Origin of the sequence: Luteolibacter sp. Y139 (assembly GCF_038066715.1) — a bacterium.
In the GTDB taxonomy this organism is placed as follows: Bacteria; Verrucomicrobiota; Verrucomicrobiia; order Verrucomicrobiales; family Akkermansiaceae; genus Haloferula; species Haloferula soli.
The window spans coordinates 1-230,106 of sequence record NZ_JBBUKT010000001.1 but is presented as its reverse complement, the minus strand read 5'-3'; the positions used below and the strand labels follow the sequence as shown (position 1 = coordinate 230,106).

Genomic DNA, 230,106 nt, shown 5'->3' with positions numbered 1-230,106 from the left:
AGGAGGGGGAGGCGTCGCAAGGTGATCAGCCAAGTGGCGCCGAGCAGAAGGAGGAAGCCCCAGGCACCTGCAAGATCGAGCATGGAAGCCGACTTGCCCCAGACGTAGGTGCTCATGAATTCGACGCGGCCGAAGGGGAAGAACCACATCGAGAAATGCCGCCACATCAGCCATGGGGCGGAGACGCTGAGCTGCCAGAGCGGCATCTGCGGGTCGAAGCTGAAGTTGTTATAGTTCGCGTTCGTGACGCCGCCGACGGTCACCCGCATGATGAGGAAAGCGACGGTCACTGCACCGAGTGCAACGTAGCGGGTGATGGCTGGCTTCGAGAAGATGCGGCGCTTGCGCAAGGCATCGATGGCGACGCAGACGGGGGCGATGCAGAGCGAGGTTTCGTAGGAAATCAGCGCGAGGAACGAAATGACCAGGCAGGCGGGAAGGGTGACGCGCCATGGCCGGGCGGAATCCCAGGAGCGGTCATAGAGAATGACGGCGATGCAAACGAGGATCACCGAGAGGCTGATATTGAAGCAGGCCATCCAGAGCACGGTGGTGGTCTGATTGGCGCTGAGTGCCCAGAGGGCTGCTGCGGCCAAACCCCATGCGGCGGAAGAGGTGAGACGGCGTGCGAGGGCGAATACGGCCGCCACGGCGCCGAGGTAGAGCCCGAGCGGCAGGCAGTGCCAGAGGAGCGGCGACGGGGTGCCGAAGCGGTGGAAGCTGTAATAGACGACGTTCTTGAAAGGGCGGAAGAGGCCGAAGCAATCGGTGCCGAGGGTTTCCTTCCAGCCGCTGAAGTTGGAGACGTGGGCGGCGTGATCCAGGTCATCGAGGAAAGGCGGTGACTTGAGGCCGGGCCAGGCGAGCGCGACCACGATGCACATCAAGGCGAAGAGGCCGAGGTAGATGAAACGGTCGGGGATACTCCGCGCAGGGAGCGAATCGTTGTGAGGAGGAGTATCCATGAATCGAGCTGTTAGAGTTTCGTCTTCAGGAAAACCGGGGAAGGAACACTGCAGATGATGAGCATGACCAGACGCCACCAGCCGGGGAGGTAGGCGACGGGCTTGCCCTTGCGGATGGCCTGCCAGCCGAGGGCGCCGACCTTGTGGGATGAGGTGAAGAGCGGGCCTTTCTTGATGCCGGCGGTCATCGGGGTGTCGGTCATACCGGGCTTGAGCAGGACGATGTGGATGTCCTTTTGCGCGGCATGGCGATGGCGGAGGCCGGCCATGAAGGTGTCGATGCCGGCCTTGGCGGAGCCGTAGAGGAAATTCGATTGGCGGCCACGATCGCCGGCAACGGAGCCGATGACGGCGAGCGTTCCCTTTCCCTGGCGGGTGAGGATTTCGGAGCAGGCGGCGGCGATGACGGCGTGGCTGGTGTAGTTGATCGCGATCTCACGGGCGACGGCGCTGCTGTCGGCGAGAGTCTGCTCCTGTTCTGGCAGGGAGCCGTGGGCGAGGAGGAAGAGATCCCACGGCTGGGTGGAATCTAACAGACTCTTCCAGTCCGTGGATGGGTCGGTCAGCTCGGTGGCGAGGGTGCGGCAGGTGGCACCGCGGGTGGTGAGATCGGCGGCGACGACTTCCAGCTTGGCCGCGTCGCGGCCGATCAGGAGAAGGTCGGCCTGCTTTTTTTCCGCGATGAGGGCGCGGAGCATATCCTGGGCGATGGCCGAAGTGGCTCCGAAGACGGCGGCGCGGTAAGAACTCATGGAGTGGCAAAGGTGAAGCGCCGGTCGAGCTGGTATTTCCAGACGTAGCCAATCGCGAGGCCGATGGCGCCGCCGACATACTTGGCCGCGGGCCAAGCGGGGAAGGCATGGTGGAAGCCGACTTCGAGGCCCCAGAAGATGGCGGTGGTGAGCACGCCGGTGAGGGCATAGCGGAAGAAGCTCTTGCCTATGTCCGTGGCGCTGGTGATGTGCCGGGCTTGGAAGATGTAGTGCTTATCGAGCAGGTACTTCACCACGAGGCCGGTGCCAGTGCCGGCGACCAGCGCGCTCCAGAACTTGAACGGCGTGGGATCGACTGCGGTGACGACGGCCTGCGCAAGCAGGTTCGCAGCGGTCGCGATGATCGCGAAGAAGATGTATTGGAGGGCGAGCTTCATGCGGCGGTGCCGGTCATGCGTTTCCAAAAGTCCGAGGTAAACTCGGGATCGATGTGCTGGCGGAACTCGGACAGCCGCGGGTAGGCGCGATGGAAGTCCTCGGCTTCCATGCGGGCGTCCTTCGCAGGGTAAAGGCGGCCATTGCAATCGCGGACGATGCGATCGAGCGCTTCGAAGAGGTAGATGGTTTCTCCGCCGCGATTCGGGAAATCGAGCGCGAGCGTGATGCCGGGTGAGGGGAAGGAGAGGATGCCCGGCGAAGCGATTTCACCGAAGGTCTTGAGCACGGCGAGGAACGATCCCTGGCCAGAGGCGGCGATCGTTTTGAGGATCTCTTCCATCGGCGCGCTGCCTGCGTCGAAGGGGGTGACGCACTGGTATTGGAAGAAGCCGCGCTTGCCGTAGATGCGGTTCCAATCGTGGACCGAATCGAGCGGATGGAAGAAGGGCGAGTAATGCTGGTGCAGCCGCTTGGTTTTGCCGAGGAAGCGGTGGTAGTAGAGCGTGTTGAAGGCGCGGATCGAAACGGGGTTCAGTGCGATCTCGGGGAAGTCCACCGGCACGCCGGCTCCGCCCGCGTGATGGGGTTCCAAGCTGCCTTCGTTCGCCCAGTTGCCGCGGATGAAAATGCCGCGGGTGGCGGATTCGCCGGGGCTGAGGCAGTCGATCCAAGCGACCGTGTGTTCCCAAGTTTCCGCGGAGTCGTTGGAGATCGAGAGGAACTCTTCCATGCCGCAGAAGCGGATCAGCTCGACGTCCAGCATCGCGGAGCGGATCGGGACGAGCTTCAGTTCGACCCAGGTGATGATGCCGGTGAGGCCGAGGCCGCCGATGGTGGCGGCGTGGAGGGCATCGCCTTCCTGGCAGGTGAGGTGCGAGCCGTCCGAACGGAGCAAGCCGAAGCGGGGGACGTGATTGCCGAAGCAGCCGACGCGGTGGTGATTCTTGCCGTGGACGTCATTGGCGATCGCGCCACCGAGAGTGACTTGGCGGGTGCCCGGCGTGGTGGGCAGGAAAAATCCGCGGGGGACGGCGAAGGTCAGGATGGCGTCCAGCGTGATGCCGGCCTCGGCTTTCAGGATGCCGGTTTCCGGATCGAAGGCGATGAGGCGGTCGAGGAACCGCATGTCCACCATGGTGCCGCCGTCTAACAGGCATGAGTCGCCATAAGAGCGGCCAAGGCCATAGGCGAGGAGCGGGCCATTCGCCACGGAAAGCTGGTCGGGCCATGCCGGGGAGAGGACCTCGGCCATGGCGGGACGAAGCCGTCCCCAGGAATGAACCGGCTGGCGCATCATGGGGCGGCGATAGGGGAGGCGAGGAGGACGCAGGCGATGCCGATCAATCCGAGAATCCAGGTGCCGGGGTCCTTGAGCGCGAAGACCACGGGGTCGTCATGCATTTCCCCGCGATGGGTGATGAACCAGATGCGGGTGATCCAATAGAAGGCGACCACGCAGATGCCCCAGAACCATTGAGGGCGGTGATAGAGGGCGGTGACCTGTTCACTATTCGAGTAGAGCCCGAGAACGATGCAGGAGGCGACGCCGGCGGCGACACCGAGCTGGGAAATCACCGAGAGGTCGTCGGCGCGATAGCCGCGGCCTTGGATGGAGGCGGAGCCGGACTCGACCACGGATTTCAATTCAACGAAGCGCTTCGCTGCGGCGAGCGAGACGAAGAGCAAGAAGGTGAAAGCGAAGAGCCAGAAGGATATGACAGCATCGGAGACGAGAATCCCGCCAATCACACGCGATAGGTAAAGCATCGCCAGCATGAAGATGTCGGCGATGGCGACTTTCTTGAAGTGTAGCGAATAGGAGAGCGTGGCGACGATGTAGCCGATGAGCAGCAGCCCGAATGACGGCGTGAGCGTGAAGCCGGTGGCAAGGCCCGCGCCCACCATGGCGACCGACGCGATCACGACGCGGGGGATGGAAGTCTTGCCAGAGGCGGCGAGGCGATTGCGCTTCCGGGCATGAGCGCGGTCGTATTCGAGATCGAGCAGGTCATTCCACAGGTAAGTCCCCGAGGCACACAGGCTCATCGAGAAGAACGCGGTGAGGAGTCCCGCGATCTGCCAGGCATTGTGATAGTGGTGACCGACGAGGAAGGGGACCGCGATGAGGAGGTTCTTTGCCCATTGGTGGACACGCAGGGCCTTGACCCAATCGCGCCAGGTGGTGCCGACGGGCTGGAAGGAGCGGTCGACATCAAAGGTCTCTTCCAACTGCTGGATGCGGCGGGCCGAGCGATGGACGACGATGGCCTTGCGCGCGCGGCGCCAGACGGCTTCGTCGGCGCGTGAGTCGCCGGCGTAGTCGAAGCCCTTTTCGCCGAAGCGCTCGACCAACATGGCGGCCTTGTTTTCGCCCTTGAGGTTCAGGGTGTCGGTCGAGGCGATGACCTCGTCGAAAGGGAAGACGGAAGAGACCTGCTCGACGGCTGCTTGATGAGAGGCGGTGACGAGATAGACGGCGCGGCCGCTTTCTTGCTCAGCTTTTAGGAAATCAACGAGCTCCTCGCGCTGGGGAGGAGGGGTGGCGGCGCGGGGGAGGACTTCGGCCAGCTTCGACTTCAGCCGGGTCTTTCCGCCCGCCAGCCAGAGCGGGACGCGGAAGGCCATCCATGGGCGGTGGCGCAGGAGGCGCAGCAGCGACTCATGGAGTAGGTCGGATTTGATCAGCGTGCCATCGAGATCGACGCACAGTGGGATGTGGGAGGCGCTGCTCATGGTCGTTAGGCGACGCTGGAGATCGTGGCCGTTGCTTTCCGCCCGGTTAAATACACAACCTTGATTTCAAGGAAATCTAAAATATCAGGCACTTTTGCCTTTTTTTGTGGGTTCTGTTAAAAATTTTCCTACCCGTCAGGAGGGTTTGTTGGTGGCGCGGGCGCGGGCGCTTTCCAGTTCGGCGAGGATGTCGGCGTTGTCCGGGTGGTACTGGAGGCCTTTTTCGAGGGCCTTGATCTCCTCGTCGGGCTTGCCGGCCTGGCGCATCAGTTTGGCGGCGAGCAGGACGTATTTCGGGTGATCCTTGTGGTCGCGCTGGCGGAGCAGCGGGAGGAGATTGGCGTAGGCGCGGTCGAGCTGGGCGGGTTCCTCCATGAGGGTGACGACCAGCTGGTGGCGCGACCAGAGGAGGGTATCGATCCCGGTGTGGCGGGAAACGAGGGCTTTTTCAAAGAGGGCGATGGCCTGTTCGCGCTGGCCGCGGCAGCGGGCGACCTCGCCGAGTGAGGCGTGGATGATGCCGAGGTCGGGCATGTCTTTTTCGGCCGCGAGCGCGCTGGATTCGACGAGATCGAGGATTTCCGGGGTCTTGTCCTGATCGGTGAAGGCGATGTCGTAGGCCATCACGGCCTGGGCGAAGTACTGGTGGGGACGGGCCGCGGCGGTACGGGCCATCACCCGCGGCGGGATTTCCCATGCGGAGAGCCAGTCGGTGAGGACCGGTAGCTGGGCCAGCCGCCAGCCGGCGATGGCCAGGATGGTGGCGACTGCGGCACCCATGGCGGGACGGGTGAGGCCGGGCTCTCGCAGGCGCTCGCAGGTGGCCCGCAGGATCGCTGCCATCATGATGCAGAGGCCGATCGAGGGAATCGGGACGTAGTAGTCGGCGTAGGGCGTGTTCTTGAGCGGGACGAAATTTCCCGATGGGAAAGCAGCAATGAGAAACCAAGCGGCGCCGAAGATGAGGAGCGGGGCGCGTTTCCAGAAGCGGACGCCTAGATAGACGGCGCTGATCAGCAGGATCCAACAGAATGGCAGGATCACGGCAGGGACGGAGCGGTCCCAGAGGTAGCTGCCGAAGGTCTCCAGTCGTTCAGAGGGGGCGGCCCACATGAGGAAGTGGGTCCAGAGGAAGTAAGGGGCCGAGGCGGTCAGCTGCCAGGAAGGCATGTCGAGCGCGAGGCTCGGGTTTTGGGCGCGCACGCCGGGGACGCCGTTCAACTGCCGGCAAACGAGCCATGTCAGGACGATGGCGGCGATGCCGACGTAGATGAAGCTCGATGGTTTGCTGAAGACCTTCCGGCCGCGGAAGAGATCGACCAGCACCAGCAGCGGGGCGGTGGCGATGGCGGTCTCGTAGGAAAGGAGACCGAGCAGCAGGAAGAAGGAGGCGACTGCGCCGGGCAGGGCGGGGTGGCGACTGGTGCCGCTGCGCATGACATCGTAGGCGATCGCACAGAAGGCCATCGATGCGGCGGCGATGTTGATGTTGAAGCAGCTGGCCCAGACCGCGACGGTGCCGCCGGTGGGAGAGAGGGCCCAGATGGCTCCGGCGGCAAAGGAGGCCAGGACATTTCCCGAAAGCCGCAGCGTGAGGCCGAAGACTCCGCAGGCCGCTAGATAATAGGCGGCGAGATTCACCCAGTGGTAGCGCCAGGGTTCTCCGCCGATCTGCTCCACGAGGTAGAAGAAGAGATTCTTCACCGGGCGGAAGAACATGAAGGCGTCCGGCCCCCAGATTTCCCGCCAACTGGTGAACTTGCGGATCTGGGCGATCGAGACGCTGTCGTCGAACGCGAAGGGTGCCTTGAAAACCTGCTGGAAGGCCAGAAGAACCACGGCCGCGAGCAATAGCACGGGCAGACCCACGCGAAGCGCCGGCCGGAGAAACGCGGGTCGAGGAGGGTGATCCATCGCTGGGTGCCCCCGTTAAATACACGACCTTGATTTCAAGGAAATCCTAAATATCCCACGTTAGATCGGCCTTGCAAGGGAGGTCGGGCAATTAGCGGCTTTTTCCGCGTGACCGGGGGAGGGGGGGCTGTCACAACCCGCGCACCGACCGCATGGGAGCAACAAAGCTGACCTACCAGCAGGCCGGGGTGGACACGCGACGAGCGGCCGCCCTGGTGGGTGACATCAAGAGCCACGTGGCCCGCACGCAGCAGAACCGCAAGCTTCTCGGAGCATTCGGTCTCTTCGCTGCGTGCTACGATCTGAGTTCCTATAAGGAACCGGTGATCGTGACCGGCTGCGATGGTGTGGGCACCAAACTGGAGCTGCTGCTGGAGCACGATCTCCTGGAGATCGCCGGCAAGGACCTGGTAGCGATGAGCGTGAACGACATCCTCACCACGGGTGGGGATCCGTTGCTGTTCCTCGACTACATTGGCATTGCCGCGCTCAACGAGGAGAAGATTACCCGCCTGATTGCCGGGATGTGTGATTACCTCGCCTCCTGCGATTGCATTCTGGCGGGTGGCGAGACGGCGGAAATGCCGGGAATCGTGCCTGTGGACGTGATCGAGCTTTCCGGTTTCTGCATCGGCTGTGCCGAGAAGCCCGAGCTGATCGACCCCTCTACTCTTCAAGTCGGCGACGTGCTGGTCGGCTACAAGTCGGACAGCATCCACGCCAACGGCTGGAGCCTCGTTCGACGCGTGTTGAAGGAGAATCCCGATTGCGTGAGCGAGGAAGAGCTTGTTGGTTTCCTCGAGCCGACCCGCCTTTACCACGATGTGGTGCGCGACATCCGCGCTGCTGGCGTGAAGCCAAAGGCTTACGCGCACATCACCGGCGGTGGACTGCCGGAGAATCTGGAGCGTCTGTTCCGTGGCTTCGGTGCCGACCTTGAGATCCCGAAATGGGAGCTTCCCGGCATCGACAAGCTGCTGGCTCACGTGGATTCCGAAGACCGCTTCCACACCTTCAACATGGGCATCGGTTGGGTGGCCATCGTTTCGCCGGATGAGGCCGAGAAGATCCTCTCTGCCGGCCCGGGTGGAACAATCCTCGGTACCCTAGTTGACACCGAGGGTGTTCGGGTGAAAGTCCGCGGCGAGTGAGTCCGAGCTGCCGCACCCATCACCGATGAGCGACTTCCTGAAGCACGAATGCGGAATCGCCGCCGTAAGGCTCCGCAAACCGCTGGCCTATTACTACGACCGCTATGGAACCACCCTCTGGGGGTTCCAGAAGCTTTTCCTGCTCATGGAAAAGCAGCACAACCGTGGTCAGGACGGCGTCGGCATTGGCTGTGCGAAGCTGAACATGCCGCTGGGGCAGCCCTACGTTTTCCGCCGCCGCGACAGTGAGCGCGATGGTTTGTCGAACATCTTCCGGAAGGAGATGAAGACCTTCAACAAGATGGTCCGGAAGGGGCTCATCGATCCGAAGCGTCCCGACACGATCAAGACGAACTACGACTTCGCGGGCGAGGTGCTCGTGGGTCACCTGCGTTACGGCACGTCCGGCGAATTCGACGAAGGTTCCTGCCATCCTTACCTGCGCCGCAGCAACTGGCCGACGCGCACGCTCATGGTCATGGGCAATTTCAACATGACCAATGCGGCGGAGCTGAACCAAGCGCTGGTCGATCGCGGACAGCACCCGGTTTTCGGGACCGACACCCAGACGGTGCTCGAGGAAATCGGCTTCCACCTCGATGAGGCCCACACCGATCTCTACCGCAAGCTGCGTGATGAGGGAGTCGATGGCCGCGAGATGCCGGAGCGCATTTCCGCCGAGCTGGATCTCGCCCGCATTGTCGGCGAGTCGGCCCAGCCTTGGGATGGTGGTTATTCGATCTGTGGTGTGGTCGGCAATGGCGACATGTTCGTGATGCGCGATCCGCGCGGCATCCGGCCCTGCCACATGCTGGTGACCGAGGACGTGATCGCCTTCGCTTCCGAGCGCGTGCCGCTGATGACGGTCTTTGAAGCGGATGCTTCGCAGGTCAAAGCGGTGGATCCCGGCTGTGTGGTCACCATCAAGGCTGATGGCACCTTCAGCGATACTCCGTTTTGTCCGCCTCAGCGCTTCACGCCATGCTCGTTTGAGAAGATCTACTTCTCACGTGGCAATGACCCGCAGATTTACCGCGAGCGGAAGGCGATGGGTGCCTCGCTGGTGCCGCAGGTGGTGAAGGCGCTCGAAAGCAGTTTCGACAAGGCGGTCTTTGCCTTCATTCCGAATACGGCGGAGACGGCCTACTATGGCTTGATGGATGGGCTGCGGCTTTACCGTCGCCAGGAAGTCCGCTCGTCGATCCTCGAAGCGCAGTCGAAGGGTGAACTGACGCCCGAGCTGCTGGATGATCTCATTCTCCGCAATTGGCCGCGGGGTGAAAAGATCGCCCACAAGGACATCAAGATGCGGACTTTCATCGCGCAGGAGAAAGGGCGCGATCAGCTAGTGTCGCATGTTTACGATATCACCTATGGTGTGGTTCGTCCGGATGATGCGCTGGTGGCGCTCGATGATTCGATCGTGCGCGGGACCACGCTCAAGAAGTCGATTCTGAAGATCCTGGGACGCACGAAGCCGAGGAAGATCGTGGTCTGCTCGACGGCACCGCAGATCCGTTATCCGGACTGCTATGGCATCGACATGTCGGAGCTGGGCAAGTTCATCGCCTTCCAGGCTGCCATCGCGCTGCATCGTCGTGCGGGTCGGCAGTCGTTGCTCGACCGCATTTACGAGGAATGTCGTAGCGAGCTGCAGAAGCCGGCTGGCGAGATGGTCAATCGCGTGAAGGGCATCTACCTGGCCTTCACGGACGATGAGATCTCGGATGAAATCAGCCGGATGGTTTCACCGGAGGACATCGACTGCGAGGTGCAGGTGATTTTCCAGACGATCGAGAATCTCCGCGCTTCGGTGAAGGGGCCTTGTGGTGACTGGTACTTCACCGGTGACTACCCGACTGCCGGTGGCTACGCGATGGTGAATGCGGCGTATGTGAACTGGTACGACGGCGTGGGCGGTCGGAGCTACGGGCTGCCGTTTTGAAACGGGGTGCCGTGATTGGGTTCCTGTGTCGCGATGCGACACCATGGCGGGCGTGCTTATTAACCACAGGCTGAAGCCCGTGGCTACCGTCCTTGACCGCTACGCGGTCGTTTGAGCCCGGCGTGGGGTTGGCTAGGAGAATGGAGAAAGCGCCTAGGAAACGTGGACTCGGGTCTTTTTTGGGCTTGAGCTAAGATTTACGGATTTCTGTAAGGCATTGATTTTACGAGCATCACCGTGCCCGGATCATCCCATTTTAAAAACTTCTCAGTTTTTTTGGAAATCCGGATGTGTGGAATGCGATTGGATTAATATGACGAGCTTCCTCCACTTCCAAACTTCCTCGACCGGATCGCAAGTTCCGGGGGGTGCTTTCGGGACGGCCGGGGAACAACGAATGGAAAAGCTCGTGGCACCGCTTCGGGGCGCAAGCCCCGCGGTGCCGACCTCTTTCCAAAACACACTGGCCCGCCTGTCGGGGGGAACGGTGGCAAAAGGCGAACGACATGCCGTGAACGAAGCCGGGGGGCTCGCTTCACGGAGGTCCAAGCCCGCCACTGTCTGGCAGTCGACCGGTGTCATGGGAGCGACGCCTGCCCGTCGGGGGACGGGCAGGGTGTCGACCCAACGGTTTTTCAGGTTCTGGTTACCGTAGTATTCAAGCGCGCCCCGGGGCCGGGTGGTTTCGCGGCGCGCTGAAATTTTTCTCACAGTTCACACACACCAAAAAGCTGGGGCGGACGATCCGGGGGGATTAAGTCCGCCCTGGTTTTTTTTGGGGGGAGTGCCGTTAGGTGGCGTTGGGGAAAATCATCAATCACCAATCTTCCAATCACCAATCGGAGTGAATGAAGAGTGGGGACTGCTGACGCCAGGTGCGGAGTTCGCCCAGAGAGGACGGCCATCTGCACGCGTCGACGGAACGTCGACACCCCTTATCGGATCGACACTCCTTATCGGAAGAACTCGAGCGTTGTTGGAAGGGCGTCGTCGAGGGAGTGCTTCGGCTGCCAGCCGGCGCTGCGAAGTTTGTCGGCGCTGGAGCGCGAGTGCTTCACGTCGCCGGCGCGTTCGGGGCCGTGGAGGACCTTTGAGGTGGAGCTGGCGGCTGCGAGAATCTTTGAGGCGAGATCGTTGATGGTCATCTGGCCACCGTAGCCGGCATTGAAGACTCCGGTGACGCCCGGTGTTTCGACTGCGAAGGAGAGGGCTCCGACGATGTCCTTCACGTAGATGAAGTCGCGGGTCTGCTCGCCATCGCCGTGGACGGTGATGTCTTCGCCCTTCAGTGCCTTCTCGATGAAGATGGGAACTGCAGCGGCGTAGGCACCTTTCGGGTCCTGGCGTGGGCCGAAGACATTGAAGAAGCGGATGGCTGCGGTTTCGAGGCCGCGCTCGCGATTGAAGAGATCGAGATAGTATTCGCCATCGAGCTTGGTGATGGCGTAGGGGCTCTTCGGCTCGGGCAACATGGTCTCGAGCTTCGGCACGGTGGGATTGTCTCCGTAGATGGCGGCGGAGGAGGCGAAGACGAGTTTCTTCACGCCAGCGGCGGCGGAAGCTTCGAGTACGTTGAGAAGGCCGTGGACGTTGATGTCCACGCACTCGGCGGGCTTGGCCATGGACTCCGGAACGCTCACCAGGGCGGCGAGATGGAAGACGTAATCAACGCCTTCGACTGCCTCAGCGACGACTTCGCGATCGGTGATCGAGCCTTCGATGAAGACGTGCTTCAGGCCATCGAGGTTCTTGCGATAGCCGGTGCGCAGGTTGTCCAGCACGCGGATTTCATCCGCCTTGTCCTGGTAGTGCTCGACGATGTGGGAGCCGATGAAACCGGAGCCTCCGGTGACGAGGATTTTCACGCGACGAAAGGGAGCTTTGTTAGGCGGCAGCCACGATCTTGAGGCTGCCAGCAGCGACTTGCACCATTTCTTCCATGCGTTCGAGATTTTCCTCGATCGCTTTCACCATCGCGAACTGCGAGCGGCAACGGTCGAGGTTGTGGCCGGGGCGCTTGGTTTTGAAGTAGGTGTCGCCTTGCAGGTAGTCGGTGAGGAAGCGGATGCCGCACTCGAGCGTTAGCAGCTTGCCGGAGAAGGCGAGGTGATCGATTTCGGCGCGATTGAGGAAAGAGGCGGCGCTGTCGAGGTAGCCGCGGACCAGTGCGTCGAAGCGATCGAGGCGGATGCCGATGAGTGAAAGGTCGGTTTCGTCTTCGCGGGTGGTCGGAGTGGCGGTGCGGACCATGTCGCCGAAGTCGTAGAGCACCGAGCCGGGCATGGTGGTGTCGAGGTCGATGACGCACACGCCTTCCGAGGTCACGTCGTCGAGGAGGACGTTATTGAGCTTGGTGTCATTGTGGGTGACGCGCTCGGGGATGACGCCAGCGGCGATGAGGTCGGTGACCTTGCGGCAATCGGTAGCGCGGGAGAGCGCGAATTCGATTTCCGCCTGGCAATTGCGAACGCGGCCGAAGCTGTCGGCGGCAATGGCGTCCTGAAGGGCTTGAAGGCGCTTCGGGGTGTGGTGGAAATTCGGGATGGTCTCGTTCAAGCGCTTGCCACCGAGGTCTGCGGCGAGCTTCTGGAATTCGCCGAAAGCCTTGGCTGCTTGCTCGGCCTGGAGATTGGTACGGATTTCATCGTAGCCGCGGGCGCGCTCGATGAAGGGGTAGGTGCGCCAGAAGTTGCCCTCGCGATCCACTACGTATGGCTTGCCATCGGTTGAGAGGATGACGCTGAGGGTGCGGCGGCGAGCTTCGGGATGATTTTGATCGAGAAGCCGTGCGAGCGAGTGCGCGGTGACCCGGTCGATGTTTTCCATCAGACTCGCGGGATCCTTGAAGATGAGATGATTGATCCGCTGGTGGATGTAGCGAATGCGAATGCCCGCCTGATCATACCACGCGCAATACGTGTCGTTGATGTGCCCGGAGCCATACGGCTGGGCATCGACGAAGTCGGCTCTCATGTCAAAGAGGCCGGCGATCTGACGGACATCATGCATGCCCATGGATTAGGCGTGAAAGCGCATGCATTCCAGAAAAAAATGACGTGTGTGTTTTTGGAAATGCGCTTCGCTACTGGCATTTTGCGAACTCAATGAGCCTAGGTGTCGTGGCGAAATTGCCGCAGGATGAAGGATTTGGGTTGATCCGGGGAGGGGCAGGCAGGGAGCTTGGACCATGTTCGTTCCGGGTTTCCGCGAGTTGGTCAAAGAGGGGTGGGTCAAAATCCTGGATGAACTGAAGATCTCCGGCGGCCTGCCGGTGCCGGAATTGAGCCGGCGGCTGGGCGGGAGTTACATGGGCATGAAGGACCAGTGCGACCGGCTGGTGAAGCTGGGCTACCTCGAGAGGTGGCGGCTGCCGCGGCAGGAGGTGGGGCGGCCGGAAATCATGTACCGGCTGGCTCCGAAGTCGGAGGCGATGTTTCCGCAGGCGGGGGTGTCGCTGTCGCTGGAATTGCTGGAAGCGGCGCGGACCTTGTTCGGCGATGCGGCGCCAGAGCGGTTGCTGATGCAGTATTTCACCCAACTGCGGGAGCGCTGGCGGCCGAAGCTGAGCAAGGCGAAGTCGATGGTGGAGCGGGCGACCTTGCTCTCGGGGCTGCGGGAGAAGGAAGGCTGCTTCGGGCGCTGCAAGTACGACCCGGCGCGCGGCTTCCGGATCGAGGAATACCACCATCCGCTGCAGCCGGTGTTCCTGGCGTTTCCCGGTGCGATCACCCTGGAGGTGCGGATGATGGAGGAACTGCTGGGCACGCGGATCACCCGGAAGGAAGTGCCCGGCGGGCGCGGCGGTCCGGCGCGGATCGACTACGAGGTCGCGACTTTGGGAGTGCGGGAGGGCGCTTGAAGCGTCATTTTGATTTCCTTGCGATGCGGTTGAATACTCTTCCACCGCCACCGGTCAAATGACCGCAATCCCCATCTACCGATGAAACCCCGCCGTTTGATCTGGGCGTCCTCCGCCCTGTGCCTCCTGATCGCTTCCTGCGACAAAAACAAATCCACGTCAGCCGCTGCGCCCAGTGGCAACGAGAAGAGCGATTCGCTCGCTGCCGACCGCGCCGCCCTGGAAGACGAGCGGATGGAGCTGGAGCGACACAAACTGGAAGAGGAACGTGCGGCGCTGGACGAGGAGAAGGCCGCGCTTGAAGCAGAGCGTGAGGCGCGGCTGGCCGACCGGGAGCAAGATGCGGATCAGCGTGACCTGACACTTGAGGAACGGCAGCGGGCCTTGGCGGATCGTGAAATCGATCTGCGCGACCGGGAAGGAGAGCTGGCCGATCGTGAGGCGGGCCTCAGTGATCGTGAGCTCGAACGCGCCGGCCAGGATTCGCTCGATGATTGGGAGCCGGAGCCGGTAGCGGACTACCAAGAGCCGGTCGCCGACTACGGAACCTTTTACGAAGATCTCCAGCCTTACGGATCGTGGGTCGAGACGCCGACCTATGGCTACGTGTATCAGCCGACCATCTGCGTGCAGGACACTTCATGGCGTCCGTATACCCGTGGGCGCTGGGCATGCACGAATCGCGGCTGGGCGTGGGTCTCGGATGAGCCTTTCGGCTGGGCATGCTTCCACTATGGACGCTGGACGCTGATCAATGGTCGCGGCTGGGTGTGGGTGCCGGGCGACGAGTGGGCTCCTTCGTGGGTGTGCTGGCGCGAGGGCGGGGACTGCGTTGGCTGGGCTCCGTTGCCGCCTGAGACGCTGTGCTATCGCGGCCATGGCTGGGGTAAAGATGTCGAGGGGGACTTCGGGATCGGGCATGGATGTTTCACGTTCGTCCACTGCAAGAACATGGCGGATCCGATCTGGCGGCATTGTCTGCCGATCAATCAAAACGGCATTCTCATCAATCAGACGACCAACATCACCAACATCCACGTCGATCATGATCGTGTCGTGAGTGGTGGGCCGCGCTTTGAGAAGCTGCGCCAACTCATTGGCAGGCCGTGGCCGCTTTATCAGCTCGATACCGATCGTTTCCAAGGGCTGCGCGATCTCGCTCATCGCAACGCGGAGCTTCGCGGCAATCGCCTGACGGTTTTCGCGCCCAGCATGAACACGCGCTGGAATGCCGAGCTCAAGCCGCAGCGGGTGACCGCGAAGTGGGATAACGTGAAGGTCGAGCGCGCCGAGAGCGGCATCAAGCCGGAGTGGACCGATCGTTTCCGTGAAGCACGTGAGAAGCAGAAAGAGCAAGCGGTGGCGTGGAAGCGCGACAACGCCGGCAGTGAGGACATGAAGAAGCAGCTTCAGGCCAACCGTGAGAAGGTGATGGAAGCGCAGAAGACCTACCAAGCCAAGCAGCAGGAGCTCATCGAAGCCCGCCGCGAAAAGCTCACCGAGAAACTCACTGAGAAGCGCGAGCAGCAGCAGGCATCGAAGGAAAAGACGCTTCCGGGGATGGCAAACCGGCAGCCCGCCAAGCCGGACAAGACCACCCAAGAAGCTCCCACTGGAACGGACAAGCCGACGCTTGCCGAGCGCCAGCGTGAGTTGGCGGAGCGGGTGCGTGGCAATCGTGGCCAACAAGGCCAAGGCGAAGGCGTAGCTCAGGCTGAAGCACCGCGTGCCACTCCGGATCGCACTGCGCGTCCCGATAACACTCCTCTGCCTGAGGGCATGACCCGCAATGGTCGTGACCGCCAGCCGCAGTTGCAGAAGCAAGAGCAGCCACTCCAGCGAGGACAGGGCAACGATGGTGCGGTGGCGCAGGACAATAACCGTCGCCAGCAGCTCGAAGACGCCCGCGCCCAACAGCAGGAACAGGTGAGGCAGCGGCAGGAAGAAAACCGCCAACGCCAGGAAGAGGCACGGCAGAATCAAGAGAAGTCGCGCACTGATGCGGAAGAGGGGACTCGCCGCCAGCAGATGGAAGAAGCGCGACGCCAGCAACAGGAAGCGGCTCGCGAGAAAGCCGACCAGGCACGGCAGCAACAAGACGAGCGGCAGCGCCAGATGGAGGAGAATCGCCAGCGCCAGCAGGAGCAGGCACGTGATCAGCAGGAGCAAGCGCGCCGCCAGGCTGAGGAAAACGGCCGTCGCCAGCAGCAGGAACAAATGCAGCGCCAGCAGCAGGAGCAAGCGCGCCAACAACAAGAAGAGAGAGCGCGCGCTCAGCAGGAAGAACGAGCACGGCAACAAGAGCAGGCGCGCCAACAGCAGGAAGAACGCGCGCGTGAGCAGCAGGAGCGTGCGCGCCAGCAAGAGGAACAACGTGCCCGCCAGCAGGAAGAAATGCAGCGTCGTCAGGAGGAAGCCCGCCAGCGACAGGAGGAGAACGCCCGGCAACAAGAGCAAGCTCGCCAGCAGCAGGAACAAGCCCGCCAACAACAAGAGCAGGCTCGCCAACAGCAGCAGGAAGAGTCGCGTCGCCAACAGGAGGAATCCCGCCGACAGCAGGAAGAGTCACGCCGGCAAGACGATGAGCGGAACCGGAAGCAACAGGAGGAAAGCCAGCGTCAGCGTGGTGGACGCTAGTCGATGATCAAGCCGCGGGTGAAGGCGTCAGAACGGCGCCTTCACCAGTGTGGCCAGGAGCTCTTCCATGAGCTCGGCGTCTTCCGTTTCGCCGCGCACCGACCATGAGGTCGCGAGTTCCTCCACCACGCGCACGAGCAATTCACCCGGGGTGGCGGGACGTGCGGCCAGCGCACGGATTTCGCGAGGATAGCGCCGGATACGATGCGCGAGTTCCTCGCTGGTGATCGCGCGACCTTTCATTGCGGGCTCGGTGAGGACGACTTGTCCCTCGTCGTGAAACCGGCAGAGAAAGGATTGGGGGAGATTGATGCCTTCGACATCGATATCGAGCCGGCGGGCGACAAACAGGAATACGAGTCCGAGACCAAAGGCGTTCGACGGATTTCCCGCGAGGGTATGGGCGAGGTCGTAATTGTCCGGATCGTCTTCTTCGCGGAAGTTTGCCTTGAAGCGGTTGCTTTCAAATAGCGCCTTGTTCAGGCCTGCGGCTCCTTCCTGGGCGGCGATATCCTCGAGTTCTTCCGAAAGCAGATCGAGCGCATCACCGAGCGGTTGTCGCATGGTGACACCGTCGTGAAGATAGTCGGATAGCGAGCGGAGGAGCGCTTCCAGCTGGTCCCAGTCATCCTGTACCGCTCCGGCCCCACCTGCGGGCACGATCCATTCGCGGCGCAGGCGCTCGCGGCGGGCGGGGAGGAGCATCAGCGAGAGCAATTCCAGCTCGGGTTCGCCGAGTTCGGCATGCAATCCGACGAGCAGCTCGCTGACATCGCCATCGTAGGCGGAGAGCGCGGCTTCCACGGACGCCCGCACTGGCGGGGACTCGTCATCGAGCAGCCTCAGTAGCAGGGCGAGGCGCTCCGGTGAAGTATCGGAAGCGGCGGTCACGAAAGAAAGGGGATGGTGCGCGATACTGGTTTCGAACCAGTGACCCCCACCGTGTCAAGGTGGTGCTCTACCACTGAGCTAACCGCGCATGTGTCCCCGGACGGGGCCGGGAGAATGGGTGGCGGGATGCGGGGATGCAACCCATTTTTCGAGGAAATGCGGGTCTTTTCACGGAGGTGGAAGGAGCCCGAAAACAAAAGGGCGGGGAGCCGCAGCTCCCCGCCGTTTGAGACAGTAAACTCAACGCGAACAGGCCGCTTCGCCCAAGACGAGGGGATCTGTGCGCGGATGGGGAACCTTAGGCCTTCTTCGCAGCCTTCTTGGCGACCTTCTTGGCAGCCTTCTTGGCCGGAGCGGCTTTCTTGGCGGACTTGGCGGCCTTCTTTGCAACCTTCTTAGCAGCCTTCTTCGCCGGAGCCTTCTTGGCAGCCTTCTTGGCGACCTTCTTCGCTACGGTTTTCTTGGCGGCTTTCTTGGCGGCTTTCTTGGCAGACTTCGCGGGTTTCTTGGCGGCCTTCTTGGCAACCTTCTTCGCCGGAGCCTTCTTAGCGGCCTTCTTGGCAGCCTTCTTGGCCGGAGCCTTCTTCGCTACCTTCTTGGCGGCAGCTTTCTTAGCGGGGGCCTTCTTGGCGACCTTCTTGGCCGCCTTCTTTGCTGTTTTCTTTGCAGCCATGGCTTTGTGTCGTTTGAGTTCGCGTTCGATGTTTGTTTTCTCTTCCGGGGTCAAAGTCCCGGCGGAGAGTAGTGCGAGGATCGCCTCACCGAGACGGCCCCCAAAAGCGTTGGTAAGAAAATCGTGCGCTGCACGACGGACGATAACGTCCTGGGAGAACGCGGCCTCATAGACATGAGCGCGACCATCGCGCACACGCTTGACCAGCTTCTTGCGCTCGAGGCTTTGCAACACCGACAGCACTGTCGTGTAAGCCCGGTCCTTTCCATCAGGAAGACTTTCAAGTACGGCGCTTACCGTAGATGGACCCTCATGCCACAAGACAGACAATGCTTGGAGCTCGAGGTTGGAGGGGTGGGTTGCTCGTGCCATGATCTTATGGTCGCCGAAGTGGTGCCACCATAAAGCTAGTAGTTCGGAAATACGTCAAGTTCAAATTGCCGGATTTTTCGGAACACTTAAAGAAATTTTCCACCCCGTTTTTCGATGTACGATATTCATCGTAGTTAATCCCGCGATCAATGTTCATCGATTGCCGGTCGTTTTACATCGGGTGCGAGCTTCGATAACGCTTCCCACAGTTCGTCTTCCGAGGGGTGTCCATTGAAGAGAATGCTGCCTTCAGGAGAAACGAGAACCACCGTGGGAAGGTTCTGAACGCGCAGCAGACGCTGCAGTGAATCCTTTTCGGAATCCAACAACCACGCGCCCGGTGGCTTGTCGCCGAGGTCCTTGAGGATAATCTTGGCGTCCTTCATTACCTCCGGATTGGATTCCACGAGAATGGAAGCGACGGCCACCTTGTGTTTTTCCAGCTCGGTGGCGGTGACCTTGAAATCCGGCATGCTCTCCTCGCTTTCGTGGCTCGTGGGTGACCAGAAGTGGAGCAGCAGCGCCTTGTGATCGCGCATGAGGGTGCCGAGTTCCACCGGATCCTTTGCGAGCTGCGACGACAATTTGAGCGAGCTATCGATCTTCACGGTGCTCATCGCTTCCTCCATGCGGAGGCGATCGATGTGCGGTGCGAAGGCGCTCGCCTGCCGCGGGCTGAGCCAAAAAGCCTCGGTGATGTGCTTCTTGAAGCCGTCGCGGTCGTTCTTCCGGAGGTCGGCGAGGGCCTGGACGTATTCCACGACGGCGAGCCAGTCTTCCTTCACGGCGAAGATTTCCGACTGCTCGAGCTTGAACTCGTCCTTGCGCTTGAGGAATTCCGGCAGCATCGCGGCGATCTTGTCGTCCTCGCGGCGGTCGACGTGGTAGAGAAAGCGCGCTTCGAGAATGGCCTGGTCGACGATTCCTTGCTCGCGCGCTTTCTTCACGGTCGCCTCGAAGGTCTCCGGCGTGCCGCGCTCGGTGAGCATGCGCTCCAGGGCGGCGCGCTTCGGCGGCATCGAGGCGTAGGGGTCTTCCTCCGCTCCGCCTTTCGCCTTCGGTGCCTGAGCGAAGCAGGTCGTCGCCGCGAGCAGGAGCAGCGCGGCGAGCGACGAGGTGGTGCCGGAGGAAAACATCGCGATCAGATCAAGGGATGCGGAGCTTGCTGCCGAGGACGACGGTATCGGACTTCATGCCGTTGGCCTTCTTGATGGCCTCGGAGGTGGTGCCGTGCTTGGCGGCGATCTTGCTGAGGGAGTCTCCTTTGACGACGACGTAGACCTTGCCACTGCCAGCGGGAGCGGCAGGGGTGGCCTTCGGTGCGGATGCGGGAGTGGCTTTCACGGGAGCGGCACCGGATGCGCCGGGAATCACTAGCTTCTTGCCGAGCACGACGGTGTCACTGGTCATGCCGTTGGCCTGCTTGATGGCGGCAGAGGTGGTGCCGTATTTGCGGGCGATGGCACCGAGCGTGTCGCCCTTCACCACGACGTGGCTGGTGCCGGCACCGGAAGGTGCGGGTGATGCATGAGCAAGAGATCCGGCGGGGGCGGCGGGTGCCGGTGTGGTGGAGCCGTGGTCTTCATACGCGGCCTGGCCATAGGTCGGGTTGGCATCCGCGGGTGGATTCACCTGTTGGTAGGGCACCGCTTCGGCCGAGTTGTCGCCGGGTACGCCGTAGGGATTGGAGGTGTCGGACGGGTTGTTGCCGTTGACGGTGTCGTAGTTCTCGTCGCCCTTCTTGAAGAGCGAGCAAGAGGCGAGAGAGAGAGCGGCGGTGGCCAGGGCAAGGTATCGGACGGTGCTCATGGATTCTGTGCGACAGGGATTAGCAAGGCGCGTGCGACTTGGGAAGTGCCGACGCATTTGGAGATCAAACGCAGCCGACGTGATCCTTTGTTCAAATGATGGTCAGGCGCGGAAGCGGAAGAAGGCCGATGTGGTGGCTTCCGTTTCTGAAGCGAGTTGCTCAAGCGATACTCCACGATGCTGTGCGAGATGTTCGGCGACATGCCGGACGTATGCGGGTTCATTACGTTTACCACGATGTGGCATTGGTGCAAGGTAAGGTGAATCCGTTTCTAGCATGAAGCTGTCTGATGGCATCGCGATCGCAGTGGCGAGTACGTCGGTGGCGTTCTTGAAGGTAGCAACTCCGCCGAAGGAGACGAGGCCACCGAGTGCGATCACTTCGCGAGCGCTTGCTTCGGGGCCGATGAAGCAGTGGAAGACGGCGCGAACCTTCGACGAATGGCGCCGATAGATGGCGAGTGCGTCTTGGAATGAGGCGTCGCCTTTGGTGTCGCGGGTGTGGATGACGACGTTCAATCCCGCTTCGGCGGCGAGCTGGAAGTGGGCATCGAGGAAGATCCGCTGACGCTCGCGGAAGTTTTCCTCGGTCCAGCCTTCGGGAGCGGGGTGATAGTAATCGAGGCCGGTTTCGCCGATGCCGCAGACGCGTGGGTCGGAAGCATGGGCGCGCAGGCGATCAATGCCGTCATCGGGTGCCTCGTGGACCTCGCAAGGGTGGAAGCCGATGCAGATCGAGACTTCGGGATGGGCGGCGGCGATCGCGAGGTTTGCGTCTAGGTCATCGAGGCCGGTGACGAGGCTGACGAGGCGGTTCACGCCATTGGCCTTGGCTCTGGCGATGAGATCGGGGACTTCGGCCGGGTCAAAGCGATGACTGGCGAGGTGGCAGTGGGAATCAGTGAGCACTGGCGGAATCAATCAATCGTGCAGGTAAGTCCGCGGGCGATAGGCCAAGGCGAAGGGGACGTAAACCACGGCGGCTCCGAGCATGAGCCAAGTGAAGAAGCGGAAGTAGGCCGCGCCCTCGAGTTTGGTCTGGCCGCCGCAGAATGCGGAAGCGGAGTAGCGGGTCTCGGTGCTGGTGTTGACGGTGGCGATGCCCAACTGCGCCTTGCGCTTTTCGAGCCAGCTCTCGCCGCTGCCGGGAGGCTCGGGCTTTTGGACGGTGACCGTGAGGCCCATGTTCCATTTGGAGCCGGGCTTGTGGTCCGCGCCGTCGCTGATCAGGCGGAAATGGGTCGAGTCGATGATCTCGTAGCGGATGGGACTGCCGAAGATGTCCTTGCCGAGATCCGCGCCGAGTTTGTCCGCTTCGGGGAGTTGGTCGTTGTTCTTCCGGGCTGCGGCTTCGATCACCGCGGCTGCGGCGGTGAATGATTCATTGCCGGGGAGGTCGAGCTTCTCAATGGCGCCGCCTTTCAGATGGGCGACCATGTTGTCGGAGTCATCACTGGCGGAAAAACCCGGTAGCACGACATTGCGAGGGTCTTTCTGCCAGTCCTTCTCCAAGGAGGCCACGGCGACGGCGAGCTGCTCTTCCGCGGCGCTGGGGATCTGGATGTAGTGGTTGATCTGGGCGGTGAAGATGTTGCCGAGCCATACCGAGAGCAGGTAGAGCGACATGATCAGCGACTTCATGCTCTTCGGCGCCTGGGTGTAGGCGAACTCGAGGCCGACGATCGACACCATGATTTCCGAGGCGGTGATCAGGACGAAGGCGAGGAACTGCCAGCCGATGGAGGGGAATTTACCGGAGTCGATCCACGATTGGCTGAGTGTGGAGAGGCCGAAGGTGGCGACCATCAGGAAGAAGCCGATGCCGATCTTGCGGAGGGGGGTCAGCTTGAAGACCCGGTCCATGACCGGATAGAGGACGAAGGTGAAGAGGGGGATGAAGGTGAGGATCAGGATGGGGTTGATCGCCTGGACCTGCGACTCAAGCCACGTGATGCCGAGGAACTTGCGGTCCATCTGCTCCGCCTGGAAGACCCATGACGAGCCGGTCTGGTCGTAGAGCGCCCAAAAGAAGGCGATGAAGACGAAGAGCGGGATCAATTTGGCGAGAGCGACGAGACCTTCGCGCGAGAAGAAGTCCTTCACGAAGCCGGAGCCCGACGGCGGGATGTGGACAAAGCGGTTGCGTCCCATCCAGAACATGACCGTGGCGATGGCCATCAGCACGCCGGGCACGCCGAAGGCCCAGTGCGGGCCATACCACTCCAGCAGCCATGGGGTCAGGATGGTGGAGACGGTGGAGCCGAGATTGATGGAGAAATAGAACCAATTGTAGATGCGGCTCAGCAGGTGGGAATTCTTGGGGCCGAATTGGTCGCCGACGTGGGCGGACACGCAGGGCTTGATGCCGCCGGAGCCGATGCAGATGAGCATCAGCCCTGCGAACAGCCACCAACCGGAATTGCCGGCGTGGCCCATGAAGGCGAGCGTCGCGTGGCCGAGGCAGTAGACGAGCGAGAGGAGAATGATGGTGCGGTACTTCCCGAGGAAAATGTCCGCGAGCAACGCGCCGATGAGTGGCGTGAAGTAGACCCAGCCGGTGAACGAGTGATAGTGCTCGACGGCTTCCGCCTGGCTCATCGCCGTTCCGGCCTGTTGATCCATCAACCACAGGTACTTCGTCATGAAGACCACGAGGATGGTCCGCATGCCATAGAAGGAGAACCGCTCGGCGGCCTCGTTTCCGATGATGAAGGGGATACCCGGTGGCATCCGGTCGGTATCGAGGGCGGCGGTGCGATAGGACATGGTGGGAGACAGAAGACGGGAAGACGACAGGCAGAAGACTTGAGAGTCGTCTGCTGATTCGCGCGACGCTAGGAAGCAACCTGCGCGCCGTAAAGCTCAGGAAATGGGGGCAAAAGCCGGACCGTGCCCGGGGCTTTCGTCTTGCCTGCTAGATCACCACCTAACGGCGGCGGCGGCCCATGTCAGACCGGCACCGAAAACGACGAGCACGACATGCTCGCCGCGCTGGATGAGGCCGGCGCGATTCGCCTCGTCGAGCGCAATGGCCACGGCGGCGGCGGAGGTGTTGCCGTATTTCTGCAGGTTCACGAAGACGCGTTCGTGCGGGACGGAGAGGCGGTCCGCGATGGCGTCGATGATGCGGAGGTTCGCCTGGTGGGGGACGACGAGCTTGATGTCCTCCGGCTTGAGGCCGGCGCGCTCGATGACCTTTTCCGCGGACTCCTTCATGCGGTTCACCGCGTGCTTGAAGACCTCCTTACCCATCATGGACAGGCTGGCGAGGTTCATGCCGGCATTGTCGATGGTGATCGGGCAGGCGGAGCCACCGCCGGGGATATTGAGCAGGTGGGTGAGCTTGCCATCGGTGCCCATCTCGGTGGCGATGATGGATCCTTCCTCGGGAGCGGCGCGACGCAGGACGGCGGCACCGGCACCATCGCCGAAGAGGACGCAGGTGGTGCGGTCGTCCCAATTGATGAAGGAGGAGAGTTTTTCCGCGCCGATGATGAGGGCGTTGGAGAAGGCGCCGTCGGAGATGAGGCGCTTGGCGATTTTCATCGCGTAGAGGAAGCCCGAGCAGGCGGCGGAGATGTCGAAGGCGACGGCACCGGGGGCTCCGAGCTGCTGCTGGACGTAGCAGGCGGTCGCTGGGGTGAGGGTGTCCGGGGTGATGGTGGCGACGATGATGAGTTCGATGTCATCGGCGGCGATGCCGGCTTGTTCGAGGGCTTTCGCTCCGGCCTTGGACGCCATGTGAGAGGTGTATTCACCCTCGGCGGCGATACGGCGCTCGCGGATTCCCGTGCGGCTGAAAATCCACTCGTCCGAGGTCTCGACTAATTTTTCGAGGTCGGCGTTGGTGAGGACTTTCTCGGGCAAGTAGCTGCCGGTGCCGGCAATGCAGACCTGGTGCTGCGAGGTGAAGGCGTCGCTCATGAACGGGCGGACTTTGGAAACCGGCCGCCGGGGTGGCAAGTGCGAAGGCTCAGGATGCCGGGGTGGGGGCGGAGGTCAGGTGGGAGCGGTGGCGATTTCTCGATTTGACGAGCTGCCATGTCCAGATTCCCAGCCAAACCCCCAGAAGCACCCATGTGGGAAGGTAGGCGCCGCGCCTCCTCATGACGGAATCCCGCTCGTTGACGATGTCTGGAAGCCAGATTTTGCGTTGCTTGGGGTCAGCCTTGCCGCGTTCGTCATTTCCCGAGTAGCTCGCATACGGCATCAGCTGGTCGATCCACGTGAATCCAACCGCTCCTCCCGTCATTACCAGCATGAGCGAGCCGGATTCCGGAGGAGTTCCGCCCGGGATGGCGTTTTCAGAGGACCAGTCGCGCCACGAGCTGCGGTGGATGGTGCGGATGATAGAGGTGTTCAGATTTGAATCGATCATCAGCCAGCCGAAGAACGCGAAAACAAGAAGGCCCAGCCAGAAGGTCCGCGAGTGCAGGAACCAGGATCGGGGCAAGTAGGCAGGGGAGTGCATGCGGAGGAGTAGACTGAAGTAATCGCGGGATTCTTCACACTCATCGAAACGCAAAAGGCCGATCCCGTGGAGGACCGGCCTTTGCTCTATATAATAGAGTGAGTGGAATTTCAGAGGCGTGCGAGGATGGCGTCTGCCATGGCGGCGGTGCCGACCTTGGTCTCGCCAGCGGCGCCGGTGGCGATGTCGCCGGTGCGGAAGCCGTCGTCGATGGCCTTGGCCACGGCGGCTTCGATGGCGGCGGCGGCTTCGTTTTCGCCGAGCGAGAAGCGAAGCAGCATGGCGGTGGAGAGGATCTGGGCGATGGGGTTGGCGATGCCCTTGCCGGCGATGTCGGGGGCGGAGCCACCGGAGGGCTCATACATGCCGAAGTAGAGGCCGCCTTCCTTCTGCTTGCCGAGCGAAGCGGAGGGGAGCATGCCGAGGGAGCCGGAGATCATGGCCATTTCATCCGAGAGGATGTCGCCGAAGAGGTTCTCGGTGACGAGCACATCGAAGGAGTCCGGGCGGCGGACGAGCTGCATCGCAGCATTGTCGACGTAGAGGTGGCTCATTTCGACTTCCGGGAAATCCTTTGCGACTTCCACGGCGGTCTCGCGCCAGAGGACGGAGGTGGCGAGCACGTTGGCCTTGTCGACGGAGACGAGGCGCTTGCCGCGACCCATGGCAGCGGTGAAGGCAACGCGCAGGATGCGGTCGATCTCGCTCTTGCGATAGATCATGGTGTCGAAGGCGACGGGCTCGCCATCGCGCTCTTCGCGGCCTTTCGGCTGGCCGAAGTAGACACCGCCGGTGAGTTCGCGCACGCAGAGCACGTCGAAGCCGTTCGGGATGAGCTCATTCTTCACCGGCGATGCGTGGGTGAGCGAAGGAAGGCAAACGCCGGGGCGGAGATTGGCGAAGAGGCCGAAGTGCTTGCGGAGCGGGAGCAGCGCGCCACGCTCGGGCTGGATGTCCGGCGGGAGGCTTTCCCACTTCGGTCCGCCGACGGAGCCGAAGAGGATGGCATCGCTCGCCTCGCAGGAGGCGATGGTTTCCGGTGGCAGCGGGTGGCCGGTGGCGTCGATGGCGGCACCGCCGACGAAGCGCTCTTCGCGGGTGGTGGTGAAGCCGAACTTGGCCTCCACGGCGTCGAGCACGCGGAGGGCTTCGGACATGACTTCCGGGCCGATTCCGTCGCCGGCGAGGACTGCAATGCGGTAGCTGCGAGACATGGACGGAAGAGACCAGAGGCAAGAGACAAGAATCCAGAAGAAACGCGGTCAGCGGGTCACGGGGTGATCGTGAAGGCCTGATTGACCGCGATGGTTCCCCCGCTGACCCCGGCATTTCCCTCGGTCCAGCCGCCGGTTTCGCTGTGGAAGCAAAGGAAGGCCGAGTTGAGGGACGTCCAGGCGCCGGTTCCGGCCGGTGAGCTGAAGGTGGCGCTCAGCAGGCCGAGAGGAATGAGGCGGGCTTGTGAATTCGAGGCCGTGAAGAGGCCGGCGGAGGGTGCCGAATCGGTCCAAGACACGCCGGTGAGTGTTCCGCTGGTCGAATTTGATGCGGTCCAGGTGCCGGTGGTGCTGCCGCCCAATGTGAGCTCCACCCAGTCTCCGGCACGGCTGGTGATGCGCAGCTTGCGGCCATTCTGATTCAGGGTGGCGGGCGCGTTGACCTGAAAGCCGTAGTCAGTGTCGATCATCCGCATGTAGAACCGGGGAAACGTTACCGACGTGATGGTGAATTCTTCCGCGGCCAGGGCGTTGCAACTCGTGCAATATTGGAAGGGCGTCCATGACTGGAGATTCATGGAGTAGCTGTTGAAATACTCGTGGGACGGCTGCCGGTCGAATTTGAGAGTGAACGTCGACGCTGCGGCGTTGCGGACCGGAGTCATCTTCGTTCCGCGGAGCGTGGGCAGTTTCAACGCCGGGTCTTCCAGGTTGAAGGCAGCGTAGCTGGGGCCGGAGATCACGACGTTCGTCATCGTGATCGGGGTGTTAGGCTTTTCGTTCGTGACGGGGAAGTTCGTGGCGTTGGTGAAGCCGTCGATGATCGGGCGACCGTCGATGACTTCGCCGAAGACGGAGTGCTTGTCATCGAGCGAGGGAGCCGCAGCCAGGGTGATGAAGAATTGCGATCCCCCGGTATTTGGAGAAGTGCCCTTGGCCATGGAGAGGAAGTAGCGGCCCGAGTGGCGGAGGGCGGGGTGGAACTCATCGAGGACGACGTATCCGGGGCCATCGGTACCGAGGCCATTGGGCGAGCCGCCTTGGATGACGAAGTTATGAACCAGCCGGTGGAAGGTCAGCCCATTGTAGAAAGGCGTGTTTTCCATCATCTGGCCGGTGGTGGTCTTGATCCATGGCCGGCGTCCGGTGGCGAGGCCGATGAAGTTCGCGCAGGTCCGGGGGGCCTTGTCGTAGTCCAGCCGGGCGCGGAAGGTGCCGAGCGGATTGCTGCCTTGGGTGACGGTGAAGTCGGCGTAGATCTGGCCGTGGGCCAGCGACGCAAAAGCGAGGAGCAGCAGCAAGAGAGCTTTCACGTGGCAGATGCCGCCATGAAGCGACCGGCGAGGCAAGCCTCTTGGCCTGACGTTAAAGTCCCTCTGCTTCGGACGGCTCCCACTCGTCGTAGCCGCGGTCCTTCTCGTCGGAGTCCTCTTTCAGCTTCCGCTCCCAGATGTAGCGGCGGAAGAGCACCTTGACCGCGGCAGTGAGCGGCACGGCGAGCAGCGCGCCGACGAAACCGCCGAGGATGAGCGACCAGAAGAGCATGGAGAAAATCACCGTCATCGGGTGCAGGCCGACCGAGTCGCCGACGATCTTCGGGGCGGTGACGAGCGAATTGATCTGTTGGACGATGATGAAGATTGCCACCACTCCGCCGACGTAGGCCCATGGATTCGAGCCGAGGATGTGCTGGTTTTCGGGGACGCTGAAGTGGAAGTAGGCCAGCACGCAGGCGGGGATCAGGGTGATGATGTTGCCGACGTAGGGGATGATCCCGAGGACCGCCATGATGATGCCGACAAGCAGGCCGAGCGGTAGACGGAAAGCGGTGAGAGCGAGGCCCACCAGCATGCCATCGATAAACGCGACGAGGACCTGGCCGCGGAAGAAGGAGATCAGGTAGCGATTGATCTCGGTGAGCGTTTCGACCAGCTCGGTCTTGAAGCGCGAGGCCTTGAGCGGGACGTAGTCGTGCCAGTGCTCCTTGATGGAGGCGCTCTCATTGAGAATATAATAGAGGTAGATCGGCACCATCACGAAGCCGAGAGCGAGGCCGAGGAAGCCGAGGACCTTGCCCGCGCCGCCCTTGATCCAGCCGATGATTTCATCGAGGTAGCTCTTTCCCTGTGCCCACAGGTCGGTGTTTTGGAGGATGATGGGTGGGTCGAGCTGCTTGAGGCCCTTTTCCGAGGCGTCATCGAGCGCGGCGGTGAGGGTGGCTTTCGGTGCATCGGATTTCGGATCATCCGGAGGGCCGAGCAGGGGATCGATGAAGGGCTTCGACCACTCGTTCTTGTTCCGGGTGTGGATCAGCAGGTCGACGATGATCTCGTCGAAGGGCTTCTTTGCCGCGGCAGGATTCTCCTCGATGGCCTTGCGCTCGGCGGCGGTTTGCGGGTGCTCGCCGGTTGAGACGGGCTCTACGGCGGGTGCGGCGGGGCCGGGCTCCGGTTGAGCCTGCTCTTGCTGTTGGGAAGCGGCGATCGCTTCGCGCTGCTGTTGGAACTTATGAATCTGCCCGCCGACCAAGGGAATCATGATGGCGACCAAGCCCGCAACCATCAGGGTGAAGCCGGCGAACACCGAGACCACCGACCAGCGACGGGAGAAGCCCCGCTTTTGGAAAATGCGCACCACCGGATCCAGCAAATAGGCGACGATGGCGGCGACCGCCAAGGGTACGAGCACCGGCTGGAGGAATCCGAAGACCTGACCTACCAGCCAGACCAGCCCGACGATCAGCGCACCGAGCACCAGAATCGAGACGCCGGTCGCGGCATTCCACAGGGTGCGAAGCTGGAAGCGGGTGGGGTAGCGGGCCATCTGCCGGGTGGTCTAGCAGATCGGAGGCCGCGACGGGATGGGAAAATTCCGGAGGATACGGAATGGCTTCCATCGTGCGGGTCGGCTACAAAACCGTGCACGCTCCGGGCGAAACACCGCCGACCCCATGAAAGACTCCGCCGACTGGCTTGCCTGGACCCTCCAGTTTATTTTGGGACTGGTGGTGGGTGCCGTCGTGGGAGTCGCTCTTATTTTGAGGCTCGGTATTGGTTACTCGATGCAATTCGGAGTTTTCGCGACCTACCTGTGCGGTGCAGGTTTTGTGGGAGGAGCGTTGGCGTCCTACCACGGGGATCGCCTTTGGTTGGGGCACTCATCCCGGATCATTGCTCCGAATAGTGTCCGGAATAGCAGCGTGAGCCGTGCGGCTTCCGTCGCTACCGGCGTCACCGGAGTCGTGCTGATGGCGGCAGCTCTCTTGATCCACTGCCGCCTTTGGCCCTGAGGGATCAGCTCCCTTGCCCGGCTGCGGTCTTGGAGATCTTGTCGAGCACGCCGTTCACGAAGCGGCCCGAGTCAGTGGTGCCGAAGCGCTTGGCGAGTTCGATCGCCTCGTCTATGGCGACCGGGGCGGGGACGTTCTGGTGCAGGATTTCCCAGGTCGCGAGTCGCAGGATGGCACGATCCACGGGATCGATGCGCTCCGGGGCGAAGTTTTCCACGACGGCGGCGAGGCGTTCGTCGATGGCGTCCTTTTCGCGGAGCACGGCATCGGTCAGGGTGTTCGTCTCGCGCAGCAGGCTGGCGAGGGATTCCTTCGACTCGCGCAGCTTGGCGAGGTCGACCTGATCGGGGAATTTTTCCGGCTCCTCCACCATGCGGACGCGCTCGGAGATGCGGTCGAGGCGGCGGATGCTGCCGGCGACGGGATCGAGCTGGGAGCGGAGGGCGGGGAGGTCTTCAAGCGCTTCGAGGAAGCGCTTGCGGGCGAAGATGAGGTCGCGATCGGTGCGGAAAAAGATTCCGAGTGCCGGCTCGAACTGCTCGCTGAAGGAATCGTCGTCGCTATCGCGCGGGATGCGGGATAGATTGATCATCGCGGCGGTCCACTTGTTCTCAAGGTCGGACACTGCCTGCAACGCCATGCTAGTGCGCTCGAGTTGCGGACGGGCCTTGAGAGTGGCCATCGCGACATCGAACCGCTGCTGGAACTCGGTGAGGCGGGCCTCACGGCCGAGGCTCAGGTGATGCAGGGTCTTCCACGTCGCCTGGAGGATGGCGCGGCGGTCTGACTCCGTGACGAATTGCCAGAAGGCTTCGCGGAGCGACGCGGGGTCGGCTCCGCCTTCGAGGTCGGCGCAGTAGAGGAACTGGACTACCGCCTCGCGGATTTGTCGGCGGCTAGGCATTGCGGGAAATAACGCGAGGCATGGTGCGCTCGATCTCGTGGAAAATATCGACCATGGATGCGGCGACGCGGGCGGCTTCGCGGCCGCGGTTGAGATTGGATCCGATGCAGCGGGCGTAGGCCTGCTTTTCATCCTCGACCAGCAGGACTTCATGGATGATCGGCACCTTGTACTGCACGGCCATGGCCATGAGGGACTGGGTGATCGAGCCCGCGATGAGGTCGGCGTGCGAGGTGGCACCCTTCAGGATGACTCCGAGAGCGATGACGCAGGCGGGCGGGGACTCGCTGCGGTCGAGAACATTGGCGACGGTGACCGGGACCTCGAAAGCACCGGGGACGCGAATGATGTCGACGCGGGTCTGGGGCATCAGCTCGCCGAGTTCCTCGACGGTGTTGTCCACCAGCGCGTCGGCGAATTGTTCATTGTACTTGGCCGCGACAATGCAGACCCGGACGCGGGGACCGATGATGCGGGGCTTGGGCGGCAAAGCCGAGGACATGGGCGGGGTATGGAGGGCGGTGGAGGAAAAGTCAACGGAAGCGACCCGAGAAAGCCGCGGCGGGTGGAAACGCAGTTGAAATGCCGATTACTCCACGTTTTGCACCTGCTCGCGGATTTTCTCCAGCTCGGTCTTGGCCTCGACCACATGCTGGGCGATCGCGGCGTCGGAGGCCTTGGAGCCGATCGTGTTAAACTCCCGGTGGATTTCCTGGCAGAGGAAGTCGAGGGGGCGGCCGGCGGGTTCCTCGCCGGTCATGTATTCGCGGAACTTGCGGAAATGGGAGTCGAGGCGGGTGATTTCCTCGGAAATGTCGCAGCGGTCGGCGAAGATGCCTATTTCCCGGACGACGCGCTCGTCCTGTAGATCGAGCTCAAGTCCGGCATCGCGGAGGCGCTTGGTGAGGACTTCGCGGTAACGTTCCGGTCGGCCGGGAGCCAGAGTGGCGATGGCGGCGGCGGTTTTTTCCAGCGCGGTGAGGCGGGTGGAGAGGTCCTTGGCGAGGTCGGAGCCCTCGGCGGAGCGCATTTCCAGCACCTGCTCGATGGCGACTTCCAAGGCGTGCTCGATGGCTCCCCAGACGGTCTCGGCGGCCAGTCCGCTTTCCTCGATGCGGATGATGCCGGAGGTACGGAGGAAATCGCCGGCCTCGGGGCAGACATTGCGGCCGGTGTGTCGGGAGATGGTTTCGAAGGCGGCCTCCAGCGCGTCCACCATCCGGAGGTCGACGCTGACGGGGGCAGGGGCGCCGCTGGAGCGGTCGAATTGGACGCTGACCTGGATGCGGCCGCGGGAAATGGTGTTCAGGACGGCGCGGCGGATGCGGGCCTCGAGCTCATTCAGCTCGCGCGGGAGCTGGATGACCACTTCGGCCTGCTTGCGGTTCACGCAGGCGATTTCCACTGTCGCCGTTCCCTCGTCTGCCGTGGCCGAGCCGCGGCCAAATCCCGTCATGGAATGCATGCGCGGAGGCTGGCGGGACATTCGGCCCTTGGAAATGGGAAATTAGCTTTCCTCAAAGGTCGGTAATTCACCGCTTTTCCTCGCCGTGACCATGGTCTGGCGGGGTGTCGCCTTCCTTCGCAGGAGTGTCGCTGTCCTCTACAGGCGCATCGTGTTCCTTGGCAGGGGTCTCGTCCTCTTGGCCGGCCTTCCAGCCTTCTTCGGAGGATGAGGGGTCCCAATGGTCGCCGCGGTCTTCTTCCTCGCCGCCTTCCGGTTCGTCGTCGTGGCGCTGTTCAGTGGCGCGTTCGTCATCGAGCAGTCGCTCCAAGCGCTGGCTGTCCTCGGCCGCTTCGGTCTCGCGCTGTTTCTTGGCATCGAACCATGCGAGCCAGATGCAGATTTCGTAGAGGATGATCATGGGCCCGGCCATCAGGCACATGGTGAAGGCATCCGGGGTGGGGGTGATGACGGCGGCGGCCACCACGATCGCCAGGATGGCGTAGGACCGGGTGCGGCTCATCGACTCGTAGGTCAGCAGGCCGAGCTTCACGAGCACCATGACCACGACCGGGAGCTCGAACGACAAGCCGAAGAGCAGGGTGAACTGGGTGGCGAAGGTCACGTATTCGCCGATCCGCCAGTCATTCGAGACGCCCATCGAGAGGCCCCACTCGAAGAAGAACGTGAGGGCGCGGGGAAGCACCGCGAAGTAGGCGAAGCAGACCCCGATGAGGAACAGTCCGAAGCCGATAGCCAGCGCGGGCCACAGGACCTTCTTCTCATGGGAGTGGAGGCCCGGAAGCACGAACTGCAGCACGAAGAGCAGTAGCAAGGGGAAGGCGAGGACGATGCCGGCGAAGAACGCCAGCTTCATGGAAAGCATGAAGGGCTCCGTGGGGGTGAGCACCGTCATCATCTGGAGATTTCCCCGGGCGTCGATCTCCGGCTGGGCTCCATTGGCAAGAAGGGTCTTGATGAGCTCCGCCATGGGCGGGTCCGCCTTTGCCTGCTGGAGGAACTCGGCGCGCTTTGCCTCCGGCAGCACGATCGAAGCACGCAGCAGGCGGACGGCATCCACGAGCATCCGAGTCTTCTCGTCGAACTGGGCGAGTATGTAATTGGCGTTCGCGGGTTCGAGTCCGGCGATGGCGTGTTCGATTTTCCGAGCCTGATCCCATGATGCCCGGTCCACGTCCGATGGCAGCATCTTCGTTTCGTGGATGGCCATCACCTCATTGACCGGCTTGCGGATGATCACCATCAGCTGGTCCTGGAAGCTGAAGCAGATCAGCATGGACACCAGCAGTGTCATGACGATGCGGCTGATCATCACCCGCAGGTCCTCGAGGTGATCCAGGAAAGGCTTTTCGTTATCCGGGTTCGCCTTGTCCCGCAGTTGGAAAACCTTTTTCAGCAAAAACATCGCCGGTCGCGGCGGATTCAATGCGTGGCCCGGCCCGCTGGCAAGGGATCATTCCCGGTCCTTTCGCGGGTTTCGTCATCGGGAAAGATTGCCGCTTTCCGCTCCGTCCCTGTTCCTTTCCGATGAAACCCGCACTTTGCCTCCTCGCCCTCCTTCCGCTGGCAGCCCTGCATGCCGAAGGTCCGTATCCCGTTGATCCCGCGTCGGTTCGCCAAGATGGGGTGCCGAAGGGGGTGACCACCAAGCACAGCTTCTCCGGCAGTAAAATCTATCCGGGCACCGAGCGGACCTACTGGCTGCACGTTCCGGCTCAGTATGATCCGTCGAAACCGGCCTGCCTGATGGTCTTCCAAGACGGCGGCGGCTATGTGAGCGAGGGCGGGGCTAACAAGATCCCAATCGTTTTCGACAACCTGATCGCGAAAGGGGAGATGCCGGTGACGATCGGGCTTTTCGTGGATCCGGGTGTGGTGCCAGCGGGAAATGGCGAGAGCCAGCCGCGTTTCAATCGGAGCTACGAGTATGATGCGTTCAGCGGAGACTATGCGCGGTTTCTGATCGAGGAGCTGATTCCGGTCGTGGCGAAGGACTATAAGATCAGCGACAATCCGGACCATCGCGCGATCTGTGGTGCGTCGTCCGGAGCGATCGCGGCTTTCAATGTGGCTTGGCAACGGCCAGATGCCTTCCGGCGCGTTTACTCGATGATCGGGACGTATGTCGGCCTGCGGGGTGCGGATGAATTTCCGACGCTGGTGCGCAAGACCGAGCCGAAGCCACTGCGTGTCTTCCTCCAAGATGGGTCGAATGACCTGAACATCTACGGTGGTGACTGGTGGATGGCGAACCAGTCGATGGAGCGAGCGCTGACCTTCTCAGGCTACGAGGTGAATCACAACTGGGGCGAGGGGCCGCATTCGCATCAGCATGGCGGAGCGATCATGCCAGAAGCGCTGCGCTGGCTGTGGAAGGATTTCCCGAAGCCGGTGGCGGTGAACTACGATGCCTGTCGTAGCCGGGCGAAGGAGATGTTGGTAACCGGAGAGGATTGGCAGCTCGTGGGCGAGGGATATGGCTTCACCGAGGGACCGATCACGACGCCGGATGGCGGGATCTTCTTCACGGATATCCCGAAGAATACGATTCATCGGGTGGCGGCGGATGGTACGGTATCGGTGTTCCTTGAGAATAGCCGCGGGACCAATGGCCTTGCCTTCGGTCCGGATGGCCGCCTCTACGGGTGCCGCGCTGGCAGCGGTGAGATCGTCTCGTGGGACATCACGACCAAGGAAGAGAAGGTCCACGCGAAGGACATCAAGGCGAACGATCTGGTCGTCGCCAACGACGGCATCATTTATGCGACCGAGCCGGACAAGAAGGCGGTGTGGGTCATTCGTCCCGGCGAGGACAAGGTGATGGGGACCGACCGCTGCAATGGGGTGAATGGGGTGACTCTCACGCCTGACCAGACACGGGTGGAGATCGCCGATCCGAATGGCCGCTACGTCTGGGACGCCTGCCGTGCGAAGGATGGCTCTCTAACAAACGTGCAGCCGTATCATCACCTGCACCTACCACCGGCGGATCCGGATCCGCGCAGTCGTGCGGATGGACTGAAGGTGACGCGCGATGGCTGGCTACTGGTCGCGACGGCGATGGGCGTGCAGATCTGCGACCAGCCGGGTCGTGTGAACCTGATCCTGCCGCCGATTCCGGGGGCGCGCTTTCCTTCGAACCTTTGTTTCGGTGGGACGGATTTGAAGACGCTTTATGTCACCGCGGGTGACAAGGTCTTCAAGCGGAAGACCCAGCTCACCGGCATCAAGGCGTGGGAGAAGCCGGTCAATCCGCCGAAGCCGGGGCTGTAAGCCGTTAGAGCATTCGGCAGGGCGTCATTCCATTGCGGAGTGACGCCCATGGTTCCTGATCGGAGACGTCTTCGGGGTCCACGGCAGCGGCGAGGTCGTCCGGCAGCTTGGCCGGGGAGAGGATGGCGTGGAAGACGAGGGTCTCGGGGAAGGGATTGTAGGTCGCGTGCACGACGCCGGCGGGGAGGTGGGCGATTTCGCCGGGGCCAAGGATGCGGTATTCGTTGCCGACCCACTGTTCGGCGCGTCCGGAGAGTACGTGGATGATCTCCTCGCGGTGCGGGTGGCGGTGGAAGGGGTGGCAATGGCCGCCGGGCATGGTGGCGCGAACCATCAGGAGCTTTTCCGCGGCGACGAGGTCGGGGCGGCACAGCCATTCGTTGTGGGTCCACGCGTTGGTTTCGTGGATCTGTTCCCCTTCCTGGACGAAACGCTTGGGTGACTCGCTCATATCAGATCTGCACTTTCGAGGGGGTGAGGGAAGGCGGCAAGCTCAAGCAGCGCAATTTTCCGTATCGAATCTGCACATTCCGGAGGCTTGCGGAGTGGACGCGGGCGGTTAGGGTGGGAGGGCATGTCCGCTCCTGAGACCCAAGCGAGCCGGCGTTCGGTGACTCGCGCCGACGCCAGCGACGACCGCGACTGGCTGCGCGATAGCCCGGTGTGCCCTTTGCTGGCGCAGCATCACATCGCGCACGCGGGGGTTTTGGAGGGTGGTCCGGCGTTTGAAATGTCGCGGCCGGATCAGTCGGGGACCTTCATGCTCGCGTGCTACAGCGGCAGTGGATTGGTGAAGGCGGACGGGCAATGGCGGAGTGTGACGGCCGGGCAGGCCTGCCTGCTGCCGCCGTTCGTGACGAATGCGATGAAGACGACGGGTCGCGAGCCGTGGCGGATGTGCTGGGTGCGCTATTTGGAATCGCGTGAGTCGAATCCGATCGTGTCGGCTGCTTCGCCGGTGCTCGGTGCTTATGATCCGCAGCCTTTGTTGAATGCGATCCAAGGGCTGCATGCGGAGTGTACTGGAGCGAATGCGCCGGCGATGTTGCACCTGTGGACGGAGCTGATTCACGGCTATGTGCTGCGTTTCGCGCAGCCGCACCAGAGCGATGCGCGGCTATGGAAGCTGTGGGACGCGGTGGAGAAGTCGCTGGATCACTCGTGGTCGCTGGAGGAGCTGGCGGCGCGCGCGTGTGTGTGCAAGGAGCACTTGCGGCGGCTTTGTCGCGATGAGCTTGGGCGGAGTCCGATGCAGCATGTGACCTTTCTGCGGATGCAGACGGCGCGGCATCTGCTGTCCACGACGGACGAGAAGGTGGAGACGATCACGCGGATGGTGGGCTACTCGAACCCGCATACCTTTTCTAACACCTACAAGAAGTGGATCGGGTGGCGGCCTTCGGAGAACCGGCGGTGAGGCGGGGCCACTGAATCAATCGCAGCCGATTTTCCGGAGTGCCGTGGTAGCTTACTCGTCTTCCGACAGGTCGATGGTGCCCGGGTGGTCGGCATAGAATTCCACGTAGCCGCAGCTGGAGCATACCCAGGCCGAAACGGTGGTCTCTTGCTTCTCCTTGAAGAAAAGAGCCCCGGGGTTCCGGAAGGTAGCGATGGACAATTCCTGCTGGATGTTGCCGTGGGCGCGGTCGATTACCTTCGCGTCGGCAATGATGTTGGTGCACTCGCACTTGGGACACTTTCCGGTTCGTTTCATGTGAGCTTGAGAAGATGTGATAGCGTAGGGTCAGGCGTGGCGGTCATCGCTCGGACTTGAGTTGCTCGCGAAGTCGTGCTGCCGTTGAATCGAGATGGGATCGCTCGGCTCGTTGGCCAAAGCGTCGCCAGCCAAAGTGATCGTTCGCGTGCCGGGGAATGACGTGGAAATGGGCATGGGGAACCTCTTGTCCGGCGACCTCACCATCGGCGAGGGATAAGGTGATCCCTTCGCAATCCGGCAACATCGCCTTGAGGCATGTCGCGATACGCTGTGCCACCTCTACCAGAGCGTGGGCTTCGGCAGGCTGGAGGTCCGAGAATGAAGAGACGTGGCGCCGGGGAATCACGAGGGTGTGGCCGGGATTGATCGGGGAAAGATCGAGAAAGGCGATTACCGCGGGACTCTCGAAAACCAAACTGGCTTCGAGTTCACTGCTGGCGATACGGCAGAAGATGCAATCGGACGTCGCAGGGTCGGCAAACTGCTTGTGCGGTGAGCTAGGCATCTTGGCTACCGTTTGGGTTCGTAGCGCATGGCCACTGCCTCTGATTTGAACTCCTTCGGTCCACGAGCTTCAGGTCGGCATGCTGCAACTCTTCGTCGGCGAGCATCGCGCAGTGCTCGCGGCAGCCGGAGTATCGGAGGGGGCGCATGGCGTGAGTATTGTTGGCCGGAGTGTGTGGCTAGATGCTTGCAGGTTCATCAGAAAGATGTCCATCCGGTGGGCCGAATGCCGTCTCGGGTACATCAAGGTCGAAGGGATAGTCCGGTTCGATGCGGAAGGGGATGCCAGCATCGCGGAGCCGATGGGCCTCGTGCCAGACTTCGTGCGCGCGGGCCTCGAATGGAGGCAGCTCTCCCCGGGTGGCGAGGCTGCGGGTGACGGGAATGCCGTGTGTGAACCTTTTATTGAGCTCAATAAGCACCGCCGGGGTGGCTTCAGGGAGGGCAGGGATGACGATCGAGTAGCGGATGTGGTCGATGAAAATGGGGATGGGGAATGTCGTAACCGCGCCCCAAGGGCACGAAGGGGAGGAACACTCGACACATAAACAAGCGCCACGGCGGAAGCTGTGGAGAGGCGACTGACAGTCTGGGCAGCGGTTGTCCATGGACTATGGAATCGGGGACGAGGGCGGAATTGCTAGGCGACAATGATGAAGTTGATCCCGTGCTCCCGTGCTTCCCGGGTATAGCCAACGGCCTTCCCATTCTCAATGCGCTCCATGTGCCAACGCAAGCCATCCGATCTCAACTGCTCAATCACCTTGGCACTCGGCTGCGACTGCAGCTCCGGCAAGATCCTGCGCAACTCGGCAACCTGCGCCAATTCCGAGAGTTGGAAGTAACCTGAGACCACCTTGTCGAGGTCGAAGTAGGGGGTTTCCGAGATGGGAAGCGAGATTGTGCCTCCGCCTTCGTAGTCGCAGCAAGAGCATCGCTCGATCCACATGGATGGACCCTTGGGATGCTCCACAAGCAACTCTGCTCCGCATTTCGGACACTTGTGCACGAGACGTAAGGACTGGAATTTTACGAGGATACGGTGGGAGGCTCCTCGTGGTATCCGCAGATCTGCCGCTCTCCGGAGCGAAAGGAATGGAGCTACCGGCGCCTGAAGCCCGGCACCCCGGTTAGTTACAAGGTGAGCTTGCCCGGGGGCCCCGGCAAGAGGCTTGCGGGGGACGGCAAGGGGGGGCGTGGCTTTCGCACCGCAATCTGTTCAGAAGAACTCGTGGAGGAATGGTTGGCGGAGATCGTGCCGGGAAGCCATGATTGACGATGATCCGTAGTGATCCCCTAGCAGTTGGCGGAGATCCGCCGCTGAAATCCACAATCCCGTATCGCGTTTGCTGCGGAGGCTAGAACCTTCGTGGTTACTAAAGTAGAAGAGGCGACCAACCCATGAGAACGACCCTTGCTGCGATTCTTTGTACTGCTTGGATGACCGTCACCCAGGCGGCTCCGCCCCCGATGTTCGTGCAGGAGGGCACGGTGGAAGGAGCACCGTCGAAAGGCGGCTTTCCGGCTGCGGAGGATTTGGCTAAGGCCAAAGTGATCGTGTTGGGTGGGGGCGAGCGCTGGACTGATGAGCAGCGGCGCTTGATCGAGGCTTTCGTGGAGAAGGGTGGTGGCGTGGTGCTGGTGCATGATGCGATCACGGCTTCCGGCTGGGTGAAGGGCGAGGCCGTTCGCTGGTCGGGGACGGTGCCGATGTTCTTCACGCCGCCGGGGCGCGAGAATCAGCTGACGAAAGGGATCTCGAATTTCGATATCGAGGATGAGATGATCCACGGGCTCGACGTGGCGGCCGGTGATCAGGTGCTGACGACGACGTGGTCGCCGAACCGGAAGCACATGAAGGGCACGGAGCCGCAGCCTTACGTCTATGGTGTCTCGCCGGTGGTGTGGACCGAGAGCAAGGGCAAGGGGCGGGTGGTGTATTTCGTTCCGGGGAAGCGCGCGGAGACGCGGTCGCATCCGGCGATCCGGACGATGATGCGCCGTTCGCTGCTGTGGGCTGCGGGTGAGGAGAAGGTGGATGAGCTTTCGACGAAGGACGATCTCGCCGCGCTGGTGTATCCGCCGGGCGGTCCGCTTTCGCCGCAGAAGGAGATCGAGAGCTTGAAGGTGCATCCCGATTTCAAGGCGGAGCTTGTCGCCTCCGAGGGATTGATCTCGAAGCCGCTCAATCTCGATTGGGATGAGAAGGGCAGGCTGTGGGTGATCGAGAGTCTCGAGTATCCGGAAGGCAAGCGGGGTGGGGGACCGGAGTCGATGTACTCGGTGTGGCAGCGCGAGACGAATCTGGACAAGCCTGCCGCCGTTGATCGGCCGGGGCGCGACACGGTTTCGTGGCTGGAGGACAAGAACGGCGACGGGGTGATGGATACCAAGCACGTCTTCGCCGATGACCTGGATATGGCGACGAGCTTCTGCTTTTACAAAGACGGAGTGATCGTCGCGCAGCCGCCGAGCATTCTCTACCTCCGTGATACCAATGGGGACGGCAAGGCTGACAAGCGCGAGGTGCTCTACACCGGCCTCGGCACTTTCGATACGCACTCGGTGCTCAATAACCTGCGCTGGGGCTTGGATGGGTGGGTCTATGCGACGCATGGCTACTCGTCGTCCCGGAAGGTCACCTCGGGTGATGGCAAGACGGACTTCGGCGGAATCGGTTCCGGGATCGTTCGCTTCAAGCCGGATGGGTCCAAGATCGAGATGGTGAGCGCCAAGAGCGGGAACTGCTGGGGTGTGGATGTCACGGCGGATGGGGAGATGTTTTTCACCCAGCCGACTTCCGGTGACCTCGTGATGCACGTGCCGGTCAGTGATCGCGTGATGGCGGAGGGGGGCGTCGGCAATCAGCCTTCGTGGCAGGTGATGGTGCACCTGCGGCCGGTGAAGCCGCTGATGTCGTGGGAGGAGATCGTGGAGAATCAACCCAACGATGTGATTGGGTCCTTCACGGCGGCTTGCGGCTGTGCGGTGTATGAAGGTGGAGCGTGGCCCGATCAGTGGAAGATGGGTTACTTCACCTGCGAGCCTACGGTGCACATCGTGCACCATGAGGCGCTTTCACCGGATGGGGTGACCTACAAGGCGGAGAAGGTCCGGGATGAGGAGTTCTCGGCGACGCGCGACTTCTGGAGCCGGCAGATCGACACGCGCGTTGGCCCGGATGGGCAGCTTTACGTGATCGACTTTTACAACCAGGCGATCCTTCACAATGACCCGCGCGGGCCGATCCATTTGTGGAACAATCAGGCTGCGCGGCCGGACCGGGATCATTTCTTCGGACGCATCCAGCGCTATAGCCACAAGCAATCGAAGCCGCTGCCGAAGGTGGATCTGACCACGCTTGATGGTCGCATTGCCGCGCTTGGCCATCCGAACCGTGAGGTGCGCTTCCGTGCCCAGCGCTTGATCGAGGACGGCGATGTCAAAGCTGCCGCTGCGAAGCTCAAGGATGCGAAGGGTGTGGCGAAGATTCACTCGATGTGGGTTCGTGCTGCGGCTGGTGTGCTGGAGGAGAACGAGCTGATCGCCACGCTGGATGATGCCGATGCAGGAATCCGTGTGACTGCGGGTCGTGTGATCGGTGCGTATCCGCAATTTGCCACGAAGAAGGTGGTGGATGCGATTGGTGACCAACTTGCGAAGGAGAAGGAATCGCGGGTGCGCTTGCAGTGGTTGGCTGGGCTTCCCGGTGATGCCGTGATTTCTCCTGATGCACTGGCAGCCGTTCCCACCGATGATCGCTGGTCGCTCGCGGCGGTGGCGCGCTTGTCGAAGCATGATCCGGCGGCGGTGCTGGCGAAGTCGCTGGCGGGTCCGGATGCGGCGAAGCATGCGGGTCTGGTGCGCTTGCTCTTTGATGCCGGTCGGAAGGATGCCGATCAACTGGCTGGCATGCTCGCGGCGCTGGAAGGTTCCGAAGAGATGGCGGTGGCGTGTTTGAATTCGCTCTATCAGGGGGAACTGCCGCGCAGTGCGCGACTGGATCAAGCGCTTGGGGCGTTGGCCGCGAAAGGCTCGCCGAAGGTGCGGGCAGCGGCGCTGCCGCTGGCGGCGAAGGGTTGGAAGGCGGAGCAGGTCGATGGCGCGGTGGCGGAGTTGTTGAAGGCTGCTGGCTCCGATGAGCCCGTGCTGGTTTCGCTCGCGGCCCTGCCGGTGTATTCGAAGGATCTTTCCACGGCGCTTGCTGCCGGTGCGGCGAAGTCGGGTGCGATCCGGGATGCGATTGCGGCCAGTGGTTCGGCCGATGGTGCGAAGCTGCTGATTGGCTCGCTTTCCGCGCTCAGTCCGCAGGACAAGGCGAAGGCGCTGGAGGCGTTGTTGGGCAAGCCGGCTTCTGCGATTGCTCTTATTGATGCCTTGGATAGCGGCGAGCTGACGCTGGCGGTGGTGGGCACCACGGTGCTGCCGCGCTTGGCCGATCACCCGGATGCGAAGGTGAAGGAGCATGCGGCGCCGCTGATGAAGAAGCTGCGCGGTGCCAGCGAGGCGAAGGATGCGATCATTGCGCGCTTGTTGCCGGAAGTCAGCAAGCCGGGGAATGCGGAGACGGGGAAGCTGCTCTTCGCCACCTGTGCGACGTGCCACAAGTATCATGAACAAGGTGCGCTTATCGGGCCGGTGCTCGAGGGCATCGGCGTCCATGGTGTCGAGACGCTGCTGACTCACATCGTGGATCCGAATCGCGAGGTGGAGCCGAGCTATCATGTGTGGAACGTCACCACCACCGATGGCCGCACGCTGTCCGGATTCATCAGCCGGGAGACGGCCAGCAGCATCTTCGTGAAGAATGCGTCCGGTGAGACTGAGGTGCCGCTAAACACGATCGCCAATCGCACAAATACCGGCAAGTCGCTGATGCCGGAGGGCTTTGAGGGCTTGGGGGCCGAGCCGCTGCGGGATCTGATTGCCTACCTCCGTTCGGGTGAGCAGCGATTCCATACGCTCTCCTTCGGCAAGGCGGCGACTGCCGATGGTAGCCGTGGCGTTTATCTCTCGCCGGATGTCGCGGGGGATCGTGTGGGTATCAAGAAATATGGCCTCGTCGAAGAGCACGGCGTGCCCTTCCAGCTTCCTGATCCGCTGACCACGCCAGGTGGCAAGAATGTCATCGTGCTGAAGGGTGGGATGGAAGATCGCGCGGTGAGCCGGACGATGCCGGAGAGCGTTGAGATTCCGGTGAATGCCGCGGTGAGCCGCTTGCATTTGTTAGGCGGGGTCGCGGGCTGGGGCTTCCCGGTGATGCGGGAGAAGGATGCGCTGGTGACCATCGCCGTTCACTATGTCGGTGGCGGAGTGGAGGAGATCGCTTTGCGCAACGGCGTGGAGTTCGCGGATCACGCGGGCCGCATCGACGTTCCGGGTTCGGCTTGGGCAGATCTCGTGGATCACGGCCAGATGCGCTACCTGTGGCGCGATTTGAAGAAGAAGGATGGGGTGATCGAGAAGCTGGTGCTCACCAGCGGCAACAAGGTGGCGGCGCCGATGATTGCGGCGATCACCTTGGAGGCTGCCGCGAAGGACGGCAAAATCGCCCCGCCGCCGGTCGATGGCGGGCCGGATGGGCAATCGAATGCGTCCTTGCCCGCGACGAAGGAAAAGCTCCGCGTGCTGCTTGCCGGCGGCGGTGGCTCGCATGATTTCTCGGCGTGGTTTGATCGCGAGGATCAGGGTGTCTTGCGCGATGTAGGCTGTGCGACGCTCTACACCTCGGACCCCGGCAAGGCGGCTGAAGAGTTGGCGCGCGCGGATGTGTTTGTCTTCAGCACGAACAATCCGGCTTACGTCCGTTCCCCCGAGTTTCAGCGGGCCTTTGCTTCCTATGTGGCGGATGGCGGTGGCCTGGTGCTGCTTCATCCGGCGACGTGGTATAACTTCGCCGATTGGTCGGCTTACAATACGACCTTCGTCGGTGGCGGAGCCCGGGCGCACGATCCGCTCGGCGAGTTCAGCCTGAAGGTTCTCAAGCCGGAGCATCCGGTGGTCGCCGGCGTGCAGGGTGAGTTCAAGGTGCGCGATGAACTCTATCAGGTGAACCTCCTGCCGGATGCGAAGGTGCAGGTGCTGGTGGAGACTTCAGTCTCCAGCCAGACGGCCAAGAAGCATCCGTCCGTGTGGATTGTGGAGCACCCGAAGTCGCGGGTCGTGTGCATTGCCCTGGGTCACGACGGGGATGTCCACCGCGAGGCCAACTTCCGCAAGCTGCTGGCGAATGCGGTGAAGTGGGCGGGCGGGAAGTAAGGTAAACGAAAAGGGGGGACAAGAGTGTCCCCCCTCCTTAGTTTTCTCGCTTTGGCAGCGAGAAGAGAACGATGTCGTCTTAGTCCTTCCGCTTGAGGAGCGGGAAGAGGATGACGTCGCGGATGGTGGGGGCGCCGGTGAGCATCATGATGAGGCGATCGATGCCGATGCCGATGCCGCCGGCGGGGGGCATGCCGTGCTCGAGGGTTTCGATGAAATCGTAGTCGACCTTCTGTTCTTCCTCGCCGCCGGCCTGGTGTTCGAGGCGGTCGCGCTGGACGTCCGGGTCATTGAGCTCGGAGTAGCCGGGGCTGATTTCCTGGCCGTTGATGATGAGCTCGTAGACTTCGACGGTCTTGCCGCCGGGGGTGACCTTGGCGAGCGGGACGAGTTCGCTGGAGACACGGGTGACGAAGCAAGGGTCGAAGCTGTGTTCCTCGACCTTCTTTTCGAAGACCTGCTGGATGACCTCGTGGTCTTCCATGTTTTCAGAGATCTGGACGCCGAGTTCCTCGCAGCGCTGGCGGCGTTGCTCTGCAGTGATGGTGAAGAAGTCGGCACCGGCGGCCTCGGCGATGAGGTCGTGGTAGTTCGCGCGCTTCCAGGGGCGCTCGAGATTGATGGTGCGGGTGACGTTGCCCTCCTCGTCCTTGTGCTCGATCTTCAGGCCGCCGCAGAACTTCTCGGCGAGGCGGCAGACGAGGGTCTCGACGAGGTCCGCCATGATCTCGAAGTCAGCGAAGGCTTGGTAGGCCTCCAGCATGGTGAACTCGGGATTGTGGCGGCGGGAGATGCCTTCGTTGCGGAAGTTGCGGTTGAGTTCGAAGACCTTGGTGAAGCCGCCGACGAGCAGGCGCTTGAGGAAGAGCTCCGGCGCGATGCGCATGGTGAGCGGCATGCCGAGCGCATTGTGGTATGTCTCGAAGGGACGCGCCGCGGCACCGCCGGGGATGTCCTGCAGCATGGGCGTCTCGACTTCGAGGTAGCCGCGCTCGTGGAAGAAGCTGCGGATTTCCGCGACCATCCGGCTGCGGGTGACGAAGACGGCGGCGCTTTCCTCATTCGACATGAGGTCGAGGTGGCGCTTGCGGTACTTGATCTCGCGGTCGGCGACGCCGTGCCACTTGTCGGGCATAGGGCGCAGGGACTTCGAGAGCACGGTGAACTTGGCGACCTTCACGGTCGGCTCGCCGGTGCGGGTGAGGAAGGTTTCGCCCTCGATGCCGAGCCAGTCGCCGCGCTCGAGGCACTCGAAGATGGCGAGGTCTTCGGGAGAGAGCTCCTTCACAGAGATAAAGCCCTGAACCTGACCGTGGATGTCGCCGACGTGGAAAAAGCAGGACTTGCCCATGTTCCGCCAGCCATTGACGCGACCGGCGACCTTCACCTGGAGGCCTTCGGCGAAGTTTTCGCGCAGGCCGATGGGGGTGTGGGTGGTCTCGAAGGCCGCCCCGAAGGGATCCACGCCGAGCTCGCGCAATTTGCCGAGCTTCTCACGGCGGACGGCGATGAGTTCGGCTTCGGTCGATTGGGGCTGAGCGGTTTCTGACATGGCGGGGCAGGGAGTAATGCCCCGAGCGCCCCGTGGCAAGTGGCAAGGCGCAGCGGGTGCTCACCTCGGCTCCGTCTCCACCTCGATGAAGAGCAGGCGGACCATCCCGGGCTTGCGTGGCTGTAGCTGGATGACTGCCACTCCATCCTGCCTCGCCGCCAATGGGAAGGAGGGTCCCAATTGCGGATGGGTTTTCATACGCTTTTCCGGCCAGCACTCGACGCTGGGGTAGGTGCCGTCCTCGGTCTTGAGCAACTTGCCGGTGAAGGCAACTTCGTTTTCTCCGGCTAGGGTGACGGGTTTGTCTTGGTCGAGTTCGACTGCCGGGGCTTTCTCCACCCCCAGCTTCTTTTTCATCCGGTTCCACGTCTCTTTTGACAGTGTCATGGAATGACTGGGACATCTTCCAAGTATGCGGTGACCAATTCCTCGAAGAATTCACGCTCAAGGATGGTTCCGCGCAGTTTCAGCTTTCCTGCGACAACGACAGGACGACGGCGGGCGGCTTCCTTGAAGCTCTTCAGCTCAAATCCGGTTGGACTGATCGGAACGAGCGTGAAGAAGATCGTTCCGAAGCGGTTGTTCTCCATTTTGCCGAGGTCGATCGCGAGGGTTTCGCCCGCGTTCAAGGTGCCACGTCCGGTGGCATCCTTCCGCACGAGCTTCTTCCAATCGATCTTTTCGTCCTTATCGAACATGGAATGGGCTCCCGCATCCGGCGAGTAGTGACCGCCCGGCACATACCCGTAGCCGACCTCTGCGCGGACTCTGATCTTCCCGTCATCGTAGGTGGGGGCGACGCGAATGCTCCAGCCGGCAAAGCGGTTCTTGCGCAGTTCGGGGTGGTTGAAGTCGGTTTGCCAAGGAGGGTCGTCGGGATGTTCCCGCAGGATCTCGATCAGCGCCATTTCGTCCGTACGTGCCGTGACGACGGGAAAGGTCATCAGATCGGTGCCCTTTTTCTGGGCGAATTTTCTCATCAACTGCTGCATCTCTGCGTCGGTGAGCACGCTTCCGCCCTGCACTTCCTGGGTATCGGCAACGATGACCTTGGTTTGGATTTTGACTTGGGCAGCGAAGCCTGACTGGAGCCGCTTGGCGGGGCCTTCCTCCTCAGAGGTTGCGGCGACCTGCTCGATGGAGGTGCTTGATCCCTGCAGATCCTTGACGGGGTCTCCGACCTTCACACAGGAGATCACCAGCGCGGCTCCCAGCATCGCGAGGCATGCGGAGAAGAGGACGCTCTTTTCGAGCCGGGTTACGGTTCCTGGTGCTGCTGCCAGGATGGTCACGATGCGAGTTTTCAGCGTTTTCAGCCGATGTTGCCGGACCATGGTTACGGCGAGGGGATGGGGCGAGGATGGCTGGGCGGCCATCTCGATGAGGAACTCGCCATAGGTTGCGCGGTCATCGTCGCTTGCAGCGATGTCGCAGACTTGTTCGCGCGCCATCTTCCAGCGGGAGACGAGGAGATGGACGAAGGGATTCCACCACTGGGTGATTCGCATCCATTCCAAGGCCATGATCCACCGTGAGTCAGCTCCTTGCCAGTGTCTCAATTCATGGCGCAAGGCCCAGCGGAGTTCGCGGCGTTTCGCGGGATCGAGCAAGAAAGGCGGGATGACGATGACGGGCTTGAAGAAGCCGGTGACGCAGGGGCTGGCATCAACCGGTGAGATCCGGAAGTGGCATCGGCTGGGAAGATCCGGTTCTGCCTGATGAATCGCTTGCCATGCTGCGTCGTCCGGCCGGGCGAGCGTGCGCCGCCAGCGGAGCAGCTTGATGACGGCCAGCATGAGCGGGATGAAGGCAAGCATGCCACCTAGTGCCCAGATCGCTGTAACAAGCGTCGCTGTCTCCGGCATCTCGAAAGACGATGAGGAGACTGGCGTGGCGGGCGTGGATGTTTCCACCATGGGAATTCGCACGACGGTCCACTCGGGCAAGGTCACCGCGGTAGAAGCGCCCGATTGTTCGATGCTCTTCGGGGCGGCAGGTGACTGCGGTCTCATCGCAGAGATCCACGGAAGAAGCGCAATGGCCAGGGTGCCGCACAAGGCGACCACTGAAATGCGCTGCGGCCTCCGGAGGCAAAGGATCGCGAGGAAGACCGCGGTGGAGAGCACAAGGGCGTGCAGCGCCACGGTCACGAGGTAGTGGTCGGGCAGGCTCATGGCTTGCCCCCTTTCCGGTGCTTCGCGATCAGCTCATTGAGTTCCTTGATCTCGGTATCGCTCAGGCCGCCTTCCTCGACGAGGCAGCGAACGAGAGAGATTCCGGAGCCGCCGAAGAGGCGCTGCTTGAGCTCGGTGAGGATTTTTCCGCGGCCACGTTTTTCAGGGACGGCGGATCGGTAGAGCCGGACGCGGTCGCCGTCCTCGTGCTTCAGCCAGCCCTTGGCTTCGAGGCGGGTGAGCTGGGTTTGCAGGGTATTGCGAGTGATGGGCTCGACGCGGTCGCTGTTCACCAGCTCAAGCAGGGCAGCGACGGAGACGGGCTGCTTTTGCCAGATCAGATCCATCAACGCTTGTTCGGCAGGGGAAAGCGCGGGAAGGGGCTTCATGGTCGTGCGGAGCTTGTGACGACAGATGTCGTCGGTGGCAAGCCGAATCTGACGACAGATGTCGTCGGAGCGCTTTCTTCAGTCCGAAGTCTCTCCCGATCCCGAAATCGCACGCGGCTGCGCAGGAAGCCGGGTGGCGGTGTGGAAAGCAGCCACCGCGAATGCGACCAAGTGGCCGAAGTAGGCGATGTTAGCGGCCTTTGCGAGGTAGAAGCAGACGTTTCCGATCCAATCCGGCCGTCCCGGCAGATACGCCGTCGCCCATCCGATCATCCATGGGAAGCCGGTCAATGCCACGCCCGCGATCGCGAGCCACGCGGAGATGGCGAAGGTCTTGTCAGCGCCACGCTTGGACAGTCTGAAACAGGCGATGGCGACGATAGCCCAGGCAAAGTAGAAAACGTACCAAGCGAGGTCCGACAACTGATATAGAAGCGAGGAAAGGATCATGGGTTTGTGATTTTTTCCGCTTCAGGGGTGAGGGCGCTGCCAAGCTTCCATAGTCCGAATGCGAGCAATGCCGTGCCGGCCCGTGACAGCGCAGAACAGCAAAACACCAGTAGCGCTCCTGAGCTACGAAAGCCGAGTTCGAGAGGTGCCGACCCTGCGAAGAGAGCGTCGGCGTATCGTGAGAGTTCGCGGTAGCCGAAGAAGGAGGCGTAGAGGCCCGGGAGGCTGAGCAGCAGCATCCAGCAGAGTCCGCATGATGTGATGACAAGAGGCCGCGAGGGCGACTTCCGATGCCATGCGATGCAGCCTGCCAGGCAGCTCGCGGTGACGGCGAACCACAGGATGTGGGGGATTTCCATGCGATAGGATTGCCGGGTGCCCCGGCGTGCGGCAAGGCAGTTGAAGTCCATCGTGACAGTATCCGAAACATCCCTCTGCCTGATGCGTTCCTTCCTCATGCTTCCGCGGGTTTTCCTTCTCTTTCTTGCCGCTGCACTGCCGCTTGCCGCGCAGTTCCGGCCGGATGATCCGTATCCGCGGATCCATGATCCTTCGACGGTGGTGACGGAGGGTGCGGAGGCGTGGTGCCTTTGCACCGGTATGGGAATCAGCCTGCTCCATCGCGAAAACGACGGGCGCTGGAAGCGGGAGGCGCCGCTTTTCCGCGAGTATCCGGCATGGCACAAGACGGAGGTGCCGGAGAACAAGGGGCATCTGTGGGCGCCGGACATCATCCGGCTCAAGGACAGGTGGTTCGTTTACTACTCGGTCTCCAGCTTCGGCTCGAATCATTCGGCGATTGGCCTTGTGACTGGCAAGACGCTGGATCCGAAGTCGAAGGACTACGGGTGGAAGGATGAGGGCGTGGTCATGCGCTCGCGACGGGCGGATCGTTTCAATGCGATCGATCCCGCGGTGATTCTCGACGATGGGAAGCTGTGGATGAGCTACGGGTCATTTTGGGAGGGGATCTTCCTCATCGAGCTCAATCCTGAGACGGGCCTGCGGAAGAATGACGATGCGCCGTTGAAGCTCGCGATGAATATGGAGATCGAGGCTCCATTCATTCACAAGCACGATGGCTGGTACTATCTCTTCGTGAATTGGGGCAAATGCTGCCGTGGCGTGGATAGTACCTATGAGATCCGCGTGGGTCGCAGCAAGAAGATCACGGGGCCGTATCTCGACAAGGATGGGACCGATATGAAGGACGGAGGCGGTTCAGCTTTTCTCGCGACGCAGGGGCGCTTCATCGGTCCGGGTCATGCTTCGATCTTCCGTGAGAAGGGGAAGGAGTGGCTGGTGCATCACTATTACGACAAGGATCGCAACGGCCGCTCCGACTTGCGGATGTTGCCGCTCGCGTGGAAGAACGGCTGGCCGGTGACGGAGTGAAGCCTAGCGCTTGCTGCGGCAGGCGGGAGGAAGTGCATAAAATTTGCGATAATGATATTGCACTTGGGTTGCGTTTGATGGAGTCAGGGGTGTCGCGACAAGCTACGCGAACGCCCACCTACGATCCCATGTCCTCGTCTTCACCTTCACTCACCGGATTCGGCCCGGAGCAGGCCGCCGCTTACGATGCTCGTTTCGCCAAGCTGGAACCCATGCGCGAGGCGTTGCATTTGCTAACGCACGGGATCCTCGCCCGGCTCCCTTCCGATGCGCGCGTCTTGTGCGTGGGAGCGGGTACGGGGGCGGAGCTGCTGGCGCTGGCGTCGAAGTTTCCAGGCTGGCGATTCACCGCCGTGGAACCATCGGGACCGATGCTCGATCTCTGCCGGAAGAAGGCGAACGATGCGGGAGTCGCCGGGCGCTGTGAGTTCCATGAGGGATTCCTCGAGTCCTTGCCGATAGGGGAGCCATTTCATGCGGCAACGTCCTTCCTTGTTTCCCAGTTCGTGCTGGATGAGGATCGCCGCCGCGATTTCTTCCGGGGCATCGCGGAACGTCTGGTCCCTGGTGGCTATCTGGTAAGCAGCGACCTCTCGGCCGATCTAACATCTCCGGACTACGCGGAGCTTTTCAAGGTGTGGGCGAGCCTGTTCGAGTATGCTGGCTTCTTGCCCGAGCAGATCGAAGCGGTGCGTGGTGCCTACGGGACAAACGTTGCTGTGACGTCTCCGGAGCACGTTGCATCGCTGATCGCTTCGGCTGGTTTCGAGATGCCGGTGGCGTTTTATCAGTCGGTGCTGATTCGCGGATGGTTTGCGCAGCGCTTGGAATCTGCTTCTTGATGAAATTGGCGGTGAATTGCCATGGGTTCGGCGGTGGTAATTGAGAATGCCTCGCAATTCATTGAATGCGTGTGGATTGAGACTGTATCTCAGTGCGTTCTTCGCTTGCGCATTGGCCGATGCGGCGCTCATGTTAGAGACAACCTTTTCAACCACCATTTACTACGATGAAAACGAAAACCGCCAACCGTGCCTGCGCTGCGTGTGCTTTCTGGAACAATCTTGAAGAAGATGCCGGTGAATGCCGTCGCCATGCTCCGCAGACCGTCGCCTTCGAGGTCGATGAGGAAGTGAAGTTCGAATCGATGTTTCCCGTGACTGCCGGCGATGACTGGTGCGGGGACTTTGAAAAGAAGGACTGATCGTCTTCCGCCAACACTCTGGTCATGAGCAATGCCCTGGTCTGCGAAGGCCGGGGCATCTTGTTTGCAGGGAGCGGGATCGGTGGAGAATTCGCAATGCGGGGCGCAAGTTCCGCAAGCCAGCGCGAGCACGAGGCCGGGGGCGTGATCTAGGTTCCCAGCATGTTCTGTTCGTGGAGGAAAAGTCCATGTGCTCCCTGCTCCTGTGCCTATCAGTTGCGGGGTTCGCTTCCGGAACTGCTCAATCACCTCTGCTGTCTTGGCCAGACGACCCTCGTATTGCGGCAGCAGGGACTGAGTCTGGCGAAGACGACACCGTTCGGACTCAGCGTCGCGTATCGGGAGGAAGCGTGGCATGTGCTGCATGATCGCTTGAGCGGTCTGGAGACCGATACCCGTCGGCCGCTTGCGACCTATTTGATTGCCGATGCCAGCGACCGTCGGCCGCTGCTGGCGATGGCCGAGCCCGGCAGGCCGATTCATCTTTCGATCCGTCTGGATGGCCATGTGTGGGATTCACCGGTGGTGAGGACATTGATCGATCATTTCAAGGGGGCATCGCTCGATTGCATGGAGAGCCGCCGACTGGGTGCGGGAGCGTGGCTCGATGAATGGGAGCGTCCGGTGAATCCGGATTGCGATACTTCGATCGTCCATGGTGCCTGCCGGATTCTCCACGAGTGCCGGGAACTGGAGGTGGATGTTAGCTCACGCGGGTGCCGTGGGACGGCGTGCTTCCAGCCATCCTTCATCGATTCCGCCGGGACCGTGCTGCGCATCACCGATCGTGAGCGACGGCATGTGGTTCATGCGGACGTGAATGATCCAGGGTTCCATCTGACAACGATGGGGCGCTCTGGTCTCCGGCTGGAGATTTCAGACTAAAGCGGCTCCACGATGCGATAGCCGATGCCCGGTTCGTTGCGGATCAGCAGCAGTTCGCCGAGTTTCTTACGCAGGAGGTTGGCGTAAACGCGGAGGTAGTGGGTCTGCTCTTCCGCCTGTGGTCCCCAGACCTCGCGCAGGAGTTGGCGTTGGGTGACGATCTTGCCGGGGTGTCTGACCAGTGCACGGAGGAAGGCGAACTCGGTGGGGGTGAGTTTCAGTTCTTCGCCTTTTAGAATCGCCTCATGCCGGTCCAGTCGGACGAGCAGCGGGCCGAAGACGATCTCGGGTGCATCGTTGCGATGGCGACGACGCTGGATCGCGGCGAGGCGGGCGAGCAGCTCGCCAGTGGCGAAGGGCTTGGTGACGTAGTCGTCGGCACCTGCTTCGAGGGCAGCGATCTTCTCGGGTTCGCTGTCTTTCACCGACAGGATCAGGACGGGGACATCGCTCCACTCGCGCAGGCGCTTGAGGACGGTCACGCCATCGAGGTCCGGCAGGCCCAAGTCTAACAGCACGACATCCGGCCGATGGACGGCGCAGGCTTGCAGGCCGAGCTGGCCATTCTCCGCCTCATGGACGCCGTAGTCGCGCGACTCCAACGCGAGCCGGAGCAGGCGGCGGATCTGGATTTCATCGTCGATGACGAGGGCGATCATGATTCGGCGACAGCGGTGGCTTCCATGGTCTCGGCGGTCAGGCGGATGGTGAACTCCGCGCCTCCGCCGGGATGGTTGCGGGCGACGATTTCACCACCGAGCGCGCGGAGAAAGCCTTTTGCGATGGAGAGACCGAGGCCGGTTCCTCCTGCGGGCGCACCGGGGGCGCGGTAGAATTTTCCGAAGATCCGGCGCTCCTCGCCTTTCGCGATTCCCTTGCCGTGATCGCGCACGATGAACTCGATGCCCTTCCCGTGGCGGACGACGGTCAGTTCGACGGGCGTCTTTGGAGAGGTATGGGCGGCGGCATTGTGAAGGACATTCGCGAGCACCTGTTCCAACAAGGCGTGATCCGTCTTCACCAAGGGGAGGTCAGGAGTGATTTGCTTGGAAAACTCACGTCCGCGGAGAATATCGCCGGTCGCTTCCAAGGCGGCGGAAACGATGTCGTGGACATCGCACCACTCCAGCCGCGGCTCGATGACCGATGACTCGAGGCGGGTCATGTGCAACAGGCCCTCGACGATGCGCTGGAGGCGCCGTGATGCCGTGTCGATTTCGACGAGGTAGGGATCGTTGGCGGTGTCCCGTGCATCGATGGCAGCACGGATGACTGCGATGGGCGTCTTCAGTTCGTGCGAGACGCTATCGAGCAGGGCGCGGCGGAGCTTTTCTCCTTCTTCCAATCGCTCGGCGTGTTGCACGGCTTGGATGAAGTGTTCCTTCTCTAACACCAGCGCGAGCTGAAGGACGAAGGCTTCCGTGGCCTGGCGCTCGGTGAAGGTGAATTGACCGGCGTCCCGCATGAGGCCGAAGACGCCCATGGTCGAGGTCGCGGTTTGCAGAGGAAACCAGGTTGCCGAGGCAGAAGGAAGGGTGTCGGTGAAACGGCCTGCCGCCTGATGATTGGCAAAGGCCCAGGCGGCGACGGCAAACTCGGCTTCTTCCGGTGCGAAGGCGCTGGCTGCATGTGCCTTGGGCGAGAGCGAATGGTCGTCCTGACGCAGCATGATGGCGACCTGGCCGCCGAGGATGGACTCGATGATGCGCAGCGCTGCTTCCAGGCCTTTTCCTGCCTCAGGATGCAGCGCGGCCTGCTGGGTGACGCGGAGCAGGGCGTCGGTGTGGGCTTGTCGCTCGCGCTCGGCGCGCTCGCGCATCTTCAGGCGTGCGGTGAGCTGGCCCATGGCGAGGGCCACCACGAAAAACATGGCGAGCATGGCCATGTCCTCGGGCTGCTCGACGTGAAAGGTGAAGCGTGGCGGAATGAAGAGGTAGTCCCACGCCATGGCTGACACGCCGGCCATCACCAGCATCGGGCCGCGGTCCCACTTCATCGATGCCAGCACGATCGCCATCAGGTAGATGAAGGCGGGGACCATGTAGCCGCTGAAAGGAAGCAATAGCAGCGAAAGACCGGTGACGGCAGCCGTCAGGAGGAGAGCGCTGCCATAGTCGCGCCACCGCGAAGCCGAAGCAGGGTCGCTGGGCGGCTTCGGCTTCTTTCCGGGGAGCGGGCGGACGACGCAGACATCGATATCGTCGCTGCCGGCGATGACGCGGTCGGTGAGCGTAGCCCGGCGGAAGCGTCCGCGGTCCGATTTCCCAACGACGATCTGGCTGACGTTGCGATCGCGGGACACGTCTAACAGGGCCTTCGCCACGTCGTCTCCGGTGACGTGGACCACTTCGCCGCCGAGTCTTCGGACCAAGGCGAGGCCGCGCGAAAGGAGTTCCTCCTCGTCCGGGCGAAGGCGTCGCGAACCCTCCACCCAGACGCCGATCCATGGGCAACCGATCCTGGCGGCGGCGCGGCGGGTCCAGCGGACGAGGCTTTCCGAGTAGGGCGTGGGCGCGACGCCGACGAGCAGGCGTGCGTTCGTTTTCCACGGGGTGGCATCACGGCGTGCGCGGCGGAAGTCCTCGAGATCGCGGTCCACCTTTTCGGCGGTGAAGCGGAGGGCAAGTTCACGGAGAGCGGTGAGATTGCCTTCGCGGAAGAAGCCTTCGGCGGCGGCATCAGCGCGGTCGCCGAGGTAGACTTTGCCATCGGACAGACGATGGAGGAGCTTCTCGACGCTGAGGTCGATGAGCTGGATCTCGTGAGCGCGATCGAGCAAGGAATCCGGCACCGTTTCTTGAACGGAGACGCCGGTCACCTGGCGGACGACATCAACCTGGCTCTCGATGTGTTGGACATTGAGGGTGGTGCAGACGTCGATACCGGCGGCTAGCAGCTCGAGGACATCCTGGTAACGCTTTGCGTGACGACTGCCGGTGGCATTCGTGTGGGCGAGTTCATCGACCAGCAGGAGATCGGGGCGGCGGGCAAGCGCGGTATCGAGGTCGAACTCCTCGAGCAGGTGGCCATTGTGCTCGGTCTGCTTGCGGCGCAGGATCTCGAGGCCGTCTAACAATGCTGCCGTTTCCTCGCGACCGTGGGTTTCGACAATGCCGGTCAGGACGCGCAGGCCCTCCGCTTGTCGTTGGCGGGCAGCCAGCAGCATGGCGTAGGTTTTTCCCACGCCGGGGCACATGCCGAGGAAGATGAACAGCCGCCCGGGACGACGCCGGCCCTCCTCGCGCTGGACTTGCGCGAGCAGCTGGTCGGGATCGGGGCGGTCGTCGGTCATGGGAGCCGTCAACAGTTCACCGGGAAAGTTCGTCGAGGGCGAGATTGAGTTTCAGCACGTGAACGCCGGGATCTCCGAGGATGCCGAGATCGGGGCTATCCGTGTGCGCCTGAATGAGCTCGCGGACCTTTTCCACGGGAAGATTGCGGGCCTTGGCGACACGCGTGGCCTGGAGGTCGGCATTGGCGGGGCTGATGTGGGGATCGAGGCCGCTGCCGGAGGCGGTGACGGCGTCGGCGGGTACGGCTTGGTCGGCGGGGAGGCCGTTGGTGGTGCGATAGGCGGCCACGCGCTCCTTGATCTGGTCGGCGAGCTTCTGCGAGGTGGGGCCGAGGTTGGTGCCGCTGGAGCTGGTGGCATCGTAGCCGTTCGCTCCGGCGGCGGAGGGGCGAGGGTGGAAGTATTTGTCGCCGGTGAAATTTTGGCCGAGCAGGGAGGAACCGATGACTTGGCCGGATTTATCCCGGATCAGGCTGCCGTCCGCCTTGTCCTTGAAGGCAGCGCGGGAGATGCCGGTGACGATGAGCGGGTAGGCGCCGCAGGTGACGGCGGCGAGCACGACCGTGGAAACGACGGCGCCGCGGAGTTGGGAAACGAACGAGTTCATGGATCAGACGAGGTGAAGGGTGGAGACGACGAGATCGACGGCCTTGATGCCGGCGAAGGGCAGCAGCAAGCCACCGAGGCCGTAGACGAGCAGGTTGCGGCGCAGCACGGCCATCGCGCCGAGCGGCTTGTAGGCGACGCCTTTCAGGGCGAGCGGGATGAGGGCGATGATGATCAGCGCATTGAAGATCACGGCGCTGAGGATGGCGCTCTGGGGTGAGGCCAGTTTCATGACATTGAGCGGCGAGATGGCGGGGAAGGTAACCATCAGCATGGCGGGGATGATGGCGAAGTACTTTGCGACGTCGTTGGCGATGGAGAATGTTGTTAGAGAGCCGCGGGTCATCAGGAGCTGCTTTCCGATTTCGACGATCTCGATGAGCTTGGTCGGGTTGCTATCGAGGTCGACCATGTTGCCGGCTTCGCGGGCGGCCTGGGTGCCGGTGTTCATGGCGACGCCGACGTCGGCCTGGGCAAGTGCGGGGGCGTCATTGGTGCCGTCGCCGGTCATGGCGACGAGATGACCAGCGGCTTGTTCGGCACGGATGCGCTTGAGCTTATCTTCGGGAGTGGCCTGAGCCATGAAGTCGTCGACGCCTGCTTCGGCGGCGATGGCGGCGGCGGTCATGGGATTGTCGCCGGTGATCATGACGGTGCGGATGCCCATCTTGCGGAGCTGGGCGAAGCGTTCCTTGATGCCGCCTTTGACGACGTCCTTGAGCTCCACCACGCCGAGCACGTTCTTGCCCTCGGCAACGACCAGTGGTGTGCGCCCGGCGCGGGCCGCGGCCTCGACGGCGGAGGACACTTCTTCCGGATAGCGACCGCCTTGCTCCTCAATCCAGCGCTGCACGGACTCGGCGGCTCCCTTGCGGATGCTGTGGCCGTCGAGGTCGACGCCGCTCATGCGGGTCTGCGCGGTGAAGGGAACGAAGTGGGCGTGTGGTTGTTGGAGTTCACGGCCGCGGATGTTGAACTTCTCCTTGGCGAGGACGACGATGCTGCGGCCTTCCGGGGTTTCATCAGCGAGCGAGGAAAGCTGCGCGGCATCGGCGAGGTCTTGTTCGCTGACTCCCGGTGCGGGGAGGAAGGCGGAGGCCATGCGGTTGCCGATGGTGATGGTGCCGGTCTTGTCCAATAGCAGCACGTCGATGTCGCCGGCCGCCTCGACAGCGCGGCCGCTGGTGGCGATGACATTGCGGCGGATCATGCGGTCGATGCCGCTGATGCCGATGGCACTGAGCAGGCCGCCAATGGTGGTGGGGATCAGACAGACGAGCAGGGCGACCAGCACGGGAATGGTGAACTCCATGCCGGCGTAGATGCCGAAGGGCTTCAGCGTAATGCAGACGAGCAGGAAGATCAGCGTCATCGCGGAGAGCAGGATGGTCAGCGCGATTTCGTTCGGGGTTTTCTGGCGTTTGGCGCCTTCCACCATCGAGATCATGCGGTCGAGGAAGGTATTGCCCTTCTCCGAGGTGATCTTGATCACGATGCGGTCGCTGATGACGCGGGTGCCGCCGGTGACGGCGCTGCGGTCACCGCCGCTTTCGCGGATGACGGGTGCGGACTCGCCGGTGATGGCGGCTTCATCGACGCTGGCGATGCCTTCGACGACCTCGCCGTCGGCAGGAATCACATCGCCGGTTTCGCAGACGACGAGATCGCCTTTTTCAAGGGCGGGTGCGGCTACTGACTCTTCCTTGCCGTCCTTGGTGAGGCGGCGGGCGATGGTGTCCTTGCGGGCCTTGCGCAGGCTGTCGGCCTGGGCCTTGCCGCGGCCTTCGGCGACCGCTTCTGCGAAGTTCGCGAAGAGGACGGTGAACCACAGCCAGACGGCGAGCTGGATGATGAAGCCGTGGTCGGTCTTCGCGGTGAAGATGGCGACGGTGGTCAGCACGGCGCCGACCTCGGTGACGAACATCACGGGATTCTTCACCATGACGCGCGGGTCGAGCTTCTTGAAGGACTCTCCGATGGCGGGCTTGATGATCGCCTTGTCGAAGAGGGATGGAGCTTTGTTGGACATGGATGTGTTAGAAAAGGTTGCCGGACAGGGTGAGGAAGTGCTCGACGATGGGGCCGAGAGCGAGGGCTGGCAGGAAGTTCAGCGCGCCGATGAGCAGCACGGTGCCGATGAGGAGCACGGTGAAGGTGCCACCGGAGACCGGGAAGGTGCCGGGGCTGGGCGGGGAGAACTTCTTCTTCGCCAGTGAGCCTGCGAGCGCGAGGATGGGGACGATCATCAGGAAGCGGCCGACCAGCATCGCGATGCCGAGTGTCACGTTGTAGTGAGGGTCGCCGTTCGCCGGGTTCGCGGTGAGGCCGCCGAAGGCGCTGCCGTTGTTGGCGGTGGCGGAGCTGAAGGCGTAGAGGATTTCGCTGAAGCCGTGGGGGCCGGCGTTGTTGAGACCGGCGAGGCCCCAGTTTGCCACGGAGGCCCAGGCGGTGAAGCCGAGGATGGTGAGGGTGAGGACGAGCAGGGAGAGCATCGCCATCTTCACCTCGAAGGCATTGATCTTCTTGCCGAGGTATTCCGGGGTACGGCCGACCATGAGGCCGGCGATGAACACGGCGAGCACCACGAAGACGAGCATGCCGTAAAGGCCCGCGCCGACACCGCCGATGACGACCTCGCCGAGCTCCATCATGAACAGCGGGATCAGGCCGCCAATGGCGGTGAAGGAGTCATGCATCGCATTCACCGCACCGCAGGAGGCGGAGGTGGTGACGACGGCGAAGAGAGAGGAATTGAAGATGCCGAAGCGGACTTCCTTGCCTTCGAAGTTGCCATCGGCTGCGGCGACGCCGAGCGCGTGATGGATGGGATTGCCCGCGGACTCCGCCCACCAGCAAACGAGTGTGCCAGCGACGAAGAGGATCATCATGGCGGCCCACACCGACCAGCCGTGTCCCTGGTTGCCGGTAGACTTGCCGAGATACCAGGTGAGGCCGCTGCCGATCGCGAAGATCGAGAGCATCTGGATGAAGTTCGAGAGCGGGGTGGGGTTTTCGAACGGATGGGCTGCGTTGGCATTGGCGAAGCCGCCACCATTGGTGCCGAGCATCTTGATCGCGACCTGTGAGGCCATCGGGCCTTGGGCGATGGTCTGGGTGTCGAGCGTGGTGGATTCCGTGGTCTTTTCACCGGCGGCGTTGGTGGATTCGACCTGCACGGTTTGTGGCTCGACGAGGTGCGCGGTATCGTAGGCATTGAAATTCTGGATCATGCCTTGCGAGACGAGGAAGACCGCGAAGGCCACGCAGATCGGCAGCAGCAGGTAGTAGGTGGAGCGCACCAGATCGACCCAGAAGTTCCCCAACGAGGTGGTGGTGTGGCGGGCGATGCCGCGCACGAGTGCCGCGGCGATGCCGATGCCGGTGGCGGCCGAGACGAAGTTGTGGAAGGTCAGGCCGACCATCTGTGACAGATAGGACATGGTCGTCTCGCCGCCGTAGCTCTGCCAGTTGGTATTAGTCGTGAAGCTGACGGCGGTGTTGAAGGCGAGTGCCGGGGAGAGGGCGGGCAGGCCCTGAGGATTCAGCGGCAACAGATGTTGGAGCCGCAGGATCGCGTAGGTGAAGGCTACGCCCACCAAGCTGAAGAGTAGCATGGCGAGCGTGTAGCCTTTCCAGTCGTGCTGCTCGCCGGACTTCACGCCCATGAGGCGATAGGTGAGCTTCTCGAGCGGCCGGAGCACGGGGTCGAGCCAGGTCTTGCCGTCAGGATCGAGCACCTTGGTCAGGTAGATGCCGAGCGGCTTGGTGATGGCGGTGAGGATGCCAATGAAGAGGGCGAGTTGGAGCCAGTCTTTTGCGTGCATGGGACCGGGTGGTTAAAATTTCTCCGGCCGGATCATGGCCGTGAACAGGTAGGCAAGGAGGCCGAGGGCGATGAGCCCGACGATGATGGTTTCCATGGGATCAGAGGCGTTCGCAGAAATTGGCGTAGAGGAAGGCGAGGACGAAGAAGGCCCCGGCCACGCTCAGGTAAATCGCGTCGTTCATACGAAGCCATGGTCCCACGGATCCGGAATCCGGGGAGTCAAAGTCCCGGCCAGAGGCGTCAAGAAAGCGTCAAAGCCGCAAAGAGGCTCCGAGGTTCGTGGGGGGAGGAACTCCGCCCATCCCGCATACCACCCGCCTAGTGATTCGACTGCTCCCGCCTGCGCTCGACGGCGGAGCGCTTCTGGAGGTCATAGGGCGTGCCGCAGTACATGCAGCGGAAGCGATTGAGAAAAAGGATGCCGAGCACGGCGGTGGTGCCGTAGTTGAACGGACGCAGGCGATAGGCCTTGGCGTGTTTTGCGGCGCCGCTGTCGAGAAGCGAAGAGCCCTTGCACAGCGGGCAACGGGCGGAGCGCCGACGGAGGTAGGAGATCAGCCAGCTTACGGCGACGGCGATGGCCGAGGCGATCAGCGGCTTCGCCATCGTCATCGGCTCGGGGTGAAGAAACAGGATCACCGCGCAGGTGATGAAGGCGATGATGCAAAGATAATGGAGCAGCGTGAAGAAGATCGCGCGCTGGAACGGTCGCTTGTCATGAATGGAGCGAGCGCGGCTGACGGAATCGGCAACGGGGCGGCTAGGCATGCGTAGGGTGGGCGCGGCAGGCAGACCGGATGGGAAATGTGTCTGCTAGGTGACAAGAGCACGTCCGGTGCCCCATCACCCGATTTCCCGTGTCAGCGGAAAAGTTATCGGAAAAGAATAGGAATCAGCAGGATGGCGAGGATGTTCACCACCTTGATCATGGGATTCACGGCGGGTCCGGCGGTGTCCTTGTAGGGGTCGCCCACGGTGTCGCCGGTCACGCTGGCGGCGTGGGCGGGCGAGCCCTTGCCGCCGTGGTTCCCGTCCTCGACGTATTTCTTGGCATTGTCCCAGGCACCGCCGGAGGAAGTCATGGCGATGCCGATGAAGAGGCCGGTCACGATGGTGCCGACTAAGAGCCCGCCGAGGAAGTAGGGGCCATGCTCAGGGATGATGGCGACAGCCACCACGAAGATCAGCGGCAGCAGAGCGGGGAGGATCATCTGGCGAAGCGCAGCCTTGGTCACGATGTCCACGCACTGCCGGTAGTCGGGAGTGTCCTTGCCAGTAAGGATGCCGGGGAAGGCCTCGATCTGGCGGCGGACTTCCCTCACTACGGCACCGGCGGCACTTCCGACGGCGTCCATGGCGTAGGCGGTGAAGGAGAAGGGGAGCAGGCCGCCGATGAAGAGGCCGATCATCACCCGCGGGTCCATCAGGTCGAACACGAAGTCATGGCCGAGGTGGGCCTTGAGCTCCTCGACGTAGGAGCCGAAGAGCACCATGGCGGCGAGACCAGCGGAAGCGATGGCGTAGCCCTTGGTGACGGCCTTCATGGTGTTGCCCACGGCATCGAGTTCGTCGGTGATCTTGCGGACGGAGGGATCGAGACCGCTCATCACGGCGATGCCGCCGGCGTTGTCGGTGATGGGGCCGAAGGCATCGAGCGAGATGATGATGCCGGAGAGGCTAAGCATGCTGACGACTGCGATGGCGATGCCGTAGAGGCCGGCCTGCGTGTAGCACATCCAGATGGAGGCGGCGATGCAGAGCACGGGCAAGACGGTGGCGTGGTGGCCGGTGCTGATACCGGCGATGATGTTCGTCGCGTGGCCGGTATTGCAGGCTTCGGCGATACGCCTCACCGGTCGGTGTGCGGTGGAAGTGTAGTAATTCGTGATCATCACCGTGGCGAAGGTCAGGACGATGCCGACCAGCACGCAGGTGAAGAGAGCGGATGCTTCGACCAGCTTGCCCGTGCCCGAGAACGCGATGGCCTGCGGGAACATGGAATCCGTGACTGGCTTCAAGAGCGCGGCGGAAACGATGCCGCTGATGACCACTCCGCCGACCAAGGCCTTGGTGGGGGAGATGCGCACGACATTGACGAAGGCGATGCCTAACAGCGCGCCGATGATCGATACGCCGCAAATGACGAAGGGATAAATCAGGGCTGCCTCCGACGCGCCATGGGTAGTAAGGAAAGCGACCAGCACGGCTCCGATGAGGCTCACTGCATAGGTTTCGAAAACGTCCGCGGCCATGCCGGCACAGTCGCCGACATTGTCGCCTACGTTGTCCGCGATGGTGGCGGGATTGCGCGGGTCGTCTTCCTGAAGGTTCTGCTCGATCTTGCCAACGAGGTCCGCGCCGACGTCGGCAGCTTTCGTATAGATCCCGCCGCCGAGCCGGGCGAAAACGCTGATCAACGAGCTGCCGAGGGCGAGGCCGATCAGCGAGTTGATGGCGATCTTCACCTCGCCGCTGTATTCGAGTACGATCTTGTAGAAGAGGCCCACCGAAAGCAGGCCGAGTCCGACTACGAGGAGCCCGGTGACCGCGCCGCCATTGAAGGCAACTCGCAGGGCAGCGTGAGGGCTTTCCGAGGCAGCCTGCGCGGTGCGGACGTTGGCGCGGACAGCGATCATCATGCCGATGTAGCCTGCGGCGAGGGAACACACGGCGCCCAGCACGAAGCCGAGAGCTGTATAGGTGTCCCGAAGATAGCCGATGGCGATGACAAGCAGCACCGCGATCACCGAAATGGTGAGCACCTGACGATGAAGATAGGCTTTGGCCCCTTCCTGCACGGCTCCGGCAATCTCGGCCATGCGGTCATTTCCTGCCGAGCAGGAATTGACCATCCGGATCAGGAGAAATGCGCCCGCCAGTCCGACGGCACCGAGAGTGAGGGAGGTGGCTATGCCGTGTTCGGTTAGAAAACTCTGCATCGGAGAAAGATCCGGGTATGGGTTCGTCTCGTAACTTGGAGCATCTGTTCTAACTGACAAGCTTGAAACGGTTCGAAAGAGCCTCGTGCACGGAATTTCTTGAGCCTGATGCCGGTGCTTTTCGCCCGGCCGGATGTATGACAACGAAAAGCCCGCCAAGGCATTGGCGGGCTTCCGGAGATCATGGAGAGGTCGATTTCTCGTTTCGCGAACCTTACTTCCCCGGAGGGTTCCAGCCGGGGTATTTCTTCTCGCGCTCCAGGCGGTATTTCTCCGCGTCCGCAGCATCGCCCTTCTTCTTGAGAGCTTCTTCGAGTTTCCAAAGCACCTCGGGCTTCAACTGGCGATCATCATCGCTGAGGAATACCGCCACGGCGACGTATTCATTCACCGCCGCGGCCGGGTCGTTCTTCTTCATCAGGATATCGCCCTTGGTGATGCGGATGCCCGCATTGACGCGACCTTCGGGACGGAGCAGCTGGCATTCTTCGACGACCTGCAGTGCATCATCGAGCTTGTTCAGCGCGAACAGGGCCTTGGCCTTGTCCAAGAGGCCATCGGTCTTCCAGCTGGGATTCTCTTCGACCTCGAGGGCGTTGTTGATCGCTGGCAGCGCAGCCTCCGCCTTGTGGGCGGCGAGCAGGGCCTTGCCAAAATTCCGCCAGATTTCCTTCGGCGTGGTGCGTGGGTCATCCTGATCCGCGACCAGATCGTAGAAGCGGGCGGCCTGTTCGAAGCGATTCGAGCTGAAGGCCTGCATGGCCGCCCACGAGATCAGCTGGTCAGGCAGGGAGACGACATTCTGCTCCTCGATGGCGCGGTCCACCTCGGCGCAGACGGCTTCCGGATTCTGGAGCGACCAGTGGGCGAGCGCGAGCAGGGTGCCGGCGTTCTTGCCATAGGTCTTCGAGTCCAGCTTGCGGGCTGCCTCGGCATAGGGGACGGCGTCCTTCACGCGCTCGGTTTTGACGAGACCCCAGGCGAGCCAGTAGTTGGCCTTCGCCTTGCGGGTGTCGGCGGCCTTCGGGAACGTTTCGAGGAAGGCCCGATAGCGGGTGATCATGTCGTCCAGCTTGCCCTCCTGCTTGCAGATGTCCGCGGACTCGATGAGGGCGAGCATGCGGGACTCGTCATCGGTTTGCTGGCCACGGACCTTGTCGTAGTCCGCCAGCGCCTTGTTTGGCTCGCCAGCGTCGCGATACGCCCCGGCCCGCAGGAGCAGGGCGGAACCGGCGCGCTTGTCGTCCGGGAACGAGGTGATGAAGTCGCTCAAGGAGCGGACGGCTCCCTGCGGGTCTTCGGAGAGGAGCTGGCAGCGGGCGCGGTTGTAGAGGTAGCCCTTGCGGTTCTCGGTTGAGAGCAGGGAGCCATCGATCTCGTTGTAAACTTTGGCAGCGTCTGCCGCCTTCTTGTCGCTGAGAAGGGTCTCCGCCTTCATGAGGAGGGCGGAGTGGATCTTCGGATCGCGCGGGCGATTCTTCTGATAGAGCTGCAGGAAGGCGTCCACCTGCTCTGGCACGTGGTGGCCCTCGATCCGGAAGAAGCAGAGCAGCCGCAGGTAGTTCGCCTCGAAGGCGAAGCTGTTGTTCGGCAGCATCATCTTCTCGACCTCGCGGAACACTTCCAGGGCCTCGACGTTCTTATCGAGTTCCATGTAGGAGCGGCCGGCCAGCATGAGGCGCAGGGCTTCTTGTTCGCCCTGAGCTTTTTCCGCGCTCTGGCGGTAGACTTGGATCACGTCCGCGTATGCCTTGCGGTCGAAGCGCGTCTTCATCAGCGCGATCTGGGCGTCCGGGCGGAATTTCTCCAGGCCGGGGGTATCGAGTGCCATTCGCAGGTACTTGTCCGAGAGTTCAGCGTTGCCTTGCTTGGCGGCGATGGCACCGGCTTCGATGGCGGCGGGGCCGCGCAGGTCGGGAGTGGCGGTGCGGGACATCACCACCTTGTCGAGCAGCGGAAGTGCTTCATCGAGCTTCTCGGCGCGTGAGAGCAGGCGGCCGAGGTAGAGCTGGCTCTTTTCGATGAAGAGGTTCGGCTTGTCCGGGTCATCGATGACCTTGCGGTAGTAGTCCATGGCCTCGCGGGTGCGGCCGTGGAGTTCGTAGGAGAAACCTGCGTGGAAGAGCGCGCGCTGGCGATCCGCTGGAGACTGTGCCGCCGCGGCCATCTTCTCGAACAGCGGGGCTGCGAGCGCATACTGGCGGTTGTTGAAATGATCCACCGCCAGCATGAAGGCGGCGGCAGAGGCGTATTTGCCCTTGGGGAAGTTGCGAAGGACGTTGTTGTAGCAACGCTTGGCGTCCTCGATGCGGCCGGCCTTGAAATAGCTTTCGCCGAGATACCACTGCGCGGCTTCCGCGTTGGCGTGGTTGGGGAACTGGTTGAGGTAGCGCGAGAAGACGTCGATGGCGCGCTCGAAGCCGGCGACGCGCTGGTCCAGATCGGTGGCGCGCTTGGCGGCCTCATAGAGGTTCCGGCCGTGCTGGTAAAAGTCCTCGCCGGGATCGGCGTTCAGCGAAGGATCGACCGGCTCGGCACGCGGCGGCTGCGGAGCAGGCTCCTGGGCTTGCACGGTGCCTGCGGCGATCAGGCAGAGGACGGTTCGGATGTTCACCACGGCGCGGAGCATCGCGTGGTTTACGGTCTTTGCCAAGGCGGGGTTTTCACCGCCGGGCCGGCCTTTTGGCCCTATTTTTCCGACTTCCGCTGGGTGGCGAAGGAAATGTTCCAGATGCCCGCTTTCTGGCAGGTGTCGATGACCTCGACGATGGTCTGGTACTCGCACTTGGCGTCGCCGCGCAGCCTGATCGGCTGGTTCTTGTGGAGGGCGGCGATGGCGGAGAGCTTCTCCTTGAGCTGGGCCTGGGTCATCGTCTGGCCTTCCACGACGACCTCGCCGGTGGCGCGGACGTTGACGATGATCTCGCCGAGGGCGCGCTTCGAGTCCGCGCCTTCCTGGGCGCTGGGGACGGAGACCTTCATGTCCTGCTCGGAGCGCTGGAACTCGAAGCTGACGAGGAAGAAGATCAGCAACTGGAAGACGACGTCCAGCATCGGCGCGAGCTGGAGCTCGGCCGGGGGCATCTTGTGGTTGCGGAATTTCATCGGGCGGGGCGCGGATCAATCAGATGCCGTGGAGGTCCGGGCGGTCATCGCCCAGAGGAGACGGCGTCGGCATCGCGAAATCCTCGCCGCGGGAGACCCGGCGGCTGGGGGTTCCGCCCTGGGCAGGCTGGGTATTGTGGCGGTCCACCTGGGCTCTCAGGATGGCCATCAAATGGGTGGCGGCCCCTTCGAGATCCGAAATGAGCTTCTGCACCTTGCCGCGGAAAAACGCGTAGAAAATCAGCGCAGGCAGGGCGATCGCCAGACCCGAGGCGGTGGCGATCAACGCTTCCGACACCCCGCCGGCGAAGGCCATCTGGCGGGCCCCCTGGAAGCCGCCATCCGAGACCTGGATGAACGACCGGATCATCCCGATGACCGTGCCGAGCAGTCCGATCATCGGCGCGATGGCCCCGATGTCGGCGAGGTAGGAGACGCGGGTGGTGAGCATGCTGGCCTGGCGCGAGCCCTCGGCCTCGGCGACGTCGCGGACCTCGGAGAAGGTGGCTCCGCTATTCCGGGTCATGAACTCCAGGGCCCGCTCGGTGATCTGGGAGATGCACTCGTTGCGGCGCTTGCAGTAGCCGATCAGGCCGAGGAAATCATTCCGGCGGATGAGGGCCTCCGCCTGGTTCATGAAGCGGTCGCTGACCACGGCATTGCGGCGCAGGATCATCATGTAGAGGAGGATCAGCACCACGGTCAGCACCGAGAGGACGGCCAGCGCGGGCATCATGACGCCGCCCGCCTTGAAGACCTGCATAAAGTCCATTTCCTGCTTCGGCGGCGTGGCGGACGCTTCTTGCGCCCAAGCCGGCAGGCCGGCCATGGCGAACAGGACCGCCCCGAGAATCTTCGTGTGCCGGATCATGAAAGTTCGCGGAGCTTAACGGCCAGCCCGGGGGACGCAAGCACGGCGGGGCGGAGTTGGCGGTTGCGGAATTCTCGGGTGGATGTCCATTTCGGGGCGTGGCCGCGGCGGGATTGAAGGAAAAGCTCCGGGAAGTTCCCCATCAGCCGGGCGTGTACCTGATGAAGGACCGCCTCGGCTCGATCATCTATGTCGGCAAGGCGCGCGATCTACGGAAGCGGATGTCCTCGTATTTCCTCGCGTCCCGGAAAACCCGGGCCGACCTGAAAACCCGGGCGCTGATCGACACGATCGCCGACTTCGAGTTCCACACGGTCCGGAACGAGGCCGAGTCGCTGCTGCTGGAAGGGAAGCTGATCAAGGACTACCGGCCCCGCTACAATGTCGCTTTCCGGGACGACAAGCGGTTCCTGCTGGTGAAGGTCCAGCCGTCCGAGCCGTGGCCGCGGTTCGTGCTGACCCGGATGAAAAAGGACGATGGGGCGCGTTACTTTGGGCCCTTCGCCCACTCCGGGGCGCTGCGGGCGACGATTTCGTGGATCAACCGGAAGTTCGGGCTGCGTGCGTGCCGGCCGCTGAATCCGGGTGAGAATGACTACAAGCACTGCAACGCGGACATCATCCGGAACTGCTCGGCGCCGTGTATCCTGCGGATCACCCGGGATGCCTACCTGGCCCGGATCGATGAGGCATGCCTGGTGCTGGAGGGTAGGGGACGGCGTGAGATTTTCTCCGATCTCGAGGCCGACATGGCGAAGGCGGCGGAGCGGCTCGATTTCGAGAAGGCGGCGCTGCTCCGGGACGTGGTCGACAATCTCCGGAAGACGCTCAATCCGACCCGGCAGTTCACCCGGGGGCGCGGGGTGCCGACGACGGTGAAGCCGACGGAGGACTTGGCTGATTTGGGCGAAGCGCTGGGCCTGCAAGGGCCGCCGCGGGTGATGGAGTGCTTCGATATTTCCAACGTCTCTTCGAATCACATTGTGGCCTCGATGGTGCGCTTCACCAATGGCGCGCCGGACAATCAGAACTATCGGCGTTACCGGATCCGGACGGTGGAGGGGCAGGATGACTTCGCCTCGATGGCGGAGGTGATTCGCAGGCGATACTCACGGATTCTGGGAGAGAACTATTCCGCCAATCCCGATCTCGCAGAGTCGCAGGAGGATCCGGTGGAGATCCAGCGTCGTTTGGCGAAGGAGGGTCGGGCGAAGATCGTGCTGCCGGATCTGGTGATCGTGGACGGTGGCAAGGGGCAGCTTTCCTCGGCGATGCGGGAGCTCCAACAGTTAGGTTTGCACGACTTGCCGGTGATTGGCTTGGCCAAGCAGCGGGAAGAGGTCTTCTTCCCCGGGGAGAGCGACCCGCTGCTCATTCCGCATGATCGTGGTGCGTTGAAGCTTCTCCAGCGTATTCGGGATGAGGCTCACCGCTTTGCCAACGGGTACAACGCGCTGCTCTACCGGCGGCGGATGAAGGAGAGCTTGTTAGACGACTGCCCTGCGGTTTCGCCGAAGAAGAAACAGGCGCTGTTGGCGAAGTTCGGCAGCGTGGATCGGATCCGGAAGGCGAGCGCGAAGGACATCGCGGCGATTCCCGGGATCTCCGAGAAGACGGCGGAGGCGATCTTGGAGTGGTTAGGGTGAATCGCCACTGCGCTGCTAGTGGTTAAGTGTCTTGTAGTAGAGGAACCCGCCTTCGTATTTCAGATACTCCTAGGTATCCTTCTCCTGGCGGACAAAAGTGGTGGCAAGATCATCCTCCGGATCCCAGCGCGCCTTTCCCTTAATGAGTTTCAAATCACGCCCGCGCTCCGCGCCCCAGCTCAACCAAGCCTTGTTATCGGTGTACTTGCGGCTCGCGGTATGTGGAGTCGCTCCCGCTTTCTTCACGATCGCCTCAAACTGTTCCTTCGTAATCTTCGCCTTCAGGCAGTAGGTCCCGTCAGGAAGAAAGCCGTCCTGATATTGGGAGCGATAGCAGACTTCCGCGTCCTTAGGCAGCCAATCCTGCGCCCGCACCGGTGCCAATGTTGCTAGGCCCAACAAGGCGAGAATTGACAGAGATCGGATCATGGTCACTGCGATTGCCGTCCTTATCTCAGATCTCGCCAGATATCCAGTTTAGCCGACAAATCGCCGGACAGAATCTTCCGCGTCGCCCCCTTTTCAAATCCACTATGAGTTCCCAAAGCGGTATGGCTCGCGACCGGGCCCGTCGGGCGGAGAGCCAGACTGGTGTCATGAGCGAGGCAGGGGAGAAGTCCCTGCCCGATAGACCCGCATCGCTACGGGACGGTAGGCATCGCGCAATTTCGCCGCTAGTACCCAAATGCGGGGTGTCCCCGATTTCTTATTGGTCGCCTCCATCGCCCTTGGTGAGGCGGCTGATGAGCTCTGCTTGGGAATGGACGCCGAAGTGGCGGAAGATGACCTTCGAGTAGCCGTGGACGGTGTTCACGCTGAGGCCCAGGTGAGCGGCGATGCGTTTCCTGCCCCAGCCTTCGCAGAGGAGGTTCATGACGGTGCGGTGGCGAGGGTAGAGGCTGGCGAGCTCGCGGGCGGGCTGATCCGGGAATGACTGGAAATGCAACCACGGCACCTCGGTGAGGATAATGTGGGCGATGCGGGCTTCCCGTTCGCTGAAGTGGGGTTCGCCGAGACGGCGGTAGACCGCCACGCCCGAGATGCCGCCACCGTCCATGGGACGCTGGGAAACCAGCAGGGTGCCGATGTCCGCTTTTTCCCAGAGCTTCCCCGCGGCGGAGTTTTCCAGATGCATGGGCGGATCCATCTGACGCAGCGTCCGCGTCAGGTGGGTGCCGCGCTCCTGTAGCTCGATGGAGGAGGGCCGGGTAACTTCCTCCATGTCCGGGTGATTCATCGCCTCGATGTAGCGGGCGAAGCGTTCGTCGTCCCAGCCGCCGTGCTCGAAGCCGATGAACGACGGGGGCTTGTCCGGATCGAATTCCGCCATGCACCAGGCCCAGCTGGTGGCATTCAGCAGCCCGCAGAGGCCGTCCATCAGGAACCGGCGCTTTTCAGAAAAGCCTCCCGGAGTCGCGATGACCTCGCCCAGCAGGCGGACGATGTCGCGCACGTCTTGCTCGGTCAGGGGGGAATCGGAAATCCGGGAATCGGCTGGCATGTGAGGTGACGACTGTCTTGGCAAAAGGGGGATTGGCCAAGCTGAAGATAGGCGTCAAGGGTGTCACAGGCATCTGCGTAAAGACCGTCTGAGGTGATTTTGGTAGGGCGGGTCTAGCCTTTGACTACCAAGCAACCGTTGACGACCCGGCCGGGGAGTGGCAGGAAGCGCGCATATGATTCCTGAGGACGACAAGGAGCCGGCCGCTGCGGTGGACGAGGATTTTTCCGACGCCGCGTCTGGCGAGCTGGATCCCTACGCCGAATTGGAGGCAGATGTGCTCAAGTGGAAGGAACTGGCGGTGCGCACCGCGGCTGACCTGGACAATTTCCGCAAGCGCTCCGCCCGCGAGCGCGAGGAGGCGATGCGCTATGCCAACCAGGGTCTGCTCGAGGACCTGCTGCCGGTGATCGATAACTTCGAGATGGGCATGCTGGCGGCGGCGCAGGACAAGAGCTCGATGATCTACATCGGCATGGACATGGTCCGCCGGCAGTTGAACGACTTCCTTTCCGCCCAAGGGGTCACGGAGATCCCGGCGGACGGCAAGACCTTCGACCCGAATGTCCACGAGGCGGTTTCGCAGGAAGACTGCGCTCCCGATCAGGACGGAAAGGTGCTGCGGGTGCATCGCCGCGGCTTCATGCTGCGCGATCGTCTGCTGCGTCCGGCGGTGGTGGTGGTGGGTAAAACCGGAGGAGAGGAAGGCTGAGACGATGGCGACGAAGCGAGACTATTACGAGATTCTCGGGGTTTCCCGCGACGCTGGTGCGGACGAGATCAAGAAGGCCTACCGCAAGCTCGCGGTGAAGTTCCACCCGGACAAGAACCCGGGTGACCATGAGGCTGAGGAGAAATTCAAGGAGCTCGGTGAGGCCTATGAGGCGCTGAGCGATGCCGACAAGCGCGCGGCCTATGACCGCTTCGGCCACGCTGCCTTCGGTGGTGGCGGCGGCGGAGGTGGTGGGGGCGGTGGCTTCCACGATCCGATGGACCTGTTCTCGCAGGTCTTTGGCAGTGCCTTCGGTGGTGGCTTCGAAGAATTTTTTGGTGGCGGACGTCGCCAGCGGACGGGCAAGCAGCGTGGCAGCGACCTGCGCTATGATCTGGAGATCACGCTGGAGGAAGCGGCGCGCGGATCGGAAAAGGAGCTTGAGATCGAGCACTACGGCCCTTGTGGCACGTGCAATTCCACCGGCTCGAAGAGTGGTGGTGGAACCAAGGCCTGCACCACTTGCGGTGGTCGCGGCGTGGTTGCCCGTCAGGCCGGTATTTTCATCCAGCAGACGACCTGCCCGGAATGCCGTGGCGCCGGTGAATCGGTGGCCGATCCCTGCGGCGCCTGTGGTGGCGACGGTCGCGTCCACAAGACGAGCCGGATCAAGATCCGCATCCCGGCTGGCGTGGAGGATGGCACTCGCCTGCGCTCCACCGGCAATGGCGACGCGGGTGTCCGCGGCGGCGCGGCTGGTGACCTCTACGTGTTCCTTCACGTGAAGGCGCATGATGTCTTCGAGCGCGAGGGCAATGATCTCTTCTGTGAGGTGCCGATGCCTTTCAGCACTGCCACGCTCGGCGGTGAGCTGGAAGTGCCGACACTGGACGGCAAGGCCTCGATCAAGATCCCGGCAGGCACCCAGGGCGGGACCCTGTTCCGCCTCCGCGACCGCGGGGTGCCGGCGCTTTCCAGCCCGAAGAAGGGCGACCTCCACGTCCGCGTGCAGGTGGAGGTGCCGACCAAGCTCAATTCGGATCAGCAGGAGAAGCTCCGCGCTTTCTCCGAGTCGATCGGCCAGCACAACTCCCCGATGCAGGAGGGCTTCTTCAAAAAGGCCCGCCGCTTCTTCGACCTCTGAGGCATGGCGCGCTTCTTCCTCGCACCGGAATGCTGGGGTGGCGCTGCCGTCCTGACCGGCGATGAGGCGAAGCATGCCGCCCAGGTCCTGCGCGCGCGCCGTGGCGACCGGATCACGGTCTTCGACGGCGCGGGGCGTTCGGCCACGGCGGAGATCCTGGATGTTTCGAAGAGCGAGATACGCCTTTCGCTCGGCGAGGTAGTTCAACGCCCGCCGCTGCGGCCGCGTATTCATCTGGCGCAGGCGGTGCCGAAGGGGAAGACGATGGATCTCATCGTCCAGAAGGCCGTGGAGCTGGGCGTTGCCTCGATCCAACCGCTGATCACCAAGCGCACGGTGGTGCAGGTGGAGGCGGATGATGCCGACCGCAAATCCTCAAAGTGGCAGCGCGTCGCGCTCGAAGCCTGCAAGCAGTGCGGGCAGGACCTGCTCCCGTTGGTGGAGCCGCCCCGTAGCTTTTCTGAATGGCTTCCGCAGTGCGGTTCCGGCCTGAGAGTCATCGCCTCGCTTTTCGACGGAGCCCGGCCGCTCCGGGAGGTCTTGCGCTCGGCCGAGTCGCCGGAAGACGTGACGCTGTTGGTGGGGCCGGAAGGAGATTTCACCCCGGAGGAAGGGGAGGCGGCGCTAGGTGGAGGATTCCACCCGGCCAGTCTGGGGGAAATCGTGCTGCGGGCGGAAACGGCGGCGTTTTTTGGGATTTCGGCCTTGCGTTACGAATTTTCACGTAGTTAGCCTGATGATCTGGGTTGATTTGAAAAAATTGACCTTTGATTGTTAGGCTTTTCTAAATATAAATCGGGGCGTGCTGTCCCCAACGACCAGATTTATCTGGCCGGTTTCCGTCGTGTTCGCGAGCTGCCTGGCCGCGAGTGCCCTGGCGGATCCGGTCCCGACGCGTGGCTTTGAGGTCGATACCTCGAACCGCAATAACGTCGTCGCCTTCTACCAGTCCGTCTTTCAGGCGTCGGAAGGCTATCGCGACCGGATCAACTGGACCGGCAACTACACGTCCACTGCTGCGGGCGCAGAAGGAACGACCTCGGCGGCTTTTGCCGGCGATGTCGAACGGCGCCTGAATTACTTCCGCGCGCTCTGCGGCGTCCCTGCCGATGTGCGCGTGAATACCGGGTTCACGGTCAATATTCAGGAAGCGGACACCTATAAGCCTGATCCTTCCACGACGAAGGCGGCGGCGGCCCAGCGCTCGGCGCTGATGATCGCGCGGACCTATCCGAACAGCGGCGGCCTCAATCACAATCCGCCGCAGAGCAACACCGCCTGGACGACTGCCGCATGGAACGCCAACAAGAACGGCAACCTGGCGCTCGGTTTCTTCGGCCCCGGGGCGGTCGATGCGTATGTGCAGGAAAACGTGGTCGGCATCTCGAATTGGAACATCGATGTCGGCCACCGCCGCTGGCTCCTGTGCCACTGGTCCACGGATTTCGCGTCCGGTGATACGCCGGGACTTTTCAGCGGGAACAGCGTGCGGCCGCCCTCGAATGCGATGTATGTGGTGCCCCGGGCGGCCGATGCGAATTTCAACATCGATCCTCTCTTCCACTCCTATCCCGCAGCCGGGTATTTCCCGGTGGAGCACAATTCTCCCTACTGGTCGCTGTCCTATCACAAGGCCGACTTCTCCGCCGCGACCGTGACGCTGCGCGACGCGGCGCTGAACGTGCTGCCGGTGAGCGTGGTCTCGCGCCGGAGTGGCTTCGGCGACAATTCGATCGTGTGGCAAGTGCCGGCCTCGGCGGCGATCTTCTCGGTCACCGGCGATACCACCTTCCACGTCACGGTTTCAGGAATCCAGGGTGAGAATGTGCCGACGGTGCACAGCTATGATGTCACGTTGTTCGATCCGCAGCGCTTGAACCAAAGCGGAGTGGTCACCGGGCAGAGTTCGCCACTCGCAGCGGGATCGACCTATCAGGTCAGTGGCCTGGAAGGCGTGGAGCAGGTCGAAGCCGGCATGTTCCAGCGCAAGGCAGCGACTTGGGTCGAAGGCGCGGAAGACAGCCCGGCTCCGAAGGTCATCGCGAAGGCCAGCTCGACGTATCCCTTTCTCGCTGCGGTAGCAGGCTTTGCGAAGAGCGGGACGAAGGCATTCCATCTCACCTTTCCCACGCGCTACGATCCGATGATCAATGGCGTGCCGCAGCAGTCCTTCGAGCTCGATCGCGAGATCGTGCCGGGCACGGGCAGCGCGCTGACCTTCCAGTATCGCCGCGGGTTGATGACTCCGGCGACGAAGCTCGCCGTCGAGAGCTCCGTTGATGGCGGCCTCACGTGGTCCAATCTCACCACGATTTCCGGTGGCGGCGGCACCTCGGACGCGGCGTTCCAGGCTTCATCGCTGCCGCTGCCTTCGGCGGGCTCGCCGTTGCGCGTGCGCTTCCGTTTCTACCTTTCGGATCCGACTTCGTCCCTCTATGCGCATGAAGATTACCCGACGGCAGCGACGGGAATCTTCATCGATGACATTGGCGTGAGCGCTGGCGATTGGTTGGAGCCGTGGGGCACGGTGAAGGCTTCGGGCCTTACTTCGTTCGCCTTCAATTCCACCACCGCCGGGACCTCGATCGGCTCCGGGACGTGGTGGCTGCGTGCCCGTGCCTACCTCGGTGGAAAGGCTTTCCCGTGGGGTGCGGCAAAGGTCGTCACGCCACGCGGCCAGTTTGAACTCAGTGGCAGCACGACGCCGCCGGTGAGCGGTGCCAACTACAATTTCCTCGGCGATCCAGCGGCGACTTCCTATCGCTTCGAAGTCTCGGCCCCGGGTGCGGGTGCGTGGACGGAGGGCGCGGAGACCGCACCGCCGCCGCAGATTATCGCGCAGACTTCGCCCGCGTATACGGTGCTCAGCACCCTCACTGGCTTCCGGAAGAGCGGCGCCCGTTCGTTCCGGCTCGGTCTCGCCACGCTGACCGATCCCGAAGATTTCTTCATGGTGGAGCGCGATGCTACCCCCAGCGCCACCAGTGCCTTGGAATTTTGGACTCGTCGCGGGCCGATGGCAGTGACGAATCGCTTGCACGTCGAGCTCTCGACCGACGGTGGTAATACTTGGACCTCGATCTGGAATTTGCCGGGCACCAAGAAGGCCGACAAAGCGATGACGCGGCAGAGCGTGTCGCTGTCCGCGTGGGCGGGCACGGCGGTGAAATTCCGCTTCGCGCTTCGCAACGCCGGCGGCAACAACCTCAAGTGGAACGCCAGCAAATCCGGTGTGTGGGTAGATGATATCACCGTGACGAATCCCTCTCCAGTGCTGTGGTCGAAGGAGACGACGATTGCGGCCGGTGCCACCACCGTCACCCTGAACGAGGTCATTGCCGGTCGTCCGCTGGTCGTTGGACAGACGGTCCAGATTCGCCTGCGTCCGATGTATGGCGCGACGGCTGGTGCCTGGGGCCCGGCATTGCTGGTCACGCCCTCGGCCTTGTCCGCGTCGCTCACTGGCTTCGCTGCCTATCAGGCCTACGAGTATCCTTCGCAATCGCTGGCATTCGATGCGGATAGCGATGGTGACGGGATGGTCGATGGAATCGAGTATGCCTTCTCCACGGATCCCACTCGGCCCTCGGTGGCTGCCGACTCGATCGCGATCACAGTCGAGCGGATGGAAATCTCCCGCGACCTGCCCACCGAGCGCGCGGACGTGAACTACAATGCCGAGTGGTCCGATGATCTAACCACGTGGTCCAGCGAGGGCGTGGATGTGCGCATCGAAGGCGGCAAGATCATTGCTTCCGCTCCGATTGGCGGTCCGTCGCGTGTGATGCGCTGGGTGGTGCTGCAGAAGTGAGATGAAACCCGCTCAACGCTGGCACTTCGGGCACCAGTAGGTGGAGCGCTGGCCCATGACGGCGTGTTGGATTGGCGTGCTGCACACGCGGCACGGTTCACCTTTCCGTTCGTAGACGAAGAGCGACTGGCTGAAGTAGCCGGGCTCGCCGTCGGAGTTCAGGAAATCGCGGAGGGTGGTGCCGCCTTGTTCGATGGATTCGGCGAGGACCTTGCGGATGGCGTTCACCAGCTTCGTAAGGCGCGGCTTGGTTACGCGGGAGGCGGGTGTGGCTGGAAGGATCCCGGCGCGGAAGAGGGCTTCGCTGGCGTAGATGTTGCCGACGCCGACCACGACCTTCGGGTCCATGATGGCGAGCTTGATCGCAACATTCCGGCTGGCGCAGGCCTTCGCGAGATGGGCGGTGGTGAAGTCGTCGTCGAGAGGTTCCGGTCCCAAGCCGCGGAGGAGGGGATGTTCCAGGGGATCGCCTTCGGGCAAGTGCAGGTAGATGCCGAAGCGTCGGGGATCGTGAAAACGAAGCTGTTTTCCGGAGTCGAGGGTCAGCGCGACGTGGTCGTGTTTCTTGAAATCCGCTGATGGATCGGAGAACCGCAGGCTGCCGGACATGCCGAGGTGGATCAGCAGGGAGCCGCCGCGTTTCACGTCCAGAATCAGGTATTTCGCCCGCCGGCGGATGGCGGTGAAACGGTCGCCAACGATGGAATCGAGTGATTCCGAGACCGGTTGCCGCAGCCCGCGGTGGCGGACGATGACCTCTGTCACGCGTCGTCCGACAAGATGGGGTTCGACCCCGCGGCGGGTGGTTTCGACTTCGGGCAGCTCTGGCATGCGGCCCCATTTTAGCCGGGGAAGCGGTGCGTCCACGGCAAAAGTCGTTCTGCTGCCTTGAAATCTGGCGCGGGTTCCCCAACGTATCACGCTCATGGACCGCGAAGCCTTCGCATTGCCGGACGGCAACCTCTTTTCCGCATGGGATCTCCGCTTCGGAGATTGGGAGCGGCGTCGCGAGAGCCGGCCCTCATTTGTCCACTTGCCCGATGGCAGCGTGAAATCCGGCTCGGTCAGCTACACCACGGAGTCAGCGCCGATCCGCTTTTGCACTTCGAACGGACCGCTTTCGACTGGGGTGACCGGTCAGCTTTCCTCCGGCGACGACCGGTTTTATCAGGTGACGGTGGTCGCCATCGAGTGGAAGTCGGACCACCTCTGTGTCAGTGGCAAGGCGGTCCGGAATTTCGACTTTTCCGTGCCTCAGTGAACCTGCCTAGGCTCGGCGCACGATGATCGCGCCGGAGCACTTCGGGTCGGATGACTCCATGAAATACGTCCTGCTTGGAGAGGACGAAAGCAGCACGGAAGAGAAGCTTTCCGGTTACACGGGCGTGGTGGCCTGGAGCTACCTTCGTCCGCATTGTGAGAACGGGGTGCTGTATTTCGTGGACCCTACCCTGGAGCTGACCGAGGTGGGTGCGGCGATTTCGCATAACCAGTCGGCGAAGGTGGAGGCGTGGTTGAAGGCTGGAGACCTCGTGAAGATGGGCGAGGTCCATGCGGCGCAGTGGGAGAAGGAGGCACCGGAGTTTGAGGCGCTGGTGGTGTCGCCGTTCGTGCTGTGTCGGCCGGTGGTTTAGGGGGCGCTTCCGTAGCGGAACAACTCCGTTGTTCCGGCTGGGGCGGCTTGCAGGGCGATCCGCAAGTAGCGATTCGTTGCGGAGCGCGAGAAGCCGGAATGGCGCAGCCATTCCGCTACGAAGCTAGGGATCTCCGAGAACTGCTTCTACCGCACACGGAGTGTGCGGACCACGATGGGGGCACTACTGGCCTTTCACGAGGAACACGATCTCGCCTTTGGGCGGGTGGACTTGGAAGTGCGCGAACAACTCGGCGGCGGTGCCGCGGTGATAGGTTTCGAACTTCTTCGTCAGCTCGCGCGCCACGCAGCAGGGTGCCTCCGGAAGTTTTTCCGACAATAGCTCCAGCGTTGAGAGCAGGCGGTGAGGGGACTCGAAAAAGATGCTGGTGCCTTCGGTGACGAGTGACTCTTCCAGCACGGACAAGCGCTTGCCCTTTTTGATGGGGAGGAAGCCGAGGAAGCGGAAGGCGTGGACCGGGAAGCCGGAGCCGACGAGGGCGGTGAGCACGGCCGAGGGGCCGGGCAGCACTTCGAAAGGGATGCCTTGTTCGATGCATGCCTGCACCACGCGGTAGCCGGGGTCGGAGACGGCGGGCATGCCGGCGTCCGTCACGATGGCGACTGTTTCTCCACCGCGCACGGCATCGAGCAACTCTGGTAGACGTCGTACTTCGTTGTGATCGTGCAGTGACACCAGCGGCTTGCCGGTGATGCCGAGCTTTGAAAGCAGCGGCGCGGAGTGGCGCGTGTCTTCGCAGGCGATGCGGTTCGCCTCCTTCAGCACCTCGATCGCCCGCAGCGTGATGTCACCCATGTTGCCGATGGGCGTGGGGACGAGGACGAAGCGGCCGGAGGACATTGAGTGGATGGAGCGGTGGTGGATGGCCGCCGCTACAGAAGGCTTAGAAGCCGTTCGACAGGCGCGAGATCATCGCTTCGCTGGCGCGCTCGAGTGCGTCCGGGAGGGCGTTGGTGCGCGAGGTCTGGAGATTCGAGTCGACGAAGAAGCGGCTGGTGCCGGTGGAGCTGCCGGAGGCGAGCACCTTCGTGCGGTCGCGGGGGTCGGTCAGTTTCCAGTTCAGGATCACCGTGTTCTGGAGTTCTTCCGGGCGCAGGGTATCGAGGCGGGTGCTGCGCAGCGGCGTGTACTGGATTTCGTGGACCGTGCCTTCCAGTACGGCGTCCGCCTTCTCGAAGGAAGTGATGCGATAGGTTCCGTCGAGCACGATGGCCTCCGTGGCGGCGCTGGTGGCCAGCGCTTCGGCGCGCGGGTGCAGCGTGTCATTGTGGAACATCGGCACGTTGACGTTGTGGATGTCGCGGAGGATTGCCGGCTTCGCTCCACCGAGCTGATAGCCGGCGCAGGATGTGAAAGCGAGGGCGGAGAGAAGCAGGAGCGAGCGCATGGCGGGGCAGGCAGCGGGTGTTAGTTTCCGAGCGCGGCCAGACGGGCCTTCGCCTTGTCGTGAAGATCGCCGGACTTGGTCTTGCTGACGACTTCCTCGTAGTAGAAGCGGGCCGAGCCGGTATCTCCCTTGCGTTCGTAAAACTGGGCGACGTTGAAGGATTGCTGGACGTCCTGTCCGCCGAGGTTCGACATGAGCTGGCGGGCTTCACCATTCTTCGAGTGGCCGGGATACTGGCGGAGGTAGTCTTGGAAGGCCTCGCGAGCGCGCTCCAGATTCGCCTGGTCCTGATTGCCGTGGCGGGCTTCTTCCATCAGCACCTTACCGATGCGGAACTGTGCTTCCGGAGCTTCCTTGCTGTCCGGGAAATCGATGACCACCTCGCGATAGGCTGCGATCGCCTTGGTCGGGCCGCTGGAGCCGCCCTGGCTTTCCCAGACCTGGCCAATGGTGTACTGAGCCTTCGATGCCTGCGGCGAGCGCGGGGCATTCTGGCGGACCTTGGCGAGCATCTCGGTGATCTTGTCGGGGGAGATGCCGGACTTGAGGCCGAGGAAGCTGGTCTTCACCTGGCCATCCGCGGCGGACTGGGCCATGGCGGCCTGACGGTTCAGCGCCTTTTCGTAGAGATTGCTCGAATTGTAGCGGCTGATGAAATCCTGATAGGCGTCGAAGGATTCACGGATCTTGCCGTTTTGCTCCAACAGCTCGGCCTGGCGGAAACGTGCTTCCGGGGCCTTTTGGGCGATCGGCATGGTATCGGCGAGCTCGTCGTAGAGCTTGATCGCCTTGTCGCGCTTGCCGGCGCTTTCCGCAGACTGGGCCTGGCTGTAGAGAGCCCCCGCGCGGTCGTTGTTGGCGGAGGTGCTGCCGACGAGCGGCGGGAGATCGGCATCGTCGCCGCAGGAGGCGAGCAGGACGGCGAGAGCGGGCAAAGCGAGGCGAGAGATTCGCATGGCAGGGAAACTAGGAAGTCGGGGGACGGGGCGGAAAGCGAAATTCACGCGGCGTTCAGGAGCCGCCGAGTTCGGCAGAGCGGCGGGCGGCGGTGGTCACCGCCTCGATGAAGGCAGAGCGCATGCCGTGTTTCTCCAGTTCGGCGATCCCGGCGATGGTGGTGCCGCCGGGGGAGGTGACCTGATCCTTGAGCGCGCCGGGGTGGATGCCGGTTTCCAGCACCATGGCGGCGGCACCTAACACGGTCTGGGCGGCGAGCTTGATGGCCTCCGCCCGTGGCAGGCCGGCGCGCACGCCGCCGTCCGCCATGGCCTCGATCATCACGTAGACGAAAGCCGGGCCGCTGCCGGAGAGGCCGGTGACGGCGTCCATCAGGGATTCCGGCAGCTCGACGGCTAATCCGACCGAGCCGAGCAGGAGCTTGGCCGTTTCCGCGTCTGCGGCGGTGGCGGCCTTGCCCCGGCAATAGGCGGCGGCGCCTTTTCCGACGAGCGCGGGGGTATTCGGCATGCAGCGGATCACCCGCACGCCAGCTGGCACGCGCGCTTCCAGCCAAGCGGTGCTGAGGCCGGCGGCCACGGAAATCACCAGCGCCTCGCCTGCCGGGATGGCGCCCAGCGCGGCTTCGGCCTGATTCGGCTTGGTGCAGAGGAGGTAAGTGTCGGCATTCAGGGCGGAAATGGATTCCGCGAAGGTCGCTCCGGTGGTGGTGGCGAAGGTCTTGGCGGCCTCCGGGTAGGCATCGCAGCCGCTCACCTTCGCCGCCGGGACGGCTCCCGAGCGGATCGCTCCTTCCACGAGGGCACTGCCCATTTTTCCACAGCCGATGACGCCGAGTTTCATGCCGGGGCAGAGTAGGGCGGGGGAGTCGGGGCGCGCGAGCGTCATTTCGGGCATGGATTTCCGAGAGCTACGCCGGTTTGCCCCGGCTCCTAGGTGGGTGGAGGCATGCTGGCGTCCTACCCGGTGGCTCGGCGTCGCCGGGAAGCGCTAGCGGATCAGTTCCCCGCCGGATCTCGTGACGTGGACGCCGCAGCCAGCTGTCATCGACTGCCTCGCCACGGGGCCGATGACGCAGGGGGTGACGGTTGGATCCGCGGCCAAGGTGTTCTTCCGAGTGGTGGTGGAACCGTGACGTAGGTGGTAGTGCTCACAGTCCGGCAATTCGCGTGCATTCTCAGTCCGACCCGGATCCCGGCGATTCGAGGAGCAGCTGGCGCCCCTCGTCAATCGAGACAGTTCCGTGGTCAGCGACAGAAATTTCGTATCGTGATCGTCTTTTGTTCAGGGCGAGCTTCAGCAGCGCTTTCGCTTCCGCTTCAAGTCCGTATTTGGTGGGTAACTTATACCATGATCCTAGGTAATCGGAATATTTGATGGAAAGTTTGCCGGCTGCACGTTCGACAAGGAAGTTTATGCCCCACGGAGGGGATGGGTAGTAAACCTTGGATTGTTTATCGCGAACGATCCTCTTGGCGACTTGATAGATACGCCTTCGCAGTTCTTCACCCTCTGGCGAGAGATCGGGTTCAAGCAGCGATGTATGAAGCTTGTGCCACCGTTCGAACTTCTTTTGCAGGGAAGGAAGACCGGTTCGCTTTGGCTTGCCGCTCACTCCAGGGACGCGAAAAACCTGTTCCTCTTCGTAGTCGAAAGCGAACACGCCGGAGCGCTGGACATTGATTCCCTTCAGGAAGTTGTCGAAGTCGGTCGCGAGGACCTCCTGTCTGCCGTATCCGGCGATATGAATCACCGCAGGCCCGGCGGCTTTTGGTCCTTCCGAATGATACCAGAGAGCGACAATTCCAAAATCTTCGCTTAACCTGAGGAACGGGACGACTTGTTCAAGAGCGGATCGTTTGAGGTCGTAGTCGTAGAGGTTGTCCCACTGGATCGGAACCGGGGGCTTCGCGCGAACGAAGTCGTCAAACCTGGAAGGTAATGCCAGTCCCTGCGGGACGTGGCTGCGGATCCGGGCGAGGCTGGGCTTCATATCAATGTCCGGGCCTTAACATCCATTGGTGGAGGGAGGAAGTGTGAACCTTGTCCACTGTGCCCGAGCGCTGTCTTTTGCCTGGAGATACCGATATTCGGCAGTATTCCGAGAGAGAGCCGAATTTGAGCGGCAGGCGGGAGGACGCCGTGATTTTCCTTGAGACCGTCCGGGCGCGGCACATCGTCGGCGCATGCGTTATCTGCTGCTGGCTCTTGCGGTTTCGGTCGGGCTCTCCGCTGCGGCGGAGGAGAAGAAAGTCCCGGCTGCGGAGAAGGAGAAGGCAGTGGCAGGGGACAAGGAGAAGAAAGTCCCGGCGGCGGAGGAGGGAAAAGAGGTGCCGAGCGTGGACAAGGTGATTTCCGAGCGGCTGAAGGACCTGCCAGAGCCATCTCCCGTGGCGATCCCGAAGGGGCTGATGATGGCGGTGACCACCATCGATCCGGCGGCGCAGAAGCATGTGCTGGATGGCATGGCGAATCTCCACGGCGGGTGGGACTTCGAGGCTTACCGGCATTTCTGCGCGGCGCTGAAGCTGGATCCAGAGTGCCTGATGGCTCACTGGGGCGTGGTGGTCTCGCTGATCAATCCGGAGCCGGATCTGCTCGACGAGCGGGAGGCCGCGCTGCAGCGGATGGTGTCGCTGGTGAATGCGAATGTGGGCACCGAACTGGAGCAGTCGTATGCCTACGCGATCTCGGTCTTTTTTGAGAAGGGTGCAGCGATGGCTTCGGACGCCTTCCGCAAGGTGTCAGAAAAGTTTCCGAACGACCCGCAGCTCAAGCTGCTGATGGCGGCCTTCGGTCGCTCCGGCTACGATGACAATGGCAAGCCGAATCCCGATCAGGAGAAGGCGGAGGCATTGATCGATGAGATGCTGACCCGCGATCCGGATCATCCGCTCTACCTCTATGCCTACCTGACCATTCGTGCGGAGGCACCGGACTTGCGAGGCGATCTGGTGCGGGCGCGGCGGCTGTGCCAGCTGGCGCCGGGCTACGCGCCGTTCCTGCATTTGTTAGGTCACTATGAATTGCGCAATGGCAATGCGGCCCAGGCAGCGGAGGCCTTTGCCCGCTCGGCGGAACTTTATCGCGGATGGATGCAGGCGAACAAGCTGGGCCATGCCGATTGCCCGGGCTGGGTGAAGGCGGAGTGCTACCGGACGGCGGCGCTGGCTTCCAAGGGCGACTACGCCAATGCCCTGGCCGCGGCGAAAGCGGTGGCGGCGATCGAGGTGAAGCCGGAGCGCTCCAATAGCGAGGGTGGCCAACTGGTGATGTGGGAAGGCCGCACGCTGGCCGCGCGCCTGCTGATGCGCCGCGGATTGCCGGGTGATGCGGCATTGGCGCTGAGCACGCTGCCGGATCCCGAAAAGCAGAAGGTCTATGGCAAGATCAGCCATGCCGTGTGGTTCTATCAAGGACTCGCGTGTGCGCTTGAGGCGCGGAAGGCGCTTGAGGAAGGCAAGCTGGAAGAGGCACGGAAGATCATTGATGCGCTGACGGTGCACGGCGACCAGATGAGCAAGACCCGGCAGGCAGCGAGTGCAGCCGGCGAGCGTTCGTCATGGGCCCGCGGCTACACCGCGCTCGAGATTGCGGCCAGCGAGTTGCGCGGTGCGATGGCGATGGCGGGTGGCAAGGAAAGCATGGTCTCCGCCTTCAACTGGTATCGCGCCGCGCTCGACCGCCAGACGCCGCCGACGATGCTGATGCCGCCGATCGCCCTGCTGCCGATGGAGGCGCGACTGGCCGAGTACTATCTGGCCCGCGGGGAGAACCAGCCCGCGATCGACATCCTCGTGGAAGCACAGGGCAAGCACACTCACGATGTGGAGATCCTCACGCGCCTTCAGAAGGCGATGGAGAAGTCAGGAGAGAAGGAGCAAGCGAAGCTCATCCGCGAGCAGATCGAGAGGGTGAAGTCCGAGTAAGCGGAGCGCCGTCGGGCCTAGCCGAACTAACGGGCCTGTTCCGGCTTTCGCCGCTGCTTTTCAATCCAGGCGAGGAAGCCCAGCGAGACGAGCAGTCCCGTGCCGTAGCATGCCAGTTGGATGCTCTGGCTGATCAGCATCGGCTCGGTCAGGTCCGGATAGATGTCTTCGGGAAACAGCGGCTGCTTCGTCTTCCATGCCCATGCCCCGGCGGCCAAGCCCACGGCTTCGGTCGCAAGGAGCAGCCATGGGACGATCTTGAGCATCCGCGTTGGAGCGACCTTTGGGCGACGGCCAGCCCGGCCAAGGAACAGGGCGACGAGTCCCAATCCCAGGCCGGGGCCGATCGAGGCGCGGAATGCCCAGGCCAAGGCGAGCAGGGTGAGATCAGTGATGCCCCACAGAGGCGGATGATAGACGGTGAAATGCTCCGGCGAGATCCGGATGAGATATTGGTCGTGAAGGACGCAGTAGACGAAGACCTCCACCCAGATGCCGAAGACGATGGCATAGGTCACGGAGCGTTTTTCTTGAAGCAAGGGCATGGGCGTCGGCTGGGCCACTCTCATGGCTGAAAGCGGATCTCCTGTCTCCACGAAAACCGGTTCACGGGAAAGCACCAACCTGCTAGATGGGGCGCAGTGCCGGATCCTTATGAACGCTTCATCGAACTCGCGCTTCGCCCGCTGGCGGGAAAGTCGCCCGCGGAGGATTTGGCGCGGGGCGAGTTGATGGAGCGGCTGAATCACTCGCGGCCGGGGCCCGGAGACGATTCGCTGGAGGCGGCAACGGCGCGACTTGAAGGCCCGGGAGGACGCTTGTGGAACAACGGCAAGCAGGTGTTCCTGCTGTTGCTCGTGTTTACTGTTGTGCTTGGAGCGATGTCGTTTGCGAGTTGGCGGGAGCTGGTCCGGATGGACTACCTTTACCATCTCCTTCCCCACGAACCCGATCACCTGAAGGCGGCGGAGCGCGAGCTCGAAGCAACAGTCGCGGACGACCAGCGCCTGTTTCTCTTCGCGAACAGCCAGATGATGGGCGAGAAGCTCCGCGAGGATTGGCGCAAGGGTTACCAAGCGAGTCTCCCCAGTGATCCGGCGTTGCTGGAGGAATACGTGGTCCAATACGGCTTTGGCGACGGGCCGCAGCGCGAGCGCATCCTCGAGCAAGCGCGACGGATCGATACCGGGAACGGTTTCTGGGACCTGCGTGAGGCGGGGGTGTGCATCGCGCGTTCGAAGTTCAAGTATTCGAATTCAAAGCCTCCGTCTGGCTATGGGCCGGCTTTTCCGGCCCTTCAAACCGACGAGGCCTATGACGAAGCTGTAGCCCTGATGGCGAAGGCGGTTTCGGCGCCCCGGTTCGAAACAAGAATTCCATCCAACACTGCAAGGCGCCTGGAGATGCTGGGACGGGCTACCAATCTGGCAGAAGTCGCGGACCGGCTCATGTTCGCCGAAGATCAGCGTGGTGGAGGCTCCTATCCGAACCGGTGGCAGAACTTGTGGCAGGCCCGTATGGAGGAACTGGCGAGAAAGCAGGACAGGGAAGGCCTGCGCGAGTGGTTCGAGACGCTCGAACGATTGGTGTCGCGCTGTTTGAAGGAGTCTGGAGACAAGAGGTTCTACAATCCGGGCGGTCTGGTAAGCTTGGGCGCTTCGCGGATTTCAGTGGACCTCCTGCGTCGCTTCGATCTGAACGACGAGGCGGACCGATGGGCCTATTGGGCCGGGCAAATTCGGAAGCCGAGCTCGAATGTTTCAGTGACAAACGCAGAAGAAATAAGCCGGAAGGCGTCGGCTTTCACCCGGGTCTCCTACTACTCCTCCGGAGCATTCGTGTATGAAGGCGAACTCGAACCCGGCCGCCGCGCCGAGCATGCGATGGCCGACCGGATGCTGGCCATTTCGGCCGCGATCCTCTTCGGGGTATTGGCATGGCTGGCGGGTTTGGAAGGCTGGAGGCGCGGGCAGCCGGTACGCGGACTCGCGGGGGGAGTGGGGACGCTGCTGGGGCTATCCGACTTCGCGTGGATCTGCGGTCTTGGCATCGTGATCCCTGCCGCGTGGCATATGGCGGTCGCCGGGATTTCGCCGCTAGGCTGCCGGGACTACAGGATCGATTTCGAGGATATGAAGCCGATCGCCTTGAGAGCCGGAGGCAGCTTCCTCTTCGCTGCCTGCATGCTGGTGCAATCGGCAAGGTGGCGGCTGGCCAAACGGGGAGGCCTGCTGGGTCTCAGGCCAACCTTGTGGCAGGGCTGGGCGATCGCGGTGATTGCGGCCCTGTTCGTGCCGGCGATGGGAGCGGCGCGCTATTGCCCTCCGAAGTGGCAGGAGGAGTTTATCAACTACGGTAGTGCCGCTGCGGGTCTGCCCCTGCTATGGTTGCTGTGGCGCTCGTTTGCGCTGATTCTTTCTCCGCGGAGAGTGGCGCTGCCGGGAGTCATAGTTTGCCGCGCGCTGGTTCCGTGTTTCGTTTCCACCGGTCTGGTCCTCATGGCCGCCGGTTATCTGTTGGAACGGGAGGAATCCGAGTGGGTGCAGCGGGATACCCTGGCTCATTTCTACCCTGACGGCATCGGCATGCCCGTCGCGACGGATCGCCTGGTGCAAGCGCTGCGAAGCCAGATGCTGCACGCCCTGGAAACCGCTCCGGGGGCGACGAAGTGAGGCTGAGGTGATTCCGGTCACTTCCCGCCTCGCCAAGTCGCGGCTCCTTTGTCAGACAACCGGCGAACGATGGCTCGAGTGCTTGTGATTTTCGCCCATCCCGCATTCGAGCGGTCGCGGGTGAACCGTGCCCTGGTCGCTGCGGCTCGCGCGACGGAAGGCGTGACGGTCCATGATTTGTATGAGGCTTATCCCGACTACCTGATCGAGGTGAGGGACGAGCAGCGCTTGTTAGAAAGCCACGATGCAGTGGTGCTCCAGCATCCGTTCTTCTGGTACAGCAGTCCGGCGATCGTGAAGGAGTGGCTGGATCTGGTGCTGACGTATCGCTGGGCCTATGGCGAGGACGGGACTGCCTTGCGCGGAAAGGTTCTCGCGCAGGCGATCAGCGCAGGTGGACCGGAGCTGGCCTACAAGCGCGGCGGGCTGAATCATTTCTCCGTGCGGGAACTTCTCGCGCCCTTTGAGCAGACCGCACGGCTGTGCGGCATGGGGTATGCAGAGGCTTTCACCGTTCATGGCGCACACCATCTTGATGCGGCTGCGCTGGTCGCCGAGTCGCAGCGCTATCAGGCGTGGCTCGGCGCTCTGCGCGACGGCGCCTCTCCGCTCTGGCTTCCCACTCCCTGATTGACTGACAGATGGCATTCGAAAGCGCCTTTGCCCAAGCCTTCCTCTACCTCGCTGCGGCGCTGGTTGCCATTCTCGTGGGCAAGCGCCTGGGTCTCGGCGCAGTGCTTGGTTACCTGATCGCCGGGGCAGCGATCGGCCCGTGGGGCTTCGGCTGGATCGGTCGGGAAAGCGAGCAGATCACGCATTTCGCTGAGTTCGGCGTGGTGATGATGCTGTTCCTCGTCGGATTGGAATTGGAGCCGTCGCACTTGTGGAAGATGCGTCGCGAGATCTTCGGGCTGGGGACTTCGCAGGTCATTGCATCGGCGCTAGCCATCGCGGCTGTGGTGCTTTTGTTCGGACTCGGGTGGAAGGCGGCGCTGGGCATTGGCCTGATCCTGGCGATGTCGAGCACGGCGATCGTGCTGCAATGCCTGTCCGAGAAAAACCTGCTGCGCACGGAGGCGGGGCAGAACTCCTTTGCGGTGCTGCTTTTCCAAGACCTCGCGGTGATCCCGATCATGGCGGTGTTGCCGCTGCTGGCGGTGGGGCAGGTGGTGGCGGTTCAGGATGCTCATGGTGGCAGCGATGCGTGGATGGCTCATTGGCCGGCCTGGGGCCGCGCCATCGCGACGATCGCGGCGGTGGCGATCGTCGTGGCTGTGGCTCGCCTCGCGGTGCGGCCGATCTTCCGCGCCATCGCCGCCACAAGGCAACGCGAGGCATTCACTGCGGCGGCGCTGCTGCTGGTGATCGGGATCGCGCTGCTGATGACGAAGGTGGGGCTGTCCGCGGCGCTCGGGGCCTTCGTGGCCGGAGTGGTGCTCGCGACCAGTGAGTACCGCCACGAGCTGGAAAGCGACCTGGAGCCGTTCAAGGGGCTGCTGTTAGGGCTGTTCTTTCTCGGCGTGGGGACCGGCATTGATTTCGGCCACATTGGCTCGCACTGGGGACTCGTGCTCGGTGGTGCGGCAGCGCTGCTGCTGGTGAAGGGAGGCGTGATCTTCGGGCTGGCACGCTTTCAGGGTTCCAACTACGCGAGTTCGCTGGTTTTTTCGTCCGCGCTTGCAGCGGGTGGCGAGTTTGCGTTCGTCCTCATCGCCTTGGCTGCGAATGCAGGCGTGTTTCCCGTCGAGATCTCGCGCACGCTGATCGCGGTGGTGGCGTTGACGATGGCGGCGACGCCCTTGCTGATTCTCGCAGCCCATCGCTACACGGCGCGGTGCGTGGCCCGCGATGAGAAGGAGGAGCGGGAAAGCGATGCTCATGACCAAGGCGCGCCGGTGATCATCTGCGGTTTCGGCCGTTTCGGCCACGCGATCGGTCGCTTGCTCCAGACGCAGGGGATTGAGAGCACGGTGCTCGACAACGATCCTGACCAGGTGGAAACGCTGCGGGCGCTCGGCATGCCGGTATTTTATGGTGATGGGGCTCGGCCCGACCTGCTCGCGACGGCCGGTGCAGCGCATGCGAAGTTGCTGGTGATCGCATTGCGGGATGCGGATGTGACGATGAAGATCGTGGAGACGGCGCGGCAGCATCATCCACACCTGCGGATCTTCCTGCGTGCCTATGGCCGTAGTTCGGCTTACCAATTCATCGATGCCGGTGAGGAAGGGTTTTACCGCGATACGCTTGATTCCTCGCTGCGGATGGGCACTGACGTTTTGTGCGCGCTGGGAATACCAGCCTACGCAGCGCACCGGGCCGCGAAGCGGTATCGCAAGGCGGACGAGGCCTCGGTGCGCGAATACGCCCGCCAGCGTCACAAGCACGATAGCTTCATCGGCGCCTCGCGTGAGGCACGGGTGATCTTTGATCAAGTGATGCGAGCGGGTCTTCAGGAGCATCATCCTGCGGATGACTCGTGGTCGCCGCCGATGGCCGGGGAGAAGAAGGAGGACTGAGCCGATCAGGGTTTAGCAAAGCTGGCGCGGGTGCGCTCTTGGAAGGACGGCAAGGCGGCGACTTTCTGCGGGCCTTCCTGATACCAGAAGGCGACGCTGGTGTAGTCATCGGCTTCGTCGGGCTTGGTGGCGTTGACGTTGTCGTGCTGGTTTTGGATTTCGACCTTGAGGCCCTGTTGGAAGCGGACGGGGTTTGCCACATACCAGCGATACATGCGGTTGACGCCGATCTCATTGAGAGGATGGCCGCAGTAAGGAGAGGCGAAGGTTTTCCAATCCGGCTTTTCCCAGCAGGAGCCGTATTCGTCCTCGGTGCCCGGGGTGTGAGCGAAGGTCTTGCCATCGAGATGGAAGATCGTGTCGCCCTCGCCGAACCACACATCGTGGATGCGGGAGACTGCCTGGAGGTAGCTGCCGATGTATTGGCCGCGGCCGCGGGCTTCCATCATGACGTGGAGGCCGTTAGAGACCGGATTGCTGCGGTGCCATTCGCAGTGGAGGCGGCTCTTTTCCTGTGCGTAGGAAGGGTCTTCCTCGCGGTCGATGCCATAGGCGACCTTTTGCACGTAGTCGCGGTCGCCGTCGTTGGAGAGCACGAACTTGGCCCCTTTCGAGTGCGGCATGGGCAGATAGCACATGAAGCAGGCGTGATTGATCTGCATTGGCAGGGAAGTGTAATCCACCGATCTGCTGCCGATCGCGCCGAAGAAATCTGCCAACGGGAGTTGGATGCTGGGTTCCTTTGAGTCGTCCCAATAGATCTTCAAGACCAGGCCGGGATACCAGCGGCCGGCGGTGTCGTCGGTGATGTAGAAGTAGGTGACCTTTCCCGGTCCCTTGAGATCGGCGAGGACGTGGTCGCCGCCCTTGGGAATAGAGATTTGGTGGAAATTCGTCACTGTCCGCGAGCTGCCGCCGGTGATGCGGTAGAGATCGCCTTGAGCGCTCGCTGTCTTGCAGGGCGAGAGCGCGAAGGCTGCCATGATGGAGGTGAGGAGAAGGTGCTTCATGGGTTGGAGGAATTTCGATCGCCGCGCGAGTGGTAGATAGCGGCTCTTTTGGCAGCCGGGGCGAAAGCTGTCAGCGCCAGTTCCAGACGGATATGGCCGCTTTCCGCCCCAGGGTCCGGATACGCAATGAAACGCCAATTTTTGGCAAGTGACCGGGATCAAAATGAAACGCGATGGTTATGATCGATCCCACATCGGTCATGATCATGCGCATCCCTTTCATCAAACTGCCGGCGATCGTCGCTGCCTCCGTGCTCTCCGCCGGACTCGTTTTTGCCGGAGACAAGGCGGCGAACAACAAGTGTCCGATGATGACCGAGGACGAGGTGGAGGAGGAGCATCAGGTGGATTTCAAGGGAACTCCGATCGCGCTCTGCTGCGGCAAGTGCGAGAAGATGTGGAAGGCCGATGAGAAGGCTGCCGCTTACTACGTGAAGGTGGCGACGGAGCTCGGCCTGCTGCCGCAGTTCAAGGGGAAGGAAAAGGAGATCGGGCTGGATGCCATCGAGCTGCTGCCGCAGCGCTACTGCCCGATTCATCAGAAGACGCTGATCACTCCTTCCAGTCCCTTCGTCGAGTATCAGGGCGTGAAGGTGTACTTCTTCAATGAGAAGGCGAAGGGCACTTGGGAGAAGGATCCCGAGGCCGCGGCGAAGAAGGCGATCGACGCTGGCATCCTGCCGCAACTGAAGAAGGAAGCCTGAATCATTCTAACAAACCGATCCAACCACCATCATGTTCATGAAGACGTCCCTTCGTTCCGGTATTCTCGCCAGCCTGCTGCTGGCTTCCGCATCCCTGGCTCACTCCGTTTGGGTCGAACCCGGCCCGGATGGGACCCTGGTCGTCCGCTTCGGCGAATTGGACGGGGAAGTGGAGAAGTCCCCGGGTCATCTCGATTCCCTGGGAACTCCGGCGGGCGTGGTCTTGCCTGCCGCGAAGGACGCCAAGCCGTTGGATTCACAGAAGAAATCCGACCACTACACCCTCGGCGAGGCGAAGCCGGATCAGGCTCTCGTGGCGGAGACCGCCTTCCCGGTGATGGCCTTCGAGGGCAAGCCCGCGCGGCGGCCGGTCTTCTATAGCCGCTGGTTGCCGTCTGGCGGTGACAAGGTCGCCGCGCAACCCGCGCTCACGCTTGATATCGTGCCGACGGGGAATCCCGGCGAAGTCCGCGTCTATTTCCGTGGCAAGCCTCTGCCGGACACGAAGGCCCAGCTCAATGCGCCCAATGGCAGCCACACCCCGCTGAAGACCGATGCCGAGGGTATCGTGAAGTTCACCACGGATGAGCCGGGCCGGTGGGTTCTAACCGTGCCCGGCTACAGCGAGCCGCTTCCCGGCTTTGCGAACGGCCAATCCTATGCCGTGGCCAGCCACAATGCCTCGCTGAGCTGGGTGGTGGCGAAGCCTTGATGGGCTCTTCTCCGGGGCGTGTCCCTTTTTCCTCCCGCCATAGCAAACGGCTCGCAGGTGACTGCGGGCCGTTTTGTGTAACGCATGCTTTGAAGCTGCACTAACGCTCTCCGTTGGACATCCGCGAGATGGTCGCTCGCAGTTGCCGATCGCGGGCTTCCAGTTTCTTCACGACTTCGTTCTGTTCCGGAGGGGCACCGCTGCCGTCGGGCATGCCTACCATTTGGATTTCTCGCGCCTCTTGTAATGCGGTGAAGTTTTTTTCGAAGGCTTGATAGGCCTGCTCCAGGGACGCGATTTCCAACGATGGCTCGGCAGCCTCTTTGTGAGGCGGGCTCTTCATCATCATTGCTGCGGTGACGGCGGCTCCGATCAGGCAAAGGGACATGGCTGCTGCGAGCGCGCGTTTCCGTGTCCACCAGGTACGGGGCCCGCGGGTTGAAGGCTTTCGCGCGATGGGTTTCTTCGCCTCCTCGAAGTGTTCGCGGAATTCGGCGACGGTGCGGAAGCGCTGGTCCGGTTCTTCCTGCAGGGCTTTCATCACGACCTCGTCGATGCGCATGTCCACGGTCGCGCGTTTGGAGGGTGGCGTGATCTGCCCGTTGCCGGGGCGCTGGCCGGTGATCATTTCATAGAGCACCACGCCGAGGGAGTAGATGTCGACGCGGTGGTCGAACGGTGATGATGCGCGTTGCTCCGGGGCGGCGTAGTCGGGTGTGCCAGCGGCCAAGGTGTGTGCTGCCGAGTTATCCGGCGCGGCTTGAGGGATTCCGTCCACGGCCGGGTCATCCATCATTCGCGCGATCCCGAAGTCGGCGATCTTCACCTTGCCATTGCGATCAATGAGCAGGTTCTCCGGTTTCACGTCGCGATGGACGATCCCGCGATCGTGCGCGGCCTGAAGCGCGTCGCATACGGGAGTGATGATTTCCAGTGCCTCGTCAGGGGTGAGCCGCCGGCTTTGGATCAACTGCCTCAAGTTCACTCCGTCCACGAATTCCATCAGGAGGTAGAAGTATCCGCCTGCCTCACCGAAGTCGTGGACGCTCACGATGTGGGGATGATCGAGCGCTGCGAGGGATCTTGCCTCGCTGGCGAAGCGCCGGGCAAACAGGGGATCGCCAGCGCGCTCCGGGGCCAGCAGCTTCAATGCGACATGCCGGTGCAGGGATTTCTGCCTGGCCTTGTAAACCACGCCCATTCCGCCGCGGCCGATCAGGGATAGCACGTCCAATTGCGGGAAGAATTCCGCGAGCTCTTCCACGGTGGGGATGGCGTGGAGTTCTTCATCGGCTGCTCCGCCGATGCGCGTGAGCGTGTCAAAATTCAGCGCGCCCAGGCAGCGGGCGCACAAGCCATCCACACTGGCTCCCGCCAGAGGAGCACCGCAACGGGGGCATGCGGTAGCGGCTATTGAGTCCTCGGTTTTGACGACATCGCTCATCGTTGCCCGAGGGTTGAAATGAGCGCCCGCATCTCATCTTCCACTTCTTCGGGAGAGGAGACTGTGCCCGCGACCTCCGCGCGGAAGATCTCCCGGAAGCGCTTGCGGAAGCGGTGAACGAGGCTTCGCGCCGATGCGGGCAAGAGCTGAAGCTCGCGCGCGATGGCGATATAGTCGATGTCTCCGCGCCCGGCTGTGAGGCAGGATTTCAGCACCGTGAAGTCGCCGGGCCGCGTGCTGCGCTCATATTCCCGCCGGAGGTGATCGAGGGTGGTCTGCATCAGCACCATCGCCCAGTTCCGGTCGAATTGTAGTTCGTCCGGCACGGACGCGTTCGCGGCGGTGCTGGCAGAGAACAAGCGCTCGCCTTCTTCGGATTGGAGACTCACGAGTTGTGATAAGCCGCCGCGCTTTTCTGCTTTAGCCCGGTCCCATTCGTTTGCGAGGAAGCGCTTCATAGCCACCAGCAGAAAGGTTCTCAGTCGCCCGCGATCTGGCTGGGCGGAGGAAAGCCAACCTTTTTCTAACAGCCGGGAGAAAAATTCGTGAGTCAGGTCCTGCGCATCGTGGGGCGAATATCCGCGGCGACGCACATAGGCATAGAGGGGCGAAAGGTATTGTCGGTAGAGCGACTCCACCGAGGCATTCACGTCCGCCGGCGAATGCCCCTGCGCACCGATGACGATGGACCATCGGGTCGTATGGAAGTCTCCCAGGTGGGTGCGGAAGGCATTCGGCATGGGAGCAATTCAGGGGATCGAAATGGAACGGCGCACGGTGAGCGAAATAAGGCAAGATGGACCGGAATACAAACCGCAAAGCACTGGCCGGAGGGCTCCGGCCAGTGCTGATGGGAGATGCGGAACCGGATCCGCGCCGGAGGTTTTTGTCACCTTCCGGGTGGGTTCACCGGAACCGGGGCGACGGGAGTCGGGGGAGGGACGGGCATGGCGGATGCCGCCCTGTTGGTCCGCGAGCTTTCGACTGCTACGATCAAGGTTTCGATCTTGTCGATCTCGGATGGAGTGTTGCGGACCACCAGCACCTTGGAATTGATCAGGGTCGCTGAAGCTCCTTCGGGAAAGTTGACGCCGCACATTTTCAGCAGGTCTTGGATCGAGACGAGTGAGCTTCCGAAATCCGGCGGCACGTGGAAGGTGCGATTGAAGAGGTCTTCCTGATCGTTGGGATTGACCAGCGTGACGGCGTAGTCATCCACCTTGTAGCGGAACCGGGTAGCCTCGCAGACGTATCTAAGAGCTTCGGCCAGCGGAACATTGCGCAGGTGGAGGCTCTTGATGTGAGGGGCTTCCGGTTTGGGCTCTTCCTTGCCGGTGGCTGGCGCAGACTTCACCGGGGTGTAGCGGACCACGATATTCAGTCCTTTGCGGGCAGGATCGAGCTCGGTGGCATCAAGCTCGACGGAACGCTTCCTGAGAAAGTCGACGGCTTCTTCCAAGGACGCGTCCTCGAAGTCGATCTTGGGAATTACGATGGTCCGGAGTTTCGCCATGAGGTAGGTGGCTCCATCCGAGGCACCCGGCCGAAGCGACGGGTCCGCCACCTGGGTTAACTTCTCCAGCTCCTCCTTCTGCTTCGTCAGCTTTTCCTTCAGCCGATCGATTTCATCGCCGGCGAGTCCGGAGTTTTCCTTTTCGGCATTTTCGATCTGCCGCTGCAGGGCGACGACCTCGTCGATGCTGGTTCGCAGGTCTTTGCTTGCCAACGCGAGGTCTCCGACGATGGAAAGCCCAGGCTCTCCGGCAGGTGCTGGCACGTCGGGTAGCTCGCCCCGCTGGTAGCTGGCGAGCGTCACTTGGAGGCCGGCTTTTTCTTCTTCGATGGTGGCCGCCGCGACTGCTTTTTGCTGCCCGGCAATCGCTTCGTCCCGCTTGCCCAACAGGAAGAGCGCGCGCGCCCTAGTATCGAGCACCTTGGGTTTGAGATCGGCATTCTCGCCACCGAGTTCGATGGCGATGTCTGCCAATTTCAGCGCGATCGCCGGATTGCGGGCGACGTCGGGCGATGTGATCATCTTCCACGCGAGGTCATTGAGCGCGTCGGCGCTTTCCGACATGTCCTGTCCTTGGGCGGCGGCGATCTTGCCTTCGCCGCCGATCTGATCGCCCACGGCAGTGAGCCACTGCACGCGCTTGTCGAGGATCTCCGGGGCGATGCCGGTGGCGCCGCTTTGGATTTCCCGCGCCGATCCGATGAGTGCCTGGATGGCCTTTTGATATTTTGCCAGCAGCACCTTCTGCTCGATCTCGCGGATCTTTGCCGGTGCGTCCTGCGCTTGCACGGGTGGCGTGAGCATTCCGGCGGCGAGGAGCAGGGGTAGGATGGATCGTGGTTTCATTGGTTCGATTTCGGAGTGTTAGAGTCCGGAAGCGGCCTGCCGGTGGGGCAGCATTCACCGTTCATCTACCTATTTAAGAATCCATGAGGCCTTGTTGCGGGGTTTCGGAAAATCATCACGAAATTGTTTCCCCGGCGAGGCCTATGCTATTCCGGGAGCCTCGGCTATTTCAGCAGAGTTCTCATCCCTCTCTCCGAGGGCAACGCGGACTGGCCAAAACAAAACGGCCCGCAATTGCTTGCGGGCCGTTTTAATGAAGGTGGCGGAGAGAGAGGGATTGACCTCCGGTCCACGCCAGTTTGCGGCTGCGCCGATCGAAGGATGGTCGCGAAGCTCCCGCCGCCTTCAAACCCTCGGCCTTTGCAGGAGGGTTCTCATCCCTCTCTCTCCCTAGGCGATGCAGACTTTCCGAAACAAAACGGCCCGCAATTGCTTGCGGGCCGTTTTAATGAAGGTGGCGGAGAGAGAGGGATTCGAACCCTCGGTAGGTTTTAAGCCTACGTTCGATTTCGAGTCGAGTGCCTTAAACCGAGCTCAGCCATCTCTCCTTTTTGCGGCTGGGGGCGGGAAATTAGCAACGAGCCCCGGGTTGTAAAGCTCCGGCTTTCGCGAATTCACCGCCGGGCGCTCATTCGCCCTCGTCGGGTTCCACGGCGGCGGCGAAGGCGGCGTTGGCCTTTTCTTCGCCGGGTTGGGGGACGGCCTTTCCGGGGATGACGTGGATCACGTCGAGCGGCGCGGTGGCGCGGCTGCGGCGGACGGCTTCCCGCGAGATGAAATCGACCAAGGTGCCGGACATCAGGATGGCTGCGGCGGCCAGGCCCATGCCGATGACCCACCAGCGTTCGCCATTGCGGCCGCCGCGAGGGCTGCCGAAGGCGGATTCGCAATCGAGGGCTGCACTCACTTTCGGAGGTGCCGCGCGGCGGGAAGAGGGCGGGAGCACCTCGAACGCCGGATGCACGGGCGGCGACTCGATTTCCAAGTCGGGCACATGCAGGCCGGTCTGGCGGCCGGAGGCGAAGGGAGAGCGCGCGGGCTGCGGATGGGGCACATCCGCCCGGCCAGCGAAGGAGTCGAAATCATCGGCTGACAAACCCTCCACCGGCAGTTCGCCAGCGGTGCCAAGCAGGACCTTCCGCACGTCGATGGCGGTCACAAAGTCCTCAATGTCTGCACGGGCCGAGCCCGCCGGGTCTTCGCCGCGTGGAATCACGGGCAGGGGGGACAGGTTGTCGGGGAGATTCATGTCGGGACAAACAATTGGGAGAGTGTGTAACGCGTTGGCTGCAAATGGGTCAACGATCATTTTTTCTTAAATAATTTGCCAAAATTTCAAAAAATTGCCTGACGGAGGTCCGGGGCCCGTGCTCTATCAGTCCATGCCCGCTTCCATCGTCATGACCGTCCTCGCGGCCGATCGTCCCGGCCTTGTCCGAGCCCTTTCCGAGACCATCGCCGCGCATGGCGGAAGCTGGCAGGAGAGCCGGATGGCGCGCTTGGCGGGGCAGTTCGCGGGGATCCTGCGGGTGGAGTGTGCGGAGGCGGAGACCGAGGCGCTGTTGGCGGCTCTGGCTGGTCTGGAAGGACAGGGCATCTCGGTGCAGGCGAAGCGCGAGGTGGCGGCACCCACAGAGAAGCGGGAGACGCTGGCGCTAGACGTGGTGGGGAATGACCGGCCGGGGATTATTCGGTCGCTGTCCGCGGCGATTGCCGGGGCGGGGGGGAATGTGGAGGACCTGTCCACCACGCTGGAGAGCGCGCCGATGTCCGGGCACCCGATTTTCCACGCGAAGGGGGTGGTTTCCCTCTCGGCGGGCAGTGCTCCGGGGGCGCTGATCGAGGCGATCGAGAATCTGGGGCCGGATCTCTCGGTTTCGGTGGAGGTTTGATCTCCACCGGGTCGAGCGGGCTGCTGGGGACCATTCGGCCGGCCTGGAGACCGGCGCTCCCGGGGGCTTGCTCGTGGCAAAGGCTCTTGGGGACCATTCGGGCGGAATGAATTCCGCGCTCCCAGTGGGTAACCCGGGGGGAATCTAACTCTTCCCTAGCAGACAGCCGCTGTCCTTGCCGCCGCGGCCTCGTGCCGCTACAGGGGCGGCGTATGGAACACCACGTGTATTTCTGGCTGAAGGACGAGAACAAGAACGAGGCGGATCGCAAGGCCTTCGAAGGCGGGCTTTCGAGCCTCTTCAAGCTCCCGGGTCTCCTCGGCGGATTCTGGGCCGTGCCGGCGAAGGTGATGGAGCGCCCGGTGGTCGACCAGTCCTGGGACTACGCGTTGACGATGACCTTCGAATCCATCGAAGCGCAGGATGCCTATCAGGTGGATCCGGATCACCACGTCTTCATCGACAGCTTCAAGAGCTTCTGGGCCCGCGTGGAAGTGCGCGATCTCGAAAAGGCCGGCCAATGAGAGCACTGCAACTCGTAGCCCCGTCCACGCTCGCCGTGGTGGATCTGCCCGCGCCCGTTCCGGGAGCGGGGGAGGTTCGTCTGCGCGTGAAGGCCTGCGGCATCTGCGGCAGTGACCTGCACGGCATGGATGGCAGCAGCGGCCGGAGAATCCCGCCGCTGGTGATGGGGCACGAGGCCAGTGGCACGGTGGATGCGGTGGGTGAAGGCGTCACGGCATGGAAGGCCGGGGATCGCGTCACCTTTGACTCCACCGTGTGGTGCGGCGAGTGCGGCTATTGCCGTGAGGGCCGCGTGAATTTGTGCGATGCGCGGCAGGTCGTCGGCGTCGCTTGTGCGGAGTTCCGCCGTGATGGCGCGTTCGCGGAGCTGGTGACCATTCCGCAGCGCATCCTTCATCGCTTGCCGGACGGGCTGTCGTTTGAAGAGGCGGCGTTCGCCGAGCCGGTGGGGGTAGCCTTGCATGCGGTGAACCGGGCAGGGGAGATCGCCGGACGTACGGCACTCGTCGTAGGTGCGGGCTTGATCGGCTTGCTCGTGATCCAGGCTTTGAAAAGGGCGGGTGCGAAGAGGATCATCGCCGTGGATCTGGATGAAGGGCGACTCAAGCTGGCGAAGGAGCTGGGCGCCGATGATGCCATTATCAGTGGTAGTGGCAGCATTCCTGAAGTGGACGTGGCGATGGAGGTCGTGGGTGCCGCGCCGACGGTCGATCTCGCCATTCGCTCGGTGCGGAAGGGTGGGCGCGTGGTTCTTGTCGGGAATCTTTCGCCGACGGTGCCGCTGCCCTTGCAGATCGTGGTCACCCGCGAGCTGGATGTGGTCGGCACCTGCGCCATTGCTGGTGAGTATCCGGAGGCGCTGGAGGCCATCGCTTCCGGAGACATTCGCGTGAAGCCGCTGATTTCCGCCAGTGTCGCGCTGGAGGAAGGCGTGTCGGCTTTCGACAAAGCCAAGGCACCCGGCGCCCTGAAGGTGCTGGTGGTGGATGAAACAGCCGTGGGCAAGCATTCGTAATCATGGATCACACGTATCGTGAAATGTGTCAGGCTTGCGACAGCAAGCTGGTGAGCCATTACATCAGCCAGCCGGGAGCTGAGCCGCCGAGCATCTCGCTTTGTGACGACTGCGCGCAGACGCATACTCCTGCGTTCGCGAGGGACGGCATGGAAGATTTGAAAGACGGGGACTGTCGCTTTTGTGGCGGACAAGCGGTGGCGATCGATAGCTTGGCGCGCATGACCGATGGCGACGGGGCGGAGGAGAAGTTTCTCTGCCGATCCTGTGGTTCCGAATATCACCGGATTGGCCTGCGGTTTTTTGAAAGCCCGACGGATCCGGATTCGAAGGCGGACGAGCGGCTGCGTGAAATCATGGAGCAGATCGACACGCACATGAGGCGCTGGGTCATCCAACGCGACAATTGATGGATTCCCGGGAACAGTCGGCTTGCTCGAACTGCGGTGAGGATGGAGCTGCCTTTTTCCTCGTCACCATTGTCATGGGAGAGAAGAAATCCCAGAGGCTCTGCAAGAAGTGCTACGAACAGTTTCAGGCTGGCTCCCCAATCCATCAGGCATTGAGGCAGGCGAAATGTCGCTTTTGTGGCGGGCAAGCGGTGGCGACCTCGATGTTTCCGGCTGGCGGGACAGGCGCTCTGCCCCACTTTGACTTTGTGTGCCGCTCCTGCTTGGAAGAGAGCCAGCGGCTGTTTCTTGCGAAACTGGACGAGTGGGGGATGACCCTTGATGGTTTCCCGGATCCCGGTGAGGCAAATCAAATCCAACAGCTCATTGAAGACATCGATGCCCAGATGCGCCGCTGGGTCATCCAACGCGACAACTGAATGAATCCTCCTTTCGATCTCACTGGAAAAACCGCCCTTGTTACTGGAGCCAGCCGCGGGCTGGGCAAAGGCTTCGCGCTCGCGCTTGCGAAAGCCGGTGCGGATGTCGTTGTCACGAGCCGGACCTTGTCTTCGCTGGATGAGACCGTGGCGGAAGTCGAGGCGCTCGGGCGCGAGGCTTGGCCGGTGGTGCTGGATGTGCGCGACAAGGAAAGCATCGATGCTGCGGCAGAAGCTGCGTGGTCTGCTGCGGGGCATCTCGACATTCTGGTGAACAACGCCGGCTGCAATGTCCGCAAGCCTGCGCTTGAGGTGACGTGGGATGATTGGAATCTGATCCTCGATACCAATTTGCGCGGCGTGTTCTTCACGGCCCAGGCGATCGCGCGACGGATGGTGGAGCGTGGCTACGGGCGGATCATCAATATCGGTTCGGTCACTTGCGTGAATGGCTATGCGGGCCTTGCTCCGTATGGCGCGAGCCGTGGTGGTGTGAAGCAGCTGACGATGAGCCTGGCGGATGATTGGGGGAGGCATGGGATCACGGTGAATTGCCTCGCCCCGGGTTGGTTCAAGACGGCGCAGAATGCGGTGATGTATGAGGATACGGGGTGGGTGGATTATCTGACCGATCGCATTCCGCTGAAACGGCCTGGAGCGCCGGGGGATCTGGATGGGACGCTAGTGTTCCTGGCTTCCGATGCGGGTGCCTATATGACGGGGCAGACGTTGTTGGTGGACGGGGGGATTTCGGTTGGGGCGGTGAAGGCGGTTCCGAAGAAGGCGTGAGGATGATGTGTCGACAGAATGTCGACACTCCTCAAGGTCGCTTGCGCTCCAGCAGGCCCTGCGGTTTCCTCAATTGGTCGCATGCGCAAGATCATCCACATCGACTTGGATTGCTTCTACGCGGCGATCGAGGAGAGGGAGAATCCTTCGCTGCGTGGCAAACCAGTGGGCGTGGGCGGCAGTTCGCGGCGCGGGGTGCTGACCACGGCGAACTACGAGGCGAGGAAGTTCGGTTGCCGGTCGGCGATGCCGGTGTTCAAGGCGTTGCAGCTTTGCCCGCAGCTGATCCTGGTGCCGGTGCGCTTCGACCTCTATCGCGCGGTGAGTGCGCAGGTGCGTGCGATCTTCGGGCGCTTCACGGAGAAGATCGAGCCGCTGTCGCTGGATGAGGCTTATCTGGATCTTTCCCACCTGAATTCCTCGGGGGAATCGGTGGCGCGAGAGATCCGCAATCAGATCCGCGAGGAGCTGGGAATCACGGCATCGGCGGGCATCGGGCCGAACAAGCTCATCGCGAAGATTGCCAGTGATTGGAACAAGCCGGATGGGCAGCATGAGGTCGGGCCGACCGACGTGGAGGCGTTCATGCGGGACCTGCCGGTGGGCAGGCTGTGGGGAGTGGGTGGCAAGATGCGGACGAAGCTGGAGTCGCTCGGCATCAAAACCTGCGGCGACATGCAGCGCTACGACAAGATCGAGATGGCGCGGCGCTTCGGCAAGTGGGGTCTCGAATTGTGGGAGCTATGCCGCGGCATCGATGACCGTGAGGTGGAGCCGCGGCGCATCCGCAAGTCGATCAGCAATGAGAATACCTTCCGGGAGAATCTGGTGACGCTGGATGAACTGAGGTCGCCGTTGCACGCGATGCTGGATGAACTGACGGCGGACCTTACCCGTCATGAGACGCGTGGTATTCGCTCGCTGGTGGTGAAGATGAAGTTCGCGGACTTCACGCGGACTACGGCGGAGAGGGCGCATGCCGTGCTGGAGCCGGAGATTTTCGACGAGCTTCTGGAGGAAGCGTGGCAGCGGGGTGAGGGGAAGCCGGTGCGGTTGTTAGGCGTGGGGGTGCGGTTCCGGGATCCGGAGGGGAGGGAGCAGATGGAGTTGCTCTGACGCGTCGACGGAACGTCGACACCCCTTATCGAGCCAAATACTTGCGGGACTGGACGACGTACTTCTCGGCCCAGGTTTTTACCTTGGCCTGCTCGTCGAGCGAGAGGGTGCGCACGACCTTTGCCGGTGATCCGAGCACGAGAGAGCCTGGAGGGATCACGGTGCCGCCGGTGACGAGGGCGCCCGCGCCGATGATCGAGCGTTCGCCGATCACGGTGCCATCGAGCACGATGGCTCCCATGCCGACGAGCACTTCATCCTTCACCGTGCAGGCGTGGAGGATGGCGGAGTGGCCGACGGTGACGAGTTCGCCGACGTAGCAGCCGTAGTCATCGGCGAGGTGGATCACGGCGTTGTCCTGCACATTGGAGCGCGGTCCTATGACGATTTCGTTGATATCGCCGCGCAGGGTGGTGTTGTACCAGACGCTGCTTTCCTCGCCCAAGGTCACGCGGCCGATGACGTCGGCACTGTTGGCAATGAAGGTGGTAGGATGGATTTGCGGCGTAAAAGACTCGTAGCGCTCGATGGCCATGGCAGGAGAAACGTGGGATGCGTCCGGCATGCTGTCAGCCGCGAATGTGGCGGATTTGCTACCGAACGGAAAGAGACCGATGGGGCAGAACGGGTAGACGGGGCAAGCTAGTCACAAATCCTGACCCCCTTGTGTCGCCGCACGGGCCAGCCTTCACTTTTCCAAGCGAAGCGGTCACGGCGTTTCGATTTAAGGTGGCTGGGAGGAGATCGACGAGCTTCCGCGAGGCAATCGCGGACCACACTTCCCACCGGATCCCCATGACACCGTCTCCACTCAAATCCTCGACACCGTCGATTTCCTCCCTCTCAGGGCTTTCCTCCCTGACCGCCTTGCTCGGCTTCGCGGCCGGCGGCATCGCGACTGCGGCCCCATTCACCACGGGCAACGTTGTGATCTACCGGGCCGGCACCGGCACCGGCAGCTTGGTGAACACCGGCAACCCGGTGTTTCTGGATGAGTACACGCCTGCAGGTGCGCTCGTGCAGTCGATCCCGATGCCGACGGCGGTCTCCGGCTCTGACAAGCGTCTGGTGGTGAGCGGCACTGCCTCGTCCGAGGGCATGATCACGCGGAGCGCCGACGGCAGATACCTTCTCGCCACCGGCTACGATGCACCGATCCCGACCACCGGTGTGGCGAGCACGCCGGCAGCGACCACGAACCGGGTGGTCGCCCGGGTCGATGGGTCCGGCATCGTGAGCACGTCCACTGCGCTCACCGACGCTCCCACGGGCAATAACATCCGCGGAGCGGCTTCGAATGACGGCACCTCCGTCTGGGTTTCCGGCGGCAGCAACGGCGTGCGATACGCGCCCACCCTGGCAACCACCACTTCCACCGATCTTTCCTCGGCCTCGCTGGCAAACTCGCGCGTCTTGTCGATTTTCGGCGGCCAGCTTTACGCGTCGGCCAGTTCGGGAACGAATACCTTCAAGGGTGTCAGCACCGTTGGCACGGGGCTTCCGACCTCGACGGGCCAGACCGTGACCCGGCTTCCCGGCCTGACGGACACGCTTTGCCCGAGTTCCTACGCTTTCTTCCTCGCCGATCTGGATGCGGGAGTGAGCGGCGTCGATACACTTTACATCGCCGACGACACCACCACCGGTGGCGGCCGCGGTGGCGTCCAGAAGTACTCGCTGGTCAGCGGCACTTGGACTGCCAACGGGATCGCGGGATCGGGAGCCGATTCCTATCGCGGGCTCACGGCCAAGGTCAGCGGCTCCACGGTCACCCTGTTCGCCACCCGCAAGGGCGGAACTGGTGCCACGGGTGGCGGCGAGTTGGTATCCTTGGTTGATAGCTCCGGCTACAACGCCACCATCACGGCGACACCGACCTTGCTTGCGACGGCGACGGCGAACACCGCCTTCCGCGGCATCGCGCTGGCACCGGTCGCACCGGTGACTTCGGTCGATCTTTCCAAGTATGTCCGCGTCGGTCGCTACGACCTGCCGGAGCCGACCCGCACCACCGCCCCGGCGGACAATCTCCTCTGCCAGGAAGCGTCCGGCGTCGCTTACAACTGGGACACCGGCACGCTCTTCATCGTCGGTGACGGCGGCAAGTCGGTGACCGAAGTCAGCAAGACCGGCGCACTCGTCAGCACCATGAATCTGGCGCTCGGTGCCAGCTCGCAGGGTACGGAGTTCTTCGACACCGAAGGCATCACCTACATCGGTGGCGGCCAGTTCGTCATGACCGAAGAGCGCGATCGCCAGGCGGTGAAGTTCACCTACGTCGCCGGTGGGACGCTGACCCGCGCCGCGGCGCAGACCGTGAAGCTCGGCACCACGATCGGCAACGTCGGCCTTGAGGGCGTGTCCTATGACCCGCAGACCAGCGGCTTCATCTTCTCCAAGGAACTCGAGCCGGAAGGCCTGTTCCAGACCACGATCGACTTCGCGGCGGGCACCGCCTCGAACGGTTCGCCCACCACGGTGAACTCGACGAATCTCTTCAACCCGGCGCTGGCCAATCTCGAGGACATGTCGGACGTGTTCGCGTTCTCGAACCTGCCTTCGATGACCGGTCAGCCGCAGGCGGGCAATCTGCTCATCCTGAGCCAGGAGTCGGGCATGATCCGCAACGTGGATCGCTCCGGCAACATCAGCAGCACGCTGACGCTGGTGTCCGATGCGGGCAACCCGATGACCATCCAGAACCAGACGCACGAAGGCGTGACGATGGACCGCGATGGCAACATTTACGTGGTCAGCGAAAACGGTGGCGGCGATGCGGATCATCCGCAGCTCTGGGTCTTCTCGCCGTCCACTGCCACCAACGTGGCTCCGACCGTGCTGGCTCTGAGCACGCCTTCCGCGACGATTCCGGAGGACACCTCCACCACGGTTGCGATCAAGGTGGCGAACATCGTCGTCACTGACGATGGCCTGGGAGTCAACCAGCTCTCCGTTTCCGGAGCCGACGCCGCTTTCTTCGAGATCATCGGCAGCGGCCTGTATCTGAAGGCGGGCACCGTCCTCAACTTCGACACCAAGTCGACGTACAACGTCACCGTCAATGTGGATGACACCACGGTGGGTGCCACGCCGGATGCGCTCGCGAGCTTCACGCTGAACATCAGCGATGTGGTGAACAACGTCAGCGCCATCCGGGTCACGGAAGTGGCGCCATGGAGCAGCGGCAACAGCGCGGTCGCGGCCGACTGGTTCGAGCTCACCAACACCGGCTCGTCCGCCGTCAATATCACAGGCTGGAAGATGTACGATAGCTCGGGCGGCTTCGGTTCCGCGGGTCCACTCAGTGGCGTGACCAGCATCGCCCCGGGCGAGTCGGTCATCTTCGTGGATGGAGCCTCAAAGGTCGCCGGGTTCAGCACGAATTGGTTCGGAGCGAATCCTCCGTCGGGTCTCCAGATCGGTTCCTACTCGGGCCCTGGCCTGAGCACCGGCGGCGACGCCGTGACCATCTACGATCCGACCGGTCTCGTGATGGCCAGCGTGACCTTCGGCGCTTCCACTCCGGTTCCTGGTCCTTACCTGACCTTCGACAACACCGCGGGGCTGGACGCGACGGCGATCAGCGCGCTCAGTGCGATCGGCCAGAATGGTGCCTTCTATTCGGCGGCCACCACCAATGAAATCGGCTCGCCGGGTTCGGCGGTCCTTTCCACCACGCCGGTGGTTTCCATCACCGCGACCGATGCGAATGCTTCCGAAACCGGACCTGATGCGGGCACCTTCCGGATCACCCGCACCGGCAGCACGATCAGCGCAATGAATGTGGTTTACACCATCGCCACCGGTGCCGGCCAAGCCACCAGCGACGACTACACGCCGGTGCTCACGTCACCAGCGATCATTCCGGCCGGTGAGTCCTTCGTGGACATCACGATCACACCGGTGGACGACAGCAGCGTGGAAGGAGCCGAAACGGTGGTTCTGAACTTGAATGACACCGGCAGCTACGATGTCGGTTCGCCTGGCAGCGCGACGGTTACCATCGGGGATAACGATGTGGCCAACTCGCCTCCGACCTTGGTGGCACTCAACAACACCGTCACGGTATTGAAGGATTCCACCAGCACCTCCAGCCCGATCAAGGTGGCGGACATCGTGGTCACGGACGACGGCCACGGCACCAACGACCTGAGCTTGGCCGGTGCGGATGCCAGCTTCTTCGAGATCACGGGCGGCGCCCTGTATCTCAAGGCTGGCACCTCGCTGAGCTATGCGACCAAGGCGAGCTACGCCGTCACCGTGAACGTGGATGATACCGCAGTCGGCCTGACTCCGGATCTGAGCGTGAATTTCACGCTCGGCATCGTCCCGAGCACGATCTTCATCACCGAGGTGCACCCGAACGGAAGCAGTGCTTCCTACGGTGCCGACTGGTTCGAAGTGACTAACACCGGCTCCACCGCCGTGAACATCTCGGGCTGGCAGATGGATGACAGCTCGAATGGCACCGGCAAGCTGGTGCTTCGCGGAGTGACCTCCATCCCGGCCGGCAAGTCGGCGATCTTCTTTGAAGGCATCGCTGACGGCACCACCGATGCCACGATCAAGGCCAATTTCTCGACCGCATGGTTCGGCTCGGCCACTCCTCCTGCCGGCGTTCTCATCGGTGCCTACGGTGGCTCCGGTGCGGGCCTGAGCGGCAGCGGCGATGCCGTGAATGTCTTCGATTCCGCAGGCAACCGGGTCGCCGGTGTCAGCTTCGGATCGTCGACCGCCTCCGCGAGCACCACGTTCGACAACCAGGCTGGTCTGGGCACCATCAACCTGCCGCTTCCGGCGATCTCGACGCTGAGTGTGATCGGAACCCACGGTGGCTTCCGTTCCGCGAACAACCTGGAGACCGGTTCGCCCGGCACCATCATCAACAACTCGGGTAGCTTCCCGGCATGGCTGGCCTCGAATGGCTACACCTCGCTCGGCTTCGACCTCGACTCTGACAACGATGGCCTGAGCGACGGGATGGAGTACTTCTTCAACCTGAACCCGAACAACGCCGGAGATTACTCGAACCTGCCGCAGGTCACCTCCAATGGTGGTGCGCTGCAGCTCGGCTACACGCTCCTCAACAATGCTTATGGCGTCGCCGGTTCGCTGCAGACCTCCAGTGATCTCGACGCCTGGACCCCGGCGCTGCCCGGCTTGGACTACACGCTGGCCAGCTCGGTGGTGAATGGTGACGAAATCGCGCTCACCTACAATCTGCCCGGCACCGGCCCGTCGGCTCCGAGCCCATCGTCGACCTACCTCGCTCCGAATGCAGCGGACCCGGCGGGTGCATCGCTGGGTGGCGTGCGCGTGGTGAATGAAGGCCTCGTCGGTGTCGGCCGCCTGAGCGGTGAGAACGTGGACAAGTTCGGTGAAACGCAGGGCGCGTCGTCCGGTGTGATCATCACCAACTGGGGCTTCAACGATGGTCACTTCAACGGCACCTTCAACGTGCTTCCGGACCGCGGCCATGGCGACGGCACCTCCAACTACGCCGCCCGCCTGCACAAGGTGGACTTCACGTTCGCTCCGTACTATGGCGCTGGCCCGGTTCCGCAGAACCAGGTCCAGATGACCTACGTGGACTCGACGAAGTTCACCTATCAGGATGGTGCAACGGTGAAATTCACCACGGGCCTGAATCCGAGCCCGACCGGCAACAAGACCTTGTTCGGTCAGACGGTTGGCACCGTGCAGGCCGCGAACGGCCCGGGCGGTGCGCAGGAAGACCTGCTCTGCATCGATTCCGAGGCGGTGTATCTGTTCCCGGATGGTTCCGGTTACTTCTCGGACGAGTATGGTACCTACATCGTCCGCTTTGACGCGACGAAGAAGATCACCGGCATGACCCAGCTTCCCGGTGCGGCCCAGCCGTTCCGTCCAGCCGGCACGCCGAACTTCGACTCGGTCACTGCTCCGACCACCGGCCGCCGGAACAACCAGGGCCTGGAAGGCATGTCCGTCTCGCCGGATGGCACGCTCCTGTTCGCCATGCTGCAAAGTGCCACGGTCCAGGATACCAATGGTGCCCAGCAGCAGACACGGAACAATGCCCGTCTGTTCGTCTACAACATCGTGGGTCCGAACCGCGAGAATCCGCAGATCATCGGCGAATATGTCGTGAAGCTGCCGCAGATCGACCTGAATCCGAATGCCGCTCCTTCGGCACTGGACGGAACCGCGGCCCAGTCGGAGATCGTCGCTCTCAGCAACAGCTCATTCCTGATGCTGCCGCGCGATGCCAATGGCTTGGGCAAGCTGAACTCGACGGCGATCACCTTCAAGTCGGTGCAGCTTGTTGATTTCGCCTCGGCCACCAACATCCTCGGCCAGTACGATGGTGTCACCGATCAGATCAGCCCGGGCGGCGTGCTTCGTCCCGAGATCAAAGCGGCTGCCACCGGGGAAGTCATCAACATGCTCGAACCGACGGATCTCGCCAAGTTCGGCTTGAACACGACCATTCCCGCGAACGCCAACACGCTGAACGAGAAGATCGAAGGCATGGCGCTGGTGCCGGATCTTTCGACCCCGGCCGCCAACGACTTCTTCCTCTTCGTGGGGAACGACAACGACTTCGAATCGTCCGATGTGCAGATGCTCAATGCGGCTGGCAACGTGGTCAGCAAGGGTGACGGTCGCCTTACCCCGGGCATCACCAATGACGCGATGTTCTACGTCTGGCGCCTGACCATCGATGCGGGCCAGAAGAAGTTCTTCCGCATGGATGTGACGCATGCTCCCTGAGGTCTTCAGGAGCGGCATTTACCGCTGAATCATTCGGCCCCGGTGGACTCGATCCACCGGGGCCGTTTCGCGTTTCGACGGCGGGAGAGGTGTGGAGCTTTTGTCACCATTCACGCGTTCCGATGTTAGAGCGGGGGCAGCAGATTCACCGCGGCTTTTCCAAAACTCCCCGCATGAAGAATCTCCTCCTCTCGGCCGGCTGCCTTTCGCTGCTGGCGTCCTCCGCCCACGCCGCCTTGGTGGCGGGCGACCTTTCCGTCATCGGCTTCCGCGCCGATGCGACCGACAGCGTTGCCTTCGTCGTCTGGACGACGGTCAACGCCGGCGAGTCGATCTACTTCACCGACTCCGGCTACTTCTCGGATGGCACCATGCGTGACTCCGAGGATCGAATGACCTGGACCGCTCCCACGGGTGGCATCACCGCAGGCACTGTGATCGTGATTGGTTCGACGGATGCCCAACCCAACGGCACGGCGAACATCGGCACCGTGACCGGTCGCCTGAACGGTCTGTCGGCCTCGGGCGATCAGGTCTTCGTCGGCACGACGGCCTTCCCGGGTGCGAGCGACACCACCATGCCGGGTAGCACCTACTCCGGGACGCTGCTCTTCGGCCTCGACTTCGCTGGAGCCACCGGCTGGGCGACCACTGCGACGGGGACCAACGACTCCGCCTTGCCCTCGGTCATCAACAGCCTGGGCCTGAACATCGGCTTCGCCGACATCGACAACGGTCAATTCATCGGTGCCCGCACCGGCATGACGATCGACCAGTACAAGGCGGCGATCGTGAACGCCGCCAACTGGACCACCAACGACGACGGGGTGGCATTCGGGAACCTCTCCACCACCGCTTTCACCATCGTCCCGGAACCGGCTGCCGCGATGCTCGGCTCGCTGGGGATGCTCGGCCTGCTGCGCCGCCGCCGGGTGCGCTGATTTTCCCTTTCCGGCCCTTCTGCTGACTCATGAGAAAAGCCGCTCCGGTGACCGGGGCGGCTTTTTCTTATCCGGATATCACGTTACGAATCTCTGGACAGCCGCCGCGATCACGCGGACAAGTTCGGGTCGGCAATCACGCATCCCGCGAGGTCCTCCTTGACGTGGCGGAGAGGGAGGCTTGGTTTCCGCCCTCCCTTCTCACCCATTCATGCGTTCCTGCCTCATCGTCCTCGGACTGTTTGTCCTCGCCGTCGGATTGCGATCGGCGCGCCGGGCGGTGTGGCGAAAGCTCGGTGCGCTGGTCTTCCTAGGCGCCAGTTTCATGGGGTTTTACTACCTGACGGATTGCCTGTGGTGGGGGCTAGCCGGGGTGGCGCTTTGGTTTTTCCTGCCGTGGGTGGAGCTGCTGACCCGGATCCGGCGGATGCGGCTGCCGCTGGAAAACCGGCTGTGCAGCCGCCAAGTGCCGGATCCATCGTTTTTTCCGAATGCCGTGGAAGCCGCGGGGGCGATGGAAGATGCTGGTTTCGAGCATGTTGACGATTGCGGCTGGGAGTGGGGCGGGATGAAGCAGTATTTCCGGCTGTTTTGGCACCCGGAGGAGAGGGCCGTCGGTGCGGTGTGCCTCTGCGAGCAGGGAGATGTGGCCTTTGCCTTCATCTCGGTGACCTCCCGCGACGGGGACGGCGGGATTTGGAGGACCACGAATTTTCCGTTTTCGCCGACGCTGAAATGCCCGCCGCAGATGCGCTGGAACCACGTCCCGTGCGAGCGGAACTGCTTCCATCACATCCTCCGGGACCATCACGAGTTCCTGAAGCGGGTGAGGGTGCCGGTGGATTCGCTGCTGATGCCGGACCCGGACGAGATCGAGCACGCGATCGAGGATGAGATGAAATTCCAGATCCGCTACAACCTCGAGGCGGGGATTATCCGCCAGACGGGCAACGGGCATTTCGAATACTCCTTCCGCGGCCTGATGTTCCTGTGGGGGCAGTTCGTGAAGGACATGGTGCGGCTATGTTGAGGGCTGCGGCTTTCTTGTCTGCCGGTTAGACCGCTGCTAGATCCTCCCCATGACTTTGTGGCAACGGCTCAAGCGCCCTCCGTGGCGGACTCTGGTGCTTTTGGCGGCCGTTCTGGGGATTTTCGGGCTGGGCTACCTGTGCTGGTCGCCCGGTGAACGGGTTACGGATGGCCGGCATGACCTCCGCCGCAATGGGATGTGGCTCCAGCACGGGTGGATGGGGGATGACGATTGGTTCGAGCGGAACGGCCGGGATCGGGCGAATTTCCGCAGCGAGGGGAAAATTGGGGAGCTGCGGGAGAAGCTCGCCCGGCACGGGATCCGGGATGTTTTCCCCCATCTCTGCCCGTGTCAGTCGGACGGGACGATCTCTGCCGTGGATGATGAGCAGACGGAGCGTTTCCTCACGGGGCTCGACGGTCTCCGGGTGATGCCGTGGATCGGTGGGGTGAGGGATGAGTCAGCAGATCCAGCGTCGGCTGCGTGGCGTGGCCGGTTTGTCGAAAGCTCGGTCCAGCTCCTCGGCAGGCATCCGCGGCTCGCGGGGCTGCATGTGAACATCGAGCCGATGCCGGATGGCGATCCATCCTATCTGCTGCTGCTAGAGGAGCTCCGGAAGGCGATGCCGGCAGGCAAGATCCTCTCGGTGGCGGCCTATCCGCCGCCGACGCGCTGGCATCCTTTTCCGGACGTTCATTGGGGGGAGGCCTATTTCCGGGAGGTCGCCAAGCGCAGCGACCAGCTGGTGCCGATGCTCTACGACACCGGACTGACCCGGGAGAAGCTGTACCGCAAGCTGATGGTGGACTGGGCCGGCGAGGTGCTCGCGTGGTCGGAGGGGAAGGAGGTTTTGCTCGGCGTGCCGGCTTATGACGACGGGGGCACCGGCTACCACGACCCGCGGGTGGAGAATCTGGTGAACGCCTTGTCGGGCATTCATGCGGCATTGGAAGATGGTGTCCCGCCGTCCTATGCCGGGGTTTCCGTTTATTCGGAGTGGGAGATGAGTGGGGATGATTGGGAGACGCTCGGGAGGGAATTCAATGCACCGCGTTGAAACGAAAAACGCCGCACGGCACGGGGCCGGGCGGCGTTTTTGGAATGAGTTGTTTTAAACTCAGGCGGCAGGAGCGGCCTTCTTGTCGAGGGCAGCCTTGGCCTGGGCGACGATCGCGGAGAACGCGGCTGCGTCCTTGACGGCGAGGTCGGCGAGGATCTTGCGGTCGGCTTCGATCCCTGCGGCAACGAGACCTTCGATAAAGCGCGAGTAGGTCAGGCCCTCGTTGCGGACGGCAGCGCTGATGCGCTGGATCCACAAGCGGCGGAACTGGCCCTTACGCTTCTTACGGTCACGGTACTCATAGGTCATCGCCTTGCGGACGGCGTCCTTGGCGTAACGGAAGAGCTTCGAGCGGAATCCGCGGAAGCCCTTGGCACGGAGCAGCACCCGCTTGCGGCGGGCACGTGAAGCCGGGCTGTTGGTGGCGCGTGGCATTTTCTGTTTTCTGGTCGGACAGGCCGTTGGTTATTCTTTCCTCCCGTAGTCTCGCTTGTCCGGTGGTACCCTCGCGGGTCAGGCTACGATGGAGGCCGTCCGAGGCGCGGACGGGGGCGCGGTTTGTTGCTTCAGCGTGAGAACGGAAGGTTTTCCTTCACGTTCTTGATGTCAGCATCGGAGACAAGGGCGGAATGAGTGAGATTCCGCTTCCGCTTGCGGCTCTTGCATTGGAGCAAGTGCCGGGCACCTTGTTTCCGGCGCAGAACCTTACCGGTTCCTGTCACCTTGAAACGCTTGGCAACAGCCTTTCGAGTCTTTGCTTTTCCTGAGACGCGTGGCATGGGGCGGCGAAACTAGGGGTCGACCCCGGCTTGGCAAGGCAAAAGTAGCATGGGATGGGGCTTTCCCGGGCGGATTTGGCCGGATTTCCCCGGAATCGCCCCCGCAGCGGATGGATGCTGGAAAATTTACCCGCGAGTGACTAAGAAGCGACCGATTGGCGTGTCAGATTCCAGAAGGCCCTGCCTTCGTTCGCTTCAACCCTTTTTGTGCCCATGAAGAAGCTGCCGATTCTTTTGACTGCCGGGGTCCTGCTTGTGACGGGGGCGCTTGCGCTGCGTGTCGTGGAGCTGGAGGGACGCCTGAAAGCGGCGGAGCGCCGGGCGGTCTCGGCTGCCACCCGCCAACCGGGGAGCGGAGGTCCAGTGGTGCGCAGTCCGATAGCGGCTTCTCCCCGTGCGAAAGCACCGGAGCCCAGGATGGCGGAGGATCTGGCAAATGCCCGGGCCGAGGTGGCGGATTTGAGACAGCAGATCCAGGCCAGCCAGCAGCAGCGCCTCTCTCCGGGAGGTGCGGTCGATGGGATTTCGGGAGCTTTAGGAATCCGGTCTGTGGATACGGCCTTGGTTCCCTCCGGAAATGTAGCGGTCGAACACTGGACCGGCGGCGAGAAGCGACGCTGGGGGCATGAGCAGGCGGCGGGGGCTCCTGATACCGGCCAGCCTGGAGACATTCCCTCGGCCTGGGCCTCGAAGGCTCCGGACGGAGGCGAGGAATGGCTGCAACTGGACTACGACCGTTTCGTCGATCTCCAGCAGATCAACGTGGTCGAAAGCCACAATCCCGGTGCGATCAGCAAGGTGGTGGCGATGCTTTCCAACGGTCGCGAGGCGACGATCTGGGAGGGCTCCATGGAACCTTCGGCCTCCGATGAGTTGGTTTCCTCGGCCTTTCCCGTGGGGGAGAGCATTCGTGCGCGCTCGGTGAAGGTGTATATGGATACGGCCCGCGTGCCGGGCTGGAACGAGATCGACGCGGTGGAAGTCGTCGGTCGCGATGGCAGCAAGCAGTGGGCGACCTCGTCGCGGGCGAGCAGCAGCTATGCGGATCCTTGAAGGTGCGGGGGCACCCGGGGACCATTCAGCCGGTCTGGAGACCGGCGCTCCCGGGGTCGCTGGGTACGCGTTTTAGCTTGCCGGACGCGGTGAGAGGGAGCGACTCGACCATCCTGAAGACCATGGGCACCTTGTAGGCGGAGAGGAGGGCCTTGCAGTGGCGCTGAAGTTCGATCGGCTTGGGCGGAAGGGCGGGGTCGGTGGGGATGATTTCGGCGACCGGGACTTGGCCCATCTGCGGGTGTTCGCGGCCGAAGACGCGGCTGCGGGTCACGGCGGGGTGGTCGTTGAGGACTCGCTCCACTTCTTCCGGGAAGACTTTCATACCGGCGACGTTGATGACCGACTTCTTGCGGCCCATGAGGAATAGGTGGCCGTCTTCATCGCGTTGCACGAGGTCGCCGCTGGCGAACCAGCCGTCGTCGAGAGGCGAGGGATTCCAAGGGACGAGGTAGGCGTCTAACAGGCCGGGGCCGCGGACGTGGAACTCGTCGTCGCGCAGCTCGACCTCGTAGGCAGGCAGCGGCTTGCCGAGGGAGGTTGGCTTTTCGCTGGCGGCGTCGAGGTTGAGAACGGAGAGCCCGACTTCGATGATGCCGAGTCCTTGGTGGAGCGGTTTGCCGAAGCGCTGCTCAAAGGCCTTTGCCGTGACCTCCGGCAAAGCCGCTGCCGTGGCGACGGCGAGCCGAAGCGACGGCCAGAGGAAGCCCCCCTTGTCGCCGGACAGCATCCCGAAGTGGAAGGGCGAGCCGTAGATGACTGTCGCTTGATGCTTTTCCGCGGTGGTGAGGATGTCTTCACGCATCGCGGAGTGCTCCAGCACGGTGGTGGCACCGAAGTGGAGATAGAGCACGATCGAAACGGCGAAGTGATGGGCCATCGGCAGCATCCAGAGCACGCGGTCCGCCGGGCCGATTTGCAGCCCTTCATTCGCCGCGGTGATGCGGGCGAGCAGGGTTTCGTGGGAGAGGACCACGCCCTTGCTGGTGCCGGTGGTGCCGGAGCTGAAGCGGATGAAGGCGGGATTGAGGGCTTGGAAGCCGTCCTCAGGGAAAGCAGGTGTTAGATCAGCGGAACGGAGCAGCTTCCACGGCGTGCCATCGCTTTCCGAGGAGAGCAGGGTCTCCTCCGTGCCGTGCCACGGCAATTCGTCGGCGGCCAAGATGAAGTCGAGGGCGGTAGTTGTCGCGATTTCGGTGCGCTCGGCAGCGGTCAGTTCTTCGGCCAAGGGCACCAGGCAGCCACCGGCCAACAGGACGCCCATCGACAGCACGATGTAGGAGACGCCATTCGGGCATTGCAGGCCGATGCGCGGAATCCGTCCGATGGTAGGAATCTGCGCGCCGATTTCGCGAGCGCAGCGAAAGAGATCGCCGTAGGTCAGGCGACGCTCGCCGCTGACGACGGCCAGCGTTGCGGGATCATGACGGCGGGCGATTTCTTCGATCAGGTTCACGGCACGGGCGCTCCGAGGTCTTCGGCGAGTGTCTGCTTCAGCAGCTCCAGCTCCAAGGGCGAAAGGCAGCCGTCCTTCCACGACAGTGTCATCGAGAGCTGCCCCGCGAACTCCGAGAAGAAGATCCCGATGCCCGGCGGCGAGCATACCGAGGGGACGTGGTAGCCATTGGTCACGCGGCTGCCGTGCATTTCCGCCAGCCCCGGCGCGAAGCCACCGGTGTGCGAGTGGAACAGCGTGCACAGCTCGCCTTTCAGATACGTGAAGACCGGGAAATTGTAGAAGCGGGAGGGGCAGCGCTCCATCATCCGCATGAGCGCGTCCATCGCGGCGGGCAGCTTGCGGCGCATGAAGTCGGCATACTTGCGGTAGAGTGCGCGCGTCGCCGGTTTCAGTTCGGCGAGCTCCCCGGCGGTCAGCAACAGCGTGTAGACTCCGAGGTGGTTCTGGAACAGAGGGCGGTCTCCCTTGAGCTGGACAGGCAGGGAGAGCAGTACTGGAACTTGCTCGTCGGGATGCCGTGCCGCAATCACCGACTGCGCCGCCCGAGCAGCGATGCTGGCGAAGTACGGAAGGAGTAGTAGCTCACCGGCCGTGGCGGCCATCTTTGTTCGGATCAAAGCGGTGGCTTCGCGGTCGAACTTGACCACTTGCACCCGGCTTTCCCCGGGGCGGACGCCTTTCCGGTGCAGGGAGCGAACCCGCCACTGGGGGAAGGTCCGCATCTCCTCGATCATGGGCAGGGCCTGCTTGTAGAGCTCCGACATCGGTGGGGCCGGGGCGGGGGAGTCATTGCCTCCACTGCGTGGAGTGCGGTCGTCACCGGGTGAGGCGATCTCCAGAAGCAGCTTGTCGATGCCCACGGCATCATGCAGCGAGTGGCTCCAGATGAGCACGAGCGCCCAGGTGGACGGTGAGGTGATCACCACATGGAAACGCAGGTTCGCTCCGGCGGTGCGGATGTCCGGCTTATGGGAATTGAGCTGAGTCTCGATGAAATCATGCAGCTCGGGAGTCTCATGGACTTCCAGCGGGATTGCCGCTGGCGTCACTTCGTCGAGCCGCCAGCGGGCGATGAAATCACCACCGCGGGCGATGCGGGCATGAACGATGGGATAGCGATGTCCCAGCACCTCTGCCGCATTTCGCAGGGCGGCGAGGTCGGGCTTGCCCTCGCACTCGATGACGGTCGCGGCCAAGTGGAGCCCTTGGCGGCTGCGGCGCATCAGGCTCTCCAGGCCGAATAGGAAACCGTCGGCGGGGGTGGCGGCGAGCGGCGGGAGAGTTTGGACGGACTCCGGCATTCAGCGATTGGCAGCCTCTTTTTTCTCCGCGACCAGAGCGGCGATTTTTTCCGCGGTGGAGAAGTTGTCGCGCGACAGGTCGGCGGGATCGATCGGCACGCCGAAGCGGTCCTCGATGGCTAGCAGGAGCTGCATGATGCCCATCGAATCAAGCCCGGCCGCGAACAAATCGCTTTGGGGCGTGAGCGCGTGGTCCGTGTCGAGGATCTCGGTGGCGATGAGGTGGGTCAGCTCGTTTTCCATGCGGCGAGGGGGAGAATAGGGCGGACCGCCGGTCGATCAACTCCGGGATTGCGGGCACGGAAGAGATTGCCGCTGGGTGGCCCGGCGCATTTTGCGCCCGGACGGGCACCGGTCTATCCGCTCAAACCATCCACCACCACCGTTTCCACGGACTTCTTCGGTTGGCGGAGGGTCACTTGTTTTCCCTGGGTCGCCACATTTTCCAATGCCTGGTAACGGCTGGATCCCTGAGGCTCGGTGACCCAGCCGGTGGCTGTTAGCCTGCTACCCTTGAAGCGGGAAAGATCGATCTGCCGCTCCCGTTCCGTGTCCCCGTCATTCAGGGAGACGATCACCAGCCGTCCGCGCTTTTCCTGGAAGGATGCCACGATGCTTTCCTCGCCGGTCGTCAGGATGGTGGAGCCGGGCGGGATATTGCGGGTGTAGTGGGCCAGCACGTGCCACTTCGGATTCACCCGGCGGAGGCGTCCGCGCGGCAGGTCGCCCGAGATCAGGCCCCAGCCGCCGCCATCGATCGGCTGCCAGTAGGACCACGAGGTTGGCTTCAGCGTCGCGAGGTCGCGGTGGAGATTGCGGGCCATCTGGAGGCCGGAGGGATCGCCATCGCCATACTCGGAGTTCCACAGGCGCTTGCCTCCCTCCTGGTGGACCAGCCGATACAGCTTGGCGCGGTCGCCCTTCGCTTCCTGATAGCCGTGGACATTCACTTGGCCGATCAAGCTGCGGGTCTTTGCGTCGAAGCTCTGCCAGGTCGAAATCGCGTGATCGTAGTAGGTTTCCTCCGAGGCGGAGATCGGCAGTGATTTCAAGCCCTGCTTGTCCAACTGCTCGCGGAGCAGAGGCAGCACGCGAGCCTGTTGGGGCGGAGAAACGTGGCAGCCTTCCTGTTTGCAGTCGGCGAACCACCAGTCGGAGACCGGTTCATTGAAGGGAGACACGCTGGTGAACGAGATGCCCCAATCGTCCTTTGCCTCGCGGGCCACCGCCGCGAGGTAGATCGCGAAATTCCGCTCTTGTTGGGGCGACAGGTTGTCGTCGCTTGGCTTCGGCCCGCCGGAGGGGTTGTCATTGCGGGTCATCCACCACATCGGCGAGTTCGAGAAGAGCTCGAAGTGGGTGACGCCGCGCTCCTTCGCCAGCTTCAGCATGTTCCGCTGCTTGGCATCGACTGACCAATCCCAACTGTCCGAGGCCGGATCGCTGCTGCGGTCGTCCAGCCAGAAGCCTTCCATCTGGCGGTGGCGCTGGATGATCCTTGATTTCTTCATCTCGCGCTCGCCGATCTTCCGCCACGCGGAGGCTCCGGCGTTGTAGCGGACGATGTTCAATCCCAAGCCGGGCAATTGCTCGTTTTCCACCTGCACCGTCTTCGTGGTGAACATCGCGTCAGCGAGATCCGTGCGGTCGCCGAATACTGCCGCCCACCAACAGAGCGAGGTGCCCCAGCCGTCCCATGTGCCTTGCTTGGCGGCGGGATCGATGGTGACCGGCGAAGGCTCTGCAACAAGGCGCCCGGTCATGGCAAGGAGCAGCAGGGGAATCCATCGCGCGATCATGCTCCCATTTCAACGCCCGCCGCTCGACAATGTCTTGTGGGAATATCGAGGAAATGAAGCGGGACTGGAGGGAACCAAACGAAAAGCCCGGCTGGCGCTAGGGAAGCACCAGCCGGGCCACGCAGGGCAGGGGAAAAGCGTGGATCAGAACTTCATGGAAGCACCGAGCGTGACGAGGCGCGGCGAGCCCGGCTGGATGATGTCAGCGGAGCCCTGGCTGGCCAGGTAGTAGGTCTCGTCGGCGAGGTTCTCGCAGGTGAGCTTGAAGCTCCAGTTACGCCAGTCGTAGTAGACGCCGGCATCGAAGCGGACGTAGTCGGGGAGCTGGAAGCTATTGGTCGCATCGCCATTGCGCTCGCCGACGTAGACACAGCCGGCGCCGAGGCTCAGTCCCTTCAGCAGCCACGCGCTGGTATCGTAGCGGAGGCGTACGCCGGCCTGGAAGTCGGGGACGTTGTAGAAGTTCTTGCCACGGGTGCTGGGATCCAGGGTGTCCGAGATCTCGCTGTCCATGAAAGCGAAGCCGCCCATGATATCGAGCTCGTCGGTGAGCTTGCCGGTGGCTTCGAATTCCACGCCGCTGATGGTCACGGTGCCGAGCGGAATGACGAAGACTTCATTCGGGTCGGTCGGGTCGAGCTCCAGCATGTTTTTGCGCTCGGTCTGATAGATCGAGAGCGTCGTTTGCAGGCGGTTGTCGCAGAAGTTCGCCTTGATGCCGCCTTCGATGGAAGTGGCTTCAAGTGGATCGGGGCTCTCGCCGCTGGCGAGCTGGCCGGTCTGTGGCTGGAAGGAATTGCTGACGCCGGCGAAGAGCGAAACATTGTCGGTGATGTCCACCACGGCGCCGAGGCGGCCGCTGTAGTCTTCATCCGAGTAGCCTGAGAGCGGTGGCAGCGGACGGAGCAGCACATTGGTTGTGGTGGCCAGCTCGTCCTGGTACCAATCCCAGCGCACGCCGCCGAGCAGGTGGAAGCGCTCGCCGATGTCCGCCTTGTGCTGGTAGTAGACGCCGAACTCTTCGAGCTCTTCTTCCAAGCGGAAATTGCGGGGTGCCAACGGCGGATGGAGGATCGGCGGCTGGCCGTGCACGGGCAGGCGGAAGTCAATCGGACGCAGGTCGTAGCGATCCATCGAGCGGCGCTTGGTGTCCGTGTTGACGTAATTGATGCCGAAGAGGCCGGTATGCTTGACCGAGCCGGTCTCGAAGTTCAGCAGCACCTCGGGCTTGAGGTTGTAGGCCCACATCTCGGAGTCGAAGTCCTGGGTGGTGCGGTTCAGGGTCGGATTGCCATTCCACTCGTTGCCAGCTCCGTAGAGCAGGAAGGTGAAGGGATTCCGGACGCCGGTGCCCATGCCGCGGTTGGTATCGATCTCGCCATTCATGCGCAGGGTGACGTTGTCGTTCACCTTATGCGTCCAATAGAGCGAGGACCGCGTGTTGTGATTCATGAAGTAGTCCGTCGGCTCATGGTAGCTCGTATTGATCGGCGTGAAGTTGTCCTTAAAGCCGGCACCCTCGATGTACATGATGCCGCGGTCGTAGGGCTGATCGCGGTACTGGTAGTCGAACTCGAAGAGGAGCGAGCTGTCCTCCGCATACTTCCAAAGGATCGATGGGGCGACCTGGTAGCCCTCGGTGCTGAAGCAGTCGCGGAAGGAATTCGCCGAGTCACCGGAGACGATCATGCGGTAGTAGACCCCTTCGCCGTGATCGCCCTGCAGCGCGTTTACAAGCGGACCGGTGGAGTCCATGTAAGCGTGCACGTAATCGTAGCTGCCGGCCTCCGCGCCGATCTCGGTTGATTGGACCGCCTCGGGCTTCTTGGTGACGTAGTTCACGAAGCCGCCCGGATCGCCGGTGCCGAATTCCACGCCGCCTGGACCCTTGAAGATCTCGATGCGGTCGATGTTCGCGAAGCGGCGCGAAGCATCGTAGGACACGCGGTTGCGCATGCCATTGATGTAGGACTGGTAGATGAAATTGAAGCCGCGGATATTCACCAGGTCGCCGGTGGCTCCGCTATCGTCGGAGGCGCTTACGCCCGGCACGTAGCCGATGAGGTCGCGGATGCGGCGGGCGGAGGTATCAGCGATGAATTGCTCACTCAGTGTATTCACCGTCAATGGCAGCTCCTTGATGGGAGCCGGAAGGCCGGTGACCTGGGTTTCAGCAGGGGCACCGTAGGCTCCCTGCGGGCTCTGTCCCTGAACGACAAGGTCCGTGAGGACGGACGGGGAGTTTGAAACAGGAGTGGCATTCTCCTTCTTTTTGTTAGGATCCTGCGGCGTGGCGGATTCCTGGGCGTGGAGTGGAGGAAGAGCTGCGAGGGCAAGCGCGATGGGGACGATCCGGTTGGCGGGATTCATGGCTGGATAGATGCCGGTCCATCAGGGCGAGCAGGAGCCTCCCGGGTCCTGAAGGGCCGATCATCACCGAACGAATCTGGGATTCGTTTCTTAGACGAAATTTTGCCGCCGCGCACCGGCGGCGGATTTCATGGTTTGCCGATGGGCATCGCGACGCGGAAGCCTAACAGGTAGCCGCGGCTTTTCGGGCTGAAACCATTGCGATTTGCAGAACGGGATTTGGAAGCATCCGCTTCCCAACAGCCGCCGCGCAGCACGCGTTCGTCGCCGGTGGCGGGCCCGGTGGGATCAAGCGCCGGGGACTGGCGGTAGTAGTCGGGCGAGTAGATGTCGGCGCACCATTCGTAGACGTTCCCGTGCATGTCGTGCAGGTCGAAGCGGTTTGGCGCGAGCTTGCCGACCTCGGTGGTGCCGGAGGGTGCGTTGCCATATTTGCCTTCGCCCGAGGAGTGGCCCCACCAGCCGCATTCGCTGAGCTTGGCCGGGGTGTCGCCATTCGGATAGGCGCTTTCGCTGCCAGCGCGGCAGGCAAATTCCCACTCGGCTTCGGTCGGAAGCCGCAGGCCTTGGCCGGCTTTCGTGAGGAAGCCTTGGGCGTCCAACCAGCTTACCTGTTCCACCGGTTTTTCCGGAGAAGGGAAATAGCTGGGATTCTTGCCGATGACCGCTTCGTACTGGGCTTGCGTTAGCTCGTATTTGCCCAGGTAGAACGGACGGGAAATCACCACGCGGTGGCGTGGGGTCTCGTCACCATCGGCTCCCGTCTCTGCGGGGGCTGCGCCCATGAGGAAGCTGCCAGCGGGAACGAGCACGAGTTCCAAGGTGCGTCCGCCGAGATTGACGCTGCGAGTGGCGTCGAGGTGATTGCGAGCGGCGTAGTCGGCCACGCTTTCCTTGCCGTCCCAGAGTGGCCAAGGAAGGCTGGCAGGGTCCACGGTTTCCTCGCGAGTCTCGGCGACGCGAGTAGCTCCGTAGCTGGGAACCATCGCGGGGGTCGCTGGTGCAGAAGCTGGTGGGGTGAGGGCGCTAGGGAGCAGTTTTTGACCCGCACCGGTGCGCGAGAGGATCATGTGCTGAGGAAGAGCCTCGCGGTTGCCGCTGGCGTCTGTGGAAGAGGCGGTGAGTTCCACTTCGTTGCCATTGGCGAGCAAGACGTGGGACCACTCATTGGTGGGGCCCGGTTCGAGTGTGGCTGCTTCGCCATTCACGCGAACTTCGGTGATCTGGTCATCGTCCACTGCCACGCCGGAAACACGCACTCGGCCGCCATCAAGCCACTCAACGCGGGTGACGAGGGTGACTGGCGGGCTGTCATCCTTTGGGTCCACATAGCGAAGCTGTTCCTCGCGAGTGGGAGCGACGCCGAAGCCATTGAAGAAGGTGGAGACGTGGATGTCGGTGGCGTCGACGCCGTTGTAGTCGTGGCCGGCGAAATTCGAGCGCCAGAAGACGTAGTTCACATCGTGGGCGGTGAAGCCCTGGATCTGGACGTTGGGCGCGGTGGTGTGGAAGCCCCAGTGTGAGGCCCAGACGAGGTAGTCCTTGATGCGGAAGGGATGCTTGTAGTCCGGGCCCACGCCGGCGACATCGCCGCCGAGGTAAGCGCTGCGGTCGATGACATTGCCATCGCGGTCGAGATCCTCGGTTTCGCTTTGGCCATGGAAGCCGCCTAGATTGAAGGCGAAACGGCGCTGGCTGTGGGCCTCATTCTGATCAAAGCGGATGAAGGGCAGCGTCCGTACATCGACGGGACGGCGGCGGCCTTCGGGCATCAGCACGGTGAGTCGCGGATTGAACTCCGGCGTCTTCACCATCTGGAAGCGGTAGCCGAATTTGCCGCAGTCCGCGGAGACATTGCGGGTGAAGGCATTCAGGCAGTTGGCCCACCAGAAGCCGGCTGCGTCATTGGTGTCGAAGGGGAGAACTTGAAGCGGCAGCGGCTTGCCCATCAACGCCTGTACAGCGAGGTTGTGGTCGAGGACGTTGTTCACCTCGGTGCCGTCTTCGAAGAAATAGCCGTGGCCGATGCTGCGGTAGCCGACGCAGTCTTTCACGAGGATGTAATTCGAGCCGTGGATGGTGACCCATCGGTTCTCGCTGTCCCACACGCTGGCGCCGATCACGGAGCTGCCGCGCATGGTGTCCGCGCAAAGGTGGAAGTGGATGGGGTAGCGGCCAAGGACGTCCTTCTTCCCAAGATGGCGGAACTCCGCGTAGCTGATCGAACCGGCCGAGCCGCGATGGTAGACGGTGTGACCGCGCACGCCCTGTGGGTCGGCGGATTCGACGACGACGTTGCGGCTGAGGTTCGCGATTTCGCCGCGGAATTTTCCGAGGGCTTCGTGCTTGTACTTCAGAGGCTCCTTCACCAGGAGGCCGCGGCGGTCGACGCCGAGGATTTCGGCTTCCTCGGTTTCAGAGTCTTTCAGGAGCGGAGGGATGACCCGGCGTCCATTCTCCACCTGATAGAATTCGGTCATGCCGGTAGCGGGGAAGACGACCTTGTCTCCCGCGCGCCAGCCGGTGACCGGCTCAGCCAGCTCGATCTCACGGGAGCCGCGGCCGGCGCTGCTGCCGAGCTTGACCCACGAGTGGTTCAGGGGCGCGCCGTGGAAATCCATACGGCCGCCACAGGACATGATGGCGGGGAAGGACTCCGGATCCATGCCGGGGATGTAGGTGAGGCGGATCACCGCCTTGTGATCGGCGGGGATCGGTGCTTCCGGCGTGCCGACTTCCAAGGCCGGTCGCTCGCCCTGGACCGTGTAGTCGGGGGAAGGGGCGTGGCATTCGAAGCCCTCTTCCTTGCACTCTTCGCCAGCGGCCAAGCGGATGAGGCCGGTGCAGAGCAGGGTATCCGTTTCGCGCGAGAAGGCGAGGGTACCAGCGACGTGCACGGCGCGGATCACCGTGCTACTGGAAACGTCGTAGTTCACGTGGTGCCCGGCGCGGACCAGGACGATATCGCCCGCGGCCGGCTGTTTGCCATTTTCCCAGGTAGCAGCCGCAGACCACGGGCCATCGCCGACACTGCGGATTTCGGCCGCGTGGCCATGAGTGGCGAACCAAAGCAGGGTCAGCAGGGCGCTCGTGAGCTTCATGGCGGGACTAAGGGCGGGAGACAGCTTGGATCAAGCAGTCTCCCGCGACAAGGCCCGGCCACCGGCTCGATTGGCGGCGGCTTGCAAGGCGGTCCCGTCCGTCAACTCAATCTCGCGGCGAGAAGCTCGCGCTGGAAGACGATTTCCTTCGGGAGGTAGTCGTAGAGCTTCAGGAAGAGTTCGCCCTGACTGAGGATCTCGGCCTGCCACTCGGCGGCGTCGAAGGCCATGCACTGGTCGAACTTGGCTTCGTCGAAGCCATCGAGGCCTTCGGTGTGGAAGTCCTCCCAATCGGGCGTCCAGCCGATCTGGGTCTCGTGGCCGGGGATGCGGCCGTGGCAGCGGTTCACGATCCACTCCAGCACGCGCATGTTTTCGCCGAAGCCGGGCCACAGGAATTTGCCGTCGGCGTCCTTGCGAAACCAGTTCACGTGGAAGAAGCGCGGGAGGTGGTTCACCTTGCGGCGCATGTCCAGCCAGTGGTGGAAGTAGTCGGCCATGTTGTAGCCGATGAAGGGGAGCATGGCGAAGGGGTCGCGGCGCACGCCGGCCTTGAGGCCGATCGCGGCGGCGGTGACTTCCGAACCCATGGTCGCGCCGACGTAGACGCCGTGCGACCAATTGAAGGCCTGATAGACGAGCGGCATCGTGTTCGGACGGCGGCCGCCGAAGACGATCGCCGAAATCGGCACGCCTTCCGGGTTCTGCCAGTCGGGATCGATGGTCGGGCACTGCTTCGCCGGTGCGGTGAAGCGGGCATTGGCGTGTGCGGCGGGACGGCCGCAGCCGGGCGTCCAGTCCTGGCCTTGCCAGTCGATGAGATGGGCGGGGGCTTCCTTGGTGAGGCCTTCCCACCAGACGTCGCCGTCGTCGGTCAGGGCGACATTGGTGAAGATGGTGTTCTCCTTCATCGACTCCATCGCGATCGGATTGGTGTCGTAGGAGGTGCCGGGGGCGACGCCGAAGTAGCCGGTCTCCGGATTGATCGCGTGGAGGCGGCCATCCTTGTGTGGCCACAGCCAGGCGATGTCGTCGCCGATGATGGTGGTCTTCCAGCCGGCGTCCGAATAGGTCTTCGGCGGCACCAGCATGGCGAGGTTGGTCTTGCCGCAGGCGGAGGGGAAGGCGGCGGTGAGGTAGGTCTTCTCGCCCTTGGGTGATTCGATGCCGAGGATGAGCATGTGCTCCGCCATCCAGTTGTGCTCGCGGGCGATGTTGCTGGCGATGCGGAGGGCGAGGCATTTCTTGCCTAACAGGGCATTGCCGCCGTAGCCGGACCCGTAGGACCAGATCTCGCGGCTTTCCGGGAAATGGACAATGTACTTGTCCTCATTGCACGGCCACGCGACGTCGGCTTGGCCTAAAGCGAGCGGCGCGCCGATGGAGTGGAGGCAGGGGATGAAGCGGCCGTGGCCATCGCGCTTGTGGGGAAGTTCCTCGGCTGCTTCCGCCTCGAGCCGATCGAGCACCTTCTTGCCCATGTGGGCCATGATGCGGGTGTTTACCGCGACGTAGGCGCTGTCGGTGACCTGCACGCCGATCTTGGCGAGCGGCGAATCGAGCGGGCCCATGCAGAATGGTACGACGTACATCGTACGTCCCTTCATGGAGCCGGTGAATTTCTCCCGGAGCAGGGCCTTCATTTCGGAAGGCTCCATCCAGTGGTTGGTGGGGCCGGCGAGGCCCTTGCGGCGGGTGCAGATGAAGGTGCGGTCTTCCACGCGGGCGACGTCCGACGGCGTGGAGCGGGCGAGGAAGGAGTTCGGGCGCTTGGCCGGATCGAGCCGGGTGAAGGTGCCCTTTTCGACGAGAAGCTGGCAAAGCCGGTCCCATTCCTCCTGGGAGCCGTCGCACCATTCGACGGCATCAGGCTGGCAGAGGGTGGTCATTTCCTCGACCCAAGCGAGGAGTTCGGCGTGGCGGACGGGAGCGCTCATGGCGAGCGTATCAAACGCCTGCGCCCCGCCCGGTTCAATCCAATCGTCAGAAATGGGTCGAATCCGCAAGGAATTGACCAGATGCGGCCATGAGATCGCGGAAAATGATCAACCCGCGGAGGTGTCCGGCGGAGCTGTCAGTTTGGCTTCGCGCCGCCTTGCTGTGCGGCGTTCTGCTTCGCGGCATCCTCGTCGGCCTTGTCTTCCAGGATCACCTTGAAATCCACGGGTGACTCTCCGGCGTCCTTGTTCGGAATCACGAAGACCAGCTGGCGTTGATCGTCCCGGTATTCCCAAATTGCAGAGAAGAGGGGTTGCTTGGGCTGTTCCTTCAGCGCAAGCAGGACCTCCATGTTGCGCCGTTTGCCGCCAAGTGAAATATCGACAGGGGTCCATCCGGCGGCCAAGACGCTGACTTTCGTTTCGGCCTTGAAGAGGAGTTCCTTGCCGGTGGCATTGATCATCCGGATCGTCCCCCACTGGAAGCCCGCCGGATCGTCTTCCAGAACCACGGTGCGGATGCCGGTGGCGGCCTTCGGGTCCGGCATCAGCAAGGCGAGTGGATGTGTCACATTTGCCGGGATGCGGATGGGATCCGAGGCAGGCGCACCCTTGGCGTCCGTCTTATCGAGCGCCTGCAGCATCGGGGGCGTATCGCCGCCGGTCACATTGATCTTGGGAGACCGGCTGAGAGGGTGGAGGTCCTTGAGTTCTGTCGCATCCTTGCCATTGGAAATCGCCAGCTTGCGTGCGGCAATGGTTTCATCCCAAGCCAGCACCCGGAGAGGCAAACCATGGAGGGACTGGCTGAGGAACAGGAAGACGGATCCCAGCAAGGGCAGATGGAATTTCATAGGACTCGTGAAGTGGTGCCGCATGCAGCGCGTGATACCTCATGCGGCGCCCGCTCAGCTTCGCATTTCCTCCACCGAAAGATAGCGGAAAGAAACGACCTTGAAGCGCCTGCCGAACTTCGCATTGACGGGGTTGAGATTCGCCACAGGGGTATAGGCATCGTCTTTGGTGTCGACGAAATCAGCATAGCGCTGGACGACGGCTTCGCAGGTGGCGGTGGCGATGATTTTCCCCGCGGAATCGTGGGCCTCACCATAGCCACGAATCGTGAAGGTATCCGAGCGAGGGGTGATGACGGGAGCCAGCGACTGGAGCACATCCGCCTGGGTCAGGTAGCCGGGGATGCCGACGCCGGTTTTGAGCGGGCTGATATTGCTCTTGGACGTGATGGGATAAAGGGCGAGGGCTGTAGCTCCAATGGTGTCGTATCCTGCTGCCTGGTTGATCGTGGTATTGTCGATCGCCGTCTGGATGGCACCCTTGAGGCCTGATGGATCGGTAGAGACGCGGCGGTTCACGAATTCGGCCAGCGAAAGGAACGGTCCGCGGACTTCCACCTCATGGACGATGTTCTGGGCGAGGGTCTTGATCTGAGCATCGGTCAGGGTCTTGAAGCCATTCCAGTCATCATTCTCGGCACCGCTCGGGTAGTGGAAGCGAGGGAAGGGATTGGATGAGGACGCCGGCGCGCTGCCAGAATCCACGGCAAATTTGCTGCCGCGAAGTCCGGAGAGGAGTGCGGTCCACGCCTCAACGCTCGTCGAGTTGATGTTGAAAGCCCCGTCCACCATGAGGTGGGCGGCGATCTTCATGCAGCCTTCGGGTTGCTCGAGATCCCGGATCAGGTCGGTCTCGGTACGGTCGCCCTTCACGAGACGCATGCGAGGATTGCGCAAGGGATTCTGCTGGGGATCGTTGACGAACTTCTCCAGGACATCCGACAGCTGGCGGCGGGGCGCATTGGGCTTGGTCCAGACGTTGGCGCTGCCGCTGCCAGAGGTGGGCTCGATGACAGGTGCGGCGCCGCTGAAGAAGAAGCCGTCCCATAAGGCCTCATTGGCCAGGAATGCGGTGTCATAGATCGTTGGTTTGGGGTCTGCCCCCGCTGTGTTTGCAATCCCGACTTTATTCCGCGCAATGTAGGCGCTGGCCCAGCTGTTTGCGAACTGGTTGGCCGGTCCGAAGGGGGTGAAGGTGAGGTCAGCATTCTGAAATTCCGCGAGCGAGAGCATCGGAGCGCGTGGGATTTCGAAGAAGGGCAGCTTCGACTTGCCATCCTTGGCCGTGTTGGAAGGCCCATAGAAAGCCCGGCGCCCGCCGGAGCCATTTTCCACTTCAAGCAAATTGCCGAAGGTGGTGAGCGGGCCGCGGACGCGCAGCTTGTACTGCGGGCCGCTCGGGAAGGTCGCATTGGTCATGTAGGACGACATCCACGGCTGGCGGGGATTCCCGGTGTAGACCAAGTCGGCGGACTGGTCCTGGCCGGTCTTGGCGTAGCGGTGATAGAATTCCAGAGCGGCGAAAGGTGCAGGCTCCTTTTGCAGCACGGCATAGCTTTGCTTGGTGCTCTTGAAGCCGCTGCTCCGGCCAGCGCTAGTCTGGCCGAACTCGCCAGACTGGCCGTAGTAGCGCTGGAGCACATCCATGATGGCCTGGCCACGGGTGCCGGTGGTGGCGGTAGTCCCCTTGGCCCGGGTGGCATCCTCCACCGAAATGAAGCAGGGGTAGTCTTCACCGGTCACGATGGTGAAGGTCATGTCCGCCGTTTGTGTGGCAGCCATTTTCTCGGTCGTGAGCTTCACTTCCAGGCCGCCCTTGGTAGAGAAATCACTCAAGCTCGCGACCGGGCGGAGATAGGTGGTAATTCCCGTGATGCTGACCTGGGCCGAAGGGCTTGAGTAATCGACGGGAGTGAAGGTCTGGCGTGCGGAACTCGCCGGCGTGAAAACCCGGACTTCACCCGGCTGGAACCGGATCGGCGCGGGGGTCCCGGAAATCCTCGAGCCATTCGAAGTGATCGCGGCATAGAGGTAGGGATCGACGCTGCGTCCGTGACCCACCGACTTGAGTTGCCGGCCGAGAAGGGTGGATGCGCCGATTTCGTACTTTTTGGCTTCGGTCCCGTCGGGGTTGTAAAGGCGGTAAGCGAAGGCAAAAGGAACGTCCAGCCATGGGTAGGCGACGGCACCCTCGATCTCGAGTGCGACGTTGTAGGGATTCCAAAGCGTGACCACCGGAGTGATCACCACGCACGGCTCGGAAGCTGCGGTCAGGCCGGTGCTGAGCAGGAACATGACGCGGTCCACGACCGGGCGGATGCTTCCTTGGGTGGTGGTGGCATTCGGCGTATTCCACGGAGTGCGGAACAAGCCGCTCGGGACTGTGGCGGTCTTGGCGAAGGCGATGTGATCAAACGGGCGCTCGAAGACGGTGAGCCCGTCTCCCGACGTGGTGTAAAGATGGTAGGGGATCCGGTAGAACTTCCGGAGCAGATCGAACGTGGGAACGCCTGAACCCGGATAGTCGAACAGTACCTTGGCGGCGTCGAAATTATCCAATCTCGCGGTGTGTGTGGCACTGCTATAGAGGGGCTTGAAGAGAGGGCGCTGGCCGCGGTAGCTGCTCTGGACGCCGGTGAATTCGGCGGCTGCGGCGCGGAAGGGGTTCGGATAGCCGGCAGAGAAAGTGTCCTTGGCGAAGTCCGTGTCGGACATTTCGAAGCCGAGATTGAGATCGACCTTCAGGCCTCCTCTCACGGCATTGGTGATCAGGCCCATCGAGTGGGCGGTGTAGTCGTGGGAAGCAGTGCCCGAGAGATCGGTGCCGGCAAGGGTCTCATCCAGCTTCGATTGGGATACGGAAAGAACGCGTCCGGTGCGTGAATCCCAATCGCCTTCCGGCTGCTTGTAATTATGAGAAAGGGCGAGATTCGGGCGAGCTTGCGCGATGATGTCGTCGTTCGGGTTCCGCTTGCTGTTCTCGGGACCGCCGACATTGATCTTGGCGCGCGTGCCCTCTTGGGAGACCGCCCACGAATAGGCTCCATCGGTCGTGGGAACGCGTGGAACTTCGATTTCAAATCCATCCGAGTCCGCCCTGAAGATTTTCACCCCGTTGGCCTCGGGGGCCGACTCCGCCATCTTCTGGTCGAGCGTGCGCTTGGGCTCTGGATCCGCGACGAGCCAGCCCTTGAATTTGCTGGGCTTGTCGTAGGCCTGGGCGCCTACCGATCCTGAGGGATTGGAGAGAAGGCCCGTAGAGGAGGATTGCCATGCCCCTACCAAGTTAGGCTGAGGGACGGTGCTGCTCAGAATCGACGAGTCCGCCGTCACCCGGCGGTCATCGCCGAGGGTCTTTTGCAGCTGGCCGAGCGCAAGCATCAAGCCGAGGCGCGCATTGGCAGACGCCGCGGCACGGGCGTCCGTGGAGGAACTCTTGCGCAATTCAATCGAAGCCAAGCCGAGCAGGCCTGTCGCCAACACCGTGATGAGGACCATCAGGGACAGCGAAACCACGAGCGCGAAGCCTCGGGCCGGTTTTTTCCGGCGAGTTGTAATACGGAAGTGGGGTTTTACGGGCACATCGTCATTACGTCGTAACTTCCGACGCGGTTTAGTTCGTGCGAAATCCCAAGTGAAAAAGCTGGGTTTCAGGGTTTTTGGGTTTCCTGTATTCACAATGCCAAACATTGGTGCATGAAATTGCGACGTCAAGCCTCAAACTACCACGAATGTGGTAGGAACCCTACTCCGTCAGAAGGGGAAAATCGAGGTCGAAATGGTTCGGAGCGATCCCTCTTTGGAGGGAGGGCAGCTCCGAATTCGGCCATTTGCGAATGAAACCGGCGGCTTTCGACAAAAAAAATCGAGCCGCGCCCAAGAAGTCGGGCCGCCCCCGCCCCGCCCGCCTATTCGGTCGGGCGGGGCGTAGGCCACCCTGGAGGGGAGATTGGAATTACGGAGATCGCCGGGTGATTCTGTCCGGTTTTGCCGGATGGAATCCAGGGCGGCTCCGCTTTCCGGGGAGCATCCTGTGTACCTCCGCACCCCTCACAATTCCCCGCATGTGACAATTCCGCGGGGGCATTTCGCCGGTTCATGGGAGCCGGGGTGCCCAATGAAAACGAGGTGCTCACCTCGCCTAGGGGTCATCGTGCAGCCTGCTTTTAGACGGCGCGATTCATGGCGACTGGGGTGTCACTCTGGAAATCGTGAGCGTCACTGGCTTCTGGTTCCGGATCAGGAATATCTTTGGTGCTTGGTCGCCGGTTCCGTTCAGGGCGGCGAAAAGATCGGCGGCTTTGGTGACCTTCCTTCCGTTCACTCCTTGGATGAGGTCGTTCTCTTGGAGGCCGGCTTTCGCGGCAGGTGAATTTTGTGGAACTTGGGCCAACTGCACGCCGCCATCCTCGCGAGCCGTTCCGAAGGCAGAAAATTCCTCGCCTGCCAGAGAGTGGAGAAGGGCTCCGAGCCAATATTGGGGGATGGTTTCACCAGAAGCTGGCGTTTCGCCCGCGGACTTGAGCGCAGGGATCGCCGGTGTTTTGGCGATGGTTTTGAGCGACGGCTTCTTCACGCCGAATTGGTCCATCGGGAAGTTCGTGAAGCCGGCTTTGAGTGCGGGAGAGTTTTCCTTGAGGCGGAAGTCTGCCTTCACGGCATCGACGAAGTCCGGGGCGATGGCGATCGAGTCCGCATCACCTCCCTGTTTTCGGGAGGCGCCGAGGAGGGCTGGGAAGGTGAAGAAGTTCCTGTTGAATGCGGCGGCCCAGCCTTCCGGCATGCCGATTTCGGCGTGGGGTTTCATCAGCACGTTTCCCGTGACGGAGTCGCCGCTGTGGGTGAACCAGACGTGAGGGTGGAGGCCGTTGTTGACGATGACGTTGTCGTGCGCCTTCCGGCCGTAGCCCTCGCGGAACTTGAGGCCGCCGGCGAGGAGCAAATTACGATAGATCTCGTAGTTCGAGGACCCGTCATCGAGGTCGATGTCCCAGCCGTGGTCGCAGCGCCAGCGCGAGTCGCGGATGACGGTGGTTTCGACGGCATCGAGGTAAGGGAGCTTCGGGTTCTTCTCGACCTGTGGCTGGGAGATGCCGCGGTGGTTCGAGGTCCAGTAGCGGTCGCGGCCCCAGGAGTTGAAGGAGCCGTGGTCGTGGGTTTCGAGGACGGTGTCGAAAACATCGCAATATTCGATGAGGTGGCCTCCCCAGCAGCCGTCGCCGATATTGATGCCGGCCCGGGCGCAGTCGTAGATCGAAAGGTCGCGCAACGAGATGCGGGATGACATTGAGATCTGGACGCCGGCGGGCTGGCGTTCGACGCGGCCGATGCCGTGGATCAAGCAGTCCTCGACCGCGCAATCGGCGGGGTAGTTATCGGTCTTGGGCCCCGGCGTTGTGTCGATCTTCGTGAGGTCCTGGGTCTGGCTGTATTCAAAAAGCGGATCGCGAACGGCCGCAGGATCCCCGACGAAGCAGACGCCACTCGCCCCGGTGTCATGGATGTGGCAGCCCTTCACCAGGGCGCGGCGGTGGTATTGGTTGAAGAAGATCGCGTTGCCGCCTGGCTGATCGAACTCGCAGTCGAGGATAGCGACGTTCTCGGTGCCGGTCAGGGTGAACGCTCCACCGCGATAGATGGTCCAGTCGGAGCGGAGCAGCGGCTCGCGGTTCTCCATGAAAGTGCGGGCGGCATGGCGGATGACGAAACCTTGGAAGGTGAGGTGGCGCACTGGGTCGGCGGCGGTGCCGCGGACGTCTACCAGATGGCTGAGCCGGACGATCTCGACGTTGGCGTCGCTGGGATTCCGCCCAGCCTCGGGGAAGTAGTAGAGGGTGTTGGTCTTCGCGTTGTGGAACCACTCGCCGGGTGCATCAAGCTCCTCGAAGATGTTTTCCACCATTCGCTGTTGGGCGTGCATGCCCATCTGCCGGTTATTCTGCCAGCCTCCCTCATACTGTAGCGTGCCGTCGGCTTTCTTGCCGGTGATGCGGTAGTGATAGCCTCCCCATCGAGCCACATGCATGGCGTGGATGTAGCCACCGGCGGGATCCGCCCAGTGTGCGGCGCGTTCCTTCGAGATGGCATCGGCGGCGAAGCCTTGGTAGGCGGCGGTGGGCTTGGCCGGATCGTAGTTCGGATAGCGGGCCATGCGCTGGCGGGTGCCGTCGATGAAGAGCTGGTCGATCGACAATCCGGCGGGTGTGGTCGCTTGCCAGATGCCATCGCGATAAGGCTGCCACTGGAGGGCGAGCTTGCTGCCGCCGCTGAGGACGGCTTTGCCTTCATGCTCCGCTTTCCAGGTCACCGGAAATGCCGGAGTTCCCGAGTCAGCGGCAGTGAGGACGAGGGCTTCGGGGAGGTAGTAAATACCATCCGCCACGTGGATGGTGACGGCTTCCTTGCCGACGATGCGGCGTGCAGCATCGCGAGCTGCGGTCAAGGACACCAACGGACCCTCTGTCGTTCCCGGCTGGCGGTCATTGCCCAGCGGCGAAACGTACAGGTCCGCGGCGAGAACAGGGACTGTCAGAGCGTGCAAGCTGGCGATGGCGATCACGAAGCGGCGTCGCATGAATGGGATCAGGAAAAGTGCGAGTCTTGGGTTGAAACCAGAAAAATTCTCACCAAAAACAACTTAAGCGGACATTTTTGTCTGAGGAGGCGGAGGAACGCGACAATGATTGTCCGGCTGCGATTTCATCAGAGAAATCAGGGAGTCGCTCACGTAATCGGAGCACCCCGCTTTTCATGAAGTCATTCGCTCTTCTTCTCATGCTGGCTGCCGCAAAGGGCGCCGACACCGATTGGCCTGCCTATCTGGGGGACAAGACGAGCAGCCACTATTCCGCGCTCGCCCAGATCACGCCGGAGAATGTTTCGAAGCTTCAGCCTGCCTGGACCTATCACGCCGGCGGAGCTGATGCAGAGAACCGCTCGCAGATCCAATGCAACCCGCTGGTGATTGACGGCGTGCTCTACGGCACCTCGCCTGATTTCCAACTGGTCGCCCTCGATGCTGCGAGCGGGATGGAAAAGTGGCGGTTCGATCCGGCGAAGGAAGGATTGGCGAAGAGTGGGGTGAATCGCGGTGTTGTTCAGTGGGGCACGGGTGATGATGCTCGGATCCTCTATGCGAATGACCGCTACCTGCATGCGATCGACCTGCGCAGCGGAAAGCGGATCTCCTCTTTCGGAAAGGGCGGCAGCGTCGATCTGAAGGAGGGTCTGGGGCGCGAGGCGGGGAACCTCTACCTCACCGCGAATACTCCGGGGGTGATTTATCGCGATCTCCTGATCATGGGCATGCGGCTCGGGGAGGGGCCAGGGCCTGCCGCGCCGGGACCGATCCGTGCCTACAATGTCCGCACCGGTGAATTGGTCTGGAGGTTCGACACGATCCCGCAGCCCGGCGAGCCGGGTAGTGAGACGTGGCCGCCCGATGCCTCCCGCCGGCTGGGCGGAGCGAATGTCTGGACCGGCTTCGCCGTGGATGAAGCGCGCGGGCTGGTTTTTTGTCCGACCGGTTCTGCGGCCTTCGATTTCTGGGGAGGGGATCGCATTGGTCAGAATCTTTACGCGAATTGCCTGCTCGCGCTCGATGCCAATACCGGCAAGCGCGTCTGGCATTTCCAGTTCGTCCATCACGACCTGTGGGATCGCGATCTGCCCGCGCCGCCGAATTTGCTCACGATCACGCGAGATGGCCGGCGCATCGATGCGGTGGCGCAGGTCACGAAGTCGGGGCATGTTTTTGTCTTCGATCGAGTGACGGGTGAGCCGCTGTTTCCGATCGAGGAAAAGCCGGTGCTGCCTTCCGATCTTGCGGGGGAGTCGGCATGGCCGACGCAGCCGCTTCCTTCGAAGCCGGCACCGTTTGCACGGCAAGTTTTCAGCAAGGACCTCGTTACCGATGTTTCGCCGGAGGCGCATCACGTCGTCTTGGAACGTTTCGAGAAGCTGAAGCCGCATGCTCCCTTCACGCCGCCGAGCGAGCAGGGGACGATCATCTTTCCCGGCTTCGACGGCGGGGCGGAGTGGGGTGGAGCGGCGGCTGATCCCGATGGTGTTCTCTACGTCAATGCCAACGAGATGCCGTGGATTCTCACCATGGTGCCTGCGAAAGGAAATGCGGCCGCGACCACTGGCGAAACATTCTACACCCAGCTCTGCGCCGCCTGCCACGGTGTGGATCGCAAGGGCAACCCTGCCCAGAACGTCCCGAATCTAACAGACGTGTCCCAGCGGCTGAAGAAGCCGGACGTGGTTTCCCTTCTTCAGACCGGTCGGAAGGTGATGCCGGCCTTCGCCTTCCTGAGTGAAGCGCAGCGCCAGCAGCTCGCGGATTTCCTCTTTGGCGAGGAGGTGAACGACCCTGCGCGCAAGACCGAGCCGGGAGGCGATGGGAGCCCCGCCGTTTCGCCTTACACGACTACCGGCTACAATCGCTTCCTGGACCCGCAGGGCTATCCCGCGGTCAAACCGCCGTGGGGCACGCTCAATGCCATTGACTTGAATACCGGCGACTACAAGTGGTCGGTTCCACTCGGTGAGTATCCCGAACTGACCGCCAAAGGCATTCCCAAGACCGGCACTGAGAACTATGGCGGACCGGTCATCACTGCCGGCGGCTTGGTATTCATCGCTGCCAGCAGGGACGAGCACATCCGGGCGTTCGACCGCCGCACCGGACAAGAGCTTTGGAAAGCCAAGCTGCCAGCCGGTGGCTACGCGACACCTGCGACCTACTCGGTGGGAGGGCGGCAGTACGTGGTGGTCGCCTGTGGTGGTGGGAAGATGGGGACGAAAAGCGGTGATGCTTATGTGGCCTTCTCGTTGCCAGAGTAGCAGGGCTACTTCATCTCCCCTGACTCCACGAGCGACTCGATGATCTGCCGGGCACCTTTTGCCTGCGCGGCGAGGTTTTCCAAACGGGTGGGTGGCAGGAGGTCGAAGGTCGAGGTGGATACGGGTTTGGCAGAAGCACGTTCCCGGGCGATCTCGTCCAGCCGGGTTCGCCCGAGCTCGTTGAGGTGACTTCCAAGAGCCTCAACGAAAGCGGGATCCTTGAGTGGTTGTCCAAAGTCGGCGTTGATGTTCCGGTTTACGAGGTCGACGGGAATCGCCACTGCTTCGAAGTCAGGGTTGCCGTTGCGCAGCTTCTCATAGTCTTCCAGCGACATCTTGCCGGAGGCACACGCATCCGATGCGAGGAGCAGTTCCAGCAACGGAGCTGGGGCGCGATTGAAGCGGTCCAAGGCTTGTCGTGATTCCTCCCACCTCCGCTTCGTGTAATCGAGAGAGAGCTGCTGTACCTCCGCCAATTTGTCGGGAGGAAGGGCATCCGGCCCGGTGATTTTCATGAGGGCCATGCTTCCCAAGCTTTCGTCAGGCTTCAACTTGGAGAGCTGGGGGTCGACCATGCTGCGGATCGCTTGCACGCATGCCACGACATCTTCCGCGGTCCGGGTCGAGACGCGCCACTGCTCTTCCCCATAGAGTTTCTTCAACCGCTCCTGTTCGGCGGCGGCTGGATTGGCGGCTTGAGCGTCGACGCCGACCGGGCGCAGGCGAGATCTGGCGTCACTCGCAGGTTGGCTCGCGATGTTGACCGGTGTTGAAGGGGGAGTCGCCGGTTTTGCCCGGAGCGCCAAAGTTCCGACCACTGCGAGGAGAAGAATTGCCGACAGGATCACGAGGGCTTTTTTCATGGCGAAGAGAGAAAGGAGAAGACTCAGAAGCGAAGGCATTGCCGCGGACGCAGCGGCGGCGATCGACTGTTTCGTCAATGACGCGACGGTGGCCGATGGAACGGAGGGGATGCCGCCCAGGCCGTGTGCAAGGGCCGCGCCCAAGCCACTGCCCGCCACGCATCCGCGAAGGGTAAATTGGCGTCGTAGCCGTTCAATCGCCCGGTCCACCCGTTTCTGCGCGGCGGCGGCGCTGATCGTCTGGACTTCGGCAATCTCTTTCAGGCTCAGCCGCCGATAGTAGCGGAGCAAAAGCGCATCGCGGTCCTTGCCCGGCAGTGCATCGAGTGCTTCGGCGAGCAGGGGTTCGATTTCTTCCCATGTCTCTCCAGAGGGATCGGGTGTCATGCTCCGGAAGTGGGTTTCAAATTCGTCCCGCTTCCGTGATTCACTCCGCTGCGATTGAAGGGCGTTCCTGGAGTGGAAGACGGCCGTCCGGTGCAGCCAGCCTGCGAGGGTGGCTCTGCCTGACAAGGAAGCTCCCTTGCGGGCGAGGGTGATGAAGGTCAGCTGGGCTGCGTCCGCTGCCAGCGCCTCATTCCGGCAGGTCTGCCGTGCGGCCATGAAAACGAGTCCGGCATACCTCGCCGTCAGCGCGCGGAACGCTTCTTCGGATTGGTGCTTCAGCCACTTCGAGAGCAGCTCGGCATCGGACACTTCGGACATCGTATGAAATCATCTGTGAAGCCCGTCCCGAAATCAGACAGGAAATTTCACGGATGACCCAAATGGCCGCGCGAGTCTCAGAGTCCGCCGAAGCGGCGGTGGCGGCGGGCGTATTCCTGCACCGCTTCATTGAGATCGGCCTGATGGAAGTCGGGCCAGAATTTCTTGAAGATGACGATCTCCGCGTAGCTGATCTGCCAGAGCAGGAAATTCGAAACGCGCAGCTCGCCGGAGGTGCGGATCAGGAGGTCCGGGTCCGGGATGTCCGCAGTGTAGAGCCGCGAGGCGAAGGTGGCGTTGTCGATCTGTGCGGGGTCGATTTTTCCCGCGGCGGCGTCGACGGCCAGGGAGCGGGCGGCTTCGACAATTTCTTCGCGGGCACCGTAGGAGAGCGCGAGAATGAGAGTCAGCGAGGTGTTTCCCGAGGTGCGCTCGATTGCCTTGTTGAGCTTGCGGCGAGTGCGATCCGGCAAGCGCTCAAGGTGGCCGATGGCGGTCAGCTTGACGTTTTGCTTCATCAGCTCCCCGGCCTTTTCTTCGAGGAAGCGCTCTAGCAACGCCATCAGCGCCGTGATTTCGGCGGCGGGGCGATTCCAGTTCTCGGAGGAGAAGGCGTAGAGTGTGAGATACTCGACGCCGAGTTGCTTGCAGCCTTCCACACATTCGCGCACGGACTCGGCGCCGGCGCGGTGGCCGGAGATGCGGGGCTTGCCTCGCTCTTTCGCCCAGCGACCATTGCCATCCATGATGATGGCAATGTGCCGGGGAATGGAGGAGTCATTCATGTCGCGGCCGAAGCTAGGGAGGGGGGACGCGGATTGCATGAAGCGGTAGTGAATTTCAGACGACTAACGTTTGAGCACGGTCCGGGCCGACGCCGACGAATTTCACGGGCGTGTCGCAGAGTTCGCTGAGGCGCTTGAGGTAGGCCTTCGCGTTTGCCGGCAGGTCGATGAAATCGGTGCAGGCGGTGGTGTCCTGCTGCCAGCCGGGAAGCTCTTCGTAAACGGCCACGGCGCGGTCCCAGGCGTGGCGATCGGCCGGCGGGAGCTCGTGGATGATGCCATCGATGTCGTAGCCGGTGCAGATCTGGAGCGTGGCGTAGTTGTCGAGGCCGTCGAGGTTGGTGACCGCGAGGCCGGTGGCGCCATTGACCATGCAGCCGTGGCGGAGCAGGACGGCATCCAGCCAGCCGCAACCGCGCGGGCGGCCGGTGGTGGCGCCGAATTCGCGGCCAAGATCGTGCAGATACTGCGACAAGCCTTCATCGGCGGTCGGGAAGGGACCGGAACCGACTCGAGTTGTGTAGGCCTTGCAGACGCCGATGACCTGCTGGATCGATGTCGGCGGGAGGCCGGTGCCGGTGCAGGAGCCGCCGGAGGTGGTATTCGACGAGGTGACGAAGGGATAGGTGCCGAAGTCGATATCGAGCAGCGAGCCCTGGGCACCTTCGAAGAGGATGATCTTTCCTGCCTTCCACGCCTTGTGGAGCACCGGAATGGTATTGCTCACGTGTGGCTTCAGGCGGGCGAAGGCGGCGAGCACTTCGTCGGCTTGTTCCTCGGCGTTGAAGGTGGGCAGGCCGAACTTGGCGAGCACCTCGTTCGCGTCGGCGGTGCGGTGCGCGACCATTTCGCGGAAGTAAGCCTCATCGAGCAGGTCGGCGATGCGCAGTCCGTTGCGGTTGATCTTGTCGGCATAGGCCGGGCCGATGCCGCGCTTGGTGGTGCCGATCTTGCGATCGCCGAGGGCGGCTTCGCGGGCGGCATCGAGTTCCTTGTGCAGCGGAAGCACGACGTGTGCGCGGTCGGAAATGAGGAGCTTGTCCGGGGTGATGGAGACGCCCTGGCCTTCGACGCGCTCGATTTCCGCGACAAGGCCGACCGGGTCGACGACGACGCCGTTGCCGATGATGTTGATCTTGCCGTCCCAGAGGATGCCGGAGGGGAGCAGGTGCAGGATGTACTTCGTGCCACGGGCGATGACCGTGTGGCCGGCATTGTTGCCGCCTTGGCCGCGGACGACGACGTCAGCGGACTCGGTGAGGTAATCGACGATCTTGCCTTTGCCTTCGTCTCCCCACTGGAGACCGGTGACGATGGTGTTCATTCGGAAGTGATCAGTGATCAGTGATCGGTGATCAGTGGTAGAAGCTATTTGGTGGAGTCGATGAGGGAGGCGAATTCTTCGAAGAAGTAGGTCGCGTCGTGCGGGCCGGGGGCGGCTTCCGGGTGATACTGGACGGAGAACACGGGCATGTCCTTGTGGCGGATGCCTTCGACGGTGTCGTCGTTCAGATTGATGTGAGTGACTTCCGCGTTCGACGGCAGCGAGTCGGGATCGACGGCGAAGCCGTGGTTCTGCGAGGTGATGGAGATCCGTCCGCTGCGCAGGTCCTTGACCGGCTGGTTGCCACCGCGGTGGCCGAACTTCAGCTTGTAGGTCTTGCCGCCGAAGACGTGGCCGAGGATCTGATTGCCGAGGCAGATGCCGAAGACGGGCTTCTTGCCGATGAGCTTCTTGATTTCCTCGTGGATGTAGCCGAGGGCGGCCGGGTCGCCCGGGCCGTTCGAGAGGAAGATGCCGTCCGGGTTTTTGGCCAGGACCGCTTCGGCGGTGGTGCGGGAATTCACCACGTCCACCTCGAAGCCGGCCTGGCGCAGGCGGCGGAGGATGTTCCACTTGATGCCGAAGTCGAAGGCGACGATGCGATGCTTGATCGGGGGCAGCTCGAAGTAGGTGTCGAGATGGCCGGTCAGGGCATTCGGCAGGGTGAAGCGACGTGACTCGGAATCCCAGAGGTAATCGCTCGGGGTGGAGACTTCCTGCACGTAGTCCATGCCTTCCATGGAAGGGGACTTCCGGGCGGTGGAGATGGCTTCCTCGCTGGAAAGCTGGGTGGTCAGGCAGGCGCGCATGGCACCGCGGGAGCGCAGGTGCTTGGTCAGGGCGCGGGTGTCGACGTGCTCGATGCCCAGCACACCGTGCTCCGAGAAGTAGTCGGGCAGGGTCATCCGCGAGCGCCAGTTCGAGGCGACGGGCGAAAGTTCGCCGATCACGAAGCCGCGGACGTGTGGAGCGGACGACTCGGCGTCTTCCGGATTGATCCCGTAGTTTCCGATCTGCGGGTAGGTCATCGAGACGATTTGACCGCGGTAGGAGGGGTCGGTGATGACCTCCTGGTAGCCCGTCATCGAGGTATTAAAGCAGATTTCCCCGGTGGTCGTTCCGGAGGCTCCGAAGGCACGGCCTTCGAAAAGGCGGCCGTCTTCCAGGGCAAGAATGGCTTTCATGGGCGCGATACTGCCGCAAAAGGTAGGAGGGCTTCCCGCGCGGCGGGCGGAACGTAGGGGAGGGCGGACCCGCGTCACAAGCGGAATTCGGAATTCCTTCCGCGTCAGCCCGCTTCCACCTGCCGCCGCAGCTTGTGGGCGCGGGAAAGATTCTGCTCGTAGATCCCCTCGAGCCGCTTGGTGAACTCGTGTGCGGTCTCGTTTTCCCCCGGCAGGACCGGTTCGCCGAGCTCAATGCTGATGCGGATGGGGAATTCCGGCTTTTGCCAGAGCGGCCAGCCTTTTTCGAGGAAGCGGGTATTGCTGCGGATGAAAACCGGGCGGACGGCGACGCCGGCTTTCCGGGCGATCAGGGCGCAGCCGCCGCGCAGGGGATTGATCCAGCGGGCTTCGCGGCGGGTGCGGGTGCCCTCGGGGAAAAGGAGGAGCTGCCCGCCCTTCTGGAGCGCCCCGGCAGCGTCTTTCACCATCCGGGAGGAGGATCCATTGGGGATGTAGCCGGCCAGCCGGGCGCCGCCGCCGAGGAAGGGATTCTTCAGGATCGCCTCCTTCATGATGCAGATCGGCTGCGGGAGCTTGGAAATCACAAAGACGGCGTCCCACAGGGAGGTGTGGTTCGGCGCGATGATGACGGGCTGCTTTTCCTCCTCCAGGGCATCGAGCGAGCTCAAGTCGGCGTAGACCAGATCGGTGGCCCGCAGGTAGGCCACGAAAACCCGGAAGGCCCGGTGCAGCATGCTGCGGCCGAGCTTTTTCGCGGTGGCGCAGGGGAGCAGGATGATCAGGGGAATCGAGATCGCGGTGAAGAGCAGCCCGAAGATGCCCCAGTAGGCGATGCCTCCGAGCGTGGCCGCCATTTCCCATGGCCAGCGCCACCAGCGGCGCGCTTGCGCGGCCGCGGAATCGGGCCGGGGGAGAGTTTGGCTTTCCAAGGAGGGCATGGACAACAGCGCGGCGAGTCTAACGTGTTTGAATCCACACGGTCGATGGAAATTTCCGTAGTGTTAGAGCCTCTCGGGGCTTGTCAGGGCGGCTGGGGAGGGGATGGATCGCAGCGATGCAAGATCCTCTCGCTGCGCTGCCCCACGGGCCGGAATTCCGCTTCGTCGATGCGATCGAAACGCTCGATCCGGGGAAATCCGCGACTGCCAGCTACCTAGTGCGGGGTGACGAGGGCTTTCTCGCCGGGCACTTTCCGGGGAATCCGCTGATGCCCGGGGTGATCCTGATCGAGGCGATTGCGCAGCTCGGCGGGGTGGTGGCGCAGAGTGATCCGGCGATTCCGCCTTTGGAGAATCTGCTGCTGACCGGGGTGCGTGGGGCGAAGATTCTGGGAGTGGCCAAGCCGGGGGAAACGTTGACGCTGAAGGCCGAGGTCGAGGGGCGTCTTGGTGGGATGATCCAAGTGTCGGGTGAGGTCAGTGTGGGTGACCGGCCGCTTGCCTCGGCGAAGATCATGCTCAGCGGGCAGGAGAGCGCTTCCTGAGCGGCTTCACTCCCAGCGGCGGACGACGAGGCTTCGGATCATGTCGTCCAAGGTCTGCAAGCCCGGAGTAATCTCCGCGGCGTGCGTGGCAAGCCACGCTTCGGCCTCGGTGCAGTAGGCTTCGAAGTTTTGGGAGAGATCTTCCTCGCGCCTTGAGCTTCGGCCCAAGTGTTCGGCGTCAGGTGAGTCATCCGGCAAGCCGGGTAATGTGATCGGGAAGGTGGCGATGATTTGGCAGGTGTTGTCGTCCGACATGCCGACAAAAAGGTAGTGAAGGCGTCCCTTTCTCATGAGGTCGTTTTCGAACAACCATTGCGTGACGGTCCGAATTCCGTGACCTCCATCAAACTCAAGGCGCTTCTTCAAGGTCGGAAAGCCAGCGCTCCCATCCACAAAGGCGGGCGAACTCACATCGCCATCGCCTGTGGCGGCCTCATCGATCTGCTTCCGAAGAGTGCCGAGTGATTTGTCGGGCTTCTCCCGGCCTACAGTGCCGTCCGTCATGATTGATCCCCACTCGTCCGCCTTGTGAATCAGGATCTGGGCTGCCTCCGAGTCATCGTCGGCGTTCTCGGGTTCGATGGGGATGCCGCTCGGCGTGGCAGCTGGCAGGCGGATGGCCCAGTGAAGCGGACGGTTGTAATAGCTTGGCTTGAGAATGAACTGTTGGTCCGTTTGCGTCTGCTTCCACTCCTCCGCGGTGTAAAGCGGATGCATGGGCACCTGCTTGATCACGGCCGTTTTGGCCCAGTCATCGGGAACATTGACGGAGAATGGGCCGGCGAAAAGTTTCCGTGTGGCCGGGATTGGCGTTGGCTTCGTAGCAGTTGGTGCCTTGCGCTCTTGGCATCCGAGCAGGGCGAAGCCGGACAATCCGATCCAGTTCCGGCGAGTCCATGTGGGAATCATGAGTGCCGCCTTTTAAGGTCGGCGCGGGAAAGCGTCCACAGGGAATCGTCCGCGGCCGTCTCCCAATGGCGAGGCATTTCCCAGCCGGCGAGGACTTCGGTCATGCGCTGGCGGAGTTGCTCGAGCGTGCCGGATTTCAGTTCCACCATGGCGGTGACTTCTTCGACGCGCTCGGGATCGTGGCTGGGGACGCCGAAGGCGCGGGCTCTCATCACCAGACCGCTGGCCATGAGGGCGGCCTCGATTTTTGCCGGGCCGATCTTGCGGCCGGCGACGTTGATGGATTCCGCGCCGCTGCTTTCTAACATCATGCGTCCGTCTTCAATGCGTCCGAAGTCCTGGGTGAGAAAGCTGCCATTGCCGAGGATCTCGCTTTCGCGTTTCGACTCGTAGCCGAGTGCGACCGAGGTGCTCCCGATGAGGAAGCGCCCTGACTCGCAAACCTTCACGCTGACTCCGGGCAAGGGCGTGCCGAGATCGGCGGCGCTTTCCCGTGGTGTCTCGCTGGTGTCGTAGGAGATCCCGCCACATTCGCTGGCTCCGTAGAAATTGTGGAGCTTCAGGCCGCAGTCGTTGAAGACCGAGCATTCCAGTTCGAGCGACAGTGGTGCGCCGGCTGAGACGGCGAGCGCGATCTTGGCCTCGCGCAGGATCCCCGAGCGATGCCATGCCTTCCACATCGAGGGGACTCCCGGCAGCACCACGCCATCGTGCTGCGCGATGGCATCAGCCATGATTTTCGGGAAGGGCACTTCCACGACGTGCACTGGCACGCCGTGCAGCAGCAGGGGCAGGATGATGCTGGAGAAGCCGTAGGAGTGCGTGAGCGATGCTGCGGCCAGGTTCGGCACCTCATGGTGCAGGTGCATCGCTGCGGCGAGGCGGTCGGCGTCGGCTGCGATCTGTTCCGCGGAAAAGAATACGGCGCGGGGTTTTCCTTCGATGCCCGGGGTTAGCTTCAAGTGCGCCGTGCCTTCGGGAAATGACGCGGGTAGCTCCGGGATGGCAGCTCCTTTTTCCAACGGGAGGACCGGCTGTCCATCGCGCCAACCACGCAAAGCGGCGAGCGCGATATCGACGGCGGATCCTTGCGCGATCACAGGTCCGTTCGCTTTCGGCAACCGGGTTAAGCGCTTGTGGAGATCTGAAAAGGTAATGTGCTCCGCTCCATCGATCAGAGCGATCCGGTCGCTTGATTGGTCGAGGGTTTGCAGCCAGCGGGAGAATAGCACTCGGTCTGCCTAGGGATGGAGCTTCCGGGTGAAAAGTGCCAAGTTCCTTGTGGGGCTTGCCTGAGCGGTTGTTGCCTCCAAACTCCGGGTGTGCCCCGGATTGAAATCGTTACTGACATCGCCGCACCGATCGAAAGGGTGTTCGATTTCGCGCGGAGCATCGATGTCCATCAGGAGAGCCAGACGAGGCACGGTGAGAAGGCGGTTGCGGGGCGGACTTCGGGGCTGATCGAGGCGGGGGAGACGGTGACGTGGGAGGCGACCCATTTCGGCGTGCGGCAGCGGCTCGCCAGTCGTATCGATGCGATGACGAAGCCGGTCCACTTCCGGGACTCGATGATTTCGGGGGCGTTCGCTGGATTTGTCCACGATCACCACTTTGAGGAGATTCCGAGTGGGACGCGGATGACGGATGTCTTCGACTACACTGCACCGCTTGGTGTGCTAGGGCGTTTGGCGGATGTGCTCTTTCTGGAGCGATACATGCGGCGGCTGTTGGAGGAACGGAACGAGGTGATACGCCGCTTGGCGGAAGATGCTTGAGAGCGGAGTCTTTGGCCCGCGGAAGCGAACCCGGCAGCACCATTTCCTGAGATCGGGGAAACCTGGCTCGTTGATTTGGCGGATCATTGGGAAACGGCGGATTTTGAGGGCTCATTCTGCGGGCCAGAGGCTCCGCGCACCCAGCGGCAGGCAAGAATCGACGCGGTTCTGTCACGTCTGGCCCGCCTCGTTCGTCGAAGGGGTGGAATGATTTGCATGACAGGGAAAATCGAGTCCGACCGTCCAGACGGTTTGACTCCGACCGTCTGGACGGTTTGGTTGCGGCGCGGCATGGGAAAACTCACTTCATCGTCCCTCAGGGACCAACTGCTCGACGCGGCGGAAACGGTGGCGGCACGGGAGGGCGTTTCGCGGCTGACCTTTGATGCCGTGGCGGCCGAAGCCGGGGTCAGCAAGGGTGGCCTGCTGCACTATTTCACGAACAAGGACCAGCTGATCGAGGGGATGGTCCGGCGGGCGGCGGATGGATGGCGGCTTCATTTCACGTCGGCCTACGAGAATGCCTCGCCCGGGCCGGGGCGGATGGTGCGGGGGCTTTTACAAGGGTGTTTTACGGACGCCCAGTCGTGGACGGAGGAGCTTCGGCGCAGCTATTCTTCCGTGTTTGCCGCGTTGGCGCAGAATCCGGGTTTGGTGGCGCCGATGCAGGAGGCTTATCAGGAGCTTTACGGTTATTTGCAGGCGGATGGATTGCCGGATGGGGTCGCCGAGACCCTGGCGACGGCGATCGACGGACTATGGCTTTATTGGGTGCTGCGGTTGCGGCCGGTGAGCCAGGAGGACCTCGACCGGATGCGAGGGGTGCTGGAGCGGGCGCTCGCCCAGTCCATCGAATCTTCCAAGAAAACAGGATCTGAAACGACGACTCATCAGGAACCATGAAGGCATCGCAATGGATTGGATCGCTGGTGCTCATCGCCATCGTGGCGGGGACGGGCATCGGCTTGGCTGCTTGGAAAAAAGCGGACCAGAAGAAAGCGGCTGACGAGGCGGCAATGATGCCGGAGCCGATGGAGGCGGTGATTGTTAAGCCAGCTCGGGAGATTGAGCATCGCCGGACGACCACGGCTGTCGGCACCGTGCTCGCGCTGCGGTCGGTGACCTTGAAGAACGAGCTCGCCGGGACCGTGGCACGCGTCGACCTGACACCCGGCAAGGTGGTCGATGCGGGAGCCGAGCTGGTCGCGATGGATGTCTCGGTGGAGGAGGCCGAATTGAAAGCGCAGGAGGCTCAGGCGGCGCTGGCTGATGCCACGCTGCACCGTGTGGAATCGCTGGCTTCCAGCAGCGCGAGCTCGAAGAAGGATCTGGATCAAGCCAAGGCCGAGCACGATGTGATATTGGCCCAGATGGAGCGAACGAAGGCGATGATTGCTCGCAAGGTGATCCACGCGCCCTTCCGGGTCCGCATCGGCTTGTCGGATCTGCACCCAGGCCAATACCTGGAGGAGGGCACGGTGCTTACGACGCTACAGGGCGTGGACGAGGCCGCGCATGTCGATTTCACCGTCACTCAAAGCGTGGCTGAGGTTTTACACGAAGGCGACACGGTCGAGGTCATTGGTGCAAACAAGGATACGCCGGTGAGTGCCACCATCATCGCTCTCGATTCCCGAATCGATCGCGCCACCCGCAATGCGAACATCCGCGCGAAGGTTGCGGACGCCAAGCTGCTGCCGTCGCCTGGCGCTTCGGTGCAGGTGAACGTGCCCGTGGGTGGGCCGCGCAAGGTGGTCGCCATCCCCGTGAGTGCGATGCGCCGCGGGCCTGAAGGTGATCATGTTTTTGTGGTGGTTCCAGGCAAAGACGGCAAGCCGCGCGCCGCCATACGGATGGTGAAAGGCGGTGCGGTGCTGGGTGACGAAGTCATTGTCGAGAGCGGTCTAACCGCGGGCGAGCCCGTTGCCGCTTCCGGCTCCTTCAAGCTTCGCGATGGCGTGCTCGTCGCCGATGCCGGCCAAGCCCCGCCACAGGCTCACTAAAGCTCTTTCCCCACCCGGGCCATGCGTCGCTCCTTCACCGATATTTTCATCAAACACCCGGTGCTCGCCATCGTGGTCAACCTCGTGATCGTTCTCGTGGGTTGGCGTGCGATCGGCTCGCTGCCGGTGCAGCAGTTCCCGAAGCTGGAAAGCTCGTCGGTGCTCATCACCACGCTTTACTACGGGGCGAGTGCCGAGACGGTCCGCGGCTTCCTGACGACGCCGATCGAGCGTGTCGCGTCGCAGATCGGCGGTGTCGATCATGTGGAGTCCAGCAGTCGTGCCGGCGTCAGCACGGTGACCGTGCATCTCAAGCTGAACCACAACACCACCGCGGCGCTGGCCGAGATCAGCGCCCGGCTCCAGCAGGTCCGTGCGGAGCTGCCGCCGGATGCGGAGCCGCCGATGGTGGAGATCCAGCGCGCGGACCGGCCCTACGCGACCTTTTATCTGAGCTTCACGTCCAATAAGCGGAGTGTCTCAGCGGTGACCGACTGGTTGTCGCGCTCGCTTCAGCCGCAGTTTGCGACGCTGCCGGGGATCCAGCGGGTGACGATCGAAGGTGGACGGCAAATCGCGATGCGGATCTGGATCGATCCCGACCGTTTGGCCGCGCTGAATCTGACGCCGGGCGATGTTCACTCCGCGCTGCGGCGGAACAACTATTTGGCTGCGGTGGGACGGACCAAGGGCAACCTCGTGGAGGTCAACCTGCTCGCGAATACGGACCTGCGGTCCACGGATGATTTCGAGAAGCTGATCGTGGTCGAGCGCGACGGCGCGATCGTTCGCCTGACGGATGTCGCGAAGGTGGAGCTCGGTTCGGAAGAGCCCGACCTGATCGCGAAGCACAGTGAAAAGGAGGGTGTGTATCTGGGGATTTGGCCATTGGTGGGATCGAACGAGATCGATGTCGCCAAAGCGCTTGAAGAGGAAATGAACGTTATCCGTCCGACGCTGCCGGAGGACATCGAAATGAACCTCGCCTATGACGGGACGATGTTCATGCGCGAGGCGCTGAAGGAGATCAGCAAGACGCTGGGCGAGACGATCCTGATCGTGGGTCTCGCGGTGTTCGTTTTCATGGGTTCTATCCGCACCGCGCTGGTGCCCTTGATTGCCATGCCGATTTCATTGATCGGCACGGCGGCGATCATGCTGGCCTGTGGTTTCAGCCTGAACCTGCTGACCATTCTCGCGGTGGTGCTTTCCGTCGGTCTGGTGGTGGACGACGCGATTGTGGTGGTGGAAAACATCGAGCGCCACGTGCGGGAAGGGAAATCGCGCATTCAGGCAGCCTTACTGGGAGCGCGGGAGCTCAAGGGGCCGATCATCGCGATGACGATCACGCTGGCGACGGTCTATGCTCCCATCGGTTTCCAGGGCGGGCTTACCGGGTCGCTGTTCCTTGAATTTGCCATCACGCTGGCGGCGGCGGTGATCGTTTCGGGTTTCGTGGCGCTGACGCTTTCGCCGGTGATGAGCTCGCGCTTCATTCACAAGACGGGGCAGGAAGGATTCCTCACGCGTCTGGTCAATCGTGCCTTCGATCGCGTGAAGGCGGCCTACTCGGTGGCGCTGGATGGCGCTTTGAGCATTCGCTGGGTGATCCTTGGCCTGGCTGTCGTCATCATGCTTGCGGCGTGGCCGTTCTACAAGATGTCGGAGAGCGAATTGGCTCCGGTGGAAGACCAGAGCCACATCAGCCTTTTCCTGGACACGTCGCCGGACTCGACCATCGAGGCTGCGAATCGTGATTCGCAGGAGCTTGTGAAGAAGATCACCGCGTTCCCGGAGACCCGCTTCATGTGGTCGCTCACGGCGGGTTGGGGTGGATTTGGCGGGATGGCGATGAAGCCGTGGGACGAGCGTGACCGGACTTCGGAAGAAATCTACGGGCAGGTCTTTGGTGCGGTTTCGCAGGTGCCTGGATTGCGGGTGTTCCCGCGTTTGGATCCCTCGCTGCCGACACCGGGGCAGTATGATGTGGAGATGGTTCTTCAGACGGATGGACCTGTTCAGGAGTTGCTTCCGGTCGCCCAGCAGATCATAGGGGCTGGTTTCCAGAGCGGGAAATTCCTCTACGTCGATACCGACCTGAAGATCGATCGGCCCGAGGCGAAAGTGATGATTGATCGCGAGCGCCTGGCTGACCTTGGGCTCGACCTTGCCGGTGTGGGGCAGGAACTGGGCACCTTGCTTGGCGGTGCCTATGTGAATCGCTTCAACTACTTCGACCGCAGCTACAAGGTGATCCCTCAGCTCGGTGACAGCGACCGTGCGGCGGTGGGTCCGTTGCTTGATCTCAAGATCAAGACTCCGGATGGCGGGCTGGTTCCGGTTTCGACTTTCACGAGTGTCGAGGCCACTACTTCGCCGCGAACCTTGAACCGCTTCCAGCAGCGGAATGCGGTGAAGATCTTCGGCGGTGTGAAGCCCGGGATCACCAAGGAGGCCGGTCTTAGTGTGCTTGAGGGCGCGGCGCGGAAGGCGATCGCTCCGGGTGTCACGCTGGATTACGGCGGCGAGTCCCGGCAGATCCGAAAGGAAGGGTCGGCGCTGGTGGTGACGCTCGGCTTTGCGGTGGTGCTGATCTATCTGGTGCTGGCGGCGCAATTCCACAGCTTCCGTGATCCGTTGATCATCCTGCTCGGTTCGGTGCCGCTCGCGATTTCCGGAGCGCTGGCGTTCACGTTCATGGGCTTCACGACGATCAACATCTACTCGCAGGTGGGTCTCATCACCCTGGTGGGTCTGATTGCGAAGAACGGGATCTTGATCGTGGAGTTCGCGAATGAGCTTCAGGCGAAGGGATTGGAGAAGGTCGCGGCGCTGAAGGAGGCTGCGCAGACCCGTTTGCGGCCGGTTCTGATGACGACGGCGGCGACGGTCTTCGGGCATGCTCCGCTGATCTTCGTGACCGGTGCGGGTGCGGAATCGCGGAACAGCATCGGGATCGTGCTGGTGACCGGGATGATCGTGGGGACCCTTTTCACGCTGTTCGTGGTGCCGGCTTTCTACTCGATTATTGCGGGGAAACATCAGGCTCACGAGGAGATTGATGAGGAAGAAGTTTCCGGAGAGCTGGCACCGAGCGCGGGCTAAGGAAGGGCCCGCGGGGTTTGACAACCGGCGGCGCTCTTGCCTAGCTGCCGCCGGTGGCATTCCGAGCCGATCAACCCCCAGTTTCCGCACTGCGTCCCGTCGCCATCACCGGTGCCGGGATCTTGACGCCGATGGGCGCGGATCTGGCGGAGAACTCGGCAGGCTTTCGCGCGGGGCGGACTGCATTCCGCCCGGTGGATCTGTTTGATGTCTCGCGGCAACGGGTGGGCACGGCCGGGCAGGTCGACCTGCCTAACAGTGCGCCCGGTGTTTCGCGGAAGGCGTGGCAGCGGATGGATCGCGGGAGCCGGATGGCTTGGCTTGCGGCTCGTGAGGCATTGGATGCGGCCGGTTTGTCGGGCGGCGAGATGCCGGTGGTGATCGGCACGTCCGCTGCGGCGATGCCGGTGGGCGAGCGGTACTATCTTCAGGCGATCGAGGGGAAATCGAAGCGGGGGCAGCTCACGCGGGTGGAGACCTATCAGCCGCAGTTCCAGATGATGGAGATGATGCGCGCGCTCGGAGTTCGCGGGCCGCTGCGCATTGTCTCGAATGCGTGTGCATCGGGGGCGAATGCGATCGGGCATGCGTTTCAGATGGTTTCCGAGGGCAAGGCGGAGCGGGTGCTGGCGGGTGGGTATGATGCGCTGTGCCAGCTGGTTTTCGCGGGTTTCGATTCGCTGCAGGCGCTTTCGCCGAGTGGTATCCCGCGGCCTTTTGATGCGGCGCGAGATGGTTTGGCGCTTGGTGAAGGCGCGGGCTTCGTCGTGGTCGAGTCGCTGGAAGCGGCGAAGGCACGGCGGGCTAACATTTTTGCACGGGTGCTTTCGTATGCCGCGGCGACCGACATTCACCATCTCACGCAGCCGCATCCTGAAGGCGATGCGGCGCTGACGACGATGGAGAAGGCGACGCGTGCCGCGGGGCTGGAGCCGGAGCAGATTGATTACATCAATTCCCACGGCACCGGCACGCCGCTCAATGATGTGGCTGAGGCGCGTGCGATCTCGCGCTGGGCGGGGGATGCGGTTTCCAAGATCAAGGTCTCGTCGACCAAGTCGGCGATCGGTCACTTGTTAGGCGGTGCTGGTTCGGTGGAGTCGGTGATTTGCCTGCTTGCGCTGCGTGACCAGTTTTTGCCTGCCAGCTTGAATGTCCGCGAGATTGATCCGGTGGTGGAATTCGACCTTGTTCAACAACCGCGGGAGGCGGTGGTGAATACCGTGCTCACGAATTCCTTCGGCTTCGGCGGTGCGAATGCCACGCTGATCTTCCAAAAGGAGGTGCTGTCGTGATTCGCATCACCGGCACTGGCGCTGTGAGTTCGGCGGGTTGGGGCGTGCCTGCGATGATGGAGGCGCTGGATTCTGGTGCACGGCCGGAGCTTTCCGAGCTGGTTCGCGAGCGGAAGCAGGGCGAGCCGGTGAGCACGCCTGTGCTGCGGGTGCCGGCGGCGCCGTCGACCTTGCCGAAGAGTCCGCGGTTGCGGCGGGTGAGTCCGGTTTCGAAATTCGCGGCTGCGGCGGCAATGGAGGCGCTGGGTGCGGAGCGTGTGGCAAAGGCGGCTTCGGGTGAGATCCGGCTGGGAGTGGTTTGTGCGCTGTTCAATGGCTGCGTGAATTACTCGAACCGCTTCTTCGGCGAGGTGCTGGCGGATCCTTCGGTGGCGAGTCCGATCCTTTTCCCGGAGACGGTTTTCAACGCGCCCTCCAGTCACCTTTCGGCGCTCTTCAATTCGACCTCGCCGAACGACACGATCCTCGGTGATGGTGCGGAGGTTTATACGGCGCTGGAGATCGCGACGGAGTGGTTGCTGCGTGGGGATTGCGATGGGGTGCTGGTCGTTGCCCCTGAGGAGATCGATTGGCTGAGTTCGGAAGGCCTGCGTCTTTACTCGGGCAATGCGATTCCGTCCGAAGGTGCAGCCGCGCTGTATTTGGAAATGGGAGGCGAAGGTCCGCAGCTGCTTTCGATTCCGGATCCGGTTTTGTTAGGCGGCGGCGTGGACCGTGTGGCGGCGTTGAAGGAAGCCGCCTTCGCGGCTGAAGCGAGTGATGACGGTCGCACCTTGTTGGCAGATAGCCGCAGTGGCGTAGCGAGTTTCGACGCGCCGGAGAATGAGGCATTCAGGGCGTGGGCTGGTCCGCGATTTTCGGTGAAGCCGGTGCTTGGCGATTGCTTCGGGGCTTCGGCGGGACATCAGCTGGTGGCTGCGGTGGAGAGGCTTCGCCGCGGTGACGCGAACGAGGCGCTGGTAGTCACCTTGGGCGGCAATGAGCAGGCGGCAGCGTGTCGATTGGGGCGTTGAGGCGTGGAATGCGCTCGCCGTCCGGGTAGTTAGCGGTTGAGAAAGGAGCATGGTCTCCTCTCGTCGTACCTTTCTGAAGTCGTCGGCCCTCTGTGCGACAGGGATCGCGTCGGCGCAGGTGCCGGGCATCGTGGTCAAGCTGCCGGTGGGTGTCCGGGTGGGGCAGGTGGAGTTTGCCTTTGAGGAATTCAAATACCGCATGCCTTACAAGTTCGGTGGCACTGCGGTGGACCGGGTGACCTTGCTGAATGTGACGGTGGAAGTTGTTTCGCCCTCGGGCAAGGTGACCAAGGGCTTCGGGTCGATGCCGATGGGCAATGTTTGGTCGTTTCCCTCGAAGACGATTCCCTATGATGAAACACTTCAGGCGATGAAGGCGCTGGTGCCGAAGATCGCGGCGATCACGCGGGCGTTCACCGAATCCGCGCATCCGATCGAGATCAACCATCAGTTGGAGCCGGAGTATTTGAAGGCGGCGGCCGATGTTTCGCAGGAGCTGAAGCTGGAGACGCCAATTCCGAAGCTGTGCACGCAGGTGGTGGCGAGTGCCTTTGATGCGGCGCTGCATGACGCCTTCGGGAAATCGCTGGGGCTGAATTGCTACAAGACTTACACGCCGGAACTGATCGGGCATGACCTGTCGCGGTACCTCGGTGCAGATTTCAAGGGCGACTCGCTGCAGGCTCATGTGACCGAGAAGCCGCGCGACTGGGTGTGGCTGTTCCACTCGGTCGGCGGGCTGGATGCGGTGGTGGAGTCGGAACTGAAGGAGCGGGTGAATGATGGCATGCCGGAGACGCTCGCGGAGTGGATCCGCCGGGATGGCCTGCAGCGGATCAAGATCAAGCTGCAGGGCGGCAACCTGGAGTGGGACATCGAGCGGACGGTGTCGATTGATCGGGTGGCCCGGGAGACGCGGCCTGATGTCGAGTGGGCGTATTGCTGTGATTTCAACGAGGCCTGTGCGAATGTGGACTATGTGCTCGAGTTTCTGGCGAAGGTGAAGGAGCGCGCGCCGAAGGGATTCGAGAGCATCCTTTATCTAGAACAGCCGACGCGCCGCGACTTGAAGGCTGACTCGGGGAACCACATGCACAAGGCGGCGAAGTTGCGGCCGGTGGTGATCGATGAATCGCTTACGGATTTGGAGGCATTGTTGCTGGCGCGCGAGATGGGCTACACCGGTGCCTGTCTGAAGGCGTGCAAGGGGCAGTCCCATGCGGTGCTGATGGCGGCGGCGGGTCGCAAGTATGAGATGTTTCTCTGTGTGCAGGATCTGACGTGTCCGGGGGCTTCGCTGGTGCACTCGGCGGGGATTGCTTCCCATTTCGCGGGGCTTTCGACGATCGAGTCGAATGCCAGGCAGTATGTGCCGGCGGCGAATGCGGGGTGGACGGAGCGGTTCCCGGGGCTCTTCGATACGCGGGATGGCAAGCTGGCGACGGCGCAGCTCACCGGGCCGGGACTGGGAGCGGTTTCCTAGGAATGCTTGAAAGGCTGCCTGAAAAACTCAGGAGTGGCTCGCTTCGCCGAACGGAACCCGAAGTGAAAAGCGGACCCCCATAATCCGGAGGGCTCGGAGAGCCGTGTGTAAACGAGCAAGCGGCTGGCTGCCTGTTAGGACGCCACGTCCCGGCCTCTTGACCGAAAGTCGTGCGTCTGAAAGCCTGAATCATGCAGGAGAGGGACATCATCTGCCCGAACTGCGGAATGCGCCACGGCCGTGCGGCGAAGTTCTGTGAATGCGGGCAATCGCTGGTGGTGGTCGAGCCGCCAGCCCCGCCGCGGACCTTTTTTATCCTCAGCGCGTTTTTCTTCGGCGTCACCGTGTTGTCCGCGCGCCTCGCCGAGAAGAACGGTTGGGTCTACTTCCCGTTGGGCGGACTGTTGTTTGCGTCGGTTGCCTTCGTGCTCGGGTTGCGGTCGTGGCTTTGGTTCAAGCGGAACGGCGGCGATTGAAGGAATGCCGCACCGATCATGCCGGGCGTTCGCTGCAGTCGATCATCCCGCCCGGAGTCGTCAGGAAATGCATCGGCAAGTCATGCGAGTCAGTTGGCAACTCCGGAAGGACTTGCTCGCGGAAGCAGACGCCGACGCGCAGTGATTCCGAATGTGAGACCGCCAGGGCCCGGTCATAGTAGCCTTTGCCGCGGCCGAGGCGTTTGCCGCTCTGGGTAAAGGCCATGCCGGGGCAGAGGAAGAGTTCGATTTCCTCGATAGGGACGACCGGAGAGTCGGGCATCGGCTCGGGGATACCAAAGGGCCCGGGGTGGAGTCTCGGCAGTGAGGTTTCGACCTGATGGAAGGTCATGGTTTCCCCGGTGATACGGGGTAGGACCCATCGGCGGTCCGGCAACTCGGCCAACAGGGGCAGCAGTAGGGGCTCGCCGGGGATGGCGACGAAGGCGGCGATGGTTTTGGCCGGTTGGTCGGCGAGCCAGCGGGCGAGGTGACTGCGGATGGCGGTGGATTGCTCCATTTGAGACCCCAAGTCCGGGCGATTGGCGCGCAGGACACGGCGCAGGGCGGGCTTGGCGGGAGTTGTCACTTGCATTGGGCGGGCTGGAGCAGAAACCTAGCCGTCGTGAATCTCCGCTGGCAAGTCGTCGCCTGTTTCCTCGCTGTCTCCGTTGCTATCGGGGCGGCGGAAGAGAAGGCGAAGTTTGATTGGAAGCCGCCGGTGGTGGGTGCGGGCGTGTTTTCCGACAAGCTCGGGATGATCGAGCGGGAGCGTGAGGAATACGCTACCAATCTGGCTGGGTATGCTTCGAACCGGGTGGCGGCGGCGAAGGCCAGTGCGGCTTCGCTGAACGAGGCACGACGGCTTTTGGCGCTGTCCCTGCACCTCTCCTCACGCAATCGCAAGGCATTGGTGTTGAATTTCCAGCTTTCGCACGGCGTGGTGCCGGAGGCGGAACCGGACAACTATCGCCCGGAGGTGCTTGCCGGGTTGTTTTTCACGCGCTCGCAGGTGCTGAAGGAGCAGGGCGGGGCGGAGAATCTGCTGCTCGCGAAGGTATTCACGGAGCTCTCAGCGGAGATGGACCCGAAGAATGACGATGCGGTTTACGCGAGTGAATTGCAGCGACTGGATCAGGGCGGAGTGGATTGGTCGGTGCTGACGGATGTGAAAAAGCAGGCGAAGGAGCCTGCTGAAGAGGGGCGGCCGTAGGATTTTCACTCCGGAGGCGGGTGTGCGGTGATGCCGCGACCTCCCGCACGAGGGGCTTGCCAGCTTGGCGCGCGGGTCTACTCTACGCGCTCTTTTGTCATGAAAATCTGGCTCGACGGCGAATTGGTGGACGAATCGGCAGCGAAGGTGTCCGTGTTTGATCACGGCTTGCTTTACGGCGATGGCGTCTTCGAAGGCATCCGCTTCTACAACCGGCGGGTCTTCCGTCTGGAGGAGCATATCAAGCGTCTCTTCGAATCCGCCCGCGCGATCGTCCTCGAGATTCCGTGGACGCATGAGGAAGTCTGCAAGTTCGTGGTGGAGACCGTGGCGGCGAACGGCCTCGACGATGGCTATATCCGGCTGGTGGTGACCCGTGGTTCGGGTGGCCTTGGCTTGAATCCCTACCTCTGCAAGCGAGCCAGCATGTTCATCATTGCCTCGACGATCAGCCTCTATCCGCAGGAGCACTACGACAACGGCTTGTCGGTGATCACCTGTGCGACCCGCCGTCCGGCGCCGGCTGCGCTGATGCCGCAGGTGAAGTCGCTGAACTACCTGAACAACATCATGGCCAAGGTGGAGGCGATCCAGGCGAACGCCCTCGAGGCCGTGATGCTCAATGAGCAGGGCTACGTGGCCGAGTGCACCGGCGACAACATTTTCATCCTGCGCGACGGCGTGCTCTACACCCCGCTGGTGAGCGATGGCGCACTCGACGGCGTGACCCGCCGCGTGATCCTGGAGCTGGCCGACCAGCTCGGGGTGCCGAAGGTCGAGAAGTCGCTGACCCGCTACGACCTCTATATCGCGGACGAGTTCTTCCTCACCGGCACGGCTGCCGAGGTGATTCCGGTGGTCGCGTACGACCGCCGTGTGATCGGCGGCGGCAAGCCCGGTGAGATCACCAAGCGCTTCATCGCCGCCTTCAAGGAACTGGCGGGCTCGACTGGCACGCCGATCGATTGAGGCTGGAAGAGAGGCTCTGGAAGCCTTGTTGACGTTGCAAATTTTACTCCGCTATTCCGGTATGCCTATATACCGGAATTAGCGGAGTTCCCGTTTTCTCGGGGGTGGCGAGGACTTGCGAGACCTTTCCGGGTTCACAGGAAGGGAGGCCGGGTTTGCTGCTGGGAAAATCGGCTTTGTGCCGGGAGATTTCCTTTCGCAATCCGGCTTCGCACTCGTAGCTTTCCCTTGTTCATGGACTGCGACATCTGCGGCAAGCATGCAAAGGTGCACCTCACCCAACTGGTGGGCGGGCAAATCAAGAAAATTACCCTTTGCGACGACTGCGCCAAGGAGAAGGGAGTCACGGACCCGACCGGCTTCGCGCTGGCGGAAATGCTGCTCGGGAAGACGCCTGGGAAGGTGGTTCCGGCGGCTCCGGCGGTGGCGGGGAGCGGGCGGAAGTGCCCGACCTGCGGATTCACGCTGGAGGACCTGCGCCGCATCCGCCGCTTCGGCTGCGCGGATTGCTACAACACTTTCCGCGATGATGTGAACCAGATGCTCCGCGGCATGCACAAGGGGCCGAAGCATTGCGGCAAGGTGCCTGCCGGAATGATGGAGCTCCATGAGCGGACCCAGCGACTGGAGGAACTCCGCGGGAAGCTCGACCAGGCGATCACTTCCGAGAACTACGAGGAAGCCGCCGGCCTGCGCGATGAGATCCGCCAGATCGAGATCCGCGCCGCGGCCGCCAAGCAAACGACTGACGATTCACTGCCATGATGCGCTTCACCACGCTGATCAAGAACCCCGCCGACTGGATGACCGGCGAGGGTGCTGACAATGCCATCGTGCTCACGTCCCGCATCCGTCTCGCCCGTAATCTGCGAGGCGAGTCCTTTCCCGGATGGGCGAAGAAGGAGGAGCGGCGCCATGCGCTGGAAGTCATGCGGCCGGCCGTGGAAGGACTGTCGGTCATGAAGGACGCCTTTTCGCAGGAACTCGACGACCTGACCTCGGTGCAGAAGCAGGTGCTGGTGGAGCGTCACCTGATCAGCCGCGAGCACGCCGCCCGTGGGGAAGGCAGTGCGGCCGTGATCGAGCGGCGGCAATCGATCGCCCTGATGTTGAATGAAGAGGATCACCTGCGGATGCAGGCGATCCGGCCGGGGATGTCGCTGCGGGGGGCTTTCGAGTCGCTGTCGGCGATCGACGATGAGTTAGAGAACGCGCTCGAACTGGCCTTCGACCACGAGCTCGGCTACCTGACGACTTGCCCGACGAATCTCGGGACCGGCCTGCGGGCCTCGGCGATGCTGCATCTGCCGGCGCTGGTTTTGAGCGACCAGATCGGCCAGGTGCTGCAGGCGGTGAACAAGATAGGGCTGGCCGTCCGCGGTCTGTATGGCGAGGGGACGGAGTCGCTGGGGAACCTTTTCCAGATCTCCAACCAGTCCACGCTGGGCGAGAGTGAAGAGACAATTTTACGCAGGCTGGAGCGCGTTATTTCCCAAGTTGCGACACATGAGCGCAATGCCCGTGACAAGCTGTTGGAGGATGACCCGGCGATGGTCAGCGATAAGATCGGCCGGGCCTACGGGGTTTTACGGCATGCGTGGATCATTGATTCCAAGGAGGCCCTGACTCATCTTTCCTTGCTACGACTAGGCGGAGACCTCGGTTTTCTGCCCCAGGATACGGTGAAAACCTGCGACGCACTGCTGATGGATATTCAACCGGCACACCTCCAGCTACACAGCGGGCGTAAGATGACGCCAGAGGAGCGAGACTCCATTCGTGCCGAAATTGTACGCGGCCGGTTGCAAAGCCTCGAAGCCCCTGATATTCGTTCTACGAGAAAGAAAGACGAGTCCGACCCAGACCCTGAAATTTTATGAATAACTTCACTCCCAGAGCCCAACAGGTGCTGGCCCTTGCACGAAAGGAGGCCGACCGCTTTAACCACAGTTACGTGGGTACCGAGCATCTCCTGCTCGGTCTCATCAAGCTGGGTCAGGGTGTCGCGGTCAACGTGCTGGAGCGCATGGGGCTCGACCTTGAGAGCGTCCGCATGGAAGTCGAAAAGGAGGTCGGAACCGGCACCGGCCAGAAGATCTCCGGAAGCATCCCCTACACGCCCCGCGTGAAGAAGGTGCTGGCGCTTGCCAACAAGGAAGCGAAGGCGCTCAACCACAGCTACGTGGGCACCGAGCACATCCTGCTCGGCCTGCTCCGCGAAGGTGAAGGTGTGGCTGCCCGCGTCCTGCGCCGCATGGATGTGGACATCCAGCGCACGCGCAACGAGATCCTTGCCGAGATCGACCCGAACTTCACGCCGGATGACGACGATGATGACTCGGACGACGAGGAAGACGAAAGCTTCGAAGACGAAGGACAGGAAGGTGGCGAAGAGCCGGAAGCCGAGGGCAAGACCAAGACCCCGGCGCTGCGTGCCTTCGGCCGCGACCTGACCAAGCTCGCCCGCGACCATGAGCTCGATCCCGTGATCGGCCGTGAGTCGGAAATCGAGCGCGTCATTCAGATCCTGTGCCGCCGCACGAAGAACAACCCGGTGCTCATCGGTGAAGCCGGCGTTGGCAAGACTGCCATCGTCGAAGGCCTCGCCCAGGAGATCGCTTCGGGCAATGTTCCGGAAATCCTGCGCGACAAGAAGGTGATCACCCTCGACCTCGCGTTGATGGTGGCTGGCACCAAGTACCGCGGCCAATTCGAGGAGCGCATCAAGGCGGTCATGGACGAGATCCGCAAGGTGAAGAACGTGATCCTGTTCATCGACGAGCTGCACACCATCGTGGGTGCTGGCTCGGCCGAAGGAGCGATGGATGCGTCCAACATCATCAAGCCCGCGCTTTCCCGTGCCGAACTGCAGGTGGTGGGTGCGACGACGCTCAACGAGTACCGCAAGTACATCGAGAAGGACGCCGCGCTTGAGCGCCGGTTCCAGCAAGTGAAGGTGGAAGAGCCCTCCGTGGAAGACGCCATCAAGATCATGCAGGGCTTGCAGGAGAAGTACGAGGCGCACCACAAGGCGAAGTTCACGCCGGCAGCCGTCGAGGCCTCGGTGAAGCTCACCTCGCGCTATCTCACCGGCCGCTACCTGCCGGACAAGGCGATCGACGTGCTCGACGAAGCTGGCGCCCGCGCCCGCATCGGCACGATGACGCGCCCGCCGGAAATCAAGCAGCTGGAAGCGGACATCGAACAGGTGAACCGCGAGAAGATCGGTGCGATCGGCGAGCAGGATTTCGAGAAGGCCGCTTCCTTGCGCGACAAGGAGAAGCACATCAAGAAGTCGCTCGAAGAGACGCTGAAGAACTGGCGCTCGAAGTCCGAGGAAACCGTCGTGGAAGTCGGTGACGAGGACATCATGGCCGTGGTCTCGAAGTGGACCGGTGTTCCGCTCCGCCGCATGGAGGAGAAGGAAGCCGAGAAGCTGCTGAAGATGGAGAGCGAGCTGGAAGGTCGCGTGATCGGTCAGGACGAGGCGGTGAAAGCCATCTCGAAGGCCCTGCGCCGCTCGCGTGCGGATCTCAAGGATCCGCGCCGTCCGATCGGTTCGTTCCTATTCCTCGGCCCCACCGGTGTCGGCAAGACCTACCTGGCCCGCAACCTCGCCGAGTTCATGTTCGGCGATCCGGATTCGCTCATCCAGATCGACATGTCCGAGTACATGGAGAAGTTCACCTCCAGCCGCCTGATCGGATCGCCTCCGGGATACGTCGGCTATGAGGAAGGTGGCCAGCTTTCCGAAGCGGTCCGCCGCCGGCCTTACTCCGTGGTGCTCTTCGACGAAATCGAGAAGGCTCACCCAGATGTCATGAACCTGCTGCTCCAGATCCTGGAAGAAGGCATGGTCACGGACTCGCTGGGTCGCAAGATCGACTTCCGCAACACGATCATCATCCTCACCTCGAACGTGGGTGCCTCCAGCATCAAACGCCAGACCTCGCTCGGGTTCGGTGCGATGTCGGAAGACGGTGCCGACTTCGAAGGCATGAAGGACAAGATCCTTGAAGAGTCGAAGCGCTACTTCAAACCGGAGTTCCTCAACCGCCTCGATGACCTCGTGGTCTTCCACATGCTCGAGAAGAAGGATCTCGACCAGATCGTGGACCTCGAAATCGACAAGCTGGTCAAGCGCCTGCGCGAGAAGGACATCACGATCCAACTCGAAGCGAGTGCCCGCGACCTTCTGGTCAAGAAGGGTTACGATCCGGCCTACGGTGCGCGTCCGATGCGCCGTGCGGTGGAGCGCTACCTGGAAGATCCGCTGGCCGAAGCCCTGCTGCGCGGCGACGTGAAGCCTGGCGACACCGCCAAGGTCATCTGCCCCGAAGGCAAGGAAGAGCTGGTGTTCGAGAACATCGGCACGAAGGCCGAGCCGGACAACGCGGGGGTCTGATAGGAATCATCTAACGAGCGCCCGCCTGTGGAAACGCAGGCGGGCGTTTATTGTTTGATAGGGAGGCTGGATCGACGGTGTCCAGTCGTGGGGGCGCTGATTTACGAGGGGGAGCTCGGGCCTCACCCCGCATGAGGCGTCCCTTCAGGACGCGGGCGGTGTGCTGCGCTTACCCGGCACTTCGTGCCGGGCTATTATGAGCCGTCCCGTTGGGACGAAGAGGGGTGATTCGTCCCTTTGGGACGAAAGGCAGGGCTGTGAGGGGGCGTTCGGGCGGAATGAATTGTCTGGAGGAATCGAAATGGCCCGAACCACTTCCGCTGCGCTCCACTTCCGCGCTCCCAGTGGGGGTGTCCCCAATGTTTAGCGCTCGCGGTCGGTTTTGGGGTCCGGGTCGCCGCGTTGGGGGACGGAGGGTTGGCCGGTGGCGGCTTGCTTGAGCTTGAGGATGCTATTGCGCTCGACCTCCAGTTTCATGCTGCCGCCGCGGACGGGGGAACTACTGCGAACGTAGTAGCGATCGGTGACTTCGATTTCGCGCCACAGGCCGCGGATGAGGTTGATGCGGCCGTTTTCCGCCATGACCTTCTTGTCGAAGTTGGCGGAATGGAGGGTGACTTCAAAGGGCGCGGGGACGTGGCCGGCATCGTCGGTGATGTAGACCTCGACTCGCAGGGGGCCGATGTAGATGGCGACGAGGGCTGCTATCGCTGCAAGGGGAAGGCCGTAGTGCCAGCGCCGTTGTTTCCGCTCGGGCAGGGGAGGTGGCTCCGGAGTCGGCAACGGCGGTGGCTCATCGATCATGGCACCTGATTGAGCAAGCGGACGGTGTCGGGTGCGGGGCGGAGCAGGGTGAGCTTGCGTCCCTCGGGAGTAGTGACCGCGGTCCCGATGGCGGGCGGGTGATCGGTGCCGGCGAGGGATGACACGAGCTTGGCGGCGGCCGTGGCGAAGGCGTCGGCGGACTTCTCCGAATCAAGGCGGATGTCCCAAATGAGATGCACGTCAGTGTCGCTGGTGGCATGGAGGCGATAGCGGTCGCCGCGCCATGCATCTGCGAGTTTGGCGGACTCTTCGCCGAGTGGTTCAAGCCACAGTTTCAGGCCCAGCATGCCGGCGCTTTCCTCTAACAGAACGTTGCCTGGCGTTTCAGGCAGGGTGACGGGCGAGGCCTGGAGGCCCTCGTGCTCGGGAAAGAAGTCGGCGGTGATGGCGGGCGGCTTGTGAAGGGCTCCCATGAGCTCCTCCTGGTCCATCAGCCGCCCGGCTCGTGGCAGGCCAAGTGCAGACGGGAAGGTGGCGATGCCGCGGACGAAGGGGGGCAAGCTCGCCATCAGCTCGCGTGCCTCCGGATTGTCCTTCAAGCCGGTGAAACCGATGCCGAGTGCCTGGAGTGCGAGAAAGCGATTCTCCACCGCCATGGCTGCCCCGTGATGCAGCGCCTCACGGCAGATCGCCGCTTCGTCGCCCGGCCAACCGGGCGCAGGCGGGTATTGTTGATGGAGAAGAATGCGGGCCAGGGTGCGGATCAGCGCGGCCTGATCGGGTATGGCCTGCGGGTCGAAACGATCGGTGACCCAGCCTTCGCCGCTCTGTTCATCGAACCACGAACGGGCACCGACCGACTTGGTTGCTGCGAGCTGCGAGGAGAAGATGTCGCCCGAGGTGAGCAAGCCCATCAGTGTCCACGCCTGCTGCCGCGAATCGAGTTCGTTCGGACCGTAACGGGCCTCGATCGAAGCCGCGATGCGATCCTGCAATTCCTCACCGGCGATGCGGTGGACCTGCGGGTTACTCTTGAAATCGAAGCCGAGCGACTGTTCGACGAAATCGATCAGGTCCTGTGGTACCTTCACCTCGCCGCCGCCTTGGGAGAGCGAGCGCAGGCTTTCGTTCTCGCGCTTGAGCAGGTCGACCTCGTTCTCAAGCGCGGTGATCCTGCCGCTGGAGTCGTCGCCTTCGGCAGCTTTGGCAGAGTTGCGCCATTGCAGGCCTTGCATCCAGCCTGCGGTGCCAATGGCCGCGCCGAGCAACCACGGCAGGAGAGTTTGCGGACGCATGAAGACGTGAAAAGCGAATCAGCGGACGTCCACCAAGGGATTGAAGCTGACGAGGGCGGGGCCGCGAAGTTTCGTGGCGATGCCCGTCGGCTCGACGTTGATGGTGATCGGCAACTGCGCGGCACCGTCCGCATCGTAGGTGGAGACGAGGCGCTGGAGCGGGGTGTCTTTGCCCGAGTTGGAAGCCGTGGCTTTCTGGGCGTCGAAGACCTGAGCTTCAACCATCTTGCCTTGGAGTGGGCCGGGCTTGATCGAGTATCCGAAGCGGCACTTGAGAAGGCGGTCTCCCACGGCATTGAAGATCTCGCAGGTCAGCGGACTTCCCTTGTCGCTGAGGCGATAGACCACTTTCCGCAGATCATTCCCTGATCCGTAGACCATCTCGGAAGTCGCCCGGGGTTTGCGTTCCGGCTTCGGCGCTGCCTTTTCCAGAGTGGGTGCAGGAGCCGCGGTCTGTGGCGAAGCGGCAGCAGGTTCCGGGTTAGGGGAACGGAGAGTCGTCACCGCAAGATAGCCGACGGGAAGAGCAATTCCGAGGGTCCATGGAAGCCACTTTGGAAAGCGCATGGCGGGTGGGGGTGATTATTTGCCGACGGGCTTGGCGCGCGGATTGGCCTTTGGCACGGCTTGCTGATCGGGCTTCTGGCCATCGAAGGGATCATACTCCAAGGCCGAGGGGCCGAAGACTTCATCCGCGGTCTTGCCGGGGATGGTGGTGATGGAGATGGGTGCGTTGCGGTTTCCCTGCGCGTCGTAGGTGTAGATGAAGCGGCGCACGGGGATCTCTTCGCCGGTCTTCGGGTCGGTGCGCTTCGCGCGGGCATCGAACATTTGTTCCTCGACCAATTTCCCGTAGGTGAGGCCCTGCTTCCGGCTGTAGCCGTAGCGGGATTTGAAGAGCCGGGTGCCCTTGCCGTCGAAGATGTCGCAGGTCTTCGGGTTGCCCATGTCATCGAGGCGGTAGACGGTCTTGAGGACGGCTTTGCCTTCCGGGCTGACGGTCTTTTTGGTGATGACGGTCATGTCGCGGGTTCGCTCGAAGTATTCGCGCGAGCCGTCCTTGTTGGTCTTCACGCTGGCGTAGGGGCCCTGCACTTCTAGGCCCGGGACGCCGGCGTGGGCGAGGCCGCACGAGAGGGCGGCGATGGCGACGAGGGTTTTGAGGTTCATGGGGGCGGACATTAGGGCTTGGCCGGAGGCGCTGCAAGTGGCCATTTCCCAACAGACATGTGGTGGAAAACGGGACGCAAGCGGCTGGATCTGAGCCGGCGGGGAAGGGTCATGGGCATCCTGAATGTCACTCCGGACTCCTTTTCGGATGGGGGGACGCACGCCGGGGTGGCCGCCGCCTTGGGGCATGCGCGGCGGATGATCGCGGAGGGGGCGGAGATCATCGACATCGGCGGGGAATCGACCCGTCCCGGGGCGGCGGAGGTGCTGGTAGCGGAGGAGATCGGGCGGACCGCGCCGGTGATCGCGGCGCTGCGGGAGGAGTGGGAGGGGGTGATTTCCATTGATACCATGAAGGCTTCGGTCGCTGCCGCGGCGCTGGAGGCGGGGGCTGACATCGTGAATGACGTGAGTGGCCTGACCGGGGATCCGGAGATGGCTCCGCTGTGCGTGAAAACCGGCTGTGGGGTGGTGGTGATGCACATGCAGGGCGATCCGCGGACGATGCAGGTGGCCCCCCACTACGATGACGTGGTGGCGGAGGTGCGGGCGTTTTTCGAGGAGCGACTGGCGGCGCTGATTGCTGCGGGGCTTGATCCAGAAACGATCTGCTTCGATCCGGGAATCGGCTTCGGGAAGACGGTGGAGCACAATCTGGCGCTGCTGCGGGCCTTGCCGGAGCTGGGGGCCGGAGGGCGTCCGGTGCTGCTCGGGGTGTCGAGGAAGTCCTTTATCGGGCGAGTTCTCGGGAGTGCCGACCTAGCGGACCGGTCGTGGCCGACGGTGGCGATCACGGCGTGGGCGCGGGAGGCGGGTGTGATGATCCACCGGGTCCACGAGGTGCTGCCGAACGTGCAGGCGCTGCGGATGACCGAGGCGATCCTGCATCGTGGAATCCCCCATTCTCCGGATGAATGATTTGGTGAATGGTTTCGTCCAATCCCGCGAACGAACTCATGAAAGCGATCACGCTCAAAGCCACCGCCCTGATTCTCGCCTGTGCCGGGACTTCCTGCATGACCACCTACGACGCCTATGGCCGGCCGGTGCAGACGGTCGATCCCGGTGCCGCGACGGCCATGGCAGTCGGAGCCGCCGCCGTGGGCTATGCCATCGGCGAGCACAATGACCACCACCACTACCATGGCGGCTACTACGGCCCTTATTACGGGCCGGGCTGCTGGTGAACCGGCACTGATTTCCCCTCGCGGGGAAAAGCAAATGACAGTGGGGTGCGCCCCGGCGTAGTATCCCGACCGGGATGGTGTGGGACTTTGTCAGGCTACATTGGCGCGACGGGATCGAAATTTTGATCCTGGCGATCGCCATCTATCAGATTTTCCGGGCCTTCCGGGCGACCCGAGGGGCGCGGATTCTGGTGGGACTCGTGGTCATTCTGGTGGCGATCACCTTGCTGCTGCGGCTGTTCGAGTTCGCGGTGATTTCGTGGTTGGTGACGCGGGCGGCGATCTTGCTGGTCTTCGCGGTGCCGATCATTTTCCAGCCGGAGCTGCGCAATGCGCTGGCGAAGCTGGGGAGCAGCCGGCTGTTCTCGTTCTCAAACAAGAGCCAGCTCGACTTCCTGGAGATCTTCGAGGACTCGGTGGTGGCGCTGTCAAAGAAGCGCATCGGGGCTCTGTTTGCCATCCAGCGGGACATCGCGCTGAAGCCGTATGAGGAGACGGGCGTGATGCTGAATGCGGACTTCTCGCCGGAGCTTTCGATGACGGTGTTTTTCCCGAAGACGCCGCTGCATGACGGCGGGATGGTGATTTCGAACAAGAAGGTGACGGCCGCGGCATGCGTGTTTCCGGTGAGCCAGCGCGAATTGGCGGACCGCTCGATCGGCCTGCGTCACCGTGCCGCGATCGGGGTGTCGGAGGAGAGCGACTGCGTGGCGATCATCGTCAGCGAGGAAACCGGCTCGATTTCCATCTGCATGGACGGGCACTTGGAGCGGAATCTGGGCGAGGAGAAGTTCCGTTCGCGGATGGCGGAGATCTTCCTCGCGACCGACAACAATCATGAGAAAGGCGTTTCGAAAGAACCTGATCCCCAAGATCGTGTCGCTGCTGCTGGCGACCGCGATCTGGTTTCTGATTAGGGAGCACCTGCGGGAACAGGGTGAGCTGTTCGGTCCGGGCGACAAGCCGCCGCGGGCTTTGCTGGTGCCTGAGGAGGATCCGCCTTGACCGTGTCGCCGCGGGGGGGCACCGCTGCGGCGTGAGCTACTTTGTCACCGGCACTGATACCGGCGCGGGCAAGACCCGTTTCTCCTCTCTTCTGGTCGCGGCGCTGCGTGCGGAAGGCATCGATGCGGCGGGCTTCAAGCCGGTGTGCTGTGGTGATCGCGATGATGCGGTGCAGCTGGCGGCTGCGTCGGGTGGCTTGGAACCGGAGCAGGTGAATCCGGTGTGGCTGAAGGCGGCGGTGGCTCCGCTGGTGGCAGGGATGCTGGAGAACCGGCCGGTGGATCCGATCGCACTGTTGATGGCGACGAGGGATTTCATTGCGAGTCACGCGGAGGTGGTTGTCGAAGGTGTGGGTGGGTGGCGCGTTCCGCTGGCCGAGGGGTATGACATGGCGGACTTCGCGACGGATCTGGGGTTGCCGGTGATTGTGGTGGTGGGCAATCGGCTTGGAGCGCTGAACCACACGCTGCTGACGGTGGATGCGATTCGTGCGCGTGGGTTGGAGATCGCGGGGCTGGTGATCAATCACCTAGCGGATGAGCTGGATACGGCGGCGATCACGAACAAGGGGATCATTGAGCAGCTGACGGGTTTGCCGATCCTGGCGGAGATCATCCATGGGCAGGACTTCCTGGAGGTGGAGCCTTTCCTTGGATCTTGAGGGGTTAAGTTTCACCCGATGCCGCGCGAGTGCGCCGCCCCTACCGGGGCGGGTGAGCTTTTGATCCGCATCCGGTGGCTCACGCCACCGGCTAAGTTCCGAGGTCCCTTCGGGACATTGGAGATCGCTTAGGAACTTTGGTGGATCACTTCGAGGGGAAAAGAAAACGCCGTTCCCTCGGTGGAAGGAACGGCGTTGGAAAACGGGAGGGCAGGCCGTATTAGCGGCGGATGCCGGTTTGTTGCGTAGAGCCGGAGTTCACGGGGAACGAGATGGCAGAAGGGACGGACATGGCTTTATTTGGTTCGAGGTCTTACGAGGTCGTGATCTGGAAGTGGTGCTCCCAACGGGTGACGCCAACGTAACCCCGAACTTCTGGACCCGCATTATGAAGACGGGAACCCACCTTGCGATTTTGCGAAGGTGCTAAAACCCTTATACTCCCGTGGATTTACGGTATTCCCCGGGGGTCTTGCCGGTCTGTCTGCGAAAAAGATGACTCAAGCGTTCCGCGTGCTCGAAGCCGAGCAAGTCCGCGATGTGAGCCAGCGTGTAGTCGGTTTGCGAAAGGAAGCGCTGGATGCCTTCGACCAAGGTCTGGCTCAACAACTGGCGTGGTGTCTTGCCGGTGGCAGCCTTGACGCGTTGCTCTAACAGACGGCGCGAGACGTGGCAGTCGCGTGCGAGTTCCTCGATGCTGAGAAGGCCGGGACGCTGTTGGCGAAGCAGCTCGAGGAAGCGCCGCACGACGGGGTCTTCAATTGCATCAAGTGCCGTGGATTGTCGGATCACGAGACCCTTCGGCGGCACGAGGCGTTCGAGTTTGATCTGTTTCAGCTCCTTTCCTGCCATTAGCTCCGCGAGCCATGAGGCGGCGAGGAAGCCCATGCGGATGATGTCCGGGTCGATGCTCGAAAGCGGGATGCGCGAGGTGCTGGAGAAGACGGGATCATTGTCCACGCCGAGCACGGCGAGGTCTTCGGGGACGGCGATCTGGAGTTCGATCGCGGACTGGACGGCGCGGAAGGCGACTTCATCCCAGCAGCAGAACAGTGCGCAGGGCTTTGGCAGCGACTCGATGAAGGCGAGGTCGCCCTTTTGAAGGGACTCGAAACTGCGGGCCTTACGCTCCGGGGTGAGGTGGCAGAGCGGCTTGTGGCCACGGGCGGCAAGGACTTCGGTGAAGCCGATCTCGCGTTCGCGGGAGACATTGTGATCGCTGTAGCCGAGGAAGGCGAAGTGGCGGTGGCCTTTTTCGATGAAGTGCTCGGCGGCCATCTTGCCGACGGCGCGGTGATCGCTGTCGACGATGAGGTGCTCGCCGGCGGGGTCTAACAAGGTGCTCTGAAGGTCGAAGACCGGCATGCCCAGTTTCCGAAGGGCGCGCGAATGCCGCTGGTCCGGGCTGGTGGTGATGACGCCATCGCCCTTGAAGTCGGCGAGCCAATCGGGTTCGGCCGCGGTTTTGCCGCGGTATTCGAAGTGGATCTGCCAGTCGTGGAGGCGGCCGAAACGGGCGATGCCCCGAATCAGATTTCGCCCGTACTGGGTGGAGGTTTCAACGATGACCGCGACGTGTCGCACGAGGGTATGGGTAAGCCGGAGGTGGGTCGCTGACTAGGATTATCAAGGTCAGTGGCCAATCCACAGGCGCATGGCGTCGTACATCCACTGGGGCTGCTTGTAGGCGTCGTACATGTTTGTCCCGAAGTAGTAGGCGATCACGTGGAAGAAGAGGGGGCCGGCGAAGAGGAGGGAGTCTAGGCGATCGAGGACGCCGCCGTGGCCGGGGATGCCGCGGCCCCAGTCCTTTGCGCCGAGGGAGCGCTTCACGGCTGACATGACCAGCCCGCCGAAGAAGCCGGCGGCGACGAGCATGGCGGACATGCCTGCTGCGACTGCGGGGGTGAAGGGAGTGGCCCACCAGAGTGAGGTGCCAATGAGGGTGGCTGCGGCACCGCCGTAGAGGAGGCCTTCGCGGGTTTTCGAGGGGCTGACTTTCGGGGCGACCTTGGTTTTGCCGAAGAGCTTGCCGAAGACGTACTGCATCACATCGCTGATCTGGGTGACGAGCACGACGAAGAACAGCAGCTTGGCATTCTGGCCCTCGTAGCCCGGGATGGGCAAGTAGAGCAGCATCGGCAGGTAGCTGAGGAAGTAGATGCAGGTCATGACACCCCACTGGATGCGAGCGGAGCGTTCCAAGAAGCGCTCGGTGTCGCCTGCCAGCGCGCTGCGGATCGGGATGAAGGCGAAGGAATAAACAGGTATCCAGATCAGGAACATCCCGTACCAAGGAGCTGCGGCGAAGAGGAAGTGCAGGGGAAGGATGAGGAAGAAGACCCAGGTCAGCGTGCGATGGTCGCCGCGCGGGGTGGGGGAGAGGGTGATGAATTCGCGCAGCGCTAAGAAGGACAGCAGCGCGTAGAAGCCGAAGACTCCGGTGCGGCCGAGGGCGAGGGAGGAGCAGAAGACGAGCATCATCCACCACCACGCGTTGACGCGCTGGCGGAGGTTCACGAGTGTGGGAGTCTCGCCGGATTTGCCGATGAGGATCTTGGTGACGAGGGTGGCGATGAGCAGGATGCCCACGACGCCTCCAACGAGGTAGAGGAGTTCAGGATCCTTCATCGGGAGGAGAGGGGATGAGGTGGCCGTGGGAGAGGTGCATCACTGCGTCACGGGCGCGTTCGAGGAAGTCGTGTTTGCTTTCGCCTTCGACGGGGCCGGGCAGGGGATCTCCGAACATGGCCTGGCCCATGAGAGGGAGAGGCAGTGCTTCACCCTTTGGCAGGATGCGGCTGAGGTTTTCGAGGAAGACGGGGATGAGCAGGGTCTCGGGGCGCTTGGTGGCGAGGTGGTGGAGGCCGGGCTTGAAGGGGCCGACTTCGCCAGTGTCACTGCGCGTGCCTTCGGGGAAGACGATGAGGTCGGCTCTGGCATCAATGGCTTCTAACATTTTTCCGAGCGGGTCTTCGGAGCGCATCCGCGCGAGGTCGCGGGGGATGAGGACGGCCTTGAAGATGTGGGTGGAGAGCCAGCGGCGGAGCGGGGTCTTTTCCCAATATTCGGCAGCGGCGACGGGGCGGGTCCAGGCGCGTTGGCGTCCGGGAAGGGCGGCCCAGATGACGACGAAGTCGAGGTGCGAGGAATGGTTCGCGAAGTAGATGCGGCGCTTGCCGTCTTCGGGGATGTCGCCGAGCAGGCGGACGCCGGTGGCGAGGCGGACGAGGAAGGCTAGCGCGATGCCGGTCATGGGCGGGCCTCCTTCAGCTTTGCTGCGAGACGCGCGATGCGGCGCAAGATGGTGAGGCAAGTGCCGACAGCGATGACGACGATGGCCACCTTCATGACCGCGCCAGATTCCCTCCATAGTGCCTCGGTAGCGGTGCTCAACGCGCCGACCGTGAGGATGGCCATCCGGTGTGGCTTGGCGCAGGGGCCGCAGAAATCGTGGGCTCCGGTGAGGGCGGCGCCCATGGCGCGGACGTAGGCGGTCATCACGGCTGCCCATGCGGCGAGAGCTCCGACCCATGGCCAGCCGACGGCCCAGCCTGCACTTACTAGAAAAATCGTATCCGCGAGCCGGTCAGGGATTTCATTCCAGAGGTCGCCGGTAGCGCTTTTCTTGCCGCCTTCGATGGCGACCATGCCGTCCATGAGGTTGCAGAGGAGGCGGAGCTGGATCATGGCCGCACCTGCGACCCAGCCGACTGGCCAGGGGACCCATCCGCGGGACGCTCCGATGAAGGCGGCTCCGCCGATCAACGCGGCCACGACGCTGAAGGCGGAGATGGCATTTGGCGAAATCCCGGCGGAGGTGAGGGCCCTTGCCAGGGATCGGGCCCATTCGGTCGAGCGGGTTTTGAGGGGGCGCCGCGAGCTGTCGTCTTCCACGATGCGACTGTGCCAAGGGCGGCGGGGCCGGGCAAGTTAAGGAATCGACTCCTTGCGGAGGGGGGTATCAGCCGTTAGAAGACCCGGGATGACCGTCGGCATCGTCGCCAACACCCAGAAAAAGGGAGCCCGGAGCACCCTCGACCGCCTCATGGGTGTACTTGCCGTGCGGGGGATTTCCACGGCCCTGGAGAGGGAGACCGCGGGGCTGCTCGGCGTGCAGGGAGGCCTGGATGGCCCGGAGCTGGCGGCCTGTTCCGATGTGATCGCGGTGCTGGGTGGCGATGGCACGATGCTGAATGCCATGGCCAAGCTGGGTCCCACCGAGAAGCCGGTGGCGGGGATCAATATCGGGACGCTAGGGTTCCTGACGAGCTGCACCGACGAAGAAGTGGGGCAATTCGCGGATGCCTTGCTGTCCGGAGAATTTTCCACCAGCCGCCGGACGCTGCTGTGCGCCACGGTGCGCAGTGTGGATGGCAGCGAGAAGGAGTTCCGTGCGCTGAATGAGATCGTGCTGGCCCGAGGCCAGACCGGGCGGCTGGTGTCGCTTTCGGCTTATGTTGATGGCGACCTGCTGAATCACTATCGGGCGGACGGCTTGATCGTGGCGACGCCGACCGGGTCGACGGCTTACTCGCTATCCGCGGGTGGACCGCTGATCAGCCCGGCTGCGGCGGCTTTCGTGATCACGCCGATTTGTCCGCACACGCTGAGCCAGCGCTCGCTGATCATTGGCGATCACATGACGGTAGAGCTGGCGCCGGAGAATGCGGATGAGGCACCGATGCTGTTCACGGTGGATGGTCGTGACTGCGTCACCATTCACGCAGGTGACCGGATCGAGGTGAAGAAGGCGGAGCAGTCGCTCAACCTGCTGCGACTGCCGGGGCACTCGTTTTACGAGACGGTGCGGCAGAAGCTGAATTGGCGGGGAGGCTGATTCAGAATCTTCGCGTGACCCCGAAGGTCAAGGCCTGCACCGTGAAGTCGAGCGAGCTGTTAGAGTATTCGCCGGCGCGGTAGCCGCTGGTGGCGACCTTACGCGCGTCGCCGAACTGCACCTCATAGCTGGCGTCGAGGGACCATGGTCCCGATTTCCAGCCGAGGCCGAGCGCCAGGGTGTGCTCCGGCAAGGCGGCGTTGAGCGGAGTCACCAGGGCTGCGGGCTGCGGTGACTCGCCATAGCGCCAGCCCCCGCGGAGGACCCATGAGTCGGAAAGATCGAACTCCGCGCCGAGGGCGATGACCCAGCGGTCTTTCCAACCGACGGGCACGCGATCGGCGACGTTCGGTCCGATGGCGCCATTGATGACGGGGTTGGTCCCTTGGGAGAGGCCGACTTCGAGTTGGTCGAAGGCGGCGCTCCATTGGATCCAGTCGGCGGACATGCCGAGGCGCAGGCGGTCGGCGGCTTGCCAGGAAATGCCGAGGCCCGCGACGAGGGGCAGGGCATTGCGAGTGACGGCTTCGTAGTGATTGTAGGTGGGCGTGACGCCGGGGAGCTGCGCCGAGAAGTCGGCGACCGCCGAGCCCTCGTGTTCGAGCGTCACCTTCGGGCGGGCGTGGATTCCGACGCTCCAGCGCTTGTCGGGTCGCCATAGCATGCCGAACTCGGAGATGGCGTCCCAGCCGGAGGTGTTGAGGTCGAGGTCGACCTTCGCGCCGGCCAGCGCGGGATTGCTTTGGAAAATGAAGGGCGCGTCGAAATCGACCTCGCTGTAGAGCGCGCCGATGGTGGCACCGAAGGAGAGGTTTTCGTTCAGCGCGAAGGAGACGCCGGCATTTCCGCGCACTGCCTTGAAGCCGCTATCGTGGCCGACGAGTCCGTAGGAGATGCCTCCGATGCCACCGGGGGCATCGGGATACAGCCAGTCGGCTTCGAGTGCGGACAATGCCGCCACGGAAACGCCAAAGGTCCACGGGCTATCGCCATCGCGCCAAGCCAGGGCGAGTTCGGGGATCACGCCGCTACGATCCATGTCGTACCTCCGGCCTGACCGGGTGAACTCGCCATCGCCCGTCACACCGCGCAGGGAGAACGTCCATTCGTTTTCCCCAAGTGCCGCGAGGGAGGCGGGATTGACCTGCATGGCGGTCAAAGCGTCGGCGCGGGTCTCCGCGAATGCTCCGGCAGTGCCGGCATCGGCGGCGCCGAAACCGTGGCGCAGCACGCCGTTCCCCATGGCGAACCCGAGCGGCGCGAGGGCGAAAACGACTGCGGCACGGCGAGGCGGGAGGGGCATCGGCAGGTGGTGAATGGCAGGCTGCGTGCCGTGTGTCGAGCCGCAGCGGGAGATCCGTGTGATTTCATGCATCCGAAATGAACCGGCGCGCGTTGCCTATCAGAAGGGTCCTCGTGAAGCGGACCTGGACAACGATTCCCACCATGAAAAGTTCCCATAAAATCCTCACGCCGCTGGCTGCATTTTGCGCGCTATCGGTCGCCGGTCCGGCCTCCGGATCGAGCCACAGCGATGCCCCGCTGATCAAGCAGGACCCTCAGGCCAACCTCACCGACGTGTATGCCTTCATGGGCACGCGCTACGACAATCCCGCGGCGCAGGTGCTCAATGTCATCGTGTCGGTGCGTCCCTTTTCCGATCCGGGCGACGGCGTGATCTACGAACGCTTCGCCGACGACGCGCTCTACACCATCAACCTGACCGACCCGACCACCGGGAAAGTCACCTACAGCTTCGACTTCGAGTTCTCACCGATCACCGATGTGAAGAATGAGAACACGATCCTTTCCTACGGTCGTGGCACGGGTGTCGGGCCGATCACCACGATCGGTGATGCGAACCAGAACTTCACGCAGACCTACGATCTCACGGTCAGCGAAGTGCGCCCGCCCGGGAAGTCCGGCAAGCTGCGCGAGAACTTCGTGGCAAAGGCGCTGCCAGTCTCGCCGCCGAATGTGGGCAAGCGCACCACGCCCGCCTACAATGACGCGAATGGAAAGGCCGTGTCCGGCGCAACCACGATTGCGAACCTTGACTCGCTGACCAAGCAGGCGATCAGCCCGGTGAGCGATGGCATCGTCGCCTGGGCCGGTCCGCGCGAGGACGGCTTCTATGCCGACACGCCGGGGATCTTCGATTTCCTCGACCCGCGAATCATCAACAACAACGGCAACTCTGCCGACGGGCTCGGCCAGGACGGCGGCGGCCAGGACGGCTTCAAGGGCTTCAACGTCCTGTCCTTCGGCGTGCAGATCCCGGTCGCGCTGCTGAAGCCGGCAGCATTCGACAATCCATTTATCCCCGGAGTGCAGCAGGGAGTGGGGGTGTATGCCTCCGTCTCCCGGCATGCGACCACGACCCGCCGCACCGGCGCGCCACCGAACAGCCGGGGCGGCTGGGTCCAGGTTAACCGCTTGGGCAACCCGCTGTTCAATGAGGTGCTCGTCGCACTGAAGGACAAGGATCGCTACAACGCCACCGATCCGAAGGACGACGAGCAGTATCGCAAGTATGCCGAGAATCCCGAGGTCGCATTCCTGATCAACGCAGTGCTCTTCGCCGATCCAGAGGGCGATGGCCCGCTGGCGATCACGGGTCGCACCGATCTCGCCTCGGTCTTCCTGCCGGATGTGGTCCGTGTGGACACCACCACGGGACCGGTGCTTCTGCCGGGGCAAGCCGGGTTCAACCGCCTGAGCTTCATTGGCGGCGACGCCGGTGGCTGGCCGAACGGACGGCGGCCCGGCGATGACGTGGTGGACATCGCGCTCACGGCGGTGGCCAGCGGTCCGGCTTACACCACGATCACTGTGGTGGGAGACAATGTCGCGGCCAATGACCAGCTCTACAACCAGGTGTTTCCCTATCTCGGCACACCGCACGCGGGTTCTGCCGTGAACCAAAGAACAAAACCCTAAACCCGCGTGCTTTCCGGAACCGGTGGGGCGCTCCCTCATCCCTACCCCGGTGGAAACGGCCACCGGTTCCGGATTCAACCTCAAGCTTCTCCAGCCATGTATCGTTCCATGTTCTGTCCCATCGTTCGTATCGCCGGCACCGGACTCTTCCTGTGGGTTGGCGTCGGTTTCGCCCAGGAGGGCACGCCGGAAGCGCCTGCTCCGGCGGCGAATCCAGCGGTCACTGCTCCGGCTAGTCCGGTGAGTGCCGACGCGTGGGTGCGGCTCGGCGATCTGCAGATGCAGAGGGCCCGCAATACGGTGCAGCACGATTTTACCGCGGCATCGAATGCCTATACGAAGGCGCTGGCACTTGATCCGAACGATGGCCGTGCGCGATTGGGCATGGCATGGGTGAAGAACTCGGAACACGACTTCGCGGCTGGCAAGGAGTGGGCGGAGAAGGCGCTCGAGATCGACCCGAAATTGCAGGACGCCTACAGCCTGATGGGCGATGGCGCGATGGAACTGGGCGACTACGAGGGCGCGCTGAAGTATTTCCAGAAAGCGCTCGATCTGAGTGCGGATCTGGCCAGTTACAGCAGGGCTGCGCATTTGATGTGGCTGACCGGACAAAGCGGTCGCGCCCGCCTGATGATGCAGCGGGCGATCGATGCGGGCGGTCCGTTTCCTGAAAACACGGCGTGGTGCCGCGCCGAGCTGGCGACGATGCATTTGCAGGATGGCGCGACGCTTGCCGCGGAAAAGCAGATCGAGATCGCGCTGAAGGAAGCGCCTCGCAACCCGCGGGTGCTGGCTGCGCAAGGGCGGATCCTAGCGGCGAAGTCAGACTGGAGTGGTGCGATCGCGGCCTACCGGCAGTCGGTGGAAGTGACGCCGACGCACGACGCGCTGGCAGCACTGGCGGATTTGTATTTCGTGACCGGCGATATCGAGGCGGCGAAATCAGCGGTCGACCGGGTGATCGCGTTTCACGCGGATCATGCCCACATGCATGATGGGACCGCGCATGTGCATGGTCCGGGAAATGCGCAGCTCGCGCTGTTTCTAGCGGACCATGACCGCGCGATCGATCTCGCGCTGGTGGAAGGGGAGGCGGCGTGCAAGGCGTTCCCGAACATCGGGTCCTTCGACGCGCTGGCGTGGTGCCAATTCAAGAAGGGCAACCATGAGGCAGCCCGTGAGGCGATGCGCAAGGCGATGGCATGGCACACGCCGGATCCGCTGCTGTATTTCCACATGGGGATGATCGAGGCCGCGCTGGGTGACACGCGAGGTGCCCGGAGTGATCTCTCGCGGGCGCTGCAACTCAACCCGCGCTTTCACCCGCGGCACGCACCGGAGGCGGTGGAAAAACTGGCCTCGCTGGTGACCGTGCCAGAACCGGTCGCGCAACTGCCGGCGGCAGCTGCCGCCGAAAGCCCATGACAAACCGCGTCGAACGACTCCATGATTCCCGCAGCCCGGATGAACCAAGACACCGATTCTCCGGACCAGCTGTTGCTACGCGCAGGTTCGGGCTGCTCGGACTCGTTTTCGCGGCTCTACGATACCTGTGCGGACGCGCTTTTCGGCATCGCGCTGGGGATCACGAAGAATCACGCGGAAGCGCAGGAGATCTTGCAAGACGCCTTCGTTTCGATCTGGAAGAATGCGGGTCGTTACGACCCTTCGCTTGGTTCTGCCACCGGCTGGATGATCCACCTTACCCGCAATCTGGCGATCGACCGGCTGCGCAAGCGGCAGCGGAGCGACGATCTGCAGCGGCGTTTTTCCGAGGAGAAGGCGGTGACGGACGAGGATGCCGAGCCGCCGGAGAGCCCGCTGATCGCGGCGGAGACCGCACGGAGGGTGCGGAAGGCGCTGAGCATCCTGCCTGGCGACCAGCGGATGGCGCTGGACCTGGCTTTTTTCGAGGGTTGCACCCAGACGGAAATCGCGGAACGACTGTGCGAGCCGCTGGGGACGATCAAGAGCCGCATTCGCCGCGCCCTGGAGCGTGTGCGAACGTTATTGGGGGAGAACCCTGTCACCGACTGACCACCCATGCCCGATTCACCCGACATGACACCCCGCGACCTCGCATCGGAGTTCGCCGCGCTCACCAGCCTCGGCGCGCTCGATGGCGCCGATGCGGCGGCGATGGAGCATTGCCACGATTGTCCCTTTGGCCGCGCCGCGATGGCGATGCTGGGCTTCGATGAAACCGTCGCTGCCATGACCGCCGCCAGTCATCCGCCCGTGCCCGCTCCCGATTCCGCGAAGGAGGCCATCCTCGCGCGCATCGCCGCGGAGAAGGCGGAGGAGGTGCCGAAGGGCGGCTACTTTTTCATGGGCGAGGGTGATGGGGAGTGGACGCCGCTGCCGGGTGGCAAGGTGCGGGTGAAGGTGCTGTCGGACTTGCCCGACGCGGCGCACACGTTGGTTTTGTTAGAGGCGGATCCGGGTGGGGTGTTTTTCCCGCATGCGCACCATGGGATGGAGGAGGTTTATTTGATCAGCGGGGACCTGGAGACCGAGGGGCGGGTGATGCGGGCTGGCGATTACCTACGGGCTTCGCCGGGGACGCGGCATCACAAGGCGGTTTCGCACAGTGGCTGCCGGGCGATTCTGGTGACGGCGCGGGAGAATCATCCGCGGCGGGCGATCGGGGCGTATGGGAGGCTGGTGAGGACGTTGAAGTCGTGGAGGGGTCACTAGACCATTCCGGGCGCTGATTCTGCAGCTTTCGCCAAGATTTTGGCGGGGTGTGGGAATGGCGTTGCGGGGGACGGGGGCATCGGCTGGAGTGGCTCCATGCGCTACGAACCCATCGATCCCCAGCTCTTCGTCCGCAACCGCGACAAGCTGCGTGCCCTGCTGAAGCCGAACAGCATCGTGATCGTGCTGGCGAACGACGTGTATCCGACGAATGCGGATGGCTCGATGGCCTTCAAGCAGAACGCGGATCTCTTCTACCTCACGGGCGTGGATCAGGAGGACACGATGCTGGTGCTGATGCCGGACGCGAAGGATCCCAAGGAGCGGGAGATGCTGTTCGTGAAGGAGACGAGCGAGCTGATCGCGATCTGGGACGGGGAGAAGCTTTCGAAGGAGCAGGCGAAGGTGGCGACGGGGATCGAGCGGATTGAGTGGAGCCACAGTTTTGAGTCGTGGTTGCACCGGTTGATCCCGCAGGTGGATCACATCTACCTCGCGACGAATGAGCACCTGCGTGCCGTGACGGTGGTGGAGACGGCGAATGACCGGTTCATCAAGAAGTGCCAGAGCCGCTATCCGCTGCATCGCTATGAGCGGCTGGCGCCGCTGATGCACCGGCTGCGGATCACGAAGGATCCGGTGGAGGTGGATATCATCCAGAAGGCCTGCAAGATCACGGAGGCGGGTTTCCGTCGTTTGTTAGGCTTTGTGAAGCCGGGGGTGGGCGAGTGGGAAGTGGAGGCGGAGCTGTTGCATGAGTTTGTGCGGCGTGGCTCGCGCGGGTTTGCCTATACGCCGATCATTGGCAGCGGGGCGAATGCGTGTGTGCTGCACTACATCGAGAACGACAAGGTCTGCCAGGATGGGGACATGCTGTTGCTGGACGTAGCGGCTGAGTATGCGGGCTGGGCCTCGGATTTGACGCGGACGATTCCGGTGAATGGCCGGTTCACGGCGCGGCAGCGGGATGTTTACAACTCGGTGCTGCGGGTGTTCCGCGGGGCGAACGAGATCCTGCGGCCGGGGAATACGCCGATGGAGTATCAGAAACAGGTGATCGAGCTGATGGAGGCGGAGCTGGTGAAGCTCGGTCTGATCGGTGCGAAGGAGGCGAAGGAGCAGGGGCCGGACAAGGCGTTGGTGAAGAAGTACTTCATGCATGGTACTTCGCATCACATGGGCCTGGACGTGCACGATGTGGCGCCGCCGCATGAGCCGTTTGCGGAGGGGATGGTGTTTACCATCGAGCCGGGGATTTACATTCGTGAGGAGGGACTGGGGGTCCGGATCGAGAATGATGTGGTGATCGGGAAGAAGGGGAACTTCGATCTGATGGGGGATATTCCGATTGAGGTGGAGGAGATTGAGGAGTTGATGAATCGGAAGTGATTCCGAATGGAGCCTGTCATCAAATACCGGGAAGAACTCACGGGATTGTGGGAATTCCTAATTAGGGAAGGCTTCGTCTCGGAAGCCTTCCCGGGATTTGAAGGCGGCGATCTCGACGAGGGAGAGGATTCTCCTCCCAGAGACTCGTTCCTCAGGGGTGCCCGGTTGTTTCTGCCGAGAGGGCCGAGCGTTGCTGTCGAGAGGGGAACTCCGGAGGAGTTTATTGTGATCTATGGCGCGGAGGCCATGGATCAGTGGCCCAAAGACGATCCATTCTTTGGTTGGCCGTTTTTTCCTCTGATGGTCGATTCCGAGAGCTACACGGTTGGATTGACCGTCGATGCTGCTGATGGAGAGTTTCGGCTCCTGTGCGTGTCGAAAGATTGTCTGTATGACGATTCGATGCCGGACGACGAGGATCTGGCTTACATTAGCGAGAAGCCGGTGTGGGAGTTGCCGAAATTGGTGAGGGGCCTACTCCAGTCGCAAGGTGAGGTCGTGTTCTTCGGGAACGTCTGACGTGCGTGGCCGATCGTTGCTACGCCAAAGGACAATGGTCAGGGCAGTAAAGAGGGTGGACGGGGAGTCCTCGCCGCGTCGACGGAACGTCGACACTCCTTATCCGGTGAAGCCTTGGACGATGGGCATGCGGCGGCCCATGCCGAAGGCCTTGGAGGTGACGCGGATGCCGGGGGCGGCTTGCTGGCGCTTCCATTCGTTGAGGTCGACGCGGCGCTGGACCCAGCGGACGAGGTTTTCCTCGTAGCCGTGGGCGACGATCTCGTCGGCGGAGAGGTGGCGCTCGACGTAGAGTTCGAGGATGCCATCGAGGATGTCGTAGGGCGGGAGGGTGTCCTGGTCCTTTTGATCGGGACGGAGCTCGGCGCTGGGGGGCTTGTCGATGGTGTTCCAGGGGATGATCTCGCGGTCGCGATTGATCCAGCGGGAGAGTTCGTAGACGCGGATCTTCGGGAGGTCGGAGATGACGGCGAGGCCGCCGCACATGTCGCCGTAGATGGTGCAGTAGCCGACGGCGAGCTCGCTCTTGTTGCCGGTGGTGAGGAGGAGGTGGCCGAACTTGTTAGAGAGCGACATGAGGTAGAGGCCGCGGATGCGGGCCTGCATGTTTTCCTCGGTGACGTCTTCCTTGGTGCCCGCGAACAAGGGGGCCATGGCGGCTTTGACGGAGGCGAAGGTGTCGGCGATGGGGACAGTGGTGCAGCGGATGCCGATGGTCTCCGCGAGCGAGATGGAGTCATCGACGCTGCCGCCCGAGGAGAAGGGGCTGGGCATGGTGAGCCCGTGGACGTTTTCAGGTCCCAAGGCTTCGGCGGCGAGGACGGCGGTGAGGGCGGAATCGATACCGCCGCTGAGGCCGAGGCAGACGCTGCGGAAGCCGCACTTCTTCACGTAGTCGCGAAGGCCGAGGACGAGGGCGTCGTGAAGTTGGCCGGCGGCGACGGGCTGGGGCAGTGGGGCATCGCCGGATGGGAGAGAGTCGAGATCGACGGTGAGGGATTGCTCGGTGAAGCCGGGCATCTGGACGGCGATGCGGCCGTCCGGGGTGGCGACGAGCGAGTGGCCGTCGAAGAGGAGCTGGTCCTGGCCGCCGACGGCATTGGCGTAGATGATTGGGACGGCGGCCTCCTTCGCGACCTGTGCCATCATTTCTCGGCGGATCTCCGGCTTGCCAAGATGGAAGGGGGAGGCGGAGAGATTCAGGAGGACATCGATGCCCTGTGCGGTGAGTTCCTGGACGGGGTCGCGGTCGTAGAGCGGGCGGTGGAGGTATTCCTCGGTCCAGATGTCCTCGCAGATGGTGATGCCGAGGCGGAGGCCGTTCCAGACGATGGGCTCGCACTTCTCGCCGGGCTCGAAGTAGCGGCGCTCGTCGAAGACATCGTAGGTCGGCAGCAGGGTCTTCCAGACCTTGGCGACGATCTCGCCCCGGTGGAGGAAGGCGGCGGCATTGCGGAAGGATTTGCCCGGTTGGCCGGAGTCGTTGTGATCCACGTAGCCGACGAGCAGCGGGACCTCCTTGATCTCCCCGGCGAGGTAGTCCAGGGCCTGGAGGCACTTCGGGACGAACTGCGACTTGAAGACCAGATCGCGGGGCGGGTAGCCGGCGAGGGAGAGCTCGGGCGTGATGACCAAGTCCGCGCCTTGTTCCAAGCATTCGCGGTAGGCTTGGAGCAGCCGCTTGGCATTGCCGGGGAAGTCCCCGATGACTCCATTGATCTGCGCGATCCCAACCTTCATGTGGGGCGACTCAACGCGGGGAGGGCGGGGGAGGAAATCCCAAATCGGTACAAAAGGTGCCGAACGAGTACAAAAAGAAGGGCGCGAATCGCAAGTCCCCCCGGAATCACAATTCGCACCCTTTCTGAACCAGCGGATCCTTGGCGGGCGGCCTCGGTCGAAATCCCCCCGGATTCAGAACCGATGCTTGATGCCTTGCCGGATGGACCTGCTGGCCGGGTTGCAGCACCGAAGCGCTGTTACCTGTAAACAAAATTGCCAAATATTCCGGGTTTGGAAAGGATTAATTTAAATGAAAATTCACAAATTGTTCCCAAAATCGGACGGAGTGTTGGAAATCAGCGACTTTTTGCGGGAAATTCCAGCGTCAGGCCCTTCGGTTTCCAGTAGCGGACCAAGGCTTCCTGGGTGGCATCCGCAGTTTCGGCGGTGAGGATCTCCACGGGGCGGCGGTTCGTGGGGGCGGCGACGAGGGCGGCTTTCAGGGCTTCTGCGCGCTTGGGCCCGCCGTGGATCTGGTAGTGGGCGAGGAGGAGGGCGGTGGCGTAGGTCCGGTAGCGCTCGTCTGCCGGCAGCTTGGCGAGGTACTCGTGCCAGCCACGGCCATCGAGCCCGACCAGATCCGAGACGGGGATCAAGGGGATGCCTGGGTCATTCGGGCTGAGGCGGACCCGCAGGTGATCGCGGATGGCGGCGTCCATATTGGCGAAGGAGAAGCGTCCTCCACCGGTATGGGCGGCGGCGAAATACTCGGCGATGCCCTCGACCAGCCACTGGGGCAGGCCGTGATTCAGCCGGTGCATGCAGAGGTGGACGAGCTCGTGGACGACGAGGTCCTCGTCATTCCGCGGGCCGAGCTTCGAGCGACCGGCATCGGGAGGGCGCGTGAGGTGGCCGCCATGGATGAGGATGAGGCCCGGGTGCATATTGTAGTGGCCCGAGGAGCCCGGGACACCGCCGGCCTGCTGGTAGGTCTGGTCGGTAGAGTAAATGGCAATGCGCGGGCGCTTTTCATCCGGCGGCGCGAACAGCGGCAGGGGATAGCCTTTGACGGCGAGCGCGGTGGTGTCGGCGACTTGGGAAAGGCGGGCCAAGTCGTTCGGCGGCATGACGAGGTCGCTATCGATGTGGAAGTATCGTGTGTTCCAAGCCTTGCGGTCGCCTTCGTCCGGCTGGGCTTCGACCACGGCGGGTGCCGGGACGACATTCTGCGGCAGGGGATCGGCAGCCGCGAGGGAGGCGAGGGCGAAGAAGAGCAGGCGCATGGCAGGAGAACGTCGACGGTCCGGGGAAGTTTGCCGCGTCCGGCGCCATTTCGCAGGCGGAAATTCGACATTCTCCTCCGGCTACCGTAACCGGTGCGCGTGACTGATTGGCAAACGACGCTCCGCGAGCAACTGACCGACGGCAGGGACCCCTCGTGGGTGGTGCTGGAGGGTCAGGGGATGGTGGAGGCTGCGCTTGCGGGGTGGTGGGAAGTGGCGGGTGTTGTGATTTCCGAAGATCACTCGTGGGAGGTACCGGTGTGGAGCGGGATGGAGGTGGCTCGCGTGGCTCCGGCGGAGATGGCCTCCCTGGCTGATGCTTCGATTCACGGTGGGGTGCTGGGGTTGGCGAAGAAGCCCTCGGAGACCGGGGAGGTGGCGGCTTTCCTGCGCTCGCTGGATGCGGAGGCGCTGGTGGTGGTGTGTCCGCGGCTGGATGATCCGAGGGTGGCGGGTGAGGTGATCCGGCTGGCGGCGGAGCATGATGCGGCCGGGGTATTGTTAGGCGCGGAAGGGGTGTCGCCGTTCCATGTGGAGGCGGTCCGCGCGGCGGGTGGTGCGACTTTTCAGCTGCCGATCCGGATTGCGGATGGCGGGCTGCTGCTGCGCTCGCTGAAGGCGGCGGGTGTGGAGCTCTGCGGGTGGGAGCAGGCTTTTTCCGGAGAGGCGGTGACGAGTGGACGTCGAGCGCTCGTGATGGGTGATCCGGAGAAGGGGCTGGGGCCGTTTTGGAAGGCGGCTTGTGACCGGCAGGTTGGCGGGGAGGTGGGGGAGGCTTTGGAAGAGCTCGCGGTGGAAAGTGGAGAATAGGTCACCTATGACCTATTTCTGAAGCCAGTGCCGCGATGGTCTCTGGGGAATGAGCGGCGGATAGAGAAATGCGCAGCCGGGCGGTGCCGCGTGGGACGGTGGGGTAGCGGATCGCGGGGACGAGGAAGCCGTGCTCTTCCAAGCGGGTGGATGCGGCCAGTGCGGCGTCATTGGTGCCGAAGAGCACGGGCACGATGGGGGATGGGTGCTTGGCGGAAAGGATGGAAATGTTCTCGCGGAGTTGCTTGCGGCGATGGTCTCCATCGGTGGAGCGGATGCGTTCCAGCGAGGCGATGGTCGCGTGGGCAAGCGCGGGAGGAGGTGCGGTCGAGTAGACGAAGGAGCGGGCGCGGTTCACTAACAGATCACGCCATGCGGTGGAGGTGGCGAGGTAGCCGCCGGAGAGTCCGGCGGCCTTGCTGAAGGTGCCCATTTGGAAATCGACGCGGTGCTGGAGGCCGAGTTGCGCCGCTAGTCCCATGCCGTGCGGGCCGAGGACGCCGAAGGCGTGGGCTTCATCGAGGAAGAGGAGTGCGCCGTGGCGGTCCTTCAATTCGATGATTTCTGCTAGGGGGCAGAGGTCGCCGTCCATGGAGAATACCGACTCGGTGACCACGATGACCCGTGCCGCGGGTTGCTTGGCGCGGATGGTCTCTAACAGGCGGGCGAGCTTCGCCGTGTCATTGTGCGGGAAGACGCGGATGGTGGCACCGGAGAGGCGGGCGCCATCGATGAGCGAGGCGTGGCAGAGCTTGTCGAGAACGAGGACGTCGTCCTTTCCTGCCAAGGCTGGGAGACTGCCGACGGCGGTGGCGAAGCCGGAGGAGAAGACGAGTGCGGCTTCAGTGCCTTTGGCGGCGGCCAAGGCATCTTCTAACAGACGATGCGGTGGCAGTGTGCCGCAGACCAGGCGGGAGGCTGCGGAGCCTGCTCCGTATTTTCTAACACCTTCGATGAAGGCTTCGGCCAGCTCTGGGTCCGAAGCCAGACCGAGGTAATCATTGGAAGCGAAATTCCAGAGTTCACGGCCATCGCGAATGACTCGCGGGCCGGTGGGAGAGTCGAGAGGCTTCAGGGTCCGCAGTAGTCCTGCGGCGGATAGATCCGCGAGCTCCCCCTGTGGTCCCTTGCCTAGGCCGATGCTGCTCATGACCGCTGAAGTGCGAGGGTGTGAAGCTTTGAAAGGCAAGCGATCACTTCGTCCCGATGAAGGCCATCGGTCATCCAACGTGGCAAGCGGCTCTGCATCGCGCTATTTGACCAACCCCATTTGGGATCTCGCCGACGGCCTCGCAATGAAGCTCCGATGTAGCTTTCCAAGAATTGGACGTGGCGGGAATTGTACGCCCAGAGAATTTCGCCATGACATGGAGTCTGCAACCAAAGAGACACGCCAAAGCCAACGAGCACAGGGCCTTCTCCCGGAAAAGGAACGCCATGACCGGGTTCCAGCCTCCATTCTCGGCTCAAGCTACACGCTGGGCAGACAAGCCTGTGACCTTGATGGATGTCTTGCTGGTTCACCAACTCCAATAGGTGAGCCCGCCTGCTACAGCGAGGGCACCTGACCAGGATATTGCCAACAAAGTGGCCAAGGGAGCTGGGAGCGAATGTCATGTCAGGACCTTGAAATCGAGGCAAGGTCCGGCCGGAACCTCATCCTTCCGACGCCGGACGTTCGAGCGACCAGCGCAGGAGTTTTTCGGAGTCGTTCCAGATGTTAGGCGTGGTGCTCTTGAGCACGACGACGATGGCGGAGCGACCGCCGAGGGTGCCGGAGGAAATGAGGCAACGGCCGGCGGCATCGGTGGTGCCGGTCTTGAGGCCATCGCAGTAGGGCACGCGCTTGAGCAGCTTGTTGGTGTTCTGGAGCGTCTTCACGCGGCCATCACTGTGTTGGAAGGTGGTGCTTTGCAGCGAGGTGAAGGAACGGATGGTCTGGCTACGCCATGCCGAGCGGGCGGCGATGGCCATGTCGCGCGCGGTGGAAAACTGACCTTCCTGCGGCAGGCCGTGCGGGTTGATGAAGTGGGAATTCCGCATGCCGAGCTGGGCGGCCTTTTGGTTCATCAGCGCGGCGAAGCCTTCCTGGCTGCCGCCGATGTCGCGGGCGAGGGCGCGACCGACGTCGTTGGCGCTTTTCACCATCAGCACCCGGAGCAGCTCGCGGCGGGTGTGGACTTCGCCGGGTTTCATTTCGAGCTTGGTGGGTTCGCAGCGCTCGTCATCGGCGGAGATCGTCACCGATTGATCGAGATTGCTGTCCATCGCGACCAGTGCCGTAACGAGCTTCTGGGTGGAGGCGACGGGGCGCCGCTGGTCGGCGTTCTTCGCGTAGAGGACACGACCTGACACGGGGTCGATCACGATGACGCTTTCGGCCGCGACGGGCGGCGGGGGCGTGGTGGGAATGGCGGTGGGGCGGACTGCTTCCGCTTTCATCGGTTCCCCTTGGGACACCGGTTTTACCGGGCGGGAATCTTCGCCGCAGGCGGGCAGAAGGATGGAAAGGGCAAGAAGTCCGAAAAGGCGAGCTCGGCGAAACATCGGGGCGGATCATTCCTTGGACTGCCCGGTGCCTCAAGGCGGGAATCTGCGAATATTCCGCTTGCCGGGGGGTGTTCAAAGTGTTTTGTTCCTAAGAACACTGTTCAAAAAACATGAGTGAACCGATGACCCAACGCCAAGCGGAGATCCTCGAGTATCTCAAGTCTGCCCAACGGAAGACCGGCGTGATGCCGTCGACCCGGGAGATCCAACACTATTTCAAATTCGCCAGCCAGACGGCGGCGATGAGCCACTTGCGAGCCCTCGAACGGAAGGGCGTGATCCAGCGACTTCCGGGCAAGGCACGGGCGGTGGTTTTTCCGGAGGAACTCGATCGCGAGGAGATCGTGGACATTCCGGTCTATGGCCAGATCGCGGCCGGTATGGCGGGCGAGGTGGATCAGGAGAAGGAAGGCTGTATTTCGATCGACATTGCGACGCTCGGGATTCCGCGGAGTGCCCGGACATTTGCGCTAAAGGTGCGCGGTGATTCGATGATCGATGCTCACATCTGCCACGGCGACACGGTGATCCTGGAATTCCGGGAGCCGCGGGATCGCGACGTGGTGGCGGCGCTGATCGATGGCGAGACCACGCTGAAGCGCTATGTGATGAACAAGGGCAAGCCGTATCTCCACGCGGAGAACGAGTCGTTTCCGGATCTGATTCCGGCGCGCGAGTTGATCATTCAGGGCGTGCTGGTGGCGCTACTGCGGAAGGCGGCGTGAGGCTGGCTCGACTGGAGTCTGAGGCTTCGGCGTGCTTTTGCATTTTTGATTTCCCCCTAGATCGAACTGGTTCCGGCGAGAAACCCTCCCCTCGCCGGAGCCAATCGTTCGATCGTGACGCGGGCTTGGAGGGACCGCTCAAGTCCGCCTAAAGGCGGGACTACTTACATCCGAGGAGGCGAAGGGAGTTTTCCTTCAGCTTACGGCTGTAGCACCACGCCGGACTCTTCCAAGGCGAGGGCGGCGGCGCCGACCATGCCGGCTTCGTTGCCGAAGCGGGCGGGGAGGATCATGAGGTGCTCTTTGAAAGGAGCGGAAAGCTGGGCGTAGAGGTGCGCGGTGAGCGGATTGAACAGGATGTCGCCAGCTTTTGCCACGCCGCCGCCGATGATGACGGCCTGGGGATTGAGCAGCCAGCAGCAGTTCATGATCGCGGTGGCGAGCTTGGCGGCGATGCCGTCCCAGATCGCGAGAGCGGTTTCGTCACCATTGAGCGCGGCCTTGGCCAATGAGGCCGGGGTGCAGTCGGGAAGGTGGCGCTCGAGGCCTCCCTCGCCGTAAGTCTGGCGAGCATCGGCGGCGATCTCGTTGTTGCCGACGTAGTCTTCCAGAGCACCGAGGTTGCCGTAGGCTCCGCGGCGGCCTTGCCAGTCGATGGACATCTGGCCGATCTCGCCGGCGCCGAATTGGGCACCGCGGACCATTTTGCCATTGGCCACCACGCCGCCGCCGACACCGGTGCCGAGGGTGAGGGCGATCAGGTGATTGAGGCCGCGGCCGGCACCACGCTTCCATTCGGCGTAGGCCATGCAGTTGGCGTCGTTCTCAACGATCACCGGCAGATTGGTGGCGTCGGAAAGTTTCTTCTTCAGCGGGATCGCGGTCCAACCGGGCACATTGGTCAGGTTGTGGACGATGCCTTTCTCGAAATGGACGAACCCGGGGACGCCGACGCCGATGGCCTCGACGCGCGGATGGCGGTCGCGGAGGTCGCCGATCACCCGGAGCATTGCCTCGATGAGGGCGTCCGGTCCGTCAAAGTCCGGCGTGGAGATCGCCGGGGCTTGGTCGATGATATTGGAGCGATACAGCACGCCGAATTTGACGGAGGTTCCGCCAAAATCGACACCAATCGAGAGAGGGGTTTCAGCCATGGTGCGGTGACTACGTTGTATCCACTCAGAGCGTTCTTGGCACGTACTTTTAATGGATATTCTTAAGAGCTGCTAACCGGATCCCCTCCAAGGTGAGGTCGGGATCGACGTATTGGATTTCCGGCAAGCCTTGTGCGATCAAGGCTGCATCGCCGCCGGTGGCGACGATCACGGGTTCGCCCGACATCTCTGCGCGGAGTCGAAAAAGAATTTCGCGGACGAGCCCACGGTAGCCGTAGACGGCTCCGGCCTGCATGGCTTCGATGGTGGACTTGCCGATTGCGGCGCGGGGCTCGTCGATTTCGATGCGTGGCAGGAGGGCGGTGCGCTTGCCGAGATAGTCCTGCATCGCGCCGAGACCGGGGGCGATGACGCCGCCGCTGTAGGCGGGGCCGGTGGAAACGACGTCGAAGGTGACCGCAGTACCGAAGTCGATGACGATGGCGGGCACACCGTAGCGGGCGGCGACGCCGATGGCATTGGCGAGGCGGTCGGCTCCGATCTGGGCGGGGTGGGGGTAGTCGATGAGCAGGCCGGTATCGCTCTGATAGCTGAGCGGATGGACGGGACCGTGAGCGGAAAGGAAGTCGCGGAGGATGCGGGCCTTTTCAGGAACGACGGAGCAGAGAAGGGTGCCCTCGAACTCGAATCCCTTCAACGCGGTGGCGAGACTTTCCGGAGAGATGTCCGGCGTCGGCAACCAAGCGCGGCTCTCCAGGATACCGGTGGCATCGGCGAGGGCGAATTTGGTGCGGGTGTTCGAGTTGTCGACGAGGAGCCAGGGCATCGGCTTACCAGTTCGCGGTGTTGAAATAGCGGATCGAATCGATGACCGGGGGAGGGCCTGATTTCTTACGAATGGTGAGGGTGCCGTCGTTGAGCTTCATCCGCAGCGGGCCGGTCATGTCCTTTTCCTCGACCCAGAAGCGGTAGTCGATGCTCTGGAAATCTTCTTCGGTGTTCGAGAATTCGGCGGGTTCGAGTTCCCGGCCGTCGGCGAGAACGAGCGCCACTGGCTTGTGGAAGTCGTGTTCCTCACGGCCATCGCGCTCCAGGTGGACGCCGACCCAGTAGTAGGAGCGGTCCTTGTCCAAGGAGGCATAAGCGATGTGATAGCGGGCCTTGGCATCATGGCTCCACTCGTAGGGACGCGTCCACGTCCAGCCGGCAAAGACCAGCGAGATGACGAGGCAGACGGCCAGGAGCTTGGTGCGACGATTCAACGGGGGTGGTTGATAGAGGCTCGGGCGAAACCCGCAAACGCAAACGCACAACAAAAAAGCGGGCGGACCAGTGAAGGTCCGCCCGCGGGGTGACAGGTTGTTCGGGAATCCGATTAGTGCTCGTAGCCCGCTTCGCCGTGGTCGGCGAGGTCGAGGCCAGCGGTTTCGACTTCCGGTTCCGGACGGAGGCCAAACACTGCCTTGACGATGAAGGCGATGATCGCGGTGGCGACCACGCTCCAGACGATGGTCAGGCCGACAGCCTTGAGCTGCTCGACGAGCAGGCCATTGAGGAGGCCTTCGATGCCAGGGTTGGCTTCCTTGGAGGCGAAGACGCCGGTCAGGATGGCACCCATGGTGCCGCCGATTCCGTGGACGCCGAAGGTGTCGAGGGCGTCGTCGTAACCGAGCATCTTCTTGAGGTAAGCGACGGCGATGAAGGGAACCACACCGGCGAGCACGCCCATGATGACGGACGAGGTGGCGGTGACGAAGCCAGCAGCCGGGGTGATGACCACGAGGCCGGCAACGATGCCCGAGCAGAAGCCGAGCACGCTTGGCTTGCCCTTGAGGATCCATTCGATCAGGGCCCAGGCAAGACCGGCGGTGCCGGCGGCGAGGGTGGTGGTCACGAAGGCATTCGAAGCGATGCCATCAGCACCAAGAGCGGAGCCGGCATTGAAACCATACCAGCCGACCCAGAGCATGCCGGTGCCGACCATGCAGAGAACCATGCTGTGCGGGGCCATCGGCTCCTTGCCGAAGCCGATGCGCTTGCCAAGGATAAGGCAGAGAACGAGAGCGCTCCAACCGGAGGTCATGTGAACGACGGTGCCGCCGGCGAAGTCGATGGCCTTGATGGTGGCGCCGGGGTTAAGCGGGCCGCACATGAAGCCAACCGTGGACCACACCATGTGGGCGAAGGGGAAGTAGACGGCGAACATCCAGAGGAGGATGAAGACCATGATGGAGACGAACTTCATGCGCTCCGCGATGGCACCCACGATGAGGCCCGGAGTGATGATGGCGAAGGTGAGCTGGAACATGGCCCACATGCCGTCCGAGATCCAGTGGTAGCCGGCTCCAACGTTATAAGGGGACAGGCCCTTGAACATGGCATTGCTCATGTCGCCGATGAAGGCGCTCTTGGCATCCACGCCGAAGGAAAGGGAGTAGCCGCACAGCCACCAGAGCGGGGTGATCATGCAGGCGCATCCGAGGCACTGGGCGAGGACGGAGAGCACGTTCTTCCGGCGAACCAAGCCGCCGTAGAAGAGAGCCAAGCCGGGCAAGGTCATGAACAGCACGAGGGCAGTGCTGACCATCTGCCAGGCATTGTGGCCAGGACCGGGACCGGCGACGAGCGAAGCGGCGCCGCTGGTCTTGTCCGGGCGCTTGACGTTGTTCATGTAGGCCTCGATATCGGCCAGTCGCTCTTCCACCGTCGGCGTGGCGGCGGCTGCTGCGGCCGGCGCGGCGGCCTCGGCTGCAGGTGGCGGGGTGGATTCTTGCGCGTGGGCCGGGGTGGCCAGCGGCAAGACCATCATTGCAAGGGCAGCTAGCGTACAGACGCCGCTTGCCATTCGTGTTTTCAGGCTCATGTCGACTCGGTTTCGGATGGATTGGTCCGGCGGAATCTTGACCGATTCCGACGGTGAAAGTGGCGGGAGCAGATGCCGTGCCAGCGATTGTCAAGACGGTTAGGGTGACACGACCGGGAGGTTCTTTTGCGGGTCGTGCCGAGGTGGCATCTTCCTAACAATGGCAGAAGGTTCATTCTAAAAGAGCCCCGCCTAACGGACACGACGGTCACTTTTCCACCTTGCCAGAGGCTCCGGGTGACTCTAGTTAGCCCCGGGCGGAGCGCCGTTCGCATTCTTTTCACTGGACATGATCTTTCGGGTTTCTTAAATAAACCCCGAATAGGCAGGCGTCCGGTCGCATAAGCGTGCGGGCTGCTCAATGCCCTAAGTCCTGACGGAACCGAGACTCCGGTCTCATTCCGGCCGCGGCTTGCAGCAACCGAACAACCGAATACCAAGATGCGCAAATACACCAAAACTATCGGCGCCCTGGCCGCTGCCTCCACCCTCGTGGCTGGCTACGCTTCGGCGGGAGACCTCGAAGGCTTCACCGGTGAAGTCCACGTCGGCTACCACAGCAACTACGACTTCCGTTTCGTGGACCTGGGCAGCGACCTGGTCGAAGCCGGCGTCGACGTGGCCTATGCTCTGAACGCTGACTGGTCCCTCAAGGCCGGTGCCTGGTACGGCAGCGTGAATGACTCCCAGACCATCGCCGGTAACTTCAACGAGCTCGACCTCTACGCCGCCGCCGCGACCTCGCTCGGCCCCGTGGATCTCGAATTCGGTTACATCTTCTACACCTATCCGGACACCAATGGTTCGTCGGATACCCAGGAAGTCTACCTCTCGGCGTTCACCGACGTCGCTTGGGGTATCACCGCCGGTGCCACCTACTTCTACGACTTCGACTCGAACAACGGTTGGTACCTCCAGCCTGAGATCCGCAAGTCGTTCCAGTTCAACGATTGCGTTTCCCTCAACCTGTCCGCTGGTCTCGGCATCGCCGATGGCCTGAACTATCAGGTCCCGGCCAACCCGCTCTCCGTGGGCTCGCACGACGGCTATCAGGGTTACTTCCTCAAGGCTGAGCTTCCTTGGAAGTTCCGCGACAACGTGACCCTGGCTCCTTACGTGAAGTACACCGATGCCGACAACGACCTCGCTGGCGACATCAACTCCATCGAAGGTGGCCAAGAGCACATCATCACCGGTGTGAAGCTTGCCGTCAGCTTCTAAGCTGATCCGGGTTTCTACCCTAAAGCACTTCGGGCGGCTGCGGAAACGCAGCCGCCCTTTTTGTTTTCACGGTGATGGTCTTGGTATGGGGTGTGCTTTTTTCGGTATGAACAAAACGCGGTAACTTCATACCGCGGGATGCCAGCAACCCCTGACCGACACCGTGATGACCATGATGCCCCGCTTCCGATCGCTTCTCGCCGGCGTGCTTGCCCTGTCCGGCCTCGCGCATGCCGAAACGCTGAAGATCGCCTACTCCGACTGGCCGGGTTGGATCGCCTGGGAGATCGGGATCCAGAAGGGCTGGTTCAAGGAGGAGGGCGTGGACGTGAAGTTCGAGTGGTTCGACTACGTGCCCTCGATGGACGCCTACGTCGCAGGCAAGGTGGATGCCGTGTGCATGACCAATGGCGATGCGCTCGTGACGGGTGCGACCGGCAAGCCATCGGTGGGCATCCTCATCAATGACTTCTCGAACGGCAACGACATGATCGTGGCGGCGCCGGGGGTCAAAACGATGAAGGATCTCAAGGGCAAGAAGGTCGGGATTGAAGAGGGCTTTGTGGAGCATCTCCTGCTGCTGACCGGCTTGGAGAAAAACGGGCTCAAGCCGGAGGATGTGACCATCGTCAACACGCCGACCAATGAGACGCCGCAGGTGCTCGCCTCCAAGGCGGTGGATGCGATCGGTGCGTGGCAGCCGAACTCGGGTCAGGCGCTGAAGGCGCTGCCGGGATCGAAGCCTGTCTTCACCTCTGCCGATGCTCCGGGCATCATCTACGATCTGCTCTACGTTTCCGCCGAGAGCCTGGAGAAGAACAAGGAAGACTGGGCCAAGGTGGTGAAGGTGTGGTACAAGATCGCTGCCTACATCCGCGATGAGGACAATCTGGACGATGCGCTCAAGATCCTCTCCGCGCGCGTCAATCTGAAGCCGGAAGAGTATGAGCCCTTCTTCAAGGGGACGTACATCCTCACGCTCGATGAGGCGCTGAAGCGTTGGGAGAAGGCCGATGGGCTGGGATCGGTCTATGGCTCCACGAAGAACGTGAATGCCTTCAACCTGAAGTACAAGGTCTACAAGGACAGCCAGGATCCGGAGAAGTATCTGAGCCCGGCCCTCACCAAGGCGCTCAAGAAGTGACGTCGTGATCCACGGCCGGCTGGGGTCTTCCGGCCGGCGACTTTCCTGCTCATGGCGTCTTTTCTCAAAGGCTGGTTCGTCGTGCGCCGCGATCTCTCGCGGGGGCGGCGGACTCTTCTCGCCGCGCTGTCGTTCGTGCTGCCGCTCGCGCTGTGGTGCGCCGTTTCCTACGTCCCGTGGATCTGGCATCCGGATGTGAAGCTGGAGGTGGCCTCGACCACCGAGCGCATCAGTGCGGTCTTCACGGCGGGCAACCGGCTCAGCCAGGAATTCTTCCCGACCTATGTGGATGCCATCCACCAGGACAATGCGGAGGCGCTGAAGGTGGCGCAGACGGGGGAGGTGGTCCCCGGTGCCCAGCGGGCGAACCGGGTCCTGCTGCGGCAGCTAGCGCAGGTGGGAGTGAGGAATGGCTGGCTCGCTGCGGGATCGGAGCAGGATGATGCTGCGATCTATCAGCTCTGGCGTGATCTTGCGACCGGGGTGAAGACCTCGACTGATCCTGTGCTCAGTGAGGAGAACATCGGCGTCATCAAGGCGAACTGGGCCGCGCTCTCGGCGCTGTCGGCGGATTTCGATTCGAAGAAGCTTCCGCAGGTGCCGCTGCAGAAGCTGGTTCCCCAAGGCATTCCATCGAACCCGGTCTACTTGCCTCCGCCGCATGAGGTGTGGAAGGCTGCGGCCACGGACTTCACGGCCAGGCCGGAAGGGGATGCGCCGCCGATGCTGGATCGCTATGGGCATTCGCTGCGCATCATCCTGTTCGGCTTCTTCTGGTCCTGTGTGATCGGGGTGCCGCTTGGGATCCTGTGTGGTGTGTTCGATGTGTTCTCGAAGCTCTTCGAGCCTTTCGTTGACTTCTTCCGCTACATGCCCGCGCCGACTTTCAGCACGCTGCTGGTGGCGGTGCTGTCGGCGCACGATGCGCCGAAGGTGGCGCTGGTTTTTATTGGCACGGTCTTCCAGATGGTGCTCGTGGTTTCGAAAACGACGCGGCTGTTAGATCCCGCGCTGCTTGAGGCTGCGCAGACGTTGGGTGCGAAGCCGCGGCAACTGGTGATGAAGGTGGTGCTGCCCGGCATCCTGCCGAATCTCTATAACGACATGCGGATCCTGCTCGGGTGGGCGTGGACGTGGCTGGTCATTGCCGAGTTGATCGGGGTGAAGAGCGGCCTGACCGGTTTCCTCGATACGCAGGGAACCTTCCGCAACTTTGACCGCGTGTTCCCGATCATCATTCTGATCGGGGTTACAGGCTTCGTGAGCGATCAGATCCTCGCATTCTTCCATGGCGTATTCTTCCCGTGGTCTGGCCGGTCCGGTCCTGTTTCCCGCGCAGTGGCGAGTGCCGTGACTTGGCCGGTGCGCACCATCGTTGCCGGTGCTCGCCTCCGGACTGCTTCGAAAACCCTTCCTTCCGCATGAGTCTGCCAGCACCCGCTGCTCCCGTTGCCGCTCGCTTTGACCGGCTGAAACAACGTCCGGTCGCGCTGAGTGTGCGCGGGCTCACGAAGCACTTCGAGTCGCCTCGGGGAATCGTGACCGCGTTGCGTGATGTGTCGTTCGACGTTCACAAGCGCGAGTTCATGAGCGTGATCGGGCCATCCGGCTGCGGGAAGTCGACGCTGGTTAGGATTCTCGCGGGGCTGGAGACGGCGAGTGAAGGGGAAATCATTGTCGAGGGTGTGCCGGTGTCCGGGCCTTGCTCGGATCGCGGGATGGTCTTCCAGGGCTACACGCTGTTCCCGTGGTTGACGGTGAAGCGGAATGTGATGTTCGGCCCGATGATGGCGGGGCGCTCGGCGTTTGCGGCGGAGAGCGAGGCGCGGGAGTGGATCGAGCTCGTTGGGCTGACGAAGTTCGAGAACGCGTATCCGCACCAGCTTTCCGGCGGGATGAAGCAGCGTGTGGCCATCGCCAGGGCGCTGGCCAATCAGCCGCGGGTGCTGTTCATGGATGAGCCGTTCGGGGCGCTCGATGCGCAGACGCGCTGCAACATGCAGTCGTATTTGTTAGAGATCTGGAAGAACGTGGACATCACGATTGTCTTCATCACGCACGATCTGGACGAGGCGGTGTTCCTGTCGGACCGGATCCTGGTGCTGGATGCGAATCCCGGGCGCGTCCGTGAGGTGACCGAGGTGCCGGTGCCGCGTCCGCGGTCGTTCGATCAGATCGCTGATCCTGCCTTCCTTGCGACGCGCAAGCACATCGAGCACCTGATCCATCCGCCGGGGACTGAAGCGAAGGAGAACTTCCCGGTGCTGAAATTCAGCGCGCCTGATCCTGATGTGGTGTGACCGTGTGGTTTTCTAAAGTATGAAATTTTCGAAAAAACTTCACACGTGGCGCGACGTCTGCATCTTCCGATGGCATGCCGAAGGACGACAGCAGCGATGGCTTGCGGCGGGTGACCGTGTCGATGGGGGAGGATACTTTCCAAGCGCTCGACCGACTGGTGAACGAGCGGGGTTTCGACAGCCGTTCGCAGGCGATTTCCGAAATGATCCACCAGCAATCTGCCGAGCATCTCGGGAAGATCGGCACCGAGATCATGGCGGGCACGCTGACGCTGATTTACGACGAATCGAAGAGCTCGCTGCTGCGGGATCTCTCGCGCGTGTGTCGCAGCCATCTCAGCGAGGTGATTTCCTCGCAGCACGTGCTGCTGGAGGACGACCACGTGCTGGAGGTGCTGCTGATGCAGGGGCCGGCGAAGACCTTGCGCGGCATCGCGAACGAACTGGTCACCTGCAAGGGCGTGAAGAGCGCTCATCTCACCCTCACTCCTCACCTGCTGCCGCCGCTTCATGCGCGCAGGGTCCGCTGAATTTCACGTTCCCATGAGCCTCTTGTTAGAAAGAACTCTGACTGGCGCGGGCATGTGGTCCGGCGTCGTTTCCCGCGGCAAGCGCCTGCGTCTCACGGACATTGAAGGCGGCGCGAACGTGGGCATGCTGCTCTACAATGCGCTGGAGCGGCATGAGCGCTACAACATGCCGGACACGCTGAAGGGGCAGCACATCTTTTACCTGCGCGCGCCGTATTGCCTGCACTCCGACATGGGGCGGCTGCTGGCGTCGATCACGGAGGACACGGTCGGCTGGCACGATACGGTGTGCGGTCACTCGAATGCCGCGGGTGTGCTCGCGAAGTATGGCGATCACGACTACCAACACGCGCGGAACGAGTGGTATCGCAACGCGCGGGATTGCTTTCTCATCGAGCTCGCGAAGTGGGGGCTCGGGAAGAAGGACCTGGTGCCGAATCTGAATTGGTTCAGCAAGGTGGTTGCTGACGAAGCCGGCAAGCTGTCGTTTGTCCCGGGGCATTCGAAGGCGGGTGCGGTGGTGGAACTGCGCTTCGAGATCGACACGCTGGTGGTGCTCAATACCTGCCAGCATCCCTTTGATCCCGATCCGGAGTATCGGTCGCATCCGGTGAAGCTGGAGATTCTGGAGGGGGATGCGCCTGCCTTGGACGATCCTTCGCTCACCATTCGGCCGGAGAATCTCCGGGCTTGGGAGAACAACGAAACCTATCACGCACTTCGCTTCTAACCGCCATGACCGAAAGCACCCTCGATCCGGCGAATGCCAGCTATCGCCACGTCATCCCTGCGGGTGATTGGTGGGTCCATGAAATCAAGCGCGGCGAGACGCTGCGGATCCTCGATCTGGAAGGCAACCAGGCTGCGGACACGCTCTTCTACAGCGCGGCTGATCCGACCGATCGCTACTCGGCGGATGGCACCATCCAGGCCCAGCAGGCGCTCTACCTGACCACCGGTACCAAGCTGATGAGCACGGAGGGGAATGTCTTGCTGGAGATCACGGCCGATACCTGTGGTCGGCACGATACGCTTGGCGGTGCGTGTTCCCGCGAGAGCAACACGATGCGCTATGCGCACGACAAGGAGTGCATGCATGCGTGCCGCGACTCTTTCATCCGGGGGGCGCAGGAGTGGAAGGTGGAGCTCACGAAGCGGGACATCGCGTGCAACATCAACTTCTTCATGAACGTGCCGGTTTCGCCGGAGGGCGGGCTGACGTTTGCGGACGGGATCTCCGCGCCGGGTCGTTATGTGGAGATGAAGGCGGCGATGGATGTCGTGTGCTTGATCTCGAATTGTCCGCAGCTCAACAATCCTTGCAACGGGTGGAATCCCACGCCGGTCGAAGTACTCATCTTCTGATCGAGAGAACCACCTCAAGGCTTCCAGTTTTTCCATGAACATTCTCATCGCTAACCGTGGCGAGATCGCTGCACGTGCGATCCGTACGATTCACAGGCTCGGTCATCGGGCGATCGCTGTTTATTCGGATCCGGATGCGGGTGCGCCGCATGTGGATCTTGCGGATGAGGCGCATCGGCTTGGGCCGGGACCGGTGTCGGAGAGCTATTTGCTGAAGGACTCGCTGATTGCGGTTGCGAAGCAAAGCGGGGCCGCGGCGGTTTTTCCTGGCTATGGGTTGTTGAGTGAGAACACGGACTTCGCGCGGATGTGCGAAGAGGCCGGAGTGAAGTGGCTAGGGCCGACGCCGAAGCAGATCATTGCGTTTGGTTTGAAGCATGAGGCTCGCCGGCTGGCGGGTGAGGCAGGGGTGCCATTGGTGCCGGGGACGGATCTGCTGGCTTCTGCAGAGGCGGCTGTCGCGGCGGCTGGGGAGATTGGCTATCCGGTGATGCTGAAGAGCACGGCGGGTGGTGGTGGCATCGGGATGAAGGTCTGTCGCGATGCGGAGGAGTTGGCCAAGGAGTTCGAGAGTGTGGTGCGTTTGAGCGAGCGCAGCTTTGGTTCGGGTGGGGTGTTCATTGAGCGCTTCATCGAACGTGGGCGGCACGTGGAGGTGCAGATCTTTGGTGACGGGCTGGGGAGAGTGCTGGCGCTGGGTGAGCGGGATTGCTCGGTGCAGCGGCGGAACCAGAAGGTCTTCGAGGAAACGCCAGCGCCGGATCTCTCGGACAAGGTTCGCGAGGAGCTTCATGCTGCGGCGGTAAAGCTGGGGGAGAGCGTGAGCTATCGCTCTGCTGGCACGGTCGAGTTTATCTATGATGCGGATCGCGGGGACTTCTTTTTCCTGGAGGTGAATACGCGCCTGCAGGTGGAGCACGGGGTGACGGAACTCGTGACCGGGATCGACCTTGTGGAATGGATGATCCGCCTGGCGCTTGATCCGGAGTGGACGATGCCAGCGAGTGCTCCGGCGCCGCAGGGTCACGCCATCCAGGCGCGGGTGTATGCGGAAGATCCGAATCACAACTTTCGTCCGAGTTCGGGTTTGCTGACCGAGGCGACGTTTCCCGAGTGGGCGCGTTGCGATGGTTGGATCCAGGCGGGGACCGAGGTGAGTCCGTTTTATGATCCACTGCTGAGCAAGGTGATGGTCCACGGCAAGGATCGTGCGGATGCGGCGGCGCTGCTTTCCAAGGCGCTTGATGAGACGCGGATCTCGGGCTTTGAGACGAATCTGCGTTACCTGCGTCAGGTCTCGCGATGGGAGCCATTCCTGGCGGGTGGGGTAGCGATGCGGGACATGGCGCGCTTTGACTATCGGCCGAAAACGTTCGATGTGGTGTCGGCGGGTACGATGACCACCGTACAAGATTGGCCGGGACGCACGGGATTGTGGGAGGTGGGTGTGCCGCCTTGCGGGCCGTTTGATTCGCTGTCGTTCCGGTTGGCGAACCGGCTTGTGGGGAATCCGGATGGTGCGCCGGGATTGGAGATCACGATGGCGGGGCCGACATTGCGATTCAATGCGGCTGCGACCCTTGCGCTCGCTGGTGCGGTGGTGCTGGTTTTAAAGAACGGTGAGCCGGTGCCGATGCATGCGGCGGTGGAGGTGGTGGCGGGGGATACGATCAAGATTGGTCGGATCGAGGGGCCGGGGATGCGCTCCTACCTTGCCGTGGGTGGCGGGATTGAGTCGCCGGACTATCTTGGGAGTGCTTCGACGTTCACGCTGGGGAAATTTGGTGGGCCGTTCGGGCGGGCGTTGTTGCCGGGGGATGTGTTGGGGATTGGGAACGCGGCTGGCGTTGTTAGAGGAGGACAGGAGTGTCCTCCTTCCTTAACGCATGATTGGACGATCGCGGTGCTTTATGGACCGCATGGGGCGCCGGACTTTTTCCTGGATGAGGATATCGAGACGTTCTTCGCGACGGCTTGGGAGGTTCACTACAATTCGGCTCGCACGGGGGTTCGCTTGATCGGGCCGAAGCCGAAGTGGGCGCGGAAGGATGGTGGGGAAGCGGGTCTTCATCCTTCGAATCTGCACGACAATGCGTATGCCATTGGCGCAGTCGATTTCACGGGGGACATGCCGGTGATTCTGGGGCCCGATGGGCCGAGTCTCGGTGGCTTTGTTTGTCCGGTGGTGGTGATTGATGCGGAGCTGTGGAAGCTCGGTCAGCTGAGGCCCGGCGATAAGGTTCGGTTTATCCCGGTGGATGAGCCATGGGCGGCGGAGCAGTCGGAGATGGTGGAGGCGTTTCTTTCGGGGGATGCTTCGGAACTGCCGACACCATCGGCCTTGGAGCATCTGCCGTCTCCGATTTTGGAGAGCTTTGGTGAAGGGGATGATGCGGTTGTGGCGAGGCGCGCGGGGGATCGCTACATTCTCATCGAGTTTGGGCCGCATCATCTGGACCTCAAGCTGCGCTTCAAGGTGCACGTGGTCTATGAGTGGCTGAAGGAGCAGGGGATCGGTGGTATCATTGATCTTACGCCGGGCATTCGTTCGTTGCAGGTGCATTTCGACGCGAGTGTGATTTCCCGTGATGCGTTGTGGGCGAGGATTCGCGAAGGGATCGTTTCCCTGCCGCCTTTGGAGCAGATTGAGGTTCCTGCGCGCGTGGTTCATTTGCCAATCAGCTGGGATGATCCGAGCACGCGCGAGGCGATCCAGCGCTACATGCAGAGCGTGCGACCGGATGCTCCGTGGTGCCCGAGCAACCTGGAATTCATCCGCCGGATCAATGGGCTGGAGTCGATCGATGATGTTTACCGGATTTTCTTCGATGCCTCGTATCTCGTGATGGGGCTCGGTGATGTGTATCTGGGCGCGCCGGTGGCGACGCCGCTGGATCCACGGCACCGACTGGTGACCACGAAATACAATCCGGCGCGGACGTGGACACCGGAGAATGCGGTGGGGATCGGTGGTGCTTACTTGTGCATCTATGGGATGGAAGGGCCGGGCGGTTATCAGTTCACCGGTCGCACGATCCCGGTGTGGAACCGGTGGCGGAAGACGGAGGATTTCCAGGATCCGTGGCTGCTGCGTTTCTTCGATCAACTGCGTTTTTATCCGGTGAGTGCGGAGGAGCTTCTGCGCTTGCGTGAGGAAGTTCCGCGGGGCCGGCACAAGCTGGAGATTGAGGAGACTGTGTTTCGCTTTGCCGACTACGAGGCATTCCTTGAAGCCAATGCTGATGAGATCGAAGATTTCCGCACGACGCAGCGGGCTTCCTTCGAAGCGGAGCGGCGGCGGTGGGAGGAGGCGGGGCTTTCGATGGACAGCCCGGCGGAGGAAACCGTGGAGGTGAGCGAGGTCACGATTCCCGATGGCTGCTCCACGCTGGATAGCCCGGTGACAGGAAGCGTGTGGAAGATTCACGTTCAGGCAGGGGATCTGCTAGATGTCTCCGCTACGGCCATGATTCTGGAAGCGATGAAAATGGAGGTCCCGCTGGATGCCGACGAGCATCTGGAGGTGGTGGAAGTGCTGGTGGCGGAGGGGGCGAGCGTCCGGGCGGGGCAATCGCTGGTGGTGGTGCGGGCGAAAGGCTAACAGGACATTCCCATGAAGATCACCGAGCTGAAGAAGCGCTATGCGGAGGGGCTGAAGCCGACGGAGCTGATTGAAGAGCTGTGGGAGAAGATCGCGGCTTGGGATGACCCGGCGCTGTTCATTCACTTGCCGGAGAAAGAGGAGCTGCTGGAGATCGCGGGGCAGGTGGAGGCGATGCCTGGTGATCTGCCGTTATGGGGTGTTCCGTTTGTGGTGAAGGACAATATCGATGTCGAGGGGATGCCGACGACGGCGGCGTGTCCGGCTTTCTCCTATGTGCCGGCTGCGGATGCAGAGGTGGTGAACCGCTTGCGGGCTGCCGGGGCGATTCCGATTGGGAAGGCCAACCTCGACCAGTTTGCGACGGGGCTTGTTGGAACGCGTTCGCCTTATGGCGCTCCGCGGAATGCGATCGATGCGGAGTTTCTTCCGGGTGGATCGAGTTCGGGGAGCGCGTCTTCCGTGGCGGCGGGGTTGTGTTGTTTTTCGTTAGGCACGGACACCGCGGGCTCAGGGCGCGTGCCGGCGGCTTTCCAAGAGTTGATCGGATGGAAGCCGACGAAGGGGCTGCTGAGCACCCGCGGGGTGGTTCCGGCGTGCCGGTCACTCGATTGTGTCTCCGTTTTCACGAACACCGTGGAGGATGTATCCCTCGTGGCTGGGGTGGTTTCGGGCTTTGATGAAGGCGATCCGTTTTCGCGTGAGATCAAAGCGACGGGAGCGGTCGGCAGGACCTTTCGTTTCGGGGTGCCGCTGGAGACGGACTTCGCGGGAGATGCCGACACGCCGGGCTTGTTTGCCGCGGCGATCGAGCGAATGAAGGCGATCGGCGGTGAGCCGGTGGGGATCGACCTCAAGCCTTTCGTGGATGCGGCGAAGCTGCTCTACGAGGGACCGTGGGTGGCCGAGCGGTGGGCCGCCGTGGGTGGCTTCGTGGAAGAGAATCCGGGTGAGGTTTTCCCGGTGACGCGCAAGATTCTGGATGCGTCCAAAGACTGGGATGCTGCGGCGACTTTCCGGGCCCAGTATCGTCTGGCGGAGTTGGCGCGGATCGCGGGGAACGTGTGGAAGGACATCGAGGTGCTGCTGCTGCCGACGACGCCGAGGATTTATACGGTGGCCGAGGTGCTGGACGAGCCGTTCCAGACCAATGCGACGCTCGGGAAATATACGAACTTCATGAACCTGCTCGACCTGAGCGCGATCGCGGTGCCCGCCGGGAAGGCGAGGGAAGGGCGGGCGAGATGGGGTGTGACCTTTGCCGCTCCGGCGGGATGGGACGGCGAGCTTTTGAAGCTGGCTGCCCGGTTTGGCGGCGAGACATTCTCCGACTTTCCGAAAGTACAGCGTCACGTGATTCCGGTCGTGGTCTGTGGTGCTCACCTGGAAGGCCTGCCGCTGCATTGGCAGCTCGCCGAGCGCGGGGCCACGCTGCGGTCCCGGACGAAGACGGCCCCGGTCTACCGGATGTATGCGATGCCGGCGGTGGGCACCATTCCGCCGCGTCCGGCCTTGATCCGGGTCGAGGAGGGAGGGGCGGCGATCGAGGTGGAGGTCTGGGATCTTTCGCCCGCGGCGTTTGGAGATTTCGTCTCGAAGATCCCCGGGCCGCTGGGGATCGGTAAGGTCCTGATGGAAAACGGCGAGGATCTGCCGGGGTTCATTGCCGAACCGCGGGCGGCGGACGGGGCGGAGGAGATCACCGGCTTCGGCGGCTGGAAGGCGTGGCTGGCGAGCAAGTCCCCCTGAAAGCGGTCCCCGCGATGCGGTAGGGCCGCAATCCGGCCTTGCGCGCGGGGCGATGGGGCGGCAAGGGAGGGGGGTGGACCGCTGGTTTCTGATCGCCGCGACCGCCCTCGCAGCCGTGGGCGGGGTGACGGGCATGTGGACGGTTCACAAGGGGACCCGCAGCCGGTGGACGGTCTTGTGGATGTGCCTGGCGTTCTTGGCGCAGTTGGGATTCCTGTCGATCCGGGGTGAGGCGCGGGGGGCGTGCCCGCTGGTGGGGATCGGGGAGATCCTGACGTTCCTCGCGTGGTCGCTGACTCTTTTTTATCTGGCGGTGGGGCCGACCTACCGGCTTTCGCTGCTCGGGGTGTTCACCGCGCCGGTGGTGGTGGTGTTTCAGGCGGTGGCTTTATTGCCCGGGGTGCTGGCCGCTCATGCGGAGCGGATGCCGCGGGCGGATGCCTGGCGCGAGACGCATGCGGCGATGTCGGTGCTTTCCTATGGAGCGCTGGCGCTGGCTGCGGTGGCGGGGGTGATGTTTCTGGTGCTGGACAAGCAGCTCAAGGATCAGCACCTGCAGTCGGGCCTGTTCCGGAACCTGCCGCCGGTGCGGGAGTTGTTGAAGTGCATGATCCGGCTGCTGTGGATCGGCGTGGTGCTGCTGAGCATTGGCGTCGTGGCCGGGTTCATGATGCCGCGGAGTGGCGGCACGGCCCACCTGCTGACCGCCACGGCGGTGTGGATTGGCTATGCGGTCTTGCTTGCGATCCGGCAGGTGAGGGGATTGACCGGTCGCCGGACGGCCACGGTCGCGGTGGCGCTCTTCGTTGTGTCCCTATCAGTATTTGCGCTCGTCTGATGGAACTCGTCTGCGTCGGTCTGAATCACCGCACCGCGCCCGTCGAGGTTCGCGAGCGCTTCGCAGTGTCCGCGAGCAAGCTGGGGGACTCGGCGAAGGATCTGTTAGGCCTCCAGGGTCTTGCGGAAAGCGTGGTGCTTTCGACGTGCAACCGGACTGAGTTTTATCTGGCCGGAGAGAAGGCGGAGCAGGCTGCGGCGGAGCTGCGCCGGAAGCTGGCGCAATCGCATGGTGCGGATTCGGACCCGCATTGGTACGAGCATCATCGTATTTCCGCGGCGCGGCATCTGTGCCGGGTGGTGAGCGGGCTTGATTCGATGGTGTTGGGCGAAACGGAGATCTTCGGTCAGGCGAAGGAGGCGTATCGTCAGGCGCTCGAATCGGGCGCGACCTCGGGGACGCTGAACAAGCTCTTCCAGCGCGCCTTCTCGGTCGGAAAAAAGGTCCGAACGGATACGCGGATCCAAGAGGGGGCGACTTCCGTGGCGGGAGCTGCGGTGGAACTGGCGGAGAAGATTTTTGGCAAGCTGGCCGGCTGCCGCGTCATCGTAATCGGCGCGGGCGACATGAGCCGCCAGACGGCGCAGGCGCTGGTGTCACGTGGGGCGAGTAGCGTTTTTGTAACCAACCGGTCCTTCGACAAGGCGGAGCAGCTCGCCGCCGAGATGGGCGGGCGGGCGGTGAAGTTTGATGAATGGCAGGCGGTGCTGGCAGGGGTGGACGTGGTGATTTCCTCGACCAGCGCGCCGCATCCGGTGGTGCTGCCGCATCACATCGAGTCGGTGCGGCGCGTGAGGAAATTCCGGCCGCTGTTCCTGATCGACATCGCGGTGCCCCGCGACATTGATCCGGCCTGCGGCGACATCGAGGAGGTCTATCTCTACGACATCGACACGCTTGAACAATTGGCCGATGAGGCCCGCGTCCGGCGTGAGAAGCAGATCGCCGAATGCGACCGGATCATCGACGAAGAACTCAGAAAGCTGAACCTGCCTGGCACGTGAGCGAAGAAGTATTCCAGAAGACTGTCATTGGCACCCGCGGGAGCGATCTCGCGCTGGTGCAGGCCGCTGCGACCGAGCGTGCGCTATCGCTGGCATTTCCTGATCTGCGGATCACGCGGCAAGTCATTCGCACCACTGGAGATCGTCGCACGGATGTGGCGCTGGCCCAGGTCGCGAAGGTGGAGGGGACCGACAAAGGGATCTTCACGAAGGAGCTTGAGGAGGCCTTGCGTGCCGGTGAGATCGATATCGCGGTGCATTCGTTGAAGGATGTGCCGACGGTGGTGAGCGATGAATTTGAAATCGCGGGCGTGCTTTCGCGCGCGCCGATCCGGGATGTGCTGGTTTCGCGTCAGCCGGGTGGGCTCGACATTTTGCCTGCGGGCGCGGTGGTGGGCACGAGTGCGGTGCGGCGTGCGCGACAACTCCAGTGGCTGCGGCCGGATCTGAAGGTCATCGATCTGCGTGGCAACGTGCCGACACGGCTGCGCAAGGTGGCCGAGGGTGCTTATGATGCGATCCTTTTGGCCGAGGCTGGCTTGGTCCGGCTGGGTCATCGCATGTCGCGGCCATCGGTGGTTTTCGGCACCGAGGTTCACTTCGCGCCATTGGCGGAGGATGTGTTCTATCCGGCGGCAGGGCAGGGGGCGATCGGCTTCGAGATCCGCAAGGGCGACAAGGCCGCGGCGGCACTGGTAGCCGGGATCGTGGATGTAGTGACCTTCACGCGGGTCCGCGCCGAGCGCGAATTCCTCCGGCTTCTGGAAGGTGGCTGCAGCACGCCGGTCGGCGTTTTCACCTCGCTTGAATATGACGTCCTGACGATGGACGCGCGCGTTTTTCCTGATGAAGGCGGCACGCCTCGTGTCGCCAAGGCTTCCGGTGGCGATCCGCTGAAGGTCGCCCGCGAACTTTACGACTCCCTAGCATGAGCACTTCCGGCATTTGTTACCTCGTTGGCGCCGGTCCCGGCGACCTAGGCCTCGTCACCCTTCGTGCGAAGGAGTGCGTGGAGATGGCGGATGTGCTCGTCTACGATGCCCTTAGTAGTCCGGAGATCCTGCGCTGGGCGAAGAAGGACTGCGAGAAGATCCATGTGGGCAAGCGCGCGAAGGATCACACGCTTTCGCAGGAGGAGATCAATGCTCTCATTGTCGAGAAGACGAAGGAGGGCAAGAAGGTGGTGCGCCTCAAGGGCGGCGATCCGATGATCTTCGGTCGTGGTGGTGAAGAGGCTGCGGAGTTGGCTGCTGCCGGGGTGAGTTTTGAGATCGTGCCGGGCATCAGCTCGACGATTGGTGGGCCGACTTATGCGGGGATTCCGGTGACGCACCGCGATCACTGCTCGCAGCTGACGATTTTCACGGGTCACGAGGATCCGACCAAGGGCGAGAGTTCGATTGACTATGCCCACCTTGCGAAGACGCCGGGCACGAAGGTGTTCGTGATGGGTGTGTCGCGCTTGCGTGAGATTGCCAGCGCGTTTGTCGCTGGGGGGGCTGATGCCTCGACGCCGATTGCGCTGACCCGCTGGGCGACCACGGGTGCTCAGAAGACGATCACCGGCACGCTGGCCGATATCGCGGATACGGCGGAGAAGGAGAACTTCGGTTCGCCGGCGGTGGCGGTCATCGGTGGGGTGGTGAAGGAGCGCGAGAAGATCAATTGGTTCGAGAGGCGCCCGCTGTTTGGCAAGCGCATCGTGGTGACCCGCACGCGGGAGCAGGCGGGTGGCTTGAGCCGTGAACTGGGTGCGCTTGGTGCCGATGTAATCGAGTTGCCGACCATTCGGATCGAGCCGCCGGATGATAAGCGCGAGTTCGCCGAGATGGTGACCCATGCGCATGAATACGACTGGCTGATCTTCACCAGTCCGAATGGGGTGGAGCGATTCTTCGACGCCTTCTACGCGACGTACGAGGATGCTCGTAGTTTGGGCAATCCGCGGATTGCGGTGATCGGGCCGGGAACGGCGCAGAAGGTTCGCGAGTATCGCTTGGCCGTCGATTTGATGCCGGAGAAAGATTTCGTTGCCGAGGGTTTGGTCGAGGCTTTCGTGAATGGCGACTCGGTCGAGAATCTGACGCTGTTGTGGGTCCGTGGTTCTGATGCCCGCGATGTGGTGTTCGAGGGACTCACCGCGCTCGGTGCGATCGTGGATGAATGCGTGGCCTACAAGACCGTGCCTGAGACGGAAGATCCGACGGGCGCTGCGGCGCGGCTGAAGGAAGATGGTGCTGATCTGATCACGTTCACTTCGGCGTCGACGGTCGACAATTTCTTCAAGCTGGGGCTGGCGTGGCCGGAGGGTTGTGCGGCCGGGAGCATCGGTCCGGTGACGACGGAGGCGCTGAAGAAGCATGGCATCGAGCCGGCGTTCGAGGCGAAGCCGAGTGATATTCCCGGGCTCACTGCGGCGATCCGCAAATGGGCGAAGGCTTGACTCATCCGTCTCGACGTCCGCTGCCCCAATCGTTAGACCCGCGCCATGGCAACGGCGATCGGGATCATCGGGGGTAGCGGGCTTTATGAAATCGACGGGTTCGAGAAGGCGGAGGAGCGGGTGATCGCGACGCCGTTCGGTGAGCCGTCGGATGCGCTGGTGGGTGGGATGCTAGCCGGGCGTGAGGTTTGGTTCTTGCCGCGGCATGGGCGAGGGCACCGCTTGTTGCCGACGGAGATCAATCACCGGGCGAACCTGTGGGCGCTGCGGTCGGTGGGGGTGCGGCATTTGATCTGTGTGACGGCGGTGGGGAGCTTGAAGGACGAATACCATCCGCGGGACATCGTGTTGCCGGACCAGTATTTCGACCGGACGAGCCGGCGGGAGCTGCATACGTTTTTCGGTGGTGGGATTGTGGGGCATGTTTCGTTTGCGGATCCGATCAGTGGCGGGCTGCGTGGGATCTTGAGAAAGGCGGCGACCGCAATCGGGGCGACGGTCCACGACGGCGGGACCTATGTGAACATGGATGGGCCGGCGTTTTCGACGCGGGCGGAGAGCGAGACGAACCGGAAGCTCGGGTTCGATGTGATCGGGATGACGAATCTCCCGGAGGCCAAGCTGGCGCGGGAGGCGGAGATCGCGCTGGCGACGCTGGCGATGATCACGGACTACGATTGCTGGAAGGTGGAGGAGGAGCCGGTGACGGCCGAGGCGGTGATGGGTCACCTGCACGCGAACGTGTCCGCGGCGAAGCGAATCATTGCCCGCGCGATCCCGGAAATCCCGGCGGAGGCGGAGTGGCCTGAGCACCGTTCGCTGGACGGCGCGATCATGACGCCGAGGCAATTGTGGCCGGTGGCGAAGATGGAGGCATTACGCCCGATGCTTCAGCGGTTCTTGTGATCAAGTTGTTGGAAATGCAGGCGTGACATCGGATTTCGCGGCGATATTCTGGGCCGAACCTCCCTCGTTTCCCGTCGCCATCCATGAGAAATCCCATCGAATCGCTCGGCTACAAGATCCTCACCGCTTCCTCCCAAGCCGCTGCGTCGGAAGAAGGGCTGCCGAGACTTTCCCGCCGCGGGTTCATGGTTCTGGGCACGGCGCTGGGAAGCAGCTGCTCGATGATTTCCTCGGCCAAGCAGGATGAGCCCCAGGCGGCGACCGCCGGAGTGGATCCGGCCGCGGCCCCGACCCGCACGGAGCCGAACAAGAACTTCCGCACCCCGAGCACGCGTGGCCCGGTGCCTCGGAATCCGGACAACAACTTGCCAGCGACCGGGGCGAGCTCCGGCATCACTTTTTCGCGCGTGGCGGTCACGCAGCCGTACATCGCGATGACCTTCGACGATGGCCCGCACCCGAACAACACGCCGCGGCTGCTGGACATGCTGCGCGAGCGGAACATCAAGGCGACCTTCTACGTGATCGGCCGCAACGTGGACCTGTATCCGAACGTGCTGCGCCGCACCGTTTCGGAAGGCCATGAGATCGGCAATCACAGCTTCACCCACCCGATTCTCAGCAAGATGAGCGATTCCGCGGTGCGCGAGGAACTGACCAAGTGCCGCGATGCGGTGGCCCGTGCCGCCGGCATCCAGCCACGCACGATGCGCCCGCCGTATGGTGCGCTGCTGCAGCGCCAGCGCGAGTGGATCCATGCCGAGCTGAACTACCCGACCATCCTGTGGTCGGTGGACCCGCTTGACTGGAAGCGCCCCGGACCGTCGGTGGTGACCTCGCGAATCCTCGCCGGCACCACGCCGGGAGCGATCGTGCTTTCCCATGACCTTCACGGCGGCACGGTGGATGCGATGCCTGCGACGCTCGATGGCCTGCTGAGCAAGGGATTCAAGTTCGTGACTGTCTCGCAGTTGCTTGCCATGGCTACGGCTCCGGGCCAAGTGGCTGGCCAGTAAACGCGGGCTCCAACGATGCCGGGCGAGCGCTACTTTGCGGTTCGGGACCGCCTATCGGAGCTGTTAGGCTGGGTGGGCGACCTTACGAATGAAGTCGCGCTCGAAGCCGAGCCTGATCACCCGCAGCCGGTGCTCACGCAGCCGGTCCTGATCGCGGCGATCGGTGAGATCAATGCGGGCAAGTCATCGCTGCTGAATGCGCTGGTCGGTGAGGAGCTTTGTCCTGCCAGTTCATTGCCCCTCACTTCGGAGGTGCGGCTCTATCGTCATGGTGAGGATGCGGATCATGAGGTGCAGCCACTGCTTTACGAGTGCCGGCGTTCGCTCGACTACCTGAGGAACTTCGACCTGCTCGACACGCCGGGCACCAATGCGAAGTACGAGGGTCATCGTGAGATCGCGGAGCCCTTCCTGGAGCATGCGGATCTGGTCCTGGTTGTTTTCACGGCGGAGAATCCGTGGACGGCGGCGACCTGGGATGCGGTGTCGAAGCTTTCGCCCGAGGCGCTGTCGCGCACGGCGCTGGTGGTGCAACGGATTGACCTGAAGCAGAACCAGGACATCCCGATCATCCTGGGGCACATGCGTGACCTCTCGATGAAGCGTGCGGGAGTGGTGTTGCCGATCTTCCCGGTGGCGGCGCGCGTGGGATTGGAAGTGAAGCAGTCGGAGTCGCCTGATCCGAAGCAGTGGGCGGCGAGCCGGCTTTCCGATCTGGAGCACTTCATTTCCGAGCGGATCTGCGAGTCGTATGATCGCAGGCAGGTGCTGCATGATGCGTGGCACCACGCGGCGCGGACGATCCGGCGAATGGATCACAAGCTCGACACGCAGCGGCGCGGGATGGACGACGATTCGTGGTTCCTGTCCGGCATCGAGCGCGAGATGGATGAGCAGCGGGATGCGGCGCTGGAGGAAGCTCCGAATGCCTTGGCCGAGGTGATGGAGCGGTATCGTGCCGAGGTGGATGCGGTGGTGCGGCTCTTGAAGAAGCGGCTGAGCTGGTGGCGGACGCTTTCGCGCTTGTTTACCGGTGATGCTTCGGCGGCGGAGATCGAGTCTTCGTTTGCGGCGCGGATGCAGGAGACGGCGATTGGTTTCGGGAGGGACGATGCGGGGAGATTGGTGGACGCTTGTTCCGCGCATTGGGAAACGGTACGGCCGCGGGTGGTGGAGCGGATGGGTTTCGAACCCGGTGCGTGTGCGGTGGCGGGAGAGGCGAGGGAGGGTGTGATCGCGAAGTTTGTGGCGCGCTTGGAGAAGGCGGTGCCGCGGGCGCTGACGGGGCTGCGTTTGCGCGGGGTCTTGGACCCGCAGCTGCGGCGGAGGAATTCGCTGCTGAAGGGTTTGGTTGGGATCGGGCTGTGTGTGTCGCTTGCGGCGGGTGTCTGTGGCACGCTGGGACAGCAGCATCTGGCGCTGATCCTGTTAGTTGCTGCGGTGGGAACTTTCGGGTTCGCGGTGGTGATGGCCTGGATCACTCGGATGCGGGTTGCGGCGGGGTATCGCGAGCGCTTGCTGGCGGGGGCCGCGACGTTTGCCGAAGGGCTCAAGGCAGATCATGGCGAGGCGATCCGGTTCTTGTTCCGGGATCACTCGCTGAGCTTGATCGAGGTCCGGCGGCAGCTTGCGGCGGAGAAGACGGCGCTGCAGCCGCGGATGGAGCGGGCGAACTCGCTGTACATCGCGCTGAAGTCGATTGAGCTGGATTTGTGAGGGTCGATTGAGCGCGCAGGATGTGGCGTGCGGGTAGGGACCACTCGGGCGGAATGAATTCCGCGCTCCCAGTTTAAGAAGCGCGCTTCTTGGCGACCATGGGGCGATTCTGTTCTAACAGACGGACGAAGTTTCGCACGAGGAGGGAGGTGCGTTCGGTGCGCCAGACGGCCCAGAGGGTGAAGTCGAGGTTGGCGTGCTCGACGGTGAGCGGCAGGGTGACGATGGCGTGGCTGTTCCGCAGGTCGAGGACTTCGGGGAGCAGGGATACGCCTTGGTCGGCGGCGATCATGTTGAGCAGGGCATCGAAGCCGGAGATCTGTCGCATGGAGCCGGCAGAGATGCCTTCTTCATCGAAGATGCGGAGGATGTCGCGGCGGTGATTCGAGGCGGCTTCGGCGCCGACGCAGAGCAGGGTTTGCTTGCCGAGCTCATCGAGTGAGATGCGCTTCCGTTCTGCGAAGGGGTGGAGCTGGGAGACGGAGACGCCGAAGTTCGAGCGGACGAGAGGCAGGCTGGAGAGGCCGGGGACTTGCTCGGCATCGCGGCCATAGGCGAAGCCGAGGTGGATCTCCCCGGTTTCCAGAGCGGAGAGTTGCTCGATGGGGGTCATTTCCACGAATGACACGTCGACGCGGGGGAACTCGGCTCCGAAGGCCTTGAGGGCTCCGGGGAGGAAACTTGAGGCCATTTGGCCCACGCTGCCGATGCGGAGTTCGCCGCGGCGGCCGTCCTGGGCCTCGCGGGCGAGGTCGACGGCGCGTTCGACATCGGCAAGAATCGCGCGGGCTTCGGCGAGGAAGACGGAGCCGGCATCGGTGAGTGAGACGCTGACGGTGTCGCGTTCCAGAAGGCGCAGGCCGGTTTCTTCTTCGAGATCCTTGACCTGCTTACTGAGGGCCGGGCGCGTGACATTCAGGCGTTCGGCGGCCCGGCGGAAGTTCAAGGCGTCCGCCACCGCCACGAAATATCTGAGGTGTCGCAGCTCCATCCCGGCGGACTGGTAACCTTGAGTTACCAGCTTGGAAACTTCAAAGTCATTCCGCGGCGGGAAATCCCGTGTTTAGTAAGCGCACGTCTCAAACGGACGTTTCAGCAACCCTTCCGTCCCATGCGCCCTGTCCTTTTCCTTCCGCTGACTTCGCTGCTGTTTCTGCCCTCGTGCGAGAAGAAGCAGGCGGCAGCGGGCCCTGCCCAGATGCCGCCGGCGGCGGTGACTTTCCTGCCCGCGGCGACCGAGACCGTGAGTATCACGCGTGAGCTGCCGGGCCGCATCGATGCGGTGCGCGTGGCGGAGGTGCGTGCGCGGGTTCCCGGCATCCTGCTGGAGAAGACCTTCGAGGAAGGCGTGGATGTGAAGGCGGGCGACGTGCTCTTCAAGATCGACCCGGCGCCGCTGGTGGCGGCGAAGGAGAATGCCGCGGCAGCGCTTGCGCGTTCGGAAGCAAATCTCTCACAGGCCGAAAGCCAACTCGCCCGCTACAAGTCGCTGGTGAATTCGAACGCGGTGAGCAAGCAGCAGTTCGACGATGCGGAGTCCGCCGTGAAGGTGGCGACCGCGGAAGGGAAGGCTGCGACTGCCGCGCTGAAAACCGCCGAGCTCGATCTTGGCTACGCCACCGTGACCGCGCCGATTTCCGGGCGGGTGGGGAAGGCGCAGGTGACCGAGGGGGCACTGGTCGGCAAGGATGAGGCGACGCGCCTGGCGGTGATCCAACAGCTCGATCCGATCTACTTCGACTTCACGCAATCCAGTGCCGACTTGATCGCACTGCGCCGCGCGATGAGCAGCGGCGAGATTTCCAAGGTGAATCCCGAGAAGGCGAAGGCGACTCTGATCCTGGAAGATGGCAGTGAGTATCCGCTGCCGGGCAAGATCCTCTTCTCGGAAGCCGCGGTGGATGAGTCGACCGGTATGGTGAGCTTGCGCGCCGAGTTCCCGAATCCTGACAAGCTGCTGTTGCCCGGGATGTTCGCTCGTGGCCGGGTGGTGCAGGCGATTCGTGAGAACGTGGTGACCGTGCCGCAGCGCGCCGTGACCCGCCAGCAAGGTGGCATGGGCAGCGTGATGGTGGTGGACGACAACAACGTCGCCCAGGCACGACTGATCCAGACCGACAATGCCGTCGGTGACAAGTGGGTGGTGACTTCGGGCCTAAAGGCCGGGGAGAAAGTCATCATCGAAGGTCTTCTCAAGGCTCGTCCCGGTGCGCCGGTGGTCCCGGAGCCCTTCGCCCCCAAGGCGGAGGCCAGCCAGTCCACGGCAAAGGCTCCTAACAAGAAGGAAGGCTGAGCTTTCCTCCCACATTAGACCGATTGGTCGTATCCGAAGGATTCGACGGATCCCTCACACTTTCCTCTCATGGCCCGCTTCTTCATTGACCGCCCCGTTTTCGCGTGGGTCGTGTCCATTCTCATCGTGCTGATCGGGGCAATCTCGATCACGAAGCTGCCGGTGGCGCAGTATCCGCAGGTGGCGCCGCCATCGATCTCGATCACCGCGAACTATGCGGGTGCTTCTGCTGAAACGCTGACCGACACGGTGACCTCGGTCATCGAGCAGCAGCTGAACGGTATCGACAACCTGCTCTACATGTCGTCCGCGAGCGACGCGAACGGGACGGCGACGATCACGCTCTACTTCGAGCCAGGCACCAATGCGGACGTGGCGCAGGTGCAGGTGCAGAACAAGGTGCAGCTGGCGACGCCGAGCCTGCCACAGACCGTGCAGCAGCAGGGTGTGGTGGTGGCGAAGGCGACGCGGAACTTCATGATGTTCATCTGTCTGTCCTCCGAGGACGGCAGCATGGATGCGGTGGCGCTGGGGAACTATCTTTCGACCAATGTGCTCGACCCGCTGCGCCGCGTGGATGGGGTGGGTGAGGTGATCCAATTCGGCACGCAGTACGCGATGCGCGTGTGGCTCGATCCGGACAAGATGGTCAGCTACAACCTGACTCCCGCGGACGTGAACGAAGCCATCCGGGCGCAGAATGCGCAGGTGCCGGTTGGTCAGCTGGGTGCCTTGCCTGCAGTGGAAGGCCAGCAGCTCAATATCATTCTCCAAGGACGCGCGAGCCTGCGCGAGGCGGAGCAGTTCGAGAACATCGTGCTGCGCGTGAACACCGATGGCTCGCGTGTCTACCTGCGCGATGTGGCCCGCGTGGAGATGGGCGGCCAGGACTACTCGATCAAGGCGCGCATTGACGGTAGTGCGGCATCGGCCGCGGCGGTGAAGCTCGCGCCGACTGGCAACGCGCTCGATACCGCGAATGCGGTGCGTGCCGAGGTGGAGCGCTTGCAACAGTTCTTCCCGCCGGGGGTGAAGGTGACCTTCCCGCTCGACACGTCCACCTTCGTGAAGATCTCCGTGGAGGAGGTGATCAAGACGCTGGTGGAGGCGATCGCGCTGGTGTTCCTGGTGATGTATCTGTTCCTGCAGAACTTCCGGGCCACGCTGATCCCGACGCTGGTGGTGCCGGTGGCATTGATGGGAACGTGTGCGCTGATGGCCGCCTTCGGGTTCTCGATCAACGTGCTGACGATGTTCGGCATGGTGTTGGCGATCGGCATCCTGGTGGACGATGCGATCGTGGTGGTGGAGAACGTGGAGCGCATCATGAGCGAGGAGGGGCTTCCCGCGAAGGAGGCCACCCGCAAGGCGATGGACCAGATCACCGGCGCGCTGATCGGGATCACGGTGGTGCTCACCGCGGTGTTCATTCCGATGGCTTTCTTCGGTGGATCGGTGGGCACGATTTATCGCCAGTTCACGATGTCGATGGTGTCGTGCATGCTGTTCTCCGTCTTCCTCGCGATGTCGCTGACGCCAGCGCTGTGCGGCACGCTGCTGAAGCAGGTGGATGCCGGTCATCACCATGCGAAGCGCGGTTTCTTCGGCTGGTTCAACCGGGCCTTCGATGCGACGACGAATCGTTACCAGAAGATCATTGGTGGTTTCTTGAAGCAGGCTTGGACCGGGCTGATCGCGCTCGCCGCGGTGGTGGTGCTGGTGGGTTTCCTCTACAAGAAGATGCCATCGTCCTTCCTTCCGGAAGAAGACCAAGGCTACTTCCTGGCCCTGATCGCACTGCCTGACGGCGCGACCGATACACGGACGAGCGAGGCTCTGCTGAAGGCAGAGGATTTCTTCTCCAAGCAGCCTGAGATCGAACACTACTTCACCGTCTCCGGCTTCAGCTTCACGGGTAAGGCGCAGAACTCCGGCCTGGCCTTCCTCCGGCTCAAGCCGTGGGAGGAGCGTGAGGGCAAGGAGCACAACGTCCAAGCGGTGATCAAGCGGGGCATCATGGCGCTCGGCGGGATCAAGGACGCGATGGTCTTCCCGCTGAATCCGCCGGCGATTCCTGAGCTCGGCACCTCATCCGGATTCGACTTCTGGCTGCAAGATGTCGGTGGCGTGGGTCACGACGCGCTGATGGCGGCGCGCAACCAGATGCTCGGGATGGCGGCGCAGAGTCCGGTGCTAGCCGGTGTGCGTCCTCAGGGTCTGAACGACACCGCGCAGATGAAGATCGACATCGACCAGGACAAGGCGAGTGCGCTCGGCATCTCGCTGGCCGATATCAATACGATCATGCAGACGGCCTTCGGGTCGGCGTATGTGAACAATTTCGTCAATGGCACCCGCGTGCAGCGCGTGATCACCCAGCTCGATGCGAAGTTCCGCATGACGCCTGATGATCTCGGAAACGTCCATGTGCGGAACAACCAGGGCAAGATGGTGCCGATGTCCGCCTTCACCTCGACCCGGTGGGCCTTCGGCTCGCCGCAGCTCCAGCGCTATGACGGGCTGCCCGCGGTGAACATCGTGGGGGCGGCCAAGCCGGGCATGAGCTCGGGGCAGGCGATGGATGAGATGGAGAAGCTGGCGAAGCAGCTGCCGCCCGGCATCGGCTACGCGTGGAGCGGCCAGTCGCTGGAGGAAAAGATTTCCGGCAACCAGGCGCCGGCGCTCTACGCGGTGTCGCTGGCGATCGTTTTCCTCTGTCTGGCGGCGCTCTACGAGAGCTGGTCGATCCCGGTGGCAGTTATCATGGTGGTGCCGCTCGGCATCCTCGGGGCGCTCGCGGCGGTGTTCTTCCGCGACCTGCCGAATGACGTGTATTTCAAGGTGGGCCTGCTCACGACGGTGGGTCTCTCGACCAAGAACGCGATCCTGATCATCGAATTCGCGCTCGATCTCGAAAAGGAGGGCAGGGGGCTGAGGGAGTCGATCCTGGAGGCGGTGAAACTCCGCCTGCGTCCGATTTTGATGACATCGATGGCCTTCGTTCTGGGCGTCGTGCCGCTGGTGATCAGCACCGGAGCCGGCTCCGCCAGCCAAAATGCGATTGGCACCGGCGTGGCGGGGGGCATGATCTCGGGCACAATCCTTGCGGTCTTCCTCGTTCCTGTCTTTTATATGGTCATTCGCCGTCTAACAAAAAAGAAGGCCCCCGCGACAAATCCGGAATCCAATTCGTCATCTGAATCTCAACCCGGAGAACTCTCCCATGCGTAAGCCGCTACTTCTCGCCCTGCCCGTTTTCCTCGCCTCGTGCAACATGGAGCCGGCGCTGGAAACCATTAACTCGCCCGTTTCGGAAAACTACCCTGGCAACAGCGGGGGAGGTGTGTCCGCTGACATCGCGTGGCAAAAGTTCTTCACCGATGCGCGGCTCAAGCGCCTGATTTCGATCGGCCTGGAGAACAACCGCGACCTGCGGGTGGCCACGCTGAATGTGGAGCAGGCCCGCGCCCAGTACGGGATCTCGCGGAGCCAGCTCTTCCCGACGGTGGACGTCGCGGCGGGTGGCTCCCGGAGCCGCACTCCGAGGACGCTTTCCCAGAGCGGCTCGGCGGTCAATTCCGAGTCCTATGAGGTCTCGGTGGGTGTCACGGCCTACGAGCTCGACCTGTTCGGCCGGGTGCGCAGCCTGAACCATGCGGCGCTGCAGAATTATTTCGCGAGCGATGCCGCGCGGGTCGGCGCCCAGATCGCGCTCGTGTCACAGATTGCCAGCGCCTACTTCACGGAGCTTTCGGCGGTCGAGCAGATGGAGCTGTCCCAGCGCACCTTGGACGCGGTGAGTGAAACCTACAATCTGACCAAGATGCGGTTCGACGCGGGCGATGTGTCCGAGCTCGACCTGCGCTCGGTGGACGTGCAGGTGCAGACCGCGAAGGCGAATCTGGCGGCTTTCCAACAGCGCCGGGCCGAGGCGAACAATGCGATCGCGTTTCTCATCGGCACGGGGGTTCCCTCGAATCTGCCCAAGGGCCGAGGTCTGGAGGGCGGACTGGTTGCCGACGTTCGCGCCGGAGTTTCGTCCCAACTGCTGATCCGCCGGCCGGACATTCGGGAGGCCGAGCACCAGCTCCGCGCCGCGAATGCGAACATCGGTGCAGCCCGCGCCGCTTTCTTCCCGCGGATCACCCTGACGGGCAGTCGTGGCACGGCGAGCGAGAGCCTGGGGGACCTGTTCCAACACGGCAGTTCGGCCTGGTCGTTCGCGCCACAACTCAGCGTGCCGATTTTCGACGGGGGCTATAACAAGTCCACGCTCGACGTTGCAGAGGTGCGCAAGCAGATCCAGGTGGCCACCTACGAGAAGTCGATTCAGAATGCCTTCCGCGAAGTGGCCGACGGTCTCGCCGCCCGCACCGGTCTGAATGGCCAGATCGAGGCCTTCGAGGGTCTGGTCAGCGCCCAACAGAAGCGGTTCGACCTCGCCGATGCCCGTTACAAACAAGGCGTCGACAGTTACTTCGAAGTTCTGACAGCGCAGCAAGATCTCTTCGACTCGCAACGTGCTCTCATCCAGCTCCGCCTGGCCCGCGTGGTGAACGCGGTGGGCCTCTACAAGGCTCTCGGCGGCGGCTGGTAAATCCAACAATTCAATCTAACACGAACCCGAGGCGGTCGCGACGATCCGCAGTCGGTGGCTCCGTGCAGTGCGACGGCTCTTTCTGGGAGGGTTGAGCCGCTGCCTCCGGGGCCAAGACTGCGGATCCTCCCGGTCGCCTCATTTCGTTTTAGGGATCGGCGGGGCGTAGTTGAAAGGCTGCGCCCTTCTGTTGGAGGGGGGCGGCAATATGGATCGCAGCTGGGATTGCAGGTGCGGTCCGCCCTCAGCCGGACCGACGCAGTCGTTCCGCTACGAAGGCGGAGAGGCGTTCCGCTTCCTTACTCGTCCTTCTTGTCGCCTTGGCCGGACATCATTTTCTCGGCCATCTTCATGCTCATGAGCTGCATGTCCTTGAGCTGCTGACGGTATTCCTTGAAGGCGGCGAGCTGGGTGTCGTCGAGGATGGTGTCGGCTTCCTTCATGAGGGCCTCGTTCTGAGTGTCCCAGCTCTGCTCGAAGTTTTTCACCAAGCCGCCGTCGGCCATCTTGCTCCAGGCGTCGGGGCCGGTGAAGTCGGCGCCCTTTGAATTGGTGCGGACCTGATACATGGCGTCGACCAACTTGGCCTCCGTTTCAGCATCCATGGTGGCGTTCTTCGCGGCGAAGGTGGCGCGGACGCCTTCGAGTTGCTGGTGTTCCGGCAGACGGCTCTGATAGTCGGCGAAGCGCTTGGCATCGTCCTCGTTGTTGAGGAAGGCCTTGATGGCCTCATCGTTGGCCTTCTTGCGTTCCTCGAGTTCCTTGGCGAGGGCGGTGCGCTCTTCCGGCGAGGCGTTCATCATCTTCATGCCGATCTCCTGTTGGTCGGCCATGCTCTTGCCGAGAAGGTTCTTGAAGTAGTCCTTCTCTTCCTTGCTGAGATTGAGGCCCTCGATGAAGTCTTCGTACATCATCGCGACGGCCATTTTCACGCCTTGGTTCATCATCGCCTTGCCGGCGGGATTCTCCCACATCTTGCGGACGGTCTTGCCAAGGGCTTCCTCGTCCACATCGGGTTTCTCCCCGGTAGGGTGTTCAGGTTTTGCCGGGCGATCACTCGCCTTCGTCGGTGCCGTGGGAGTGGTGGCTGAGGCGACAGGGGCGGCCGGAGCTTCCTTGTGGGAGGAACCGGTTTGGGTGGCCGTGGCCTGGGACAACTCGTCCAAGCGATGGCGGAGGTCGGACATCCGGGATTCTTCGATGGCGACCGTGGCGGCGATGGCTGCGGCCACGAGGCCGAAGGCGGGGAGAGGTTTCACGATGGCATGCTGGGAGAAAACGCGTCGCACTGCGATTTGAAAAATGGCCGCTGTGTGGAGCGCCAGCGGGAGGCCGAACCTTTCGGGTGGAATGCCGTGGCACATCCCGATATAGAATATGACTCGTGAACTTCGCGGGAGAATTCAGGGTTCAGGCCGTTCTGGCTGCACTGCAGTCGGGCATCGTGATTGCCGGCAGTTTGTTGACGGCGACGATTCTCAAGGCGCGCGGCTATCCTGAGACATTCAGCGTGCTCCCGCTCAAGTTGTCGTTCGTCCGGAACTGGGGATTCCTGCTCATCCTGTTGCCGCTGGTGTGGGCGCTCGCCACCATCTGGCTGGAGCGACGCCAGCCGGATTGGTTTTCCAAGCGCTGGACGGTGGGAACCGGTGTGCTACTGGCGGCTTGGCTCGGGTGGTTCCTGTTTACTGCGATGGCGAGAGCGGGAAGCTCGTTGATCCAAGTCATCGAATAAGCGTTTGGTTGTGCGACTTGGCAGGGCGAGCTAGGGTGGCTGTCATGATGACGAGAAGCCGTTTTATTGCCTGTCTGTGCCTGGCCCTGGTTCCCTCGGTGAACGCTGCGACGGCACCGGCGGAAGAAGCGAAGAAGATCGAGGCACTGATCGCCCACATCGCCTCCTTGAAGAAGGCGGTCTTCATCCGCAATGGGAAGGAATACGATGCCGCCTCGGCTGCGAAGTTCCTGAAGGGGAAGTGGGAGGCAAACGACAAGGAGATCAAGACGGCCGCCGAGTTCATCGAGAAGGTGGCGACGAAGTCTTCCACCAGCGGCAAGGCCTACCGGATCCGGCTGGAGGACGGGAAGGAGACTGACTGCGGGCCGTATTTGACGGAGCAGCTGAAGAAGGGTTGAGGAGATACGCCGGGCTGCTTTCTGATTGACGAAAACGTCATGAAAGCAAATCTCCGGCATGAAAAAGTGGCTTTCGTGCTCGATTTTGGCGGCGTTGGCTGTTCCGGCGTTGGCTGTTCCGGCGCTGGCGGTAGTGGAGGTGCCGGCATTCACCGCTTACACGGCTCCGGAGCCGAACAAGGGAGCCCAGCGCAGCAAGGATGGCGACATCACGAGCTGGGAGGAGAAGACCAAGCTTCACTGGTATGGGCACATCGCGGCCAAGGGTGAGCTGGACCTTTCGCTCAAGCTCGCCGGTGGTTTGCCGGCGGGGGCGCGGCTGAAGCTGACCGTTACCCCGCAGGAGGGTTCGGCGAAGGGGCGGCCGCTCGATGGCAAGGAGAACGGCGAGCAGGTGGCGTTCGGGAAGTTCGATGTTCCTGCGCCGGGCTACTACCGCTTCGAGCTTGAGGGCAGGGGGAACAAGTTGCCGGGATTGAAGGCGCTGGTGGTGGATGGCGCTGCATCAGAAGGCGCGCATTTCTCGATGGTGGAGCGGCGCAATGCGGCCTCGATTCATCTCGGCTACACGGTGCCGGAGGAGGCGAAGGATGACGTGGAGTGGTTCTATCTGGAGGTGACTCCGAAGACGGAGCCGCTGTGGAGCTACTACATGGCGACCGGTTGGCACCGTGGCTATTTCGGCATGCAGGTGAATAGCCCGACCGAGCGGCGGATCATTTTCTCGGTGTGGGATTCGGGTGGCGAAGCGGTGGATCGCAAGAAGGTCGATGACGACAATCGCGTGAAGCTGCTGGCCAAGGGCGGTGGCGTGGACGCGGGTGACTTCGGCAACGAGGGCACGGGTGGTCACAGCCATCTGGTCTATCCGTGGAAGCTCGGCGATACCGTGCACTTCCTGATGCGTGCGCAGGCGGAAGGCGACAAGACGATCTACAGCGGGTGGTATCGCGACTCGAAGGAGAAGCAATGGCATCTGGTCGCTTCATTCCGCGCGCCGAGGGACGGCAAGTTTTTGCACGGGCTCTATTCCTTCAATGAGAACTTCGGTGGCGACAATGGGGACGAGCGCCGGGTCTGTGAATTTGGCAACGGATGGATCCGCACCAAGTCGGGTAAGTGGATGCCGCTGACGGAGGCCAAGTTTACCCATGATGGGCACGGCAAGTCCGAGCGACTTGACCGCAGTGCGGGCACGATCGGGAAGCGCTTCTATCTGGCGAATGGCGGTTTCGTGGAGGACACGAACGAGACCGCGGTGACGAAGGCTTACGACGCGATGAAGATTTCAGCTCCCGAAGGGAAGCATCCGGTGGATGCGGAGCTGGAGAAGATGCCGATGAAGTGAAGGGAAGCCGGAGGGCTACTTCCGTTCATTCCAATAGACGATGAGGTTCTTGGTCGCGCGGCCCGCTGCGATGATGTCCGGCTTTCCGTCGGCATTCAGGTCGGCGATCTTGAAGTCTTCGCAGGCCATGGTGTTGTCGTCGATGACGGCGTGCTGTTTCCAGGTGCTGCCGTCATCGGAGGTGGGGATGTAGAGGCGGATGCCGACCTTGTTTTCGGCGTTCGCCTTGCGCCAGCCGGCGATGACCTGGTCGTAGCCGAGGCCGAGGAAATCGGCGGCGGCGAGGGCGTGGCCTTCGGCGAGGGATTCGTCGAGGACGACGCGCTTCGCGGACCAGAGGCCGTCCTTGTTCTCGGGGTTGATGGCGAGGGTATTGCCGTGGAACGGCTCGATGGTGGCGATCATGCGTTGGCCGCTTGGCAGCTTGCCGAGGCGGACTTCACCGGCGCCTTTTTCGGTCAGGCGGGTGGGCTTCCATGCGTTGTCAGATTTTTCTAACAGGTGCACGCCTTCCTTGCAGGCGACGAGCAGCGCGTCGCCGGTGTCGCCCGGCCAAGTGACGGGATCGAAATTGTGGGCGAGATGGAATTGGTCGTTGATGAGGAAGGTGGGCCACTCCTTGTCAGCGCTTGGCCGGTAGCCGAGGAAGCGGATGCCATCGCCCTCGGTGTTCACGTTGTTGCAGCCGTGGAGAGGGAGGACGGCGAGGAAGTGGTGGTCGGGTGATTCCTTGACCCAGTGCATGCGGTGGACGGTTGGCTCGCGGTGTTGCTCGTGTGCGGTCCATGCCTTGGTGCGGTCATCCGGGGCGGTGAGGGTGAAGACGGCGCCGCTGTTCTTGGTATCGCCGGGATTCCACTCCGCGCCGATGGCGACTTCGGCTTTCTTGTCGTGGTCAATGTCGCAGGCGGCGACGCAGACGTGGTCGAGCTTGGTCAGCGAGCCGGTCATCTGGTGCTTGGTCCAGTCGGGGTTCTGGTACCAGACGGTTTCCTTGGCATCCACGAGGACGATGTCCTGTTTGCCGTCGCCATCGATGTCGGCGATGGAAAGGCCGTAGCCGATGCCGAGCTTGGCATCCAGCGTCTGGGCACGGAAGGCGGCGGGTGGGGCCTCGGGCAGGGCGTGGAGGGAGACGCAGGAGGACAGGAGCAGAAGAGCGTGGGACCGGGGCATTTGACGGGATACGGGCGAGGGAGGGATTTTTGATCGTTTCGTGTAACCTCGGGTGGGATTGTTCCGTACTCCTCCATGCCATGAAAACCCTCCTTCCGCTTCTCGCCGTTGCCGCGATGTCCGTGCCCGTTGCTTCCGCCAAGGAAGAGCCGAAAAAGCCGGACCTGTTCGAGAACGGCCTGCGGCAGGTGATGGATGACTATCGCAAGGGCGATGACGAGGCGGTGATCGAGAAGCTCCGGGTGCTGCTCAAGATGATGGAGGAGAAGGGGGCGAAGAAGGTGGGGGACCTATTGCCGGACGCGATCGACGCGTGGAAAGGCGAGACGCTGAAGCAGGAGGATCTGTCGGCGTTCGGCGGCGGGGTTTCGATGACGCGCATGTACGCCTCGGGCAAGAAGGAGATCACGGTGAAGGTGATCAAGGATTCGCCGGTGGTGAAGCAGCTGATCCCGCTGATCGGGAATGAGGAACTGATGAAGCTGGCGAACCGGAAGACCTATAGCATCTCGGGTGAGACCGCGGTGATGGAGGGAGAGAAGAAGCTCCAGCTGGTGGTGGACAAGCGGATCCTGGTGGAGCTGACCGCGAATGAGGTGGCGGAGGAGAAGGATCTGGTGGCGTTGGCGCGGAAGTTGGATTTGAACGCGCTGGCGAAGATGAAGTGATGGCCGGTGGTCAGGTTTCGGCGTGAGCTTCTGGCTGACGGCGGGGGAAGATCAGTTCCAAGAGGTAGGCGAGGAGGGGCGTGAGGATTACTCCGATGCTGAGGCCAAGGCCTGCATGATGGGCTAGAGGACGAATACTGTTCCGACGATTTAGGGAGAAGATCGGAGGGGCTTCTTGGATGGTGATTGGATCGACTGGAATTCCACACACGGCGACTGAAGGGAAAAGACGGATTAATTCCTTGTAGTAGGTCTTTTTCGCAGCTTCGAAATCGGCCCTGAGGTGCTCTAATTCTGTTGGCGTTTCACCAGGACGGTCGGTGGCCGGAGTTTTCTGCGTGAGAGCTGATGCGAGTTTTTGCCGCTTCTCTTCCAGGTCGAGCTCCAGCGCTTCGAGCGCCGCTTCATCTGCCGCGCGCTTGGCGTCTGCTGCCGCCTGCCGGGCATCGATGATGTCCTGATTTGCCAAGCTTGCGAGCGTGCTCCAAATCTCGATGGCTTCGCTCCGGGTAGTGTCCGAAACACGTAATTCAATCAACGACGTTCCGGCTATAACTTCGCAGCGGATCATCCTTCGCAGTCTCGCCACACCAGAGCTGGGATCAGTTGACCAACGTCCGGAGAGATCCAATGAAGTCTCCGTCTTGGAAAGAACTTCGTCGGACTGGAGCAACCTCGCGGTTTCGGCAGGACTGGTCCTCATGGGAGAAATTCCGAAGGACGATACTTGGACTAACCCGGTAGCGGTCGGGCCGTAGAGTTTCCAATACTGCTGTCCCAAGCCTAGCAATGCGCCTAACAGCGGCAGCAGCCAAAATACGTGCCGCCAGCGCATTGCGATGAAGCCAATGCCCCAACGATAGGTTGGGGCGGCGTTCATGGGGTTACTTTGATTGGCTGACGGACGACGTGTCGAGATCCATTGTGCCCGGTTGGGTGCGGGCTCGATGGTGGTGGAGGCGTTGCACGTATCGCGACCCTTCAGGCCGCCTTTGCCTGTGCACGGAAAACCCCGCCCGATGGGCGGGGCTGAGGGGTTTCGCACCGTTGGTGCTGGAGAGGGCTTTGGGGGTGGATTGGGATGCGCCGGGGAGGTTTTGAGAGCGCAGAGATTTTAGTCGGTCTTTTGGGACCGCTCGGGCGGAATGAATTGTCCGGAGGGATGGAAATGACCCGGACCACTTCCGCTGCGCTCCACTTCCGCGCTCCCAGTGAGGTTCACTCGTTGCCGCCGAGTGATGGAAGGCAGTCGATGAGGAAGCGCCCGGCTCGGCTGGCGTCGCGTTGAAGGGCGAGCTTTTCTTGTTCGAGCGGATTGTTCGTAAGCGTGAGTTCTTCCACGGGGGTGGGTTGGATGGGTTGCTCCGCTATGGGTTTGGGATGCTGGGAGACGACGGCTTGTGAAGCGGGCTTTGGTGAGAAGATCACGACGATCACCATTGCGACGGCGGGAGGGAGCAGGAACCAGGGCCAGATGCGGCGGGCGTTTTTTTCGCGGGAGGGGAGGGCGCGGAGGATGCGCATCTCCATACCGGGCGATGGCTGCGGATCGGGCTTCTGCGAGCGGAGCAGGTCGCCGATTTCGTGATGGGGATCGCGCGGGTTCATGGGGTGCGTTGAAGTTCGGGAAGCGGCGGCGGAAGGGGTGGGGGAGTTTTGGCGCGGAGGGTTTCGGCGAGGGACTTGCGGGCGCGGTGGAGGAGGACTTTCACGGCACCTTCGCGCTTGCCGAGGATGTTGGCGACTTCCTTGAGCGGGAGTTCCTCGCGGTAGTGAAGCCAGAGAGCGCTGTAGGCTTCGGGGGCGAGCTGGCGTTTGGCGATGGCCCAGAGTTGGAGAGCCGGGCTTTCCGGTTCGGGCTCGGTGGGGAAGGGCAGGTCGGGTGGAAGGGGGCGCGATTTCCTCAGGGCGGCGATGGATTGGCGACGGGCGAGGGTGAAGAGCCAGGGAAGGAGAGGCAGGGAGGGATCGTAGCGATGGATCTTGTTCCACGCTCTAACAAAGGTGTCCTGGGTGAGGTCCTCGGCGTCCTGGCGATGGCGGGTCAGGGTGAGGAGGAAGGCGAAGACGCGGGCGTGATAGCGGTGAACCAAGGTGCCGAATGCCGCCGATGATCCCTCCCGCGCCTGGCGCGCGAGCAGGGAGTCATCGGAGGAGGGGAAAGAGTTCACGATGTATCAGTGTGGATTAGCGGAGGAGATCCGGAAAGGACCGAGGTTAGTCCTTCTTCTTTTTCTTCGCGTCTTCGGCAGCGGCCTTGTCCATGAGGGTGATCCATTCGGCGACGGGGAGGCTGAGGGCGGCGGAGAGGGAGGGCGGGGTGGCGGCGGAGGAGAAGTCGGCACGGAGGTCGAGGCCATCGAGCTTGGCATCGCCGGCTTGGGCGAAGGCGACGACGCCATCGAGCATACGGCGGAGGCGCTCGGCGTCCCGGGCATCGGCGGTGTCGGCATTTGCACGGAGGAAGAAGCGGCCGGCGTTTTCATTGGCGGCGAGACGCAGGGTCTTGGCCATGTGGAGGAGACGGGCGGCGTCGGCGGGGATATCGATTTCGGAGATCTTGGCGCTGGCGGCGAGGAGGGGCTTGCCGCCTTCGGCAGTGAAGAAGGGATCGGCGGAGGCGGGGACGTTTGCCTTGAGCACGTCGAGTGCGGTGTTCAGCAAGTCTTCCTGATGGCTGAAGACGAGCAGGTGATCGCTGGCGAAGGCGGCGTGCTGGTCCTTGCCCTTGTCGTTCCAGTTATGGACGGTGAATCCGGCGTGGGAGGTTTCCTTGTAGTCATCGGCGGCCTTCACGAGGTCTTCCATGTGCTCGCGATTGAAGGTGCCATCGATGAGCGCGACGGCGTGCTCGGGCTTGCCATCGCCGTAGAGGGTGACGCCGTGGAGGTCGGTGAGCGGATGGATGGAGAACATGCGCTTGAAGGCGCGGAGCTTGGCGCCGTGCTCGTCCTCGATGCGGGCGAAGATCTTCTTCCCGGTCTCGCTGCCGCGCATGGCATCGAGGTCGGCGTGGAGCAGCCATTTGGCGGAGGCGGGGATTTGGGAGGGCACCATTTCGCCGGCGAAAAGCGGGGCGGCGAAGGCGAGGAGGAAAAGAGCGGTCGTTTTCATGGCAGTCTGACCGGGAGTACGCCGGGGAGGAGAGAAAGGTTACAGCGGGTGTCTCAGCGTAGCCTTGCACGATGACGTGGGATGGTCTGTGTGTGGGATCGTGCAGGTTTTCCTCCGCGTGATGATGGCGGTCGTGGTGATGCTGATGGCGTCGCGGGTGGCGCTTGGGCAGGGCGTGATCACGTCGGCGGCGGAGGTTAGGGCGCTTTCACCGGAGGCAGCGGCGGAGGGGAGGCCGGTGAAGATCCGGGGCTTCGCGCCGTTTGTCCACGAGCCGGGGATTGCGCTATTCCTGCATGACGGGACGGCGGGGATTTTCGTGGAGCAGCCGCTGGAAGGGGGCGGAAAATGGCCGGTGACGGGTGACCGGATCGAGGTAACGGGCGTCACGGGGCGCGGTTATTTCGCGCCGGTGATCCGGGGCGTGGATGGGAAAGCGCCGCAGATCGAAGTGCTGGGGCACGAGGCATTGCCCGAGCCAAAGCATGTGAGCGGTGAAGAGCTGGACCGCCCGGATCTCGATTGCGAGTGGATCGAGGTGGAGGCGCTGGTTCGCGAGGTGCTGATGAATGAGGGAGACATCGTGCTGGAATGCCAGGCGGGGCCCTGTGAGTTTCATGCGCTGTTAGAAGGGCCCTTGCCGCCGGAGTCGGTGCCGTGGGATTTGGCCGAAAGTCCGGTGCGGATCCGGGGTGTGGCGGCGACGATTTTCAATGCGGGGCGGCAGATGACGCGGCGATTCCTGCGAGTGAACTCGCTGGATGACGTGGTGTCGCTGGAGCGGCGGGATCGCAAAGCGGAGCCGCGGCTGGTGCGCGCGGATGAGCTTTTCCGATTCACCGGGGAGGGTCCGGATGAACTGGTGCGAGTCCGTGGGATCGCGACGCTGGCGATGCCCGGGCGCGGGATGTTTCTCCGCACGGATGGCGGCGGCCTGTGGGTGCAGACGGCCCAGCCGGTGGCGGCGGTGCCGGGTAGCATCGTTGAGGCGGATGGGTGGCCGCGAGTGGGGCCGATGAAGCCGATCCTGCGGGCGCGCGGGGCGCGGGTGGTGGGGACGGGTGAGAAGCCGCAGCCGCTGAAGTTCGAGGCGCGTGAGGTGCTTCATGCGAGGCATCAGGCGGAGTTCGTTTCGCTGGAGGCGGAGCTGCTGGACGTCTTCCGCGGCGAGGATGGAACGACACTGGAACTGCGCGACCATGCGACGGTATTCCGGGGGCTGTTAGGCGAGCTGGATGGCACCTTGCCGGAGCTGGTGCCCGGTTCGCGGGTGATCGTGAACGGGATCGCGCAGATTACTTCGGCGGGGGCGTTCGAGCCCTTGCAGGAAGAAGACAAGCTGCTGGTGCGGCTGCGTTCGCCAGCGGATGTGGAAGTGCTTTCGCTGCCGCCGTGGTGGACCACGCAGCGGGTGATCATGGCCGCGGCGGCGATCATTGCGGTGATGCTGGCGATCTACGCGAGGAACCGTACCAAGCGGCATCGCGAGCAGGAAACGCAGCGCCGTGAGTTTGAGGCGGTGCTTTCCGAGCGAGGGCGATTTGCGCGGGAGATCCATGACTCACTGGCGCAGGGGCTGACTTCGATTTCGCTGCAACTCGAGTGCGTGCGCGATGAGATCAGCGAGGAGCCGGAGAAGGCGCGGCTTCACCTGGAGACGGCGCGCGGACTGGTCCGCGACAGCATGCGGGAGGCGCGGCGGACGGTGTGGAATTTACGGCCGCTGGCGCTTGGCGAGGCGGATCTGGCGACGGCGTTGCAACGCTTTGCGGCCGATTTGACGCGGGATGGAAAGGTCATCGCGCAGCAGGAAATCGAGGGCACCCCGAGGCCGCTTTCGGCGGATCAGGAGAGCGCCTTGCTACGCATCGGACAGGAGGCATTGACCAATGCGGCGCGGCATTCCGGGTCTAACAGAATCGTGGTGCGGTTGCGATTTGGCAGCGATTGGGTGACGCTCACGGTGCTGGATAACGGGGGCGGTTTCGATGTCGCGGAGCGTGTCGGGAAGGGCTATGGCCTGACCGGGATGCACGAACGGGTGGCTGCATTGGGCGGGAGTCTTTCGATTGACAGCAGGCCCGGGGAAGGCACTGAAGTATCCGCAACCCTTCCGACATGAAAAAGCCCATCCGGATTTTCCTCGCCGATGATCATCCCTCGTTGCGAGCCGGTCTCGCGGCGATTCTCGACAGCCAACAGGACCTGAAAGTGGTGGCCGAAGCGGGCAGTGGCAACGAGGTCATGGGCTCGAAGGAGGTCGCGGACGTTTACATCATGGACCTGCGGATGCCGGATGGTGATGGCGTGCAGACGATCAAGGCACTAGTGGCCCGCGATGCGGCGGCGAAGGTGCTGGTGCTGACGACCTACGACAACGAGGAGGACATTTTTCAAGCACTGGAGGCAGGTGCGCGCGGGTATTTGCTGAAGGACACGACGAAGGAAGAGCTGGTGGCAGCGGTGCGGCAGGTGAACCAGGGCGAGCGCTACTTGCCACAGAATATCGCGTCGCGGCTTGCCGACCGTTTGATCCGGCCGAACCTAACACCCCGCGAACTCGACGTGCTGCGGCTGGTTTCGCGCGGGCGGACGAACAAGGAGATGGCCTCGGCGATGTTCATCTCGGAGGAGACGGTGAAGTCGCACATGAAGTCGCTGTTCCAGAAGCTGGGCGTGCATGACCGGGCCGAGGCGGTGTCGGTGTCGCTGCAGCGCGGCTTGATCCGGCTTTGAGCTGCGTGGCTTCCCCCCATTCGGGGGAGATGAAAACCCCTCCTTGCCGTCGTGGCGCAAAGGAGGGGCGGGTGATTTGATGGACCATCGTCTATCTCCGGAGACCCAAGTAGTCCGGTATGACGGGACAACCCAAGCCCATGAAATCCCCGATCCATCTCAGCTTTTTTTCCGCTCTCCTCCTCACGCCGGTCTGCCATGCCGGGCTGGTCTTTTCCTGGGAAACCGGGACCCAAGGATGGGAGTCCTCCGCAGGAAACCCGGCCGTGACCGGCGATGAGACCACCGTAGCGACCACCACCACGGGCGCGACCGAAGGAACCCATGCGCTGGCCGTCACCACGCCGATGGGTGTGGATGGTGGCTGGCAAGGGATGTGGTATTCCACTCCGACGCAGATCAATCTCGACCAGCCAACCCGTCAGGCGCTCTTCACGGGGGCGACCGATATCAAGCTCGATGTCTCGTATCCGAACCCGGGCTACAACTCGTGGTATGGGAATGCGAAGGTGGAGCTGATCATCCAAGGTGATGGCGTGGGTTGGTCGCCGCTCGGCGAGTTCGATGTGCCGGTGGGCGGTGCGCCGCAGACCTACACGTGGCCGCTGACGGTGGGCAATGCGCAGTCACTGGCGAACGGTGGATGGGCGCAGCTGATCCTGAAGTTCACCTATGGCAATGGTGGTAGCACTTCGCCGAATGCGGTGTTCAATATCGATAACCTGCGCTCGACCGTGGTGGTCGTGGTGCCGCCGGTCGCCGATTACTTTTGGAAAGGTGGGACGAGTGCGAGTTGGGCGGGTACGAACTGGACGACCGATGCAGCGGGAACCGTGGCGGCAGGGGCGATCGTTTCGAATGGTTCCAAGACGGTGGCATTCACGGCGGCCGAGGCTGACAACTTCAGCACCGTGCTGGGTGCGAACCAGAACATGAAGGCGGTGGTTTTCACCGCAGGCTCGGGATTGGTCGAGATCGGTGGCACGCACAACCTGACGATCGGTGCGAACGGCATCCTCGGTGAGGCTGGCAGCGGGCCGGGTGTCATCAATACGACCGGACAGGTGATTCTCAGTGCGGACCAGCTGTGGGCGAACCAATCGGGCAGTTACTTCACCGTGGACTCGAAGATTTCGGGCACCGGCAAGCTGACGACCGGCGGGAGCGGCACGATCCTGCTCAACGGGGCCAATATTCATACCGGCGGCACCGCGGTGCAGCAGGGAACGCTGGTGCTAGGAAATGCGCAGGCGCTCGGACCGGCGACGACGATGGTCACGGCGACCGGCGGCACGATCGACCTGAATGGCTTCAGCCCGACTGTCGGCGGAATGGCTGGCAGCCTAGGCGGCGTGATCACGAATACCGGCGCACAAGCGGCGACGCTGACGCTCGATGACGACAACGGCAGCACCTTCGGCGGGGCGATCAACGCGAGCCCCTTCGGCGAGCCGCTTTCGTTCGTGAAGTCCGGCAGCGGGACACTGGTTCTAACAGGGACCGGTAGCTACACGGGCAACGCCGTGATCCAGGAAGGGCAGGTGACCGCGAGTTCATTCGCAGGCGGCGCTCCGACTTCCACCAACTTCGGCAATGCGCAGATCGCCGGGCGGACGATCACCGTGGAGAGCGAGGCGGTGGTGCTGCTCAATACCAACAACATCTTCAGCAACCAGTCGGCGGATGTTTCGTTGCTGCCGACCTTGGTCCTCAACGGCGGCACCTTGAACGCCAGCCGCTACAACTTGATCGGCCCGGTGAAGCTCAATGGGGGAGTGCTTACCCAGGCTTCTTCGGATGCGGGCACGTATCAGGGCTATCAGTTCAAGGGCGACTTCACGGTCGTTGGCAGTGCGGCCTCGATCATCCAGAGCACCACGGGAAAAGCGAATCACCTGTCCTCGGACACCGTCTTCAACGTGGCGAATGTCACCGGCGACGAGCTTGAGGACCTGATCGTTTCCAATGCGCTGACCAACCAGTCGGGAGACTTCAACAGTGCGGTCGGAGGCCTGACGAAGACGGGTCCGGGCACGATGGTGCTCCAGGCGGCCAATAACTACACGGGCACGACCCGCGTGTCGGGAGGGACGCTGAGCCTGAACTTCGCGAGCCTCGCCGATGGGGCGAAGGTGGAGATTGCGAACGGCGCCTTCCTTGAACTCGATCACGCCACTACCGACACGATCGGCAGCCTGGTGATCGGTGGAGTGAGCCAAGCGGCGGGGACCTATGGGGCGATTGGCTCGGGGGCCCAGCATGAGACGGCGCGGATCACCGGCTTCGGCTTGCTGGAGGTGCCGGCGGATCCGTTCCCGAGCTGGATCGCGCAGTTCCCCAGCTTGAGCGGGGGGAATGCGGCGAAATCCGCTGACCCGGACCACGACGGGCTCACGAATCTGGAGGAGTTTGCGATCGACGGGAATCCGGCGAGCGGGGTGCCGAGCGGCAAGGTGCGGAGCCGGGTCGAGACGGTGGGCGGGGCGCAGGCTCTGCTCGTCATGCTGCCAGTCCGCAGCGGTGCGACGTTCACGGGTGCGGCGCCGGTTTCCGCGACTGTGGACGGGGTGACCTATGAAATCGCGGGGACCAATGATCTCTCGGTGTTCGGCCAGAACGTGACCGAGGTGGTGCCTGCCCTGACGGGAACTCCGGCGATGCCTGATCCGAGTGTGGGCTGGAGCTACCGGACCTTCCGCCTCAACGGAAACGTGGGAGGGGCGACGCCGCGCGGACCGAAGGGGTTCCTGCGGGTAGGTATCACTGCCGTTCCTTGAGGGAATCTAACGGCGGCCTAGCAGAAACCTATCCGATAGAATCGGGCGTTCCATGGCCGTGGAACGCCCGATTTTGCAAAATCAGGGCATATCGGAAGGTTTTCTAAAAATTTCGGAAAATTGAAGCTTGCTCCGTTAGAAAACTTCCGGCTTTCTAATAGGCGTGATCGGGGGATCTCCACTTACCAAAGAAGAATCCGCAGCGACGCTGGGCCGGACGGCTGGACTGAGCGGCGGATGCGGCTGGTCCGGGACCATGTTCGTCCTGTGTGCGGCGATGCTCTTCGGAGGCGCTGCCGGGTCGTGGTTCGCGGTGGCGGAGGGGAGTTCCCTGTGGCTGCAAGGTCTTCAGCTTGCGACCGGTTCGATGGCGATGGGAGTTGTGGTTTCGATCGCCGGATCCCTTTTGTTTGGCCGGAATCCGATCCGCTGGGGTCTGGGCGTGCCGGTCATGGTCTATCTTGCCGGGATGCTGGTGGCGCTGATCAGCGGGCGCGATGGAAGCGTCGGCTTGCTCTACGGGGCACCGCTTTTCCTCGGTGTGACGATCGCGGCCGGGATGGTCACGGCCTTCCTGATCGACGGGATCTTCGGTCGGCCAGAGCGGGCCTGAGGAGCTGGCGGGATGCGACCGCCTCAAGGTTGCCGGTTCGGCCGGTGAATGTCATTCATTTGCGAGCTTCGGTGATTCCGGAGTTTTCGTGAATCGGGATAATTTGGATTTTTTGAAAATCGTGGAGTCGCGATTGCGATTGGATGAGTATGACCACGAACCTCCCCCTTCCTCCCTTTCCCCAAGGTGCCGATCAGGTCCGGCTCTCCGATGACGAGCTGGCCCAATCCGCCAAGCTCGAGCGCTGCCGCCAGCGCAACGAGAGCGGCCAGAAGGCCGGCCTGTGGACGGGCAGCCGCGAAGGGGTGATCAACACGGTGATCGCGATCGTCGCCGCCCTGGTGTTCGGCGGTGCGGCCGGGGTTTGGTTCGGTCAGGAAGACTGGTTCATGCGCTCGCTGACCATTGCGGGCGGCACGATGTTCATGTCGGCCATCGTTTGCCTCGCCGGTTCGCTGCTTTGCGGCCGCAATCCGATTTTCTGGGGCATCGGGATGCCGCTGCTGGTTTATTTCGCTGGTTCGGTCTGTGCGTTGGCTTCCGCGGGGGCGGTGGCCGGCACATTCCTGCTGGGGGCTCCGGCTTTCTGTGGCCTGGCGATCGTGGCCGGTCTGATGACCGCCTACTCGCTGGAGCGTGGGGAAGACTGAGAGATCAGGGGGATTTCTTCGACGAAAAGGACCGCTGCCGGGGGGCGCGGTCCTTTTTTCGCATTCCCACGTCATGACGTAATAGAGAACGGGGGAAAATCGGACATGATCTCCCACGTAAGCGACGCCGTTCCCCCC

The 230,106-nt window shown here is 62.6% G+C and carries 196 protein-coding genes, 2 tRNA genes and 1 pseudogene (1 of these 199 only partly in view); 93 read left to right on the top strand and 106 right to left on the bottom strand.

The window, feature by feature from the left end; translation table 11 throughout:
- The 6 genes from WKV53_RS00990 to WKV53_RS00965 all read right to left on the bottom strand — a co-directional run.
- Positions 1-965, bottom strand: partial view of a tetratricopeptide repeat protein gene (locus WKV53_RS00990; RefSeq protein ID WP_341402424.1) — the 5' portion only. Its footprint begins 820 nt before the window's first position; only the first 965 of its 1,785 coding nucleotides appear in the window; its start codon is at positions 963-965; its stop codon lies beyond the left edge, outside the window.
- A gap of 11 nt (positions 966-976) precedes the next feature.
- Positions 977-1,717, bottom strand: coding sequence for an SDR family NAD(P)-dependent oxidoreductase (locus tag WKV53_RS00985; protein ID WP_341402423.1), 741 nt, complete (start codon positions 1,715-1,717; stop codon positions 977-979).
- Positions 1,714-2,115 carry a GtrA family protein gene (locus WKV53_RS00980; protein ID WP_341402422.1) on the bottom strand — a complete coding sequence of 134 codons (402 nt, stop codon included), beginning with the start codon at positions 2,113-2,115 and terminating at the stop codon, positions 1,714-1,716. The genes WKV53_RS00985 and WKV53_RS00980 overlap by 4 nt, the downstream gene beginning before the upstream one ends.
- The gene (locus WKV53_RS00975) at positions 2,112-3,368 is read right to left on the bottom strand and encodes an FAD-binding oxidoreductase (protein ID WP_341402421.1); all 1,257 of its coding nucleotides are present in this window, start codon (positions 3,366-3,368) and stop codon (positions 2,112-2,114) included. The genes WKV53_RS00980 and WKV53_RS00975 overlap by 4 nt, the downstream gene beginning before the upstream one ends.
- Positions 3,369-3,409: 41 nt before the next feature.
- Positions 3,410-4,849: a UbiA family prenyltransferase gene (locus tag WKV53_RS00970; protein ID WP_341402420.1), complete on the bottom strand. Its 1,440-nt coding sequence runs from the start codon at positions 4,847-4,849 to the stop codon at positions 3,410-3,412.
- Positions 4,850-4,984: 135 nt separating this feature from the next.
- A complete protein-coding gene (locus WKV53_RS00965; RefSeq protein ID WP_341402419.1) occupies positions 4,985-6,706 on the bottom strand; it encodes a tetratricopeptide repeat protein in 1,722 nt (573 codons plus the stop codon).
- A gap of 209 nt (positions 6,707-6,915) precedes the next feature.
- On the opposite strand from WKV53_RS00965, the gene purM reads away from it, so the two are divergent.
- Together purM and WKV53_RS00955 are read left to right on the top strand one after the other, a co-directional pair.
- Positions 6,916-7,914, top strand: a complete 999-nt coding sequence (gene purM / locus WKV53_RS00960; RefSeq protein WP_341402418.1) for a phosphoribosylformylglycinamidine cyclo-ligase — start codon at positions 6,916-6,918, stop codon at positions 7,912-7,914.
- A 25-nt stretch (positions 7,915-7,939) separates the two neighbouring features.
- Complete coding sequence (locus tag WKV53_RS00955; RefSeq protein ID WP_341402416.1) at positions 7,940-9,859, top strand: amidophosphoribosyltransferase; 1,920 nt, start codon at positions 7,940-7,942, stop codon at positions 9,857-9,859.
- A 953-nt stretch (positions 9,860-10,812) separates the two neighbouring features.
- On the opposite strand, the gene WKV53_RS00950 is transcribed toward WKV53_RS00955, so the two are convergent.
- Entirely contained in the window at positions 10,813-11,724 is a 912-nt protein-coding gene (locus tag WKV53_RS00950) for an NAD-dependent epimerase/dehydratase family protein (RefSeq protein ID WP_341402415.1), read from the bottom strand.
- A 19-nt stretch (positions 11,725-11,743) separates the two neighbouring features.
- Positions 11,744-12,868 (bottom strand): phosphotransferase enzyme family protein, encoded by a 1,125-nt coding sequence (locus WKV53_RS00945; RefSeq protein ID WP_341402413.1) that lies wholly within the window; start codon positions 12,866-12,868, stop codon positions 11,744-11,746.
- Between the two features lie 178 nt (positions 12,869-13,046).
- Here WKV53_RS00945 and WKV53_RS00940 point away from each other — a divergent pair, with 178 nt between their 5' ends.
- Together WKV53_RS00940 and WKV53_RS00935 are read left to right on the top strand one after the other, a co-directional pair.
- Complete coding sequence (locus tag WKV53_RS00940; protein ID WP_341402412.1) at positions 13,047-13,718, top strand: helix-turn-helix transcriptional regulator; 672 nt, start codon at positions 13,047-13,049, stop codon at positions 13,716-13,718.
- 81 nt (positions 13,719-13,799) lie between these two features.
- Positions 13,800-16,355, top strand: a complete 2,556-nt coding sequence (locus WKV53_RS00935) for a DUF6600 domain-containing protein (protein WP_341402410.1) — start codon at positions 13,800-13,802, stop codon at positions 16,353-16,355.
- 27 nt (positions 16,356-16,382) lie between these two features.
- Here WKV53_RS00935 and WKV53_RS00930 read toward each other — a convergent pair whose 3' ends face one another.
- From WKV53_RS00930 to WKV53_RS00875, 12 genes are all read right to left on the bottom strand, one after another.
- Positions 16,383-17,246, bottom strand: a complete 864-nt coding sequence (locus WKV53_RS00930; protein WP_341402408.1) for a transglutaminase family protein — start codon at positions 17,244-17,246, stop codon at positions 16,383-16,385.
- Positions 17,247-17,259: 13 nt separating this feature from the next.
- Positions 17,260-17,334 (bottom strand) — tRNA-Val (locus WKV53_RS00925).
- Positions 17,335-17,544: 210 nt separating this feature from the next.
- The gene (locus WKV53_RS00920; protein WP_341402406.1) at positions 17,545-18,291 is read right to left on the bottom strand and encodes a BlaI/MecI/CopY family transcriptional regulator; all 747 of its coding nucleotides are present in this window, start codon (positions 18,289-18,291) and stop codon (positions 17,545-17,547) included.
- Positions 18,292-18,437: 146 nt separating this feature from the next.
- Entirely contained in the window at positions 18,438-19,427 is a 990-nt protein-coding gene (locus tag WKV53_RS00915) for a TlpA family protein disulfide reductase (protein ID WP_341402405.1), read from the bottom strand.
- A 10-nt stretch (positions 19,428-19,437) separates the two neighbouring features.
- Positions 19,438-20,100: a LysM peptidoglycan-binding domain-containing protein gene (locus WKV53_RS00910; protein ID WP_341402403.1), complete on the bottom strand. Its 663-nt coding sequence runs from the start codon at positions 20,098-20,100 to the stop codon at positions 19,438-19,440.
- 102 nt (positions 20,101-20,202) lie between these two features.
- Positions 20,203-21,009, bottom strand: a complete 807-nt coding sequence (locus WKV53_RS00905) for a TatD family hydrolase (RefSeq protein WP_341402402.1) — start codon at positions 21,007-21,009, stop codon at positions 20,203-20,205.
- A gap of 12 nt (positions 21,010-21,021) precedes the next feature.
- Positions 21,022-22,866 carry a POT family MFS transporter gene (locus WKV53_RS00900; protein WP_341402400.1) on the bottom strand — a complete coding sequence of 615 codons (1,845 nt, stop codon included), beginning with the start codon at positions 22,864-22,866 and terminating at the stop codon, positions 21,022-21,024.
- 153 nt (positions 22,867-23,019) lie between these two features.
- The gene (locus WKV53_RS00895) at positions 23,020-24,024 is read right to left on the bottom strand and encodes a beta-ketoacyl-ACP synthase III (protein ID WP_341402399.1); all 1,005 of its coding nucleotides are present in this window, start codon (positions 24,022-24,024) and stop codon (positions 23,020-23,022) included.
- A gap of 49 nt (positions 24,025-24,073) precedes the next feature.
- A complete protein-coding gene (locus tag WKV53_RS00890) occupies positions 24,074-24,571 on the bottom strand; it encodes a hypothetical protein (RefSeq protein ID WP_341402398.1) in 498 nt (165 codons plus the stop codon).
- 110 nt (positions 24,572-24,681) lie between these two features.
- Positions 24,682-25,785 carry a 3-isopropylmalate dehydrogenase gene (gene leuB, locus WKV53_RS00885; protein WP_341402397.1) on the bottom strand — a complete coding sequence of 368 codons (1,104 nt, stop codon included), beginning with the start codon at positions 25,783-25,785 and terminating at the stop codon, positions 24,682-24,684.
- 56 nt (positions 25,786-25,841) lie between these two features.
- A complete protein-coding gene (locus tag WKV53_RS00880) occupies positions 25,842-27,098 on the bottom strand; it encodes a peptidylprolyl isomerase (RefSeq protein WP_341402395.1) in 1,257 nt (418 codons plus the stop codon).
- A 52-nt stretch (positions 27,099-27,150) separates the two neighbouring features.
- Entirely contained in the window at positions 27,151-28,608 is a 1,458-nt protein-coding gene (locus tag WKV53_RS00875; protein ID WP_341402393.1) for an AI-2E family transporter, read from the bottom strand.
- Positions 28,609-28,735: 127 nt separating this feature from the next.
- Here WKV53_RS00875 and WKV53_RS00870 point away from each other — a divergent pair, with 127 nt between their 5' ends.
- Positions 28,736-29,074, top strand: coding sequence for a hypothetical protein (locus WKV53_RS00870; protein WP_341402392.1), 339 nt, complete (start codon positions 28,736-28,738; stop codon positions 29,072-29,074).
- 34 nt (positions 29,075-29,108) lie between these two features.
- Here the strand turns inward: WKV53_RS00870 and nusB are convergent.
- The 4 genes and pseudogenes from nusB to tatC all read right to left on the bottom strand — a co-directional run.
- Positions 29,109-29,447 (bottom strand): annotated as a pseudogene (nusB, locus tag WKV53_RS28660) (transcription antitermination factor NusB); the annotation flags it as partial.
- A gap of 523 nt (positions 29,448-29,970) precedes the next feature.
- Positions 29,971-30,480 carry a 6,7-dimethyl-8-ribityllumazine synthase gene (gene ribH, locus WKV53_RS00860; protein ID WP_341402389.1) on the bottom strand — a complete coding sequence of 170 codons (510 nt, stop codon included), beginning with the start codon at positions 30,478-30,480 and terminating at the stop codon, positions 29,971-29,973.
- Between the two features lie 87 nt (positions 30,481-30,567).
- On the bottom strand, positions 30,568-31,443 hold the full coding sequence (locus tag WKV53_RS00855) for a YicC/YloC family endoribonuclease (RefSeq protein WP_341402387.1): 876 nt from the start codon (positions 31,441-31,443) through the stop codon (positions 30,568-30,570).
- Positions 31,444-31,510: 67 nt separating this feature from the next.
- Positions 31,511-32,848, bottom strand: a complete 1,338-nt coding sequence (tatC, locus tag WKV53_RS00850) for a twin-arginine translocase subunit TatC (RefSeq protein ID WP_341402386.1) — start codon at positions 32,846-32,848, stop codon at positions 31,511-31,513.
- 122 nt (positions 32,849-32,970) lie between these two features.
- Here tatC and WKV53_RS00845 point away from each other — a divergent pair, with 122 nt between their 5' ends.
- Entirely contained in the window at positions 32,971-34,716 is a 1,746-nt protein-coding gene (locus tag WKV53_RS00845; RefSeq protein WP_341402385.1) for an SMP-30/gluconolactonase/LRE family protein, read from the top strand.
- A gap of 4 nt (positions 34,717-34,720) precedes the next feature.
- On the opposite strand, the gene WKV53_RS00840 is transcribed toward WKV53_RS00845, so the two are convergent.
- Positions 34,721-35,167 carry a cupin domain-containing protein gene (locus WKV53_RS00840; RefSeq protein ID WP_341402383.1) on the bottom strand — a complete coding sequence of 149 codons (447 nt, stop codon included), beginning with the start codon at positions 35,165-35,167 and terminating at the stop codon, positions 34,721-34,723.
- Positions 35,168-35,290: 123 nt separating this feature from the next.
- On the opposite strand from WKV53_RS00840, the gene WKV53_RS00835 reads away from it, so the two are divergent.
- Positions 35,291-36,133: an AraC family transcriptional regulator gene (locus tag WKV53_RS00835; protein ID WP_341402382.1), complete on the top strand. Its 843-nt coding sequence runs from the start codon at positions 35,291-35,293 to the stop codon at positions 36,131-36,133.
- A gap of 51 nt (positions 36,134-36,184) precedes the next feature.
- Here WKV53_RS00835 and WKV53_RS00830 read toward each other — a convergent pair whose 3' ends face one another.
- The 4 genes from WKV53_RS00830 to WKV53_RS00815 form a co-directional block, all read right to left on the bottom strand.
- Positions 36,185-36,430, bottom strand: a complete 246-nt coding sequence (locus tag WKV53_RS00830; protein ID WP_341402381.1) for a hypothetical protein — start codon at positions 36,428-36,430, stop codon at positions 36,185-36,187.
- Between the two features lie 43 nt (positions 36,431-36,473).
- Positions 36,474-36,938: an HIT family protein gene (locus tag WKV53_RS00825; protein WP_341402380.1), complete on the bottom strand. Its 465-nt coding sequence runs from the start codon at positions 36,936-36,938 to the stop codon at positions 36,474-36,476.
- A 178-nt stretch (positions 36,939-37,116) separates the two neighbouring features.
- A complete protein-coding gene (locus WKV53_RS00820; RefSeq protein WP_341402379.1) occupies positions 37,117-37,545 on the bottom strand; it encodes a hypothetical protein in 429 nt (142 codons plus the stop codon).
- 32 nt (positions 37,546-37,577) lie between these two features.
- Positions 37,578-37,886 carry a hypothetical protein gene (locus tag WKV53_RS00815; protein WP_341402378.1) on the bottom strand — a complete coding sequence of 103 codons (309 nt, stop codon included), beginning with the start codon at positions 37,884-37,886 and terminating at the stop codon, positions 37,578-37,580.
- A 452-nt stretch (positions 37,887-38,338) separates the two neighbouring features.
- Between WKV53_RS00815 and WKV53_RS00810 the strand changes: the two genes are divergently transcribed.
- Positions 38,339-43,195: a PVC-type heme-binding CxxCH protein gene (locus WKV53_RS00810; protein ID WP_341402376.1), complete on the top strand. Its 4,857-nt coding sequence runs from the start codon at positions 38,339-38,341 to the stop codon at positions 43,193-43,195.
- A 79-nt stretch (positions 43,196-43,274) separates the two neighbouring features.
- On the opposite strand, the gene lysS is transcribed toward WKV53_RS00810, so the two are convergent.
- From lysS to WKV53_RS00780, 6 genes are all read right to left on the bottom strand, one after another.
- Positions 43,275-44,747: a lysine--tRNA ligase gene (lysS, locus tag WKV53_RS00805; protein WP_341402375.1), complete on the bottom strand. Its 1,473-nt coding sequence runs from the start codon at positions 44,745-44,747 to the stop codon at positions 43,275-43,277.
- A gap of 60 nt (positions 44,748-44,807) precedes the next feature.
- Entirely contained in the window at positions 44,808-45,134 is a 327-nt protein-coding gene (locus WKV53_RS00800; RefSeq protein ID WP_341402373.1) for a hypothetical protein, read from the bottom strand.
- A complete protein-coding gene (locus tag WKV53_RS00795) occupies positions 45,131-46,921 on the bottom strand; it encodes a M56 family metallopeptidase (RefSeq protein WP_341402372.1) in 1,791 nt (596 codons plus the stop codon). The genes WKV53_RS00800 and WKV53_RS00795 overlap by 4 nt, the downstream gene beginning before the upstream one ends.
- A complete protein-coding gene (locus tag WKV53_RS00790) occupies positions 46,918-47,310 on the bottom strand; it encodes a BlaI/MecI/CopY family transcriptional regulator (protein ID WP_341402371.1) in 393 nt (130 codons plus the stop codon). The genes WKV53_RS00795 and WKV53_RS00790 overlap by 4 nt, the downstream gene beginning before the upstream one ends.
- Positions 47,311-47,388: 78 nt before the next feature.
- Positions 47,389-47,760 (bottom strand): hypothetical protein, encoded by a 372-nt coding sequence (locus WKV53_RS00785; RefSeq protein ID WP_341402370.1) that lies wholly within the window; start codon positions 47,758-47,760, stop codon positions 47,389-47,391.
- On the bottom strand, positions 47,757-48,119 hold the full coding sequence (locus tag WKV53_RS00780; protein ID WP_341402369.1) for a protein-tyrosine phosphatase family protein: 363 nt from the start codon (positions 48,117-48,119) through the stop codon (positions 47,757-47,759). Before WKV53_RS00780 ends, WKV53_RS00785 begins: the two co-directional genes overlap by 4 nt.
- An 82-nt stretch (positions 48,120-48,201) precedes the next feature.
- Here WKV53_RS00780 and WKV53_RS00775 point away from each other — a divergent pair, with 82 nt between their 5' ends.
- The 4 genes from WKV53_RS00775 (at position 48,202) to WKV53_RS00760 (ending at position 51,244) form a co-directional block, all read left to right on the top strand.
- A complete protein-coding gene (locus WKV53_RS00775; protein ID WP_341402367.1) occupies positions 48,202-49,155 on the top strand; it encodes an arabinan endo-1,5-alpha-L-arabinosidase in 954 nt (317 codons plus the stop codon).
- Between the two features lie 128 nt (positions 49,156-49,283).
- On the top strand, positions 49,284-49,997 hold the full coding sequence (locus tag WKV53_RS00770; RefSeq protein ID WP_341402366.1) for a class I SAM-dependent methyltransferase: 714 nt from the start codon (positions 49,284-49,286) through the stop codon (positions 49,995-49,997).
- A 167-nt stretch (positions 49,998-50,164) separates the two neighbouring features.
- Positions 50,165-50,359: a hypothetical protein gene (locus tag WKV53_RS00765; protein WP_341402364.1), complete on the top strand. Its 195-nt coding sequence runs from the start codon at positions 50,165-50,167 to the stop codon at positions 50,357-50,359.
- A 216-nt stretch (positions 50,360-50,575) separates the two neighbouring features.
- On the top strand, positions 50,576-51,244 hold the full coding sequence (locus WKV53_RS00760; protein ID WP_341402363.1) for a hypothetical protein: 669 nt from the start codon (positions 50,576-50,578) through the stop codon (positions 51,242-51,244).
- On the opposite strand, the gene WKV53_RS00755 is transcribed toward WKV53_RS00760, so the two are convergent.
- The 11 genes from WKV53_RS00755 to WKV53_RS00710 form a co-directional block, all read right to left on the bottom strand.
- Positions 51,241-51,903 carry a response regulator gene (locus WKV53_RS00755; protein WP_341402362.1) on the bottom strand — a complete coding sequence of 221 codons (663 nt, stop codon included), beginning with the start codon at positions 51,901-51,903 and terminating at the stop codon, positions 51,241-51,243. The genes WKV53_RS00760 and WKV53_RS00755 overlap by 4 nt on opposite strands.
- A complete protein-coding gene (locus WKV53_RS00750; protein WP_341402361.1) occupies positions 51,900-54,536 on the bottom strand; it encodes a DUF4118 domain-containing protein in 2,637 nt (878 codons plus the stop codon). The genes WKV53_RS00755 and WKV53_RS00750 overlap by 4 nt, the downstream gene beginning before the upstream one ends.
- Before the next feature lie 16 nt (positions 54,537-54,552).
- Positions 54,553-55,143: a K(+)-transporting ATPase subunit C gene (gene kdpC, locus WKV53_RS00745; RefSeq protein ID WP_341402360.1), complete on the bottom strand. Its 591-nt coding sequence runs from the start codon at positions 55,141-55,143 to the stop codon at positions 54,553-54,555.
- Between the two features lie 3 nt (positions 55,144-55,146).
- Entirely contained in the window at positions 55,147-57,171 is a 2,025-nt protein-coding gene (gene kdpB / locus WKV53_RS00740; RefSeq protein WP_341402358.1) for a potassium-transporting ATPase subunit KdpB, read from the bottom strand.
- A 7-nt stretch (positions 57,172-57,178) separates the two neighbouring features.
- The gene (gene kdpA / locus WKV53_RS00735) at positions 57,179-58,966 is read right to left on the bottom strand and encodes a potassium-transporting ATPase subunit KdpA (RefSeq protein ID WP_341402357.1); all 1,788 of its coding nucleotides are present in this window, start codon (positions 58,964-58,966) and stop codon (positions 57,179-57,181) included.
- Between the two features lie 12 nt (positions 58,967-58,978).
- The gene (gene kdpF, locus WKV53_RS28595) at positions 58,979-59,062 is read right to left on the bottom strand and encodes a K(+)-transporting ATPase subunit F (protein ID WP_345789632.1); all 84 of its coding nucleotides are present in this window, start codon (positions 59,060-59,062) and stop codon (positions 58,979-58,981) included.
- A 224-nt stretch (positions 59,063-59,286) separates the two neighbouring features.
- Positions 59,287-59,736: a hypothetical protein gene (locus WKV53_RS00730; protein WP_341402356.1), complete on the bottom strand. Its 450-nt coding sequence runs from the start codon at positions 59,734-59,736 to the stop codon at positions 59,287-59,289.
- Positions 59,737-59,840: 104 nt separating this feature from the next.
- Positions 59,841-61,907 (bottom strand): sodium-translocating pyrophosphatase, encoded by a 2,067-nt coding sequence (locus WKV53_RS00725; protein ID WP_341402355.1) that lies wholly within the window; start codon positions 61,905-61,907, stop codon positions 59,841-59,843.
- 214 nt (positions 61,908-62,121) lie between these two features.
- Positions 62,122-64,536, bottom strand: coding sequence for a tetratricopeptide repeat protein (locus tag WKV53_RS00720; RefSeq protein ID WP_341402354.1), 2,415 nt, complete (start codon positions 64,534-64,536; stop codon positions 62,122-62,124).
- A gap of 59 nt (positions 64,537-64,595) precedes the next feature.
- Positions 64,596-65,012: an ExbD/TolR family protein gene (locus tag WKV53_RS00715; RefSeq protein WP_341402352.1), complete on the bottom strand. Its 417-nt coding sequence runs from the start codon at positions 65,010-65,012 to the stop codon at positions 64,596-64,598.
- A 19-nt stretch (positions 65,013-65,031) separates the two neighbouring features.
- The gene (locus tag WKV53_RS00710; RefSeq protein WP_341402351.1) at positions 65,032-65,883 is read right to left on the bottom strand and encodes a MotA/TolQ/ExbB proton channel family protein; all 852 of its coding nucleotides are present in this window, start codon (positions 65,881-65,883) and stop codon (positions 65,032-65,034) included.
- 98 nt (positions 65,884-65,981) lie between these two features.
- On the opposite strand from WKV53_RS00710, the gene WKV53_RS00705 reads away from it, so the two are divergent.
- Positions 65,982-67,529, top strand: coding sequence for an excinuclease ABC subunit UvrC (locus tag WKV53_RS00705; RefSeq protein ID WP_341402350.1), 1,548 nt, complete (start codon positions 65,982-65,984; stop codon positions 67,527-67,529).
- 69 nt (positions 67,530-67,598) lie between these two features.
- Here WKV53_RS00705 and WKV53_RS00700 read toward each other — a convergent pair whose 3' ends face one another.
- Complete coding sequence (locus WKV53_RS00700) at positions 67,599-67,958, bottom strand: hypothetical protein (protein WP_341402348.1); 360 nt, start codon at positions 67,956-67,958, stop codon at positions 67,599-67,601.
- Positions 67,959-68,235: 277 nt separating this feature from the next.
- Positions 68,236-69,030: a helix-turn-helix transcriptional regulator gene (locus WKV53_RS00695; RefSeq protein WP_341402346.1), complete on the bottom strand. Its 795-nt coding sequence runs from the start codon at positions 69,028-69,030 to the stop codon at positions 68,236-68,238.
- 175 nt (positions 69,031-69,205) lie between these two features.
- Between WKV53_RS00695 and grpE the strand changes: the two genes are divergently transcribed.
- The 4 genes from grpE (at position 69,206) to WKV53_RS00675 (ending at position 74,697) form a co-directional block, all read left to right on the top strand.
- Positions 69,206-69,742 (top strand): nucleotide exchange factor GrpE, encoded by a 537-nt coding sequence (gene grpE, locus WKV53_RS00690; protein WP_341402345.1) that lies wholly within the window; start codon positions 69,206-69,208, stop codon positions 69,740-69,742.
- Positions 69,743-69,746: 4 nt separating this feature from the next.
- Positions 69,747-70,886 carry a molecular chaperone DnaJ gene (gene dnaJ / locus WKV53_RS00685; RefSeq protein ID WP_341402343.1) on the top strand — a complete coding sequence of 380 codons (1,140 nt, stop codon included), beginning with the start codon at positions 69,747-69,749 and terminating at the stop codon, positions 70,884-70,886.
- A gap of 3 nt (positions 70,887-70,889) precedes the next feature.
- Positions 70,890-71,618, top strand: a complete 729-nt coding sequence (locus WKV53_RS00680; RefSeq protein ID WP_341402342.1) for a 16S rRNA (uracil(1498)-N(3))-methyltransferase — start codon at positions 70,890-70,892, stop codon at positions 71,616-71,618.
- 112 nt (positions 71,619-71,730) lie between these two features.
- The gene (locus WKV53_RS00675) at positions 71,731-74,697 is read left to right on the top strand and encodes a hypothetical protein (RefSeq protein ID WP_341402341.1); all 2,967 of its coding nucleotides are present in this window, start codon (positions 71,731-71,733) and stop codon (positions 74,695-74,697) included.
- Positions 74,698-74,709: 12 nt separating this feature from the next.
- Here WKV53_RS00675 and mutM read toward each other — a convergent pair whose 3' ends face one another.
- Positions 74,710-75,528 carry a bifunctional DNA-formamidopyrimidine glycosylase/DNA-(apurinic or apyrimidinic site) lyase gene (gene mutM, locus WKV53_RS00670; protein ID WP_341402340.1) on the bottom strand — a complete coding sequence of 273 codons (819 nt, stop codon included), beginning with the start codon at positions 75,526-75,528 and terminating at the stop codon, positions 74,710-74,712.
- Positions 75,529-75,622: 94 nt separating this feature from the next.
- Between mutM and WKV53_RS00665 the strand changes: the two genes are divergently transcribed.
- Together WKV53_RS00665 and WKV53_RS00660 are read left to right on the top strand one after the other, a co-directional pair.
- Positions 75,623-75,958: a hypothetical protein gene (locus WKV53_RS00665; protein ID WP_341402339.1), complete on the top strand. Its 336-nt coding sequence runs from the start codon at positions 75,623-75,625 to the stop codon at positions 75,956-75,958.
- Between the two features lie 58 nt (positions 75,959-76,016).
- Complete coding sequence (locus tag WKV53_RS00660; RefSeq protein WP_341402338.1) at positions 76,017-76,331, top strand: DUF2288 family protein; 315 nt, start codon at positions 76,017-76,019, stop codon at positions 76,329-76,331.
- Between the two features lie 183 nt (positions 76,332-76,514).
- Here the strand turns inward: WKV53_RS00660 and rsmI are convergent, their stop codons facing one another.
- The 5 genes from rsmI to WKV53_RS00635 all read right to left on the bottom strand — a co-directional run bounded on the left by rsmI (position 76,515) and on the right by WKV53_RS00635 (position 80,689).
- Positions 76,515-77,192: a 16S rRNA (cytidine(1402)-2'-O)-methyltransferase gene (rsmI, locus tag WKV53_RS00655; RefSeq protein WP_341402336.1), complete on the bottom strand. Its 678-nt coding sequence runs from the start codon at positions 77,190-77,192 to the stop codon at positions 76,515-76,517.
- Between the two features lie 43 nt (positions 77,193-77,235).
- A complete protein-coding gene (gene lptE / locus WKV53_RS00650; protein WP_341402335.1) occupies positions 77,236-77,739 on the bottom strand; it encodes an LPS assembly lipoprotein LptE in 504 nt (167 codons plus the stop codon).
- A gap of 20 nt (positions 77,740-77,759) precedes the next feature.
- Positions 77,760-78,695 carry a tetratricopeptide repeat protein gene (locus WKV53_RS00645; protein WP_341402334.1) on the bottom strand — a complete coding sequence of 312 codons (936 nt, stop codon included), beginning with the start codon at positions 78,693-78,695 and terminating at the stop codon, positions 77,760-77,762.
- A 55-nt stretch (positions 78,696-78,750) separates the two neighbouring features.
- Entirely contained in the window at positions 78,751-79,539 is a 789-nt protein-coding gene (proC, locus tag WKV53_RS00640) for a pyrroline-5-carboxylate reductase (protein ID WP_341402333.1), read from the bottom strand.
- A 334-nt stretch (positions 79,540-79,873) separates the two neighbouring features.
- The gene (locus WKV53_RS00635; RefSeq protein WP_341402331.1) at positions 79,874-80,689 is read right to left on the bottom strand and encodes a hypothetical protein; all 816 of its coding nucleotides are present in this window, start codon (positions 80,687-80,689) and stop codon (positions 79,874-79,876) included.
- Positions 80,690-80,882: 193 nt separating this feature from the next.
- Here WKV53_RS00635 and WKV53_RS00630 point away from each other — a divergent pair, with 193 nt between their 5' ends.
- Positions 80,883-82,625: a tetratricopeptide repeat protein gene (locus WKV53_RS00630; RefSeq protein WP_341402330.1), complete on the top strand. Its 1,743-nt coding sequence runs from the start codon at positions 80,883-80,885 to the stop codon at positions 82,623-82,625.
- 26 nt (positions 82,626-82,651) lie between these two features.
- Here WKV53_RS00630 and WKV53_RS00625 read toward each other — a convergent pair whose 3' ends face one another.
- Positions 82,652-83,170, bottom strand: a complete 519-nt coding sequence (locus tag WKV53_RS00625) for a hypothetical protein (RefSeq protein ID WP_341402329.1) — start codon at positions 83,168-83,170, stop codon at positions 82,652-82,654.
- 96 nt (positions 83,171-83,266) lie between these two features.
- On the opposite strand from WKV53_RS00625, the gene WKV53_RS00620 reads away from it, so the two are divergent.
- From WKV53_RS00620 to WKV53_RS00610, 3 genes are all read left to right on the top strand, one after another.
- Positions 83,267-85,297 (top strand): hypothetical protein, encoded by a 2,031-nt coding sequence (locus WKV53_RS00620; RefSeq protein WP_341402328.1) that lies wholly within the window; start codon positions 83,267-83,269, stop codon positions 85,295-85,297.
- Between the two features lie 69 nt (positions 85,298-85,366).
- On the top strand, positions 85,367-85,927 hold the full coding sequence (locus tag WKV53_RS00615) for an NAD(P)H-dependent oxidoreductase (RefSeq protein ID WP_341402327.1): 561 nt from the start codon (positions 85,367-85,369) through the stop codon (positions 85,925-85,927).
- An 11-nt stretch (positions 85,928-85,938) separates the two neighbouring features.
- Positions 85,939-87,816, top strand: a complete 1,878-nt coding sequence (locus WKV53_RS00610; protein ID WP_341402326.1) for a monovalent cation:proton antiporter-2 (CPA2) family protein — start codon at positions 85,939-85,941, stop codon at positions 87,814-87,816.
- A 5-nt stretch (positions 87,817-87,821) separates the two neighbouring features.
- Here the strand turns inward: WKV53_RS00610 and WKV53_RS00605 are convergent, their stop codons facing one another.
- On the bottom strand, positions 87,822-88,826 hold the full coding sequence (locus WKV53_RS00605) for a glycoside hydrolase family 172 protein (protein ID WP_341402324.1): 1,005 nt from the start codon (positions 88,824-88,826) through the stop codon (positions 87,822-87,824).
- A 206-nt stretch (positions 88,827-89,032) separates the two neighbouring features.
- Here WKV53_RS00605 and WKV53_RS00600 point away from each other — a divergent pair, with 206 nt between their 5' ends.
- Entirely contained in the window at positions 89,033-89,530 is a 498-nt protein-coding gene (locus tag WKV53_RS00600; protein WP_341402323.1) for a hypothetical protein, read from the top strand.
- A 37-nt stretch (positions 89,531-89,567) separates the two neighbouring features.
- Entirely contained in the window at positions 89,568-90,242 is a 675-nt protein-coding gene (locus tag WKV53_RS00595) for a DUF4198 domain-containing protein (protein WP_341402321.1), read from the top strand.
- Positions 90,243-90,342: 100 nt separating this feature from the next.
- Here WKV53_RS00595 and WKV53_RS00590 read toward each other — a convergent pair whose 3' ends face one another.
- From WKV53_RS00590 to WKV53_RS00570, 5 genes are all read right to left on the bottom strand, one after another.
- Complete coding sequence (locus tag WKV53_RS00590) at positions 90,343-91,686, bottom strand: serine/threonine-protein kinase (protein ID WP_341402319.1); 1,344 nt, start codon at positions 91,684-91,686, stop codon at positions 90,343-90,345.
- Complete coding sequence (locus WKV53_RS00585) at positions 91,683-92,426, bottom strand: RNA polymerase sigma factor (protein WP_341402318.1); 744 nt, start codon at positions 92,424-92,426, stop codon at positions 91,683-91,685. Before WKV53_RS00585 ends, WKV53_RS00590 begins: the two co-directional genes overlap by 4 nt.
- Before the next feature lie 149 nt (positions 92,427-92,575).
- Positions 92,576-94,045, bottom strand: coding sequence for a hypothetical protein (locus WKV53_RS00580; protein ID WP_341402316.1), 1,470 nt, complete (start codon positions 94,043-94,045; stop codon positions 92,576-92,578).
- 455 nt (positions 94,046-94,500) lie between these two features.
- Positions 94,501-94,593 (bottom strand) — tRNA-Ser (locus WKV53_RS00575).
- A gap of 80 nt (positions 94,594-94,673) precedes the next feature.
- Positions 94,674-95,294 (bottom strand): hypothetical protein, encoded by a 621-nt coding sequence (locus tag WKV53_RS00570; protein ID WP_341402315.1) that lies wholly within the window; start codon positions 95,292-95,294, stop codon positions 94,674-94,676.
- Between the two features lie 133 nt (positions 95,295-95,427).
- Here WKV53_RS00570 and WKV53_RS00565 point away from each other — a divergent pair, with 133 nt between their 5' ends.
- The 7 genes from WKV53_RS00565 (at position 95,428) to dinB (ending at position 100,211) form a co-directional block, all read left to right on the top strand.
- Positions 95,428-95,937: a glycine cleavage system transcriptional repressor gene (locus tag WKV53_RS00565; protein WP_341402314.1), complete on the top strand. Its 510-nt coding sequence runs from the start codon at positions 95,428-95,430 to the stop codon at positions 95,935-95,937.
- Positions 95,938-96,149: 212 nt separating this feature from the next.
- Entirely contained in the window at positions 96,150-96,461 is a 312-nt protein-coding gene (locus tag WKV53_RS00560) for a Dabb family protein (RefSeq protein WP_341402313.1), read from the top strand.
- On the top strand, positions 96,458-97,477 hold the full coding sequence (locus tag WKV53_RS00555) for a zinc-dependent alcohol dehydrogenase (protein ID WP_341402311.1): 1,020 nt from the start codon (positions 96,458-96,460) through the stop codon (positions 97,475-97,477). Before WKV53_RS00560 ends, WKV53_RS00555 begins: the two co-directional genes overlap by 4 nt.
- A 2-nt stretch (positions 97,478-97,479) precedes the next feature.
- The gene (locus WKV53_RS00550) at positions 97,480-97,887 is read left to right on the top strand and encodes a hypothetical protein (RefSeq protein ID WP_341402310.1); all 408 of its coding nucleotides are present in this window, start codon (positions 97,480-97,482) and stop codon (positions 97,885-97,887) included.
- Complete coding sequence (locus tag WKV53_RS00545; protein WP_341402308.1) at positions 97,887-98,306, top strand: hypothetical protein; 420 nt, start codon at positions 97,887-97,889, stop codon at positions 98,304-98,306. Before WKV53_RS00550 ends, WKV53_RS00545 begins: the two co-directional genes overlap by 1 nt.
- Positions 98,307-99,095, top strand: coding sequence for an SDR family NAD(P)-dependent oxidoreductase (locus WKV53_RS00540; RefSeq protein WP_341402307.1), 789 nt, complete (start codon positions 98,307-98,309; stop codon positions 99,093-99,095).
- An 81-nt stretch (positions 99,096-99,176) separates the two neighbouring features.
- Positions 99,177-100,211: a DNA polymerase IV gene (gene dinB, locus WKV53_RS00535; protein WP_341402305.1), complete on the top strand. Its 1,035-nt coding sequence runs from the start codon at positions 99,177-99,179 to the stop codon at positions 100,209-100,211.
- 25 nt (positions 100,212-100,236) lie between these two features.
- Here dinB and WKV53_RS00530 read toward each other — a convergent pair whose 3' ends face one another.
- The gene (locus WKV53_RS00530) at positions 100,237-100,776 is read right to left on the bottom strand and encodes a gamma carbonic anhydrase family protein (RefSeq protein ID WP_341402304.1); all 540 of its coding nucleotides are present in this window, start codon (positions 100,774-100,776) and stop codon (positions 100,237-100,239) included.
- 230 nt (positions 100,777-101,006) lie between these two features.
- On the opposite strand from WKV53_RS00530, the gene WKV53_RS00525 reads away from it, so the two are divergent.
- The 4 genes from WKV53_RS00525 to WKV53_RS00510 all read left to right on the top strand — a co-directional run bounded on the left by WKV53_RS00525 (position 101,007) and on the right by WKV53_RS00510 (position 109,992).
- On the top strand, positions 101,007-106,964 hold the full coding sequence (locus tag WKV53_RS00525; protein WP_341402302.1) for an SdiA-regulated domain-containing protein: 5,958 nt from the start codon (positions 101,007-101,009) through the stop codon (positions 106,962-106,964).
- Positions 106,965-107,137: 173 nt separating this feature from the next.
- On the top strand, positions 107,138-107,905 hold the full coding sequence (locus tag WKV53_RS00520) for a hypothetical protein (protein WP_341402301.1): 768 nt from the start codon (positions 107,138-107,140) through the stop codon (positions 107,903-107,905).
- 211 nt (positions 107,906-108,116) lie between these two features.
- Positions 108,117-108,935, top strand: a complete 819-nt coding sequence (locus tag WKV53_RS00515) for a hypothetical protein (RefSeq protein ID WP_341402300.1) — start codon at positions 108,117-108,119, stop codon at positions 108,933-108,935.
- Positions 108,936-108,984: 49 nt separating this feature from the next.
- Positions 108,985-109,992: a glycoside hydrolase family 18 protein gene (locus WKV53_RS00510; RefSeq protein WP_341402299.1), complete on the top strand. Its 1,008-nt coding sequence runs from the start codon at positions 108,985-108,987 to the stop codon at positions 109,990-109,992.
- 60 nt (positions 109,993-110,052) lie between these two features.
- On the opposite strand, the gene rplT is transcribed toward WKV53_RS00510, so the two are convergent.
- Positions 110,053-110,430, bottom strand: a complete 378-nt coding sequence (gene rplT, locus WKV53_RS00505) for a 50S ribosomal protein L20 (RefSeq protein WP_341402297.1) — start codon at positions 110,428-110,430, stop codon at positions 110,053-110,055.
- 131 nt (positions 110,431-110,561) lie between these two features.
- Positions 110,562-110,774: a 50S ribosomal protein L35 gene (rpmI, locus tag WKV53_RS00500; protein ID WP_264488392.1), complete on the bottom strand. Its 213-nt coding sequence runs from the start codon at positions 110,772-110,774 to the stop codon at positions 110,562-110,564.
- A 213-nt stretch (positions 110,775-110,987) separates the two neighbouring features.
- On the opposite strand from rpmI, the gene WKV53_RS00495 reads away from it, so the two are divergent.
- Positions 110,988-111,827, top strand: coding sequence for a hypothetical protein (locus WKV53_RS00495; RefSeq protein WP_341402295.1), 840 nt, complete (start codon positions 110,988-110,990; stop codon positions 111,825-111,827).
- A 25-nt stretch (positions 111,828-111,852) separates the two neighbouring features.
- On the opposite strand, the gene WKV53_RS00490 is transcribed toward WKV53_RS00495, so the two are convergent.
- From WKV53_RS00490 to WKV53_RS00445, 10 genes are all read right to left on the bottom strand, one after another.
- Positions 111,853-113,283, bottom strand: coding sequence for a class I adenylate-forming enzyme family protein (locus WKV53_RS00490; RefSeq protein WP_341402293.1), 1,431 nt, complete (start codon positions 113,281-113,283; stop codon positions 111,853-111,855).
- Positions 113,280-114,587 (bottom strand): condensation domain-containing protein, encoded by a 1,308-nt coding sequence (locus WKV53_RS00485; protein WP_341402292.1) that lies wholly within the window; start codon positions 114,585-114,587, stop codon positions 113,280-113,282. Before WKV53_RS00485 ends, WKV53_RS00490 begins: the two co-directional genes overlap by 4 nt.
- Positions 114,588-114,830 (bottom strand): phosphopantetheine-binding protein, encoded by a 243-nt coding sequence (locus WKV53_RS00480; protein WP_341402291.1) that lies wholly within the window; start codon positions 114,828-114,830, stop codon positions 114,588-114,590. It lies immediately after the preceding gene.
- 113 nt (positions 114,831-114,943) lie between these two features.
- Positions 114,944-116,350: a glycoside hydrolase gene (locus WKV53_RS00475; protein WP_341402290.1), complete on the bottom strand. Its 1,407-nt coding sequence runs from the start codon at positions 116,348-116,350 to the stop codon at positions 114,944-114,946.
- Positions 116,351-116,530: 180 nt separating this feature from the next.
- The gene (locus WKV53_RS00470) at positions 116,531-118,756 is read right to left on the bottom strand and encodes a TonB-dependent siderophore receptor (RefSeq protein WP_341402289.1); all 2,226 of its coding nucleotides are present in this window, start codon (positions 118,754-118,756) and stop codon (positions 116,531-116,533) included.
- A gap of 128 nt (positions 118,757-118,884) precedes the next feature.
- Positions 118,885-121,857: an SUMF1/EgtB/PvdO family nonheme iron enzyme gene (locus WKV53_RS00465; RefSeq protein ID WP_341402288.1), complete on the bottom strand. Its 2,973-nt coding sequence runs from the start codon at positions 121,855-121,857 to the stop codon at positions 118,885-118,887.
- A 101-nt stretch (positions 121,858-121,958) separates the two neighbouring features.
- The gene (locus WKV53_RS00460; RefSeq protein WP_341402287.1) at positions 121,959-123,794 is read right to left on the bottom strand and encodes a phosphoenolpyruvate carboxykinase (GTP); all 1,836 of its coding nucleotides are present in this window, start codon (positions 123,792-123,794) and stop codon (positions 121,959-121,961) included.
- Between the two features lie 137 nt (positions 123,795-123,931).
- The gene (locus WKV53_RS00455; protein WP_341402285.1) at positions 123,932-124,648 is read right to left on the bottom strand and encodes a hypothetical protein; all 717 of its coding nucleotides are present in this window, start codon (positions 124,646-124,648) and stop codon (positions 123,932-123,934) included.
- A 54-nt stretch (positions 124,649-124,702) separates the two neighbouring features.
- Entirely contained in the window at positions 124,703-128,164 is a 3,462-nt protein-coding gene (locus WKV53_RS00450) for a hypothetical protein (protein WP_341402284.1), read from the bottom strand.
- 664 nt (positions 128,165-128,828) lie between these two features.
- Positions 128,829-131,222 (bottom strand): PDZ domain-containing protein, encoded by a 2,394-nt coding sequence (locus tag WKV53_RS00445; protein ID WP_341402283.1) that lies wholly within the window; start codon positions 131,220-131,222, stop codon positions 128,829-128,831.
- Between the two features lie 176 nt (positions 131,223-131,398).
- Here WKV53_RS00445 and WKV53_RS00440 point away from each other — a divergent pair, with 176 nt between their 5' ends.
- Entirely contained in the window at positions 131,399-133,495 is a 2,097-nt protein-coding gene (locus WKV53_RS00440) for an outer membrane protein assembly factor BamB family protein (protein ID WP_341402282.1), read from the top strand.
- Positions 133,496-133,500: 5 nt separating this feature from the next.
- Here the strand turns inward: WKV53_RS00440 and WKV53_RS00435 are convergent, their stop codons facing one another.
- The 5 genes from WKV53_RS00435 to WKV53_RS00415 all read right to left on the bottom strand — a co-directional run bounded on the left by WKV53_RS00435 (position 133,501) and on the right by WKV53_RS00415 (position 139,297).
- A complete protein-coding gene (locus WKV53_RS00435) occupies positions 133,501-135,063 on the bottom strand; it encodes an RNA polymerase sigma factor (protein WP_341402280.1) in 1,563 nt (520 codons plus the stop codon).
- A 77-nt stretch (positions 135,064-135,140) separates the two neighbouring features.
- The gene (gene uppS, locus WKV53_RS00430) at positions 135,141-135,848 is read right to left on the bottom strand and encodes an undecaprenyl pyrophosphate synthase (RefSeq protein ID WP_341402279.1); all 708 of its coding nucleotides are present in this window, start codon (positions 135,846-135,848) and stop codon (positions 135,141-135,143) included.
- A 55-nt stretch (positions 135,849-135,903) separates the two neighbouring features.
- Complete coding sequence (locus tag WKV53_RS00425) at positions 135,904-137,172, bottom strand: adenylosuccinate synthase (protein WP_341402278.1); 1,269 nt, start codon at positions 137,170-137,172, stop codon at positions 135,904-135,906.
- Between the two features lie 44 nt (positions 137,173-137,216).
- A complete protein-coding gene (carA, locus tag WKV53_RS00420) occupies positions 137,217-138,356 on the bottom strand; it encodes a glutamine-hydrolyzing carbamoyl-phosphate synthase small subunit (protein WP_341402277.1) in 1,140 nt (379 codons plus the stop codon).
- A gap of 104 nt (positions 138,357-138,460) precedes the next feature.
- Complete coding sequence (locus WKV53_RS00415; RefSeq protein ID WP_341402276.1) at positions 138,461-139,297, bottom strand: lysophospholipid acyltransferase family protein; 837 nt, start codon at positions 139,295-139,297, stop codon at positions 138,461-138,463.
- A 116-nt stretch (positions 139,298-139,413) separates the two neighbouring features.
- On the opposite strand from WKV53_RS00415, the gene WKV53_RS00410 reads away from it, so the two are divergent.
- Entirely contained in the window at positions 139,414-139,842 is a 429-nt protein-coding gene (locus tag WKV53_RS00410) for a 3-hydroxyacyl-ACP dehydratase FabZ family protein (RefSeq protein ID WP_341402275.1), read from the top strand.
- A gap of 6 nt (positions 139,843-139,848) precedes the next feature.
- Here WKV53_RS00410 and WKV53_RS00405 read toward each other — a convergent pair whose 3' ends face one another.
- Positions 139,849-140,559, bottom strand: a complete 711-nt coding sequence (locus WKV53_RS00405) for a hypothetical protein (RefSeq protein WP_341402274.1) — start codon at positions 140,557-140,559, stop codon at positions 139,849-139,851.
- 188 nt (positions 140,560-140,747) lie between these two features.
- Positions 140,748-141,983 carry an AMP-binding protein gene (locus tag WKV53_RS00400; RefSeq protein WP_341402273.1) on the bottom strand — a complete coding sequence of 412 codons (1,236 nt, stop codon included), beginning with the start codon at positions 141,981-141,983 and terminating at the stop codon, positions 140,748-140,750.
- 90 nt (positions 141,984-142,073) lie between these two features.
- On the opposite strand from WKV53_RS00400, the gene WKV53_RS00395 reads away from it, so the two are divergent.
- The 8 genes from WKV53_RS00395 to WKV53_RS00360 all read left to right on the top strand — a co-directional run bounded on the left by WKV53_RS00395 (position 142,074) and on the right by WKV53_RS00360 (position 151,901).
- Entirely contained in the window at positions 142,074-142,526 is a 453-nt protein-coding gene (locus WKV53_RS00395) for an SRPBCC family protein (RefSeq protein WP_341402271.1), read from the top strand.
- A gap of 75 nt (positions 142,527-142,601) precedes the next feature.
- A complete protein-coding gene (locus WKV53_RS00390) occupies positions 142,602-143,429 on the top strand; it encodes a TetR/AcrR family transcriptional regulator (RefSeq protein WP_341402270.1) in 828 nt (275 codons plus the stop codon).
- Positions 143,426-144,529 (top strand): efflux RND transporter periplasmic adaptor subunit, encoded by a 1,104-nt coding sequence (locus tag WKV53_RS00385; protein WP_341402269.1) that lies wholly within the window; start codon positions 143,426-143,428, stop codon positions 144,527-144,529. Before WKV53_RS00390 ends, WKV53_RS00385 begins: the two co-directional genes overlap by 4 nt.
- A 21-nt stretch (positions 144,530-144,550) precedes the next feature.
- Positions 144,551-147,634, top strand: a complete 3,084-nt coding sequence (locus tag WKV53_RS00380) for an efflux RND transporter permease subunit (protein ID WP_341402268.1) — start codon at positions 144,551-144,553, stop codon at positions 147,632-147,634.
- A 53-nt stretch (positions 147,635-147,687) separates the two neighbouring features.
- Entirely contained in the window at positions 147,688-148,929 is a 1,242-nt protein-coding gene (locus tag WKV53_RS00375; protein ID WP_341402267.1) for a beta-ketoacyl-[acyl-carrier-protein] synthase family protein, read from the top strand.
- The gene (locus WKV53_RS00370) at positions 148,926-149,942 is read left to right on the top strand and encodes a beta-ketoacyl-[acyl-carrier-protein] synthase family protein (protein ID WP_341402266.1); all 1,017 of its coding nucleotides are present in this window, start codon (positions 148,926-148,928) and stop codon (positions 149,940-149,942) included. Before WKV53_RS00375 ends, WKV53_RS00370 begins: the two co-directional genes overlap by 4 nt.
- 49 nt (positions 149,943-149,991) lie before the next feature.
- Complete coding sequence (locus WKV53_RS00365; RefSeq protein WP_341402265.1) at positions 149,992-151,425, top strand: enolase C-terminal domain-like protein; 1,434 nt, start codon at positions 149,992-149,994, stop codon at positions 151,423-151,425.
- 191 nt (positions 151,426-151,616) lie between these two features.
- Positions 151,617-151,901 carry a hypothetical protein gene (locus tag WKV53_RS00360; protein ID WP_341402263.1) on the top strand — a complete coding sequence of 95 codons (285 nt, stop codon included), beginning with the start codon at positions 151,617-151,619 and terminating at the stop codon, positions 151,899-151,901.
- A gap of 16 nt (positions 151,902-151,917) precedes the next feature.
- On the opposite strand, the gene WKV53_RS00355 is transcribed toward WKV53_RS00360, so the two are convergent.
- The gene (locus WKV53_RS00355) at positions 151,918-152,496 is read right to left on the bottom strand and encodes a 5-formyltetrahydrofolate cyclo-ligase (RefSeq protein WP_341402262.1); all 579 of its coding nucleotides are present in this window, start codon (positions 152,494-152,496) and stop codon (positions 151,918-151,920) included.
- Positions 152,497-152,526: 30 nt separating this feature from the next.
- Here WKV53_RS00355 and WKV53_RS00350 point away from each other — a divergent pair, with 30 nt between their 5' ends.
- The 5 genes from WKV53_RS00350 (at position 152,527) to WKV53_RS00330 (ending at position 158,488) form a co-directional block, all read left to right on the top strand.
- Entirely contained in the window at positions 152,527-153,114 is a 588-nt protein-coding gene (locus WKV53_RS00350; RefSeq protein ID WP_341402261.1) for a hypothetical protein, read from the top strand.
- 99 nt (positions 153,115-153,213) lie between these two features.
- A complete protein-coding gene (ilvE, locus tag WKV53_RS00345) occupies positions 153,214-154,083 on the top strand; it encodes a branched-chain-amino-acid transaminase (protein ID WP_341402260.1) in 870 nt (289 codons plus the stop codon).
- Between the two features lie 234 nt (positions 154,084-154,317).
- Complete coding sequence (locus WKV53_RS00340) at positions 154,318-154,848, top strand: UvrB/UvrC motif-containing protein (RefSeq protein ID WP_341402259.1); 531 nt, start codon at positions 154,318-154,320, stop codon at positions 154,846-154,848.
- Positions 154,845-155,963, top strand: coding sequence for a protein arginine kinase (locus WKV53_RS00335; protein WP_341402258.1), 1,119 nt, complete (start codon positions 154,845-154,847; stop codon positions 155,961-155,963). The genes WKV53_RS00340 and WKV53_RS00335 overlap by 4 nt, the downstream gene beginning before the upstream one ends.
- Positions 155,960-158,488: an ATP-dependent Clp protease ATP-binding subunit gene (locus tag WKV53_RS00330; RefSeq protein WP_341402257.1), complete on the top strand. Its 2,529-nt coding sequence runs from the start codon at positions 155,960-155,962 to the stop codon at positions 158,486-158,488. Before WKV53_RS00335 ends, WKV53_RS00330 begins: the two co-directional genes overlap by 4 nt.
- Positions 158,489-158,851: 363 nt before the next feature.
- Here WKV53_RS00330 and WKV53_RS00325 read toward each other — a convergent pair whose 3' ends face one another.
- Genes WKV53_RS00325 through WKV53_RS00310 form a run of 4 tightly spaced genes read right to left on the bottom strand, consistent with a single transcriptional unit; the run spans position 158,852 to position 161,718 of the window.
- Entirely contained in the window at positions 158,852-159,292 is a 441-nt protein-coding gene (locus WKV53_RS00325) for a hypothetical protein (RefSeq protein WP_341402256.1), read from the bottom strand.
- Positions 159,289-160,548, bottom strand: a complete 1,260-nt coding sequence (locus tag WKV53_RS00320; RefSeq protein ID WP_341402255.1) for a hypothetical protein — start codon at positions 160,546-160,548, stop codon at positions 159,289-159,291. Before WKV53_RS00320 ends, WKV53_RS00325 begins: the two co-directional genes overlap by 4 nt.
- Positions 160,549-160,566: 18 nt before the next feature.
- A complete protein-coding gene (locus tag WKV53_RS00315; protein WP_341402254.1) occupies positions 160,567-161,115 on the bottom strand; it encodes a hypothetical protein in 549 nt (182 codons plus the stop codon).
- 15 nt (positions 161,116-161,130) lie between these two features.
- On the bottom strand, positions 161,131-161,718 hold the full coding sequence (locus WKV53_RS00310) for a hypothetical protein (protein WP_341402252.1): 588 nt from the start codon (positions 161,716-161,718) through the stop codon (positions 161,131-161,133).
- A gap of 57 nt (positions 161,719-161,775) precedes the next feature.
- Between WKV53_RS00310 and folP the strand changes: the two genes are divergently transcribed.
- The 4 genes from folP to bioD all read left to right on the top strand — a co-directional run bounded on the left by folP (position 161,776) and on the right by bioD (position 164,571).
- Complete coding sequence (gene folP, locus WKV53_RS00305) at positions 161,776-162,636, top strand: dihydropteroate synthase (protein WP_341402251.1); 861 nt, start codon at positions 161,776-161,778, stop codon at positions 162,634-162,636.
- 38 nt (positions 162,637-162,674) lie between these two features.
- Positions 162,675-162,905 carry a hypothetical protein gene (locus tag WKV53_RS00300; protein ID WP_341402249.1) on the top strand — a complete coding sequence of 77 codons (231 nt, stop codon included), beginning with the start codon at positions 162,675-162,677 and terminating at the stop codon, positions 162,903-162,905.
- Between the two features lie 74 nt (positions 162,906-162,979).
- Complete coding sequence (gene cdaA / locus WKV53_RS00295; protein WP_341402248.1) at positions 162,980-163,822, top strand: diadenylate cyclase CdaA; 843 nt, start codon at positions 162,980-162,982, stop codon at positions 163,820-163,822.
- Positions 163,823-163,941: 119 nt separating this feature from the next.
- Positions 163,942-164,571: a dethiobiotin synthase gene (gene bioD, locus WKV53_RS00290; RefSeq protein ID WP_341402246.1), complete on the top strand. Its 630-nt coding sequence runs from the start codon at positions 163,942-163,944 to the stop codon at positions 164,569-164,571.
- A gap of 435 nt (positions 164,572-165,006) precedes the next feature.
- Here the strand turns inward: bioD and WKV53_RS00285 are convergent, their stop codons facing one another.
- Genes WKV53_RS00285 through WKV53_RS00270 form a run of 4 tightly spaced genes read right to left on the bottom strand, consistent with a single transcriptional unit; the run spans position 165,007 to position 168,348 of the window.
- Complete coding sequence (locus WKV53_RS00285) at positions 165,007-166,155, bottom strand: XylR family transcriptional regulator (RefSeq protein WP_341402245.1); 1,149 nt, start codon at positions 166,153-166,155, stop codon at positions 165,007-165,009.
- Positions 166,156-166,203: 48 nt separating this feature from the next.
- Positions 166,204-167,202, bottom strand: a complete 999-nt coding sequence (locus WKV53_RS00280) for a phosphatidate cytidylyltransferase (RefSeq protein ID WP_341402244.1) — start codon at positions 167,200-167,202, stop codon at positions 166,204-166,206.
- A complete protein-coding gene (locus tag WKV53_RS00275) occupies positions 167,189-167,827 on the bottom strand; it encodes a lysophospholipid acyltransferase family protein (RefSeq protein WP_341402242.1) in 639 nt (212 codons plus the stop codon). Before WKV53_RS00275 ends, WKV53_RS00280 begins: the two co-directional genes overlap by 14 nt.
- Positions 167,824-168,348, bottom strand: coding sequence for a CDP-alcohol phosphatidyltransferase family protein (locus WKV53_RS00270; protein ID WP_341402240.1), 525 nt, complete (start codon positions 168,346-168,348; stop codon positions 167,824-167,826). The genes WKV53_RS00275 and WKV53_RS00270 overlap by 4 nt, the downstream gene beginning before the upstream one ends.
- A 208-nt stretch (positions 168,349-168,556) precedes the next feature.
- Here WKV53_RS00270 and WKV53_RS00265 point away from each other — a divergent pair, with 208 nt between their 5' ends.
- A complete protein-coding gene (locus WKV53_RS00265) occupies positions 168,557-169,411 on the top strand; it encodes an NAD(+)/NADH kinase (RefSeq protein ID WP_341402239.1) in 855 nt (284 codons plus the stop codon).
- 1 nt (position 169,412) lies between these two features.
- Here WKV53_RS00265 and WKV53_RS00260 read toward each other — a convergent pair whose 3' ends face one another.
- Entirely contained in the window at positions 169,413-170,714 is a 1,302-nt protein-coding gene (locus tag WKV53_RS00260; protein WP_341402238.1) for an OmpP1/FadL family transporter, read from the bottom strand.
- Between the two features lie 143 nt (positions 170,715-170,857).
- Between WKV53_RS00260 and WKV53_RS00255 the strand changes: the two genes are divergently transcribed.
- The 6 genes from WKV53_RS00255 to WKV53_RS00230 all read left to right on the top strand — a co-directional run bounded on the left by WKV53_RS00255 (position 170,858) and on the right by WKV53_RS00230 (position 176,959).
- Positions 170,858-172,351 (top strand): DUF4331 domain-containing protein, encoded by a 1,494-nt coding sequence (locus WKV53_RS00255; protein ID WP_341402237.1) that lies wholly within the window; start codon positions 170,858-170,860, stop codon positions 172,349-172,351.
- Between the two features lie 96 nt (positions 172,352-172,447).
- Positions 172,448-173,779, top strand: coding sequence for a tetratricopeptide repeat protein (locus WKV53_RS00250; protein WP_341402236.1), 1,332 nt, complete (start codon positions 172,448-172,450; stop codon positions 173,777-173,779).
- A gap of 21 nt (positions 173,780-173,800) precedes the next feature.
- Positions 173,801-174,391 carry an RNA polymerase sigma factor gene (locus tag WKV53_RS00245; RefSeq protein ID WP_341402235.1) on the top strand — a complete coding sequence of 197 codons (591 nt, stop codon included), beginning with the start codon at positions 173,801-173,803 and terminating at the stop codon, positions 174,389-174,391.
- 6 nt (positions 174,392-174,397) lie between these two features.
- Positions 174,398-175,051: a cupin domain-containing protein gene (locus tag WKV53_RS00240; RefSeq protein ID WP_341402234.1), complete on the top strand. Its 654-nt coding sequence runs from the start codon at positions 174,398-174,400 to the stop codon at positions 175,049-175,051.
- A 96-nt stretch (positions 175,052-175,147) separates the two neighbouring features.
- Complete coding sequence (locus WKV53_RS00235; RefSeq protein WP_341402232.1) at positions 175,148-176,440, top strand: aminopeptidase P N-terminal domain-containing protein; 1,293 nt, start codon at positions 175,148-175,150, stop codon at positions 176,438-176,440.
- Between the two features lie 6 nt (positions 176,441-176,446).
- A complete protein-coding gene (locus tag WKV53_RS00230; RefSeq protein ID WP_341402231.1) occupies positions 176,447-176,959 on the top strand; it encodes a hypothetical protein in 513 nt (170 codons plus the stop codon).
- Positions 176,960-177,058: 99 nt separating this feature from the next.
- Here the strand turns inward: WKV53_RS00230 and WKV53_RS00225 are convergent, their stop codons facing one another.
- Together WKV53_RS00225 and WKV53_RS00220 are read right to left on the bottom strand one after the other, a co-directional pair.
- Positions 177,059-178,699: an NAD+ synthase gene (locus tag WKV53_RS00225; protein WP_341402230.1), complete on the bottom strand. Its 1,641-nt coding sequence runs from the start codon at positions 178,697-178,699 to the stop codon at positions 177,059-177,061.
- Positions 178,700-179,037: 338 nt separating this feature from the next.
- Positions 179,038-179,964 (bottom strand): hypothetical protein, encoded by a 927-nt coding sequence (locus WKV53_RS00220; protein ID WP_341402229.1) that lies wholly within the window; start codon positions 179,962-179,964, stop codon positions 179,038-179,040.
- A gap of 99 nt (positions 179,965-180,063) precedes the next feature.
- On the opposite strand from WKV53_RS00220, the gene WKV53_RS00215 reads away from it, so the two are divergent.
- Positions 180,064-180,774 (top strand): TrmH family RNA methyltransferase, encoded by a 711-nt coding sequence (locus tag WKV53_RS00215; RefSeq protein WP_341402228.1) that lies wholly within the window; start codon positions 180,064-180,066, stop codon positions 180,772-180,774.
- A 1-nt stretch (position 180,775) separates the two neighbouring features.
- Here WKV53_RS00215 and WKV53_RS00210 read toward each other — a convergent pair whose 3' ends face one another.
- Complete coding sequence (locus tag WKV53_RS00210) at positions 180,776-181,924, bottom strand: aminotransferase class I/II-fold pyridoxal phosphate-dependent enzyme (RefSeq protein ID WP_341402227.1); 1,149 nt, start codon at positions 181,922-181,924, stop codon at positions 180,776-180,778.
- A gap of 506 nt (positions 181,925-182,430) precedes the next feature.
- On the bottom strand, positions 182,431-183,216 hold the full coding sequence (locus WKV53_RS00205) for a D-alanyl-D-alanine carboxypeptidase family protein (protein WP_341402226.1): 786 nt from the start codon (positions 183,214-183,216) through the stop codon (positions 182,431-182,433).
- Positions 183,217-183,446: 230 nt separating this feature from the next.
- Here WKV53_RS00205 and lexA point away from each other — a divergent pair, with 230 nt between their 5' ends.
- Positions 183,447-184,049: a transcriptional repressor LexA gene (gene lexA / locus WKV53_RS00200; RefSeq protein WP_341402225.1), complete on the top strand. Its 603-nt coding sequence runs from the start codon at positions 183,447-183,449 to the stop codon at positions 184,047-184,049.
- A 200-nt stretch (positions 184,050-184,249) separates the two neighbouring features.
- On the opposite strand, the gene WKV53_RS00195 is transcribed toward lexA, so the two are convergent.
- The 4 genes from WKV53_RS00195 to WKV53_RS00180 form a co-directional block, all read right to left on the bottom strand.
- On the bottom strand, positions 184,250-185,203 hold the full coding sequence (locus tag WKV53_RS00195) for an ROK family protein (RefSeq protein WP_341402224.1): 954 nt from the start codon (positions 185,201-185,203) through the stop codon (positions 184,250-184,252).
- A gap of 49 nt (positions 185,204-185,252) precedes the next feature.
- A complete protein-coding gene (locus WKV53_RS00190; RefSeq protein WP_341402223.1) occupies positions 185,253-185,990 on the bottom strand; it encodes a type III pantothenate kinase in 738 nt (245 codons plus the stop codon).
- 4 nt (positions 185,991-185,994) lie between these two features.
- Complete coding sequence (locus WKV53_RS00185; protein WP_341402222.1) at positions 185,995-186,426, bottom strand: hypothetical protein; 432 nt, start codon at positions 186,424-186,426, stop codon at positions 185,995-185,997.
- A gap of 113 nt (positions 186,427-186,539) precedes the next feature.
- On the bottom strand, positions 186,540-187,973 hold the full coding sequence (locus WKV53_RS00180; protein ID WP_341402221.1) for an ammonium transporter: 1,434 nt from the start codon (positions 187,971-187,973) through the stop codon (positions 186,540-186,542).
- Positions 187,974-188,468: 495 nt separating this feature from the next.
- Here WKV53_RS00180 and WKV53_RS00175 point away from each other — a divergent pair, with 495 nt between their 5' ends.
- From WKV53_RS00175 to WKV53_RS00100, 16 genes are all read left to right on the top strand, one after another.
- Positions 188,469-189,248, top strand: coding sequence for a TorF family putative porin (locus WKV53_RS00175; RefSeq protein WP_341402220.1), 780 nt, complete (start codon positions 188,469-188,471; stop codon positions 189,246-189,248).
- A 172-nt stretch (positions 189,249-189,420) separates the two neighbouring features.
- Positions 189,421-190,392, top strand: a complete 972-nt coding sequence (locus tag WKV53_RS00170) for an ABC transporter substrate-binding protein (RefSeq protein WP_341402219.1) — start codon at positions 189,421-189,423, stop codon at positions 190,390-190,392.
- Between the two features lie 51 nt (positions 190,393-190,443).
- Positions 190,444-191,817: an ABC transporter permease gene (locus WKV53_RS00165; protein ID WP_341402218.1), complete on the top strand. Its 1,374-nt coding sequence runs from the start codon at positions 190,444-190,446 to the stop codon at positions 191,815-191,817.
- The gene (locus tag WKV53_RS00160) at positions 191,814-192,692 is read left to right on the top strand and encodes an ABC transporter ATP-binding protein (protein WP_341402216.1); all 879 of its coding nucleotides are present in this window, start codon (positions 191,814-191,816) and stop codon (positions 192,690-192,692) included. The genes WKV53_RS00165 and WKV53_RS00160 overlap by 4 nt, the downstream gene beginning before the upstream one ends.
- Before the next feature lie 74 nt (positions 192,693-192,766).
- Complete coding sequence (locus WKV53_RS00155) at positions 192,767-193,222, top strand: CopG family ribbon-helix-helix protein (protein ID WP_341402214.1); 456 nt, start codon at positions 192,767-192,769, stop codon at positions 193,220-193,222.
- Between the two features lie 13 nt (positions 193,223-193,235).
- Complete coding sequence (locus tag WKV53_RS00150; protein WP_341402213.1) at positions 193,236-193,952, top strand: urea amidolyase associated protein UAAP1; 717 nt, start codon at positions 193,236-193,238, stop codon at positions 193,950-193,952.
- 5 nt (positions 193,953-193,957) lie between these two features.
- On the top strand, positions 193,958-194,587 hold the full coding sequence (locus WKV53_RS00145) for an urea amidolyase associated protein UAAP2 (protein ID WP_341402212.1): 630 nt from the start codon (positions 193,958-193,960) through the stop codon (positions 194,585-194,587).
- A gap of 34 nt (positions 194,588-194,621) precedes the next feature.
- On the top strand, positions 194,622-198,188 hold the full coding sequence (gene uca, locus WKV53_RS00140) for an urea carboxylase (RefSeq protein ID WP_341402211.1): 3,567 nt from the start codon (positions 194,622-194,624) through the stop codon (positions 198,186-198,188).
- Positions 198,189-198,200: 12 nt separating this feature from the next.
- A complete protein-coding gene (gene atzF, locus WKV53_RS00135; RefSeq protein ID WP_341402210.1) occupies positions 198,201-199,937 on the top strand; it encodes an allophanate hydrolase in 1,737 nt (578 codons plus the stop codon).
- 73 nt (positions 199,938-200,010) lie between these two features.
- Positions 200,011-200,775: a cytochrome c biogenesis protein CcsA gene (gene ccsA, locus WKV53_RS00130; RefSeq protein WP_341402209.1), complete on the top strand. Its 765-nt coding sequence runs from the start codon at positions 200,011-200,013 to the stop codon at positions 200,773-200,775.
- Positions 200,775-201,779, top strand: a complete 1,005-nt coding sequence (gene hemA, locus WKV53_RS00125) for a glutamyl-tRNA reductase (RefSeq protein ID WP_341402208.1) — start codon at positions 200,775-200,777, stop codon at positions 201,777-201,779. Before ccsA ends, hemA begins: the two co-directional genes overlap by 1 nt.
- Positions 201,776-202,711: a hydroxymethylbilane synthase gene (hemC, locus tag WKV53_RS00120; protein WP_341402207.1), complete on the top strand. Its 936-nt coding sequence runs from the start codon at positions 201,776-201,778 to the stop codon at positions 202,709-202,711. Before hemA ends, hemC begins: the two co-directional genes overlap by 4 nt.
- Positions 202,708-204,222: a uroporphyrinogen-III C-methyltransferase gene (gene cobA / locus WKV53_RS00115; protein ID WP_341402205.1), complete on the top strand. Its 1,515-nt coding sequence runs from the start codon at positions 202,708-202,710 to the stop codon at positions 204,220-204,222. Before hemC ends, cobA begins: the two co-directional genes overlap by 4 nt.
- Positions 204,223-204,267: 45 nt before the next feature.
- A complete protein-coding gene (mtnP, locus tag WKV53_RS00110) occupies positions 204,268-205,128 on the top strand; it encodes an S-methyl-5'-thioadenosine phosphorylase (RefSeq protein WP_341402204.1) in 861 nt (286 codons plus the stop codon).
- Positions 205,129-205,211: 83 nt separating this feature from the next.
- The gene (locus WKV53_RS00105; protein ID WP_341402203.1) at positions 205,212-206,144 is read left to right on the top strand and encodes a polysaccharide deacetylase family protein; all 933 of its coding nucleotides are present in this window, start codon (positions 205,212-205,214) and stop codon (positions 206,142-206,144) included.
- 15 nt (positions 206,145-206,159) lie between these two features.
- On the top strand, positions 206,160-207,860 hold the full coding sequence (locus tag WKV53_RS00100; RefSeq protein ID WP_341402202.1) for a dynamin family protein: 1,701 nt from the start codon (positions 206,160-206,162) through the stop codon (positions 207,858-207,860).
- A gap of 73 nt (positions 207,861-207,933) precedes the next feature.
- On the opposite strand, the gene WKV53_RS00095 is transcribed toward WKV53_RS00100, so the two are convergent.
- Complete coding sequence (locus tag WKV53_RS00095) at positions 207,934-208,851, bottom strand: LysR family transcriptional regulator (RefSeq protein ID WP_341402201.1); 918 nt, start codon at positions 208,849-208,851, stop codon at positions 207,934-207,936.
- 120 nt (positions 208,852-208,971) lie between these two features.
- Between WKV53_RS00095 and WKV53_RS00090 the strand changes: the two genes are divergently transcribed.
- The 3 genes from WKV53_RS00090 to WKV53_RS00080 all read left to right on the top strand — a co-directional run bounded on the left by WKV53_RS00090 (position 208,972) and on the right by WKV53_RS00080 (position 214,750).
- A complete protein-coding gene (locus tag WKV53_RS00090) occupies positions 208,972-210,153 on the top strand; it encodes an efflux RND transporter periplasmic adaptor subunit (RefSeq protein ID WP_341402200.1) in 1,182 nt (393 codons plus the stop codon).
- Between the two features lie 69 nt (positions 210,154-210,222).
- Positions 210,223-213,384, top strand: a complete 3,162-nt coding sequence (locus tag WKV53_RS00085) for an efflux RND transporter permease subunit (RefSeq protein WP_341402199.1) — start codon at positions 210,223-210,225, stop codon at positions 213,382-213,384.
- Positions 213,377-214,750: an efflux transporter outer membrane subunit gene (locus WKV53_RS00080; RefSeq protein ID WP_341402198.1), complete on the top strand. Its 1,374-nt coding sequence runs from the start codon at positions 213,377-213,379 to the stop codon at positions 214,748-214,750. The genes WKV53_RS00085 and WKV53_RS00080 overlap by 8 nt, the downstream gene beginning before the upstream one ends.
- 299 nt (positions 214,751-215,049) lie before the next feature.
- Here WKV53_RS00080 and WKV53_RS00075 read toward each other — a convergent pair whose 3' ends face one another.
- Positions 215,050-216,009, bottom strand: a complete 960-nt coding sequence (locus WKV53_RS00075) for a hypothetical protein (RefSeq protein ID WP_341402197.1) — start codon at positions 216,007-216,009, stop codon at positions 215,050-215,052.
- Between the two features lie 125 nt (positions 216,010-216,134).
- Between WKV53_RS00075 and WKV53_RS00070 the strand changes: the two genes are divergently transcribed.
- Genes WKV53_RS00070 through WKV53_RS00060 form a run of 3 tightly spaced genes read left to right on the top strand, consistent with a single transcriptional unit; the run spans position 216,135 to position 218,234 of the window.
- Positions 216,135-216,485, top strand: a complete 351-nt coding sequence (locus tag WKV53_RS00070) for a hypothetical protein (RefSeq protein ID WP_341402196.1) — start codon at positions 216,135-216,137, stop codon at positions 216,483-216,485.
- A gap of 44 nt (positions 216,486-216,529) precedes the next feature.
- The gene (locus WKV53_RS00065; RefSeq protein WP_341402194.1) at positions 216,530-216,886 is read left to right on the top strand and encodes a DUF5329 family protein; all 357 of its coding nucleotides are present in this window, start codon (positions 216,530-216,532) and stop codon (positions 216,884-216,886) included.
- 58 nt (positions 216,887-216,944) lie between these two features.
- Positions 216,945-218,234: a DUF3472 domain-containing protein gene (locus tag WKV53_RS00060; protein WP_341402192.1), complete on the top strand. Its 1,290-nt coding sequence runs from the start codon at positions 216,945-216,947 to the stop codon at positions 218,232-218,234.
- A 15-nt stretch (positions 218,235-218,249) separates the two neighbouring features.
- On the opposite strand, the gene WKV53_RS00055 is transcribed toward WKV53_RS00060, so the two are convergent.
- Positions 218,250-219,410, bottom strand: coding sequence for an FG-GAP repeat domain-containing protein (locus tag WKV53_RS00055; RefSeq protein WP_341402191.1), 1,161 nt, complete (start codon positions 219,408-219,410; stop codon positions 218,250-218,252).
- A gap of 80 nt (positions 219,411-219,490) precedes the next feature.
- Here WKV53_RS00055 and WKV53_RS00050 point away from each other — a divergent pair, with 80 nt between their 5' ends.
- Positions 219,491-220,078, top strand: coding sequence for a hypothetical protein (locus WKV53_RS00050; protein ID WP_341402190.1), 588 nt, complete (start codon positions 219,491-219,493; stop codon positions 220,076-220,078).
- A gap of 10 nt (positions 220,079-220,088) precedes the next feature.
- Here WKV53_RS00050 and WKV53_RS00045 read toward each other — a convergent pair whose 3' ends face one another.
- From WKV53_RS00045 to WKV53_RS00030, 4 genes are all read right to left on the bottom strand, one after another.
- Complete coding sequence (locus tag WKV53_RS00045) at positions 220,089-220,958, bottom strand: hypothetical protein (protein WP_341402189.1); 870 nt, start codon at positions 220,956-220,958, stop codon at positions 220,089-220,091.
- A gap of 338 nt (positions 220,959-221,296) precedes the next feature.
- Positions 221,297-221,686: a hypothetical protein gene (locus WKV53_RS00040; protein ID WP_341402188.1), complete on the bottom strand. Its 390-nt coding sequence runs from the start codon at positions 221,684-221,686 to the stop codon at positions 221,297-221,299.
- Positions 221,683-222,249, bottom strand: coding sequence for an RNA polymerase sigma factor (locus tag WKV53_RS00035; RefSeq protein ID WP_341402187.1), 567 nt, complete (start codon positions 222,247-222,249; stop codon positions 221,683-221,685). The genes WKV53_RS00040 and WKV53_RS00035 overlap by 4 nt, the downstream gene beginning before the upstream one ends.
- Before the next feature lie 46 nt (positions 222,250-222,295).
- Entirely contained in the window at positions 222,296-223,192 is an 897-nt protein-coding gene (locus tag WKV53_RS00030) for a hypothetical protein (RefSeq protein WP_341402186.1), read from the bottom strand.
- 76 nt (positions 223,193-223,268) lie between these two features.
- On the opposite strand from WKV53_RS00030, the gene WKV53_RS00025 reads away from it, so the two are divergent.
- From WKV53_RS00025 to WKV53_RS00005, 5 genes are all read left to right on the top strand, one after another.
- Positions 223,269-225,314 carry a sensor histidine kinase gene (locus tag WKV53_RS00025; protein ID WP_341402185.1) on the top strand — a complete coding sequence of 682 codons (2,046 nt, stop codon included), beginning with the start codon at positions 223,269-223,271 and terminating at the stop codon, positions 225,312-225,314.
- On the top strand, positions 225,311-225,928 hold the full coding sequence (locus WKV53_RS00020) for a response regulator (protein WP_341402184.1): 618 nt from the start codon (positions 225,311-225,313) through the stop codon (positions 225,926-225,928). The genes WKV53_RS00025 and WKV53_RS00020 overlap by 4 nt, the downstream gene beginning before the upstream one ends.
- Before the next feature lie 140 nt (positions 225,929-226,068).
- Positions 226,069-228,705, top strand: a complete 2,637-nt coding sequence (locus WKV53_RS00015) for a beta strand repeat-containing protein (RefSeq protein WP_341402183.1) — start codon at positions 226,069-226,071, stop codon at positions 228,703-228,705.
- Positions 228,706-228,961: 256 nt separating this feature from the next.
- Complete coding sequence (locus WKV53_RS00010) at positions 228,962-229,318, top strand: hypothetical protein (RefSeq protein ID WP_341402182.1); 357 nt, start codon at positions 228,962-228,964, stop codon at positions 229,316-229,318.
- Positions 229,319-229,467: 149 nt separating this feature from the next.
- On the top strand, positions 229,468-229,968 hold the full coding sequence (locus WKV53_RS00005) for a hypothetical protein (protein WP_341402181.1): 501 nt from the start codon (positions 229,468-229,470) through the stop codon (positions 229,966-229,968).
- The last annotated feature ends 138 nt before the right edge of the window (positions 229,969-230,106 follow it).

What these genes read in the sequence shown, in the direction of transcription:
- WKV53_RS00985 (WP_341402423.1), bottom strand. Translation starts at nt 1,717, where the DNA reads ATGAGTTCTTACCGCGCCGCCGTCTTCGGAGCCACTTCGGCCATCGCC.
- WKV53_RS00980 (WP_341402422.1), bottom strand. Translation starts at nt 2,115, where the DNA reads ATGAAGCTCGCCCTCCAATACATCTTCTTCGCGATCATCGCGACCGCT.
- WKV53_RS00975 (WP_341402421.1), bottom strand. Translation starts at nt 3,368, where the DNA reads ATGGCCGAGGTCCTCTCCCCGGCATGGCCCGACCAGCTTTCCGTGGCG.
- WKV53_RS00970 (WP_341402420.1), bottom strand. Translation starts at nt 4,849, where the DNA reads ATGAGCAGCGCCTCCCACATCCCACTGTGCGTCGATCTCGATGGCACG.
- purM (WP_341402418.1), top strand. Translation starts at nt 6,916, where the DNA reads ATGGGAGCAACAAAGCTGACCTACCAGCAGGCCGGGGTGGACACGCGA.
- WKV53_RS00955 (WP_341402416.1), top strand. Translation starts at nt 7,940, where the DNA reads ATGAGCGACTTCCTGAAGCACGAATGCGGAATCGCCGCCGTAAGGCTC.
- WKV53_RS00945 (WP_341402413.1), bottom strand. Translation starts at nt 12,868, where the DNA reads ATGCATGATGTCCGTCAGATCGCCGGCCTCTTTGACATGAGAGCCGAC.
- WKV53_RS00940 (WP_341402412.1), top strand. Translation starts at nt 13,047, where the DNA reads ATGTTCGTTCCGGGTTTCCGCGAGTTGGTCAAAGAGGGGTGGGTCAAA.
- WKV53_RS00935 (WP_341402410.1), top strand. Translation starts at nt 13,800, where the DNA reads ATGAAACCCCGCCGTTTGATCTGGGCGTCCTCCGCCCTGTGCCTCCTG.
- WKV53_RS00920 (WP_341402406.1), bottom strand. Translation starts at nt 18,291, where the DNA reads ATGGCACGAGCAACCCACCCCTCCAACCTCGAGCTCCAAGCATTGTCT.
- WKV53_RS00915 (WP_341402405.1), bottom strand. Translation starts at nt 19,427, where the DNA reads ATGTTTTCCTCCGGCACCACCTCGTCGCTCGCCGCGCTGCTCCTGCTC.
- WKV53_RS00910 (WP_341402403.1), bottom strand. Translation starts at nt 20,100, where the DNA reads ATGAGCACCGTCCGATACCTTGCCCTGGCCACCGCCGCTCTCTCTCTC.
- WKV53_RS00900 (WP_341402400.1), bottom strand. Translation starts at nt 22,866, where the DNA reads ATGTCCTATCGCACCGCCGCCCTCGATACCGACCGGATGCCACCGGGT.
- WKV53_RS00895 (WP_341402399.1), bottom strand. Translation starts at nt 24,024, where the DNA reads ATGAGCGACGCCTTCACCTCGCAGCACCAGGTCTGCATTGCCGGCACC.
- WKV53_RS00890 (WP_341402398.1), bottom strand. Translation starts at nt 24,571, where the DNA reads ATGCACTCCCCTGCCTACTTGCCCCGATCCTGGTTCCTGCACTCGCGG.
- leuB (WP_341402397.1), bottom strand. Translation starts at nt 25,785, where the DNA reads ATGTCTCGCAGCTACCGCATTGCAGTCCTCGCCGGCGACGGAATCGGC.
- WKV53_RS00875 (WP_341402393.1), bottom strand. Translation starts at nt 28,608, where the DNA reads ATGGCCCGCTACCCCACCCGCTTCCAGCTTCGCACCCTGTGGAATGCC.
- WKV53_RS00870 (WP_341402392.1), top strand. Translation starts at nt 28,736, where the DNA reads ATGAAAGACTCCGCCGACTGGCTTGCCTGGACCCTCCAGTTTATTTTG.
- ribH (WP_341402389.1), bottom strand. Translation starts at nt 30,480, where the DNA reads ATGTCCTCGGCTTTGCCGCCCAAGCCCCGCATCATCGGTCCCCGCGTC.
- WKV53_RS00855 (WP_341402387.1), bottom strand. Translation starts at nt 31,443, where the DNA reads ATGCATTCCATGACGGGATTTGGCCGCGGCTCGGCCACGGCAGACGAG.
- tatC (WP_341402386.1), bottom strand. Translation starts at nt 32,848, where the DNA reads ATGTTTTTGCTGAAAAAGGTTTTCCAACTGCGGGACAAGGCGAACCCG.
- WKV53_RS00845 (WP_341402385.1), top strand. Translation starts at nt 32,971, where the DNA reads ATGAAACCCGCACTTTGCCTCCTCGCCCTCCTTCCGCTGGCAGCCCTG.
- WKV53_RS00840 (WP_341402383.1), bottom strand. Translation starts at nt 35,167, where the DNA reads ATGAGCGAGTCACCCAAGCGTTTCGTCCAGGAAGGGGAACAGATCCAC.
- WKV53_RS00835 (WP_341402382.1), top strand. Translation starts at nt 35,291, where the DNA reads ATGTCCGCTCCTGAGACCCAAGCGAGCCGGCGTTCGGTGACTCGCGCC.
- WKV53_RS00830 (WP_341402381.1), bottom strand. Translation starts at nt 36,430, where the DNA reads ATGAAACGAACCGGAAAGTGTCCCAAGTGCGAGTGCACCAACATCATT.
- WKV53_RS00825 (WP_341402380.1), bottom strand. Translation starts at nt 36,938, where the DNA reads ATGCCTAGCTCACCGCACAAGCAGTTTGCCGACCCTGCGACGTCCGAT.
- WKV53_RS00820 (WP_341402379.1), bottom strand. Translation starts at nt 37,545, where the DNA reads ATGGACAACCGCTGCCCAGACTGTCAGTCGCCTCTCCACAGCTTCCGC.
- WKV53_RS00815 (WP_341402378.1), bottom strand. Translation starts at nt 37,886, where the DNA reads ATGTGGATCGAGCGATGCTCTTGCTGCGACTACGAAGGCGGAGGCACA.
- WKV53_RS00810 (WP_341402376.1), top strand. Translation starts at nt 38,339, where the DNA reads ATGAGAACGACCCTTGCTGCGATTCTTTGTACTGCTTGGATGACCGTC.
- lysS (WP_341402375.1), bottom strand. Translation starts at nt 44,747, where the DNA reads ATGTCAGAAACCGCTCAGCCCCAATCGACCGAAGCCGAACTCATCGCC.
- WKV53_RS00800 (WP_341402373.1), bottom strand. Translation starts at nt 45,134, where the DNA reads ATGACACTGTCAAAAGAGACGTGGAACCGGATGAAAAAGAAGCTGGGG.
- WKV53_RS00795 (WP_341402372.1), bottom strand. Translation starts at nt 46,921, where the DNA reads ATGAGCCTGCCCGACCACTACCTCGTGACCGTGGCGCTGCACGCCCTT.
- WKV53_RS00790 (WP_341402371.1), bottom strand. Translation starts at nt 47,310, where the DNA reads ATGAAGCCCCTTCCCGCGCTTTCCCCTGCCGAACAAGCGTTGATGGAT.
- WKV53_RS00785 (WP_341402370.1), bottom strand. Translation starts at nt 47,760, where the DNA reads ATGATCCTTTCCTCGCTTCTATATCAGTTGTCGGACCTCGCTTGGTAC.
- WKV53_RS00780 (WP_341402369.1), bottom strand. Translation starts at nt 48,119, where the DNA reads ATGGAAATCCCCCACATCCTGTGGTTCGCCGTCACCGCGAGCTGCCTG.
- WKV53_RS00775 (WP_341402367.1), top strand. Translation starts at nt 48,202, where the DNA reads ATGCGTTCCTTCCTCATGCTTCCGCGGGTTTTCCTTCTCTTTCTTGCC.
- WKV53_RS00770 (WP_341402366.1), top strand. Translation starts at nt 49,284, where the DNA reads ATGTCCTCGTCTTCACCTTCACTCACCGGATTCGGCCCGGAGCAGGCC.
- WKV53_RS00765 (WP_341402364.1), top strand. Translation starts at nt 50,165, where the DNA reads ATGAAAACGAAAACCGCCAACCGTGCCTGCGCTGCGTGTGCTTTCTGG.
- WKV53_RS00755 (WP_341402362.1), bottom strand. Translation starts at nt 51,903, where the DNA reads ATGATCGCCCTCGTCATCGACGATGAAATCCAGATCCGCCGCCTGCTC.
- WKV53_RS00750 (WP_341402361.1), bottom strand. Translation starts at nt 54,536, where the DNA reads ATGACCGACGACCGCCCCGATCCCGACCAGCTGCTCGCGCAAGTCCAG.
- kdpC (WP_341402360.1), bottom strand. Translation starts at nt 55,143, where the DNA reads ATGAACTCGTTCGTTTCCCAACTCCGCGGCGCCGTCGTTTCCACGGTC.
- kdpB (WP_341402358.1), bottom strand. Translation starts at nt 57,171, where the DNA reads ATGTCCAACAAAGCTCCATCCCTCTTCGACAAGGCGATCATCAAGCCC.
- kdpA (WP_341402357.1), bottom strand. Translation starts at nt 58,966, where the DNA reads ATGCACGCAAAAGACTGGCTCCAACTCGCCCTCTTCATTGGCATCCTC.
- kdpF (WP_345789632.1), bottom strand. Translation starts at nt 59,062, where the DNA reads ATGGAAACCATCATCGTCGGGCTCATCGCCCTCGGCCTCCTTGCCTAC.
- WKV53_RS00730 (WP_341402356.1), bottom strand. Translation starts at nt 59,736, where the DNA reads ATGCCTAGCCGCCCCGTTGCCGATTCCGTCAGCCGCGCTCGCTCCATT.
- WKV53_RS00725 (WP_341402355.1), bottom strand. Translation starts at nt 61,907, where the DNA reads ATGCAGAGTTTTCTAACCGAACACGGCATAGCCACCTCCCTCACTCTC.
- WKV53_RS00720 (WP_341402354.1), bottom strand. Translation starts at nt 64,536, where the DNA reads ATGCTCCGCGCCGTGGTGAACATCCGAACCGTCCTCTGCCTGATCGCC.
- WKV53_RS00715 (WP_341402352.1), bottom strand. Translation starts at nt 65,012, where the DNA reads ATGAAATTCCGCAACCACAAGATGCCCCCGGCCGAGCTCCAGCTCGCG.
- WKV53_RS00710 (WP_341402351.1), bottom strand. Translation starts at nt 65,883, where the DNA reads ATGATCCGGCACACGAAGATTCTCGGGGCGGTCCTGTTCGCCATGGCC.
- WKV53_RS00700 (WP_341402348.1), bottom strand. Translation starts at nt 67,958, where the DNA reads ATGATCCGATCTCTGTCAATTCTCGCCTTGTTGGGCCTAGCAACATTG.
- WKV53_RS00695 (WP_341402346.1), bottom strand. Translation starts at nt 69,030, where the DNA reads ATGCCAGCCGATTCCCGGATTTCCGATTCCCCCCTGACCGAGCAAGAC.
- grpE (WP_341402345.1), top strand. Translation starts at nt 69,206, where the DNA reads ATGATTCCTGAGGACGACAAGGAGCCGGCCGCTGCGGTGGACGAGGAT.
- dnaJ (WP_341402343.1), top strand. Translation starts at nt 69,747, where the DNA reads ATGGCGACGAAGCGAGACTATTACGAGATTCTCGGGGTTTCCCGCGAC.
- WKV53_RS00680 (WP_341402342.1), top strand. Translation starts at nt 70,890, where the DNA reads ATGGCGCGCTTCTTCCTCGCACCGGAATGCTGGGGTGGCGCTGCCGTC.
- mutM (WP_341402340.1), bottom strand. Translation starts at nt 75,528, where the DNA reads ATGCCAGAGCTGCCCGAAGTCGAAACCACCCGCCGCGGGGTCGAACCC.
- WKV53_RS00665 (WP_341402339.1), top strand. Translation starts at nt 75,623, where the DNA reads ATGGACCGCGAAGCCTTCGCATTGCCGGACGGCAACCTCTTTTCCGCA.
- WKV53_RS00660 (WP_341402338.1), top strand. Translation starts at nt 76,017, where the DNA reads ATGAAATACGTCCTGCTTGGAGAGGACGAAAGCAGCACGGAAGAGAAG.
- rsmI (WP_341402336.1), bottom strand. Translation starts at nt 77,192, where the DNA reads ATGTCCTCCGGCCGCTTCGTCCTCGTCCCCACGCCCATCGGCAACATG.
- lptE (WP_341402335.1), bottom strand. Translation starts at nt 77,739, where the DNA reads ATGCGCTCGCTCCTGCTTCTCTCCGCCCTCGCTTTCACATCCTGCGCC.
- WKV53_RS00645 (WP_341402334.1), bottom strand. Translation starts at nt 78,695, where the DNA reads ATGCGAATCTCTCGCCTCGCTTTGCCCGCTCTCGCCGTCCTGCTCGCC.
- proC (WP_341402333.1), bottom strand. Translation starts at nt 79,539, where the DNA reads ATGAAACTCGGCGTCATCGGCTGTGGAAAAATGGGCAGTGCCCTCGTG.
- WKV53_RS00635 (WP_341402331.1), bottom strand. Translation starts at nt 80,689, where the DNA reads ATGAAGCCCAGCCTCGCCCGGATCCGCAGCCACGTCCCGCAGGGACTG.
- WKV53_RS00630 (WP_341402330.1), top strand. Translation starts at nt 80,883, where the DNA reads ATGCGTTATCTGCTGCTGGCTCTTGCGGTTTCGGTCGGGCTCTCCGCT.
- WKV53_RS00625 (WP_341402329.1), bottom strand. Translation starts at nt 83,170, where the DNA reads ATGCCCTTGCTTCAAGAAAAACGCTCCGTGACCTATGCCATCGTCTTC.
- WKV53_RS00615 (WP_341402327.1), top strand. Translation starts at nt 85,367, where the DNA reads ATGGCTCGAGTGCTTGTGATTTTCGCCCATCCCGCATTCGAGCGGTCG.
- WKV53_RS00610 (WP_341402326.1), top strand. Translation starts at nt 85,939, where the DNA reads ATGGCATTCGAAAGCGCCTTTGCCCAAGCCTTCCTCTACCTCGCTGCG.
- WKV53_RS00605 (WP_341402324.1), bottom strand. Translation starts at nt 88,826, where the DNA reads ATGAAGCACCTTCTCCTCACCTCCATCATGGCAGCCTTCGCGCTCTCG.
- WKV53_RS00600 (WP_341402323.1), top strand. Translation starts at nt 89,033, where the DNA reads ATGCGCATCCCTTTCATCAAACTGCCGGCGATCGTCGCTGCCTCCGTG.
- WKV53_RS00595 (WP_341402321.1), top strand. Translation starts at nt 89,568, where the DNA reads ATGAAGACGTCCCTTCGTTCCGGTATTCTCGCCAGCCTGCTGCTGGCT.
- WKV53_RS00590 (WP_341402319.1), bottom strand. Translation starts at nt 91,686, where the DNA reads ATGAGCGATGTCGTCAAAACCGAGGACTCAATAGCCGCTACCGCATGC.
- WKV53_RS00585 (WP_341402318.1), bottom strand. Translation starts at nt 92,426, where the DNA reads ATGCCGAATGCCTTCCGCACCCACCTGGGAGACTTCCATACGACCCGA.
- WKV53_RS00580 (WP_341402316.1), bottom strand. Translation starts at nt 94,045, where the DNA reads ATGAAACCACGATCCATCCTACCCCTGCTCCTCGCCGCCGGAATGCTC.
- WKV53_RS00570 (WP_341402315.1), bottom strand. Translation starts at nt 95,294, where the DNA reads ATGAATCTCCCCGACAACCTGTCCCCCCTGCCCGTGATTCCACGCGGC.
- WKV53_RS00565 (WP_341402314.1), top strand. Translation starts at nt 95,428, where the DNA reads ATGCCCGCTTCCATCGTCATGACCGTCCTCGCGGCCGATCGTCCCGGC.
- WKV53_RS00560 (WP_341402313.1), top strand. Translation starts at nt 96,150, where the DNA reads ATGGAACACCACGTGTATTTCTGGCTGAAGGACGAGAACAAGAACGAG.
- WKV53_RS00555 (WP_341402311.1), top strand. Translation starts at nt 96,458, where the DNA reads ATGAGAGCACTGCAACTCGTAGCCCCGTCCACGCTCGCCGTGGTGGAT.
- WKV53_RS00550 (WP_341402310.1), top strand. Translation starts at nt 97,480, where the DNA reads ATGGATCACACGTATCGTGAAATGTGTCAGGCTTGCGACAGCAAGCTG.
- WKV53_RS00545 (WP_341402308.1), top strand. Translation starts at nt 97,887, where the DNA reads ATGGATTCCCGGGAACAGTCGGCTTGCTCGAACTGCGGTGAGGATGGA.
- WKV53_RS00540 (WP_341402307.1), top strand. Translation starts at nt 98,307, where the DNA reads ATGAATCCTCCTTTCGATCTCACTGGAAAAACCGCCCTTGTTACTGGA.
- dinB (WP_341402305.1), top strand. Translation starts at nt 99,177, where the DNA reads ATGCGCAAGATCATCCACATCGACTTGGATTGCTTCTACGCGGCGATC.
- WKV53_RS00530 (WP_341402304.1), bottom strand. Translation starts at nt 100,776, where the DNA reads ATGCCGGACGCATCCCACGTTTCTCCTGCCATGGCCATCGAGCGCTAC.
- WKV53_RS00525 (WP_341402302.1), top strand. Translation starts at nt 101,007, where the DNA reads ATGACACCGTCTCCACTCAAATCCTCGACACCGTCGATTTCCTCCCTC.
- WKV53_RS00520 (WP_341402301.1), top strand. Translation starts at nt 107,138, where the DNA reads ATGAAGAATCTCCTCCTCTCGGCCGGCTGCCTTTCGCTGCTGGCGTCC.
- WKV53_RS00515 (WP_341402300.1), top strand. Translation starts at nt 108,117, where the DNA reads ATGCGTTCCTGCCTCATCGTCCTCGGACTGTTTGTCCTCGCCGTCGGA.
- WKV53_RS00510 (WP_341402299.1), top strand. Translation starts at nt 108,985, where the DNA reads ATGACTTTGTGGCAACGGCTCAAGCGCCCTCCGTGGCGGACTCTGGTG.
- rplT (WP_341402297.1), bottom strand. Translation starts at nt 110,430, where the DNA reads ATGCCACGCGCCACCAACAGCCCGGCTTCACGTGCCCGCCGCAAGCGG.
- rpmI (WP_264488392.1), bottom strand. Translation starts at nt 110,774, where the DNA reads ATGCCACGCGTCTCAGGAAAAGCAAAGACTCGAAAGGCTGTTGCCAAG.
- WKV53_RS00495 (WP_341402295.1), top strand. Translation starts at nt 110,988, where the DNA reads ATGAAGAAGCTGCCGATTCTTTTGACTGCCGGGGTCCTGCTTGTGACG.
- WKV53_RS00485 (WP_341402292.1), bottom strand. Translation starts at nt 114,587, where the DNA reads ATGCCGGAGTCCGTCCAAACTCTCCCGCCGCTCGCCGCCACCCCCGCC.
- WKV53_RS00480 (WP_341402291.1), bottom strand. Translation starts at nt 114,830, where the DNA reads ATGGAAAACGAGCTGACCCACCTCATCGCCACCGAGATCCTCGACACG.
- WKV53_RS00475 (WP_341402290.1), bottom strand. Translation starts at nt 116,350, where the DNA reads ATGACCGGGCGCCTTGTTGCAGAGCCTTCGCCGGTCACCATCGATCCC.
- WKV53_RS00470 (WP_341402289.1), bottom strand. Translation starts at nt 118,756, where the DNA reads ATGAATCCCGCCAACCGGATCGTCCCCATCGCGCTTGCCCTCGCAGCT.
- WKV53_RS00465 (WP_341402288.1), bottom strand. Translation starts at nt 121,857, where the DNA reads ATGAAGCTCACGAGCGCCCTGCTGACCCTGCTTTGGTTCGCCACTCAT.
- WKV53_RS00460 (WP_341402287.1), bottom strand. Translation starts at nt 123,794, where the DNA reads ATGAGCGCTCCCGTCCGCCACGCCGAACTCCTCGCTTGGGTCGAGGAA.
- WKV53_RS00455 (WP_341402285.1), bottom strand. Translation starts at nt 124,648, where the DNA reads ATGAAATTCCATCTGCCCTTGCTGGGATCCGTCTTCCTGTTCCTCAGC.
- WKV53_RS00445 (WP_341402283.1), bottom strand. Translation starts at nt 131,222, where the DNA reads ATGCGACGCCGCTTCGTGATCGCCATCGCCAGCTTGCACGCTCTGACA.
- WKV53_RS00440 (WP_341402282.1), top strand. Translation starts at nt 131,399, where the DNA reads ATGAAGTCATTCGCTCTTCTTCTCATGCTGGCTGCCGCAAAGGGCGCC.
- WKV53_RS00435 (WP_341402280.1), bottom strand. Translation starts at nt 135,063, where the DNA reads ATGTCCGAAGTGTCCGATGCCGAGCTGCTCTCGAAGTGGCTGAAGCAC.
- uppS (WP_341402279.1), bottom strand. Translation starts at nt 135,848, where the DNA reads ATGAATGACTCCTCCATTCCCCGGCACATTGCCATCATCATGGATGGC.
- WKV53_RS00425 (WP_341402278.1), bottom strand. Translation starts at nt 137,172, where the DNA reads ATGAACACCATCGTCACCGGTCTCCAGTGGGGAGACGAAGGCAAAGGC.
- carA (WP_341402277.1), bottom strand. Translation starts at nt 138,356, where the DNA reads ATGAAAGCCATTCTTGCCCTGGAAGACGGCCGCCTTTTCGAAGGCCGT.
- WKV53_RS00415 (WP_341402276.1), bottom strand. Translation starts at nt 139,297, where the DNA reads ATGCCCTCCTTGGAAAGCCAAACTCTCCCCCGGCCCGATTCCGCGGCC.
- WKV53_RS00410 (WP_341402275.1), top strand. Translation starts at nt 139,414, where the DNA reads ATGCAAGATCCTCTCGCTGCGCTGCCCCACGGGCCGGAATTCCGCTTC.
- WKV53_RS00405 (WP_341402274.1), bottom strand. Translation starts at nt 140,559, where the DNA reads ATGCATCCGCTTTACACCGCGGAGGAGTGGAAGCAGACGCAAACGGAC.
- WKV53_RS00385 (WP_341402269.1), top strand. Translation starts at nt 143,426, where the DNA reads ATGAAGGCATCGCAATGGATTGGATCGCTGGTGCTCATCGCCATCGTG.
- WKV53_RS00380 (WP_341402268.1), top strand. Translation starts at nt 144,551, where the DNA reads ATGCGTCGCTCCTTCACCGATATTTTCATCAAACACCCGGTGCTCGCC.
- WKV53_RS00365 (WP_341402265.1), top strand. Translation starts at nt 149,992, where the DNA reads ATGGTCTCCTCTCGTCGTACCTTTCTGAAGTCGTCGGCCCTCTGTGCG.
- WKV53_RS00360 (WP_341402263.1), top strand. Translation starts at nt 151,617, where the DNA reads ATGCAGGAGAGGGACATCATCTGCCCGAACTGCGGAATGCGCCACGGC.
- WKV53_RS00355 (WP_341402262.1), bottom strand. Translation starts at nt 152,496, where the DNA reads ATGCAAGTGACAACTCCCGCCAAGCCCGCCCTGCGCCGTGTCCTGCGC.
- ilvE (WP_341402260.1), top strand. Translation starts at nt 153,214, where the DNA reads ATGAAAATCTGGCTCGACGGCGAATTGGTGGACGAATCGGCAGCGAAG.
- WKV53_RS00340 (WP_341402259.1), top strand. Translation starts at nt 154,318, where the DNA reads ATGGACTGCGACATCTGCGGCAAGCATGCAAAGGTGCACCTCACCCAA.
- WKV53_RS00335 (WP_341402258.1), top strand. Translation starts at nt 154,845, where the DNA reads ATGATGCGCTTCACCACGCTGATCAAGAACCCCGCCGACTGGATGACC.
- WKV53_RS00330 (WP_341402257.1), top strand. Translation starts at nt 155,960, where the DNA reads ATGAATAACTTCACTCCCAGAGCCCAACAGGTGCTGGCCCTTGCACGA.
- WKV53_RS00325 (WP_341402256.1), bottom strand. Translation starts at nt 159,292, where the DNA reads ATGATCGATGAGCCACCGCCGTTGCCGACTCCGGAGCCACCTCCCCTG.
- WKV53_RS00320 (WP_341402255.1), bottom strand. Translation starts at nt 160,548, where the DNA reads ATGCGTCCGCAAACTCTCCTGCCGTGGTTGCTCGGCGCGGCCATTGGC.
- WKV53_RS00315 (WP_341402254.1), bottom strand. Translation starts at nt 161,115, where the DNA reads ATGCGCTTTCCAAAGTGGCTTCCATGGACCCTCGGAATTGCTCTTCCC.
- WKV53_RS00310 (WP_341402252.1), bottom strand. Translation starts at nt 161,718, where the DNA reads ATGAACCTCAAAACCCTCGTCGCCATCGCCGCCCTCTCGTGCGGCCTC.
- folP (WP_341402251.1), top strand. Translation starts at nt 161,776, where the DNA reads ATGTGGTGGAAAACGGGACGCAAGCGGCTGGATCTGAGCCGGCGGGGA.
- WKV53_RS00300 (WP_341402249.1), top strand. Translation starts at nt 162,675, where the DNA reads ATGAAAGCGATCACGCTCAAAGCCACCGCCCTGATTCTCGCCTGTGCC.
- cdaA (WP_341402248.1), top strand. Translation starts at nt 162,980, where the DNA reads ATGGTGTGGGACTTTGTCAGGCTACATTGGCGCGACGGGATCGAAATT.
- WKV53_RS00280 (WP_341402244.1), bottom strand. Translation starts at nt 167,202, where the DNA reads ATGAAGGATCCTGAACTCCTCTACCTCGTTGGAGGCGTCGTGGGCATC.
- WKV53_RS00275 (WP_341402242.1), bottom strand. Translation starts at nt 167,827, where the DNA reads ATGACCGGCATCGCGCTAGCCTTCCTCGTCCGCCTCGCCACCGGCGTC.
- WKV53_RS00265 (WP_341402239.1), top strand. Translation starts at nt 168,557, where the DNA reads ATGACCGTCGGCATCGTCGCCAACACCCAGAAAAAGGGAGCCCGGAGC.
- WKV53_RS00260 (WP_341402238.1), bottom strand. Translation starts at nt 170,714, where the DNA reads ATGCCCCTCCCGCCTCGCCGTGCCGCAGTCGTTTTCGCCCTCGCGCCG.
- WKV53_RS00255 (WP_341402237.1), top strand. Translation starts at nt 170,858, where the DNA reads ATGAAAAGTTCCCATAAAATCCTCACGCCGCTGGCTGCATTTTGCGCG.
- WKV53_RS00250 (WP_341402236.1), top strand. Translation starts at nt 172,448, where the DNA reads ATGTATCGTTCCATGTTCTGTCCCATCGTTCGTATCGCCGGCACCGGA.
- WKV53_RS00245 (WP_341402235.1), top strand. Translation starts at nt 173,801, where the DNA reads ATGATTCCCGCAGCCCGGATGAACCAAGACACCGATTCTCCGGACCAG.
- WKV53_RS00240 (WP_341402234.1), top strand. Translation starts at nt 174,398, where the DNA reads ATGCCCGATTCACCCGACATGACACCCCGCGACCTCGCATCGGAGTTC.
- WKV53_RS00235 (WP_341402232.1), top strand. Translation starts at nt 175,148, where the DNA reads ATGCGCTACGAACCCATCGATCCCCAGCTCTTCGTCCGCAACCGCGAC.
- WKV53_RS00230 (WP_341402231.1), top strand. Translation starts at nt 176,447, where the DNA reads ATGGAGCCTGTCATCAAATACCGGGAAGAACTCACGGGATTGTGGGAA.
- WKV53_RS00225 (WP_341402230.1), bottom strand. Translation starts at nt 178,699, where the DNA reads ATGAAGGTTGGGATCGCGCAGATCAATGGAGTCATCGGGGACTTCCCC.
- WKV53_RS00220 (WP_341402229.1), bottom strand. Translation starts at nt 179,964, where the DNA reads ATGCGCCTGCTCTTCTTCGCCCTCGCCTCCCTCGCGGCTGCCGATCCC.
- WKV53_RS00210 (WP_341402227.1), bottom strand. Translation starts at nt 181,924, where the DNA reads ATGAGCAGCATCGGCCTAGGCAAGGGACCACAGGGGGAGCTCGCGGAT.
- WKV53_RS00205 (WP_341402226.1), bottom strand. Translation starts at nt 183,216, where the DNA reads ATGAAAGCGGAAGCAGTCCGCCCCACCGCCATTCCCACCACGCCCCCG.
- lexA (WP_341402225.1), top strand. Translation starts at nt 183,447, where the DNA reads ATGACCCAACGCCAAGCGGAGATCCTCGAGTATCTCAAGTCTGCCCAA.
- WKV53_RS00195 (WP_341402224.1), bottom strand. Translation starts at nt 185,203, where the DNA reads ATGGCTGAAACCCCTCTCTCGATTGGTGTCGATTTTGGCGGAACCTCC.
- WKV53_RS00190 (WP_341402223.1), bottom strand. Translation starts at nt 185,990, where the DNA reads ATGCCCTGGCTCCTCGTCGACAACTCGAACACCCGCACCAAATTCGCC.
- WKV53_RS00180 (WP_341402221.1), bottom strand. Translation starts at nt 187,973, where the DNA reads ATGATGGTCTTGCCGCTGGCCACCCCGGCCCACGCGCAAGAATCCACC.
- WKV53_RS00175 (WP_341402220.1), top strand. Translation starts at nt 188,469, where the DNA reads ATGCGCAAATACACCAAAACTATCGGCGCCCTGGCCGCTGCCTCCACC.
- WKV53_RS00170 (WP_341402219.1), top strand. Translation starts at nt 189,421, where the DNA reads ATGATGCCCCGCTTCCGATCGCTTCTCGCCGGCGTGCTTGCCCTGTCC.
- WKV53_RS00165 (WP_341402218.1), top strand. Translation starts at nt 190,444, where the DNA reads ATGGCGTCTTTTCTCAAAGGCTGGTTCGTCGTGCGCCGCGATCTCTCG.
- WKV53_RS00160 (WP_341402216.1), top strand. Translation starts at nt 191,814, where the DNA reads ATGAGTCTGCCAGCACCCGCTGCTCCCGTTGCCGCTCGCTTTGACCGG.
- WKV53_RS00155 (WP_341402214.1), top strand. Translation starts at nt 192,767, where the DNA reads ATGCCGAAGGACGACAGCAGCGATGGCTTGCGGCGGGTGACCGTGTCG.
- WKV53_RS00150 (WP_341402213.1), top strand. Translation starts at nt 193,236, where the DNA reads ATGAGCCTCTTGTTAGAAAGAACTCTGACTGGCGCGGGCATGTGGTCC.
- WKV53_RS00145 (WP_341402212.1), top strand. Translation starts at nt 193,958, where the DNA reads ATGACCGAAAGCACCCTCGATCCGGCGAATGCCAGCTATCGCCACGTC.
- uca (WP_341402211.1), top strand. Translation starts at nt 194,622, where the DNA reads ATGAACATTCTCATCGCTAACCGTGGCGAGATCGCTGCACGTGCGATC.
- atzF (WP_341402210.1), top strand. Translation starts at nt 198,201, where the DNA reads ATGAAGATCACCGAGCTGAAGAAGCGCTATGCGGAGGGGCTGAAGCCG.
- hemA (WP_341402208.1), top strand. Translation starts at nt 200,775, where the DNA reads ATGGAACTCGTCTGCGTCGGTCTGAATCACCGCACCGCGCCCGTCGAG.
- cobA (WP_341402205.1), top strand. Translation starts at nt 202,708, where the DNA reads ATGAGCACTTCCGGCATTTGTTACCTCGTTGGCGCCGGTCCCGGCGAC.
- mtnP (WP_341402204.1), top strand. Translation starts at nt 204,268, where the DNA reads ATGGCAACGGCGATCGGGATCATCGGGGGTAGCGGGCTTTATGAAATC.
- WKV53_RS00105 (WP_341402203.1), top strand. Translation starts at nt 205,212, where the DNA reads ATGAGAAATCCCATCGAATCGCTCGGCTACAAGATCCTCACCGCTTCC.
- WKV53_RS00100 (WP_341402202.1), top strand. Translation starts at nt 206,160, where the DNA reads ATGCCGGGCGAGCGCTACTTTGCGGTTCGGGACCGCCTATCGGAGCTG.
- WKV53_RS00095 (WP_341402201.1), bottom strand. Translation starts at nt 208,851, where the DNA reads ATGGAGCTGCGACACCTCAGATATTTCGTGGCGGTGGCGGACGCCTTG.
- WKV53_RS00090 (WP_341402200.1), top strand. Translation starts at nt 208,972, where the DNA reads ATGCGCCCTGTCCTTTTCCTTCCGCTGACTTCGCTGCTGTTTCTGCCC.
- WKV53_RS00085 (WP_341402199.1), top strand. Translation starts at nt 210,223, where the DNA reads ATGGCCCGCTTCTTCATTGACCGCCCCGTTTTCGCGTGGGTCGTGTCC.
- WKV53_RS00080 (WP_341402198.1), top strand. Translation starts at nt 213,377, where the DNA reads ATGCGTAAGCCGCTACTTCTCGCCCTGCCCGTTTTCCTCGCCTCGTGC.
- WKV53_RS00065 (WP_341402194.1), top strand. Translation starts at nt 216,530, where the DNA reads ATGATGACGAGAAGCCGTTTTATTGCCTGTCTGTGCCTGGCCCTGGTT.
- WKV53_RS00060 (WP_341402192.1), top strand. Translation starts at nt 216,945, where the DNA reads ATGAAAAAGTGGCTTTCGTGCTCGATTTTGGCGGCGTTGGCTGTTCCG.
- WKV53_RS00055 (WP_341402191.1), bottom strand. Translation starts at nt 219,410, where the DNA reads ATGCCCCGGTCCCACGCTCTTCTGCTCCTGTCCTCCTGCGTCTCCCTC.
- WKV53_RS00050 (WP_341402190.1), top strand. Translation starts at nt 219,491, where the DNA reads ATGAAAACCCTCCTTCCGCTTCTCGCCGTTGCCGCGATGTCCGTGCCC.
- WKV53_RS00045 (WP_341402189.1), bottom strand. Translation starts at nt 220,958, where the DNA reads ATGAACGCCGCCCCAACCTATCGTTGGGGCATTGGCTTCATCGCAATG.
- WKV53_RS00040 (WP_341402188.1), bottom strand. Translation starts at nt 221,686, where the DNA reads ATGAACCCGCGCGATCCCCATCACGAAATCGGCGACCTGCTCCGCTCG.
- WKV53_RS00030 (WP_341402186.1), bottom strand. Translation starts at nt 223,192, where the DNA reads ATGAAAACGACCGCTCTTTTCCTCCTCGCCTTCGCCGCCCCGCTTTTC.
- WKV53_RS00020 (WP_341402184.1), top strand. Translation starts at nt 225,311, where the DNA reads ATGAAAAAGCCCATCCGGATTTTCCTCGCCGATGATCATCCCTCGTTG.
- WKV53_RS00015 (WP_341402183.1), top strand. Translation starts at nt 226,069, where the DNA reads ATGAAATCCCCGATCCATCTCAGCTTTTTTTCCGCTCTCCTCCTCACG.
- WKV53_RS00010 (WP_341402182.1), top strand. Translation starts at nt 228,962, where the DNA reads ATGTTCGTCCTGTGTGCGGCGATGCTCTTCGGAGGCGCTGCCGGGTCG.
- WKV53_RS00005 (WP_341402181.1), top strand. Translation starts at nt 229,468, where the DNA reads ATGACCACGAACCTCCCCCTTCCTCCCTTTCCCCAAGGTGCCGATCAG.